The 230,686-nt window shown below is 42.0% G+C and carries 192 protein-coding genes, 3 tRNA genes, 1 pseudogene and 1 riboswitch (2 of these 197 only partly in view); of the genes and pseudogenes, 111 read left to right on the forward strand and 85 right to left on the reverse strand.

Features of this window, described 5'->3' with window-relative positions:
* Positions 1-136, reverse strand: the 5' portion of a protein-coding gene (locus BLW16_RS08760; RefSeq protein ID WP_090556214.1) for a hypothetical protein. Its footprint begins 83 nt before the window's first position; 136 of the gene's 219 nt are visible here — the first part of the coding sequence; the start codon lies at positions 134-136; the stop codon falls past the left edge of the window.
* 143 nt (positions 137-279) lie between these two features.
* On the opposite strand from BLW16_RS08760, the gene BLW16_RS08765 reads away from it, so the two are divergent.
* The 5 genes from BLW16_RS08765 to BLW16_RS08785 all read left to right on the forward strand — a co-directional run bounded on the left by BLW16_RS08765 (position 280) and on the right by BLW16_RS08785 (position 4,086).
* A complete protein-coding gene (locus BLW16_RS08765) occupies positions 280-846 on the forward strand; it encodes an RNA polymerase sigma factor (protein ID WP_090556215.1) in 567 nt (188 codons plus the stop codon).
* A gap of 6 nt (positions 847-852) precedes the next feature.
* Positions 853-1,950 (forward strand): S1C family serine protease, encoded by a 1,098-nt coding sequence (locus BLW16_RS08770; protein ID WP_090556216.1) that lies wholly within the window; start codon positions 853-855, stop codon positions 1,948-1,950.
* Between the two features lie 134 nt (positions 1,951-2,084).
* Positions 2,085-3,002 (forward strand): DUF72 domain-containing protein, encoded by a 918-nt coding sequence (locus BLW16_RS08775; RefSeq protein WP_090556217.1) that lies wholly within the window; start codon positions 2,085-2,087, stop codon positions 3,000-3,002.
* Positions 3,003-3,172: 170 nt separating this feature from the next.
* The gene (locus BLW16_RS08780) at positions 3,173-3,808 is read left to right on the forward strand and encodes a peroxiredoxin (protein WP_090556218.1); all 636 of its coding nucleotides are present in this window, start codon (positions 3,173-3,175) and stop codon (positions 3,806-3,808) included.
* An 80-nt stretch (positions 3,809-3,888) separates the two neighbouring features.
* Positions 3,889-4,086, forward strand: a complete 198-nt coding sequence (locus tag BLW16_RS08785; RefSeq protein WP_090556219.1) for a cold-shock protein — start codon at positions 3,889-3,891, stop codon at positions 4,084-4,086.
* A 50-nt stretch (positions 4,087-4,136) separates the two neighbouring features.
* Here BLW16_RS08785 and BLW16_RS08790 read toward each other — a convergent pair whose 3' ends face one another.
* From BLW16_RS08790 to BLW16_RS08810, 5 genes are read right to left on the reverse strand one after another with little or no spacing between them, the layout of a single operon-like run.
* Complete coding sequence (locus BLW16_RS08790; RefSeq protein ID WP_090556220.1) at positions 4,137-5,318, reverse strand: class I SAM-dependent methyltransferase; 1,182 nt, start codon at positions 5,316-5,318, stop codon at positions 4,137-4,139.
* Positions 5,311-6,585 carry an aspartate kinase gene (locus BLW16_RS08795; RefSeq protein WP_090556221.1) on the reverse strand — a complete coding sequence of 425 codons (1,275 nt, stop codon included), beginning with the start codon at positions 6,583-6,585 and terminating at the stop codon, positions 5,311-5,313. The genes BLW16_RS08790 and BLW16_RS08795 overlap by 8 nt, the downstream gene beginning before the upstream one ends.
* Before the next feature lie 2 nt (positions 6,586-6,587).
* Complete coding sequence (locus BLW16_RS08800; protein ID WP_175470524.1) at positions 6,588-7,409, reverse strand: DUF3298 and DUF4163 domain-containing protein; 822 nt, start codon at positions 7,407-7,409, stop codon at positions 6,588-6,590.
* A complete protein-coding gene (locus BLW16_RS08805; protein ID WP_090556223.1) occupies positions 7,406-7,870 on the reverse strand; it encodes a GNAT family N-acetyltransferase in 465 nt (154 codons plus the stop codon). The genes BLW16_RS08800 and BLW16_RS08805 overlap by 4 nt, the downstream gene beginning before the upstream one ends.
* Positions 7,870-8,556 carry a YggS family pyridoxal phosphate-dependent enzyme gene (locus tag BLW16_RS08810; RefSeq protein WP_090556224.1) on the reverse strand — a complete coding sequence of 229 codons (687 nt, stop codon included), beginning with the start codon at positions 8,554-8,556 and terminating at the stop codon, positions 7,870-7,872. The genes BLW16_RS08805 and BLW16_RS08810 overlap by 1 nt, the downstream gene beginning before the upstream one ends.
* A 70-nt stretch (positions 8,557-8,626) precedes the next feature.
* Between BLW16_RS08810 and BLW16_RS08815 the strand changes: the two genes are divergently transcribed.
* The 5 genes from BLW16_RS08815 (at position 8,627) to BLW16_RS08835 (ending at position 14,306) form a co-directional block, all read left to right on the forward strand.
* Positions 8,627-9,208 (forward strand): DUF4296 domain-containing protein, encoded by a 582-nt coding sequence (locus BLW16_RS08815; protein ID WP_090556225.1) that lies wholly within the window; start codon positions 8,627-8,629, stop codon positions 9,206-9,208.
* Between the two features lie 2 nt (positions 9,209-9,210).
* Positions 9,211-11,583 carry an endonuclease MutS2 gene (locus tag BLW16_RS08820; protein WP_090556226.1) on the forward strand — a complete coding sequence of 791 codons (2,373 nt, stop codon included), beginning with the start codon at positions 9,211-9,213 and terminating at the stop codon, positions 11,581-11,583.
* A 147-nt stretch (positions 11,584-11,730) separates the two neighbouring features.
* Positions 11,731-12,828, forward strand: a complete 1,098-nt coding sequence (locus tag BLW16_RS08825) for a PQQ-dependent sugar dehydrogenase (protein WP_090556227.1) — start codon at positions 11,731-11,733, stop codon at positions 12,826-12,828.
* A gap of 101 nt (positions 12,829-12,929) precedes the next feature.
* Positions 12,930-13,631, forward strand: coding sequence for a CoA transferase subunit A (locus BLW16_RS08830; protein WP_090556228.1), 702 nt, complete (start codon positions 12,930-12,932; stop codon positions 13,629-13,631).
* Between the two features lie 15 nt (positions 13,632-13,646).
* Complete coding sequence (locus BLW16_RS08835; protein WP_090556229.1) at positions 13,647-14,306, forward strand: CoA transferase subunit B; 660 nt, start codon at positions 13,647-13,649, stop codon at positions 14,304-14,306.
* 3 nt (positions 14,307-14,309) lie between these two features.
* On the opposite strand, the gene BLW16_RS08840 is transcribed toward BLW16_RS08835, so the two are convergent.
* Both BLW16_RS08840 and BLW16_RS08845 read right to left on the reverse strand, forming a co-directional pair.
* A complete protein-coding gene (locus BLW16_RS08840) occupies positions 14,310-14,951 on the reverse strand; it encodes a uridine kinase family protein (RefSeq protein WP_090556230.1) in 642 nt (213 codons plus the stop codon).
* Entirely contained in the window at positions 14,941-16,308 is a 1,368-nt protein-coding gene (locus BLW16_RS08845) for a LysM peptidoglycan-binding domain-containing protein (protein ID WP_090556231.1), read from the reverse strand. The genes BLW16_RS08840 and BLW16_RS08845 overlap by 11 nt, the downstream gene beginning before the upstream one ends.
* A gap of 183 nt (positions 16,309-16,491) precedes the next feature.
* Here BLW16_RS08845 and BLW16_RS08850 point away from each other — a divergent pair, with 183 nt between their 5' ends.
* Both BLW16_RS08850 and BLW16_RS08855 read left to right on the forward strand, forming a co-directional pair.
* Positions 16,492-16,971, forward strand: a complete 480-nt coding sequence (locus BLW16_RS08850) for a Dps family protein (RefSeq protein WP_090556232.1) — start codon at positions 16,492-16,494, stop codon at positions 16,969-16,971.
* A 95-nt stretch (positions 16,972-17,066) separates the two neighbouring features.
* The gene (locus BLW16_RS08855; RefSeq protein ID WP_090556503.1) at positions 17,067-18,875 is read left to right on the forward strand and encodes a UbiD family decarboxylase; all 1,809 of its coding nucleotides are present in this window, start codon (positions 17,067-17,069) and stop codon (positions 18,873-18,875) included.
* A 57-nt stretch (positions 18,876-18,932) separates the two neighbouring features.
* Here the strand turns inward: BLW16_RS08855 and BLW16_RS08860 are convergent, their stop codons facing one another.
* Both BLW16_RS08860 and BLW16_RS08865 read right to left on the reverse strand, forming a co-directional pair.
* Positions 18,933-20,468 carry an OmpP1/FadL family transporter gene (locus tag BLW16_RS08860; RefSeq protein ID WP_090556233.1) on the reverse strand — a complete coding sequence of 512 codons (1,536 nt, stop codon included), beginning with the start codon at positions 20,466-20,468 and terminating at the stop codon, positions 18,933-18,935.
* Positions 20,469-20,484: 16 nt separating this feature from the next.
* Positions 20,485-21,378: a hypothetical protein gene (locus tag BLW16_RS08865; RefSeq protein ID WP_090556234.1), complete on the reverse strand. Its 894-nt coding sequence runs from the start codon at positions 21,376-21,378 to the stop codon at positions 20,485-20,487.
* A 108-nt stretch (positions 21,379-21,486) separates the two neighbouring features.
* On the opposite strand from BLW16_RS08865, the gene proS reads away from it, so the two are divergent.
* The 4 genes from proS to BLW16_RS08885 all read left to right on the forward strand — a co-directional run bounded on the left by proS (position 21,487) and on the right by BLW16_RS08885 (position 25,722).
* The gene (gene proS / locus BLW16_RS08870) at positions 21,487-22,959 is read left to right on the forward strand and encodes a proline--tRNA ligase (RefSeq protein WP_090556235.1); all 1,473 of its coding nucleotides are present in this window, start codon (positions 21,487-21,489) and stop codon (positions 22,957-22,959) included.
* Positions 22,941-24,131, forward strand: a complete 1,191-nt coding sequence (locus tag BLW16_RS08875; RefSeq protein WP_262497158.1) for a cystathionine gamma-synthase — start codon at positions 22,941-22,943, stop codon at positions 24,129-24,131. The genes proS and BLW16_RS08875 overlap by 19 nt, the downstream gene beginning before the upstream one ends.
* A gap of 5 nt (positions 24,132-24,136) precedes the next feature.
* Positions 24,137-24,916, forward strand: a complete 780-nt coding sequence (locus BLW16_RS08880) for a TIGR02757 family protein (protein ID WP_090556237.1) — start codon at positions 24,137-24,139, stop codon at positions 24,914-24,916.
* 299 nt (positions 24,917-25,215) lie between these two features.
* Positions 25,216-25,722 carry a YdeI/OmpD-associated family protein gene (locus tag BLW16_RS08885; RefSeq protein WP_090556238.1) on the forward strand — a complete coding sequence of 169 codons (507 nt, stop codon included), beginning with the start codon at positions 25,216-25,218 and terminating at the stop codon, positions 25,720-25,722.
* A 10-nt stretch (positions 25,723-25,732) separates the two neighbouring features.
* Here the strand turns inward: BLW16_RS08885 and BLW16_RS08890 are convergent, their stop codons facing one another.
* The 4 genes from BLW16_RS08890 to BLW16_RS08905 form a co-directional block, all read right to left on the reverse strand.
* A complete protein-coding gene (locus BLW16_RS08890; protein WP_090556239.1) occupies positions 25,733-26,458 on the reverse strand; it encodes a polyprenol monophosphomannose synthase in 726 nt (241 codons plus the stop codon).
* A gap of 164 nt (positions 26,459-26,622) precedes the next feature.
* On the reverse strand, positions 26,623-28,155 hold the full coding sequence (locus tag BLW16_RS08895) for a peptide MFS transporter (RefSeq protein ID WP_217631544.1): 1,533 nt from the start codon (positions 28,153-28,155) through the stop codon (positions 26,623-26,625).
* Positions 28,156-28,266: 111 nt separating this feature from the next.
* Positions 28,267-29,190: a hypothetical protein gene (locus BLW16_RS08900; RefSeq protein WP_245735185.1), complete on the reverse strand. Its 924-nt coding sequence runs from the start codon at positions 29,188-29,190 to the stop codon at positions 28,267-28,269.
* A complete protein-coding gene (locus BLW16_RS08905; RefSeq protein WP_090556241.1) occupies positions 29,190-30,368 on the reverse strand; it encodes an acetyl-CoA C-acyltransferase in 1,179 nt (392 codons plus the stop codon). The genes BLW16_RS08900 and BLW16_RS08905 overlap by 1 nt, the downstream gene beginning before the upstream one ends.
* Before the next feature lie 298 nt (positions 30,369-30,666).
* Here BLW16_RS08905 and BLW16_RS08910 point away from each other — a divergent pair, with 298 nt between their 5' ends.
* The gene (locus BLW16_RS08910) at positions 30,667-31,296 is read left to right on the forward strand and encodes an RNA polymerase sigma factor (RefSeq protein WP_090556242.1); all 630 of its coding nucleotides are present in this window, start codon (positions 30,667-30,669) and stop codon (positions 31,294-31,296) included.
* 825 nt (positions 31,297-32,121) lie between these two features.
* Here BLW16_RS08910 and BLW16_RS08915 read toward each other — a convergent pair.
* On the reverse strand, positions 32,122-32,394 hold the full coding sequence (locus BLW16_RS08915) for a hypothetical protein (protein WP_090556243.1): 273 nt from the start codon (positions 32,392-32,394) through the stop codon (positions 32,122-32,124).
* 324 nt (positions 32,395-32,718) lie between these two features.
* On the opposite strand from BLW16_RS08915, the gene BLW16_RS08920 reads away from it, so the two are divergent.
* Positions 32,719-33,432, forward strand: a complete 714-nt coding sequence (locus BLW16_RS08920; protein WP_245735186.1) for a transporter — start codon at positions 32,719-32,721, stop codon at positions 33,430-33,432.
* Positions 33,433-33,559: 127 nt separating this feature from the next.
* Here the strand turns inward: BLW16_RS08920 and BLW16_RS08925 are convergent, their stop codons facing one another.
* The 4 genes and pseudogenes from BLW16_RS08925 to BLW16_RS08940 form a co-directional block, all read right to left on the reverse strand.
* Complete coding sequence (locus BLW16_RS08925) at positions 33,560-34,516, reverse strand: alpha/beta fold hydrolase (RefSeq protein ID WP_090556244.1); 957 nt, start codon at positions 34,514-34,516, stop codon at positions 33,560-33,562.
* Between the two features lie 281 nt (positions 34,517-34,797).
* Positions 34,798-35,376 (reverse strand): TetR/AcrR family transcriptional regulator, encoded by a 579-nt coding sequence (locus BLW16_RS08930; protein ID WP_090556245.1) that lies wholly within the window; start codon positions 35,374-35,376, stop codon positions 34,798-34,800.
* Between the two features lie 84 nt (positions 35,377-35,460).
* A pseudogene (locus BLW16_RS24010) lies at positions 35,461-35,538 on the reverse strand (winged helix-turn-helix transcriptional regulator); the annotation flags it as partial.
* 75 nt (positions 35,539-35,613) lie between these two features.
* The gene (locus tag BLW16_RS08940) at positions 35,614-35,982 is read right to left on the reverse strand and encodes a winged helix-turn-helix transcriptional regulator (protein WP_090556246.1); all 369 of its coding nucleotides are present in this window, start codon (positions 35,980-35,982) and stop codon (positions 35,614-35,616) included.
* A 91-nt stretch (positions 35,983-36,073) separates the two neighbouring features.
* On the opposite strand from BLW16_RS08940, the gene BLW16_RS08945 reads away from it, so the two are divergent.
* The 6 genes from BLW16_RS08945 (at position 36,074) to BLW16_RS08965 (ending at position 40,979) form a co-directional block, all read left to right on the forward strand.
* Positions 36,074-37,072 (forward strand): CE1 family esterase, encoded by a 999-nt coding sequence (locus tag BLW16_RS08945; protein ID WP_090556247.1) that lies wholly within the window; start codon positions 36,074-36,076, stop codon positions 37,070-37,072.
* A 735-nt stretch (positions 37,073-37,807) separates the two neighbouring features.
* On the forward strand, positions 37,808-38,455 hold the full coding sequence (locus tag BLW16_RS08950; protein WP_090556248.1) for a DUF6266 family protein: 648 nt from the start codon (positions 37,808-37,810) through the stop codon (positions 38,453-38,455).
* Positions 38,455-39,081 carry a DUF6266 family protein gene (locus BLW16_RS08955; RefSeq protein ID WP_090556249.1) on the forward strand — a complete coding sequence of 209 codons (627 nt, stop codon included), beginning with the start codon at positions 38,455-38,457 and terminating at the stop codon, positions 39,079-39,081. The genes BLW16_RS08950 and BLW16_RS08955 overlap by 1 nt, the downstream gene beginning before the upstream one ends.
* 440 nt (positions 39,082-39,521) lie before the next feature.
* Positions 39,522-39,803 (forward strand): hypothetical protein, encoded by a 282-nt coding sequence (locus tag BLW16_RS23225; RefSeq protein WP_175470525.1) that lies wholly within the window; start codon positions 39,522-39,524, stop codon positions 39,801-39,803.
* The gene (locus BLW16_RS08960; RefSeq protein ID WP_175470526.1) at positions 39,764-40,042 is read left to right on the forward strand and encodes a LytTR family DNA-binding domain-containing protein; all 279 of its coding nucleotides are present in this window, start codon (positions 39,764-39,766) and stop codon (positions 40,040-40,042) included. The genes BLW16_RS23225 and BLW16_RS08960 overlap by 40 nt, the downstream gene beginning before the upstream one ends.
* A gap of 31 nt (positions 40,043-40,073) precedes the next feature.
* Positions 40,074-40,979 (forward strand): helix-turn-helix domain-containing protein, encoded by a 906-nt coding sequence (locus BLW16_RS08965; protein ID WP_090556251.1) that lies wholly within the window; start codon positions 40,074-40,076, stop codon positions 40,977-40,979.
* Between the two features lie 47 nt (positions 40,980-41,026).
* Here the strand turns inward: BLW16_RS08965 and BLW16_RS08970 are convergent, their stop codons facing one another.
* The 3 genes from BLW16_RS08970 to BLW16_RS08980 form a co-directional block, all read right to left on the reverse strand.
* Positions 41,027-41,791 (reverse strand): SDR family NAD(P)-dependent oxidoreductase, encoded by a 765-nt coding sequence (locus BLW16_RS08970; RefSeq protein ID WP_090556252.1) that lies wholly within the window; start codon positions 41,789-41,791, stop codon positions 41,027-41,029.
* 117 nt (positions 41,792-41,908) lie between these two features.
* Positions 41,909-44,116: a hypothetical protein gene (locus tag BLW16_RS08975; protein WP_090556253.1), complete on the reverse strand. Its 2,208-nt coding sequence runs from the start codon at positions 44,114-44,116 to the stop codon at positions 41,909-41,911.
* Between the two features lie 387 nt (positions 44,117-44,503).
* Complete coding sequence (locus BLW16_RS08980) at positions 44,504-45,007, reverse strand: RNA polymerase sigma factor (RefSeq protein ID WP_090556254.1); 504 nt, start codon at positions 45,005-45,007, stop codon at positions 44,504-44,506.
* Between the two features lie 476 nt (positions 45,008-45,483).
* Here BLW16_RS08980 and BLW16_RS08985 point away from each other — a divergent pair, with 476 nt between their 5' ends.
* Positions 45,484-45,819 (forward strand): nuclear transport factor 2 family protein, encoded by a 336-nt coding sequence (locus BLW16_RS08985; RefSeq protein ID WP_090556255.1) that lies wholly within the window; start codon positions 45,484-45,486, stop codon positions 45,817-45,819.
* Between the two features lie 90 nt (positions 45,820-45,909).
* Here the strand turns inward: BLW16_RS08985 and BLW16_RS08990 are convergent, their stop codons facing one another.
* Together BLW16_RS08990 and BLW16_RS08995 are read right to left on the reverse strand one after the other, a co-directional pair.
* The gene (locus tag BLW16_RS08990; RefSeq protein ID WP_090556256.1) at positions 45,910-47,232 is read right to left on the reverse strand and encodes an MFS transporter; all 1,323 of its coding nucleotides are present in this window, start codon (positions 47,230-47,232) and stop codon (positions 45,910-45,912) included.
* Between the two features lie 10 nt (positions 47,233-47,242).
* Positions 47,243-48,685, reverse strand: coding sequence for a mannitol dehydrogenase family protein (locus tag BLW16_RS08995; RefSeq protein ID WP_090556257.1), 1,443 nt, complete (start codon positions 48,683-48,685; stop codon positions 47,243-47,245).
* Positions 48,686-48,836: 151 nt separating this feature from the next.
* On the opposite strand from BLW16_RS08995, the gene BLW16_RS09000 reads away from it, so the two are divergent.
* On the forward strand, positions 48,837-49,850 hold the full coding sequence (locus tag BLW16_RS09000) for a LacI family DNA-binding transcriptional regulator (protein ID WP_090556258.1): 1,014 nt from the start codon (positions 48,837-48,839) through the stop codon (positions 49,848-49,850).
* A 2-nt stretch (positions 49,851-49,852) separates the two neighbouring features.
* Here the strand turns inward: BLW16_RS09000 and BLW16_RS09005 are convergent, their stop codons facing one another.
* From BLW16_RS09005 to BLW16_RS09035, 7 genes are all read right to left on the reverse strand, one after another.
* A complete protein-coding gene (locus tag BLW16_RS09005) occupies positions 49,853-50,734 on the reverse strand; it encodes a carotenoid biosynthesis protein (RefSeq protein WP_090556259.1) in 882 nt (293 codons plus the stop codon).
* 26 nt (positions 50,735-50,760) lie between these two features.
* Positions 50,761-51,705: an SDR family NAD(P)-dependent oxidoreductase gene (locus tag BLW16_RS09010; protein ID WP_090556260.1), complete on the reverse strand. Its 945-nt coding sequence runs from the start codon at positions 51,703-51,705 to the stop codon at positions 50,761-50,763.
* A 117-nt stretch (positions 51,706-51,822) separates the two neighbouring features.
* A complete protein-coding gene (locus BLW16_RS09015; RefSeq protein WP_245735187.1) occupies positions 51,823-52,884 on the reverse strand; it encodes an alpha/beta hydrolase family protein in 1,062 nt (353 codons plus the stop codon).
* 143 nt (positions 52,885-53,027) lie between these two features.
* Positions 53,028-53,951 (reverse strand): helix-turn-helix domain-containing protein, encoded by a 924-nt coding sequence (locus tag BLW16_RS09020; protein ID WP_090556261.1) that lies wholly within the window; start codon positions 53,949-53,951, stop codon positions 53,028-53,030.
* Between the two features lie 275 nt (positions 53,952-54,226).
* A complete protein-coding gene (locus BLW16_RS09025) occupies positions 54,227-55,144 on the reverse strand; it encodes a helix-turn-helix domain-containing protein (protein ID WP_090556262.1) in 918 nt (305 codons plus the stop codon).
* 101 nt (positions 55,145-55,245) lie between these two features.
* A complete protein-coding gene (locus BLW16_RS09030) occupies positions 55,246-55,983 on the reverse strand; it encodes an SDR family oxidoreductase (protein ID WP_090556263.1) in 738 nt (245 codons plus the stop codon).
* Positions 55,984-56,332: 349 nt separating this feature from the next.
* Positions 56,333-56,584, reverse strand: coding sequence for an EthD domain-containing protein (locus BLW16_RS09035; protein WP_245735188.1), 252 nt, complete (start codon positions 56,582-56,584; stop codon positions 56,333-56,335).
* A gap of 222 nt (positions 56,585-56,806) precedes the next feature.
* On the opposite strand from BLW16_RS09035, the gene BLW16_RS24015 reads away from it, so the two are divergent.
* The 6 genes from BLW16_RS24015 (at position 56,807) to BLW16_RS23690 (ending at position 60,178) form a co-directional block, all read left to right on the forward strand.
* Positions 56,807-57,001 carry a winged helix-turn-helix transcriptional regulator gene (locus BLW16_RS24015; protein ID WP_217631545.1) on the forward strand — a complete coding sequence of 65 codons (195 nt, stop codon included), beginning with the start codon at positions 56,807-56,809 and terminating at the stop codon, positions 56,999-57,001.
* Positions 57,002-57,094: 93 nt separating this feature from the next.
* A complete protein-coding gene (locus tag BLW16_RS09045) occupies positions 57,095-57,490 on the forward strand; it encodes a cupin domain-containing protein (protein ID WP_090556264.1) in 396 nt (131 codons plus the stop codon).
* A gap of 399 nt (positions 57,491-57,889) precedes the next feature.
* On the forward strand, positions 57,890-59,089 hold the full coding sequence (locus BLW16_RS09050) for an MFS transporter (RefSeq protein WP_090556265.1): 1,200 nt from the start codon (positions 57,890-57,892) through the stop codon (positions 59,087-59,089).
* Positions 59,090-59,563: 474 nt separating this feature from the next.
* Positions 59,564-59,755, forward strand: a complete 192-nt coding sequence (locus BLW16_RS23230; RefSeq protein ID WP_090556266.1) for a hypothetical protein — start codon at positions 59,564-59,566, stop codon at positions 59,753-59,755.
* Positions 59,756-59,759: 4 nt separating this feature from the next.
* Positions 59,760-59,984: an SDR family NAD(P)-dependent oxidoreductase gene (locus tag BLW16_RS23685; protein ID WP_245735189.1), complete on the forward strand. Its 225-nt coding sequence runs from the start codon at positions 59,760-59,762 to the stop codon at positions 59,982-59,984.
* A 47-nt stretch (positions 59,985-60,031) separates the two neighbouring features.
* Positions 60,032-60,178: an SDR family oxidoreductase gene (locus BLW16_RS23690; RefSeq protein ID WP_245735190.1), complete on the forward strand. Its 147-nt coding sequence runs from the start codon at positions 60,032-60,034 to the stop codon at positions 60,176-60,178.
* A 4-nt stretch (positions 60,179-60,182) separates the two neighbouring features.
* On the opposite strand, the gene BLW16_RS09065 is transcribed toward BLW16_RS23690, so the two are convergent.
* The 6 genes from BLW16_RS09065 to BLW16_RS09095 all read right to left on the reverse strand — a co-directional run bounded on the left by BLW16_RS09065 (position 60,183) and on the right by BLW16_RS09095 (position 64,245).
* A complete protein-coding gene (locus tag BLW16_RS09065; RefSeq protein WP_090556267.1) occupies positions 60,183-60,563 on the reverse strand; it encodes a VOC family protein in 381 nt (126 codons plus the stop codon).
* A 265-nt stretch (positions 60,564-60,828) separates the two neighbouring features.
* Positions 60,829-61,404, reverse strand: coding sequence for a Crp/Fnr family transcriptional regulator (locus BLW16_RS09070; protein ID WP_090556268.1), 576 nt, complete (start codon positions 61,402-61,404; stop codon positions 60,829-60,831).
* A gap of 55 nt (positions 61,405-61,459) precedes the next feature.
* Positions 61,460-61,864 (reverse strand): hypothetical protein, encoded by a 405-nt coding sequence (locus BLW16_RS09075; protein WP_090556269.1) that lies wholly within the window; start codon positions 61,862-61,864, stop codon positions 61,460-61,462.
* A 413-nt stretch (positions 61,865-62,277) separates the two neighbouring features.
* Positions 62,278-63,360: an ACR3 family arsenite efflux transporter gene (arsB, locus tag BLW16_RS09085; RefSeq protein WP_090556270.1), complete on the reverse strand. Its 1,083-nt coding sequence runs from the start codon at positions 63,358-63,360 to the stop codon at positions 62,278-62,280.
* 39 nt (positions 63,361-63,399) lie between these two features.
* Positions 63,400-63,813 (reverse strand): arsenate reductase ArsC, encoded by a 414-nt coding sequence (locus tag BLW16_RS09090; protein ID WP_090556271.1) that lies wholly within the window; start codon positions 63,811-63,813, stop codon positions 63,400-63,402.
* 102 nt (positions 63,814-63,915) lie between these two features.
* Positions 63,916-64,245, reverse strand: coding sequence for an ArsR/SmtB family transcription factor (locus BLW16_RS09095; protein ID WP_090556272.1), 330 nt, complete (start codon positions 64,243-64,245; stop codon positions 63,916-63,918).
* A 272-nt stretch (positions 64,246-64,517) separates the two neighbouring features.
* On the opposite strand from BLW16_RS09095, the gene BLW16_RS09100 reads away from it, so the two are divergent.
* From BLW16_RS09100 to BLW16_RS09150, 11 genes are all read left to right on the forward strand, one after another.
* Positions 64,518-67,397 carry an AsmA-like C-terminal region-containing protein gene (locus tag BLW16_RS09100; RefSeq protein ID WP_090556273.1) on the forward strand — a complete coding sequence of 960 codons (2,880 nt, stop codon included), beginning with the start codon at positions 64,518-64,520 and terminating at the stop codon, positions 67,395-67,397.
* A 396-nt stretch (positions 67,398-67,793) separates the two neighbouring features.
* The gene (locus tag BLW16_RS09105) at positions 67,794-68,906 is read left to right on the forward strand and encodes a M20/M25/M40 family metallo-hydrolase (RefSeq protein ID WP_217631546.1); all 1,113 of its coding nucleotides are present in this window, start codon (positions 67,794-67,796) and stop codon (positions 68,904-68,906) included.
* 21 nt (positions 68,907-68,927) lie between these two features.
* The gene (locus BLW16_RS09110) at positions 68,928-70,262 is read left to right on the forward strand and encodes a sigma-54-dependent transcriptional regulator (protein ID WP_090556274.1); all 1,335 of its coding nucleotides are present in this window, start codon (positions 68,928-68,930) and stop codon (positions 70,260-70,262) included.
* Between the two features lie 184 nt (positions 70,263-70,446).
* A complete protein-coding gene (locus BLW16_RS09115; RefSeq protein ID WP_139298297.1) occupies positions 70,447-70,842 on the forward strand; it encodes a zinc-binding metallopeptidase family protein in 396 nt (131 codons plus the stop codon).
* 273 nt (positions 70,843-71,115) lie between these two features.
* Positions 71,116-71,193 carry a potassium-transporting ATPase subunit F gene (locus BLW16_RS09120; RefSeq protein WP_082035969.1) on the forward strand — a complete coding sequence of 26 codons (78 nt, stop codon included), beginning with the start codon at positions 71,116-71,118 and terminating at the stop codon, positions 71,191-71,193.
* A gap of 9 nt (positions 71,194-71,202) precedes the next feature.
* A complete protein-coding gene (gene kdpA / locus BLW16_RS09125) occupies positions 71,203-72,921 on the forward strand; it encodes a potassium-transporting ATPase subunit KdpA (RefSeq protein ID WP_090556276.1) in 1,719 nt (572 codons plus the stop codon).
* A gap of 6 nt (positions 72,922-72,927) precedes the next feature.
* Positions 72,928-74,958 (forward strand): potassium-transporting ATPase subunit KdpB, encoded by a 2,031-nt coding sequence (gene kdpB / locus BLW16_RS09130; RefSeq protein ID WP_090556277.1) that lies wholly within the window; start codon positions 72,928-72,930, stop codon positions 74,956-74,958.
* A 61-nt stretch (positions 74,959-75,019) separates the two neighbouring features.
* Positions 75,020-75,586: a K(+)-transporting ATPase subunit C gene (locus BLW16_RS09135; RefSeq protein WP_090556278.1), complete on the forward strand. Its 567-nt coding sequence runs from the start codon at positions 75,020-75,022 to the stop codon at positions 75,584-75,586.
* A gap of 118 nt (positions 75,587-75,704) precedes the next feature.
* Positions 75,705-76,775, forward strand: a complete 1,071-nt coding sequence (locus BLW16_RS09140) for a porin (RefSeq protein ID WP_090556279.1) — start codon at positions 75,705-75,707, stop codon at positions 76,773-76,775.
* A gap of 139 nt (positions 76,776-76,914) precedes the next feature.
* A complete protein-coding gene (locus tag BLW16_RS09145) occupies positions 76,915-78,042 on the forward strand; it encodes a sensor protein KdpD (protein ID WP_394332014.1) in 1,128 nt (375 codons plus the stop codon).
* A 23-nt stretch (positions 78,043-78,065) separates the two neighbouring features.
* Complete coding sequence (locus BLW16_RS09150) at positions 78,066-79,820, forward strand: ATP-binding protein (protein WP_090556281.1); 1,755 nt, start codon at positions 78,066-78,068, stop codon at positions 79,818-79,820.
* An 8-nt stretch (positions 79,821-79,828) separates the two neighbouring features.
* Here the strand turns inward: BLW16_RS09150 and BLW16_RS09155 are convergent, their stop codons facing one another.
* On the reverse strand, positions 79,829-81,208 hold the full coding sequence (locus BLW16_RS09155; protein ID WP_090556282.1) for an aspartate kinase: 1,380 nt from the start codon (positions 81,206-81,208) through the stop codon (positions 79,829-79,831).
* Between the two features lie 295 nt (positions 81,209-81,503).
* On the opposite strand from BLW16_RS09155, the gene BLW16_RS09160 reads away from it, so the two are divergent.
* On the forward strand, positions 81,504-81,770 hold the full coding sequence (locus tag BLW16_RS09160; protein ID WP_090556283.1) for a hypothetical protein: 267 nt from the start codon (positions 81,504-81,506) through the stop codon (positions 81,768-81,770).
* Positions 81,771-81,867: 97 nt separating this feature from the next.
* Here BLW16_RS09160 and BLW16_RS09165 read toward each other — a convergent pair.
* Positions 81,868-81,944, reverse strand: a tRNA-Pro gene (locus BLW16_RS09165).
* 157 nt (positions 81,945-82,101) lie between these two features.
* Complete coding sequence (locus BLW16_RS09170) at positions 82,102-83,127, reverse strand: GntR family transcriptional regulator (protein WP_090556284.1); 1,026 nt, start codon at positions 83,125-83,127, stop codon at positions 82,102-82,104.
* A 544-nt stretch (positions 83,128-83,671) separates the two neighbouring features.
* Between BLW16_RS09170 and BLW16_RS09175 the strand changes: the two genes are divergently transcribed.
* Complete coding sequence (locus BLW16_RS09175) at positions 83,672-86,122, forward strand: outer membrane beta-barrel family protein (RefSeq protein WP_175470527.1); 2,451 nt, start codon at positions 83,672-83,674, stop codon at positions 86,120-86,122.
* A gap of 298 nt (positions 86,123-86,420) precedes the next feature.
* On the opposite strand, the gene BLW16_RS09180 is transcribed toward BLW16_RS09175, so the two are convergent.
* The gene (locus BLW16_RS09180; RefSeq protein ID WP_090556286.1) at positions 86,421-86,891 is read right to left on the reverse strand and encodes an Lrp/AsnC family transcriptional regulator; all 471 of its coding nucleotides are present in this window, start codon (positions 86,889-86,891) and stop codon (positions 86,421-86,423) included.
* A gap of 231 nt (positions 86,892-87,122) precedes the next feature.
* Here BLW16_RS09180 and BLW16_RS09185 point away from each other — a divergent pair, with 231 nt between their 5' ends.
* The gene (locus BLW16_RS09185) at positions 87,123-87,356 is read left to right on the forward strand and encodes a hypothetical protein (protein ID WP_090556287.1); all 234 of its coding nucleotides are present in this window, start codon (positions 87,123-87,125) and stop codon (positions 87,354-87,356) included.
* Positions 87,357-87,463: 107 nt separating this feature from the next.
* Here BLW16_RS09185 and BLW16_RS09190 read toward each other — a convergent pair whose 3' ends face one another.
* Positions 87,464-89,302, reverse strand: coding sequence for a DUF4153 domain-containing protein (locus BLW16_RS09190; protein ID WP_175470528.1), 1,839 nt, complete (start codon positions 89,300-89,302; stop codon positions 87,464-87,466).
* A 144-nt stretch (positions 89,303-89,446) separates the two neighbouring features.
* Positions 89,447-89,578, forward strand: a riboswitch (cobalamin riboswitch).
* Between the two features lie 164 nt (positions 89,579-89,742).
* Between BLW16_RS09190 and BLW16_RS09195 the strand changes: the two genes are divergently transcribed.
* Positions 89,743-91,920, forward strand: a complete 2,178-nt coding sequence (locus BLW16_RS09195) for a TonB-dependent receptor (protein ID WP_090556289.1) — start codon at positions 89,743-89,745, stop codon at positions 91,918-91,920.
* 64 nt (positions 91,921-91,984) lie between these two features.
* Here BLW16_RS09195 and BLW16_RS09200 read toward each other — a convergent pair whose 3' ends face one another.
* The 4 genes from BLW16_RS09200 to BLW16_RS09215 form a co-directional block, all read right to left on the reverse strand.
* Positions 91,985-92,827 carry a VOC family protein gene (locus BLW16_RS09200; RefSeq protein ID WP_090556290.1) on the reverse strand — a complete coding sequence of 281 codons (843 nt, stop codon included), beginning with the start codon at positions 92,825-92,827 and terminating at the stop codon, positions 91,985-91,987.
* A gap of 12 nt (positions 92,828-92,839) precedes the next feature.
* A complete protein-coding gene (locus BLW16_RS09205) occupies positions 92,840-93,718 on the reverse strand; it encodes an SRPBCC family protein (protein WP_090556291.1) in 879 nt (292 codons plus the stop codon).
* Positions 93,719-93,842: 124 nt separating this feature from the next.
* Positions 93,843-95,666, reverse strand: a complete 1,824-nt coding sequence (locus tag BLW16_RS09210) for a hypothetical protein (protein WP_090556292.1) — start codon at positions 95,664-95,666, stop codon at positions 93,843-93,845.
* Between the two features lie 293 nt (positions 95,667-95,959).
* Positions 95,960-96,700, reverse strand: a complete 741-nt coding sequence (locus tag BLW16_RS09215; protein WP_090556293.1) for a hypothetical protein — start codon at positions 96,698-96,700, stop codon at positions 95,960-95,962.
* Positions 96,701-96,893: 193 nt separating this feature from the next.
* Here BLW16_RS09215 and BLW16_RS09220 point away from each other — a divergent pair, with 193 nt between their 5' ends.
* Positions 96,894-97,472: a TetR/AcrR family transcriptional regulator gene (locus tag BLW16_RS09220; protein WP_090556294.1), complete on the forward strand. Its 579-nt coding sequence runs from the start codon at positions 96,894-96,896 to the stop codon at positions 97,470-97,472.
* A gap of 402 nt (positions 97,473-97,874) precedes the next feature.
* Entirely contained in the window at positions 97,875-98,063 is a 189-nt protein-coding gene (locus BLW16_RS09230) for a hypothetical protein (protein ID WP_090556296.1), read from the forward strand.
* A gap of 115 nt (positions 98,064-98,178) precedes the next feature.
* Here BLW16_RS09230 and BLW16_RS09235 read toward each other — a convergent pair whose 3' ends face one another.
* A complete protein-coding gene (locus tag BLW16_RS09235; RefSeq protein WP_139298299.1) occupies positions 98,179-98,892 on the reverse strand; it encodes a DUF3891 family protein in 714 nt (237 codons plus the stop codon).
* Positions 98,893-99,197: 305 nt separating this feature from the next.
* Here BLW16_RS09235 and BLW16_RS09245 point away from each other — a divergent pair, with 305 nt between their 5' ends.
* Both BLW16_RS09245 and BLW16_RS09250 read left to right on the forward strand, forming a co-directional pair.
* Positions 99,198-100,958, forward strand: a complete 1,761-nt coding sequence (locus tag BLW16_RS09245) for an alpha-L-rhamnosidase-related protein (protein ID WP_090556299.1) — start codon at positions 99,198-99,200, stop codon at positions 100,956-100,958.
* A gap of 94 nt (positions 100,959-101,052) precedes the next feature.
* The gene (locus tag BLW16_RS09250) at positions 101,053-104,400 is read left to right on the forward strand and encodes a glycosyl hydrolase (RefSeq protein WP_245735191.1); all 3,348 of its coding nucleotides are present in this window, start codon (positions 101,053-101,055) and stop codon (positions 104,398-104,400) included.
* Positions 104,401-104,459: 59 nt separating this feature from the next.
* Here BLW16_RS09250 and BLW16_RS09255 read toward each other — a convergent pair whose 3' ends face one another.
* The 4 genes from BLW16_RS09255 to BLW16_RS09270 all read right to left on the reverse strand — a co-directional run bounded on the left by BLW16_RS09255 (position 104,460) and on the right by BLW16_RS09270 (position 111,820).
* Positions 104,460-106,088 carry a RagB/SusD family nutrient uptake outer membrane protein gene (locus BLW16_RS09255; RefSeq protein ID WP_090556510.1) on the reverse strand — a complete coding sequence of 543 codons (1,629 nt, stop codon included), beginning with the start codon at positions 106,086-106,088 and terminating at the stop codon, positions 104,460-104,462.
* Positions 106,089-106,104: 16 nt separating this feature from the next.
* Positions 106,105-109,137, reverse strand: a complete 3,033-nt coding sequence (locus BLW16_RS09260) for a SusC/RagA family TonB-linked outer membrane protein (RefSeq protein WP_245735192.1) — start codon at positions 109,135-109,137, stop codon at positions 106,105-106,107.
* A 395-nt stretch (positions 109,138-109,532) separates the two neighbouring features.
* A complete protein-coding gene (locus BLW16_RS09265; RefSeq protein WP_090556301.1) occupies positions 109,533-111,155 on the reverse strand; it encodes a DUF6377 domain-containing protein in 1,623 nt (540 codons plus the stop codon).
* A 197-nt stretch (positions 111,156-111,352) separates the two neighbouring features.
* Positions 111,353-111,820, reverse strand: coding sequence for a MarR family winged helix-turn-helix transcriptional regulator (locus BLW16_RS09270; RefSeq protein ID WP_090556302.1), 468 nt, complete (start codon positions 111,818-111,820; stop codon positions 111,353-111,355).
* A 262-nt stretch (positions 111,821-112,082) separates the two neighbouring features.
* On the opposite strand from BLW16_RS09270, the gene BLW16_RS09275 reads away from it, so the two are divergent.
* The 3 genes from BLW16_RS09275 to BLW16_RS23235 all read left to right on the forward strand — a co-directional run bounded on the left by BLW16_RS09275 (position 112,083) and on the right by BLW16_RS23235 (position 114,020).
* Positions 112,083-112,586, forward strand: a complete 504-nt coding sequence (locus BLW16_RS09275) for an HlyD family secretion protein (protein ID WP_090556303.1) — start codon at positions 112,083-112,085, stop codon at positions 112,584-112,586.
* Positions 112,587-113,181: 595 nt separating this feature from the next.
* Positions 113,182-113,775 carry a DUF308 domain-containing protein gene (locus BLW16_RS09280; RefSeq protein ID WP_090556304.1) on the forward strand — a complete coding sequence of 198 codons (594 nt, stop codon included), beginning with the start codon at positions 113,182-113,184 and terminating at the stop codon, positions 113,773-113,775.
* Positions 113,776-113,882: 107 nt separating this feature from the next.
* Positions 113,883-114,020: a hypothetical protein gene (locus BLW16_RS23235; RefSeq protein WP_175470529.1), complete on the forward strand. Its 138-nt coding sequence runs from the start codon at positions 113,883-113,885 to the stop codon at positions 114,018-114,020.
* 22 nt (positions 114,021-114,042) lie between these two features.
* Here BLW16_RS23235 and lpdA read toward each other — a convergent pair whose 3' ends face one another.
* Complete coding sequence (gene lpdA, locus BLW16_RS09285; RefSeq protein ID WP_090556305.1) at positions 114,043-115,434, reverse strand: dihydrolipoyl dehydrogenase; 1,392 nt, start codon at positions 115,432-115,434, stop codon at positions 114,043-114,045.
* Positions 115,435-116,111: 677 nt separating this feature from the next.
* On the opposite strand from lpdA, the gene BLW16_RS09295 reads away from it, so the two are divergent.
* From BLW16_RS09295 to BLW16_RS09320, 5 genes are all read left to right on the forward strand, one after another.
* Positions 116,112-116,708 (forward strand): Crp/Fnr family transcriptional regulator, encoded by a 597-nt coding sequence (locus BLW16_RS09295; RefSeq protein ID WP_090556307.1) that lies wholly within the window; start codon positions 116,112-116,114, stop codon positions 116,706-116,708.
* A 45-nt stretch (positions 116,709-116,753) separates the two neighbouring features.
* Positions 116,754-116,972 (forward strand): DUF2147 domain-containing protein, encoded by a 219-nt coding sequence (locus tag BLW16_RS09300; protein WP_090556308.1) that lies wholly within the window; start codon positions 116,754-116,756, stop codon positions 116,970-116,972.
* Positions 116,969-117,940, forward strand: a complete 972-nt coding sequence (locus tag BLW16_RS09305) for an NAD-dependent epimerase/dehydratase family protein (RefSeq protein ID WP_090556309.1) — start codon at positions 116,969-116,971, stop codon at positions 117,938-117,940. The genes BLW16_RS09300 and BLW16_RS09305 overlap by 4 nt, the downstream gene beginning before the upstream one ends.
* A gap of 413 nt (positions 117,941-118,353) precedes the next feature.
* Positions 118,354-119,253: a helix-turn-helix domain-containing protein gene (locus BLW16_RS09315; RefSeq protein ID WP_090556311.1), complete on the forward strand. Its 900-nt coding sequence runs from the start codon at positions 118,354-118,356 to the stop codon at positions 119,251-119,253.
* Positions 119,254-119,339: 86 nt separating this feature from the next.
* Positions 119,340-120,251: an aromatic alcohol reductase gene (locus BLW16_RS09320; RefSeq protein ID WP_090556312.1), complete on the forward strand. Its 912-nt coding sequence runs from the start codon at positions 119,340-119,342 to the stop codon at positions 120,249-120,251.
* A 73-nt stretch (positions 120,252-120,324) separates the two neighbouring features.
* Here BLW16_RS09320 and BLW16_RS09325 read toward each other — a convergent pair whose 3' ends face one another.
* Positions 120,325-121,908 (reverse strand): DHA2 family efflux MFS transporter permease subunit, encoded by a 1,584-nt coding sequence (locus BLW16_RS09325; protein WP_090556313.1) that lies wholly within the window; start codon positions 121,906-121,908, stop codon positions 120,325-120,327.
* Positions 121,909-122,157: 249 nt separating this feature from the next.
* On the opposite strand from BLW16_RS09325, the gene BLW16_RS09330 reads away from it, so the two are divergent.
* The 12 genes from BLW16_RS09330 (at position 122,158) to BLW16_RS09385 (ending at position 141,417) form a co-directional block, all read left to right on the forward strand.
* Positions 122,158-122,745 (forward strand): RNA polymerase sigma factor, encoded by a 588-nt coding sequence (locus BLW16_RS09330; RefSeq protein ID WP_090556314.1) that lies wholly within the window; start codon positions 122,158-122,160, stop codon positions 122,743-122,745.
* A gap of 793 nt (positions 122,746-123,538) precedes the next feature.
* Positions 123,539-124,666 carry a FecR family protein gene (locus tag BLW16_RS09335; protein ID WP_090556315.1) on the forward strand — a complete coding sequence of 376 codons (1,128 nt, stop codon included), beginning with the start codon at positions 123,539-123,541 and terminating at the stop codon, positions 124,664-124,666.
* Between the two features lie 222 nt (positions 124,667-124,888).
* On the forward strand, positions 124,889-128,428 hold the full coding sequence (locus tag BLW16_RS09340; protein ID WP_245735193.1) for a SusC/RagA family TonB-linked outer membrane protein: 3,540 nt from the start codon (positions 124,889-124,891) through the stop codon (positions 128,426-128,428).
* An 11-nt stretch (positions 128,429-128,439) separates the two neighbouring features.
* On the forward strand, positions 128,440-129,810 hold the full coding sequence (locus tag BLW16_RS09345) for a RagB/SusD family nutrient uptake outer membrane protein (RefSeq protein WP_090556317.1): 1,371 nt from the start codon (positions 128,440-128,442) through the stop codon (positions 129,808-129,810).
* A gap of 11 nt (positions 129,811-129,821) precedes the next feature.
* Positions 129,822-130,760, forward strand: coding sequence for a BT_3987 domain-containing protein (locus BLW16_RS09350; protein ID WP_090556318.1), 939 nt, complete (start codon positions 129,822-129,824; stop codon positions 130,758-130,760).
* A 28-nt stretch (positions 130,761-130,788) separates the two neighbouring features.
* A complete protein-coding gene (locus BLW16_RS09355) occupies positions 130,789-131,916 on the forward strand; it encodes a TlpA disulfide reductase family protein (protein WP_217631547.1) in 1,128 nt (375 codons plus the stop codon).
* Between the two features lie 154 nt (positions 131,917-132,070).
* Positions 132,071-133,132 (forward strand): TlpA disulfide reductase family protein, encoded by a 1,062-nt coding sequence (locus BLW16_RS09360; protein ID WP_245735194.1) that lies wholly within the window; start codon positions 132,071-132,073, stop codon positions 133,130-133,132.
* Positions 133,133-133,159: 27 nt separating this feature from the next.
* A complete protein-coding gene (locus tag BLW16_RS09365; protein ID WP_245735195.1) occupies positions 133,160-134,266 on the forward strand; it encodes a TlpA disulfide reductase family protein in 1,107 nt (368 codons plus the stop codon).
* A 72-nt stretch (positions 134,267-134,338) separates the two neighbouring features.
* Positions 134,339-136,861: a zinc-dependent metalloprotease gene (locus BLW16_RS09370; RefSeq protein WP_090556322.1), complete on the forward strand. Its 2,523-nt coding sequence runs from the start codon at positions 134,339-134,341 to the stop codon at positions 136,859-136,861.
* A gap of 137 nt (positions 136,862-136,998) precedes the next feature.
* A complete protein-coding gene (locus BLW16_RS09375) occupies positions 136,999-137,448 on the forward strand; it encodes a protein-disulfide reductase DsbD domain-containing protein (protein WP_090556323.1) in 450 nt (149 codons plus the stop codon).
* Positions 137,449-137,529: 81 nt separating this feature from the next.
* On the forward strand, positions 137,530-140,376 hold the full coding sequence (locus BLW16_RS09380) for a M16 family metallopeptidase (RefSeq protein ID WP_090556324.1): 2,847 nt from the start codon (positions 137,530-137,532) through the stop codon (positions 140,374-140,376).
* Positions 140,377-140,577: 201 nt separating this feature from the next.
* Positions 140,578-141,417: an alpha/beta fold hydrolase gene (locus BLW16_RS09385; RefSeq protein ID WP_090556325.1), complete on the forward strand. Its 840-nt coding sequence runs from the start codon at positions 140,578-140,580 to the stop codon at positions 141,415-141,417.
* A 386-nt stretch (positions 141,418-141,803) separates the two neighbouring features.
* Here the strand turns inward: BLW16_RS09385 and BLW16_RS09390 are convergent, their stop codons facing one another.
* Positions 141,804-141,995, reverse strand: a complete 192-nt coding sequence (locus tag BLW16_RS09390; RefSeq protein WP_090556326.1) for a hypothetical protein — start codon at positions 141,993-141,995, stop codon at positions 141,804-141,806.
* 53 nt (positions 141,996-142,048) lie between these two features.
* Between BLW16_RS09390 and BLW16_RS09395 the strand changes: the two genes are divergently transcribed.
* The gene (locus tag BLW16_RS09395; protein WP_090556327.1) at positions 142,049-142,747 is read left to right on the forward strand and encodes a hypothetical protein; all 699 of its coding nucleotides are present in this window, start codon (positions 142,049-142,051) and stop codon (positions 142,745-142,747) included.
* Between the two features lie 153 nt (positions 142,748-142,900).
* On the opposite strand, the gene BLW16_RS23865 is transcribed toward BLW16_RS09395, so the two are convergent.
* The 6 genes from BLW16_RS23865 to BLW16_RS09420 form a co-directional block, all read right to left on the reverse strand.
* Positions 142,901-143,026, reverse strand: a complete 126-nt coding sequence (locus BLW16_RS23865) for a hypothetical protein (protein WP_262497157.1) — start codon at positions 143,024-143,026, stop codon at positions 142,901-142,903.
* Between the two features lie 420 nt (positions 143,027-143,446).
* Positions 143,447-144,580, reverse strand: a complete 1,134-nt coding sequence (locus BLW16_RS09400; protein ID WP_090556328.1) for a TlpA disulfide reductase family protein — start codon at positions 144,578-144,580, stop codon at positions 143,447-143,449.
* Positions 144,581-144,678: 98 nt separating this feature from the next.
* Positions 144,679-146,061 carry a RagB/SusD family nutrient uptake outer membrane protein gene (locus tag BLW16_RS09405; RefSeq protein WP_090556329.1) on the reverse strand — a complete coding sequence of 461 codons (1,383 nt, stop codon included), beginning with the start codon at positions 146,059-146,061 and terminating at the stop codon, positions 144,679-144,681.
* A gap of 11 nt (positions 146,062-146,072) precedes the next feature.
* Positions 146,073-149,321, reverse strand: coding sequence for a SusC/RagA family TonB-linked outer membrane protein (locus BLW16_RS09410; protein WP_175470530.1), 3,249 nt, complete (start codon positions 149,319-149,321; stop codon positions 146,073-146,075).
* Between the two features lie 310 nt (positions 149,322-149,631).
* Entirely contained in the window at positions 149,632-150,771 is a 1,140-nt protein-coding gene (locus tag BLW16_RS09415; RefSeq protein ID WP_090556331.1) for a FecR family protein, read from the reverse strand.
* A 66-nt stretch (positions 150,772-150,837) separates the two neighbouring features.
* On the reverse strand, positions 150,838-151,419 hold the full coding sequence (locus BLW16_RS09420) for an RNA polymerase sigma factor (RefSeq protein ID WP_090556332.1): 582 nt from the start codon (positions 151,417-151,419) through the stop codon (positions 150,838-150,840).
* Between the two features lie 552 nt (positions 151,420-151,971).
* On the opposite strand from BLW16_RS09420, the gene BLW16_RS09425 reads away from it, so the two are divergent.
* From BLW16_RS09425 to BLW16_RS09435, 3 genes are all read left to right on the forward strand, one after another.
* On the forward strand, positions 151,972-154,071 hold the full coding sequence (locus tag BLW16_RS09425) for a CehA/McbA family metallohydrolase domain-containing protein (protein ID WP_090556333.1): 2,100 nt from the start codon (positions 151,972-151,974) through the stop codon (positions 154,069-154,071).
* A 731-nt stretch (positions 154,072-154,802) separates the two neighbouring features.
* Positions 154,803-155,576, forward strand: a complete 774-nt coding sequence (locus BLW16_RS09430; protein WP_090556334.1) for an SDR family NAD(P)-dependent oxidoreductase — start codon at positions 154,803-154,805, stop codon at positions 155,574-155,576.
* 79 nt (positions 155,577-155,655) lie between these two features.
* Positions 155,656-156,570, forward strand: coding sequence for a helix-turn-helix domain-containing protein (locus tag BLW16_RS09435; protein WP_090556335.1), 915 nt, complete (start codon positions 155,656-155,658; stop codon positions 156,568-156,570).
* Between the two features lie 245 nt (positions 156,571-156,815).
* Here BLW16_RS09435 and BLW16_RS09440 read toward each other — a convergent pair.
* Positions 156,816-156,889: transfer RNA gene (locus BLW16_RS09440), tRNA-Pro, on the reverse strand.
* A 284-nt stretch (positions 156,890-157,173) separates the two neighbouring features.
* Here BLW16_RS09440 and BLW16_RS09445 point away from each other — a divergent pair.
* Positions 157,174-158,013, forward strand: coding sequence for an alpha/beta hydrolase (locus tag BLW16_RS09445; protein WP_245735196.1), 840 nt, complete (start codon positions 157,174-157,176; stop codon positions 158,011-158,013).
* Between the two features lie 435 nt (positions 158,014-158,448).
* Positions 158,449-160,203, forward strand: coding sequence for a HAMP domain-containing sensor histidine kinase (locus BLW16_RS09450; RefSeq protein ID WP_090556336.1), 1,755 nt, complete (start codon positions 158,449-158,451; stop codon positions 160,201-160,203).
* A gap of 32 nt (positions 160,204-160,235) precedes the next feature.
* On the opposite strand, the gene hutG is transcribed toward BLW16_RS09450, so the two are convergent.
* The 5 genes from hutG to BLW16_RS09475 all read right to left on the reverse strand — a co-directional run bounded on the left by hutG (position 160,236) and on the right by BLW16_RS09475 (position 166,265).
* The gene (gene hutG, locus BLW16_RS09455) at positions 160,236-161,228 is read right to left on the reverse strand and encodes a formimidoylglutamase (protein WP_090556337.1); all 993 of its coding nucleotides are present in this window, start codon (positions 161,226-161,228) and stop codon (positions 160,236-160,238) included.
* An 82-nt stretch (positions 161,229-161,310) separates the two neighbouring features.
* Complete coding sequence (gene hutI, locus BLW16_RS09460) at positions 161,311-162,540, reverse strand: imidazolonepropionase (RefSeq protein WP_090556338.1); 1,230 nt, start codon at positions 162,538-162,540, stop codon at positions 161,311-161,313.
* Positions 162,541-162,546: 6 nt separating this feature from the next.
* Positions 162,547-164,220, reverse strand: coding sequence for a urocanate hydratase (hutU, locus tag BLW16_RS09465; RefSeq protein ID WP_090556339.1), 1,674 nt, complete (start codon positions 164,218-164,220; stop codon positions 162,547-162,549).
* The gene (gene hutH, locus BLW16_RS09470) at positions 164,198-165,760 is read right to left on the reverse strand and encodes a histidine ammonia-lyase (protein ID WP_090556340.1); all 1,563 of its coding nucleotides are present in this window, start codon (positions 165,758-165,760) and stop codon (positions 164,198-164,200) included. The genes hutU and hutH overlap by 23 nt, the downstream gene beginning before the upstream one ends.
* Entirely contained in the window at positions 165,753-166,265 is a 513-nt protein-coding gene (locus BLW16_RS09475; protein WP_175470531.1) for a MarR family winged helix-turn-helix transcriptional regulator, read from the reverse strand. Before BLW16_RS09475 ends, hutH begins: the two co-directional genes overlap by 8 nt.
* 317 nt (positions 166,266-166,582) lie before the next feature.
* On the opposite strand from BLW16_RS09475, the gene BLW16_RS09480 reads away from it, so the two are divergent.
* The 11 genes from BLW16_RS09480 (at position 166,583) to BLW16_RS09525 (ending at position 182,161) form a co-directional block, all read left to right on the forward strand.
* A complete protein-coding gene (locus BLW16_RS09480; protein ID WP_090556342.1) occupies positions 166,583-167,299 on the forward strand; it encodes a sugar isomerase domain-containing protein in 717 nt (238 codons plus the stop codon).
* Between the two features lie 26 nt (positions 167,300-167,325).
* Positions 167,326-168,387: a cation:proton antiporter gene (locus BLW16_RS09485; protein ID WP_317039950.1), complete on the forward strand. Its 1,062-nt coding sequence runs from the start codon at positions 167,326-167,328 to the stop codon at positions 168,385-168,387.
* 54 nt (positions 168,388-168,441) lie between these two features.
* On the forward strand, positions 168,442-168,939 hold the full coding sequence (locus tag BLW16_RS23945) for a cation:proton antiporter (protein ID WP_317039951.1): 498 nt from the start codon (positions 168,442-168,444) through the stop codon (positions 168,937-168,939).
* A gap of 100 nt (positions 168,940-169,039) precedes the next feature.
* The gene (locus BLW16_RS09490; protein ID WP_245735197.1) at positions 169,040-170,092 is read left to right on the forward strand and encodes a proline iminopeptidase-family hydrolase; all 1,053 of its coding nucleotides are present in this window, start codon (positions 169,040-169,042) and stop codon (positions 170,090-170,092) included.
* 161 nt (positions 170,093-170,253) lie between these two features.
* Positions 170,254-172,629: an ABC transporter permease gene (locus tag BLW16_RS09495; RefSeq protein WP_090556343.1), complete on the forward strand. Its 2,376-nt coding sequence runs from the start codon at positions 170,254-170,256 to the stop codon at positions 172,627-172,629.
* 398 nt (positions 172,630-173,027) lie between these two features.
* On the forward strand, positions 173,028-173,564 hold the full coding sequence (locus BLW16_RS09500; RefSeq protein ID WP_090556344.1) for an RNA polymerase sigma-70 factor: 537 nt from the start codon (positions 173,028-173,030) through the stop codon (positions 173,562-173,564).
* Positions 173,565-173,710: 146 nt separating this feature from the next.
* Positions 173,711-174,691, forward strand: coding sequence for a FecR family protein (locus tag BLW16_RS09505; protein WP_090556345.1), 981 nt, complete (start codon positions 173,711-173,713; stop codon positions 174,689-174,691).
* A 342-nt stretch (positions 174,692-175,033) separates the two neighbouring features.
* The gene (locus BLW16_RS09510; RefSeq protein ID WP_090556513.1) at positions 175,034-178,306 is read left to right on the forward strand and encodes a SusC/RagA family TonB-linked outer membrane protein; all 3,273 of its coding nucleotides are present in this window, start codon (positions 175,034-175,036) and stop codon (positions 178,304-178,306) included.
* A 57-nt stretch (positions 178,307-178,363) separates the two neighbouring features.
* Positions 178,364-179,884 carry a SusD/RagB family nutrient-binding outer membrane lipoprotein gene (locus BLW16_RS09515; RefSeq protein ID WP_090556346.1) on the forward strand — a complete coding sequence of 507 codons (1,521 nt, stop codon included), beginning with the start codon at positions 178,364-178,366 and terminating at the stop codon, positions 179,882-179,884.
* 33 nt (positions 179,885-179,917) lie between these two features.
* Positions 179,918-181,177 carry an amidohydrolase/deacetylase family metallohydrolase gene (locus tag BLW16_RS09520; protein ID WP_090556347.1) on the forward strand — a complete coding sequence of 420 codons (1,260 nt, stop codon included), beginning with the start codon at positions 179,918-179,920 and terminating at the stop codon, positions 181,175-181,177.
* 54 nt (positions 181,178-181,231) lie between these two features.
* A complete protein-coding gene (locus BLW16_RS09525) occupies positions 181,232-182,161 on the forward strand; it encodes an RraA family protein (protein ID WP_090556348.1) in 930 nt (309 codons plus the stop codon).
* Between the two features lie 13 nt (positions 182,162-182,174).
* Here BLW16_RS09525 and BLW16_RS23240 read toward each other — a convergent pair whose 3' ends face one another.
* Complete coding sequence (locus BLW16_RS23240) at positions 182,175-182,324, reverse strand: hypothetical protein (protein WP_175470532.1); 150 nt, start codon at positions 182,322-182,324, stop codon at positions 182,175-182,177.
* 195 nt (positions 182,325-182,519) lie between these two features.
* Between BLW16_RS23240 and BLW16_RS09530 the strand changes: the two genes are divergently transcribed.
* Positions 182,520-183,677, forward strand: a complete 1,158-nt coding sequence (locus tag BLW16_RS09530) for an acyltransferase family protein (RefSeq protein WP_090556349.1) — start codon at positions 182,520-182,522, stop codon at positions 183,675-183,677.
* Positions 183,678-183,949: 272 nt separating this feature from the next.
* On the opposite strand, the gene BLW16_RS09535 is transcribed toward BLW16_RS09530, so the two are convergent.
* Positions 183,950-184,846: an alpha/beta fold hydrolase gene (locus tag BLW16_RS09535; protein WP_090556350.1), complete on the reverse strand. Its 897-nt coding sequence runs from the start codon at positions 184,844-184,846 to the stop codon at positions 183,950-183,952.
* Positions 184,847-185,209: 363 nt separating this feature from the next.
* On the opposite strand from BLW16_RS09535, the gene BLW16_RS09540 reads away from it, so the two are divergent.
* Positions 185,210-186,355 (forward strand): formylglycine-generating enzyme family protein, encoded by a 1,146-nt coding sequence (locus BLW16_RS09540; protein ID WP_090556351.1) that lies wholly within the window; start codon positions 185,210-185,212, stop codon positions 186,353-186,355.
* Between the two features lie 192 nt (positions 186,356-186,547).
* Entirely contained in the window at positions 186,548-187,321 is a 774-nt protein-coding gene (locus BLW16_RS09545) for a sulfatase/phosphatase domain-containing protein (protein WP_090556352.1), read from the forward strand.
* Positions 187,322-187,453: 132 nt separating this feature from the next.
* Here the strand turns inward: BLW16_RS09545 and BLW16_RS09550 are convergent, their stop codons facing one another.
* Positions 187,454-188,038: an O-methyltransferase gene (locus tag BLW16_RS09550; RefSeq protein WP_090556353.1), complete on the reverse strand. Its 585-nt coding sequence runs from the start codon at positions 188,036-188,038 to the stop codon at positions 187,454-187,456.
* Between the two features lie 10 nt (positions 188,039-188,048).
* Complete coding sequence (locus BLW16_RS09555; protein ID WP_090556354.1) at positions 188,049-188,345, reverse strand: antibiotic biosynthesis monooxygenase family protein; 297 nt, start codon at positions 188,343-188,345, stop codon at positions 188,049-188,051.
* A gap of 247 nt (positions 188,346-188,592) precedes the next feature.
* Here BLW16_RS09555 and BLW16_RS09560 point away from each other — a divergent pair, with 247 nt between their 5' ends.
* The 5 genes from BLW16_RS09560 (at position 188,593) to nhaA (ending at position 196,172) form a co-directional block, all read left to right on the forward strand.
* Positions 188,593-188,997: a response regulator gene (locus BLW16_RS09560; protein WP_175470533.1), complete on the forward strand. Its 405-nt coding sequence runs from the start codon at positions 188,593-188,595 to the stop codon at positions 188,995-188,997.
* 203 nt (positions 188,998-189,200) lie between these two features.
* On the forward strand, positions 189,201-192,398 hold the full coding sequence (locus BLW16_RS09565; protein WP_090556356.1) for a SusC/RagA family TonB-linked outer membrane protein: 3,198 nt from the start codon (positions 189,201-189,203) through the stop codon (positions 192,396-192,398).
* A gap of 3 nt (positions 192,399-192,401) precedes the next feature.
* Positions 192,402-193,859 carry a RagB/SusD family nutrient uptake outer membrane protein gene (locus BLW16_RS09570; protein ID WP_090556357.1) on the forward strand — a complete coding sequence of 486 codons (1,458 nt, stop codon included), beginning with the start codon at positions 192,402-192,404 and terminating at the stop codon, positions 193,857-193,859.
* A 25-nt stretch (positions 193,860-193,884) separates the two neighbouring features.
* Entirely contained in the window at positions 193,885-194,943 is a 1,059-nt protein-coding gene (locus tag BLW16_RS09575) for a LamG domain-containing protein (protein ID WP_175470534.1), read from the forward strand.
* Positions 194,944-194,957: 14 nt separating this feature from the next.
* Positions 194,958-196,172 (forward strand): Na+/H+ antiporter NhaA, encoded by a 1,215-nt coding sequence (gene nhaA, locus BLW16_RS09580; RefSeq protein WP_245735198.1) that lies wholly within the window; start codon positions 194,958-194,960, stop codon positions 196,170-196,172.
* A gap of 3 nt (positions 196,173-196,175) precedes the next feature.
* On the opposite strand, the gene BLW16_RS09585 is transcribed toward nhaA, so the two are convergent.
* Positions 196,176-196,835, reverse strand: coding sequence for a DNA-3-methyladenine glycosylase family protein (locus BLW16_RS09585; protein WP_090556359.1), 660 nt, complete (start codon positions 196,833-196,835; stop codon positions 196,176-196,178).
* A 26-nt stretch (positions 196,836-196,861) separates the two neighbouring features.
* A complete protein-coding gene (locus BLW16_RS09590; protein WP_090556360.1) occupies positions 196,862-197,671 on the reverse strand; it encodes a hypothetical protein in 810 nt (269 codons plus the stop codon).
* A 295-nt stretch (positions 197,672-197,966) separates the two neighbouring features.
* Between BLW16_RS09590 and BLW16_RS09595 the strand changes: the two genes are divergently transcribed.
* The gene (locus tag BLW16_RS09595; protein ID WP_090556361.1) at positions 197,967-198,962 is read left to right on the forward strand and encodes a family 43 glycosylhydrolase; all 996 of its coding nucleotides are present in this window, start codon (positions 197,967-197,969) and stop codon (positions 198,960-198,962) included.
* A 112-nt stretch (positions 198,963-199,074) separates the two neighbouring features.
* Here BLW16_RS09595 and BLW16_RS09600 read toward each other — a convergent pair whose 3' ends face one another.
* From BLW16_RS09600 to BLW16_RS09615, 4 genes are all read right to left on the reverse strand, one after another.
* Positions 199,075-200,538, reverse strand: coding sequence for a TolC family protein (locus BLW16_RS09600; protein ID WP_090556362.1), 1,464 nt, complete (start codon positions 200,536-200,538; stop codon positions 199,075-199,077).
* A 16-nt stretch (positions 200,539-200,554) separates the two neighbouring features.
* Complete coding sequence (locus BLW16_RS09605; RefSeq protein ID WP_245735199.1) at positions 200,555-201,913, reverse strand: HlyD family secretion protein; 1,359 nt, start codon at positions 201,911-201,913, stop codon at positions 200,555-200,557.
* A 1-nt stretch (position 201,914) separates the two neighbouring features.
* On the reverse strand, positions 201,915-202,919 hold the full coding sequence (locus BLW16_RS09610) for an ABC transporter transmembrane domain-containing protein (RefSeq protein WP_090556364.1): 1,005 nt from the start codon (positions 202,917-202,919) through the stop codon (positions 201,915-201,917).
* A 79-nt stretch (positions 202,920-202,998) separates the two neighbouring features.
* Positions 202,999-203,292: a hypothetical protein gene (locus BLW16_RS09615; RefSeq protein WP_090556365.1), complete on the reverse strand. Its 294-nt coding sequence runs from the start codon at positions 203,290-203,292 to the stop codon at positions 202,999-203,001.
* A 302-nt stretch (positions 203,293-203,594) separates the two neighbouring features.
* On the opposite strand from BLW16_RS09615, the gene BLW16_RS09620 reads away from it, so the two are divergent.
* Positions 203,595-205,802, forward strand: a complete 2,208-nt coding sequence (locus tag BLW16_RS09620) for a S9 family peptidase (protein WP_245735201.1) — start codon at positions 203,595-203,597, stop codon at positions 205,800-205,802.
* Between the two features lie 193 nt (positions 205,803-205,995).
* On the opposite strand, the gene BLW16_RS09625 is transcribed toward BLW16_RS09620, so the two are convergent.
* Complete coding sequence (locus tag BLW16_RS09625; RefSeq protein ID WP_090556367.1) at positions 205,996-206,280, reverse strand: alpha/beta fold hydrolase; 285 nt, start codon at positions 206,278-206,280, stop codon at positions 205,996-205,998.
* Positions 206,281-206,739: 459 nt separating this feature from the next.
* On the opposite strand from BLW16_RS09625, the gene BLW16_RS09630 reads away from it, so the two are divergent.
* The 12 genes from BLW16_RS09630 to BLW16_RS09685 all read left to right on the forward strand — a co-directional run bounded on the left by BLW16_RS09630 (position 206,740) and on the right by BLW16_RS09685 (position 216,948).
* Positions 206,740-206,943, forward strand: coding sequence for a hypothetical protein (locus tag BLW16_RS09630; protein ID WP_090556368.1), 204 nt, complete (start codon positions 206,740-206,742; stop codon positions 206,941-206,943).
* A 97-nt stretch (positions 206,944-207,040) separates the two neighbouring features.
* Positions 207,041-207,283 carry a hypothetical protein gene (locus BLW16_RS09635; RefSeq protein WP_139298301.1) on the forward strand — a complete coding sequence of 81 codons (243 nt, stop codon included), beginning with the start codon at positions 207,041-207,043 and terminating at the stop codon, positions 207,281-207,283.
* 205 nt (positions 207,284-207,488) lie between these two features.
* Complete coding sequence (locus BLW16_RS09640) at positions 207,489-208,115, forward strand: helix-turn-helix domain-containing protein (protein WP_139298302.1); 627 nt, start codon at positions 207,489-207,491, stop codon at positions 208,113-208,115.
* Positions 208,116-208,245: 130 nt separating this feature from the next.
* Entirely contained in the window at positions 208,246-208,992 is a 747-nt protein-coding gene (locus BLW16_RS09645; RefSeq protein WP_090556371.1) for a hypothetical protein, read from the forward strand.
* A gap of 844 nt (positions 208,993-209,836) precedes the next feature.
* Positions 209,837-210,487, forward strand: a complete 651-nt coding sequence (locus BLW16_RS09650) for a DUF6266 family protein (RefSeq protein WP_090556372.1) — start codon at positions 209,837-209,839, stop codon at positions 210,485-210,487.
* 443 nt (positions 210,488-210,930) lie between these two features.
* Entirely contained in the window at positions 210,931-211,884 is a 954-nt protein-coding gene (locus BLW16_RS09655) for a glycoside hydrolase family 26 protein (RefSeq protein ID WP_090556373.1), read from the forward strand.
* Between the two features lie 836 nt (positions 211,885-212,720).
* On the forward strand, positions 212,721-213,326 hold the full coding sequence (locus BLW16_RS09660; RefSeq protein WP_090556374.1) for a Crp/Fnr family transcriptional regulator: 606 nt from the start codon (positions 212,721-212,723) through the stop codon (positions 213,324-213,326).
* 434 nt (positions 213,327-213,760) lie between these two features.
* The gene (locus tag BLW16_RS09665) at positions 213,761-214,264 is read left to right on the forward strand and encodes a MauE/DoxX family redox-associated membrane protein (protein WP_090556375.1); all 504 of its coding nucleotides are present in this window, start codon (positions 213,761-213,763) and stop codon (positions 214,262-214,264) included.
* Between the two features lie 50 nt (positions 214,265-214,314).
* Complete coding sequence (locus BLW16_RS09670; protein WP_090556376.1) at positions 214,315-214,995, forward strand: Crp/Fnr family transcriptional regulator; 681 nt, start codon at positions 214,315-214,317, stop codon at positions 214,993-214,995.
* A complete protein-coding gene (locus BLW16_RS09675; RefSeq protein ID WP_090556377.1) occupies positions 214,980-215,456 on the forward strand; it encodes a MauE/DoxX family redox-associated membrane protein in 477 nt (158 codons plus the stop codon). The genes BLW16_RS09670 and BLW16_RS09675 overlap by 16 nt, the downstream gene beginning before the upstream one ends.
* Positions 215,457-215,542: 86 nt before the next feature.
* Positions 215,543-215,773 carry a hypothetical protein gene (locus tag BLW16_RS09680; protein WP_090556378.1) on the forward strand — a complete coding sequence of 77 codons (231 nt, stop codon included), beginning with the start codon at positions 215,543-215,545 and terminating at the stop codon, positions 215,771-215,773.
* 125 nt (positions 215,774-215,898) lie between these two features.
* The gene (locus BLW16_RS09685) at positions 215,899-216,948 is read left to right on the forward strand and encodes a hypothetical protein (protein ID WP_090556379.1); all 1,050 of its coding nucleotides are present in this window, start codon (positions 215,899-215,901) and stop codon (positions 216,946-216,948) included.
* Between the two features lie 165 nt (positions 216,949-217,113).
* Here the strand turns inward: BLW16_RS09685 and BLW16_RS09690 are convergent, their stop codons facing one another.
* From BLW16_RS09690 to BLW16_RS09725, 8 genes are all read right to left on the reverse strand, one after another.
* Positions 217,114-218,667 carry a TlpA family protein disulfide reductase gene (locus BLW16_RS09690; protein WP_090556380.1) on the reverse strand — a complete coding sequence of 518 codons (1,554 nt, stop codon included), beginning with the start codon at positions 218,665-218,667 and terminating at the stop codon, positions 217,114-217,116.
* A 91-nt stretch (positions 218,668-218,758) separates the two neighbouring features.
* Positions 218,759-220,123 (reverse strand): RagB/SusD family nutrient uptake outer membrane protein, encoded by a 1,365-nt coding sequence (locus tag BLW16_RS09695; protein ID WP_090556381.1) that lies wholly within the window; start codon positions 220,121-220,123, stop codon positions 218,759-218,761.
* 10 nt (positions 220,124-220,133) lie between these two features.
* Positions 220,134-223,466: a SusC/RagA family TonB-linked outer membrane protein gene (locus BLW16_RS09700; protein WP_090556382.1), complete on the reverse strand. Its 3,333-nt coding sequence runs from the start codon at positions 223,464-223,466 to the stop codon at positions 220,134-220,136.
* Between the two features lie 117 nt (positions 223,467-223,583).
* On the reverse strand, positions 223,584-224,735 hold the full coding sequence (locus tag BLW16_RS09705; protein ID WP_090556383.1) for a FecR family protein: 1,152 nt from the start codon (positions 224,733-224,735) through the stop codon (positions 223,584-223,586).
* A 203-nt stretch (positions 224,736-224,938) separates the two neighbouring features.
* Complete coding sequence (locus BLW16_RS09710) at positions 224,939-225,526, reverse strand: RNA polymerase sigma-70 factor (protein ID WP_090556384.1); 588 nt, start codon at positions 225,524-225,526, stop codon at positions 224,939-224,941.
* 468 nt (positions 225,527-225,994) lie between these two features.
* Complete coding sequence (locus BLW16_RS09715; RefSeq protein ID WP_090556385.1) at positions 225,995-226,792, reverse strand: Fic family protein; 798 nt, start codon at positions 226,790-226,792, stop codon at positions 225,995-225,997.
* Positions 226,793-226,858: 66 nt separating this feature from the next.
* Positions 226,859-226,945, reverse strand: a tRNA-Ser gene (locus BLW16_RS09720).
* A gap of 67 nt (positions 226,946-227,012) precedes the next feature.
* Positions 227,013-229,091 carry an HD family phosphohydrolase gene (locus BLW16_RS09725; RefSeq protein WP_394332013.1) on the reverse strand — a complete coding sequence of 693 codons (2,079 nt, stop codon included), beginning with the start codon at positions 229,089-229,091 and terminating at the stop codon, positions 227,013-227,015.
* Positions 229,092-229,656: 565 nt separating this feature from the next.
* Between BLW16_RS09725 and BLW16_RS09730 the strand changes: the two genes are divergently transcribed.
* A protein-coding gene (locus BLW16_RS09730; RefSeq protein ID WP_090556386.1) for a sigma-54-dependent transcriptional regulator crosses the window boundary here: on the forward strand, positions 229,657-230,686 show its 5' portion. 302 nt of this gene lie beyond the right edge of the window; the window shows 1,030 of its 1,332 coding nt (coding positions 1-1,030); it begins with the start codon at positions 229,657-229,659; its stop codon lies beyond the right edge, outside the window.

The following is a 230,686-nucleotide window of genomic DNA, read 5'->3' on the forward strand; positions in this document are numbered from 1 at the left end:
TATCAACATCAGTAGTGATAGTTGAAGAATCAGTTACAGTTGTATCTGTAGTTTCAGCTTTTTTCTCACCTGAACATGCTGCTACTGATAAAGAGATTGCTAATGCTGCGAAGCCTAATTTGAATAAGTTTTTCATTTGAATTCTGTTTAAAATAATTAATTAATTTTACAGATTAATACCACAATCTTTAAAAGGTAACCCGCCTATTTAAAAAAAGGTCAAAGAATATTTTTTTTGTCTAATATTGGGTTACCATTCACGTATAAATGTATTAATTAGTGAGTAATAAGTTAAGCAGTTCAGTTCCAACAGATAGAGAGGTTGTTTTAGGGATACTAAATAACTCCGAAGATGCGCTAAACCGGCTGTACATTGGTTATTTTCCGATGGTTTTACAGTTTATTTTAAATAATAACGGTGACGAAGATGATGCAAAAGATGTTTATCAGGAAGCGATTATTGTTTTATATAATAAGATCAGGAGCGGAGATTTTGAGTTAAGCAGTAAACTGAAGACCTATATATATTCGGTATGCAGGCGTATCTGGTTAAAAAAACTCACACAGCAAAGTAAGAAGATCAATAACCTTTCCGATCTTGAAGATGTGGTTGCCGTAGAAGTTGATCTGGAACAGCACGAAGAAAAAGAGCTACAGTTTGAAAAAATGGGTTCGGCCCTGGTCAGTCTCGGGGAACCTTGCAAAACTATTATTCAGGACTTTTATATTAACAATCTCTCCATGCAGGATATATGCGAGAAGTTTGGCTATACCAATACGGATAATGTCAAAACTCAGAAGTATAAATGTCTGCAGAGGTTAAAAAAACTATTTTTTCAATCATAATACGTAATGAGAAACGATATAGCATTAGAAACCATCATTGAAGATTACCTGCAGGGTAAACTGACCGCTGAGGAAGCAAAAGCTTTTGAACAGCTGCGCCTCGATGATCCCGTGATTGACCATAGAGTTGTTGCACATAAAGTTTTTCTTGAATCTTTAGCGCAATATGGCAGGGTGCTTTCCCTGAAACAGCAGATGGACCATGCACATGCACGTATTGATGTTGCCGGGCTTACTGAAAAGATGAGACCGCACCCATCTTTCATTGTTAATCTGTGGCGTAAGAATAAGTCTGCTGTTGCAATCGCTGCCTCGTTCCTGCTGCTGACTATATTTTCTATTTATTCCATACAGCACAATACCAAACAGAACGGTACTTATGAAGTGATGAGACGTGAGATCACTACGATCAAGAATAACCAGAACAAACTGGTAAGAACACTCAATTCTGCCGGGCCTAAAGTTCCTAAAGGACTGGCAAGCTCTGCAAAATTCGGAGGAACCGGTTTCGCACTCACTGCAAACGGGTACCTGTGTACCAATTACCACGTGGTGAGAGATGCTGATTCTGTGTATGTACAGAATAGCAAAGGTGAATCCTTCAAAGCTAAAGTTGCCTATCGTGATGTTCAGTATGATATTGCTATTCTGAAGATCATTGATAATTCTTTTACGCCATTGGCAAACCCTCCGTATAAGCTGAAAAAGAACAGCATCGGAATGGGAGAGAATGTGTATACCCTGGGTTATCCAAAGGATGACGTGGTGCTTGGTGAAGGTTATGTGAGTTCAAAAACAGGCCATGGTGGTGATACTACACAGTATCAGGTTTCTATTCCGATTAACCCGGGAAACAGCGGAGGACCCTTGTTGGATGATCAGGGCAATATTATCGGTCTGATCACAGCCAAAGAAAATCAGGTGGAAGGTGCAGCCTTTGCTGTTAAATCTAAATATATCCTGGAAGCGCTGAATGCAATACCTTCGGATTCATTGGGCAAAAAAGCAGTCTTTTCTAAAAAGAATCCATTGCAGGGCCTGAGCAGAACCAAACAGATAGACAAGATCGGGAAGTACGTTTATATGATCAATGTATATAATTAGAGTTCTCTTTTATTTTAAGAAGCCCCGGACAGCAATTGTTCCGGGGCTTTTTGTTGAATCAAAGTTTAGTGCGGTATTGAATATTACTAATTTTATTAGTAATATTGTATGAGTTAGAATTTAGTTGTGCTATTATGGAGTTTGGAAAAGTTGCCAGCAAAGAAGTTAAGTCTATAAATTTTCTGCTTCCCAAAGACGGGCTGCAGAATCAAAAGGTATTAAATGAAAAAAGTACCGGCAAAGCCGATGTTTATGTAGGTTGTGCCAAATGGGGTTTGCCCGAATGGGTAGGCTTTCTTTATCCCCCAAAAACGAAAGCGGCAAACTTTCTGATTGAGTATGCAAAACATTTTAATTCCATTGAATTAAATGCTGCCTATTATAAGATCCCCACTGTAGAGACCGTTAGGAAATGGCAGAAACAGGCCGCAGACAATGCGAAGGATGGGTTCCTGTTCTGCCCTAAGTTCCCGGAAACGATCAGCCATTATAAAAGACTTAAGGGTGTCGAAAGGGCCACAGATGAATTTCTAACTTCTGTTTTTGAATTCGGAGCGCATCTTGGTCCCTGCTTCCTGCAGATGAGTGACAGTTTTGGCCCCAACAGCTTCAGTGCGTTGGAAGATTTCCTGAAATCTCTTCCGAAGGACTTGAATGTGTTTACCGAACTCAGGAACGAAGAATGGTTTTCGGAGCCCTCTTACCGGAAGGATGTGTTCGAAATGTTTACAGCACTGAATAAGGGAGCAGTAATCACAGATGTTGCAGGCAGGCGGGATGTTTTGCATATGGAAGTGACGGTCCCGGAAGTATTCATCCGGTTCATCGGTAATGGCGTTGATTTCAGAGAAGCAGATTTTGCAAGAATTGATCTCTGGGCAGAGCGTATAAAGGAATGGCAGGATAATGGTCTGAAAAAGACCTATTTCTTCCTGCATCAGCATGACGAACGGGAGTCAGTCCGGCTGGCAGCTCATGCAATAAAATCCTTCAATAAGACATTGGGAAGTCAAATTCCGGAAATTCAGATACAGCCTTCACTGTTTATTTGAGAATACTTAAATATCTACTATATTAGTAGTCTTATCCGGCAGCTATAACCATATTTGGGGATGTTATAATTTTATTTCCAATTAAAATAGTGATTACTTTTGAACTGATCACCGGGTAAGTTTAAGTTCATTTAAATTATACAACGATTTTAAAATTAAATAATAAGACTATGAGTATCAGAATCGGAGATGTTGCTCCAAATTTTCAAGCTAAAACATCAATAGGAGATATTGATTTTTACGAATTTCTGGGTGATAACTGGGGAGTGATCTTTTCACATCCGGCAGATAATACACCTGTTTGTACTACAGAGCTTGGCCGTACAGCTCAGCTTAAAAGTGAATTTGAAAAAAGAAACGTAAAAGTTATTGCGCTGAGCGTGGATTCAGTTGAGTCTCATCAGTCATGGATCAACGATATCAATGAAACTCAAAATACTACAGTAGAATTTCCGATCATTGCTGACCAGGACAAAACAGTTGCCAATCTGTATGATATGATTCATCCGAACGCTTCTGAAACGCAGACTGTAAGATCTTTATTTATCATTTCACCAGATAAAAAGGTAAAACTGATGATTGTTTATCCTGCATCGGTTGGAAGAAACTTCAATGAAGTGCTAAGGGTAATTGACTCGCTTCAGCTTACTGCTGAATATAGCGTAGCTACACCGGCCGACTGGAAAGACGGGGATGATGTGATCGTAATGAACAGCATCAAAACGGAGGATATACCGGCTAAGTTTCCCAAAGGTCACAAAGTTATAAAACCGTACCTGAGGACTACTCCGCAACCGAACAAATAATTTTTAAAACTTATTGATTTTCTTTAAGTTTGATATAGTTGAGAACTATAGAGAAATATTAATTTATACATTGGAATTTTATGAGTTACGGAAAAGTTAAGTGGTTTAACAAACAGAAGGGATATGGCTTTATTGTCTATGATGGCAATAAGGATATTTTTGTCCATTTTAAAGATGTCCTTGGCGGTATAGACAGTCTTCAGGAGAATGACGATGTCGAGTTTGAAGTGGCTGAAGGCAAAAAAGGTTTACAGGCCGTAAAAGTGAAAAAAGCGTAATTTCTTTTAACTGCCGCAATAAAGCCTCCTGCGCAGGGAGGCTTTATTGTTTAATAATGCTGTATGATCGTGCTTTTAAGTATGATCTTACCTGCAGACGCGCTTTGTGTAAAGATCATAAACTGCGTGTCGCTTGATTTGATATGGTACTTTTCCACCAGTACAGCTGCTTTATCAGGGTAATTTCTGACAATAACACTTCCCCTCAGGTCTTTCTCTTTCTTGACCACACCGGCGGACAGCACTTCATCTATCCTGAATATACGCCCCGGAAATGATTCATCGATTTGATTGGCAGTGTATAACTGGGTTTGGTGATGGAATTTACTGAGCTGATACCTTTCAGCGATCAGGTTAAAAGCTCCGCTTTTCAGTAATGCCACATCCGGCTCGTACAAATAATCTCCGGGAGCCGGTGTACCCGAAATGGCTGCCCGAACTTCATCTCCCATCAGAAAACTGAACTGTTTTTGTGTGCCGTTCAGCGTGGTACTGACGATCTGTGTGCGGCCTCCGAAACCTTTCTCCAACACCCATATCAATTCTTTACATTCATTTCTGACACTTACGATGTGTATGGCGGATACATGCCTCAATTCTTTCAGTCCGGCGCTGATATCCAGCAGGGGAGCTGTTTTGATCAGCAGGCGGTTGGTGCTATTCAGCAGCAGATCCAGGTTCTCTACCACATCAGGCGTACAATCCCTGAGCATAAATACTTTACCGGAATTGCTTCTCCGCGCAGGGTCTATATATACTGTATCAAAATGCTGACTGGTATTTCTGATTAGTTTCATCCCATCTCCGGAAATGAAATTGATATTGTGCTGCCCCAGTAAAGGCGCATTACGGCTGGCAATGGCCGAGAGTTCTTTATTGAGCTCACAATGCGTAACCGATTGGTTTACCCTGGAAAAATAATGACTGTCTACGCCAAAACCGCCGGTAAGGTCTATCAGCGTAGTTCCGTTACACAACTGGGCTTTGTATGCGGCAGTGACCTCAGAAGAACACTGTTCTATGGACAGCAATGGCGGGTAATAAATACCAGCCGTGTTAAACCAGGAGGGGAGTTTTTTTGAAGACTTTTTCCTTGCAGCAATCTGATTGGCCAGTTCCTGTCCTGTAATACCCGGGAAAGGACTTTTTGCCATCGCAATTGTATGCACATCGGCATTCAGATGCTCCCGGATATACTCCTGTACGGCGCTATCGGTGATCAGGCTATTCAATAGCTGACCTGTCTTTCATCACCATCTGGCAGGTGTGGCGACTTTTCACCTCCAGCAAAATATCTTTATTTACCGTTACGCGGTTGATCGTATCCTGGTTATAATAACGGATCGTCACCAGCTCCAGGCCTTTATTGTACTTCACTTTGTACAGCGTTGATAGTTCATTGATTAAATTACTGATTTTCTCTTCGTCATGATCTACACTCACAGAAAAACTGATCGCAGAATTGAGCATCGTATTTACTTTTACCTTGTGCTGATGGAAGAGACTGAAAATATCACTCAGGTTTTCTTCAATAATGAAAGAGAAATCTTTTGGAAAGATAGAGATCAGCACCTGGTTAACTTTAAAAATAAAGGAAGGAACGGGCAGCGGGCTGTTTTCCCCATTGATCTGCGTGCCGGTTCCGTCAGGATGAAGAAATGAACGCACATATAACGGAATATTCTTGTTTTGCAGGGGCTTTATAGTTTTCGGGTGAATGACCGTTGCTCCGTAGTAAGTAAGTTCAATCGCATCATGGTAGGAGAGCTGCGGAATATGTTCTGTTTCATCAAACCATTTCGGGTCTGCATTCAGCACCCCCGGAACGTCTTTCCATATGGTTAATGCAGCAGCATCCAGGCAGGCACAGAAAATGGCCGCTGAATAATCAGACCCTTCCCTGCCCAGGGTAGTGGTGAAATTTTCACTGGTACTGCCTATAAATCCCTGTGTTACAGCAATGCCGTTTTCAATCACGGGGCTTAGGTGTTTCTGTATTTCCACGGTAGTTTTATCCCAGTCTACTTTTCCTTCCCGGTAGGTATTGTCAGTTTTAATAAAATTCCTGGCATCTATCCATTTGACAGGAATGCCGCATTCATTCAGCCAGGCAGCTACAATTTTTGTGGAAAGTATTTCGCCTATGGAAACAATCTGGTCATAAATATAATCCGGGGCATCATTGGCCTCTTCCTCAAGCAGCCATTCGATTTCTACAAATGAATTTGCTACGTCATCAAATACAGGGTGTGTATGGTTGCTGAAAAGTTCGTTTATAATGTTGAAATGATAAGCTTTAATCTCATCCAGCAGTTCGTGTGTGTTCTCCTGACCAAAGATGTAGGCATTGGATAGTTCCTCCAGTTTATTAGTGATCTTCCCCATGGCAGATATCACGATCAGCAGGTTTTTTTGACCGGAATTTCTAATGATTTCAGCTAGATTTTTTACTGCCCCGGCACTCTTAACGGAAGCCCCGCCAAATTTGTATACTTCCATGCTTATTTAAAATTTACTAAAATGGAACTTTCTTTCATGATATCTTTTATTTTTGAGAAAGGGATGGTCAATTCTGTGATTCCTGCAGCATAGGCCTTAATTTCATAAGGGTTATACAGGAACTTAATTCCCTCTTTTGTGACTGTAAATGTTTCAGGCAGGCTAAAAACACCTTCAGCAAAAAAATAACCATCTGAGAGGCTTGCATTGGGAGCCAGATTTTCATCCTTTCTGAAAATACGCTCTCCTAAAGCCCTTAATTTGGGCATACCCTCAGCCCTGATCAGCGAATCCAGAGTAATGGTCTGGTAGGTTTTTGGATTATAATTCAAATAAGTAAAGAGCGTATTGGGATGCGCGCCACCCTTATAATCAGAATAAATCACCAATACGGAAATGTAATTGGGGTAGTTGGCCTTCATCTTCAGGTCAATATGCGCAAACCAGCTTTCCTGCGTACCGGGGTTACCGGCCCGGTAGGTGTCAAATTCTTTAATGAACGTTGTAGCAAGCTCTTTATAATTTTTATGGATACCCTGTTTGCCCGCCAAACCAATGATCCGCTCTTCCAGAAACTTATTGATGGTCTGATCCCGGAAAACAGGATAGATGATCACCGCTTCTGCCGTATCTGTAACCAATGTGTTTTTAGAAACAGGTGTTTTACTGTAAACCTTTACAGAATCATAGGAATAGGTCAGTGAATCTGTATCTGCCTGCGTGGCAACGGCCGCTGCCGAATCAATTACTTTATCAGTCTTTTTCTGATTGGTACAGGCATATACTGATGTAATGACTGCAAATGCAATTAGAATCTTTTTCATACTATTATTTGTTCTTTGCTGAAAGAGGCATTTAACCATCCGCTCTCAAACTGTGCTTCGTATTTACGGTAGAAATTTAAGGCTGGCTCATTCCAGTCGAGCACCTGCCAGGACATACCATTGTAGTTTTTGTCCTTCGCTTCTTTCATCACCCGTTCAAACAATAATTTGCCTGCTCCCTTTCCCCTGAAATCTTCGGTTACAATGAAGTCTTCAAGATATAAACGGCAGCCTTTCCAGGTGGAGTACCTGATGTAATATAAAGCGAAACCAATAATTTTGTTTTCATATACTGCAACAAAGGCCTTCCAGACCGGTTTTTCGCCAAAACCTGCTTCGTCAAATTCTGAAAGTTTAACGGTCACTTCATCGGGCATCTTCTCATATACTGCGAGCTCAGTGATCAGCTCCAGCATCCTTGAACAGTCTTCCTTTACAGCAGCTCTCAATTGGATATCCATTATGCCTTGTAATGTTTTATTTTTCGTACGCCAAAAATGCTGCTTCCGATCCGCACCATTGTACTGCCTTCTTCGATAGCCAGTTTATAATCGCCGGACATACCCATGGAAAGTTCCCTGAAGGAATCTTCCTTTCTGAAAAAGCTTAGTTTGATTCCGTCGAAAAGTACCTTCAGCTCCTGGTATTCATCCTTGGTCTGTTTTTCCTCCGCATGATTACTTGCTATGCCCATCAGCCCTGTGATGCGGATATTCTTCATCATCAGGTATTCCTCTGACCGCAGCAGTTCAATCACTTCAGCGTGATCCAGTCCGAATTTTGTTTCTTCATCAGCAATATAGACCTGCAGCAGGCAATCGATCACGCGGTTGTTTTTTGCCGCCTGTTTATTGATCTCTGCCAGCAGTTTGGCACTGTCTACCGATTGGATCAGTTTGATAAAGGGCGCAATGTATTTTACTTTATTTGTCTGCAAGTGACCAATCATGTGCCAGGCTATGTCTTTAGGCAGGGCTTCCTGCTTTTCTACCAGTTCCTGAACAATGTTTTCCCCGAATATCCGCTGACCTCCATTGTAGGCTTCTAAAACAGCACTTGTATCATTAAATTTTGATACGGCAATCAATTCAACGTTTTCCCCTTCTAATTCCTTTTTATATTTTATTAAGTTGTCTGCTATGCTCATTTATCAGTATTTTTGGTAAAATTAACAACCTTAGTTCAATTTGCTAAGAAAAAATAATGTTTTACACACAATGAGAAGATTTTGTTGGGCCGGCCTGGTGTTCATCCTGATTGGCGGATGCGGACGTAAAATACCGGAGGACATCATCCAGCCAAAAGTAATACGTCTTGTTTTATATGATATGCATATAGCTGACGGTTATATTTCCACCATTCCTGTTCCCGATTCGGCAAAAAAAGTTGGTTCATCTTATTATAAAGCGATCTATAAAAAATATGGTATAGATTCGGTCATCTACAACAGAAGCATGAACTATTACTATGACCATGTAGATGATATAGGTGGTATCTATGCTGATGTAACGGCAAGCCTGCAAAAATCTAAAGATAGTATCGACAAAATCCAGGCTAAAATCCTGAAGAAAGAAGAGGCTGCAAAAAAGATGAAGAAAGACAGTGCAGACCGGGCTAACCCTAAACTGGTGGCCGCCAGGGCAGATTCTGTAAAAAAAGCAAAAAAGGACAGCACAGCCAAAGTGAAGATTGAAATTGCAACTAAAGCACTGACAGTTAAAAAGGCAAAAAAAGATAGCGCGGAGAAAGCCAGACTGAAAAGCATAAAGAGAGCTGATGCGCCTAAAAAGGTAAATTAAACATGATATATCCCGATAATTGTTTAGAAAGACTTGGCTTCAATGAAGTGAAGCAACTCATCTATAAGCACTGCCTGAGCCCTATGGGGCAATACATGATCGGCAAGATGCAGGTGATGAACAAATATGATCAGATCAACAAATTTTTAAGACAGACTAAAGAATTTAAAAATATACTGGAGAATCAGGAACCACTGCAGATCAGTACTTTTTTTGATATAAAATCCCTGGCCGACAAGATCCGGGTGGAGGGCAGTTACCTCTTGGAAGATGAACTTTTCCAGATCTATCAGTCCCTGCAAACTGTATTTTCGGTGCTGCGCTTCTTTGAAGAAAGAGCCGGCGTTTATCCCAACCTGGAAGCACTCTTTGAACATCTCCCCGTAGAGAAGAATATCCTGAAGAAAATAGAGACCATTCTGGATCCCAAAGGAAAGATCAAACCAAATGCTTCCGCAAAATTACAGGAGATCAGCAGTGATATTGCCAAAGGCGAACAGGAAGTACGCAAACGTATGGACAGCATTTACCGGCAGGCTGTAGCCAGTAACTGGGTGGCGGACGGAAGCCTGACCATCCGTGACGGAAGAATGTGTATCCCTATCATTGCTGACCATAAACGCAAGCTTAAAGGTTTTATCCATGATGAATCTGCAAGCGGGCAGACCGTTTACCTGGAGCCTGAGGAAGTATTTACGCTCAACAATAGGATCAGGGACCTCGAATTTGATAAAAGGCGGGAGATCATCAGAATCTTAATTGCCCTTACAGACGATTTGAGGCCTTATCAGCCGTTATTGCTCTCTTATCATGGATTCCTTACCAAACTGGATTTTGTACGGGCAAAGGCGCTGTTTGCCATTGAAGTTGAAGCTGATATGCCTGTTCTGGTAGCAGAACCACGGATCAAATTGATCAATGCACGGCATCCCTTATTGTATTTATCCTTCAAGGAAGATAAAAAAACAGTGGTTCCGCTCAATATTCATATGAATGAGAATTTGAGGATCGTACTTGTTTCAGGACCCAATGCAGGAGGAAAATCAGTTTGCATGAAAACCGTCGGATTATTACAGCTGATGCTGCAGTCTGGTTTACTGATTCCTGTCCATGAATCAAGTGAAGTCGGTATTTTTGACAATATCTTTGCCGATATCGGCGATGACCAGAGTATAGAAAGCGACCTCAGTACCTATAGCGCGCATTTAACAAAAATGCGGTATTTTGTAGCCCATGCCACTCCAAAATCCCTGGTGATGATCGATGAGTTCGGTACAGGTACTGACCCCCAGTTTGGAGGCCCCATGGCCGAAGCTGTGCTTGAAGTATTGAACAACAAAAAGGTAAGAGGGGTGATTACCACGCATTATTCCAATCTGAAGTTGTTTGCCGGAAATACGCCGGGGCTGGAAAATGCTTCGATGTTATTTGATAATGATAAAATGAAACCCCTGTATGTACTGGAAATTGGCAAGCCCGGAAGTTCTTATGCTTTTGAGATTGCACAGAATATCGGCCTTCAAAAGGAAGTGCTCCAGTTGGCAAGGAAAAAGACCGGTACTAACCAGAACCGTATAGACAGTTTGCTGGTAGACCTGGAACGGGAGAAAAAACAGATTTATGATACCAAGGTTCACCTGGCCAATCAGCAGAATAAAGTAAAAAACCTCGTTGCTGAGAATGAAAAATTACAGCTCTTTCTTGACGAAAACAGGAAGACACTCCTCAAAGAGGCGAAACTCGAGGCACAGGCGATCATTAAAAATGCAAATAAGCTGGTAGAAAATACCATCGCAGGTATTAAAGAAAACCAGGCAGATAAAGTGGCCACCAAAGAATTGCGGCAAAATCTGCAAAAGGAATTGGTGCAGCACCAGGTTAAGGAAGAGAAGAAACCCGAAAAGGCCGTTCCGTTGGGTACGCCTATTGAAGTGGGCGACTGGGTGCAGTTACTCAACAGCGAAACTACTGGACAGGTTCTTGAAATCAACCGCGGCAATCTGGTTTTAGCTTTGGGTGATCTGCGTTCTGTGGTTAAAAAAGAACGTGTACAGAAGATCAGCAATAAACAGGCAAAGAAGGTAGTGCAAAGCAATTCTTTCTCAGGAAGGATATCCGAGGCCATCGGCAGTTTTAGTGCAGAGCTGGATCTCCGTGGTATGCGCGGGGAGAATGCCATCCAGGAAGTGGAGAAATATATGGACAAGTCGATCATGCTGGGCTTTCCGTTTATTAAACTGATCCATGGTAAAGGAGATGGTATCCTCAGAAAACTGATCAGGGAATACCTCAAAAAATACCGGGAGGTAAACCGTGTGGAAGACGAACATGCAGACAGAGGGGGAGATGGTATAACGTATGTGTATTTCAATTAATTAACTAAACTTTTTCATCAGACACCTGTTGTACTGTAAACACTGTGCTATGAACCTGCTGTGATTAAAATAATTATTAGGCTCAGAGGCCATAATTATTTAATCGTCAAAGGCTTTATCTAAGAATTGAAACAATAAATTAAATAGATGAGAAGAATATTTACTTTAATTTTTAGCCTGTTTATCCTGTCAGCCTGCGAAAAAGGCGGGGGTGATGAGAGTGAAAAGAAACTGCCCGATGCCGAACTAAAAACAGAGGTTCTTACCCAATCTCTGGTCTTTCCATGGGAAATGGTTTACGGATCGGATAACTATATCTGGTTTACCGAAAGGGCCGGAAAGATCAGCCGTCTGAATCCGAAGAACGGCGTAATTGCCCTGGTACATACGATCACTGAAGTGAACAGCACAGGAGAAGGGGGGCTGCTTGGAATGGCATTGCATCCTGATTTCAACAATAATCCCTATGTATATGTTATTTATGATTACAAAAGCGGGACCAATTACCGGGGTAAAGTAGTACGCTTTACGTTTAATAATGGTGTACTGCTGGAGCCGCTGGTGTTACTGGATCAAATCCCCGCATCTTCCAATCACGACGGCTCACGCCTGCTGATCACGCCGGACATGAAATTACTGGTTACTACCGGGGATGCCAATACAGCCGCAAATGCGCAGGATACCAGTAGTTTATCGGGTAAGATATTGAGGATAAACCTGGATGGCTCAATTCCTGAGGACAATCCTTTTCCCGGAAACCGGATCTGGACCTATGGACACCGCAACCCTCAGGGACTGGTGCTTGCAAACAATAAAGTATATTCTTCAGAACACGGGCCGAATAACGATGATGAGGTCAATCTGATTGAGAAGGGTAAAAACTATGGATGGCCAAATATTGAAGGCTTTTGCAATACTACAACAGAAAAAGCTTTTTGTGCTTTGAATGAAGTCACTGAGCCTATGATGGCATGGACACCCACTATCGCCCCCTCAGGGTTAATATATTATGATTCTGATTATCTTCCGCAATGGAAAAATTCCCTGCTGATGGTCACTTTAAAGGGTACTAAACTGGTACAGCTGAAACTTGATGAAACTGGTGATAAGGTTACCGGCAGTCAGGATTTTTTCCTGAACCAGTTTGGCAGGCTGAGAGCCGTGTGTCAGTCGCCCGATGGAAAAGTATACCTCGCAACCAGCAATGGCGTTGATGATAAGATCATAGAGGTATCTACGAAATAGTCATTTCCTGCAAAGTTTATCACCAGAGAAACAATTTTAAATTCCATCTGATATTTGGTGGGATTTGTTTTTATCTATAATTTAGCTGTCAAACCAAATATATGATCAATAAAAAAGTATCGGGGGCTGAAGAAGCCATCCGCGATATCACAGACGGCAAAACGTTGATGCTGGGTGGTTTCGGACTATGCGGTATTCCTGAAAATTGCATTTCGGCACTGGTAAAAAAAGGTGTGAAAGACCTTACCTGCATCTCCAACAATGCGGGGGTAGATGATTTTGGGATCGGCCTGTTACTCAAAACGCGCCAGGTAAAAAAAATGATCTCTTCCTATGTAGGTGAGAATGCCGAATTTGAGCGTCAGCTCTTAAGTGCTGAACTCGAGGTGGAGCTTATCCCGCAGGGAACATTAGCTACACGCTGCATGGCTGCGGGGTACGGCATGCCTGCAATTTTCACACCTGCCGGCGTGGGTACTGAAGTGGCGGAAGGCAAGGAAACAAGGAACTTTAATGGAAAAGAATACCTGATGGAATATGCATTTGATGCAGATTTTGCGCTGGTAAAAGCATGGAAAGGAGATACCGCAGGAAATCTGATCTTCCGCTCCACAAGCCGTAACTTTAATCCTGTGATGGCTATGGCAGGTAAAATTACCATCGCCGAAGTAGAGGAACTGGTTGAGCCGGGTGAACTGGACCCCGACCATATCCATACACCCGGCGTATATGTTCACCGTATTTTCCAGGGAGCAGATTACGAAAAGAGAATTGAGCAGCGTACCACCAGGCCTCGTGGCTAATCCAATCAGAAGTATATGTTAGACAAGAACGGAATAGCGAGACGTATCGCTAAAGAAATAAAAGATGGTTATTATGTTAACCTTGGAATAGGAATTCCCACACTGGTTGCCAATTACATTCCTGAAGGAGTAAATGTAGTGCTGCAATCTGAGAATGGCTTACTGGGGATGGGCCCTTTTCCTTTTGAAGGCGAAGAAGATCCCGATATGATCAATGCAGGCAAACAAACGATCACCACTTTGCCTGGTTCATCTGTTTTTGACTCTGCTATGAGCTTTGGAATGATCAGAAGTCAGAAAATAGACCTGACAATACTCGGAGCAATGGAAGTATCGGAAAATGGTGATATTGCCAACTGGAAGATTCCCGGTAAAATGGTGAAAGGAATGGGCGGTGCCATGGATCTCGTTGCATCGGCAAAAAATATCATTGTTGCCATGCAGCATATCAATAAAGCAGGGGAGAGTAAGCTTTTACCAAGCTGTACTTTGCCGCTGACAGGGGTAAACTGTATCAGAAAAGTGGTCACGGAACTTGCCGTGCTGGATATCTTACCCGAAGGTGGCTTCAGGTTAATTGAGCGTGCCCCGGGAGTGAGCGTTGATTTTATTATTCAATCTACCTCAGGGAAATTGTTTGCTGAAGCAGATGTGAAAGAGATGGATTTAAACTGATCCCTATGGGATCAGTACAGTTTCCTTTAGCTCATCTGATATCTCTTTGGAGATCGTGATGATATCATCAGCAACGTGTTTATTGTTCAGGATGATCTTTTGACAGGACTCTTTATAAGGTAAAAGATATTGTTTATAGGCAGGAATCACGTGGTTAACCCATTGGTACATGACCATATCGCGGGTGTAACCGCGTTCTATTTCATCGCGGGAGATCCTCCGGTTAAGTGTGATCTCTTCATCAGCATCCATAAAGATCTTAAGATCGAATAATTTAGCGATTTCAGGGTAGTGGAAAACGAATAAACCTTCTACAATGATGATAGGGGCAGTGGTGATATTGAGCAGACGCGCATTTTCCTCGTTTACATTAAACGTGTATTCTTTTTTTTCGATTGAACCTCCGGAGATCAGTAATTTCAGGTCGTTCAGTAACTTTTCGTCATCAATACCCTCGGGTACGTCAAAATTGATCCAGCCGTTCTCATCAATCTTCTGAAGTTCCTTCGGCCTGTAGTAATCATCCTGTGAGATTAAACATACTTCCTCAGGATTGAAGTGATGTAGAAAACATTTTAAAAAAAAGGTTTTACCTGAGCCGCTTCCTCCTGCAACACCTATAATATAAGGCTTGTTATTGTTCATTTGCTTGTCCACTGTACGTTAGATTGCACAAAAAACGCTTATCTAATGCACCCAATGCATCAGCTACCGCTTTTGTCATTACAATTATAACATCTTTTGTAGACTCATTCTCTGTAAATTTACCAACAACCTTTGCAAAAGTTGATCTGTTACTCATCGGATTGGTGATTTTCATGATTGTTCCGACGGGTGCACTGCGGTGCAGGACCAGCATTTTTGAGGAATCCAGATCGGGATCCATGATCCATACACCGGTACCTTTCTCATCCATCTGGCTCAGTCCGTAGCGGCTGGGCGGCAATCGCAATGATGGGTTTTTAACAGATTCAGCGGTGTCAGAACTTAAAGAAGCAGGATCTGTTGTGTGCTCCCCGTTTACAGGGTACTGACCGCTGATCAGTAATTTCTGACCAACATACAGGGAGTTGGTGCTGAGGTTATTCTTTGCTTTCAGCTGATCTAATGTCAGGCTGTATTTGGTGGCTATAGAATACATCGTTTCATTGCCGGCAACGGTGTGTACTACCAGCTGGTCTTTGGAAACAGGAGCTTCCTGTTTTGGCAGCTGCACAGGTACAGCCTTATTGACTACTGTTTCAGTTTTCTTTGAGGTATCCGGTTTCTTGTACTGACCTTGTACTGGAACTGCTGCCGTTGTAACGGGCGGAGTTGTTGTACCAGCCGGGTTTGTTGTGACAGGACCTGTATTTCCCGCGCCTGTATTAGCCGGCGCCTTTGCGATAGGAGCTGTTGCTGCCTGAGCAGTAGTTACAGGTGCAGCCGGGGCCTGTGCGACCGTTCCGGTTGTTTCATCTGTAGCTGTTCCTTCTTTCGCCGGGATTTTTAATACCTGCCCGATCTGAAGATTGATAGACCGTAAGTTGTTCACCCGTTTAATTTCGTCTACTGTTGTGCCATACTTTTTGGCAATTATATTCAGGTTTTCCTTCCGCTGGACTGAGTGTTCTATTAAAGTCGTATTCTCTTCAGTAGCTGCAGCAGGTTTTCCCACGGCCAGGGTAGTGCTGGCCGGAGCTGAGGTCTTAGTCTCAGGGGACATCTTTGAGGCCGTTCCTGATTTCACAGCTCTGGGTTCCGAAAATGGAATATCTGTAGGTACTTTTATGATAACCCCGAGTGATAAATATTTATCATTATTGAAGGTCATGATCACTTTCGGGCTGACGTTATATCTTCTGGAAATCGAATAATAGGTGTCCTTGGCTATGACCTGGTGTAATATAATCTTCTTGCCTTTTAAATTTTCAACGCCGATGGAATCTCTCAGATGATCAGCTTTTGCCGCCGAAAAATTCAGGAAGATGGCAAATATCGCCAGTATATAATATCTATGCATTAATAGTCCTTATGAATGATTAGTTAGGCAATTATACGAATAATATATAAGAGCCTGAATTATGAATATTAAACGGAAATTCCAGAAGTGTATTGTAATCATCCCGCTTTTTAAAAAACCATTTGCAATGTATATTTGTTTATTACCTATAGGTTACTAAACAAAATAAATTTATAAAATATTATGGACGCAAAAGAAATTAGTTTGATTGAGAAAGAAGTGAAGGCAGTTGTAGATCTGCTGAATGATTATCTGGCAAACTATCATATTCACTATCAAAAATTAAGAGGATGCCACTGGAATATCAAGGGACAGAACTTCTTTACTTTGCATGTTAAATTTGAAGAGTTGTATACCAATGCGCAGGAAACTATTGACGAAATAGCCGAACGCGTGTTAACACTGGGCAAACCGCCACACAGCCGTTTTACTGATTATATCAATGAGTCAGTGATCAAAGAGATCAACACGATAGGCCTTCAGGACCTTGCCATGGTTGATGCTATCCTGGATGATATGTCACTGCTGATCCAGCTGGAACGTGAGTTGATGGAAGCTTCTGCAAATGCAGGTGATGACGGTACAAACGACATGGTGAACAGGTTCATGCAGTACAAAGAGAAAAACACCTGGATGCTGCGTTCTTTCGCTGGTAAAAAATAAGCTAATTCAATTAGATATGTAAAAACCGTGCAGACCGCATGGTTTTTCTTGTTTTCGGCCCTATACCCAAAAAAATACTTCATACCTTTGATCCGATGGGATATAAAAGCCTGGCTGAATGTGTTGCTGATCTGGAGAAACACGGCCATTTATTACGTATAAAAGAAGAGGTAGATCCTTACCTGGAAATGGCTGCCATTCACCTGCGGGTGTATGAACAAAAAGGACCTGCCTTGTTTTTTGAAAAGATAAAAGGAAGTCCTTTTCCTGCTGTATCTAATCTTTTCGGAACCCTGGAAAGGTCAAAATTTATGTTCCGTGACAGCCTGCAGCGTGTTGGGCAGCTGGTTGATCTCCGTTCTGATCCCATAAAGGCATTGAAAAACCCTTTTAAATTTGCCGGGGCAGGGCTCACGGCCTTTTCTGCTTTACCCATGCAGCAGCAGTTGTTTAAATCTGCATTTCAAAAAACAACTATCAGTCAGCTTCCGCAGATTGTGAACTGGCCAATGGATGGCGGGCCATTTATTACCATGCCCCAGGTATATACTGAAGACGCAGATCAACCAGGGGTGATGAATGCAAACCTGGGGATGTACCGTATACAGCTGGCAGGTAATGAATATATCAAAGATCAGGAAGTCGGGTTGCATTACCAGATCCACAGAGGGATAGGCGTGCACCAGAGCAAGGCCAATGCAAAAGGTATACCTTTAAAGGTCAGCATCTTCGTCGGAGGCCCGCCTTCACACCCCCTTGCAGCAGTGATGCCGTTACCCGAGGGATTATCTGAGATGACTTTTGCGGGAGCGCTCGGGAACCGCCGTTTCCGTTATTTTTATGACGATGAAGGTTTTTGTATTTCCGCAGATGCGGATTTTGTGATCACCGGAACAGTTCAGCCCGGAGAAAACAAGCCTGAAGGCCCCTTTGGCGATCACTTGGGGTATTATAGTCTCAGCCATCCCTTTCCCTTGCTAAAAGTACATAACGTTTATCACCGTAAGGATGCGATCTGGTCATTTACCGTTGTAGGGCGCCCTCCGCAGGAGGATACCAGTTTTGGCGCACTGATCCATGAAATTACCGGTTCGGCATTGCCGCAGGAGATCCATGGGTTAAAGGAAGTGAATGCAGTTGATGCTGCGGGGGTACATCCGCTTTTGTTTGCCATTGGCAGCGAAAGGTATACCCCGTTCTTAAAAGAGCGCAGGCCTCAGGAAATCCTGACCATTGCCAATCATATCCTGGGTAAAAACCAGTTGAGTTTAGCCAAATATGTATTTATCGCTGCACGCGAAGACAATGAAAATTTAGATACTCACGATATTGAGGTATTCCTTCATCATATTTTGTCACGAATAGATTTCAGCCGTGACCTTCACTTTTATACGCAGACTACCATTGATACGCTTGACTATAGTGGGGAAGGTTTAAACAGTGGGTCGAAGGTGGTATTTGCTGCAGCTGGTGAGCAAAAAAGAGTGTTATCGGTTACTGAACCGGCTGGTTTCAGGTTTCCTGACAATTTTAATGACCATCATATGGTGATGCCGGGGGTAATGGCTATTAGTATTTCTCCTTATAAAAATGCGGCTGAAACCGAACTGCTTGTTTCTGAACTTAACCTACAGCTAAAAGACATTTCTCTGGAAGGACTTGCATTAATCATCTTATGTGACGATGCTGCGTTTACTGCTGAAACTATCAATAACTTTGTATGGGTAACTTTTACCAGGAGCAATCCTGCAGCAGATATATATGGTATAGGTGCATTTACAAAAGATAAACACTGGGGTTGTGCCGGGCCTCTGGTTATTGACGCCAGGAAAAAGCCGCATCATGCACCTGAGCTGATCAAGGATGCTGAAGTGGAACGCCGGATTGACAGATTTGGAATTTAATCATAAAAAAATCCCCTGTTCAGGTAAGGAGCAGGGGATTTTTTATATGATTAAATATTAGAATTTCACTCCTAATGTTAGAAATACATTGTTTCTTGCCAGTTTTGCAGAAGCTATAGGCTCGCTAAAGTTATTCAATTCATAAGGGCTGAATGTATTTGTAGTTGTAGTACGCTGATAAGCAGCATCTATATACCACATGCTGAATCTGTAGCCAATACCACCTGAATAATATTTCACATCAAAAGTATTTTTGTCATCATCTTTATATGGACTGCCATTCACTCCATAACCAGCTCTCAGACTAAAATTTTCAATTCTGTATTCACCACCGACCCTGTAATTAAGGGCGTTGGTATAATTCTCTTTAATATAAGCATTGTTATCTGCGATGATATCGCTATAGCCATCACTTACTGAAAAGTGAGTAGTTCCGTAATCCACATAATCAAGGTCTGCTGTTAATAAAGCATTTTTTGCGATGATTACACTACCACCAAGAGATGCTTTGTATGGAGTACGCAGGTTGTAATTGAAGTTTGAATTAATTACGTTTCCGGTGAAGTTATTGCCTCCTGAAAAACGTGTATCAAGTACTTCTGAATAGTCGTCCTCAACATGCATCCATGTAGGCAATTGGAACGTAGCGCCAATCCTAACAATATCAATTGGTTTGTAGATTGCTCCAATACGTCCGTTAACACCTGATCCGCTGGTACTCTGGTATGTTCTGTAAGCCAGGTTATAAGTTTCACCAACTGCAGGGGGGGCTGAAGGATTTGGGTTATCGGTTGTAGGAAGGGTAGGCAGAATAGTTTTCGTAACTATGCCGGACTCAGTATATAATTTATCACTGGTATAACGTACATCTACAAAACCTATACTTGCTCCCAGATACAGTTTATTGGAGATATTCATACCACCTGCAAAATTGAATTCAGACGTTGAGCCCTGTCTGATTTCGCTTTGGTTCTGGTCATTGGCGGCCGTAGTTACGGAAGCATATTGTCCGCTACCACGTGACGTTTCGTCAATCAAATATCCCTGATAAGCAGCTGCCGGAATGTAATCCAAGTTACCCGTCGCTATGCCATTAGCTTGCTCTGCAAACGAATTTGAGATAGAGTTGCTGCTGTTCCGTCCCTGATAGTTGTTATTTTGATAGAAATCATTGTTTCTGTTATACCCGATTCCCCATACAAAACTCAGTACTCCTTTATTCAGATCTGAACCTTTAGGTTTGACCACAGGATTGTACCATACTACCGCAGCCTGGTTCAGATTGAACTGGTTTTTAGTAGATTTGGTTTGCTGGCCAAGGAAGCTGGCATTAGACTGAATGTTATTGAACTCAGGAGTTACACTGAATTCTGAGCGGGTGAACATACCTAAACCGGCAGGGTTACCGCCGATAGAACTGATGTCACCACCTAAACTGATCTGGGCATTTCCCAGACCCTTGAAACGTGCAGAACTTCCGTAATCAGTACGGGAAAATCTTAATGCATCGCCTGCATATACTCCATCTTGGGCATATATATTACCTGTAGTACCTACTATAGCTACTACTAATAGTTGAATGAATTTTTTCATTTAGAATTTTAGATTATTAATTACCTCTGCCTCCGCGACCGCCGCCACCTGATCTGCCACCGCCGCCACTATAGCCGCCACCACCGCCGCTATAACCGCCGGATGGTCTGCCACTGGATTGAGGAGTGTAACTTCTGTCCGGAGTGTAACTTTGTGATCTTGGAGCTCTGCTGCTACCATTGTTGTATGATCCTACGCTGCCTCTGCCACCCCGTCCGCCATAACCTGCAGCACCGTTTGCATTGTAAGCCCTTGAACCATTACCATTGTAGCCGCTTCTGCCTCTGCCGTAGATAGCATTTTCACCGCCCCGGCCGCCTCTTGGTCTGTAGGTACTGTTACGGTAATAACCGCCGCCGCCCCAAAGTCCACCATAATAGCCACCGTAAAATCCGCCGTATCCGCCGTAAAGTCCACCATAATAACCGCCGTATCCCCAGGGAGAGAAGAAAGGATCATAAAATCCGCCGTATCCGCCCCAGCCACCGTAACCGCCGCCCCAGCCATAACCAAGACCGAAACCAAAGCCGCCGCCGTAACCACCATACCATGGGCTTCCAAAGCCTAAACCAACATTCCAGCCGGAATAGTAAGGCGAGTATCCGCCATAATAAGGATCAAAGTAACCTCTGTTACCGCTTCCGTAATAAAATCTATTTATTCTTGAAGAGTAGCTCATATCTGCATACTCATCATTGCTGCCATAATAATCATCCTGATCATTATAGTCATTGTCTACTGTTTGTGAATACTGGGTTGGCGGAGGTGCCGAATACTCCACTGCCTGAGCTTTTGTGCCGTAAACGTCGTCGTCATTCCGCGCTTGCTGGGCCATCTGCTGAGTACCGCAGGAGGACAGGGCGAGAGCCGCTATCACCAGCATACTGGATAATAAATGGTTAGGTTTCATAATATGTGAGTTCATTGTGTGTGTAAACAATTTTTTTCGTAGGCATAAATTTATAAATTTGTAACCTATCATGCAAGTTATTTAACACAAAAAGCATTCCAAACAGTTATGAGCAAAGGTATTACAAGTAAGAACGAGGATTATTCCCAGTGGTATAACGATATTGTTATAAAAGCCGACCTGGCGGAACATTCAGCTGTTAAAGGGTGTATGGTTATAAAGCCCTATGGCTATTCTATTTGGGAAAAAATGCAGGCCATTTTGGATCAGAAATTTAAAGATACCGGGCACAGTAATGCCTACTTTCCCTTATTCATCCCGAAGTCATTTTTTTCAAAGGAAGCGGCGCACGTAGAAGGATTTGCGACAGAATGTGCTGTTGTGACACATTATCGTCTGAAAAATGACGGGGAAGGCAACATTATCGTTGATCCGGACGCCAAACTGGAAGAGGAACTGATCGTAAGACCTACCTCCGAAACCATCATATGGAACACTTTCAGGGGTTGGGTACAATCCTACCGGGACCTTCCTCTACTGATCAATCAGTGGGCAAATGTGGTAAGATGGGAAATGCGCACGCGTTTATTCCTTCGTACAGCAGAATTCCTGTGGCAGGAGGGGCATACTGCCCATGCTACTTCGGAAGAAGCCGTAGCGGAAACAGAGAAAATGCTGGACGTATATGCGGATTTCGCAGAAAACTGGATGGCATTGCCTGTGGTGAAAGGAAAGAAAACTCCCAATGAACGTTTTGCAGGAGCATTAGACACCTATTGTATCGAAGCTTTGATGCAGGATGGAAAAGCACTGCAGGCAGGTACTTCGCATTTTCTGGGACAGAACTTCGCCAAGGCATTTGATGTGAAGTTCACCAGCAAAGAAGGAAAGCAGGAACATGTATGGGCAAGTTCATGGGGGGTATCTACCCGTATGATCGGTGCGCTGATCATGGCCCATAGTGATGATCAGGGACTGGTTCTTCCGCCGATGCTGGCACCGATACAGGTAGTGATCGTTCCGATCTACAAAACTGATGAAGAGCTGAAAGCGATATCTATATTTGTGAGCGGATTAATGCCTAAATTGAAGAAAATGGGTGTTTCCGTGAAATATGATGACAGGGATACACAGCGTCCGGGATTCAAATTTGCAGAATATGAACTGAAAGGTGTGCCGGTACGACTGGCCATCGGTAGCAGGGATATGGAAAACGGAACCGTTGAACTGGCCAGAAGGGATACCAGAGAAAAATTTACGGTAAACCAGGAAGGCCTGGATTACTATATCGGGAATTTGCTGGAAGATATTCAGGCAAACATCTATAAAAAAGCGGCCGATTACAGAGCTGAACATATTACTCCTGCAAACTCTTATGATGAATTTAAGGAGCTGCTGGATACCAAGGCCGGTTTTATTACAGCGCACTGGGATGGTACGCCTGAAACCGAACAGAAAATAAAAGAAGAAACCAAAGCCACGATCAGGTGTATTCCTTTGGATAACAAACTCGAAGAGGGTGTGTGTATCTATTCCGGAAAACCATCTGTTCAGCGCGTTTTATTTGCCCGTGCTTACTAGGCACCAGCAACAACAACTTAAAAAAGAGCAACATGAAATTTGCAACTAAAGCTATACATGCAGGTCAGGAACCTGATCCTTCAACAGGAGCAGTAATGACCCCGATCTATCAAACGTCCACCTACTGGCAGAAAGCTCCGGGTGATAACCAGGGCTTTGAATATTCAAGAGGCACGAATCCTACGCGCCAGGCATTGGAAAAATGCCTCGCAGCACTGGAAAATGCAAAATATGGCCTTGCTTTCTCTTCCGGAATGGGAGCTACAGATGCCGTAATGCATTTGCTGCAGCCGGGTGATGAGGTGATCACCGGTAATGATCTTTATGGAGGTTCTTACCGCATATTTACGAAGGTATATGCAAAGTATGGCATTAAGTTTCATTTTCTGGATATGTCTAAACCTGAGAATATCCTTCCTTACATCAATGAAAAAACTAAGCTGGTTTGGATAGAAACACCTACCAATCCCACCATGCAGATTGTTGATATCGAAGGTATGGCGAAGATCACTAAGGAAAAAGGCCTGATCCTGACTGTAGACAACACCTTTGCCTCACCTTATCTGCAGAATCCTATTGATCTGGGAGCTGACATCGTAATGCATTCTGTTACCAAATACATTGGCGGCCACTCTGATGTAGTGATGGGTGCATTGCTGACAAACAGCGACAGCCTCTATAAGGACCTCTGGTTCATTTACAATGCTGTTGGTGCTACTCCCGGCCCTCAGGATGCATTCCTGGTGCTTAGAGGTATTAAAACACTGCATCTCAGGATGAAAGCTCATTGTGAAAATGGTGAGAAGGTAGCGCGTTATCTTAAAAATCATCCGAAGATTGATAAGATCTACTGGCCTGGTTTTGAAGATCATCCGAACCACGATATTGCAAAAAAACAGATGCGTGGTTTTGGCGGTATGGTTTCCATCACTTTAAAAGGTGCCGATCTGGCAGAGACTTTCAGAATAGCCTCTTCTTTCAAGGTATTTACGCTGGCGGAGTCGCTCGGTGGTGTAGAATCGCTGATCAACCATCCAACCAGCATGACCCATGGTTCCATCCCTAAGGAAGAACGCGAAAAGGTAGGGGTAACCGATAACCTTTTGCGCCTGAGTGTAGGCGTGGAAGATATTGACGACCTGCTGGCTGATTTAGAACAAGCACTTAAATAAACAAATTGGAATTTTTAGAATTAAAAGATTTTCTGGATCTCAAAGTTGCCCAGTATAACAGGCCTGCCTTTATTGCCAACGATCCGGTTTGCATTCCCCACAGGTTTTCTAAAAAACAGGATATCGAAATTGCCGCATTTTTTGCGGCAATTTTGGCTTGGGGGCAGCGTAAAACTATTATCAATAAATGTACAGAGCTTTTTCAGCGCATGGATAATGATCCGTACAACTTTATGCTGCAGCATGGTGATGACGACCTGAAGCGTTTGCTGAATTTCAAGCACAGAACCTTCAATGATACTGACCTGCTCTATTTCATTTCGTTTTTCAAACACCATTACAGCCTGTCGGACAGCCTCGAAACGGCTTTTCTTCCGGATGATTTTGCCAGTCGTGAAAACTTTAGGGCAGAACATGCGCTCAATCATTTCAGGACTTACTTTTTTAGCCTGCCGGATTCTCCGCGCAGAACCGTAAAGCATATCTCATCGCCAATGCAGAAATCTACCTGCAAGCGGCTGAATATGTTCCTTCGCTGGATGGTCCGCAAGGACAATATGGGGGTTGATTTTGGTGTCTGGAATACCATTCATCCTTCAGATCTGATCTGCCCCTGTGATGTGCACGTAGACCGTGTGGCCAGGAGGCTCAACCTGATCACTCGTAAACAAACCGACTGGAGAACAGCGGTTGAACTGACGGAAGAGCTTCGTAAATTCGATCCCCGGGATCCTGTAAAATATGATTTTGCACTATTCGGCTTGGGGGTTGAGGAGAAGTTTTAAAAATGGGGTTGTTGTATTTTGTCTGCATTAATTTGCTGCGCAAAAGAACGCAAGGCCAAAATACAATAACCCTATTTTTAAAAGTAAGGGAAGATCCGGGGATTGTCTAAAGATATCGCATCCTGCTTTTGCACCCAACCTGGACACCCCGCCAGGATATTCTGGTGTTAAAATAAAAGGTATAAAAATATTCCGGCCTCAGCGTTCTTTTGCGCAGCAAATTAATGCAGCCGGAATATTTTTATACCTTTTATTTTCCTCTTGGAAAATCCCCCACAAATTCTTTAACTTAGTTCTGCATGATCGTATTTGAAGCAGAGATAGAGCGTTATGAAAAAATGGGCGAAAAAACCGGATGGACTTTCGTTTTCGTTTCTGCGGATATTGCCCAACAGATCAAGCCTGGCTGCAAAAAAAGCTACAGGGTAAAAGGAAGACTGGATGCAGTTGAGATCAGAGGACTCGCCTTAACCCCGATAGGAGAGGGAAATTTTATCATTGCCTTAAAAGCCAGTCTGCGCAAACAGTTGAAAAAGGAAGAAGGCGCCCTGCTGCGTATTGAACTCGAAGAAGACAAAGATTTTAAAATAGAGATGCCTGCCGATCTGGAACTGTGTTTGCTGGAAGAAAGGCATAACATGGAGAGCTTTATGAAGCTGCCGAAGTCACACCAGAACTATTATATCAACTGGCTCAATACTGCCAAAACAGAACCTACACGCATCAAGCGCCTTAGCCAGATCGTGACTGCCATGGATAAACAGATGGAATTTGGCGAAATGATAAGGAATGCTAAAGGGAAATGATCAGCACCTGTTATCTTTCGTATTTTCTGAACCAGCTCGTGATTTTCATTTGTATAACGCCTAAAAAAGCTTCCCTGAAAATCTTGGTGCTCATCTTTGAGGTTCCTTCGGTACGATCGGTAAAAATGATAGGAACTTCAACCACCCTAAAGCCATATTGTATGGCCGTGAATTTCATCTCTATCTGGAAAGCATAACCTACAAACCTGATTTTGTCCATCGGGATAGTCTCAAGAACTATTCTTCTGTAACATTTGAAACCAGCAGTTGCATCCTGTATGTTTATCCTGGTGATCACACGCACATACATTGACGCGAAATAAGACATCAGCACCCTGCTCATCGGCCAGTTGACCACATTCACGCCCTTTACATAACGTGATCCTATGGCTACGTCGGCGCCGTTTACACAGGCCTGGTACAGTTTATAGAGATCTTCAGGATTGTGGGAGAAGTCGGCATCCATCTCAAAGATATACTGATAGGCATTTTTCAATGCCCATTTAAAACCATGGATGTATGCTGTTCCCAATCCCAGTTTACCGGTTCTTTCTTCCAGGTGTAAACCCGAATATTCCAGCTGCAGTTTTCTAACGATATCAGCAGTACCATCTGGAGATCCATCATCAATAATTAAAATTTCAAAGGTGAAATTGAGGTTGAACACCTTGCGGATGATCTTTTCAATATTCTCCTTTTCGTTATAGGTGGGGATAATGACTAGGCTGTCTGACACTTTAATTAATTCTGGTAAAAACTTCCGCGAAAGTATTGAATATAAATGAAAGGTAATAAGTTCTAAAGGATTTTAACAGATTTTTAATCGTTAAAGAATTTTAGTTCTATACAAAAGAACCCGCAATAATTTATTACGGGTTCTTTATTTCAGTGTGAGTCAGCTTAAGCAGCATTCATCATCCGCTGTAACCATTTGGTTAAGAAGAACAGAATGATCGAAGCTGCACCTGCCATAAACACGAAAAGCATAAAAAATTCATGCAGATTATGCATTTCGTAACCAAAAAAGACGGTGGTTTTCGTGCCGTCAGGATACAATGAACTTAACTTTCCGCTCAGTACATTGGCACCGGCATTGGCCAGAAACCATACTGCCATCAGCAGTGAGGCAAATTTTAAAGGAGCAAGTTTATTCACGAGTGATAATCCGATAGGTGACAGGCACAGCTCTCCCCAGGTGTGGAAAGCATACATCCCGATCAGCCACATCATGCTCACCTTGATCCCATTACCTACATTGTCCACACCGATTGCGATCACATAATAACCAATGGCCAGCAGCATCAGGCCCAAAGCCATTTTAGTAGGTGCAGAAGGCTCTCTTCTCCCAAGTTTGATCCATAACCAGGCAAGCACCGGCGCGAATGTAACTACAAAGACTGAGTTTAATGACGAGAACCAGCTGGCAGGAACGGTAAAAAAGCCAAGGTCCCTTTTGGTATTTTCCTCAGCGAAAAAAGTAAGTGAAGCACCGGCCTGTTCAAAAGCACTCCAGAAGAATACCACAAAAAAGGCAACAATGAAGATGACAGACATTTTCTTTTTCTCTACTACGGTCAGGTTTTTATCACTAAAGATCATATACGCGATCCCCAGAACCGCTGCAAGCAGCAGGTAACTGAGGTAGCTGTATACCCTGGCATCAATATAGATCAGGCCCACGCATATGCCGGAGAATACCAGCAACGCAAGGTAAACAAGAACAGGCGAGAGTTCATTCCCTGTCCGCTCAGGTTTCATACCCAGTAGAACGCCTTCAGGGTCTCTCACGTATTTATCTCTTAATAGGATGAAAACTAAAACGCCAAGTAACATCGCAATGGCAGCTGCAAGGAAAGCCCATTTGAAATCGACGGGATTACCCGTATCTCCAACGTATCCGCAGATGAACGGTCCTAAAGCTCCACCGGTGTTAATACCCATATAGAATATCGTGTAAGCTGCATCCAGTCTTTTATCGCCGGCAGGGTACAGCTGCCCCACCATAGAAGAGATGTTTGGTTTAAAGAATCCGTTACCGGCGATCATAAAGCCTAATCCGGAAAAGAAAAGGAAGGCCGAAACATCGGCATTGCTTTGGTAAAGAGAGGCGCAGGCGAACATCAGGAGTTCTCCTAAAGCCATCAGTAGGCCACCGGTAACGATAGAGCGCCGGTTTCCCCAGTACCTGTCTGCCACAAAACCGCCGATAAGAGGGGTAAGGTAAGCCAGGCCGGTATAACTTCCATAAAGGTTTGAGGCGAACGCTTTATCGAACAGCAGTGCTTTTGTCATAAAAAGCACCAGGATTGCACGCATACCGTAATAATTGAAGCGTTCCCACATCTCTGTAGCGAACAGTACATATAATCCTTTGGGATGGCCTTTTGGAGTGTCGTGTATCATCTCCGGCTTAAGGATTTCAGATTGATCCATATTTTTTGTATGTTGGTTTTTTATTTAATAAGTTTCAGTTGAGTTCATAATATAAACAGGCAGTGCCGTAAAATAATTGATTTTATTTATTATTCGCTAAATCCGGCCAAATTAGAATTTTTTTGTGACCGGTATGTCTTTACGTTTAGGGTCGATATAGAGATCGTCCCGGGCGTTCGGATCGTTATTCAGCTCGATGTTTTCAACGAGTTTTAGTTTGTTGCCCAGCAGGCGATAGGCATCAAAGCTTGAATCAGAGGCATAATATTCAAAATTTCCAACCATAGTGGAGTCCATTGGTGCAAGGTGGTCAAAGGCAATGAGCTGTTCTTTTTTATCCAGTCTGAGCGTCATTGTATTTAATTTGTTATACTCAAACACAATCCTGTTTTTGACTGGTGCATTTTTTGCGCCTTCAAAGATCGGTTTGCCAAATTGTACGGTGTTTTCTCCAAATGAAAGGATATCAATCACTTTTTTGGAAGTTTTATTGTTGTTACCCTTCCAGCCCAGTAAAGCGTAACAGGTTTTTTGTCCGGCGGCCATCAATGGTATAACTTCATAATACCTGGCCCCATACCACTGCTTATTTGTGGTAACTACGTTATCATCCTTAAAATGTTCCGTATCATCAATCAGCGGGTATAGCTTCAGCTTTCCGTCGCCCGTTGCCATTTGTATGGTGCCAAAGAAACGGTAGGTACCTTCTTCAGTAGGCACATACCAGGAGAAAATCCTGAATGAACGATCCGGTGAGCTCACTACAGAGATAGTCTTCAGGGAATCGAAGTCATAACTGAAAGAGGATGTTGTCTTTAATGCATTCACCAGCATTTTGATGAATTTTGCATTTTGCCCGAACCGCTGGGTATTGCCCCTGGCCGTAAACATAGTCTGCGTACACTTTAACAGGGAATCCTGATATGAATTCAGGACAACGGCACTTTTCTGGTCGGGTTTAAGCTGTGCAAAAACAGGCGTAATCACACAGCTGCACATAAAGGTTGTCAAACACAAAAGGAGTACCTTCTTCATTAATTTAAGTTTTCAATCACCATTGCGCTTGCGCCGCCGCCACCATTACATATGCCGGCAACGCCTATTTTTCCATTGTTCTGGTTTAATACAGAGAGCAGGGTAACTATAATACGCGCTCCTGATGCACCCAGGGGGTGCCCCATAGCCACAGCGCCGCCATTTACGTTTACCACATCCTCCGTTAAGCCCAGTTCTTTATTATTTGCCAGTGAAACTACAGAAAATGCCTCATTAATCTCGAAGAAATCTACGTCATCTATATTCTTGCCTGCTCTTTGCAGCGCCAGGGGAATAGCTTTTGAGGGAGCAGTGGTAAACCATTCCGGCGCCTGCTGTGCATCAGCATAACTGAGTATGCGTGCCATGGGTTTCAATCCCAGTTCTGCGGCTTTTTCAGCACTCATCAGTACCAGTGCAGCCGCACCGTCATTCAAAGCCGAGGCATTGGCGGCAGTCACGGTGCCATCTTTTTTAAATACAGGTTTTAACCCTGGTATCTTATCAAAATTAACGGTATAAGGATCTTCATCCTTATTCACCACTGTGGTGTTCCCCTTGCGGTCTGTCACCTCCAAGGGTATAATTTCATCTGTAAACTTACCCGTTTCCTGTGCCAACTGGGCCCTTCTGTAGGAGCCCGCCGCATAGTTATCCTGATCCTCGCGGCTGATCCCGCAGGTTGAAGCACACAACTCAGCGGCAGCGCCCATGTGGTAATCATTGTATACATCCCAGAGCCCGTCTTTTACCAGTCCGTCCGTCATTTGGCCGTGGCCTAATCTGTATCCCGTTCTGGCTTTGTCCAGGTAATAGGGAACATTGCTCATGCTTTCCATTCCTCCCGCAACTACAATGTCATTCTGTCCCAAAGCGATGCTCTGTGCAGCAAGCATGATTGCCTTGGTGCCCGAAGCACATACTTTGTTAATAGTGGTGGCAGGCATATCGGGCAGGCCCGCATATTTTGCTGCCTGCGTAGCCGGTGCCTGGCCTAAACTGGCAGATAATACATTGCCCATAAATACTTCCTGTATGTCGCCGGGCTGGACGCCTGCCTGTGCTACTGCAGCTTTAATGGCAAAGCCTCCCAGTTGGGTAGCTGTAAAACCCGATAGTACACCGCCGAAACTTCCGATTGGTGTTCTGAGTGCTGATACAATAACTACTTCTCTCATTTATCTCTATTAAATTTGGTTGAGGGCAAAGCTAGTAATTTTTAATTCGCTCAATTGGTAATTTTTTTGTTCAGCTTCAAATCCCGGCTGTGAGATCACTGCATTTATCAAAGCGAAGACTAAAAAATTAAAATTATTTTAAAAAAATAATCTGCGAAATTGACAGTGAAAAAACGTTTTTTCACTAATAGAGGTATAGCCGGGCACTTCTACACTATTGTCGATTTATAAAAAACTATTTATTATTGACATATAATTAGTTAAACAGATCGCTGTATCTGTGAACCATCTGACTAAAATGGGAGAAATTAAAAGAACAGGCCATACCGAAACAGAATTGCTCAGAGCTACTAAATTGGGCAGTACATTTGCTTTTAACGAGCTTTACATGCTCCATCACAGGGACATTTACAGCAACCTGAGACGGCTGATGAGAGATGACGATACAGCCAGGGAGGTTACTCAGGATACCTTTCTGAGAGTTTGGGAGAAGCGTGTACAACTGGATCCCGATAAGTCTTTTCCCGCTTATCTATGCAGGGTCAGCCGCAATATAATGATAGATTTTTACCGTAAAGCCAAAAGGAATAAACAAATGATAAACAACCTGGAACACTTTATAAAAACCGGAAATGATCCGCTTATGGAAAACATTACGCCTGTTGATGAAGAGGCGCTGCTGATGAATGCCATAGAGATGCTTCCGCCGAAGAGAAAGAAGATTTTTACACTTTGCAAGCTGGAGAGTAAGTCTTATGAGCAGGTGAGCGCATTGCTGGGCATCTCCGCTTCCACGATCAGCGACCATATTGTTAAGGCTACAAAAGCTATACGCAGTCAGCTAACAGATGCCATTAAAGTGGCTCTCATATTATTTGTTCCATTCTGGCTTGCCCATGTCCATGAAATACTGAAAAAAATTATTTAAAAAAAAATCACAGGGAGCAGAGTAAAACGGAAGTTCTTACGTTATTACTACAGATGATTTGAAAAAGATCTTGTTGAACGGGCGCTCGCCCGGCTGACATGTTTAGGTAAATAATAGTTAATAAGAATTGCCGGTGTGCGTGGATGCGACACCGGCAATTTACTTTAGATTTCAGGCCTTCGCCATGTCTTCAGGGTTTTGTTATCCATTCTTCTCTTGCCATCAGTTCTTTAAGGTCTGCCGCCTGATTGTGTCTTACGCCTGTATAATAATCGGCTGACATTTTCAGTAGCTGTCTCTGTGTTAAATTATATTTAAGGTTTCGGTGTCCCCGTTATGCGCATGGGCGGCTGCACTTTTTTTGCAGCCTGAAAAGACAATGCTTAAAATGAGGAAAAATGCAAGACACTTTTTTAATGCATTCAGGTGAATCGCTGAATTTTCTGTCATAGTTATTGTTGTTTGTGAATGATTATCATTTGTTTTATCCTGTAAGTTTATGGAAGTAATATAAACCAGATGTTAATTAATAATTAAGCGTTTGAAAAATTGGAGGCAAGGATATAGAATTTTTGGAGAAATGATTATTAGAGGCGGGGGTAACGATCGGGGGTTACAGGCTAATTCTTCGTAAGATCCTTTCCCTGAGATTGATATCTGTAGAAAAGTTAATAACAGTAAATTGTTAATAAATAAAATAGGGGATCAAAGATCATTTTCTTAAATTGGTAATAAGAAATTTAATTGGAAAAAAAAGTCCTGTGAGCGGGTAATCCACGAAGGGCAGGCACACCATAAATCTGCCGGATATCCATTCGCAGAAAACTATTGTAAGTATATATAAACACCCGTATTGTTAATTGATACGGGTGTTTTTTTTATTTGGCAATCATCTTTTAATTTAAATGGCACTGCCACTATCATCGGCTCAAATTCTACATCCCTGAGGTTGCCTAATTCTGTTTTTGGTTTTGACTCTGCGGGCAGCTGGCTGGGATGTTCCTGCTCCCTGAGTGTTGCGAAAGGCGATGAAAAGTGAACCTCCCTGATTTCTACATCAGTGCCCTCAATCGTTGCAGGTACCTGGTGCGGTTCCAAGAGATCATCCAGGTAAACAATGATTAAAATATTTTCCTCGTTTTGCTCACCGGCTATATATCCCAGGCCAATGGCAGTTACCCCCGGTAACGCGAGAATTTTGTTGGCATGAATGATTTATCATTTGTTTATTTAATCAAATCAAAAGTGAGATTTTACTGTTACCGTAGTTCAATCTTTAACAAATTGCTAATTACATCTCAGCACATGAAATTTAAATTTTACTTTATAATAATCATCGTCATCACCATCCATCCAATTGTTTCAAATGCCCAAAAGTCTTACAATCTTTTTAATCCAGTACCAAAGGACAAAATGAGAGATATGGAAACAGACAGACCGGATGTTACAGAATCTCCTTTCACTATTGACGCAGGGCATATTCAGTACGAAGCAGATCTGGGCAGGCTTGAAAGGGAAAAGGGGGAGCTGACCGATCAACACACCGTATTGCTTAATCAGGCCAATCTGAAGGTAGGCCTTAGTCGTATAACTTCCATACAATTTGGCTTTCAAAGTTTTGTATGGCAGAAAGAGAAAGACTTACAGACAGGTGAAAACACCACCGGTCACGGTATAGGAGACGTTAACGTTAGAATCAAACAAAATCTCATTGGCAATGACGGGGGGAATTTTGTGCTTGCGCTTTTGCCGTATGTAAAATTTCCAACGGCAAAATATACCAGTGACAGTAAATATGAAGGTGGGCTCATTGTTCCAATGCAGCTTAAGTTGCCCGGAGAATGGAAACTGGGAAGCCAGGTTGAGGCTGACCGGCTTAAAGATAATGAAGCCGATGGGATGCATACCGAGTTACTCCAGTCATTAACCATTAGTCATAAGTTGAGCAAAAACCTTGACGGGATTGCAGAAACCTATTATCGCTACGATTTTAAAGGCCATCACTGGGCTAATTTTCTGGATGCGGCTGCACAGATAGAGATATCTAAAAATTTTAAAATTGATGCAGGTTTAAACTACGGCCTGCAGCATGACGCAGAAAAGAACTATTTTATTGGAACTGCATTCAGATTTTAAATGGCATAATACTAATTAAGGGCGGATGTTGTTATAATTTCATATTAAAAAACAAGACTTCCGCTTTAGTACTTTTAGAAGAAGTTCCGGTATTGCCCAAAGTAATACCGGAACCTTCAGTATAATACTATTTCTCCTGCTGATTAAGGAATTCAATGACCGCACTGTTCAATTCTTGAGGGGACTCTTCCGGTATCCAATGTCCACTGCCAGGAATCACCTTTCCAACTACGTTGGTTGCATATTTCCGCATCTGATTGGCCTGATTTTCTCCAAATCCACCATTTCCTCCTCCTCCGATAGCCATGGCAGGAATTGTAATTTTTGTTTTTGAGATCTCTTTATTGTCCTTCACATCCTTGGTTAATACCTGATAATATTCAAAAGCTGCGTTTAAACTTTGTGGTTTGGAATAAGACTTTGCATACATATCCAGGAGTTCGTTCGTGAAAACCTCTGGTTTACCAGCATGTACTTTAATAAAATGTGCAAAGAAATATGCTTCGTGTCCGGCAATCAGTGTTTCTGCCAATCGACCTTTAGCAGCAAAAAAACTGAAATGCCATACCAGAGATTCGCCCTGAGGGGTGAAAGCAGGGTAATTATAAATGCTTTCATCCGGAATTGGTGCTTCCATGTAAATCACACTGCGTATATCCTTTTGGTTTTGTACCAGCATTGGGTAGGTAACCCATATGCCTATATCATGGGCAACAAGATCAAACTTTTTACCCATACTATGGCTTTTAGCGTGATGATAAAGTAAAGCGGATATGTCTGTGGCCCTGTAGGAAGTCGTAATCTGAGACTGGCCCAAGCCTGGAAGATCAGGCGCTACCACCGTATATTTTTTTGAAAGCTCCGGCATGAGCTGATGCCATTCATACCAGGACTGGCCAAAACCATGAACTAAATAGACAAGGGGACCATTGCCTCCTATGACATAATGGATTTTTACGCCATCAACGATTTGAAATTCACTTTTGAAGCCCGCAGGAATGGGAAACTCCTCTTGTGCAAAAACTGGAATTGATGTTAGGAAGAATGCAAAAATAAGAATGCTGTTCTTGATTAATTTTCTCATATTGAATTATTGTTAAATTTATTTTTGATTAATTTTATTCGATGTTTTTTTCCCGATTGATGACAATAGTATTGTCTGAATTCATATACCATATTAAACCGATCGTTCTGTTATCAGGCAAAAAAAATGCCTGCTATCCGCGCTGTGGTGCCAATACCTCAACTTGCGCCGGTATGAACACTATTATCTGTTAATTTTTTCATTCTCTTTTCTGTTTGTTATTCTATTGATAATTAGATATTTAATTTAAACCGTTCGTTCTTTAATAGGGTAAAAAAATATTAAGTATTGATAGTGCTGATTAAATGATCAGTAAGTTTTTGGGTTAGCTTTTTATCTTTAAACAGGATATCTGCGTTCCATAATGAGCTGAAAGAAGCCACAATAAAATGGGCAATCATTTCCGGATCTTTATTTTCTGCCAGTTCACCCTTTTCTTTGGCCTGCTGTAAAAGAGATGAAAATAATTTCACAGAAGTTTTAGCCTGCCGGTTTAGTAATGCCTGGGTCTCTTCATCGGTTTTTCCCAGTTCAAAGGTTGTTTTTACAGACATGCAGGTCTTTGCTTCCAGCACCATATCTTTAACCACATTTTTTATAACTAACCTGACAGATTCAAGAGGAGAGTTCCCTTTTTTACTCATTGCTTTATATTCCTCTTCCCTCTTGTGGATGTAACTGTTAAGACACTTGATAAAAAAACTGTGTTTGTTACCATATGTATCGTAAATACTGCTGCGATTTAATTTTAGGGTGTCTACCAGATCATTCATAGAAGTGGCATGATATCCTTTTTCCCAAAAAAGATTTCTGGCTATTTCCAATTTCTGCTCGTAATCAAATTCCTTAATGCGTGGCATGGAACAAAGATATTATAATAAACCGATTGTTCCAAATAAAATTAACTGCAAAGTGAAATTTGATACCTGAATTGGGTGGATTGGTTATATATTTATTTTTGCTTCCAGCTTTTTTAATGTTTGGATCAGCATTTTTTCTGTGATCGCAGGCAAGGCTTTTCGTAATTCTCCATCTCCATTGCTGCGGCGTTAAATTGTACTCCTGCTTAAATACCCTTGCAAAATATTGGACAAGTGTTAACGATCGTTGCTTTCTTGTTTTAATTTGATACGATGCATTTTGCCCCACTTCATCAATGATTCCACCACTTCTTTTAAGCTGTGACTGTATTGAGTAAGCTTATATTCGACAATTATGGGAGTTGCTTCAACATTTACACTCCTCTTTAAAAATCCATTAATCTCCAGATCTTTCAATTCACCTGATAAAACCCTGGGCGTTATCCCGACGACCTTACGTTGTATTTCATTAAATCTTTTTGAACCATTGGAAAGAGCGATAATGACCCTTAATTTCCACTTTCCGCCAATCACATATAATGCATCCTCCATAGCCTGGATCTTTTCAGTGCATTCAATTTCTGAAATATTATCTTTTTGTTCCATTTATATCATTACAACTATACCAAAGGATACTACTATGCTTTAATATACTACTATTAATTGAATAGCCAATGTACATATCTTTGGCATCAATATGAAAAATTTTAAAAAAACTATGATCATAACTGTATCGATTATCGGATGCTTAATACTCCTGGGGTTATTTACATTCCTTTATTTATTTTATGTGCCTGATTTGAAGCAACCAAAATTAAGTGCCGATATCAAAAAAGCAACAATTAAATGGGGTAATTATCAAAGAACATATCTAAGCTATGTTCCCAGCTCTATTGTCGAGAGTAGTAAGCCAGGTTTGATCATTGTTTTGCATGGATCCGGCATTGATGGTGCTAAGATCCGTCAGTGGACAGGTTATGAGTTTGATCAAATGGCAGATGCGCACGAATTTATAGTTTTATACCCGGACGGCTACAAAAGCAACTGGAATGATTGCAGGAAGATTGCCCCGTACCCGGCAAAAAAGCAAAATATTGATGACGTTGGATTTATAAATGCATTGATTAAGAAATATGAATCAGACTATGGGGTAAACCCACTCAAAGTGTATGCATTTGGTTATTCCAACGGTGGCGAAATGGCATATAGGATTGCTATTGAAAAACCACATCTGTTAAATGCTATCACGGCAATAAGCGCTTCTCTTCCTACTCCAGATAACTTTAACGGCAGCATTGATAGCTTAGCGACCCGAATATTGATGGTTAACGGCACTAAAGATCCCATCCTTCCCTATGCCGGTGGTAAAATATTCTTTTTTGGACAGGATTTTGGAGAAGCGCTTTCTGCACAAACAACCGCGGGAATTTTTGCAAGGGTCCGCGGGGCTGTTAAAGTTAAAGATACAATACGGTTGCTCCACAAAAATGGAGGCACAGCGAGCTCGGTGGATAAACAGGTATGGATGCATCAGGGTGAGCCTGTTATTGAATTATACACAGTTAATGGCGGTGGACATGTAGTGCCGCAACAAGCTGCAAAATTCCCGCGTTTTATGGGAGTGGTAACGGAAGATTTAGATGCGCCCAGGGAAGCTGTCAAATTTTTTAAACTTGAAAAAGTAGAAGTTCACTAGAACGATAAAAACTGGCATAGATCTTCTTACGATGGTGTAACAGAATTAAGTTTTTGAAAGATTTACTTCATTCAAAAACTTAACTTTGTATTTTAGCAACGTTTAAAATTATAAATAGAAGTCTCATTTTTTCTCTATAAAGGGCAATTGACTTCGTATCCGGATTGTCTGTTTCGTAACACTTAAAATAGATTTAAGTGACATCTTTAGAACTATCGCCGTAAATGCGGATATCATGATCGGGACAGCAGTCTTAACCACACTTCTTCAAATCCACAAAATTATATTATTAGATAAATTTAATATACGAAGCAGCACTGCCTCGTAATAATTTGATAATGAGGTGTTTGAACTCGTGCAAAACTTGTATAAAACTTATACAGAACCCGCATCTCAGCTGAGGTTGGTCTGGGGTTGATCTGCGGTTCCGCTGAGGTTACGTGCTTATACCCACATCAACCCCAGACCAACCCCAGCAAGACTACACGGAAAATGCGGGTTTTGTATGAGTTCTATATGTGTTCAGTATCATTTTGTACCCTGTAATTAGCAGATTAGTGTATACAATGGGTCAGTTCAGAAAATATTCAATTATTAAAACGAATGATTTCAAAAGAAATAATATAACACAGGCAACTTGCTGAATCATAAAAAATTAAACATATACAACTATTGTTTTTTATAAACTTACTTTTTAAATTAGTATCAAACATTATTAACCAAATATTTAACCTTATGGCAAAACTAGATGGCGCTTTCGGTGATTTCCATGGTAAAATGGGAAACATGGTATTTTACAAGCTAAACGGGAAGACCGTTGGACGAACAATCGGAAAGGTGGAGAACTTTACTGAAAAGCAGGAGGAAGTTCTGAAAAGAACAGAATTAATTTCTCCATTTCTTAACCCACTCATAGATTTTATAAGAATAGGATTTAAAAACACACCAAAACCCTGGGGCTGGGATTTTTATAGCGTGGCTACCTCTATGAATAAACCGGGAGCCATTAAAGGAAAATACCCTGATTTAAAGATCGACTATGAAAAAGTAATCTTATCGAAGGGCGCCATTGCCCCACCTAAAAATCCTAAAGTAAAACTTACTGGTAATTCAGTTGAATTTAGCTGGGATCCGGACACAGATGCTAATGGCGCAGAGACACGGGACCAGGTAATGCTGGTTGCATATTTCCCTGAAACTTTAAAAGCGGTTTTTCTCAGCAGTGGAGCAAGAAGAACCGAAGGGGTTGATCAGCTCAAATTGCCATCCTTTAATGAAGATACAATCATTGAAACCTATATGTCCTTTATTGCTGACGACAGAACAGATGTTTCAAATAGCGTTTATGCAGGTCAGTTGACCTGGAAAGGAGATCCTTCGTAATGGCAACTATCAGAAAAGGAATTCTGGGTGGTTTCAGCGGCACTGCCGGGCCTGCTACGGGCACCAATTGGCGGGGACAAGACGTACTTAAGGGCCGGTCAAAAAAAAGAATAGAGAAAGAAGATCTTCTGCCCCAGAACTTTAAACTTAAGGTGATGTCTGAGTTTCTAGGCCATTTCAGTGCATTGATCAAGATTGGATTTTATCATAGAAACAAAAAAGACACTCCATTTAACCGCGCTATGAGCTATAATCTGGAACGGGCGATAACAGGTGAGGCTCCGGATTATGATATTAACTATAAAAAAATCGTTTTCAGTAAAGGTAACAGGGAGCCCGCATGGTCTGTGAGGGCAATGCTTGAGCAGAAAGACCAAATCAATATCAACTGGGAAGTTCCGGAAACAGCGAACATAAAAGTGATTGCCAATGATCTGGCTAAAATTGTGATTTATAATGAGACAAAAAAAGAGGCCCGGTTTTCTGCCACAGCAATCAGGTCAGATCTTTCAATCACTGTAACAATCCCTGAAGTATTTATTGGCAATAAATTCCATTTATGGATGTTCTTTGTTTCACCGGATGGGAAAAACGTTTCAAACAGCGACTATCTAGGACGGGTATAACGATGAGTAAGATACTGTTTTTCAAAACCAAAATTGACTTCTGAATATATCTTGTCATTAGACCATTTTTTGTAGATATTGTAGATTAGCAGAATTGCCAACACTCTCAAGTTGATCCAGACATTTCTATAGAACATCAATACCATCAAGAACTACGATGCTTCCTGGAGTAAACACCAAAGCAATACCTATGCTATGCAAAAATAGAGGGAAAAGAATACTCCCCACATATCCCCCCTAAAAGGAACAGCCGACCTTCAGCCGAATAGATTAGTGGTTGCTTAGCGTGTTTAACCACATGTTTAGACGTTTCATATGGAATCTGAGCTGTCTTATCGTCGAATCCGCCTGTTAAGCCATTTATTTCCGATGTTTACTTTAAATAGGAGATTGTTTCACAATTTTGCATTAAATAGGAAAAATCTACAACAGATGTATTTATGGCAACAATTTTAAAGGCGAATAACAAGGGTTTGAATATTGATTACCTGCTTAAACCGGTTGAACCGCAGCTGCTGGACGGAGCCATGCGTAAATTTCATTCCATGCATCCCGCACCTGATAACTTCAGGGCAATCATTGAATCGCTGGTTTCCGGCCATGGCCGGGAAATGAAACCGCAGTACAGAAACCGTTTCTGGTCAAACAGGGTGACAAGTTCATTCCCATATCCATCACAGAGGTGGCCCATTTCAGTTTCGAGGATAAACTATCATTTCTGAACACCTCCGGCAACAAAAGATATATGCTGGACTATACGCTGGATGAACTGGACAGGAGGCTTGACCCGGATGCATTCTTCCGTTTAAACCGGCAGTACATTACCTCGTTTCTGGCCGTCAGATCTGTTCATAACTATTTTAACGGAAAATTAAAGGTCTATGTAGACCCAGAAGTTCCTTCGGGCATTATTGTCAGTAAAAATCGTGCTAACCAATTCAAACAATGGCTTAACCGGTAGTGTTATCTCTTTAAAAGCAATAGATGTTCATATGGAAACACATGAAAGTTTACGTGATTTCTATCACACCAGGTTAATTGAAAGCCCCCCGCAATTGGATGCCGTATTTAGTCACTATGATATTTTCAGACTTGAAGAGAATGGGTTCAGCAGTTCCAGGCCGGCAAAGTATTGCAGGAGGGACTTTTTTAAAATTGCTGTGGTAAGAGGCCATAACCGGTGTCATTATGAGGATAAGACTTTTGAAAGCCATGGATCTGCGCTGATGTTCTTTAGTCCGCATATCCCTTATACCTGGGAACCACTTTCAGACGAGACGGGTTATTTTTGTATTTTTAAAGAATCTTTTTATAATGAAGGTTTCAAAGGCAACATCAATAATCTGTTAATGTTTGCCCCCGGTGGCAAACCGATCTATGGGTTAAACGAAGCACAAGATGCCCGGGTGAGCGCTGTATTTGAAAACATGCTTGAGGAAAAACAATCAGATTATCAGTTTAAGCTGGATTTGTCCCGGAATTATTTAAGTGAGCTGATCCATATTGCACTGAAGCTTGAACCGGCCGAGCAAAGTTTGAATAGCGGAAATGGCAATGAACGTCTAGCTTTAGTTTTTTCTGAGCTGCTTTACCGCCAGTTTGATATGGAGGGGATAAAAAACAATGCCTTGTTAAAAACACCCAAAGACTATGCAGACAGATTGTGTGTCCATGTAAATCACCTTAACCGTGCTTTAAAGGAAACCACCGGTAAAACCACTTCTAATTTGATCAGTGACAAGATCATTGGTGAAGCACAGCATTTCTTAAAATCAACAAATGATAACATCTCTCAGATTGCTAATACATTAGGGTTTGAAGACCTTTCACATTTCAGCGTTTTTTTTAAAAAACGGACGGGCCTTTCTCCTTCGGCATTCCGGGATTTAACCTGCTGATTGGTAAACTCCGTAAGTGATTCTTACAGAGTTTACAAACAGCATGACTATTGGATCACTACACTCATTCCTCCGTCTGCCATCACTATAGAGCCAACCATGAAACTGGCACGGTCTGACCCCAGAAATGATACCAGCTCAGCGATTTCGAAAGGGTCTGCAGGTCTTTTAACCGGCGCATTTTTGCCATGTTCTGCCAGAAATTCGCGACCATCCTCACGGTGTTCATTGATCAGGTTCGTAACCACGTCTCCCACACCGATTGCATTTACCCGAATTCCATATTCGATCGCCTCCAGAGCAGCTGTCCTGGTGAGTTGCGCCAGTGCACCTTTCGATGCGGCATATGCCGAGATTGTTGGGAAGCTGAAAAAGCTGGCATAAGATGCGATATTAACAATGGCCCCGCTTTTATTGGGTATCATTGCCTTCAAAGCTTCGCGGGTATGCAGAAAAGCACCGGTAACATTTGTGGCCATGATCAGGTTCCAGTCTTCAAGCGTAGTTTCTACTACCGTTTTATTTATTATCCGGCCCGCGTTATTTACCAGCAGGTCTAATTTACCAAAATGCCCAACGGCCATTTTTACGGCACGCGATGCTGAATCTTCATGAGTTACATCTGCTACCAGTGTAAGCATTCCTTCAAATTCGTCTGCCAGCTGATTTACCTCTTCATTGTAATCTTCGGCAAGTACCTTGCATCCGCGCTGAAACAGCAGTGTTGCAATTGCTCTTCCAATTCCGCTGGCGGCACCGGTAACAATAGCAACCCTGCCCTCCATTTCGTTACTTTTGATGTAATTATTCATGTTTTATAATGATTGATTGAACCATCAAAATTATACGATAAGGACTGCCGGTGTTATCATATATCACACGAATACTTTTATAAATCAAACATTCAATGTTTCAGTAATGATTAAGCTTTACTGCCAGCTAATTTCTATAGCGCTGTTCCCTTTTAACTCATACGCTATATTTCCGCCTTTTACGGATTTGCCCTTAACAGGCTCTTTTTCTCCTTTGTAAGCCACCTTAAGATCCGGAAGTTTTTCCTTTCCCTTTTTTACCAGCATCAACCTGCAGGTTAACTGATCATCTCCAAGAACTTTGAAATTTACCTTTTTTTTCTTCCCGGCATTAAACCCGGACGTAGGATAATCTACAAAAACATAAAAATCCTCATTGGGTATCTGAAAATAATGCCTTGGCAGAATCCCAAATGCATTTCCTGCGCCATAAACTTCCTGGCCAACAGCACCTGATTTTTCCCAGCCGTCATGCAGGTCTTCCAGTGCAATCCATAGATTTTTGTTTACTTCACCTACTTTTGCCTCCTTTTCCAGCATTTCTTCAGGAAGCATTGAAGGGTAATAATATGCCGCACGGTTCACCAGAAAACGGATGTATTCTGCAATCAGCAACCGTACTGACGTCAGGATATCCACATCGTGGCTATGCTTCAGATAGTCATGCAATGCGCAAAATACTTCCTGTTCTTCGTAAACGGCAGTATATGGAGCATCGTTCAGTGGGAATAAGGCAAAGAAAGTAGGAAGATTCTTTCCATAGCCATAATTGCAGTCCCAAAGCTGTACGTTTTTAAAAATGCCCGCCAGGCACATATAACTTAAGTTCAGATAAAGTTCATTGCCGGTGATCTTATACAGGCGAAGTAATGCTCCTGCGGAGAATGCAGTATTATTGGCCTGGTAAAAGATTTCGAAACCATAACCCACCAGTGTTTTTGCGGCTTTTTCAGCTTCGTTTAGAAACCGCCTCTGCCCGGTAAGTTCCCAGGCCTGAATCATTACATGTGCATAGAGCCCGGCTACATCCTTTTCGCCGCCTTTGCCTTCGGCTGTCTCTGCTTTCAGCACTTCGAGGGTGTCCATCTTATAAAAAACAGGCCATTTGTAGTTGAAATGTTTTGCTACTTTGATTGCATAATCTATAGAACCAAGGAAGAGATCTTTCGCTACACCGTCGCCTTTTAAGGCCAATCTTGATAAATTGAGCAGGGGATGGTGCAAATACCAGGAGTCCATCACTTTAGGCAATTTCTGTTCTTCTTCGCCTTTCAGCTTACCTTCAGCTGCGGGTAACCATCTCATGATGGTGCATATGTCCTTATCAAAAAACTGCGGCAATCCCTTTTTGATAGTTTGCATGATATCCAGCTCGTTTCCGCTCCATTCTACGTAGTCCAGCAGAGGCAATAGAACGGCAAGCTGTACCATGATCTCCGGGGGAGTCTCATAATCGCTCACATAGGCATTGAAATAGGCATTGTCGCCAACCTGTGACATGCAGCCGGCATTTTCCAGCAGGTCCTTCAGCCCTTTATCCAAAATATCCGGCCAGGGCTGATAAACTGTCTGCGGTTTGGGAAGTAACAGGTATACCCTGGCTAACAGATCCAGGTATTGGCGGACCATTGCTGCTTCATCTGCCGGCAGGGCTGTATCAAACGCCACAAAAGCATCGCTGATGCTTATTTCCTTTCCGGCCTGTAATGGTTCCTTAGTGGTAGGGGGCAGAGAAAAACCCATTTCAGGCCAGCTCCCCCCAACGGTGTCTCCTGCAGAAGTTTCCGTTTGCTGGCAATAATCTCCCAATGCCGTCAGGTTCTGCAAATATAAAACCGATGCTGATTTTGGTTTGGTCATGCTCATATAGATCATACCTGACCTGGTACCTACCTGACTTGCATGTACCTTACCTGATATATGCTTTGCATTTCCATTTTTGCCGGTGGCGATGATATCCCTTGGCCAGAACGGGATAAACAAATCTTTTTCTGGTTTCAATACCGTGCTGTAACGGAGAACAGGATGGCTCCCATCCTCATTAATATCAACGCTGACTTTAAATACTCCAATTTCACTGCTGAGTTCTAATAAACATCCGGTACCGGACTCCCTGAGCTGATTAACCCGTAAGGTTGCTCCCGGTGAGTACGCAGCACGGAAAGCCATACTTCCGCCTTTCAACATGCTCACTGAAATCCAAACCGAGTCAATAGTGCAATAAACCGTAAAATTGAAATCCCTGGCCTGTTTCTGATAAAGGGCTTCCGAAGCTTCTGCCAGTTCAGCGCTTGCGGATACTGCCCAGGGTGATAATCCATTCATAATAAAAAGATAACTTGTAGGATATATCACAGTAACTAAACGGAGACGATTTTGTTTTAACTACATTTCTGCAGGCAGGGTAAACCAAAATCCAGATCCATTGCCGGGTTCGCCTTGAATCCCCACCTTGCCATTGTGTTGTTATATCTATGCCTGTGTCATAATCATGCTGGTATTAATATGGTGTCTGGTCAGGTAGCTGGTCTATTTCAGATTCTAATAATGCTTTATTGTCGATTTGCTGAGCCATTTGTTTTAATTATGAGTTAATGCTTCGGGTTGCACTATAACTTTTTCACCACAAAGAGTTTCATGTTCCTCAAATTATATTGGTCTCAGAAGCAATTCGGCATAATGTCCAGGAATTGCCAGTTCAATTGTTTTGCACTAATTATACATTTTCAGCTTGGCTTTAAGCAATCTTCTTGCTTCAAAAATCCGTGTTTTCACGGTACCTATAGGAATATTAAGCTCGTCGGCGATTTCGTGGTACTTAAACCCTTCAAAGTATTTTATAAAAGGTACCAGGTAGGCTGGAGGAAGTTGGTCAAGTGCCTTATTGATGTCATCACCTATAAACTGACCTTCGGCCTTGTTACGTGTAGAGCTCTTTACCAGCTGGTATGACATCAGTTCTTCTGTAGATTCAATGATTTTTTTGCGTCTTGTGTCTGCTCTGTAGTTATTGATGAACGTATTTCTCATGATGGTATATAACCAGCCACGTAAATTGGTTCCATCTTTATAAAGGTTAGCATAACGCATAGCCCTTAGGAAGGTTTCCTGTATTAAATCATCAGCATCGTCATTATCCTTTGTAAAAGAGAATGCGAAATTCTGCAATGCGGGTTTGTGGATGTTGATTTCTGAACTGAAGGCTATGTTTCTCATAAACTTAATGTTTGGGTAACGTTTCAATAGATAATTGTTTGAAAACAATGAGTATACCAAAAACACAAATTTTTAAGGCCGTTTAAAAAAAACGGCTCCAGATTTCAGAAGGTTTTTTGATCAAAATAATATTTGAAGCTATTAAAATCCACACTTGAAGATGATTAAGGACAGTTTGCAAAATTTGTTTAACAAAATTGCAGGTTCCTTCTATAACATATGACGGTGCCGGTATGAGCGAATCTGCTGTATTCATAAGACTACACTTATTTGTGGGCCGTGCTATTTATTAGGGCAAACAAAAATTGCATATTCCCAACATTGTATCAGCGCGCGGCTGGAAGGTGGAGTGGAAACAAAATTCAAAACGGCTACACATCTATCCATTTTGGCGTATTTTCTCCTGCTTGTTTTGATCAAATTTGTTTAAGCACATTAAACACAGGCCCGTGTGGCCATCTTATAAAATTAATAAAATGGATATTAAACAATTTATCAAAGACTGGATCTTGGTTGGCAATAGTTACGACACAGAAAAATACCTGGCATTTTATACCGAAGATGCCGTTCTGGACGATCCTTCTGTCGGCAGGAAATTCAGTGGAAAAAATGGAATTAAGGAATATTTCGAGAGTTATTTCATCGGCTACAAAACGCAAACCAGAAAAGTAGACCTCGTTGTAAAAAATACAGATCAGGCACATTTAGAAGTAGAGTTCAGAGGAGATTTTCCTGAAGGCAAGATTGGAGGAACCTTTGATTTTACTTTTAAAGAAGGGAAGATTGCATTGCTATCAGCTGATCTGCTTTAATGGCTTACAAAAAATAGTTAAATCAAATATGGCATTTGTCAGTGCCGGAGCAAAAGCAGGCAGGCCTGCTTTTGCTCCGGCTATAATCTTTTAGATATCTAACATATCTTTTGGTCTTTGCTGAGAGCCAAATAAAGCATAGGACAGCATAATTAATTCACAGGCCACGGTTAACATCCAGGTCCATCTCCAGGAACCCAGTATGTCTGCCAAACCTCCCTGCAATAAGGTAAATACCGCCCCACCAAAAACGGCAGATATAAACACTCCTGATGCTTTTGAGGTATATTTTTTCAAACCTTTGATAGACAATGAGTAGATACAGCTCCACATGGTAGAATGCAACAGGCCAATTGCCACCAGAAACCAAAGATTTTGCGTAACCATCGCAGTGATAGCCAATAACGTTGAGAGTATTGTAGTAAATGTAAGTTGGGTTCTTGCTGATATATTGGAAAAAAAACTTGATATGGCTCTTCCTACAAAAAAACCGCCCCAGTATAAAGTGGAGAGTAAAGCATGGATGCCCAGATCCATACCGCCAATGATAATGTCGGTTTTTCCGAAAAAGGACATCGGGTGTCCTGAGTCGGCAAGTTCAAAAGCATGCAGATTTATATTTGCCCCTATGGCTACTTCTGTTCCTACATAAAAGAATATTGCCATCACACCCAAGGCAAAGTGCCTGAATGACCATATACTCCGTGTCAGTTGTTCCTGATCCGATGCCCTTGTGTTGGCAATATCCGGAAGGTTGAGGTTTTTCGTAATCAGGGTAACTCCAATTACGATCCCAATCAGTACTGCTAGAGGTAACAGCAGCTGTTGAATATTTATATTGAGGATGGAGATGCCTCCAAACATCAGCAGGGTTACACAAAATGGAGCAGCGGTGGTGCCCACAGAATTAATTGCAGTGGTGATGTTTAACCGCTGCACGGCCTGCGTGCCTGGCAATTCATAGGAGGCCACGTAGGGGTTGACAACTACCTGGATAATTGCAGCTGCGGTACCCATTAGAAATGAACCCGTAATAAAGATAACAAAGCCAAACGGTAAGAATGCATCAGCAAAACGCAACCCCAGTGTAGGAAACTTGTAACCAAACCAGGATGAACAAAGATACATCGCCAGGCCTGCAACCATAAAGAGTAATCCTCTGAGTATGGTGTTTTTATAACCAAAGGCGTTTACCCATTTACTGGCCAGCGTTCCATTGACAAGATAGCCGAGAAAGAAAAAGAATGAAATTAATGTTGTAAAGGTGTTTTTTAAGCTTCCTGCTTCAGATAAAAATGCGAATTTTAGCGGGGCTTGTAATTGTTCATTGACTGTAGTCAAAAAACCAACTATAAAATATATGAAAGTAACAATTGCGAACGGAAGCACGCTGATTTTTGATTTGATTTCCATAAGATTGCTGTTAGTTGGCTCGTAAAATACTTTTTAATGCGGATCTTGTTCCCTCATTTTTTATACTTTGAACATATTCCTGATAAGGGGCAACCAACTTATTTACGCTCAGCAGGTGCAGGCTTTTGAATGCTGAAAGTTCCAGGAATTTTCCGGGATCTTCACTGGCTATCAGTTTATGGTCATTTTCAGTTAACCAGGGTTCGGCGATATCAAAAGTCTGCTGCATATCATCCTTTTGATATTTTAAGTAATGCCTGTAGGCCGCCAGGAGGAAAGCCAGCCTCTTCAGGTCTTGCCCTGCTTTGATCATCTTTAACAGATTTGGCATTACATACACTGGAAATTTGGATATTCCGTCAAAACATAACCTGCTTAGCTGATCACTTACTGAACTGTTGGCAAAACGTTCAATCAGCGTGTCTTTATATTTTTCCAGATCAGTACCTGCAGGTGCAGGAACGTTTGGGGTAATGTCAATATCCATGAATTGTCTGACATATTGAACTATATTATCGTCAGCCATGGCTTCATCTACTTTTCTATAGCCCAAAAGAAATGAGGGATAGGATAATAAGGTGTGTGATGCATTCAGTAAGCTTAATTTCATGTTTTCAAAAGATGTTACATCATCTGTAAATTCTGCGCCTACGGTCTCCCAGGCAGGTCTGCCTGCTATAAAATTATCCTCAATTACCCATTGTATAAAATCTTCACAATAAACCGGTGCTTTGTCGTTGCCGCCACTGTTTCTGTTTAAATTCTCTATATCCTGAACAGTTGTCGCTGGTGTTATCCTGTCAACCATACTATTTGGAAAACTTACATTGGCTTCTGCCCATTGCGCCAGATCACTGTCCTGCGCAGCTATGAAAGCCATAAAAGCAGCTTTGGCCGTGTTTCCGTTATGTTGTAAATTATCACAGGATAATATAGTGATTCCTCCGGATTTATTATTTCTGCGTCGGCGTAGTCCCTCGGCAACAAAACCAAAGACTGTTCCGGGAGCGGATGGATGTTCCAGGTCATTCACTATAGCACTATTTTCAAGCATGAAAGTGTTGGTTTTTTTGTCCAGGTTGTATCCGCCTTCAGTGATAGTAAGGGTAATGATTTTAATATCCTGAGCTGCAATTTTATTCAGGATAGCTTCAGCATCCTCCGGCGCCCACAGTAATTCTTTAAGGGATCCTATTTCAAAGACCTGATTATTGCCATCTCTGCCGCAAACGGTAAGTGTGTAGTCCAGGTTTTGAGCTGACAGATTTTTAAAAATAGTTTCATCTCCCGGCAACATGCACACACCGCAAATTCCCCATTGCCGCTGATCATTATGACTCAATAACAGATTGGTGTAGTAGGCCTGATGCGCGCGGTGAAAATTTCCTACGCCAATATGTAAAATGCCTGCTTTGATATCCTGGCGTTCATAGTGATAATGTTGTATTTCCATTTTTATATTTGGTTGATTTGATAAACATATATGATTAAAATTAATATCTCACTATGAGCAGGGATAAAAAGAACATGGGAACGTTACAAAAATTCATCAGCTCTTCTGCTCGTTTCTTTTTATTATTTTTGAGATCCATCCATCCTGGCTTATGAAACGTATAACCATCAAAGATCTGGCGCGGCATCTGTTACTTTCTACGTCCACGGTTTCCCGGGCATTGGTGAATGATCAGCATATCCATCCTGAAACCAGGGCTAAAGTTCTTGAAGCTGCAAGGAAATTTGGTTACAAACGAAATCCCGCAGCGCTGAACTTAAAATATGGGCTGTCTAAAAACATAGGTTTGGTTGTGCCTGAAATGGTCACTCCTTTTTCTTCCAAAGTTCTGCGCGGCATACAAAATATATTGTACCCGTTAGGATACAGGATAATTATCACAGAATCTGATGAAGACCCCCATCGGGAAAGAGAGAATTTGTTGTTACTGGAGGAATTTAATGTGGATGGCATTATCATCAACCTTTGTGATAAAAAGCAGAACCAGGAGGTGCATCAGCAATTACTTGAGCGGGGGATCCCGCTGGTGTTTTTTGACCGTATTCCTTCAGGTGCCCTTGAAGCTCCGCAGGTAAGGGTAGATGATGCCAAACATGCTGCGGCTATGGTTGAGCATTTAATCGCCACGGGCAAAAAGCGGATTGTACACCTCAAAGGGCCTGACAATGTTCTCAATTCGGAAGAGCGTGCCGGGGGCTACATTGGCGTGATGAAAAAATATGGTCTTTATGATCCCGGACTAGTCATTGAAGCCGGCGGTTTAAGTTTTGATGATGGAAGAAAAGCAGCAGAATTACTTCTTAAAAAGGCTGTCGATTTTGATTCGCTTTTTGCGTTTACTGACACGCTGGCCATAGGAGCAATGAATTTTCTCCTGGAAAAACAAATTCTTATACCCCGTGATGTCTCGGTCTCCAGCTTTTCGGGAACAGAGTTAGCTACTATGATCTATCCTCAATTAACCAGCGTTGAGCCTCCATTAATGAGAATGGGAGAGATGGCCGCCAATTTGATTTTAGCAAAAATTGAAGATATAGGAGCAGAGAACAAGGTTGTCTTTTTGGATGCAGAACTTAAGGTTAGATCCTCTACACAGGACAAGTAGATTTACTTTTCATATTTATTATTAACATATTTTAAATTCGATATCGAAATCATTGCAGTAAAGACCATTGTAAAGACTGATATCATTGCCATCGAAGAGTATAACTCAACGTGTGCTTTACGTGTAAACCCTTCCAATACCACACCTAAGCCCATAGACAGATATACGATTGATGCTTCCAACCAATAACTTCGATTGGTTGTTACCGCGTCTTTACTTATATCTATGTTTTTCTTTGAAATAAACCAGGTGAATATTTGCATAAAAACATAAACAACAAAAATCCACCCGGCATAATTGGATATTGGGACTCCGTAATATGCGCCTCCGTGCTCCCAAACCCAATCCGAACTCACTGTTGAAGCCTGCGGGTCGCCGACAAGGTCAAACATGGACATTATCACTGCTGTTGTAATGGGTATGAATATTTTATAAATACCCACAATCTTCTTCCCGAAATTTCCTGTTACCATTTGAGCCACTGTCCATGATGTATAACTTAACGCAAAATACAGCGCCATGATAATTACAGGAACATCTAACATCCTGGGGCCCGGCATTTTGACATAATGATAATGTCCGAAAGGAAAGCCGGTACGGATGCTCAATGCTTCAAAACCATTACTCACCAACCATGTAATTACAAACCAAATGATCATGGTTCTTACGCCATACCTTTGAGATCCATGAATCCAGGCAAAAACAATCATAGGGACGAACATAATAGCTTTAATAGAAATAACCGGCAGATTTAGTCTCAGGGCAACCGTTAAAATGATAAATAAGACGATAAATCCCCATTTTATATATCGAGTGATATTACCTTTTTCCTTACTCATTGTAGCTTGAGAAAGTGAATTCGTTTTTATTTCGTTAGCAGACATAAAGATTCTTCTTTTTCATAATTGTATTAGTGTTCCTCCAGGTTTAAGTTGGTCTCATCTTGTTTTAATCCTGTTAATTCAATGCTTGATTTCCATAGCTCAGCCTGGAAAGTACGATTGTAAGAATCAGCCGATGAATTTGTTACCTGACCTCGTTTAAAATATATACCGTTTAATGTTTGTAATTCTTTCGAATACGCCAATGTAGCCAGCCTTTTGCCGGATGTTGCTGCACTAAATGTATCTTTCTTACCAAAAAGCAGGAATAAATGAGACCACTGACTGGCAATTAAACGCATGGGAGTTGGAAGGGTTCTCAGGAACCCCGTACCGGGTACCTTACCCGGATCAAAAGCATTAACCCTAATCTTTTTACCGGCTAACTTCTCGTGCAGGATATAAGCCGTTAAAATGTTGCAAAGTTTGGACGTTGAATAACGCTCTTGTGCCACAGCCATTCCACCTCTGTTAGTTATTTCCGGAAAAGCCAAGGCTTTTCCACTTGTAAATACCGGCGGCGCAATGCCAGTATAATTAGCGGGATCATGCACTCCACTGGATGTAAATGTAATACTACTGCCCACTTCTATAAAGGGTAATAATAATAAAGTCAAATAAAACCCGCCGAGGTGGTTTGTGCCGAAGGTCATTTCAAAGCCGTCTGTTGTGTATGATGTTTTACCCATAAACAAGCCTCCGGCATGGTTTATCAATGCTGATATCACAGGATCGGGCAACTTTGCAAAGTCAATAGTAAATTGTTTTATAGATTTCAGCGAAGCTAAATTCAGGGGCCAGCAAACCAAATTACGATGCCCGGTTTTACGCTTTATTTTTTTTACTGCTTCTTCGCCGGTCCGTTCATTCCTGCAAGCCAGGATAATTTGTGCATATTTCGCAGTATTAGCCAGTTGCAACGCACATTCAAAACCTATTCCGCTGTTAGCGCCTGTAATGATGATTGATTTCATTTAAAATTTGATTAATATTTGGATATCTTCTGGCCTTTTTCATATAAAACTTGAACAATTGGCAACTGTATATTATTACGTCCAATAGAATGACTGACCACATATTTAACATATCGCTTACTTGCATTGTGATTTGACCAAATCAGGCATTTCCTGCAAAGCCGTAATTGCTTTTGACCAAGCCGGGTCATCTGCATACAATTGGCTTCTCAGATAAGCCCATGTAAGCCGCTGAATTAAGGCTACACGTTCAGGATTTTCGTCTCTTGCCTCTGCTGCATCATATCCTGAAATTCCGCCTAAATTGTGTTGTGCACCGATAAAAGTCAGTAAGCATTTCGGTGCCGGACTTAGCCTATATGGATCTGCATGCCATTGTGGGCCACGAATGGTTTCCTGGGCTGAAGTATCCTTATCGCCTGTAACAATTAAAGCCGGCCTTTTCATTTCGGCAAAGTTAGGGTTGTAAAATGACGGACCGGCTTTAGCTGCCAGCGGGTTCAAATCAGCACCGCCATTACCAGGTCCGCTCAGGATTACCCCGGTCTTAATGCGCTTGTCTGACAGCTCCACTTTTATACCTTTTTCATCCGTGTTTTGCTCGCCTAAAAGCATCCCGGCAGTGAGGCCACCCAGGGAATGCCCAACAATTGCAATACGGCTTTTGTCCAGGCGGCCTTTAATTTCCGGAACTAAACTTTCAATAACATCAAGCTGGTCAAGAATAGTTTTAATGTCCCTGGCCCGTGACCGCCAGAACAGGGGGCCATCTGGCCCCATAGGATTTAGCTTCAAAGTTTTGGAATCCAAATGTGTTGGCTGAATCACTATAAATCCATGAGCAGCATAAAAGTTAACGAGCGGACCATAGCCATACAGGGACGAGAGGTAATTGGAGTTGCCATGCCCATGTGACAGAATAATAATCGGCAGATTCTTGCCTGTTCGCGGCGCAGTGATCCGTACCTGAAGATTAACCACACGTCCGGGGGCAGACAAGCTTACCGGACTGATTGACACTACACTTGTAGCAGGGTTTACGGGGATTTTTGAAGCTCTGCCAATCAATGGTTCTTCTACCTGTTGGTTTGCCGATGCTACCGGTGTCTGGCTCCTGACAATTGTTGAGTAGCTGAGTAATATATTCATCACTGCTATCGCGATCTTTACTTTTTTCATATTATAAATAAATATATTTGAGATATTTATGATTTCTAAAGCGCTTTTTTGGACATAGAAAGCCGCCCGCATGCATGCAATTGAAAATTGCTTGCATGCATCAAAGGAAATATCTGATGTTGTACTACGGGAGCTGGCCTGAACTAATTAAAAGACCTCTTGAATGCCAATGGCGACACTTTTGTTTTAAGTTTAAACAGTTTACTGAAAGACTGCGAATGTTCAAATCCCATGACATAAGCTACTTGACTAACGGATAGATTGGTAGTCGATAATTTTTCTTTTGCTTTTGCAATAAGCTTGTCATGAATATGTTGCTGCGCACTTTGTCCTGTCAGCGAACGTAACATATCACTAAGATAATTCGGTGAAATATTTAAGTTCTCCGCTAAATATTGTACGGTTGGGACGCCCTGGCTTAAGGATTTTTCGTTGCTGAAATATTCATCCAATACTAGCTCAAACTTTTGCAATAAAGCATTGCTGGCAGGCCTACGGGTAATGAACTGACGTTTGTAAAAACGTTTGGCATAATTGAGCAGCAACTCAATCTGCGTAACGATGACTTCCTGGCTAAAATCGTCGATTCTATTGTTCAGTTCTTCCTCCATGAGTTTAAAAGTGGAAACAATTGTTGCCTTTTCCCGCTCTGACAGATGCAACGCTTCATTTGTAGAATAGGAAAAGAATCCATATTGACTGATATTTTTAGCTAACGGATATCCGGTGAAAAAGTCAGGATGAATCAGTAAGACATACGCTGAAATTCCATCTTTACTCTCGTTGTCGCTGCTCCCGATCAGTTGATTCGGTGCGGCAAATAACAGTCCGCCTTCAGCAAAGTCATAGTATCCCTGTCCATATCTTAAAGATCCGCTTAGTTTTGTCCGCAGGGAAATTTTATAAAAATTAAGGAGATGGCTTCCTGAAGGCCGCTCCGCATCACTTAATAGCCCGGCAGTGTTAATAAGACTGATCAGCGGATGCGGGGGCCTAGGCAAGCCAAAGGCCTGGTGTGCATCTGATATAGAATCGAATTTCAACGGGCTATTGTTTTTCTTCTTCATAGCGAAATTACTTAAATTCAAATTTTAATATTTCAAGCCAACTTAATCATCATCAGTGTTACTAAATGCAATTTATAACGATCAGCCTGATGCGCTATCCACTTATATTATACCGCGCTTAACATTACAAAAGTCACTATTAAAAATACTTGTTTTGTAGCCTAATTGAAGAACTTTGTAGCCAAACTAAGAAATGATATATTTTAAAGGCCTGCAGCTCGTAAACGATGGCGATGTGTAAGATTGTGGTAAACGTTTAATAATTCAATCCAATATTAATTAAAAGTTTTTCTGAATTCCAAAGGGGAGAGATTAGTTTTATTTTTAAATAGTGTGCTAAATGATTGTGAATGTTCGAAACCAAGCTCATAAGCTATCTCGCTTACCGACAAATTGGTAGCAGATAGCTTTTCTTTCGCTTTTTCTATGATCTTGTTATGAATATGTTGCTGGGCAGATTGCCCCGTTAAGTTACGTAGCATATCGCTCAGATAATTTGGGGACAGATTTAACTTTTCAGATAGATACCGGACTGTCGGGGTACCTTTGCCTGTCATTTTTTTACCATCAAAATATTCGTTTAAAATTTCCTCCAGCCTTAACAATATATCATTATTGACTACTTTACGGGTGATGAACTGTCGTTTGTAAAAACGGTTACAACAATTTAATAGCAGCTCGATTTGTGAAATGACCACATCCTGACTAAAATCGTCTATCCTGCTGTTTAATTCTTCTTCAATGAGTTTGAAAATAGAAAGGATTGTTGTCTTTTCCTGTTCCGATAAATGCAAAGCTTCACTGCTGAGGTAAGAAAAGAAGCCGTATTGTTTTATCTTCCTGGCTAATGGATAATTCCACAAAAAATCTGGTTGAAAAATCAATGAATATCCGGAATGGTCTCCTGCATAATCAGCACTGCCAATCAATTGGTTCGGAGCAGCAAACAATATACCACCGTCGTTAAAATCATAATATCCCTGACCGTATTTCACCTTTCCGCTAAGGTTCATTCTAAAAGATATTTTATAAAAATTTAGAATGTTCAAACTCGGTAACCTGGTATAGTCTATCTGATTATCGGTATTTTTAACGAAACTGACCAGCGGGTGCTGAGGTTGTGGTAAGCCAAGGGCCTGATGAACGGCAGATAATGAGTCAAATTTATGGGGAGTATTTTCTTTTGTTTTCATCAATTATTGTATGTTGTTTTGTTCTGCAGAGGTGATCATTACATCTTACAATTTAAGAAAAATATAACCGGTAAAACAATTATTACCGGTTATAAAATGAGTTACCAGGGTATTTCTCCTGTTTCAGGATTCATTTCCTCGCTAATGAATTTTCCAGTTGGTCCGTCTTCTCCAATTAATACATATTTTGCTATTCGTGCACCTGCCACATTAACATTTCCGGTGCCAAGGTGATTGTTAAAATCCGTAGCTGTAAATCCAGGATCAACTGCATTTACCTTAAACGGTTTTTCACGAAGTTCATAGGCTAGCGCAATCGTGTACATATTCAGCGCTGCTTTTGATGGCCCGTAGATTCCACCCTTAAATTGATGATATTTAAAGTTGGGGTCGCTGCTTAGTGTAAGCGAACCCAGACCTGATGACACATTTACAATTCTGGGTTGTTTCGATTTTTCCAATAAGTCGATGAAAGCCTGGGTTACCCTCACCGCACCATAGAAGTTAGTATCAAATACTAAATTCATGACATCAAGATCAACTGTCGATGGTGCCTGGGGCGATCCACCGCTCATTCCTGCATTATTAATCAATGCGTCCAATACTTCGGTTTTCCTGCCAATTTCGGTGCGTGCATTATTTATCGATTCTTGATTGGTGATATCGATTTTCACTGATTCCACTTCATTTAAGCCTTCTGCATTGAGCATTTCTACAGCATCCTGACCATTCTTTAAATCGCGGGAACCTAAAAAGACATAATATCCTTGTTTTAATAACTGGCGAGCAGTTTCTAGTCCAATACTTTTATTGGCTCCTGTAATCAATACATTCTTCATTTTTACTATTTCTTTTATCTGATACAAATCTCAATAGAACACTTTGATTAAATGTTTGCTATCTACGGATTTTTGTATGCAGTTGCCGGTTATATCTTTATTTCTGTGTCTAGATACAGATTATATTGCTAAATCGTCTATAAAACGGACCGGTCTTTATGTGGCTGGATGGCATAACGCCGGCATAACAAGGTGTTATCAAGAAATGCCCGAATTCGGTCGAGCATTTTAATGGAACAATTATTTCCATCAGATCACAGAAAATCGCTTAATTTTGATCTTCGGCTATGAGATATCAGCTATCCGGCTTTGATAATAGTTTCGTTGGTAATCATCACAACTACGTTAGTCAAGTCAATAAAATTGCTTTCATCAGGATGCACTTTTTGCTGATAGTTTCTGTAGCAAAGAATTTATGAAAGTCTTTAAAGGATTCAAACCATATCTCTGTAATTGCGTCGTATGCCGGTTTAGGAAAACCTTCAGCTTCTATAACATGAGTAACGATATACTTCCTTACATACTGCTCTGCTTCCGGGATTGAAGTAAACAATGGCGCGTGCTTATTCTTGTGGTAGTTTACGAAGTCTTGAAAGCTCATACCCGGTAACCTTTGAATTAAAAATGAAAATTTAATCATGTTTTTAGTATTTGTATTATTTTACATCAAAATTATTTTAATTGAAATCCCGTATCAAGTACGCATAAATTTGTGCCTATTGGGTTTGACATTTTATTGATGATAAGCTATGTATGAAAAAAAGATTCCGACCAGAGAAGATTGCGGGCTTCATTTGTTTAAAGAATTATTAAATGGCAATTGATGCTTATTTATTATATATCAGATGGATACATAAGACCTGGAAATCTTCAACGCAAGACTATGGCAGATCGGCGGGTTATAACTAACCAATTGAATGAGTTAGTACAACATGGATTTATCAAAAAGAATGAGTTCAATACTAAAATTCCAAAAGTTGAATTTGAGCTAACCAGACAATATAAGACACTACCATAATTACTGATTTAAAAGTATCATCAGTAGTTAGTCAATATTGTTATACTTTTGGTAACGCCGCTGACAGCAGGAACATATTAAACACATAAACAAATGAGTGACTTTGAACAAATATTCCCACTGGGAGAGAAAAATGAGGTGTTTGCACAATATTTTGTCGGACAGAGCTACCTTGCGCCATTGACAAAGGATAGTGTAATAACCAATAACGTGACCTTTGAACCAGCATGTAGAAATAACTGGCACATTCATCACAAAGGGGGGCAGATTCTCCTGTGTACGGCTGGAATAGGCTGGTTTCAGGAAGAGGGAAAACCTGCACAGGTATTAAAACCCGGCGACGTTGTTAATATTACAGCAGGTGTAAAACACTGGCACGGTGCATCTAAAGACAGTTGGTTTTCGCATGTTGCCATTGCCGTACCTGCTGAAGGTGCCAGCAATGAATGGCTGGAGCCTGTTTCTGACGAAGAATATAGCAGGTTGTAATAAATATACCTTATCAGATAATGCCCGCGGCGACTGTTCGTGGGTATACAACATCAACTTTCATCTATAAATTCTTTCGCGGTGTTTAAATTCCCAATTTTGCATTTCAATGTAAAATACCGGTAGCATCCTGCACTGCCTGCATTTTTTGCTTTACAATCATCGGACGGTTCCTTTATTATAGTTTTTCTATTCAAGATAAAATACAATTCATTGTTGTTCATTTTATCATTGTTCTTTCGGCTCTGATTGCCGTAAAGGGCAACAAACTGTAAAAAATGAATTGATTCCTGACAGGAAAATCAGGTAGTTTACAGAAAGATAACACTATCAAAACGTAAATTAGTTTCAATTTCAACTTAAATGTTTTAAATTTGTCTCGCATCAAAACAATTTAATATGCAAAACGAAAAATTTAATTCGAAAATATTTGTGCTGACGCTTGCCACATTTGCGGTAGGCACCGAAACACATGTCTTTTCCGGCTTGCTTACCAAATTAGCTGAGGACATGCATGTGTCTATCTCTACTGCGGGCCAGCTGTCATCCTCTTTTGCTATCGCATATGCCCTTTCGGCGCCTTTCATGGGAGGTTTCGCCGCACGGTTCGAACGTAAACAAGTATTGATCACTGCGCTGACAGTATTAGCGGCGATAAATTTTATTGCTGCGGAAATGACAAATTTTGATAGTTTGATAGCTGTCCGGATAGCAGGAGGTATTGTAGCCTCGCTGATTACCCCGGTTGCTACCGCATCGGCATCAGCACTTGCGCATGATAAACACAGGGGAAAGGCACTGGCTTTTGTGCTTGGGGGGATAACGCTTTCTTTTGTGCTCGGTATTCCCATCGGAAACCTTATTGGCAGTGCGTTTAGCTGGAGAGCAACCTTTGTCTTTTCCGGAATGCTGATTTTATCAGCGGCTATCGCGGTTGCATTCATGCTGCCCAAGGTGCCGAACACTGATCACCGGGGTATAAAGTCTTTTAGCGTCATTAAGCAGCCTGCTGTTTACAGCAATCTTTTACTTACAATGATAACATATTTAGCAACCTTCAGTTTAGTAGCATACTTGAGTCCGGTGGCTAAACAGGTTGCAGGGATTGAAGGCGGCAAAATAAGCCTGCTACAATTCACCATTGGCGCGGGAAGTGTACTTGGTATAATTATAGGAGGAAAATTGGCTGATCACAGGTTTACATCAAAAGTGTTAAAAATAGGATTTTTCTTTCTAAGCTTTATACTGCTTTTATTTTCATTGCTGATGTTGAAAGTCATTGCGCTGGGAAGTATCGGCAATGCATTTTTCCTGGGCATAATCTTTTTTGCCGGTGCTAGTGCGCAGTCTTCACTAAACCCGATAATCCAGGGCAGACTAGTTGGTGCTGCCCCGAACAACAGAAATGTCGTGCTGGCATTCAACGGCTCAATGATATTCCTGGGGCAGGGCTGTGGTGCCGCTTTGGGTGGCCTCGTAATCTCACATGTGGGCCTGAGTTATTTAGGCATCACAGGGTGTTTGATTGCGTTTATCGGATTTCTTCTCACCTTTATCACGCAGACTAAAACGGCTTCGGCTATTTCGCTCAACAGCTAATGCATATTGCCTAACAAAAACCTGGTTCTTCACCTTTTTGTACCGACCCTCTTTTATACTTTTTTAACAGAAAGACAAAAACGGAAGATCATGACTACGGTAGGAGGTTTCAAATTTCACCAGATTCTTTAAGAGGTTTATGGGCATAACGTCGTCATCATACCGGAAATCTATTTGAATTGACGATAAATAAACATGTTTGAATATTTCCGCTAAATGGAGAATGAAACAATTGAAACCAAAACATGGGAGTAACATGGTAATTAATATGGAAGCGCATATCGTCCGCCCGGGATTATGGATACAACTTTGACAGCCTGGGCTAACTTTTGATGATCATCTTGATTGACATTTGTATTCAGAAAGAATAAGTTGATTGATTTGGGAAGAGGCGAATACCCCATCAGCCTCAACTTTCTTTATAACAATGGAATCAATTCCTGAATAAAAATTCACGAGATAAATTGCGAAAAGATGAAACGATTTGAAAAGAAAGCAGACCATATTGAAAATGCACAAGTGATGAAGGTCATCCGGCAATACGAGTTCGGTGGCCCTGAGGTACTGTGTTACGAGGATGCACCAATTCCGGAGCTTAAACCGCGGGAGGTACGCGTTCGCGTTCCCAACTTGCAGAACTCGCACGCTTGCTGGCATCCTGATTAACAATATGGGCGGTTCTGAAACTCCCGGAGGAGGCTTCGGCATTTTAACAGACAAGCACTGGGAGGAAACCATACAGACTAATTTATTGGCCCCGGTCAGGTTAGATAAGGGTCTGCTGCCCTACATGCTGGAAAAGGCTTCAGGATGTATTATCCACTTCGCATCCATTCAGGGGAGCCTGTCCCTATATGATTCTACATTGCCTATGCTGCTGCAAAGACAGGCCTGATCAACTATAGTAAGAGCCTCTCCAATGAGGTGGCGTTAAAGGGTGTAATGGACTCTTTGGGTGGAATCCCTATGGGCAGGCCGGCTGAACCGGAAGAGATAGCAGAACTGGTTAGATTCCTGGTTTCTCCACATGCATGCTACTTAACGGGAGCAGAGTATGTGATTGACGGAGGTACCATACCCACGATATAGATTTTTAATCATCTTTTGGTTCCCACAGCTCAATAGTATTCCCTTCCGGATCAAGTACATGGACAAATTTGCCATATTCATATTCCACAATCTCATCAATAATAGTCACGTTGTCCTTTCTTAGCTCATCTACCAGCGCAACGATATTTTCCACTCTGTAATTGATCATAAATGGTTTGGCCGAGGGATTGAAATATTTGGTGTCCTCCGGAAACGTGCACCATGATGTAGATCCTATTTTAGAAGGATTATCGGCCTGCCGCCACTCAAACGTTGTTCCGTATTCGCTGGTAGCCAATCCAAGGTTTTTGGCGTACCATTCGTTCATTGCCTGTGGATTATCGCATTTAAAAAATATGCCGCCAAGTCCCGTTACTTTTTTCATATTTAAACCTGTTGTACGATTAGAATTGATACACGAATAGAAAAAAATCGCTCATAATATTGATGACTAATATGTTAAGAATGTTTAACGTCAATCATATATTTTTTAATGCGCAACCCTTCAAGCAATTTCCATGTATTTTTGGAAATTAACAAATCTGTTTTAGAATTAAGGTCTGGAATTGAAATAACCTTACACCTTATCACTTTGAATCTATTAGGGTTATAACCGGAAGGATGATGTTGGAGGAGGTAAGGATTGATCGCTATAAGTTCTTGTCTTTTCGCATCATGCTCAGAAAAGTGGGTGTAATGCCTATGTAGCGGGCGATGTGTTTTTGGGCAATCCGCTGCTCCAGACCGGGATAACGTTTACGAAATTCAAGGTATCGTTTCTCCGCAGTTTGGGACAAATTGGAAGTGATACGCCGCTGATACAGTTCAAATCCGTTTTGTGTAAGGATGCGAAAAAAGCGCTCAAATTTTGGGATTTTCAGAAACAGTTCTTCCAGGCGCGGCAAAGTAAAGTAGTAAACCTCACTGTCTTCTAATGCCTGAATGGTATTCATTGCCGGTTTTTCCTTAAAGAAACTGACGATATCACAAGCCCACCAGTTTTCAGGGTAAAAGCAGATCGTATGTTCCTGACCGTCTTTATCTGTATAATATATACGCAGGCATCCTTTATTCACGAAGTAAATGTTCCTGTCAATATCTCCCGGCCGCAATAAATAGGCGCGTTTGGCAACTGTTTTATGTTGCAGCATAGCAAGCGCTTGCTCCTGTTCTTCGGGAGCAAGCGCAATATGCATCGCGAAATTTGATAAAATAAACTCTGACATATACCAAAGATAATGATTACTCCTTGGTCCTGAGGGTGATGAACAGACTCATATCTTAAAAAAAGCCTACGATCCGTGTGATGCGGTTCTCTTCATCGAATTCAAAATAATCCATACCCTCAGTAGGGTAGCCCTCCGGACGTATGGCCAACCACTTAAAGCGGCCGCTATGGTGATGTGTGAGAGGCTCACCTAACACCTCGAATGTCCTTGGACCCATCTGCCCGTAAGAACTAATAATCAGGTCGGTGATCGAATCCTGTCCGGTAATTTCGGTATGCTTATCGGTATAAGTACCCTCTGGAGCCCAGCATTTTTGAATCTTTTCCATGATGGCACCGCGTTCTGTTTCATTCCACGCACTGGTGTAGGTGAGAATGGTTTCTTCAATGTTTTTGATATTTTCCATTGAACAAATGTCGCCGCTTCCAGGGGCAAAAAAGTTCAACTGGCTGATCATTTTAAATTTCTGTCCTTTGTTGCGCTAATGCTTTTGCCTCACCCGGCTAAGGGTTTCGCGCATTACACCGATGAAATTATCGTATTTCTCTTCGGCAGTTTCACTGATATTACTGAATATCCTGTTTTGGCTGGCATCGAAACCTTTCGCTTCCAGCTGCGCTCTAAATGCCTGAAGTTTCGGCGTTGACTTGAATTCAGGTTATTCTGATTTCTGCCTATGATTGTTCCCACTGCGCCTTCACTTTTAAAAGCTTCTGCAATACCGAACCCTATTCCGCTGTTACCTTGTTTTTCAATCTCATGTTTTATGTAATTTTTACACTACAAAAATGAGTCGCTTTTGTCTCTGCCGACAAGGACATTTGTTAAATAATTTATGTGATACATATCAAAAAAATATAAATCTGCAGGCTAGACAGCAGTATCTGGAATAGGCTTAAAATATCTTTTTCTGAACCAGAATGCTAAATTTACTAAAGCAATCAGGGCCGGTACTTCAACCAACGGACCTACTACTCCTGCAAATGCCTGGCCTGAATTAATTCCAAATACACCAATCGCAACTGCTATAGCCAACTCAAAATTGTTTCCGGTTGCGGTAAAAGCTATTGAAGCGCTTTTAGCGTAATCGGCGCCGAAATAACGGCCAGCAAAAAAGCTGAACACAAACATGATGGAAAAATAGATCACTAACGGAATTGCAATCCGTACTACATCCATGGGAATTTGGACAATCAGTTCCCCTTTCAGGCTAAACATGATAACAATAGTAAACAACAGGGCGATCAGTGTAACTGGTGAAATGAATGGTACAAATTTATGTTGAAACCATTCTTCTCCTTTTAAGCTGATTAATGCATACCGGGAGATGATACCCATTGCAAAGGGAAGCCCGAGATATATACCTACACTTTTTGCGATTTGCCCGATAGTGATATCAATAGCAAGCCCTTTAAGCTCAAAATAGGGCGGGAGGACAGTGATGAATACATAAGCAAACACACTATACAGCAGTACCTGGAAAATACTGTTCAGGGCAATAAGACCGGCTGCATATTCCCTGTTTCCCTCTGCCAGTTCGTTCCATACTACTACCATCGCAATACATCTTGCCAGACCAATTAAGATTAAACCAACCATATATTCAGGATAATCTCTCAGAAAAGTGATGGCAAGAAAAAACATTAGAAATGGCCCAACTACCCAATTTAGAATTAAGGAAACCGACAGAACTTTTGTGTCTTTCAATATTTCTCCCATTTTTTCATATTTAACCTTTGCCAGGGGAGGATACATCATCAGTATTAAACCTGCAGCGAGAGGGATATTTGTCGTCCCATTCGAAAAAGAATTAATAAAACTGGAAGACGAAGGGATGAAATATCCTATAGCAATCCCTGCACCCATTGCGATAAAAATCCATAAAGTGAGGTAACGGTCTAAAAAATTGAGTTGCTTTTTTTCGGCGGCAGGTGCGCAATTGTTAACAGACATAGTAGGTGTTTTTAGGAGCAGGAAAGCCCCTGTTTGTTTTTATAGATGGCTATGAGCAAAATTCTTTGAATACACTTTAATCAGATCACGGATCCTTCTAAATTCATCCATTATCTCATCTGCTGATCCAACTGCTTTTGCAGGATCAGGGAAATTTTCATGAAAGCGTTCCACCTTGCCGGGGAAAAAAGGGCAGGCCTCATTAGCATTATCGCAAACAGTAATTATATAATCGAACTGAACGGACAAATATTCATTCACATGGTTGGAGGTATGATCCGTGATATTAATGTGATCTTCGGCCATCACTTGAATTGCCTTTGGATTTACCCCGTGTGTTTCAATTCCCGCGCTGTAAATCTTTGCCCTATCTCCGGCAAAGTACCTAAGATATCCCTCCGCCAGCTGGCTGCGGCAACTGTTTCCTGTACATAGTACTAATATATTTTTCATCTGATTATCTTTTTAATCGGTTCTGTGGCTAATTTATCCATGCTGTTTGGTTTTACTAATGGTTATGTATTGTAATATTGCGATTGACTTACCGAAATTTTTTTAACAGCAATTAGTTTTCAAACTGTAAGTGCCAAAAAAAACTCCAAGTTGTTTTTGCAGGTCTTTCCAGATCTGGGGGTTAATGCAATAGCAAACAGAAACACCTTCAATAGTGCCCTGGATTAAGCCAGCAGTTTTAAGTTCTTTCAAATGTTGGGAAATGGTGGCTTGCGCTAATCCTAACTCTTCAACCAAGTCTCCGCAAATACAGGCATTGGTCTGAATGATGTGTTGCAGGATGGCAATTCTTGCCGGATGGGCCATTGCTTTCAATAACACAGCCAACCTGTTTTGCTCTTCAGTAAATATCTCTGTTTTTGTAAGTCCCATAATATGTATTGCAATATTACGATTGATTTTGCTGAATTCAAATTTTTTTTTGATTTATCTGGTCTCGATGCAATGAAATATGTATTTATGGAAGATAAATAATGATCCGATATCATTTGTTATGAGATAGTGATGTAGTATAGATGCCGATGATCACCCAGTCGGAACAGATCTCGGAAGTGCTGTAAGAAATTGGCTTGATTTTAGATAGCGGACAGTTGCACCTATTTCTATTTGATACCTGCTGCTAAATCGAGTTATTATAACCGTCTATGGAAAAGATCAAAAAACTAATTTTGAAGACCTTGAAATGGGTCGGGATTTTTGTGGCATCTATACTATTTTTGATGTTTATTATTCCATTGTTGTTCCCTGGAACTATTTCTGAGCAGGTAAAAATATTTGCCAATAAGCGCCTTGCCGGGAAACTGGATTATAAAAGAACACATCTTACATTTTTCAGGCATTTCCCATCGCTTACAGTATCTGTGGATGATTTATTACTTCTGGGTTCCAAGCCCTTTCAGCAGGATACTTTGCTCTCTGCAAAAGAAGTAGCAGCAGGAATCAATCTGAAAAATCTGATTTTTGACGGTGAGGTTAAGATCGATGAAATATACGTAAATGATGCGTATGCAAATGTTTTTGTCAATAGCAAAGGGCTGGCAAATTATAATGTCTATGTGTCCAACCCTTCCAAAAGCTCAAAAGATACCGCTGAAAAGGGCACATCTGTAAAACTTGACCTCATCAAATTCAGGAACTGGCATATTAAATACAATGATCGTCCGGCAAGAATATTAGTGGATGCAAAAGGACTCAATTATACAGGGCAGGGTGGATTAAGTGAAGATATTTTTGATCTCAAAACCGACCTTGAGATTGATCAGCTTGATTTTAGTCTGAATAGGATTTGGTATGCACAACAAAAATACCTGCATGCTGATCTGATTACAAGAATCAATACTGATGCACTGACTTTTGTACTCAGAAAAAATGAATTAAAGATCAATGATCTCCCGTTAAAATTCACTGGTTTCGTAAGCATCCTTAAGGATGGGTACAATCTTGATATCAAAGCTGCTTCAGAAAAAACTACCATTCGTGATATGATTTCTGTGCTGCCGCCGCAATATCTTGATTGGGCAAAAGATACCAAACTAGAGGGTAAAAGTGACTTGTTTTTTAGTCTGAAAGGGCAGTTTAGTGAACCCAGAAACGTTAAACCGAAGTTTACTGCGCGCCTGCTGGTTAATGATGGCGTAATCTCCAGCACAAAGGCGCCGGTGCCTATGAATAATCTGAATGTTGACCTTAATATTGATTTTCCCTCATTAGATCCGGAACAACTAGGGCTGGACCTTAAAAAATTGAGCTTCGATCTCGGACCGAAAAACAGTTTCCTGGCGGTAGTAAAAACCAAAGGATTAAGCCAGATGAATGTGAATGCAGACATTAAAGGTGCTGTAAATCTGCAGACACTGGACGAAGCATTGGGTTTAAAAGATCTTGAAATCAGAGGCCTCATGAATGCTGACGTCAAGGCGAATGGAATTTTCAGCATGGATAAAAAACTATTTCCGAAAACCAATGGATATATTGATTTGAAGAATGGCTGGCTAAAAACAACATCTTATCCAAACCCGATAAAGAATATCAATCTGACAGCTACTATCAAAAATACTGATGGAACCTTTAGCAGCCTTGGTGTAAAGCTTGATCCTTTTAAATTTGATTTTGAAGGAAATCCGGTATTCGTTAATGCCGATTTACAGAATTTCGAAGATCTGCTTTATAAAGTACGCGCAAAAGGGGTTTTAAATATTGGGAGGATTTATCAGGTTTTTGCAAAAAAAGGATTGAATGTTACTGGATTAATAACGGCGGATCTTTCCCTTAATGGACGACAAAGTTATGCCACCACTGGTCAGTACAGTAAACTTGATAACAAAGGCACCCTAATCCTGAAAAATATAAAAGCAAATACCGCATACCTCCCGAAGACATTTTATCTTAAAGAGGGTAACTTCCAGTTTGAAAATGAAAAAATGTGGTTCAGGAAGTTTTACGCCACTTATGGTAAATCTGATTTTTCGCTGAATGGACATCTGCTCAATACGATCAATTATTTTATCGAGCGCAAAGGAACTCTCCGTGGAAACTTTGCAATGCATTCCAATTATATCCTGGTTGATGAATTTATGGCACTGAAGAATGGCGACAATGATGACAAATCAATAGAAGTTGAATACGCGAAAGCCGAAAACCCGAAAAGCAGCGGAGTAGTGATCGTTCCGAAAAATCTGGATGTTTCCTTAGAGGCCAATGCAAAAAAAGTAGAATTCAAAGGGCTGGATATTGATCAGCTTCATGGAATGGCTGCTATAAAGAATGGCCAGATCTTTTTGAAGAATACCATACTTGATATTGCGGGAAGCAGGATGAATATTGATGCGCGTTACAAAGATGAATCACCCCTAACTGCCAACTTTGATGTTGCCGTTAAAGTGAAGGATTTTAATGTCCAGAGGGCTTATAAAGAAATTGCTATGGTGCGCCAACTGGCTACCTCTGCAAAGGACGTGAGTGGGATCGTCTCGCTGGGTTATAAGCTGAAAGGTGATTTTGATGCCAATATGAACCCTATTTATCCTTCTTTAGAAGGTGGAGGAGTAGTAAACCTACGGGATGTAGCAGTGAAAAACATAAAAATGCTCTCTGTGATTGGTGATAATGTAGGAGCTGATGCCTTTAATAATCCCGATATGAAAGGGGTCAATATTGAAACACATATTAAAGATAACCTGATCCATATTGAGGAATTTACATTTAAAGTATCCGTCCTCAGACCAACCATCAGCGGGACCACAAGTTTCAACGGATTATTGGATATTCTGGTAAAGATAGGGCTACCACCTGCTGGTTGGATCGGCGTTCCTGTGGTAGTAACAGGCACACAAGAAAAGCCTAAAATTAAAATATTCAGCAGAACCGGCCAGGGAATTTTGAAAGCGCTTTACAACAGGAAAACCAATGATGTGATCCGTGAAGAGAGACGTGATCAAAAGAAATCAGGAAGGGAGCAGCGTAAGGAGAAAAGAGCCCAGGAAAAGAAAGCTAAAAAAGCGGAAGAACAAGTAAATCCAAACTGACGGGTTTACGTTCATTTATACTTTTTCTACCTTTATACTGCATCAGGTCGCGGAGCAACATGATCATCTGCAGCAACTGTACGAAGGATAAGTCTAATATTCTTCAGGTTATGTCAAAATGAAATTTACCACGCCATTTTGAAACGGTGTAGCATAGCAGTAAATGCCTTGAAATTAATTTATTGCTCTTGTTCTTGCTTTTAGCAGACTTTTCCTGACTTTTTAAAATTAGGGCACCAGTTTTGGATTGCGCTCTGCAATCAACACAAAAAATGAATAATCAATTGATATTTGTGCGTATGGCTACTTTGAATGATATCAAATACATCAGTGATATTCTTCAGCGTAAAAATAAGTGCAACTGCCTTTGTACAGCTAATCCCAAATCCTATCATCATGAAAAAATTATATGAACAGGCAGTCTTATTGCTTGAAAAACTGATCAGTATTCGCTCTTTCAGCGGAGAAGAAAACATTGCAGCTGATGAGGTCGAAAAGTTTTTAAATGAACATTCCGTATCCTCAATCCGTAAGTTTAACAACATTTGGTGTTACAATAAATATTTCGATCAAAATAAGCCAACCATCATGCTCAATTCGCATATGGATACGGTAAAACCAAATTCGCAATATATCAATGACCCTTTGGAACCAATAATTAAAGACGGAAAGTTATACGGCCTGGGCAGCAATGATGCTGGAGGTGCTTTAGTATCCCTTATTTCAACTTTCCTCTATTTTTACGAAAGAGAGGATCTGCCATATAACCTCTGCATTACAGTCACGGCCGAAGAAGAGAATTCCGGGAGCAAAGGGATAAGGTGTATCTTAAACGATCTGATGCCTATTTCTTTCGCGATAGTAGGAGAACCAACCAATATGCAATTGGCTATCGCAGAAAGGGGCTCTATGGTGTTGGATTGTGTTTCAACAGGACGATCCGGGCATGCTGCCCGGGAAGAGGGCGATAATGCTATTTATAAGGCTATAAAAGACATTCAGTGGTTCTCTACATATAAATTTCCAATAGAATCGAATAGGCCAGACCCTGTAAAAATGACAGTTACCCAAGTCAATGGTGGTTTACAGCATAATATAGTTCCCGGAGAATGCGCTTTCACTGTCGACATAAGGTTTGATCATAGTTACAATACCAAGGAAATACTCAATACAATTAAGAACCATACATTTTGTGATACCACTTTGCGGCCCAATGTGCTGTCGCCTTCATCAATTGACGTTCTGCATCCGGTTGTGAGAACCGGTATTGCCATAGGCCGAAAGACCTATCTTTCGCCAACAAGTTCTGATCAGGGCTGGCTCCAGATGCCCTCGGTAAAATTGGGTCCCGGAGATTCAGCGCGTTCGCATACGGCCGATGAATATATTTACCTGTCAGAGATCAGTGAGGGTATTGATATTTATGTTGCTTTGCTGGAATCCATTTTCCCTTATCTTGCAAATAACCCCGAGCTGAACTTGCAGTCTTTTGAATCACAACACCACTAATTATTTATCAGATCACTAATTATGCAAGACACTGTCCTGATTATCGATGACGAAAAGAAGATATGCAACCTCTTATCCCGAATAATTGAACTGGAAGGTTTTAAAGTTTTTCAGGCTGGTACTGGTAAGGAGGGGCTTAAACTTCTTAAAACAGAGAATATTCTGGTAGTATTGAGTGATGTAAAACTTCCTGATTTTAATGGAGTCGAGTTGGTAAAGGAAATTAAGAAAATCCGGCCTGCTACCGAAGTGATTAATCTGACTGCTTTTGGTACCATCGCCGACGGGGTTATGGCTATGCGGAACGGCGCCTTTGACTACATTACTAAGGGAGACGACAATGATAAGATTATTCCTTTGTTATACCGTGCTATGGAAAAAGCGAAGCTGACCGCCAGGGTTTCTGATCTTGAAAATAGGATTACCAGGAAATATAATTTTGACTTCATCCTTGGCAAATCCAATGCCATTAAAGAAGCCGTGTCCCTTGCACAAAAAGTAGCAGCAACCAGCACAACAGTATTGCTGTTGGGTGAAACGGGAACCGGTAAGGAGGTATTTGCACAAGCCATTCATTATGAAGGCACCAGAAGATTGAAACCTTTCGTTGCAGTGAACTGCAGTAGCTTAAATACTGACCTGTTGGAAAGCGAACTTTTTGGTTATAAAGCGGGTGCATTTACAGGCGCAATTAAAGATAAAAGGGGACTTTTAGAAGAAGCTCATGAAGGAACGATTTTTCTGGATGAAATCGGAGAAATGAGTCTTGACCTACAATCTAAACTGCTCAGGGTATTGGAAAGCCAGACATATATCAAAGTTGGAGACACGCAAACAAGTCAGGTTAATGTTAGGGTAATTGCTGCTACCAACAGGGATTTGAAAAAGGAAGCTGAAGAGGGCAGGTTCAGGCTCGATCTCTTTTACCGGCTTTCGGTGTTTTCTATTGAGCTTCCCCCACTTTCACGCCGCCGGGAAGATATACTGCCCATTGCGATGCATTATCTGGCAGAGTTCACAGCTAAAGTGAACAAGCCTGAACTCAGCATAAACAAAGAATTCTCCAGACTGCTTTCTATGCATAACTGGAAGGGTAACATCCGGGAATTGAAGAATGTAATGGAAAGAGTGGTGATCCTGGCTGATGGTAATGAAATCAGTGAAAACTTGTTGCCTTATGAATTTCATAATGAAATCCGGGGAACAGATCCACTAAATATGCAGGAAATGGAAAAACAGCACATTGTTAAAGCGTTACGTCATACCCGGGGGAATAAGACAGAAACATCCCGTTTACTTGGTATTGGACTCACTACTTTGTACCGCAAGATCGAAGAGTATAAGATAGATATCTGATCCACAGCCTTCTCTTTTGGTAAAACCCTTTCATTTAGAAAGGGTTTTTTTGTAAGTATTTAATTTGAGAAAAGATTTTTTCGATGTTTTCAGTGCTTTCAGAGGTGTTTTTGTAGAATAATAGCACTGCTGGCATTACAGTTGAATTTAAGTAGGTATTAAATTTATAAAAATGAAAGATCAAATGATAACAACTCATCGTATAAAGCCGCTGATTATTCTGGAATGTACCGCTTGTCCGAGACTGGCATTAGCTGAAGGTGCAGAGGGAACTAAAGCTATTTGTAGTGGTCTAACTGATATTCAGTGGTTTTCAGATTATATTTTCCCGGGAGAGCCCAGTAATTTCAGTCCGGTAACTATGGCGGTAACATCAGTACGTACAGGCAAAGATGCTAATGCTGATGAATGTTATTTTACGGTTGAGATCAGTTATGACGAAAGTTATACGACGGAAAAAGTACTGAGTACGATCAGGCGATGGACCTACTGCAAATTTACGATCAGAGAAGATACCCACTCTTCCACCGAGCCCGAAGATTATGTGAGTAGACTTGCCTCTGGCATGTTATTTCACTGAAGCTGCTTTAAAAACAAATGATTCCGATATGATAAAGACCCTTCCATTATGGAAGGGTCTTTATCATTTAACAGCAAATAAGTGCGTCAATTATAATTGTAACGTATTAATAATCAATTATATGTGTTTTATAATTCTTTCGTGGCATTTATATTGGCATAAGGGTATTATAAAATAAAAAAATCATGCTAACAATCGTCTTATTTCTGACCCTGCTGATCCTCTGCTGGGTCGTTTACAAATCAATCGACTGGTTCGAAAAAATCTAAAATTATGATCGCATTATTCATTATCGCAATCGCCGTTTTCATCTACATGATCTACGTGCTGATTAAACCCGAAAAATTTTAATTAAACGCCATGAACACAGAATTACTTGGAATTATAGCCACCTTCCTGCTTACGCTGGTGATTGCTATTCCGCTGGGTAAGTACCTCGCTAAGGTATTTGCCGGAGAAAAAGTCTGGACAGACTTTTTAAAACCTATTGAATCCGGAATCTATAAACTTTCGGGTATCAACCCCAAAGAAGAAATGAACTGGAAGCAGCATATGAAAGCGCTGCTTACTATTAACCTGGTATGGTTGGTTTATGGATTTTTTGTCCTGATCTACCAGGATAAGTTACCGATGAATCCTGATGGAAACCCGGGAATGACTCCTGACCTTTCTTTCAACACGATCATCAGCTTCGTAGTGAACTGCGATTTGCAGCATTACTCAGGTGAAAGCGGTGTTACTTATCTCACTCAGCATGTGGTGATGATGTTTTTGATGTTTGTGAGTTGTGCAACAGGTATTGCTGCTGCTGTGGTATTCTTTAAAGCATTCAGGGATAAAACCAGCGTTAGGTTGGGTAACTTCTGGGAGTTTTTCGTAAAATCAATTACGCGTTTGCTTTTGCCTCTATCATTAATAATGGCACTGATACTTGCTTTTAATGGTAGTCCAACAAGTTACGAAGCCAAAGACCAGTTTATCTCTTTACAAGGTGATACGGTCAACGTATCCAGAGGGCCTGCAGCTGGTATGATTGCGATCAAACATTTGGGAACAAATGGTGGTGGATGGTTTGGCGCTAACTCGGCGCATCCGCTGGAAAATCCTAACTACGTTACCAATATGGTAGAGCTGATTGCACAAATGATTGTCCCTATTGCTATGGTGATTGCCTTCGGTATTTTCATCAGACGTAGAAGACTGGGCTGGATTATTTTTGGTGTGATGACTATCGGTATGTTCCTGCTGCTCATCCCAACTGTAAGTTCTGAACTGGGTGGTAACCCTGCATTGGCAAAAATGGGGATCTTACAAACAACAGGGGCAATGGAAGGGAAGGAAGTCCGTTTCGGACCAGCAATATCAGCCTACTGGAGTACAGTAACAACAATTATTTCCACAGGATCAGTGAATAACATGCATGACAGTTCAATGTCTTTAACAGGAGCATGGCAGTTACTGGGAATGATGGTCAATTCCTTTTATGGAGGTTGTGGTGTAGGAATACTGAATTATTTTATTTACCTGATTATTGCCGTGTTTATATCAGGACTGATGGTGGGAAGAACGCCGGAGTTCCTGGGGCATAAAGTAGAGGCAAGAGAAGTAAAAATTGCTGCATTGATTACATTGCTCAGCCCCTTCCTGATCTTAGCGGGAACAGCTATTGCAAGTTTCATATTTACCAGCCATGGAGATGCGGCATGGGCCGTACAGCCCAAAAACTGGCTCAATAATCCGGGCTTTCATGGTTTCTCTGAAATGCTGTACGAGGTAACGTCTTCCAATGCGAATAACGGATCTGGGTTTGAAGGATTGGGTGACAATAACGTCCTCTGGAATGTACTCACAGGTTTTGTAATGCTGATCGGGCGTTTCTTACCAATTATTGGTCCGGTTGCCATTGCGGGTTTACTGGGAACGAAAAAATTCATTCCTGAATCTGCCGGTACATTAAAACCTGATACGCTGACTTTCGGTTTGATGACCTTTGCGGTAATCGTTGTACTCAACGCACTTTCTTACTTTCCTGCACTGGCCTTAGGTCCTCTTGCAGAATATTTTACCATGCTTAAATAGATTAGAATGAAATCTTCATCAAATAAATTATTTGAACCTGCTTTAGTGCAAACGGCACTGAAAGAGTCTTTCATCAAGCTTGATCCACGGGTGATGATCAAAAATCCGGTGATGTTTACCGTAGAGATCGGAACAGCTGTGATGGCTTATGTTACGGTATACTCCATGAGCCATACCGGACAAGGTTCGCCCGCTTACAACTTCGTGATCTTTTTAGTTTTATTCTTAACGGTGCTGTTTGCAAATTTCGCCGAGGCTATTGCCGAGGCAAGGGGAAAGGCACAAGCCGATTCCTTAAGAAAAACACGCGAGGAAACGCCTGCAAAAGTGATTATGCCTAACGGAGATATAGAAGTACGGTCGTCCAGTTTACTAAAAAAAGGAGATGTTTTTATCTGTGTGACCGGTGATACCATTCCAACTGATGGGGAGATCATTGAAGGAATTGCTACCATCGATGAGTCTGCCATCACAGGAGAATCGGCCCCGGTCATCAGGGAATCAGGAGGTGATAAATCCTCTGTAACCGGCGGTACAAAAGTATTGTCAGACCAGATCAAGGTACAGGTAAATACCCAGCCGGGAGAAAGTTTCCTGGATAAGATGATCGCTTTAGTTGAAGGTGCATCCCGTCAGAAAACACCAAATGAGATTGCCCTTACGATTTTATTGGCAAGTTTTACGATAGTCTTCATTATTGTATGCGTTACCTTAAAACCATTTGCAGATTATTCCAATACCCCCATTACCATTGCCGCATTGATCTCCCTGTTTGTATGTTTGATTCCTACAACCATCGGAGGACTGTTATCTGCCATCGGTATTGCGGGTATGGACAGGGCATTAAGGGCTAATGTGATTACCAAATCTGGTAAGGCAGTGGAAACAGCGGGTGATATCGACGTATTATTGCTCGATAAAACTGGTACGATCACTATTGGTAACCGTAAGGCTACGAACTTTTATCCTGCTCCGGGAATTGACAGCAATACTTTTATTGAAGCCTGTGTAATGAGCTCTCTTGCAGATGAAACACCTGAAGGAAAATCGATACTGGAGTTAGCTACAGTACAGAACTTCAAAGTGATGCCGGCTCCTGAAGGATCAACTTTCATCAAATTTACTGCTGAGACCCGTTCCAGCGGACTAGATACTTTAGATGGTAAAAGAACACGTAAAGGCGCTTTTGATTCGATCAGGAACATCGTTCTTACTGCCGGAAACCCTTTCCCTGCAGAAACAGAGGATCAGGTAAAGGCAATCTCCAATAACGGCGGTACACCACTTGTTGTGGCCGTTAATGAGAAAACCATGGGCGTGGTTGAGTTACAGGATATTATTAAACCGGGTATCAGCGAACGTTTTGAGCGTCTTCGCAAAATGGGGGTGAAAACGGTAATGGTTACCGGTGATAACCCTTTAACTGCAAAATTTATAGCCGAAAAGGCAGGTGTGGATGATTTTATTGCCGAAGCCAAGCCTGAGGATAAAATGAATTACATCAAGGATGAACAGGCTCTGGGTAAACTGGTAGCGATGATGGGCGACGGAACAAACGATGCGCCGGCCCTTGCACAGGCAGATGTAGGTGTAGCGATGAACAGTGGTACACAGGCAGCAAAAGAGGCTGGTAATATGGTAGACCTCGACAATGATCCAACCAAACTGATCGAGATCGTTGAGATTGGTAAACAGTTATTGATTACAAGGGGTACGCTTACCACCTTTTCCATTGCCAACGACGTGGCCAAATACTTCGCCATTGTTCCCGCGCTGTTTATTGCTTCTATTCCTGCATTGCAAAGCCTGAACATCATGGGGTTGCATAGTCCTGAAAGTGCGATTCTTTCAGCAGTGATCTTCAATGCGATTATTATTCCGATCCTGATTCCATTGGCACTGAAAGGTGTAGAGTACAAACCGATTGGTGCCAGTGCATTACTGCGCAGGAATTTGCTGATCTACGGGCTGGGCGGTGTTATCGCGCCTTTCATTGGGATTAAAATAATCGATTTACTGGTAGGCTTATTTGTTTAATAATCATATAACAACCTCGATTGATAGCTGATTGAGGCGCGAATACATAATTATCAATGTCATGAAAAAATACATCATACAATCTATACGCCTAACCGTGGTCTTAATGGTACTGCTCTGCGTTATTTACCCGCTCTTAGTAGCTTTTGCAGGAAAATTCTCTAAAGGTGAAGGTGGCGGTGAAAAGATCACTAAAAATGGCAAAGTAGTAGGCTATGCACTGATTGGCCAGTCCTTCACCAAACCTGAATATTTCTGGGGAAGGCCATCTGCCGTAGGCTACAATGCTGCCGGATCAGCCGGTTCCAATAAAGGCCCTTCAAACCCTGATTACCTGAAACAGGTGTCAGACAGGATTGATACTTTATTGAAATACAATCCTACCATTAAAAAGGCTGATATCCCTGCAGATATGGTTACCGCCTCAGGAAGCGGACTTGATCCCAATATATCTGAACAGGGCGCCATCATCCAGATTAAACGGATTGCCGCTTACCGTAAGCTGGACGAAAAAAAGGTAGCTGAACTGGTAGTTGAAAACACCCAAGGGCCATTGTTGGGTCTATTTGGACCATCATCGGTGAACGTTTTAAAACTCAATCTTGCGCTGGACGAATTAAAGAAATAATCAATAACACAAGTCATTCCGCCACGCTGCCTGATCCATATGCGTTTGCCAACTCTAGGAACAGGCAGCTTTAAGGAAATCGGAATCTTATTTAACAAAAAATAATACCATAAATATAATGAAAAAACTACTATTACTCGCTATAGGACTAACGATAGGAGCTGCTGCTTATGCGCAGGATGCACCAAAGATCAAAGTAACCGGATACCTGGAGGCTTATTATGGATTTGACTTCAACAAGCCATCAGACAATAACAGACCTGGATTTGTCTATTCACATAACCGTCACAATGAAGTAAACCTGAATATCGGATTTATCAAAGGCAGCTATGAAAGTGATATGTTGAGGGCCAATATTGCGGTGATGGCCGGCACTTATGCCAATGCCAATCTTGCTGCTGAGCCTGGCGTGCTAAAGAATATTTTTGAAGCCAATGCAGGACTTAAACTGTCCAAAACTGCAAATTTATGGGTGGATGCTGGAATTTTTGCTTCACATATTGGTTTTGAAAGTGCCATTTCCAAAGATTGCTGGGTGCTTACCAGAAATATAGCTTCGGACAATACGCCCTATTATGAATCAGGTGCCAAGATAACTTACATCACACCTGATGGAAAGTTTACCGCGATAGCACTTTATTTGAATGGCTGGCAGAGGATTACCCGTCAAAATGGGAACAGCCAGCCTGCCGGCGGAGTACAGCTTACCTGGAAACCGACAGGGAAAATTACCGTGAACTACAGTAATTACCTGGGTACCGAAGGAGCTGATTCAATCCGTGTAACAAGATTTTATCACAATGTTTATGGCATATTTCAGCTTACTGACCACTTCGGCCTGACTGCAGGTCTTGACTATGGAACACAGCAAAAAGCGAAAGGCAGTGATGATAAGAATGAAGTATTGTCTCCTGTAGCTATTGCCCAATACAAAATCAACAGCAAATGGGCTTTGGCCGGAAGAGTTGAATATTATGAAGACAAAAATGGTGTGATCATAGCTACAGATACACCAGACGGATTTAGAACTACAGGTTACTCTGTGAATATAGACTATTCCCCGGTGAGTAATGCTGTTGTACGGCTTGAGGGAAAAGTATATGACAGTAAAGACAAGGTGTTTGTCAGAGATATGAATCCTGTGCATAATAGTGCTACGCTGACAGCCAGTATAGCGTTATCATTTTAATCAATAACTGATGGTGCCCGGATATTTAAAGACACCCCGAGTGAAGTTAATCCTATGCATATGTATAGGGTTAACTTTTGGCGTAATCTGTTATCTTGTAAGAGAAGGATACGTTATTTTAAAATGGTAATTTAATATGATGAAAGACGATAAGGAAGAATCTGTAAAAAAGTTCCTGGATCTGGTAAAGAAGTCCAGAAGAGGAAAGTTTAAAGTCTATATCGGCATGAGTGCAGGTGTGGGAAAGACTTACCGCATGCTTCAGGAAGCACATGCACTTTTAAAGAACGGAATTGATATCCAGATCGGCTATATCGAAACGCATAACCGTGAGGAAACCCATGCGCTTTTAAATGGTATTCCTCTCATCCGAAGGAGAAAAATATTTTATAAAGGTAAGGAACTGGAAGAAATGGATGTACAGGCGATCCTTTCTTTGCATCCGGAGGTTGTTATTGTGGATGAGCTGGCACACACCAATGTAGAAGGTAGTAAAAATGGCAAGCGCTGGCAGGATGTGGCCGATATCCTTGATGCAGGAATTAGCGTAATCTCTGCAGTAAATATCCAGCATCTGGAAAGTATGAATGAAGAGATTGAGACAATTACCGGTGTCCCGATAACAGAAAGGATACCAGATAAGATCCTGGATGCTGCTGATGAAATTGTCAATATTGACCTGACTGCCGATGACCTGATAGACCGGCTGAAAGCAGGCAAAATATACGATCAGACAAAAATCAAGCTTGCCCTGGATAACTTCTTTCAACCTGAAAGGATCCTCCAGCTGCGTGAACTTGCACTGAAAGAAGTGGCGCATCACCTGGAAAGAAAGATAAATATTGAAGTGCCGAAACAAATTAAGCTACGGCCTGAGAAATTTTTGGCCTGTATTTCTACTAATCATGAAACGGCTAAGATTATCATTCGCAAAACGGCACGTCTTGCTTCCTATTACCGGTCGCCCTGGATCGTGCTTTACGTGCAACGTAGCAAAGAGGGTGGGGACAGGATCAGGCTCGACCTACAGCGTCACCTGATCAATAATTTTAAGCTGGCTACAGAACTTGGTGCAGAAGTACTAAAGGTGAAATCTGAAGATGTAACAGAAACTATCACCAGGATTGCTGCTGAAAAGGAAATTACCACCATCTGTATTGGTAAACCACATCTTAGCCTTTTCCAGGTTATTTTACGCACAGCCATATTTAACAAGCTTTTGAAAAGTATATCCGAAACAGAAACTGACCTGGTGATCCTCTCATAAGAACAAAATAATACCATTAAATCATGAAGATAAAAACAAAATTACGCCTCGGATTCGGATTCTTATTCGTGGTGGTGATCTTCTTCGGGGCAATTTCCCTTTACTATATGAACAAGATCTCAGTAAGCTCAAAAGTCATTTTAAAAGACAACTATGAAAGCTTGCGATACGCCCGTTCCATGCGAACGATTATCGATGAAAATGAGTTGCCGCTGTCAGAAACTGCAGCCCTCAGATTTGCGGGCCAGCTTCATATGGAACAACGAAACATTACTGAAAAAGGAGAGACCATGGCCGTTAAAGCACTTGAAGATGCTTTTAGGCTAATGACAGGTAAATCAATTGGTCTTAGTTTGCAAAAGCAGGCTTTAAAAACAGCGCAAGTACAATTGAGGATCATCGATGAACTGAATATGAATGCGATAGTCAGAAAAAATGATCAGGCGCAGCAGGGGGTAGAAAGGGCAGCCACGTATCTAATTACAGCTGCGTCGTTCTGTTTCATCATCCTGTTTTCATTCAGTGTGAACTTTCCCGGCTTTGTTGCCAATCCTCTTCGGGAGTTTTCTGAAGCGATAAAAGAGATCAGCAGAAAGAACTACAAACAACATTTGGTATTCAATGGCACTGATGAATTTTCTGAGCTCGCCAGGGAATTCAACGCAATGACTTCACAGCTTAACAAATGGGAGAATAGCAACCTTGCTAAACTACAGTCTGAAAAACTAAGGATCGAAGCCATTATCGAGCAGATGCAGGATGCCATTATCGGATTGAATGAGAAGAAAGAGATTTTGTTTTTGAACCAGGTAGCAGGGCAGCTACTCAATATGAATGTAAAGGATATAATAGGAGCAAATGCACAGGAACTGGTAAAAAAGAATGATCTGCTGAATCAAATACTGGCGGTTAGCGGTAATGATAAGCCGATGAAGATTTATGCTGATGGTAAGGAATCTTACTTTCAGCTGGAGCGCCGGGAGATAACCGTTCCCACATATGATGAGCAGCAGGATCAGTTACTAAAACAATCCATGAAGACCGCAGGGGAAGTTTACATCCTGAAAAATATTACACAGTATAAGGAACTGGACGAGGCGAAAACAAATTTTATCGCCACAGTTTCCCATGAACTTAAAACGCCGATCTCTTCTATTAAAATGAGTTTGAAGTTATTGGATGACGAGCGGGTAGGTGGGATGAATGTTGAGCAGAAGGAATTGGTACAACATATTAAAGAAGACTGTGGCCGCTTGCTGAAGATCACCAGTGAGCTGTTAGACTTGTCACAGGTAGAAACGGGAAATTTGCAACTGAACTTTGTAAAATCAGACCCACGAAAAATTGCGATTTATGCAATGGATGCGGTAAGGTTCCAGGCCGAACAGAAATCTATAGAACTAGAATTAATCAGCAGGAATGACCTGCCAAAAGTGAATGTGGATACGGAAAAGACAGCATGGGTACTGGTGAATTTTTTGTCCAATGCTTTACGCTATAGCCCCGGAAAATCACAGGTAATTATTCAGATTATAGTGGTTGGCAAAAACATTGAATTTTCAGTTCGGGACTTTGGTAAAGGCATAGATGAGCAATACCAGAAACGGTTATTTGACCGGTATTTCCAGGTGCCGACTGATGGAAATAATAAATCAGGATCGGGACTTGGCCTTGCGATTTCTAAGGATTTTATTACAGCAGAAGGCGGAAGAATATGGGTAGAAAGTGCTATTGGTGAAGGAAGCAGGTTTTGTTTCCTGCTTCCCATAGCTGATTAAATTGTATATTACTGAGTCATTGCACTATTTAGTGCAATGACTGCTGTTTTAAAATCTTCCCTCGCCACTAAAAACTGGATATTTACTTTTCTTAAGGCAAACCCTGCACTTTTTATGCTAATGCCTTTTTCGGTCAGAGCATAAGCACTTTTGGCCAGTAGCCCCGGCTGATCCATATTTGATCCCAGTACGCTGACGAGAGCAACTTTTTCAACTGTAATTTTCTCAAATTCATTTTGCAGGTCTTTTAACAAATGCTTGTTATAGTGGTGCTCCCAGATCACGAGGGATATGCTGTTGGCACTGGTGCTTTTAAAAGTATAACTTATATTGTGTTTGAAGAAGATTTCCATGATCCTAAAATCACTGCCTACAGTACCAACCATCAATGGGTCGTAAACATCTATAACCAGAAGTTTATCTGTTCCGGTAATGATTTCTACACGTTTATTGGAACAAACAAAATCTTTAGTGATCAGTGTTCCAGGATGAGATGGTTCAAATGTGTTTTTAATTCTGAGGTTAATCCCATTAATTTCCAATGGTTTGGCAGCCTTAGGATGGATAGCTTCCATTCCCACATCGGCCAGCTGATCTGCAATATCATAACTGGTGAAGCCTACCGGGCTACAGTTTGGTATACCTACAATTGCAGGATCGGCAGTGGATAAATGATACTCTTTATGTATGATTGCTTCCTTTGGTTTAAGCAGAGCAGCAATTTTGCTAAAGGTAACCTCTGAATAACCGCGATCAAATTCCCGCATGATACCATCTTTGCCTTTGGTGTATCCGGTTACTATACAAACCTGGTCTGAGAGATTAATACCCTTAAAAGACTGCCTGATACGTTGGTCTATTGTCCAGGGGTGATGGTCTTCAGCACCGCTCAGGTCTATAAATGAAGAAATTACCCCCCTATGCTGAAGGATGTTGCTGAGGTTAAAAGCCGCGTGGGTTTCGCCTATTGATGCAAGGATTTCTCTTGCTGCCAGCAATATCCCCTCTTTGCTGACATAACCTGAGGCAAGGATATTGACCAGGTTATCAAGGTAAATTCTTGCGCGGTGCAGCCGCATGGTGATAAACCAGTCGGCGAGATCCAGATCCAAACCCAGGTCCGCCTGGCTTTTATTGATCTTTTTTAGCGATTCTCCGACCTGATCAAGAGAGTCATGAAAGTCAAGGTGTTTTGCAATCCGGTAATAAACGCCGGGTTTACCTGTTTTCTTGTTTTCAAGTAGCATATCCGTAACTCCGGAAAATGCAGAGACTACATATACATGATTATAACGTTCAGCACCATCACGTTCAAACAGGATAATATTCTGAATAACTTTACTGATGGCACTCATCGAAGTCCCACCTATTTTTTCAACTGTTAACATACCATCTGAATTACAATTGGCAGACCAGAAATATAACCAGAATGGCAAGTTTTCGGCAATCCACTACAGGAAGCAATTGAATACTGTTTTTAGCACGGGAATGCAATCTCCATAAAGAGCAAAGCCGTTCTGCAAAGAAATAAAAACCGCCCGAAATGAAAAATGCACTGTCATTTTGGGGTGATCGGAAAACTTGAATCAGCGTTAAAAACTGCCTTTTAATTAAGCTAAACATGTTTCTTTCTTTTATTCTAGTACCGGTACCGCATTTGATCCTGCTGCAAACAGGATTGCTATGGACGATAAAAAATCATTGATCAGAAAGGAAAAGCTTGATTATATCATTGCAGCATATGCAGAAATATGGGCTGAGGTGATGCTTGATAAAAATCTGGATCTACATTTATTACAAGTTGAGGACGACCTGCGGTATCTTGATCACCTGATTAATTCAAAAGATGCAGATCATCCGCAAACTTTTATATACTATACGATTGCCAATGACCTGATTCGCCTCAAAAAGTTTTTAGATAAACAACTTAAAAGGCACGATGAGTTATGAACTATGTCCATTTGTCTGAACCGATTAACTTGAAATAAAACAAAAAACCCCTTAAATCACACGATTTAAGGGGTTTTACCGACTTTTAGAAGTCTAATGGTCGGGGTGGCAGGATTCGAACCTACGACCTCCTGCTCCCAAAGCAGGCGCGATACCGGGCTACGCTACACCCCGAACTTGACCAGCAATTGGAGTTATAAATAACCCTTCGTTGCTGTTGGGATTGCAAAGTTACAATATTATCTTTAGTACGCAAATTTATTTTCTTTTTTTAAGAAAAAGATCCGTAGCGCTGTACTGAATGGGGTTTAAATGATTGTATAACTGCCGTTTATAAAGAATTTCTCAGTGTCACTTTAAAAGGGATTGCAATACGTTCAACCGAGTTTTGTAGAACAAGTTCAGCTGTTTTCTCTCCCATGAGCTGAAAATCTGTCGAAATGGTGGTGATTCCATCCAGGATGATCTTTTTAATAGGGATTTCATTGTAAGATATTACGCCAACATCCTCGCCCACGCGGAACTTTCCCTCCATCAATTTTTCTATAAGGATAACCAGATCGTCTTCCACAAGATTGATATATACACTTCCTATTTCAATTTCTTCCTGGCGCAGGCAATTCACGATCTGATGCCTGAAGTTGTATTTTTCACAAAAGCGGAGAAATCCCAGGATGATCATCTTCGAATGATACGTATGGCGGGGAAAAACTATTTTGAGGGTGTGGTATTTAGCCAGACGTGCCCGCAAATGCTCAAGTGCTGAAAAAATATCGTTTTCAAAGTCTTCATAAACAGCACCAAAATTGCCTGTTACTCCATCAGCAAGTTTGTCCATCAGGATCAGTTTTTTCTTCGGGAGGGAGTCAATGAGGTCATAACCCAATTCTTTGTCTTCGTTAAAGTGTGGTATGATCACACATTTTTCGTAATATCCTGCCTTGTCATGTAGTATCTTTTTAAAGAGCTCAAAATCATTGTTGTAGATATAGAAGTCTATTACGGCTTCGTTTCCGAGCGTAGCAGCAAAAGCATCGTAGATCATTTTTTTATGAATGCTTAGCTTATTGAAGAGGAGCAGGACTTTTGCCTGTCTGTTGTAACAGGTTTGGACGATAAAGAAGCCCTTACCTGCCACAGAGTGAACAAGTCCCATTCTCTTCAATTCATTATATGCCCGCTCAATAGTGCTCCTCGCTGTTTCCAGTGTACAGCTCAGTTCATTGATGGAGGGGAGCAGGTCATTTTTCTTTATTTCTCCGGATTGAATACCTGCTAAGATCGAATTAATCAGCTGCGTGTATTTGGGCGTGATGGAGTACTCGTCAATCCTGACAATATGCTGGATGTTATTCATTTAAGCAGTAAATCATTTAGGTCTTTCTAATGTAACCAATCAGTTATTTCCCCGGAGGTTTAGAAAGAATTTTTATATTCTTGAATGTGCTTATACTGAATTAGTTAAAACGTTTTCTGAATATGGGAGGTTGCTGTTTGGAAGGGCAAAGAAGAAGTTGTAGTTGAAACTTTTAATTCAATTTAATCCTTTCGGAATTGGTATAGTCTATGTAGTAGATTTAGGTAAACATTTAAAAAACACGCAAATGAAAACATTTAGAAATTTAATGATGCTGTTGGTGACAGCATCATTGTTGAGCTCCTGCTACGTTCAGGAACAAGGAAGAGGCAGAGGACACGGACATCACAGAGGCGGTCATGGCCCGGGTTGGCATAGAGGACATTAATTTTTATATTTTTTTGAAAGCCGCAAATTATTGCGGCTTTTTCTTTTGCTAAAGTCCTGTCGGCCACAGTCTATCAGACCCCGGAAAATTAAATTCTCCGCTAGCTGTAACGTTTTAACAAGCAATTGCATCTTAACTGTATAAATGCTTTTGAAAATGAAAAATTTAATTCTACGTTTACTGATGCCAGTTTTGTTCCTTTTTACCGTCTCTGCTGCCAGTGCACAAACTGGTTCTGGGAAATTATCCGGTAAAGTTTTGGACGAAAAACATGCTAACCTTTCTTACGCTTCGGTAAGTCTTTTAAAAGCAAAGGATTCTACACTAATCAAAGGATCGATCACCGAAGAAAATGGTACTTATCTTTTTGCTGACCTTCCCGACGGACAATATATCATCGCCATCAATATGATCGGTTATGCGAAAGTACTGAAAGGCCCATACCTGCTTAACGCTGAACATAAAGCCTACACCATTGAGCAGGTGCAACTGGTACCCACAGCTAAACAACTCAATAATGTAAACATTGTAAGCCGCAAGCCCTTGGTAGAAAGACAAGTGGACAAGACCGTGCTGAACATTGAAAACAGTGTGCTTGCAGCCAGTAACAACGCACTCGAGATCCTGCAGAAGGCTCCTGGAGTAACTGTCGATAAAGATGGTAACATCAGTCTGCGAGGGAAAAAAGGTGTGACCGTTATGCTGGACGGCAAACTGACTTATATGTCCAGCGAACAGCTGGCCAATTTATTGCGTTCCACAGAAGGAAATGCCGTACAAACCATTGAACTGATCACCAACCCCTCGGCAAAATATGATGCTGCAGGTAACTCAGGGATCATTAATATCAAACTCAAGAAAAACAGGAACTATGGTACCAATGGCTCTGTTACTGCCGGAGGGGGGTATGGTAAATATTATAAGGCCAATTCAGGTTTAACCCTAAATCACAGGGAAAAGAAATTCAACATCTTTGGCGACTTTAATTACTCCCGCAGAAAACAGTTTCATGATCTTGATATTGTACGTGTCAACAATACTGCGGCCGACCAAACATATTTTGACCAGACCAGTGATGGAATAGGCACCAGACGGAACTACAACTTTAAAGGAGGGTTCGACTATTTTATCAATGATAATAATACCATAGGTGTAGTAGTAAACGGGTATAATGCAAAAGGAGAAAACGATACAAAGGTATTAACGCTGATCGGTAGTCAGCCCCTGGAAACAGATTCCTCGGTATTTGCAACAACCCCTAACCAGTATAAGTATACCGGGACCACTTATAACCTGAATTATAAAAGCACTATTGATACTTCCGGTCAGGAACTCAATGCAGATATAGACTATTCAAGGTATAATTCTTATCAGAATAATCAATACAACAACAATTATCTGAACCTCGCCGGGGAGCCTTATAAATCTCCCTATATTTTCAGGAGCTTTTCGCCTTCGGATATTAGTGTTTTTGCGGCTAAGGTAGATTATACCTATCCCTTTAGTAAAAAGATGAAACTGGATGCCGGACTAAAAAGCAGTGTGGTCAGCACAGACAACAACTCAGTCTTTGAAAATTTTCTGGATAATAACTGGCAGGATGACCGGGGCCGCAGTAACCAGTTTAAATATAATGAAAATATCAATGCGGGTTACCTGAATCTGAAACGTGAGTTCAGGGGAACTACAGTACAGCTGGGCCTGAGGGGAGAGCAAACCAATTCGAAAGGGAATTCCATAACGGAACAGCGGGTTTCCAAACGTCATTACCTGAACCTGTTCCCAAGCCTTTTCGTGAACCATGTGCTTTCAAAAAACCATGAAATCGGCTTTTCCTACAGCAGAAGAATAGACAGGCCTGATTACGGAGACCTTAACCCCTTTATTTCGTTCGTAGATCTTTACACCTATGGAATTGGTAATCCCTTCCTTAACCCGCAATATACCAATTCCTTTGAGGTTTCTTATTCTTACAAAAAGACCATCAATGCAACCTTAGGTTACAGCCATACCAGCGATGCGATCACCCGGGTGCTGCTTTCAGACACGCTCCGGAAAACGCTGTTCATTACATCGGAGAACCTTGCCGTAAAAAAATCGTATAATTTAAATATCAATTCTCCCCTGACTATCATTAAATGGTGGACAACCAACAATAACGTTACTGTCTTTTATAACAAGTTTAGTACGCCTAATTTGCTGGGTGCGCCTTATAGCAGCGGCAAACTATCTTTTAATGCCAATACTAATCACACGATCAGTGTCAATACCAGTACGAACATCGAAATGTCAGGCTATTACCAATCAGCTATGGTAGAGGGAACGCTGGCCATGAAACCGCAGTATGGTATTGACCTCGGATTGAGTAAATCATTTGCGGACAAAAAACTGAATGTTAAACTGGCGGCAAATGATGTTTTCAATCTGCAGAGATGGCGGATCACCAGTGCATTGCCCGGTCAGAACTACAGTGTGAGTGAAAAAGAAGAAAGCAGGATTTTCCGTTTAACCTGTACGTACCGTTTTGGCAGCAATGATATTAAGGGTGCCCGTCAGCGCAGCAAAGGGTCAGATGCTGAACAGAACCGCGTAAAGTCTGGTGGGTAATTCCTGTTAATAAATGTTAAAATTCGCCCGGTAAAAAGTCTATCAGAGTGGGGGAGATACCAATATTATTTTGTCATATTCCTATTTAAAGATGCTTTACGCCATTTTTATAAGATCCGAAATCAGAAAGCAGCAAAATTTACTTAATTTATTGAGGTATTGGATTTTTATAATTTCTTTGATCAATTTTGCGTTGTTAATAAAAAAATCGAACAAAGACTTTACCCGAGGGTGGATGCCAGAGGTAAATAGGTAAATAATAGTTAATAATCATTAAAGGCCGGTTTTTAACCGGCCTTTATAGCAATATAGGCAATCCGATCTCGGCTTTTGCCTGCGAGATAACCAGGGAGCTGTGTACATTTCCAACATTCTCCAATGTAGCAATCTTCTGTCGAAGGAAAGTATTGTAAGCATGCATGTCTGGGATAATGATCTTCAGCATAAAGTCATAGTTTCCTGTAATGTGATAACACTCCAATACTTCGGGGAACTCAATGACGCTTCTTTGAAAGGAAGCCAGCGCATATTCACTATGACTGTTCAGCACAATTTGCGGAAAGGCAACCATGCTTGCCGTGATTTTCTCCCTGTCAAGAACTGCAACATATTTTTTGATATATCCCAGTTCTTCCAGTCTTTTCCTCCTGTCAAAAATCGGCGAGATGGTCCTATTGAGATTATAGGCAAGTTCTTTGTTGGTCAGACGTCCGTTTTCCTGCAGCAGATTTAATATACCCAAATCCGTAGGGTCTAAATGCGGGTTCATATTTGAAATGATTTTAACTTAGTGTAGGTCTATTTGGTTTTTGGTGGTTGGTTATGGTTTTAACAAATATATGATATTTCATTGTGTGCTTGTACTCATGATCCCGAAAAAATATTGGATATACTGTTTCGAACCTATAGGATAGTGTAGTATATATTACCAATGCTACAAAAGCGGTGATGAAAGGGGTTTTCTAAATGAATAGCATAACTTTGTCGCCCAAGACATATTATGGGTTTAATCAAAGATATCTACTTACCTGGATTTTACAATAAATTCGCAGACACCGTTCAAGAGGTAATTCCGGCATTTGACAACAAGGAATGGAAAGACAGGATAAAACATACCACCTGGGTATTTCATGAATCCCTCAATGCCGATTTTCCTGCGGCTGTAAAACTGATAGAAAAGATCATCAAACAATTAAGGGCTGATCATTTAGGTGAAGATAGTCATTTAAACTAATCACAACAAGGACATTTTATACCGGTGAACACCAGGTATCCATTATTGTAAACGGAGAAGAAAAAGAGAGACTGGATTTTACTGTTACTGCTTAACATTGTATCGTATTAACGGGCTTTGATTAGAAATACGCCATTGGTATAAGTAATGTCTTTAACTCTCTTGTTCTGATCTCCGTTAAACCTGATGGAGTTTATTTTATAAATGATCCTGAAATTTTTGGTATCCTGACTGATGCTTAATAACACGGAAGGCAGGTTATACTGATAGGTTGAGCGACTATGGGCATTGGTTTCTTTATGGCTGTTTAATTCAACGGGGTCTTTAAGCAAGTTACTGACCAATCCTTTTATATTAAATACAGCACTATCATTATTGAGCCTGATGAACAACAGTCCATTCCCCTTGTAACTCTTCTCGAAATTGATCGGGCCAGCCATATTAGTTTTTCCCCTTTCGTCAGTGGTACTTTCCTCCAGTATAAAATCATATCCTGTAACATGTAGCAGTCCCGTTTGCGAATCTTTGATCAGATATGTCTCATTTGCGGGTTGCTGATCGGAATCGTCAACGTCAGCATAGGTGCTGAATTCGCCGAGACCAAGATGGTTTTGCAGCCATTCCGTTTTTTTAATTCTCAGGTCATACTGACTACTGAAACGATCCACTTTGGCCATTTCCCTGGTGTTGGCCAGTGAATCTGCAATCAGGTTAAGGTCTTGACTTAGATAATGCTGTAATATCTGATAATCGTAGTGTTCAACGATATATCTTAAAGTTTGGGCGGCGCGGATACCATCTTTTTTATTTATTTTTTTCAGCCTGACCATCTTTCCATGCTCAAAAGCGTTGTTTTTCTGAAAGATGCCGGTTAAGATCCTTGTTTGAGATAAGACCGAAACGGAGAATGCACTTTGTGGCCCATAAACAGCCAGTAGGGCAAAGACGCAGAGTGAAACAGGAATCAGTTTAATATTCTGTCTGTGGGATACCAGCGAATAAATGGTAATCAATAATAACCAGAACGCAAGCAGGATCAGAAAATAGCGGAGTTCAGTTATCCCATAGCGGAACACCCTGGTACCTGCGGCCAGAAATAACAGTGCAATTAATGGGAGCATCAGGAAGTAAAAGCTGCGGGCGTAGGTTTTTATCCATCCGTTTTCGGCCTGTTCGCGGATAGGAAAAACCAGCAGGAGGGAAAGAATGCCAAATACTGCGTATCCTAATATTATATTTGATACGAGTCCTTTTGGAAGGTTCCACTCTACCAGAATTTTGGCTTCATAGGCCAATAGTATCATTACATATACCGTGGCCAGCGGTATCAGCACATATTGGGTAAATACTTTTAATCCTTTCGGATAACTGAAATCCTCATTCAGCGCAGGCAAATCTTCAGGAACACCTGAAAGAAAAAATATGGTATTAAATAATCCTGTGATGCATACCCACAGGATGGCATAGGCATGAGACCCGATATCAAAATTAAACAGGAATTTTGTGGCGCTCATGGCTGCTGCCAAACCGATATAAAGTACCGCGCTGTAAAGTACACTCGTTAAAAAACGAATGAAAAGTGTTTTATTGAATTGCCAGAACCCCTGTATGGATGCTGATTGAATATAAGCAGAAAATGAAACCAAAAGATGACCGCTGAGGCTTATCAGACAGAACCTTGTAATGTCAGCTCTTTGCACCATAGGGTTTAAAAAAAATACCAGCGAGCCAGCGAGCAGGGCTGCCGGGATTTTAAAAAGATACATTTGCTTTCCCTTTATCATCTTGCTTTCTGTATATAAACTGACCGAAAGACTAACCAGAAGGCCAATGTTAGCTGTCATGATCACCCGCCAGGACCAATTTGATACCTTATCGTTTAGAAAATCAGTTTTAATGCCAATGATTGCTGCGGTTGTTCCTATGCAGGCAAAAAGTATTTCCATTGGGAAACGACTGATGACATGCTGAATACCTTGTATCAAGGTTTTGATGGAGGGAAGCGCCATAGGTTATGATCTGAAACCCTAATTTACATGTAATTTAGTTTATTTGTACTACCTTGCTGCCTTATAGTTCTTTACTTTATTTCTTCATCAACCGGAATAGGTTCTGCTTAAGGCAGATGAATAGGGAATCGTGTTTGAATCACGAGCTGTCGCGCAACTGTGTGTAACATAAAATGTTATTAGCCAGATACCTGCCTATACTGTATTGACAATGCTTTCGCGAAAAGAAGCTATTGGTCAGACGTGATTTGTATCAGCAAACTGCTGCGTGAGCAACAGTGGGTATCCATTTTCTCTTTCCTTTTTCTTTAAAGCATTGCGAAGTTTTAGCTTTTGAGAGCTTTTAACCGATTTATTCATTTAATCCTTTAAAAGAAATGCTAACGCAAAACTCCGGCTGCCGGCTAAATGGCAGTTACCCCAGGTTCAACACAATTATTCGTGACTATGCAAAAGCTGCCGTCATGGGATTACTGCTCAGTATTACATCCTACGGCCGCTCTGATGCCCAGGAAAAGAAAACCACGCTTCCCAAAGATTCCGTAAAACATGATCTCGATGAGGTGAATATTAACTCAAACAAACAGGGCAGGGCTACACTTAAACTGAATGCCCCTTTAAAACAAATCCCAATTACATTCAATACTATCGGAAGAGAAATTCTCGATGATCAGGGGGTAGATGATTTTCAATCAGCCTTAAAAAATGTGAGCGGCGTAAATCCTGTAGAGACCTACGGAGGTTTCCAGCAATTTGTGATCAGGGGTTTTACCGATTACCTGATGCTCGTTGACGGCTTCAGGGACGAGCGGCAGAATATTTCGCAGAGCGCTCCGCTCAGCAGTACAGCTGCTGTAGACCATATTGAGGTAGTTAAAGGCCCTGCTTCAGTACTGTTTGGACATTCCGCATTGGGAGGGATCATCAATGTGATCAGGAAGCAGCCAACTACCGTTCCTACCTATGACTTCTCCCTCGCCTATGGCAGTTACAATACCAGGAGAATGACGGCCGGTGCCGGCGGTGCTATTACCAGTAAACTGAGCTACCGCGCAGATTTTGGTATTTCTGACCAGGATGGATGGAGAAAAGCAGGTTACAGTAAGGCTAACGGTTACCTGGCTTTAAATTATGCCCTGTCAGCGAATGACCAGTTTCAGCTTCAGCTTGGTGCCTCTAAAGACAATTACCAGCTGGATGCAGGCATCCCCACTATAAATGGTATAATTCCTGCCGGCGTAGCACTGTCTACCCGTTACAATACGCCGCAGGACAATATGGCCTATGAACGTAATGACATCCAGCTGAGGTATAACCACAATTTTTCGCCGGATACTAAACTAACAGAGACCATTTCTTATGCCAGTGATTCTTATCATTATTTTTCTTCGGAGACCCTCTACCTCAATGCCAGCCAGGATTCTGTCAACCGGGAGTATTTCAATTTCAATACCAGCCTGAAACCCCTGCAAAATACACTGGAGCTGAGTTCGGTGCTGAAAACCGGAGCTGTAGAACACCGTTTTACTTTTGGGAATTCAATTAACTACCTGAACTGGAAACAGTTTCGGGATTCAGGATTGCCGGGCGTCACCACGGTTGGCCTGATTAATCCGGTGGAAAGCCAGGCAAATATCGTGATCACTAATGACACCAGGAGAATCCTGAGCGAGTTCTCTACATCCTTTTATCTGCAGGACTGGGTTAACTTCTCTGCACAATTAAAAGGGCTTATTGGTGTACGGTATGACTATTTTAATGGTGAATACCGTACAGATAAATTAAACACCATCAATGATTTTGTAAAGGGCGTTTCTGCCGATAGAATTTCGGATGCACTGACCTATCGTTTCGGACTGGTCTATGAACCGGTAACTGCACTGAGCATCTATGGCTCTTATTCCAACTATTTCAAACCGGGCAGACAGCTCCCTGTGAATGATATCGTCCTGAAGCCTGAAACCGGTGCGATGGCCGAGCTTGGTGTTAAACTTCAGCTCAATGATCAGCTGAGCTCTACCACAAGTGTATACCATATCAGGAAATCCGATATCATTATCGGCAAAGGTGCCGGAATATTTGATCAGGCAGGTAAAGCAGTGTCTAAGGGGATAGAAGAAGACCTGACCTATACGCCTGATGCCCATATTTCGGTTACCGCAGGTTACAGTTATACAAATGCACGTTTTAAAGATTATGTTCAGTCGGCAACTGTAAATCTCAGCGGAAAACGTTTGTATTACGCGCCGGACCATCAGGCTAATCTATGGGCTACTTACCGCTTTGCCAGAAAGAGTGAAGACAATGGTTTCAGGGTATCCCTTGGCGGAAACTTTACAGGCAAGAGCTTTGCAGACAACGATAATGCAGTGAAACTTCCTGGCTATACCATTGTCAATGCGGCTTTGCATTATCAATTCAAACAGGCAGATATCGGCCTGAACGTAAACAATGTGTTCGATAAAAGACAATACTTTGTTTCTGCAATCAACGATAACCAGCTATATCCCGGAAAACCGGCCAGCTACCTGGCTTCTGTGAGATACAAGTTTTAATTCCTGCCTGCCCTGAGTATATAAATCACATGCTCAGGGCAGTTATGATAAAACAAAAACCTGTCTATGCGTTTTCCAGATCTGCAATGACGAGTTTCTTCATTTTCATCAGTTCATTCATTACCCGCTGGCCGCGTTCCTGATCTGAAATCAGTGTGCCTAGTTTTTCCGGCACTATCTGCCAGCTCACACCATACTTGTCTACCAGCCAGCCACAGGCAATTTCCTTTCCTCCACCGGCAGTTAATTGCTGCCAGTACTGATCAATTTCCGCTTGTGTATTGCAGTTCACCACTAGAGATATCGCATCATTGAAGGCAAAGCCGTGGTCTGCGGAGCTATCCATCGCCATGACAACAAAATCTTTGACCCTGAACTGGGCATGTTTTACAAAACCGGGAGTATCACCTTCTCCTTCGCTGTATTCCATTACACCTTCAATTTGAGATTGCGGAAACAGGTCTGTATAAAAATGGATCGCTGCTGAAGCTTTACCGGCGTTGGCTCCTGTAAACATCAGCGAAGGGCTAAACTTCTGAGGAAAATCATTTTTGCTACCTGTATACAACTGCCAGGAAACGCCGAACTTATCTTCTACCCAGCCATACTTTACGCTCCATGGATAGCTGTCCAGCGGCATAAAGACCTTACCGCCGCCGGTCAGCCTGTTCCAGTACAATTCCGTTTCTTCGGCCGTTTCACTAACAACCATGAATGAAATGGATGCATTTGGCGAAGAGGAGGGGCCATCATTCAGCAGCATGATTTTCTGCCCGCTCAGCTCAATGAGGATCACAAAAGGGGAAGTCTGGATAATTTTTCCTTCACCAAAGCTTTGGATGTAAAAGTCTGCTGCTTCTGCAACTTTTCCTTTGAGGGTAAGACAGGGATAAATGGAGTTATTCATGAGTTGTGCTATTTATTGTTCGCTGATTTCCTTGAGTTTATTCAGTGCCAGTGGCCAGGTTGCGGAGAAGAAATCCTGAAGCTCTTTGCTGCCTGCAACATCTATAGCCACTACTGTACTTCCGTCTTTTTCGGTGAAGGTATAGTTCTCAAAACCGCCTTTCCAATCTTCGGCTTCATTGCCGGTAGTGATTTCCTCATCGCCTTTTAAAATACCCATGTATTCAAGAGAAATGAATTTTCCGGGAATATTTTCTGCAACTTCGGCCACCATACCGCCTTTATTGCCTTGTTCATCAGTGCCGATGAACAATATCTTTGATCCCTTTTCCCAGGAGCCTTCAAAATAGGAGCCAGGACAGAAGGGATCTGTCCAAACGGTATATTGATCTTTATCGATCATCGTATCATATACTTTTTGTATAGGCGCATTGATGGTGATCTCATAATGAAGCGGTACATGATCTTTCAGGGTTTCCACATAATTCCTGAAATTATTCAAAACGTTCTGCCAGCCTTCACGCTGAAAATCTGCGGAGTGCGTATCTTCTGCCTCAAAGGTTTGCGATAAATGTGTATCATTGCCTTTTCGGGTCAGTGTAGTTCTTACTTTACGTCCATCCTCAATGGTTGATTCCAGGTATTCATTTGGTTTTACCACATCAAAAGTACCGCTAAAGTCGAACCCTGAGCTGCCGTCCTTCGCTTCCATCCGGTAATTGAATTTTCCTCCTGGTTTCAGCTCATGCTCAGCTTTGGTGGTATGCCATTCCTGTGATGCTGTATTCCATTTGGTAATTCCGTTGGTGCTGGTCCAGTTCTGCCAAACTTTTTCTACAGATGCTTTGATGATTGCTTCTATAGTGATGTTTGTTTTGGTTGATGTTTCCATAATCTGTTTTATTTATCATTTAAACTCATGCAGGTGCTGATCTCCCTGGTAAACCAAACTTACAATCCTTAGCCATCATTTACAGGGTGCAGGCACGACATTATAGGGGGCAAATCGCGACAGATCAATACCCAATCCCTCCCCAGGGATTGGGTTTAATCCCCAGTTTCGTTAAAAATCTTATGATAAACGGAGGTTGAATATCCATATTGATATGATCAGGTGGCAGGAATTGGGTGTTAGAGCGTTTGAACGACTCGGGTATTGCCTTCATAAATTCCAGATCCTGTTCTACATATGGGATGCCCTGCTCTTCAAGCCGGATCCGTAGAGGTGGCGACTCGCCGAAGTCTACTATTATGGTTCTACCGGATGCCTTTAGTATGGCCAGTTGCTGCGTAATCTGACTGGTAATTACCAAATTCTGGATGATTATTACGAAAGTAAAACCTACATTCACAACAAGTGTTATATATACCGCCCGTTTTAGCAGCCTGTATTGATCCGGCAGGAATAACTCGGTCGCTAACAGCAAAAGAATGGGAATAAACCATAACTGTGGTATATAACGTGCCCACCAGGATTCTGGCATAATGGCAACGGTAAACACCAATGCCATAAAAATGAAAAGGATATCTTTAAATCTTCTGTTCCTGTAACATTTCAACATAAGTATGAACAGCAATACAACGGAAAGGATCAATATACCGCTAAACCAGGGGCCAAAGCCTGCTACCCTTGTGTCTACCCAAAATGTTCTGATGTCACCTTTGTTTAATGTAAATGGCACTTTCAGTACAGGTGGATCATGCTGCACACCACCCACTGAGGTATTATCAGTGTGGGAAAAAAGGGAAACGAAAAAACGTTCGGCAGTAGAACGCTCCAGAAAAGTGGGGGGGATGTTAGCAGACAGGATATCAACTTTTTTAGGTCCCATTAATGGATAAAAGGGATTGCCTTCTTTAATTGTGTTTGTGATATACGGATTGAACCCTACTAAAACGCCTAATATTGACGCTATTGCGAAGTTAATGATCAGCTTTTTGTGATTTTTTAGTTCCTTGTTTAGCAACAGCCAGCAAATAGCAGCCGCCATCAATATCACGATATAAACAACTGCGGTAAATTTCACCCCAAAAGCCAGGATGACAACCAGCACAACCAGCAGGTAGTGCATCCAATGTTTTTCTTTGACCGCCAATATAACTGATGCTATAAAAATGAGGAAAATGGATGTCAGAACGCCGTCTACGCAAAACGTCAGTACTTGCGCAATCGCGATAGGATTGCACGTCAGCAACAGGGCGGTCATCCATGCTTTAAATGGTGGAAGTTTCGGGAGCAATAATGATAAGGTAAGGAGGAGACCTGCAAACATCAATATGATGTTGACTGCTTTTCCTGTTTCTATATGGCCTGTCATTACATATATGCCTGCCTGGATAAATTCCGTACCTTTAGCATAATGATTTATCCAGATGAGGTAAATGGTTTTGTAATCAAGTCCCATTTTATAGGGATCCCAGCCATCAGTTACATTTTTTAAAAAGTCCATTGCGCTTCCTCCCAGTACTGTATGGTATGGATTCCAGCCCTGTGACAGCTGAATGACGGCCTCCTGGTGATATTGCTGTCCATCGTCTGATACGTCAAAAAAATGGCCTGAAACCAGGATCGAAATTACTATAAGTACCACTGGCAAACATAAGCTGTATATTTGAGACCGCAGTTTTCCGGTAGCCATCCATGGAGATATAAACAGCAGGTATACATGCATACTGAAAGCCAGGACCAATGCCAGAGGGAACTGCCACCAACCGATTCTACCGTTTAAAAAGAAGGTAATGGATTGGATAAGCAGTGTAAACCCAAGCGTTACAACCAAAAAAAAGCCGGCTAAAAAATAGTGCTTCGATTGTTCGTTATTTTTGTTTGTGGTATCCATTGGTTAGGTTGTCATTTAGGTGAGCGTTAACAGTATGTAATTACCGGCATGAACCCGATTAACTCATGCTGATACTTGCAATTATACTCAAAAAAGAGATATTAGTTTAAACATAAAAAACCTGTAAACAGGTGTTTATGTTTATTGTAATGACAATGATACGAAAATAATACGGAGCAGATTGGGATATAAATAGTCCTGGTATTTGCGTACCCCAAAATGCTGAAACCTCTAAAATATTGAGGTATAGAGGTTTTTTTTGAACAGGCTATTTCAACAATAAACAAACGCCCTTAACAGGTGAAGGTATATTCAGTTCCGTTCCCGAAGGTAAGCGTTGCAGTATGGTTGTTACTGAATACAATGGTTGCGTCGAACCTGCCGGTACTTCCGTCAGTATTGGTATTGTTCAGGGTTACGGCAATAGTTCCGGATTCAATATAGTTGTTGCTTTTATTTACTGTGATATTTGTGCTTTTATAAGTAGCTGAGCTGCTAAACTTATTTTTCTTACCTACTTTTGATCTTTTATCGCCAGATTCCGTATAGTCAATCTGGTAATTATAGTGTTCTGCTTTTTTTTCCAGCCCTGTAATATTGAACTCTGAACTGACCTCGAAATCAGATGACATGTTTGGGGCATCATATGCATTGTTTCCGGTAAAGGAATACGAAAAATGGGCTGGATGACGGTCATTATCACAACTTAACAGCCAGTCCCGTTTGTAGCTGCCTAAAAACTGTACCAGCTGATTTGCATCACTTTTATAATTTATATGATCTGAATTTGGAATGCCGCATTCATTCCTCTTATTTTCCAGCAGATGAGCTGCAGCTATCACCTGTGCGGTAATACCGTTGCTGGATGAGGCAACCGAACAGATGATGGATTCTGCCATATCCTCTTCAGAAACAATGATGAGTGCCGGTACTGTAAAAACCTCTTTTGCGCAGGATGCCAAAATGATAATACCCGCAGTGACAGCCATCAAAACGGCTTTACCGGATAACGGAAATTTGATAGTTTTTCTCATTGTATCAAAAATAGAATGACTTGATCAGTGCAGAGTGGTTTTTCTGATGAAACGTCTAAAATCTTGGATGAGATGACTATTATTCATTCCGCGAAATGCTTTAAGCTATTCCGGCGGCCCGGGTTTAAAGCTATCCGTAAAAATTACATTAATCTAAAACATACATTTCAGATTTGTTCTATCTTTGAAGAATATGGCAAGGAACGTAGAATTTGATGAAGAAAGGGCAATTCAAAAAGCAATGGAAGTTTTTTGGAAGAAAGGGTATAACGGGGCCTCCATGCGCGACCTGACAGAGGCTATGCAAATTAACAGCAGCAGTCTTTACAATACGATAGGTGATAAACATCAGCTTTTTGTAAGGTGCATCACCAATTATGTACATGGGCGGATAAAGGAGGCTTCAGCACATTCATCTAAAATTAAGTCTCCGCTAAAAGCAATCATCGGTATGATCAATGATTGTGTCAACACGATTCTTTATAGTGATAACCATTGCCTCGCCATAAAAACTACTTTTGAGCTCGCAGGTACCGATCCGGATGTAATGGCCCTGCTTAAACAAGACAGCAACTTTACACATGGCTTTTTGCTGAATCTGATTCAAAAGGCTATTGACCAAAAAGAGATCAATTCTGAAACTGATGCTGAAACCATTACAAACTTCATCATCAGTATATTTACCGGCTGGCATGAATCCTACATCATCCATAAAGATCCAATCAGGATAAAAAAGATGGCGAAATACCTGATATCCCAAATTTCAGGATAAAATTATCTGCTCATCAATTGATGCTTATGTTTTATGGAAAAAACCTAAGATGACATTAATCTGAAACGATTGTTTTATATACTACTTACTTTTGTCGAAGAAATAAAGCGATAAAGGACATCTTTTTTATCAAGTAAACGCATTTTTCAGCTTTAATTCTGTAACTAATATTGCAGAATTACTAAGGTCCGGCTCCTATGTTGTTGTCCGGATCCGGATTATTTGCTACTTATGATCCTTTAGTTGTACATACCGCTAAACGTGTAAAAAATCCGGTGGCAATCAGGGTAGCTTTTAAGTATTCAGTGGGATTTACACCTGGTTCTGTGGCCAGCAACGCTAACATTATTGATGCAGGGTTATTGGTTAGGAAAGATGGCGAGATAAAAAAAATTACTTAAAATGGCTGCCAGGGCAGGCGAAGATGGAACTATAAAATTTGAAGAAGGCCATCCCAAAGCAGAGTTAACTACAGAACGAAGTAAGATCTTTGTGGAAGTAACAGGTGAAGACGGAACAGTAGTACGGTCGATGGCAGATACGGCAGATGGTTATATGCCAACTGTTACTTCAGCAGTTGAGGTTGGTTAACCCTGCCTTAAACGGATCTTACAAAGCCGGATTTCAATCTCCCGCTTCTGCGTATGGCGAAGAATTGCTGGCTTCATTACCGGATGTCAAAATTACTGACTTCTACAGATAGTGATCAGTTTCCCGCAATTTCTATCAGGTGTGTCACCGTTTCAGCTTCTTCAACTGCCTGACGAAAATCTGCCGTATCCTGGAATGTAAGCGCGGATAAGGTGCGGGATTCATAGGTTGCAAAGAAGCGGCTGGTCTCGAACGGCCACGGAGCCACAATGAGACGCTTGCCCTGGCTATGCATCTCGTAAACGCTTCCATCAGGACCGCTGCTGATTTCTATTTTCCGTTGTTCTGGTGGCACAAGACCCTGGCAGATCAGCAAGGAGAAGGCATCACAGAATTCGAGCAGTTTGTAACTACGGTTTATTTCTCCGTTTGTGGTGCCGGCAAATTTCAACCACGATTTCTCTTTTATTTTCAGGTTCCTGATATACTGTTCTGCCTTCGGATTGTTGTTGTATAAAAATTGAATATGCCTGGATACCAGCAAAGCGATATAAGCACTTTTTGTCTCCGCCATTGCAATCAAACGTTCTGCATATGGTAACTCAAAGTCTGTATTTTTAAAATTTACAGGCCCTCCCTTATCATTCAATAGATTGTCATTCACAAACTCATTGTAAACATCATCATGTTCTGCGGTTGCAATTAGTGTATCCACCCATCGTGAGGGTTGGTTGTCTTTCTTCCAGTGTCCGCAGATCTGCGCCGCAAGCAAGCTATGCGAGCGTTGGGTGATGATCTGCCATCCCGATTCGGTATAGTTTACAATCATGATAGCATTTAAGTGTTTGTTACCTAATCCTATCACAACTTAAATCCCGTTTTGTTTCACAAATATGCCGGTTTTTTGGAATGGCAAATAATATTTACAACTGGTAGCTCTGCTGCTAAAAATGCGCAGACTTTTTTGGCCGGATACTTTTTGGGGCTTTTTTATGAATGGTAAAAACAGGAACACCGTTTTGATAGCAGTTTGTAAAAATAATACTCATGATCACGGATTTGCCCATTATAATTATCATTTTTAAAGGCAATTGATCATACTTTAACGTTTTAGGTCTAACTTCCTTCCTGCTCATGAAAAAATATCTTGTTTTTATTTTCCTTTTATCATTGACTGTCATTGGCAAAGCCCAGCTGCCACCTGTTTTTAGCAGCGAACGGTCGGCACAATCACGCAAAGAAGAAACCGTAAGGCGTTACCTGCCGCCGGTCCGTATAGTCTGGCAGTCAGACAATGCTCCGGAGCAAATCAAAAATGTAGCTACGCTCCTGAAAAAAGGAACCGGACAGGCTGATCTGACAGGTAAAAACCTGTGTATCCTCAGCAGCAAAGGAAAAGGAAAACCGGGTATCCTGCTTGATTTTGGGAAAGAACTGCATGGAGGTTTACAATTGGTGACTGACCAGTCGAAGGGCGGAAAACCCATCAGAATACGTGTCCGTTTCGGAGAGTCTGTTGCTGAAGCCATGTCTGATATAGCTGACACCGCAAAAAATGCTACCAATGACCACGCTATGCGCGATGAGATCATTTCATTGCCATGGCTGGGCAAGACTGAAATTGGCAATACAGGTTTCCGCTTTGTACGTATTGATCTGGTGGATGAAAACGCAGAACTGAAATTAAAAGAAGTAAATGCAATTTTTATTTACAGGGATATACCTTACCTGGGATCATTTAAGTGCAGTGATACCCTGCTCAATAAAATATGGATGACCGGTGCCTATACCGTACACCTGAACATGCAGGATTACCTGTGGGACGGCATCAAGCGCGACCGCCTGGCATGGGTGGGTGATATGCACCCCGAAACATCTACCATAGCTGCAGTTTTCGGGTACAATAATGTAGTGCCAAAAACTATGGATTTTGCCCGGGATATTACCCCGCTGCCTTCTTATATGAACGGCATGGTATCTTACTCAATGTGGTGGGTGCTTATCCAGCATGACTGGTATATGCACAATGGTGATTTAGCCTATCTCAAACAGCAAAAACCTTATCTGCAGCAACTCCTGAAGCACTATATGGAAAAAATTGATGCAAATAACAGCGAAGTGCTCACTGATGGCGCAAGGTTTCTGGACTGGCCTTCAAGCGAAAATATCCCTGCAATCCATGCGGGGCTGCAATCAATGTTGGTCATGACGCTCAGCACAGGGGCAGAACTGCTGGATCTGCTGAAAGACCCGGCCACTGCAAAACAATGCAGGGAAGCTGTTGCCCGCTTAAAAAAGAACGTTCCTGATGCAAATCACTCTAAACAGGCTGCTGCATTGCTTAGCTTATCCGGCCTGATGCCTCCTCAGAAGGCAAATGAAATGATCTCTGAAAATGGAGTACATGATTATTCTACATTTTTCGGCTATTATATGCTGCAGGCGAAGGCCAAAGCCGGAGATTATCAGGGAGGGATTGATGATATCCGCAATTACTGGGGGCCGATGCTGGCCCTTGGCGCAACTACCTTTTGGGAAGATTTTAATGTAGACTGGCTGCCAAACAGCTCCCGTATTGATGAGCTGGTGCCTGAAGGAAAAAAAGATATTCACGGTGACTACGGAGCATATTGTTATAAAGGGTTCAGGCATAGTTTAGCGCATGGATGGGCTTCCGGGCCTACACCCTGGTTAACCGAACATGTGCTGGGGCTGCAGGTTGTAGCACCGGGCTGCAGGGTGATCAGGGTGAAGCCTAACCTGGGTGATCTTACTTTTGCTGAGGGTACCTTTCCAACACCTTACGGAATTGTAAAGGTCAAACATGTGAAACTGAAAAGCGGGAAGGTAGAAACTACAATAACGGCACCAGCGGGCGTGAAGGTATTGAGATAAAGACCTGAAGGTATTGAGATAAAGAAAAGCAGGGCAGCGGAAATACAAACAGATCAATCTAACTTACAGGAAGAATATTAAACTCTATCGTATAATGTTATCAAAAGATTTCAAGCAATTACAGCACATATTTATCATCTCCCTGGCATTCTACCTGCCTGTAAATGCCGGATTATTTGCGCAAAGCAAACATTCTAATCCAATGCGGCCCGTAATGCCGGTTCCTGCCAGGTCTGTAAAGCCTGCTCCGGCCGCAGTGCAGGCTGCAGCAACACAACCTTTCTCACAAATGAAGGAGGTAGAAACGGGGTTTATCACTGCGCCTGATCACATTCAAACGAGTGTTTACTGGTACTGGATGTCTGACAATATCTCAAAAGAAGGTGTAGTGAAAGATCTGGAAGCGATGAAAAAGGTGGGGATTAACCGTGCATTCATCGGCAATGTGCTGATCGATGAGGTGCCCCGCGGAAAGGTGAAAATCTTTTCGGAAGAGTGGTGGGAAATCATGCATACGGCACTCAAAACTGCAACGCGGCTGAATATTGAAATAGGGATTTTTAACAGCCCCGGCTGGAGCCAGTCTGGCGGCCCGTGGGTAAAGCCTGAGGAGGCAATGCGTTACCTCACTTCGTCGCAAACTATGGTGAAAGGCCCTGTGCTGTATAAAGAAAAACTGAAGCTTCCGGCAAAGGATTTCCAGGATGTAAAGGTAATTGCCTATCCTGTGGCTGATGATTATGGAGCCGATATATTTAAACTGAAGCCCCGGCTGAGCGCAATACCTGAAATAGACGGTCTTGCGGCAATCAGTGATGGCAATGAACAAACAGGTATCCAGTTTAAGCCAGGGCAACACTATTCGATTGATATATCGGCCGCAGAAGTGTACACGGCCAGAAGCATCACCATTACGCCGCTGCAATCGGCAATGACTTTAGAAGGAACGATCCAGGTGAAGCAAAATGATAAATACATTACTGTAAGAAACTTCACCGTAGACCGGAGTAATGATCAGCTGAATGTTGGTTTTAAACCTTACGGGGCTGCTGCAATCTCTATTCCGGAAACGACAGCAAAAGACTACCGGATCGTGTTCAGCAAAGCATCGCAACAGCCGGGCATAGCAGAACTAAAGATCTCTGCCACGCCGGTTGTAGAAGATTATATAGAAAAAACACTGGCCAAAATGTGGCAGACGCCATTTCCCTACTGGACAGCCTACCAATGGCCTTCACAGCCGCTGATCAGTGATCAGAAATATGTGATTGATCCTGCCAGGGTCACAGATATTTCCAGCTATATGAATGCCGATGGTACTTTAAACTGGAATGTACCCTCCGGTAACTGGATCATTGAGCGAACAGGAATGACGCCTACGGGTGTACGTAACAGCCCCGCACCGCCGGAAGGCACAGGTTTAGAAGCCGATAAAATGAGTAAGGAACACATTACCGCTCATTTTAATGCCTTTCTGGGTGAGATCATCAAACGTGTTCCTGCTGAAGACCGTAAAACCTGGAAGGTCACTGTAGAGGACAGCTATGAAACCGGCGGACAGAACTGGACGGATGGCCTGATAGAAAAATTCAGTTCCGTTTATGGCTATGACCCTACGTCGTATCTCCCTGTTTTGCAGGGAAAGGTAGTGGGCAGTGCAGAACTTTCTGACCGTTTTTTGTGGGATCTGAGACGTTTTGTTGCAGATAAAGTGGCTTATGAATATGTAGCAGGTTTACGGGAAATCAGTCACCAGAATGGTCTAACCACATGGCTGGAAAACTATGGACACTGGGGCTTCCCCGGTGAGTTTTTGCAGTATGGAGGGCAGAGCGATGAAATAGGGGGCGAGTTCTGGAGCGTGGGTAACCTGGGTAATATCGAGAATAGGGCTGCTTCCTCCAGCGCGCATACCTATGGCAAAACCAAGGTTTCCGCAGAATCATTTACCAGTGGAGATCCCGCTTTTTCGCGTTACCCCGCGCAAATGAAACAGCGGGCCGACAGGTTTTTTACCGAAGGAATTAACAACTCATTGCTGCATGTATTTATTGAGCAGCCCGATGATACTAAAATGCCGGGCATAAATGCTCCTTTTGGCAATGAATTTAACCGCCATAACACCTGGTTTTACGACATGGATATCTTTCTGAAATACCTGAAACGCTGTAATATGATGCTGCAACAGGGCAGGTATGTGGCCGATGTAGCGTATTTTATTGGCGAGGATGCACCAAAGATGACGGGTGTACAGGACCCGGAAATGCCCGGGGGATATTCTTTTGACTATATCAATGCAGAAGTGATCAGGACGAGGCTTGTGGTAAAAAACGGCAGGTTTTTCTTGCCTGACGGATTGAGCTACGGGGTGCTGGTACTGCCAAAAATGGAAACTATCCGCCCGGAAGTACTCCTGAAAATCAAAGAACTGGTAAACCAGGGGGGCGTAGTTTTAGGGCCTAAACCTTTGAGATCACCCAGCCTGCAAAACTTTGGCAAAGCCGATCAGCAGATACAGGACATCGCGGCAGAATTATGGGGAAAGGTGAATGGTAGAGATACTAAGATCAATCACTTTGGCAAAGGGATGGTGATCAATGGTATGGATCTGCAGCAGGTGCTGGATCTGCTCAAAGTAAAACCAGATCTGAGCATTACACCGGCTGATTCTGTATTGTTTATCCACCGCAGGCTAAAAGACGGGGATATTTATTTCATCTCCAATCAAAAGAATACTCCTGTTAAAATTGATGCCCGCTTTCGGTTAGGGGGGAAGGTGCCGGAATTATGGGACCCTGTATCAGGCAGTGTACGCAATTTGCCGGCTTATAGCCAAAATGGAAATACAACTACGGTTCCCCTGGAACTGGACGCTGTAGGAAGTGCTTTTGTCATCTTTAGAAAGGATGTGGTCAGAGCATCTGACGCTGAGAAAATCAATTATCCTCAGCCCGTACAAATAATGGCAATCACAGCCCCATGGACGGTCACCTTTGAAAAAAAAATGCGCGGGCCTGCACAGCCTGTTGTGTTCAAAACACTGGCCGACTGGGCGCAAAGCACCAATGACAGTATTAAATATTATTCGGGTGCCGCTGTTTACCGTTCTACGGTTAATATGGTGCAGCCCGGTAAAGGCATGCAGGTAAAACTAGATCTGGGTAGTGTAAGCGCTATAGCCAAAGTTAAGGTGAACGGCATTGAGGCAGGTGGGGTATGGACAGCACCTTATGAAGTAGATATCACTAAACTGCTGAAATCCGGCAAAAACGAGTTGGAAATTAAAGTAACTAATACCTGGGTAAACCGCTTGATTGGCGATAGTAAGCTGCCTGCTGGTGAACGGGGAACCTGGCTGAGTGTTAACCCCTATAAACCTGAAAGTAAACTAATGCCTTCAGGCTTACTGGGCCCTGTGAAGCTCAGGATGGTCAAATATTAAGAGGGTGCAGTAATGATAAAAGGAGAGGCCCGTTGCCGGGCCTCTCCTTTACTATTATATTAATAACCCGGGTTTTGCTGCAGGTTCGTATTTAAGTCTCTCTGCTGCTGAGGAATAGGGTATAGTGCCCTGCTAGCTTGTGTTGGGGTATGATCCCACCAGATACCGGTACTAAACTTACCAAACCGGATCATGTCATCCCTTCTGAACCCCTCAAAAATGAACTCACGGCCGCGTTCTGCCAGCAGCTCATCCAGGGTAAGGGTGGCTGCAGTATAGGGAACATAGGTTCCTGCTGCATAAGCACGTTGTTTAGCCTCGTTGATCAGCTGCAACGCCTCTGCATTTGCGGTACCACCGTTTTTGCGCATCAATGCTTCTGCTTTTGCAAAATAGATCCAGGTTAAACGGTACACGTTCCAGTCAGTATTGTTATAATTTACATCAATTGCAGGAATACCGCCCGGTCCGGGAACCTGGTTACCAAGTTTGTACTTGTTGAAGCGTACCCCGCTGTTTTCTTCACCTTCGCTCATGTTGGAAACCGTGGAGTTGCTTTTATTTTTCCGGATATTGTCAACAAAGGTTAATTGCAATCCGTTATATTCCTCAGATGCTAAAACCGGTGTTGTTCCATCCGCAAATTTAACCTGCGGACCAATGCTCAGCCAGCTGGACCTGCGGAGATCAGCGGCATCATATTTTGTGTAATTTCCCGGGACAACTACAATCCCGTCATTACCGCCGCGGCCGCCGCCATAGATCTCCTGTTGTTTGAAGTGGTAGAATTCTCCCGGCCATGATGGTTCGAAGTTTGCAATGCTGAAGTTATAGGCGATAGAAAAAATCACCTCTTTAGATAAATCATTAGTCGTTTGGTACTGATCTGTGATATTTGGATCCAATGCCATGTTTCCGTTCTGCGCCCCTCCCGCACCATTTATAACCTGGTTCGCGGCAGCAATACAGTCATCCCAGCGGGCGGTGCCGGTCCATACTTCAGCATTGAGGTAAAGCTCCGTTAACATTGCGTAGCCACTTGCCTGTGACATGCGTCCGAGCTGGGCTCTGGAAAGTTTTGGTGCTTTGTCTATATTGTCTTTAATTTCTTTTTCTATAAAATTGAAGACATCTTTTTGCGCCATCGTTTCAGGTCTTGCAGGAATACCTACCCGTGTGACTACAGGAATATTTCCAAAAAGATCCATCAGTTTTAAATAATGAAACGCACGGAGTAATTTCAATTCTGCCAGGAAAGAGTCTTTCTCCGTCTGAGTGATACCCATGTCATTAAGGCTTCTCTTTTCGATGTTTTCGATCGGGTCATTACAAAAACCGACACCTGTGTACATTAACCGCCATGCATTGTTCAGTCCGCCCTCATCAACCGTCCATGTGTGATAGTGTAATCTTTTCCACTTACCGCCGTCCTCACCATGGCGTCCCTTCGTTGGCCATGCCAGTTGATCTGCAGAAAGTTCTGCTGGTCTCCACCATCCGTCCTGTCCGGATGGTGTAACCCAGGCATTGGCATGGGTGTATGGCCTTAGCACAGCCGAAAGAACCTCAGTTTTATTATTGTAAAAATTATCTGCAATCAACAGATCGTAGGCATTTTCTTCAAGCTGCTTTTTACAGGCTGCAGTAAGCACGAGTACGAACAGCCCTATATAGGTGATATATCTCATTTTATCTCTCCTTAAATTAAAATCCAATATTTACGCCGAATACAAAAGATCTGGTACTTGGGTAAGCGCTGCGGCTATCAATACCCAGGACCCTGCCGTTGTTGTCATTTCCTATACCAGTATCCTCTATATAATCAGGATCGCTACCGCTATAGCCGGTGATCGTGGCAAGATTCTGTCCGGTCAGATAAACAGATAATCTATTGATATACTTGTTTTTGATCCTGAAATCGTATCCAATAGTGACCTCGTCCAGTTTCACGAAGGATCCGCTTTCCAGGTAATAATCTGAGTACATATAGGTATCATTGATCTGGCTGTATTTAGTGAATGTGCTTTTCAGCAGGTTGCCGCTCCAGGTTCTGTTGGCATATGAAAGCGCTGTGGTATTTAGAATATCATAGTCGAACTTACCTCTCAGAAATACCTTCAGGGATAGATTTTTATAGCTGAAATTATTACCCAATGATGCGTAATACTTCGGGATGGCGTTGCCAATAGGGGCAAGGTCAGTCATGTTGCGGTCTTTAGAGTTGTTGATCTGCGCGTTTAATACCGCTTCGCCACTGCGGTTGTAGAATAGCCACTTGCCATCTGCTGTGAAACCAGCGAAGCGCTTGCCCCAGAATTCACCAAGTTTGCCCCCCTCATATGTCGTAAAGGCATCACCTAATGCACCTGCACCACCGATTGGTCCGAATGTCTTGTACAATACCTTGTACTCATCATTGGAGTAAGAATCCAGCATATTCTTCAGGGTACTGGCGGTTGCTGTAATATCCCAGCTGAAATCATTACGTTTCATTGCTGCGTAGCTTAACGCAAGTTCGATACCTTTTGAAGAAATCTGTCCGACGTTGGTGTACAGCGAACTTTGTACAAATGGAGGCTGTGGCGAGGTATAGGTATCCAGCAGGTCCTTAACTTTACGCTGGAATAAGTCTACCGCACCGGAAAGCTTGTTGTTGAACAGTGTAAAGTCTACCCCGATATTGGTTTCACGTTTTCTTTCAAATCTCAGGTTAGGATTGGGGTTCCTGTTGGGGCCGTAAGTTTCCAGGTACTGGCCATCCGGGTAAATATAACGGCCACCGCCGCCCAGGGTTACGCGTGATGCATTATTCGCAAAGCCACTGTTGCCCGTTTCACCATATCCAACTCTCAGCTTCAAACTGTTGATAAAGCTGAGATCTTTTATAAATTGTTCTTCAGACAGTAACCAGGCAACCGAGGCTGCAGGGAAATACCCAAATTTATTATTGTCACCAAATCTTGACGACCCTTCTCTGCGCAGGATCACACTTGCGATATACTTACTATTAAATGAATAATTTAACCTTCCGAAAAGTGCAACCAGCGTGTTATCGTTTTTATTGCTTGCGATAGTTGCCTTTCCCAATGCCAGGGCAGATCCCTGGGCAAGGTTATCTTCATGGAACAGGTCATTGATGAAACCCCTGTTAGAAGCACTGAAACCTTCTTCAATATGGTACCTGTAGCTATAACCTCCTAAAAGTGTAAAGTTATGTTTCCCGGCAAAAATTTTACTGTACTGAATTGTTGGTTCAAATGCATAGTCCTGAGACAGGTAGGTACCTCTGGCCGCATAGCCGCCATTTGGAAAGCTGGTGTTCTCCACGGAGTTTTCGCCGGCCTTAAGGATATACTGGCCATCAACCCGGTTGTCCCTTAATGCCGAAGCAAAAGCAGAGAGTGTAAGGCCGTCAATGATGGTAAAATCTGCCTTTACGTCACCAGAGCTTGTTTGCTGTTTCCGGTAGCTTGTTTCCTGATTTAAACGTGCAAGCTCATTTCTGCTGGTTAAGTCGAAACGGTAAGAGCCATCAGGGTTAAAGTTTGAAAGGGTAGGGTTTTTGGTCAGTTCACTTTCAAAGCCTTCGCCACCTAAAAGGTTTGCATTATTCAGGTTAGTGGCCAGGTTGACGGCCATTTTTAAGCGGTCATTCAACCCGGTTTGGCCGATGCTCAGGCGCACAGTATAGTCTTTACGGCCATTTTCTTCGGCGATGCCATCGAGATTACGGTAGTTGATACTCGCCCTGTAAGTTGTCTTGTCACCACCACCGGCCAGTGAAAGGCTATGGTTTTGTGAGAAATTATTTTTGTTGATCAGCCCGGAGTAGAAATCTGTAGAGCTTCCGAAGTCCTGCTGCTTAATGTCGCCGGAAGCAATTCTTGCGCGGAATTCCTCTGCGGTAAGAAAATCCAGGCGCTGGTTGAGGAACTCCTTTCTGATGTAAGCTGAATAACTGAATTGAGGTGGTCCTTTTTTACCTTTTTTGGTAGTGACAATGATTACACCGGCATTGGCCGTTGAACCATAAATTGCGGCGCCAGACCCGTCCTTGAGCACGTCAATAGATTCAATATCATCCTGTTGAAGGAGGTCAAGGTTTCCTCCCGGGATACCATCAATAACGTACAGGGGGCTGGTACTGCCGGTTACACTCACAGCGCCACGTAGCTGAACGCCTACGCCGCTGTTAGGGTTGGAGCCGCTTCGCGTGATTTGCAGTCCGGCTACTTTACCCTGGATCAGGTCTAAAGGGTTCCGTGCACCTGTCGTTCTGAAATCATCAGGACCTACGTGGGCAGTTGCCGAGGTCACTTCTTTTGCGTTCCTGGTTCCGTAACCAATGCTGACTACGGTAACCTCGCTTAAATTGTTGTTTGATGAAATCATCCTGATGGTGCGGTTTGATGCCCGGGCACTTTGGGATTGTGAAACGAAACCTACAAAGCTGAAATTCAGTGTATGGCCCGCTTCTGCTTCGATGCGGTAGGTACCATTGGAGTCGGTAAGTGCCGTTTTGCCTGATGTGGTGTTCTTTACTGTTACTCCAGGGAGTGGGACGCCGTTCTCGTCTACCACCTTACCGGTTATGACATGTTGAAAGCTGGCTGTTTTTACAGTATTCAGATTATTGTATGGCAAACGTTTTGGTGCGCCGGCCCCGAGGACCAGGCCTGGCGTACTTAGCATAACAACAACAAACAGACCTGTAAATTTAGGTAGAATAATTTTCATGTGTGATTGGTTAGATCATATTTAGAAGTAGGGAGAATTAATTTTTGTAGTCCTGATACTAATCGGTTTACTTTCCAATAGCTGCTATCGGAAAGCATGTTTTTTCGTCATGCAGAGTTCATGGTCATAGGTCAGTTTATAATGGTTAGCGATGATAGGCAAGGGTAGTTCCTGAGAGAAAAATGACCCCGTTCACAAAGTTGTACATAGTTCAGTTCAGATTCTTATGGCAGGCTGGCGCAGCTTAAAAAATCAAAATCTATATTCATATAAATAGCTATTATACAAATAGTTGTAAATTAAAAATCCTTTAAAAATCGAAATTTTGCGGGGCTTTGTTATTCTCTTTTTGCCGGTCTGAGCATATAGTTACCCTTACAAATGCTAAAAAACTGTTATGGATTGTCCGCCCGTTTTTCCTGGTCGTTAAATTTGATTTCCATTACCCTCTTATCAAATTCTTCAGCGTGGACAATTGCCCTGGATTTAATCCGAAACTTGTAGGTATAGATTGTACTGATTGTATTTTCCAGAATATTTGCGATGGTCTGGCTGTCCTTTATACCCAGTCTCACCAGGGCAAAAATTCTCAGGCTGGTATTCAGCACTTCAGTTTTCTTGGGAATAATCTGATCTTCCTCCTTAAGCAGGGCATTAAAGGATTTGATGAAATTTGGGAAGAGTTTAAGGAAGATCTTATCGAAAGTATGGAATAGTGACGTGCGCTCCTTTTTAATATCGATTCCTTTGGCAATTTCTGAAAGTTCTTTATAGCTTTCCTGTCTGATCATTTTCTCTGAAGACCTTTTGATCTTTTCCAGCTTCCGGATGTATCCGGATACTACCTGAAAGAAGTAACCTATATATTCTTCCTTAATTATTGCATCTTCAGATAGCTTTTTATTTAAAAGATCGAGCTGGCGGTTTTGTTCATTTACAAATCCTTCTCTGCGCCTTACATCCTGTAACTTCCTGTAAACAATAAGAAAGATGATGCCGGTTGCTATAATTGCAGTTACTAAAATTCCTATCAGAGCTGTCAGTGTATGGTTTTTTCTGCTTTCTGAACGGATCTGTTGATCTGCCTTCAGCGCTCTCATCGCTGTAATGATTTCATCATTATACAGTTTATTCCCATAAAATGAGGCTTGTTCTGAGGCTTCTTTTAGCAGAAATTCAGTGTCTTCGATATTCCCTTCTTTAAACAGGAGTTGAGCAAGTGTGAATATGGCAAAGGTTTCTTTAGTTGAAGATCTGATATCACAGATCGCAGAAATGGTAATTAAGCTCCTTTTTTCTGTTTGATCAGTGAGATTACTCAGATTATACGCCGCGATCGCTTTTTGGTGGTTCGTGAGCGAGTCACTCCTGAGGAGCTTCCTGTAACAAGCTGCCGCTTCATTATCCTTGTCCATATTGTGGTACAAAAATGCTGTTAATGAGAACCTTTCAAAGGAGTGGGGCGCTGAAAGCTGAATTGCACAGATCAGGGCAATCATTGATTCTGACTGGTGGACCGGCGAATAAAATTTATTGGTATTATACATAGACAGGCGGGTATAAGCCTGAGTTTTCAGTTGATAGTAACGGAATTTTACCTCATTTGGCATGAGTGCTGCATCCAGTTGGTCAATACCGTCAAAAGCTTCCTTAAACATACCGCAGGAAACCTGAATAAAGCCCAATTTAATCTGGCTTTCATATTTTCTTGGGAGATGCTTAAGATGACCGGCAATCCTGATGAGCCTTTTGGTATAAACATGTGCCGAATCAAAAATATAGTTTTTATATTCCCAGTAGAGCTGGTCACATAGTAAATACTGCCTTTCAAGATCATAAGGGGATGTACGCCATAGCTGATTTCTTAGCCGTTCGATCTTTTGTTCTTTCCTCGTATCGTATATCTTTTGTTTTAATATCTCCTTTTTTAATACTGCCAGTAAACTATCTTGCTGATGCTTACAATGGGCACAAATAGGCAGTAGAAAACAGACTATGGCAAGCGTAAAAACCTTCATAGGTTTAGGTAAGAGTTACACATAGTTCTGAAGATAAATAAACAATTTTGATAAATTATGTAATTACACATAATCTATGTTAATCAATAGGTGGTATTATTGTTTTTTATACGACTGATATGATAGGGTTTGTTGTAAGTTGATTACAGATTTTTCAGTTCGATTGAAGCGATCAGTGGGGTCGTTTGCCCGTTTTTTTATTTTTTACCTTTAATTTGATAGTAATGCGTAAGTTCTATTAACGTATCAATGGTAGCATGATATTTTTTTGCGCCTACAACTTTAATATGCTCTATCAAAAGTTCATTTGTTAGTTCGTCCATCTCCTTATAAAATAGCTTACCGCTTTCGGTCAGATACAACTTGGATAACCGGGCATCTGAAGTACTTTTCTCCGCTTTGACCAAATCATAAGAAACCAGTTTCTTTACAATACGGCTTGCACCTTGCTTGGTAACCCCCGTGAGCGCAGCCAGTTCGCTGTTCGATATTCCGGACAACCCTATCCGCATGAAGAATGATAAGTAAGTGAATTGAAAATCCGGATAAGTGGAAAAATCAAAATTCTTTTTGAACCACTCTTCCAGCGCTCTGTCAAGCACATATAAAATCCGGTAAATATTTCGGTCACGATCTTCAAAGTTGGTCAGCTCAGTTGATTTCATTTTTCAAAGGTAGCGGTTTTTGCAAAGAAGAAATTGTCACCAGTAAGTAAATAGTAAATAAAATTCCTTATTTATGGTAAACACTATTGACTGTTTATGGTCAATGGTGTTTACCTTTGTGGCATAAAATATCTGATAAATAGAAACTATGCAAGAAACTTATTTACCAACACCGCCTGCTCCGGCTTTGCCACTCTAGTGGTCTTTAATTTGTCTGATAGCGATTACTGTATTGTATTTCGGCTGCAAAAAGATTTTTCGTATGCTGAATTATGAAAGCACTGATAATGCCCAGGTAGAGAGCGTTACCATCCCTGTATTAAACAGGGCTTCGGGCTTTATACAGATTTATCAATTGAAAGATTATCAATCTGTCACTAAAGGCCAGGTACTACTAAAAATAGATGACCGCGAATATAGGATTGCTGTACAGCAGGCCGAAGCAGAACTGGCGGCCGCAAAGGCTGAACTTGCGGGCGCAGAAGCCCAGATTAATAACATTTCCTCCAACAGAAGCGTAGCTACCGCCGGAGTCAGTATTGAGCAGGTAGCAATCGATAAAGCAAAACGCGATCTTAATCGTGACCAGGCATTGTTTAACGAGGGCTCAATCACCCGGCATCAACTGGAAAACAGCAGTTCAGCTTATCAGACTGCCCTCAGACAAGTGGCCTCAAGCCTTGCGGTGGTTGATCAGGTGATGTCTATTGGTAAAGGGATACTGAGGATTAATTGTTTAAGACACCGAACAACATACGGTGTTTGAACCTGTCCAAAACCCATATAGAACTTATGTAAAACCCGTATCTCTGCTGGGGTTGGTCTGGGGTTGATCTGCGGTTGCGCTGAGGTTACGTGCTCATACCCAGATGAACCCCAGACCAACCCCAGCACAACAGCACCGAAAATGCGGGTTTTGTATGAGTTCTATACGTGTTCAGTATCAGTTTATACCCCTTTATTACCAGCACATATCACTATCATAAAACCGTTTTGATGGAAGCTTGTACCTCTTTAAGATGTATTTGTATTCTCAAATGATGTATCCTTTTGTGGATATGGCTTAGAGAAGGGGTATTGATACAGCGATACATTCAGCGAATTTTAAAAATAAAGGGATAGATAGTAGTTTATTTTAGTAAATTTCAGTGACTAAAATTTAACAACCTATATCAGCGGTCTAACTTTGTTTTTTAAAAGTATGTTCAGGTTACTTACACAGCTGATTTTTGTTAAATCACAAAGTCTTTTTTTAAGACCAGCAGCTGGCACGAATGTCACTTGCTAATTTTTAACTTAAGTTAAAAATTAGCAAGTGAGTAAAGTTTAATTTTGGTAATATAAATACTAAACATCATATCATGACAACAACAACAAATCAATCCAATTCTTACGTTTCCAGCGAGGCTGTTGAAACCGCGACGTCATTACGCAAATTGTACTTTACCCGTGTAGCATTTTCGGTGTTATGGATTATCCTTGTGGTAACATTGGGTAAAACCGATAATACCATAGCTACAATACTGTTTATTATTTACCCTGCCTGGGATCTTGTGGCAACATTTTTGGATATCAAAGCGAATCCACCTGCTTCGAACAAAACCCCACAATATATTAATGCAGCAATTAGTGTGATTACAACGATTGCCGTGATTGTTGCGCTGCAGACCGGTATTCCCCAAGCATTAATGGTATTCGGTGCATGGGCATCGCTCACTGGCTTAATGCAGTTGGTCCTGGGCCTTCGCCGTCGTAAACATTTTGAAGGGCAATGGCCAATGATCATCAGTGGTGCTCAATCCATGTTAGCCGGCGGATTCATCATTTATACAGCACATGTTCCAAACCAGGGGATAGCTTCATTGGCAGGATATTCCGCGTTCGGAGCATTTTATTTTGCATTAGCCGCTTTCCGTTTAAGTAAAACAATCAAAAACGTAACCGTTGGCGCTTAAAACCGAAAGGCAAGCCGTTAATCTTTATCGTTTATATCATATTGTGTCAACAGCAAAATATCTATCCTTAATGGTTACCGGGCAAGCGGTAACATCGGTTGCTGAACTTGCAAACAGGTTTCCCCGGGTGGGAGGCTAAAGGATGGGTAGAAGATGATGCACATTACGCAGGCGACGAAGCTGTCGTTGTGACCAATGATAGTGTTAAAGCAAAAGTTCAGGTGGCTGCAATTGCAGCCACCTGAACTTTTGTCGAATTATCCGAAATTAATCCTTTAAAGCCATAAATAAATTATTCAGCGACTCGGAATAGGTAGGGTGTGCAAAAATGTAATTACGGATCTTATCGTAAGTAATGCCGCCCTCCATTGCCATTTGCAATACGCTCATAATTTCACCGCCCTCGGTACCAATTACGGCAACGCCTAATATCTTTTTAGTTTCAGGGTCTACCACTGCTTTCATAAATCCCCGGGTGTCACCGGTTTCAATAGCCCGTGCCACACTTGTCATGGGGAGTTTGGCTACCTTATAATTCAGGCCCTGCTTTTTCGCTTCACTTTCGGAAATACCTACCCGTCCCAATTCCGGATCTGTAAACATGCAATAGGGAACAGGCCTGTCTTGTATGTCCAGGTCTTGCTGATTAATCAGGTTACCGTAAACAACAATGTAATCATTATAAGCAATATGCGTAAAGGCTGGGCCACCTTTTACATCGCCAAGTGCATAAACACCTTCCTGACTTGTTTCCAGTTTGCTGTTTACTATGATATTTTCTCTTTCGTCCATCTTTACGCCAGTTTTATCGAGGCCGAGCGTAGCTGTTTGCGGTGCCCTGCCAATGGCAATAAGCACATGGCTGCAGCTGAGTTCCTGCTCAGTGCCATCAACAATAACTGTAGCACTTATTTTGCCATCTGCCATCTGTTTAAATTTAGTTGTTTTGGCACTGGTATAAATTTTGATGTCCTCCTTTTCGAGGATGCTGGTGAGTTCTTCAGCTACATCTTCGTCCTCGCGGGATAACAAACGGGACGATTTTTCCAGTATAGTAACTTTACTGCCAAACCTGCGGAACATCTGACCAAACTCAAGCCCGATATAATTTCCGCCGATGATCAGTAAATGCTCGGGAACTTCTTCCAGTTCGAGAATGGTGGTTGAGGTCAGGTATTCGATAGCATTCAAACCTTCTATATCCTGAGGAATAATTGTTTTTGCTCCTGTATTGATGAAAATCTGGTCGGCCTTAAATTCCTGTGCATTTCCGTTGTCATTAGGTTTTACAGAAATGGTTTTGATATCGGTAAAGGTCGCCTCACCAAAGAGCAGGTCGAGATTCGGCGTTTTTTCAAGTCCCGCCTGTCCGCCTTTGCGCCATTGAAGCACAATATCGTCCTTTCGTTTTTTAACCTGACGTAAATCGACTGTATATCCATTTATGGTAACACCCATTTCATTAGGTTGACCGGCTAAATAGGCCAAACGCGCACTTGCTACCATGGTTTTAGTAGGTGTACAGCCATCGTTTACGCAAGTACCGCCAATAAAGCGTTTTTCTATCAATAATGTTTTTTTACCAGCTTCAGCCAGTTTTTTTGCCAGGGGGGTACCCGCCTGGCCTGATCCTATAATTATACAATCGTATTTTTTCATTTTGATTCTGTTTTACGCCTTTTTTTTCATCAGTTTTTCATTTAACATAAATGAAATTTGATGACTTTAAGACTCAACAAACATCGTTAGGACCAGGGCACTGTTTTTTAACTTAAGTTAAAACGTTGTAATGAACACTTATTTTTAGGTACAACTGGTAATTCTTTACGTCTTGACCAAAAATAAATGGGTAATAAGCCAATTACTCCCTTTTCTGAATATCGATGGTAAGTTGATCAGTGATTGCTACATAAAATTTTATCGTAGGCAAAGAATTGAGAGTTCCCTCATCTTTAGTTGAGGATCAAAACAAGAAACAATTAAATTTTGCTTATATATTGGAAATTTAATTTATGATGGACAGGAGGAAATTCGTAACGCAATCATCATTGGTCGTGGCGGGGATATTGGCGTCAGCAACAATACCTGCACTCGGCCATACCTATTATCAAGATGCTATGACAGAGAAGCGAGATCAGAAACAGCGCTATCGCCCAAGAACTAAATCAGGCATGGTGGGAGTTGCAGCAGGGATTGCTTTTCCAGGGAATTCTGTCCAATTGTATCAGTAAGATCAGTGTCAAATAGCTATGTTTACTATCCCATGCCATATTTACAGACGATATTTTTTATTTTTATAAAATAATATGTTTGAATATTTTCTATCTTTACGATAAATGGATGCGATTTTTAAATATTTTGATACTTTTTTAACACTGAGTGCTGAAAGTAAGGAGCTTATAGCGGCTAATCTGGAATATGAACTTATAAAGAAAGGCGACTTCCTTTGGAAGGCGGGGCAAAGGTGCAACAAATTTTACTTTATAGTATCAGGCATTGCAAGGCTATTCTTTTACACTGACGAAGGGGAAGAAAATACAGTACATTTTATTGTTGAAAACAGGTTTATAACCGATCTGGAGAGTTTGCGGATGCAAACTCCATCTTCAGTTTCCTGCATCGCGGCGGTGGACTGTAATGTTATAGTCATCAAATCACAAACGCTTCAAAAATTTGATAAGGAAGTTTTTGAGTGGCACGAACTGATCAGGAAGATCACAGAGAAAACTATGTTTGACAAAGTCAAAGTCCGTGACATCCTGTATCAAAAAGAAGCCAAAGAAAGGTTTTTATCGTTCCTGGAGCATTTCCCGACAATTGCAAACAACGTTCCGGCCAACCAGATAGCGTCTTATCTCGGTATTTCTCAGTATACACTCAGCCATTTGAAAAAAGAGATTGCTAAAGATTTTTTGCGAAATCGCAAAAATTAAGGGTCAGCATATCAACACTTTTGTATCGTACAAAATCTAAAGGATATGAAACAATTTGTCAGACGTTATACTACATTATCGCTCTTGCTGATTTTGTTGCTTCAGTGGCGCAGGTCGTTCGGCCAAACTACAGGTGATGAAATAATCTGGCTGAATCAGGAAAAAGAGGGGCATATAGAAATCTACAAATCAGGCAATATGGATGTTGGGAAGCCGGTTTGGATAAAAAATCAGAACGATCTAACTACAGGAATAAACAGATGAAAAAAGTGTTCATAACAGGCGGGTCAGGTTTTGTGGGACAAAGCCTAATCCCATTATTGGTAGAAAAAGGATATTTAGTCAGTGCCCTGGCGCGTTCGCAAAGTGCTATTGACAAGGTTGAAAAATTGGGTGCAGTTGCCATTGAAGGTGATGTGAACAATACGGAAGCCATTACTAAGGGTGTAAAAAATGCTGAAACTGTGTTTCATCTGGCAGGTTATGTTGATTTCTTTGCAAGCGAAAAAGAATTATATGATCTTCACGTAAAAGGGACGGATTTAGTCCTGAGAGAATCTCAAAAGGCAGGCGTTACTAACTTTGTTTATTTGGGTGCAGCATCAGTTATCATGAACGGCCGGCCCATAAAGAATGCAGATGAGGGGTTTATATCTGATCACCTGATTGATGGGTATTCAAAAACAAAGCTAGCAGCAGAAAAATTGGTTTTAGAGGCTAATGCATCCTCATTCAGAACGATTTCAATCCGTCCACCGCTGATTTGGGGCAAGGGTGACCCTAATCTTCCTGAAATTATGGAAGCCATCAGAAAGGGTCAAATGCAATTTATTGGCGATGGACTACACAAGATCGTTACCGGCAATGTAAAAAATGTATGCGAAGCACTGTTGTTAGCAGAACAGCGCGGCACCGGCGGAGAATTTTATTTTATCACTGATGGTGAACAGGTAGTTTTTAAAGACTTTATCAGAAAATATCTGGCTACTCAGGGTGTCGCTGTTCCGGACAAGTTTGTTTCAATTGGAACTGCTAAGTTTATTGCAGGCGTAATGGAATTTTTCTGGAAAATTTTTCGTTTAAAAGGGCATCCGCCTTTATATAGGGCAATGATAAACATACTTGGCATAGAATTTATCACCAGTGATGCAAAAGCGAGAAAAGACCTTGGTTATAAGTCTTTTGTAACTGTCGAACAAGGTTTAGCCGTAATGAGATCGCCTGAAATATAAAAGAAGTTACCTGAATGTCACTATAGGGCTAACGGTGAAAGTTTACAGGCCGGTAAAAAGCTTGCAAATTTTAAAATAGCAGGCTTTTTATCAAAATAGCTGAACAGAACAGTAAGTAGAAGTGTAAGCATTTCTAATGGTTTTCAATTGATATACTAGTCTTCTTTGTTTTCACTGATTAGTTTTGACATCGTAGATTTCTACAGCCTTAAAGGAGATGATTTTTGGGCTGCGGGCGTTCCGGATTATTCCGGAATTACCAGGATAAGGAAACAATTGAGGTTCCATGGTATTATGCAAGGAATATCGTTGGATAAACGATTTGATAAGCCGAATGGTGACGGCTTTCAAAAGTCTACGCTACACTGACACTTGATAAAAGTATATATAGTATTATTGTATGACATAACCCGATGATGAGCGCTAAATCAATTGATAGCTTTTATGAACAGTATGTTGACGGGGAAATAGTATTTCAGAACGATTTCCTTGGTCACTTTAACCTTTTATCCTGGGGAAACCTGCAAAAAGATCAGTCCCGTTGTGAGCAATTACAGAGAAAGCCTTTTTACAAAATTGCATTGCTTTCCGGCGAAGGTGTTTACAGCGTAAATAACAGGCAAATCCCGGTGTCTGGTAACACCATCGTGTTTACACAACCCATGTTACGAACCGGATTCAAAACTGAGGATGAACATTTTGACGGAACATTTATTGTATTCAGTGAAAGCTTTTTAAAAGGAACCAACAGGGCAGCACTCACAGAGTTGCCGATCTTTAGAAATAGAAATATCTACACACAATCCTTAACGAACCCTGAATATGAGGAATTTCGGCGGATTTTCGATCAGGTGACTGCGGAATTCACATCCGATTATCCCTTTAAAGAGCACCTGGTAAGAAATCGTTTGTCAGATATTATTCATCACATTCAAAAATCAGACAAAGACCTGTTGATGGTGGAACCCGAACAAAATAGGGATATAGAAGACCTTTTTATTAAAGTTTTAGAAGATGCTTTTTACAATGTGAATATACACCGCGTATTAGAAGACAAATCCCCGGCATATTTTGCGCAGCTTTTGGGTATTTCCGTAGATCAGCTGAACAGAAATATTAAGCGGACAACCGGAAGAACCACGTTATCCATCATTCATGAACGAATAATAGAAGAAGCCAATATACTCTTAAAATACACTGTTTACAGTGTTAAGGAAATTGCCTGGTGCCTTCACTTCCAGGAGGCATCCCACTTTCAGAATTTTTATAAAAAACATACTGGTGTCACTCCAATGGAATACCGGACAGCATAGTTTTTTTTGCAATTCTTCGGCGTCTTTTTGTAGTGTCCACATCACCTTACATTGCTAATATTGCCTGAAATTTATAATATCAAGCAATGGAAAAATCATTTTTAGTTATCGGTACCGGCGAGGTCGGTCTTGCGATGTTAAACAGCCTGTATGATCAACAGGAAAAACTTGGTCGGCCATTAACAATTGGGGTCCTGGTACAACCGGTATCGAGTTTCATTGATGAGCTCCATGCCAATAAAAGGTATGCGGGTATTCGCATAGAAGCCGTAGATCTGGTCAAAGAAAGTAACGAAACATTGGCATCTGTATTCGGCAGGTATGATACTGTAATTTGCTGCAGCGGCTTTTCGATTGGTGCAGGTATGCAGGTTAAGATTACGCAGGCAGTATTAGCAGCTGGCGTTAGGAAATATATCCCATGGCAATTTGGAGCCGATTATGACCGGATCGGCAGGGGCAGTGCCCAGCCTGTATTTGACGAACAGTTAGAAGTTAGAGATATGCTTCGTGCACAGCAGAAAACACATTGGGTTATCGTTTCGACAGGGATGATTACCAGTTTCCTGTTTCGTGAAGATTTCGGGGTTATTAGTTTGAAAGATCGGATGGTCCGTGCGCTGGGCGACTGGCAGCACTCTCTTACATTAACCGCCTGTGAGGATATCGGCGCGTTGACGGTAGCCATTCTGTTTCATGATCCTGAGGTACTGGATGAAGTGGTGTTTGTAGCGGGAGACACTGTGTCGTTCGAAGAGATTGGCAAGCTCATGGATTTATTATTTGGCGGTGAATTTAAAAAAACGTTATGGGATGTTCCACACCTGCACAAGAAATTGGAAGAAGAGCCACATGATGTTTTTAACCGCTACCGGTTGGTATTTACACATCCCGGAGTGACCTGGTCTATGGATGAAACTTTTAATTATCAAAATAAGATTCCTACAGTTGGTCTTTCGCAATGGGCGAAAGAAAACCTTTCCGGCACCGTAGCATAATGAATAAGATTTTCCGGGGGGCCGTAACAGAAATGTTCCGGCTCTCCATATGATGTAGGTTATGATCATGTGGTTAATGTACGGCATCAGCCAGGGATACTTTACTGCGGGCTTGTTTGACGAAGATCAGGACAAACGGGACGCAAACCAGGAACAGAACACCTACATATAAAAAGACGTCCATATAAGAGAGTAAGGTAGATTGTTTCTGAACCGAACTCTCCAGTACGCCGTAAGCAGCTTGCGTGGCATTTTGCAGGTCATAGCCCTTTGCACGGAACTGTCCGATAAGCTGATTAATCCGTTGCTGAACCAGCGGATCATTTGCGTTCAGGTGGCTGACGAGTGCCACCCGGTGTTGTTGTGACTGCCTGGAGATAAATGTTGAGATAATGGCCACGCCAAAAGCTCCGCCCAACTGACGAAACATTCCTGTAATTGCAGCTCCCTGTGCAATCTCTTTTCCCTCTAAAGTAGACAATGACATGGCGGTTACGGGAACATAAAGCAGTCCCAATCCCAATCCACGAACTAATAATGATAAAAATAAGTTAGCACTTCCTGTCTGCAGGGTAAGTAAGTTGTGCGACCAATATCCGTAAATGAAAAACACGATCATCCCGGTAACGATCAGGTATTTTGACGATACGCCCCGCTGGATCAGCTGAGACACGGCAGCCACAATAAACGCTACGAATATTGTACCGGGCAGTAGTAAAACTCCTGATTGCAGTGCCGTCCAGCCCAATAGGCTTTGTGTAAATAAAGGCAGAACGAAAGTTGTTCCCAATAAGCCGAATCCAAGTAAAAAGGTAAGAATAGTCCCGACCCTGAGATTGGTGTTTTTCAGGACGCGCAACTCTACCACAGGGTACTGATAGCTTAACTGACGCCAGATGAAAAGCATGATGCCGAACACTGCGGTTACAGTAAGGAAAATAATCAGCTTGCTGCTGAACCAGTCGTCATCCTGTCCTTTCTCCAAAACATATTGCAGCGAGGAAACACCTACTGTAAGCAGAATGATGCCAAGCCAGTCCACCTGACTGGCAGGCCGCTTTTGTTCATAACGGGGGCTTTTGATATATTGTATAGTGAGTATAGTAGCCAGAATACCGATTGGAATATTGATGTAGAAGATCAGCGGCCAGGAATAGTTATCGATCAGGTAACCTCCCAATGTGGGGCCGATGGCGGGGCCTATGACCAGTCCCAGTGTATAGATTCCCTGGGCTAAAGCTCTCTTCTCCCTGGGCCAGCTTTCTGCAATGATCGTTTGGGAGGTGACCAGCAATGCGCCTCCGCCCAGCCCCTGAATGAACCTGAAAATAACCATTTCCCAGATATTTGTTGAGTTACCGCATAAAAACGAACATACCGTGAAAACAATAATAGAAATTGCAAAATAATTACGCCTTCCAAATTGTTGGGAAAGCCAGCTGGTCATCGGTACGATGATCACGTTTGCCAGGGAATAAGCCGTAATGACCCAACTGATTTCATTGACCGTTGCGCCAAGGTTACCACGAAGGTCGTTCAGCGCTACATTGACAATAGTGGTATCGATCAGCTCAAGCATCGCGCATACGACTGCAATAGCGGTAATGATGATCCGGCGGCTGCCGTATTCTACAAGGGAGTTATTATTTGTTTCCATGTATAAAATAAAAAGCTGGGAAGAATTTGATAAGACTTTCGCAGATGCTTTTATAAATATGTATTGATATTAATTGTGCCTGGACTTAAAATTCAAAATTCTGGTATAACTCGGGGTCATTTTTTCACTTAAGTTAAATTGGCCCTGGAAATTGAGTTTTCATTGATATATATCTTCAACCGGGCCAGATTGTATTTAAATCTCGGCTGGGCTTCTGTTAAATTAAATCGTTATATTCGTTAATAAATTATGACCTCTTACAATATGCTCACCGATCCGGAGTTGGCCGTCCTTTTGAGGAACGGCAACGAAGCTGCCTTTAAAGTGGTTTATCAAACGTATTGGGATAAAATGCTCGCAGTTGCGGGGAAGCGTTTGGGCAACCTCGATGAGGCGGAAGAAGCCATTCAGGATATCTTCCTTAATCTTTGGAAACGCAGGGAGAAATTTGAGTTAAGGGTTAATTTTGAACACTATTTTGCAGTAGCCGTTAAATTCGAGGTTATCAACCGTCTGGCTAAAAGGTCAAGGGAACAACATCGGAATAATGCATTTGCGCAGCAGAATACAGGACAATTCGAGCCGCTGCAAATGCGCCTCGATCTTGAAGTACTACGGAAACAACTTGAAACAACAATCAGTTCCCTTCCTCCGAAATGTCAATTGGTCTTCCGGATGAGCCGGGAATCGGACTTTACGAATAAAAAAATCGCAACGTATTTGAATATTTCGGAAAAAGCTGTTGAAAAACATGTTACTACTGCATTGAAACTATTAAAGTCGAAATTCGGACCGCTTTTATCGGTCATTTTGTATCTAATAACTATATCCAAGTAGTAAATAGATCCTATGCTCAATAATTTTTTGCTTCAGGTAGGGTATTACTCTTATAGATTGGCTATATAATAAAAAAGCTATTACTAAACCTTCCCATAGCTGAGATGAGTGATACAATAGCGAAACCAATTCAATGAAAACGACAAATTTTAAAGCTTTCTACGTGACGGTATTAATAGTTGGCCTGCTATTTTTATTTCTTATCGGGCCCTTATTCAAGATCCTTCATTTTAATAAGAATATTGGAAATAGCTGTATGCTATTTGGTGTTTTTTTGTTTTTGGCAGTGTTGATACATTCCACCATTTGCCTTTGGTTAAGGTTAAAAAAAAATAATTAATATAATATCCTGATTACACTTGAACCGTCTTTTAAGAATCGATGATATAACTTGAACAGCTGTAAAAATGTTCAATTAAAGGATGGCGTTACCTTCATTGGCCTTGTCTTATTAGTTATCTTTCCAGAAGTGCGATACCTTTGGATAGATATATTAATCCTAAAAATTGAGTCTTTGCAAATATCAAGAGGTTATAATATACTAAAATAGATGGCTAGCCGATCAATTTACGCAACTCTTAGGCCTAATCGGGAAGGATGCATATGAATAAACTGAAGTTGGTATTATTCAGCCCATAAATAAACTAAACAGTGAATGTTTATTCTTATTATAAATCATTATTCGTCTGTTAAAATAAAAAAAAAGAGAAATTTCATACTATTTTGATAGTTTCTTGTAAATTATAGTAGGGTATACTTCATTATAATTGGCTATAATTTAAAATAGCTAACTATGCAGTATTCAAACACCCCCGATCGAATTAACCTTCTTGCTCAAAAATGTCAGGATGGAACAATTACAATTGAGGAACGTAAAGAATTCGAAAATTGGTACAATGATTTTGATAATTCATTGTATATAGAATCCGGGGAGTCGCGGGCAGACATGGAGCAAAGGCTTTATAGTCTTATTAAGGAAAAAGGTGACATCACTTCAAAAAGAACATTTAAATGGTCCCGCCTGGCGGCAGCTGCTTCAATCCTGCTTTGTCTTGGTATAGGCGGATATTATATCAATCAGCGGGAAAGAGTAGGGCAGGTGGCCCAAGTGAGGAGTCACGATATTGCTCCCGGAAGTAATAAAGCCATCCTGACATTGGCTAATGGTCAGAAAATCTTACTTAATGACGCTAAAAACGGTCGTTTGGCCGTACAGGGAAGCACCAGTATAACCAAAACATCTGAGGGGAGCCTGGCTTATAAATCGGCAGACCGTTCCTCATCAGCAATTGCTTATAATACAGTGAGTACCCCGCTGGGTGGCCAATATCATCTCAGCCTGGCTGATGGAAGTAACGTGTGGCTGAACGCAGGTTCTTCCATTAAATACCCTACGAGCTTTAACGGTACAGAACGCAGGGTAGAGATCACCGGCGAAGTTTATTTTGAAATTGCACATAATGTAGCCATGCCTTTCAGGGTGGTTACTACCCGTCAGGTAGTAGAAGTATTGGGTACACATTTTAACGTGAATGCCTATGCGGACGAAATAGCTATCCGAACCACTTTGCTGGAAGGTTCGGTAAAAGTGACCGGATTGAATACTACCAAAATTATTAAACCCGGGGAACAGGCTGTTTTGAGCAGGGATGGTCTGGCTGTCGCCAATGCTGATCTGGAAGAGGCCTTAGCCTGGAAAAATGGCTATTTCCGTTTCAACGATGAAAATATAGGCAGTGTCATGCGTAAACTTTCAAAGTGGTATGATATTGAAGTTATTTTTAAGGATCCGGCGACTGAGGAAGGATTCAACGGAAAAATTTCCCGGTATAAAAATATCAGTCAGGCATTAAAAATGCTTGAAAAAACAAAGGCCGTTCACTTTCAAATTCAGGGAAGGAGGGTTATCGTGACGCAGTAATTTTACTTGATTAATGATCCAATAAAGCCATTCCGGGGTCGAGCCGGAATGACTTATCAAATGGATTTCAACTAGCTATTAACTAATTAAGGAACGCGAAGCACCGGATCTTCTGGAAAATGCAATGGTACCTCGCTTAAAACCCAAGCTTTACAAATGTACAAACTTTACCCTAAGAATTGTATGCAGCCGCCTGGCTGTATATCTAAAATGCTATTGACTATGAAGTTAACCGCTCTCCTTCTGACCGCAATCATTTTACAGGTCAGCGCAACCACCCTTGCGCAGAAGGTTACACTAAAAGAAACGAACATTCCGCTTGGTCTGATTTTTAATAAGATCAGCTCACAAACAGGATATGATTTTTTGTATACGACGTCTTTATTGAGGAGCACCAAACCTGTAACAATAGACGTTAAAAATGCAGAACTCAGCACTGTCCTGAAACAGATTTTTGCCGGCCAGCCTTTAGACTTCAGCATCGAAGACAAATCGGTTGTGGTTACGCCCAGATTAAAACCAGATCTGCGCCCCGGTAAGCTTAAATCACAGACACTTATTGACGTAAAAGGTACCATTGTAGATTCAGCTTCCCGCAGACCACTTCCGGGGGCTGGTATTACTATAAAGGGAACTAACAGAGGCCTGCGTGCCGATGATAACGGCTTTTTCTTCACCAATAGCATCGATGAGAATGCCATTTTGATTATCACTTATCTGGGCTATCAATATAAAGAGGTTCGCGCGGCAAAAGATATGGGGATTATCGCCCTGGCCCCAGTCGCCAACAATCTTACAGAGGTAGCAGTAACAGTGAACACGGGCTATCAGCGGATCAACCCGGAACAAAGTACGGGTTCCGTAGCACAGATCGGCACAAAGGCTTATGAATCTAGTATCAGCACTAATTTTCTTGAAGGCCTGGTGAACCGTCTGCCCGGGCTTCTAATCAACAACAACGTTTCTTTCACAAGCACAACACCCGGTAGTACGGGATCGACCTCAAGGAGCTTATTTAATGTCCGGGGGATATCAACGATGTCAGCTAATCAAAGTCCGCTGATCGTAATCGATGGTTATCCCACAGAGCTGACGCTGGACCGGATTGATCCTAATGAAATCAAAAGCGTAACGGTGTTAAAAGATGCGGCAGCTGCTACAATCTATGGCGTTAGGGCATCCAATGGCGTCATCATCGTGGAGCGTAAACAGGCGGTTGCCGGCAGGCCTAGTTTCTCTTTCAGGACTACAACCGGCATCACTCCAAAAGAAAACTATAACCGGTACCGGTTTGCAGATGATGCCTCGGCTATTAAAATCGACTACGAAAAAGCGCTGTACTCAAACAGTGTCAATCCTACTACCTGGTCAAATTTATCCAGAATTGGTGGCGGACTGGAAGCGCCGCGTTCACCGCTGTTTTATCTGCTGGCACAATCGGCGGCAAACGTGATCACTCCTGAGCAGTTTGCCAGTTCGTATGCCGCGTTACAGGGTTACGATAATAAAAATGAATACAGTAAATTATTTCTGAGACCTGCAGTTTCACAAACTTATACTTTAGATGCCTCTGGCGGTAATGAAAATGCATTGTATTACCTTACAGCAAACTATACTGGTAACCGGCAGACACAGATTAACAATGATAACAACAAATGGTCACTCTCCGGCCGTACCACTCTAAAGCTGGCTTCAAGATTGTCACTGGAATTGACTACTGACTATCTGGAAATACGTAGTAACGGAGCCCCTGTGCCGGATCTTATCACTAGTCTTAATCCTTATGAACATCTGCAGGATGTCAACGGCAATCCGATGTATTCAACGTTAGGCTCAGCAACTAACCCATTCTTAAATCAAACACTTATGGGAAAGGGGCTGCAGGATGTACTTTATTATCCCTTAGTTGATGTGAATCAGATCAGTGACAAGTCTAAAACTGTTAATAATATAGTCACCGCTAACTTCAACTACAAACTAGGCGATGGATTTGGTTTGTTATTCGGCGGTATTTATGAGAGTTCCAGTGCCGATATTAGGCACTATGCCTCAGAATTTTCTTCAGAATCAAGACGTTACGTTGCGGGATATGCTAAAGAAAACGCTGACGGAACGCTGACCTATGGTATTCCCCAAGGCGGTTACTTAAGACAGGGATCACAAAGTACTTACAGTTATACGGGAAGGGTACAACTAAATTATAATAAACGAATGGGTTCCGGCCATTCAATTAACGGAATTGTGGGCGGAGAAATTAGAAATGTTGTCAATAAAGATAATATCGCATCTTATTTTGGTTACAGTGACGAAACATTGTTGCAGCAGCCGGTTGATTATGCCGCCATTACCAATGGTACGGCCAATGGCACATTATTAAGTGCTTATCCTTTTCAGCGTAGATACAATACTCTTTTCGATCAGAGTTATACTGAAGACAGATTCTTGTCTGCCTTTTCCAACGTGGTCTATTCTTATAAAGATACTTACTCACTTAGTGGAAGTGTCAGGATCGATCAGTCAAATCTTTTTGGCACAAATCCGAAATATAAATACAAACCATTATTGTCAGTGGGGGCGCGCTGGAATATTAACAAGGAAAGCTTCATGCAACAAGTTGACTGGCTAAACCAGCTGACGCTGCGGTCATCGTATGGTTTTAACGGTAATGTTGCCAAGTTATCACTTCCACAAGTGATCGGACAATACATTCAAAATAGTGATACTTCACCAACAAGCACGGCGCTTCGATTACTGTCTTATGCCAATAGCAGCCTCCGCTGGGAACAGACAAAGAACTTTAACTCAGGCCTGGATTACCGCATTTTCAGGAATGTCAGTGGAACCGTGGATTATTATTTGAAGAATAGCACTGACCTTTTGGGTAATGCATTGATAGATCCAACTATTGGATTAAGCCCTTCCATAATTAACACAGCATCAATTCACAATAAAGGATTGGAGATCAGCCTGCATGCAGACTGGATAGCCCGGAAAGATTTCAACTGGAATACTGGATTTATTTTTGCACGCAATACCAGCAAAGTTGTGGAGGTTAACCGGCAAGGTCCCTACAATCCTCAGACCTTAAATTCGATTGGTTATGTGAAAGGTTATCCTGTTGGTGCTTTGTTTGCCTACCGTTATGCCGGCCTCAACAGTGCAGGGTATCCGCAGGTAAAGAATGAACAGGGAAAACTTTATCAGACAGATAATAGCACTGACCCAACGCAAAATTCACTTCTTGCCAGTGATACCTCAGGGGTTACACGGTATGTAGGGTCATCTATTCCTACTATTAACGCCGGATTAAGTAACCGCATTGACATTGGCAGGTTTTACGTGTTCGTAATGGTCAATTACTATGGCGGTTTCAAAGTTAGGGTGCCGGCAGCCACTCCATTTTCGAACAGGCCACTTGAAGGAGCCGGAAATTACTGGAAAAATCCTGGTGACGAAAGTAATACTGATATACCGAGCCTCGCTGCTTTAAATTCAACAAATTCAACTTATGCATACAATTACTCTGACAGAAATATTGTAAACGGCGATTACATTACTTTAGGAGAACTCACCTTTTCTTATAGTTTCGATGACAAAAAATTCATTAAAAATTTAGGGTTCAGCCATTTCGAGGTCAAGCTACAGGGATCAAACCTATGGACAAAAGGATTCAATAAATATAACTACAGTAGTGGTGCTGGTGGTTTCGAGAAATCCTATATCACGCCCACTTACAGACTTGCCATTTTCACAAACTTTTAAAACCGAAAACGATGAAACGCTACAGCTATATTTTAATTTGCCTGATACTGGGTTGTACAGTATTTCCAGGATGTGATAAGTATCTTGATATCAAACCAAAAGGAAGGACCACTTTATCTACTGTTACTGATTATGATCAATGGCTTAACGATCCTTATCTTGGAATGGGCTTTGGCAGTCCTTACGGCTGGACGAATTACTTTACTGATCAGGTTGATTTTGTCAATATCACCACACCGCCAACAACACCTACCGATTTAACCTATGTATGGGGATTACAATTCTCCTCTGACCTTAACAGTCCCCCGCTTTTGTGGTCTGAACATTATGCGAAGATCAATCAGTATAATTCCGTTCTCATCGGAATTGATGAGGCTACAGGCGGTACGGAAAGCCAGAAAAAGAGCCTGAAAGGCGAAGCGCTGTTAGGACGGGCCCTGGAATACTTCTACCTGGTAAATGAATATGGAAAACCTTACGACTCTACCACTGTCAACCAGGATCTTGCTGTTCCGTTTGTCACATCCAATGATGTAACCCAAAAGGTCCCGCCCAGAAGCACGATCAATGAAATTTATAAACATATCATTGAAGATGTAAATGCAGCCATCCCAAACTTGCCTTTAGATAACACCGCAAACAGATTCCGCGGATCATTAGCCGCAGGTTACAGCGTGCTGGCAAGGGTTTATTTTTATACAGGGAACTATGCTGAGGCCAGAAGATACGCAGAACTTGCACTCGCAAATACAAAAGCAGTAATGCTCAATTTTAATGGCACTCTACCAACATCACCTTCCATTACCAACCGCGTGGACGTTATATACGGCAGATATGTAGTAGGCAATTTTCCTGCTTCTTTAGAGTTTATGCGCACATTTTCTACCGATGACCTCAGAGTCAAAAAACTATACCGGAATTCAGATAACTATACATTTATAACAAGAGGTGCAACCGCTTTCATTCCGTTGCAAGTGACTTCATCACTCCAAAATGTCAATACAGGTACATCCGTTCAGGAGATGAGACTGATCATTGCAGAGGTTGCGGCCAGAACTAATGCGCTGTCAGTTGCGCTGCAACAGCTGGACGAGATCCGTAAAAACAGGATCGCCACTGCAACCTATGTACCTTATCAATCCTCCGACCAACAAACGGTACTGCAGGAGGTATTCCTCGAACGGAACCTTGAACTTGCTTTTACCGGATTACGCTGGTTCGATATGCGAAGGCTGGACAAAGAAAACAGGATGGGTACTGTCTACCGGTATGATGCAAGGGGTAACGTGATTGCCACTTTACCTCCGCACAGCAATCGGTATACGCTGCAAATTCCTGTACAGGTTCTAAGTTTTAACCCGGGTATGCAACAAAACCCATAACAGTAGAAATCATGAATAAAACTTATTTAGTCATCATATGCATGCTGATGCTCTTGTTTACCGCGTGCTCTAAGAAAAATGGTGTCGATGCACTATCTGATAGCAGCGTCACTTTTGATGTGTCTGCCGGTAAGGATACGGTACAAATACCGCTATCCATAAAAAAAGATTCCATCATTGTTGTCAAATTCAAAGCATCCTTATCCGGCGGCACTTCCGCTAATGACCATTGGGTGAATTTTGCCGTTGATACATCCAGAATCAATACATACCGGACAAAATATGGTCAGGCTCAACTATTGCCATCTGGTTCGTATCTTTTTTATAAACCCCTGACGCAAATAGCCGCAGGCGCATCCTCATCGGAGCAAGCGCAGCTGAACATCGTTTTGCAAAGCAAACTGACAGAGCTTACTACGTATGTTCTGCCGATCGTCATCCAATCAGTAGATGGTAAAGTTGAAGGTGCGGCGTCACCCACTGTACTTTATTATGTTTTTAAGACCGGAGCATCACCTGTGATCAGTAAGGCTGGCTGGACGATTGCCGGCGTGTCTTCAATCTTTAATACATTTAGAGCACAGAACCTGCTGGATGATGATAAAAAAGCAACCTATTGGACAAGCAATATCACCGGAGTTATGCCGCAATGGGTATCCATCAATTTTAACAGGAATATTACTTTTTCTGCTGTAAATTATTCATTGCCAACGCTGTTGAACTATCCTTCCCTTGGCGGTTATCCAACATCCATACAAATTGAAACGAGCATGGACGGGATCGCCTGGGTAAACAAAGGAATATTCCAGGGAAATATTTCCAACAATACGCAAACCCTGAATACAGGTCTGACCACAGCCAGGTATCTCCGGTTTACCTCCCTGGCTTCTGTTAAATATTCCGGTATTTACTCTGCGATATTTATTAGTGATATATCCCTCATGCCTTAAAAATTGAAACAAAATAATAGATATGAAAATGATGAAATTCCTACTCGCCGGTTTAAGCCTGCTTCCAATTGGCTTGCATGCCCAGAATAGTTTTCTGGTCGCGGGAAAAATTGGCTCCAAAGCTATGCCGTCTATGGTTTTCCTTGATTATTATCACCAGGGTAAACCAGTAAAGGATTCTGTAATGTTGAAAAAAGGAGAGTTCAGTTTCAAAGGAACATTGAGTAACCCCGTTGGTGCGGTGATTTCCGTAAAACGGCAGGGTGCAAAAGAATCCGCCGCTGGTGATGAATTAGCTTTTTATCTGGAAAATAGCAATATCACCATCAACTCGCAAGATTCCCTGTATAAAGCTGTAGTCAAAGGTTCCAAAACGAACGATGACGATGTGGAGTTACGTGCATGGCAAAAACCTTATCGCAGGATTGCTGACTCTGTCATGCGGGTTTATAACAGCTGGACTCCTGAACAAAAGAAAGATACAGCATTGGCCAAGTCCCTTGGTGCACCTATACGTTCTTCCCAGGCCGGCTATGACAAAGTAACCCGGAAATTTATTGACAGTCATCCTGATTCTTTCATCTCCCTTCGCGTTTTTAGCGAAGCTGAGCTTGGTTATAACTTTAACCCTGACACCGCAGAAACCAGGTTTGCAAGGTTTTCTTCCATGCTAAGGGAGTCATATCCAGGCAAAAAACTGGCAGCAGCGATCGAAACAGGCAAAAAAACAAATACGGGAGTAGTTGCCATGGATTTTGTGCAAAATGACACTACAGGAAAACCGGTAAAGCTGTCGGACTTCCGGGGCAAATATGTGCTTTTGGATTTCTGGGCTTCCTGGTGTAAACCCTGCCGTGCAGAGAATCCAAATCTTCTGAAAGCTTACAACAAATACAAAAGTAAGGACTTTACCATCCTTGGTGTGTCATTGGACGATGAAGATGGCAGAAAAGCGTGGTTGCATGCTGTGAAACAGGACGGTATGCCCTGGACACAGGTATCAGACTTAGCAGGCTTTAAAAGCAAAGCTGCCGTCCTGTACGGCGTAAACGCCATACCAGCGAATTTCCTTATCGCACCGGACGGGAAAATCGTCGCCAAAAACCTTCGGGGTGAAGAACTTGAAAAAAAATTAGCGGAAATATTGCCGAATTAAACAACATCTAAACTGTAACAGTATTGCAACAGAATTCATTAGAACTTATGTTGCAATACTACTTACACACACCAAAATATAAACAATGAAAAAATTTATAATAACTACGCTATCATTTGTTACTTTTTGCTTGCCGTTAACCCTTATGGCTCAAATGGGTTATACTATAACCGGAAAATTCGCTGCGTTAAACGTACCAGCCAAAGCCTATCTTGTTACTTTACATGACAAAAGATGGAAAGAAACGGATTCTGTGGTAATTAAGAATGGAAAATTCCGGTTTACAGGAAAAGTTGATGAACCTCAGACCGCTTTTATCGCCATCCAAAGATCATCTGGCAAAAGAGATGATTTGCCTTTTTATCTCGAAAATTCCAACATCACATTTACCGCTAAAGATTCGATAAAAAATGCCGTGGTCAGCGGGTCAGTATCCGACAAAGAAGACCGTGAGTTAAGCGCATTAACCACGCCCTTTACGATTAAAATCACGAAAATACAGAATGAATTTTCACGGGATGACCATAAACCTGTCAACAAAACGGCTGCCGAGAAAAAAAACGCAGGAGATAGCATACAAAGTTATGTAGCACAGATCAGGAATATCGAGTTAAAGTTTATAGAAACGCACCCGAATTCGTTCATGGCTTTGTATACGTTTAACAATTTTATTCTTAATGGTCACTTTAATTCTGCAGAGGTAAGTCCGTTGTTCTATAAATTCTCTCCTCAATTGCAGTCATCTGCATTGGGTAAACTGGCGATAGATAGAATTATATCGGCCGAAAGGCGTGGCCTGGGTGTAAAGATCATCGATTTTACGCAGACTGACTTTGACGGCAAAGTTTTTAACATTACCTCATTACGCGGTAAATATGTACTTCTGGATTTTTGGGCAAGCTGGTGTTACTGGTGCAGGGCGGAAAACCCTAATGTTATAAAAGCATATCAGCAGCTGAAGGACAGGAATCTTGAAATCGTAAGCGTATCATTTGATGATACGAGAGCCAGCTGGGAAGGAGCTGTAAAAGCAGATAAACTTCCGTGGTTACAGGTATCGGACCTTAAAGGGATGCTGGTAAGAGACGGTTTAGCAGCAAAATTAGATATTACGGCAATACCGCAAAACCTATTGATTAATCCTGAAGGTGTGATCATCGCGGCAAATCTTCGGGGCGAGGATCTCCCGGCGAAATTAGCAGCATTGATTAAATAAGACAACATTAATAGCATGAAAAAAATAATGTTAACTATACTGTGTGCAGTACCTTTTATGGTACAGGCGCAGGATAAATTTGAAATAACAGGAAAGCTTCCTGCAGCGGACAGCGACAGGATAGTTGTACTGAGCTATAAAAATAGCCAGGGTAAAGCTAAAAGCGATACCGCAGCCGTTAAAAATGGAACGTTCACCTTGACGGGTGAAACTGCGTTTGGCAATATGTCCAAACTTTCCCTGGTACCGGTTAAAAAGGATGGCGTTGATCGCCGCCGCCAGTCAGACGAGCAGGCTTTTTATTTGGAGAAAGGGAAATACAATGTTGTTGGTACCGATAGCATAACAACTGCTAAAATTACAGGTGGACAAGCTCAAACCGACTATCTGTTGTACATGGCCCAAACCGGGAAACTGCTTGCGCAGTATAAAGAAATAACTGAGCGTTTTATGAAGGTATATTACGCACAGGAGAAAGATACGGTTGAGGTAAAAAAGATACAGGCAGAAGCCAGGCCGGTACATGACCAGCTTGAAGCAGCTAAAGATGCCTTTATGTTGAGTCACCCGGATTCTTATGTGAGCCTTGACTTGCTAGTGGGCGGTGAAAAGGCTGTGCTTATTGATCCAAAAGTATTTGATCCTTTCTACAAACCGCTTACTAAGAGAGTTTTGGCCAGCTTTATCGGGCAAAAACTAGTAGCAACTTATGAAAAGGCCGTGTTGTTATCGATCGGTAAGACAGTGGATTTCACACAAACGGATGATAAGGGTAATGAGTTTAAACTGTCATCACTAAAAGGAAAATACGTGTTGGTGGATTTTTGGGCCAGCTGGTGTGCGCCTTGCCGTGCCGACAACCCTCATATGCTGAAAGCCTATAAAATGCTGAAAGATAAAAATTTTGAAATTGTAGGCGTCTCTTTAGATGACACTGACGGGGTATGGTTAAAGGCTGTAGATCAGGATGGATTACCATGGACACAACTGCGCGACCTTAAAAACGAACTAGCTACCAGATTTGGCATTAGTGCTATACCTCAAAATGCATTGATTGACCCTAACGGTGTGGTCATAGCCAAAAATTTACTTGGGAAGGACTTGCTAAGTCAACTTTCAAAGTTTATAAGATAAATCGATCAGGTTCGTTCATTCACGAAATGATTTGCCTCCGGACAATCATTTCCTTAAGTATTAAATATTCTGATGAGAAATTTGAAAAAGATCGGTTTACCGGTACTTTCCTTTGCAGGTTTAATGATGTGTTGCAGCTTACCTGTACACGCGCAAAAAAAATCAAAAAATGCTAAAGCTTCTGTAGCCGGTGATACGGCAAGAACCAAAAGCCCTGTGCAACAACCAACTGTTGTTAGAACCCTAACAGCCACGAGGCCTTATAAAGAAGTAGTGCCGGCTACAGCCAAAACCATGAAAAGCTTTATAACGGTTCATGTTGTGGCAGACAGGTACCTGTTTGAGATACCTGATTCGATGATGAAACGCGATATACTGATCGTTTCACGTGTGGATAAAGGCCCGGCAGGAACAGTTAAACCTGCAAGTGAAATTGGCTATGCCGGTGACGAGGCAGGGCGGGCAGTTATTGCTTTTGAAAAGATTCCGGGTGACAAGGTAGCCATGCGCTCGCTGATATTTGACCAGTTTTCAAATGATACTACTCAAAATGGCTTGTCAAGAACACTGTCAGGAAATAGTTCCCAGACCATATTAGGAACTTTTCCGGTTAAGGCGCTGCATAATGAAGCTAACAGTACGGTGATTGATGTTACCGATTTTATTAATGGCGATAACGGCGCGTTTTCGTTTAGTATGCCGTCCCGGAATAACTTGGGAGGATTGTTTCCGGATCGTTCTTACATCAATAATATGTATGCCTTTCCAAACAATATTGAAATCAAATCGGTAAAAACTTACTTTGCGAAGCCCAGTGCTGGCGCTATATTACCGCCGGTCAGTTATGAGCTTAATAATTCGCTGGTGCTGCTGCCAAACGATTTAATGAAACCCCGGCTTGCCGATCCGCGCATTGGCTTTTTGAGCAACGCTTATGTTGATTTTGATACTAACCCATATGGTGTATCTGCAACCAAATACATTCTGCGCTGGCGCATGGAACCCAAACCGGGAGACATGGAAAAATACAAGCGTGGAGAATTGGTTGAGCCTAAAAAGCCCATCGTGATTTATATTGATCCGGCTACGCCCGCGAAATGGGTGCCCTATCTCATTCAGGGGATCAATGACTGGCAGGCAGCCTTTGAAAAAGCCGGCTTTAGAAATGCCATAATGGGCAAAGCAGCCCCGGTGAATGACACCACCTGGAGCTTGGATGACGCCCGCCATTCTGTGCTGGTTTATAAGGCCTCAGCCACCACTAATGCCACTGGGCCTAATGTCAATGACCCACGTACGGGCGAAATACTGGAAACACATATTAACTGGCACCACAGTGTAATGACGCTGGTGCAGAACTGGTACAGGATCCAGGCTGGCGCAACAGATCCGCGGGTGCGCAAACCAGATCTGGACGACGAACTCATGGGCCAACTCATCCGCTTTGTTTCTTCGCATGAAATAGGCCATACTTTAGGTCTTATGCACAACTTCGGAGCATCATCAACTGTTCCGGTTGCTAACCTGCGCAATAAAGCCTGGGTGGAGGAGCACGGGCACACACCGTCGATTATGGACTATGCCAGGTTTAACTATGTGGCACAGCCCGAAGATCACATCAGCGAAAAAGGTATATTTCCACGTGTAGGCGATTACGATAAATGGGCCATTGAATGGGGCTACAAACTGATACCGGATGCCAAAACCGCGGCCGAAGAAAAACCAATATTAAACAAATGGCTGGTTGATAAACTCGCCTCGGGCGAGCAATATTTTTACGGCAGCCAGCTCAATCCAATAACCAATGATTTCCCGATAGGCAATAATGATCCCCGCAATCAAAGCGAAGATTTGGGAGATGACGCCATGCAAGCCAGCCTTTATGGTATAAAAAACCTGAAAAGAGTTGAACCGAACCTAATGACCTGGCTTAAAAAACCGGGCGAAAACTACAACCGGGCTGCTGCTGCTTACGCCGAACTGGTTGGTGAATACACGCGTTTTATGTTCCATGTGTCAAAGAACATAGGCGGTATTTATGAAACGCCGAAAACTGTCGAACAGCCAGGCCCTCAAAATGCAATTGTAGACAAAGCCAAACAAAAACGCGCCATGGTTTTTTTACAGCAGCAATTGTTTACTACGCCGTACTGGCTAATGGATAACAAGCTTTTTAGCGTCAGCCAGGCCACTTTCACTCCGGTTACCACCACACAAAAAATTGTGTTATCCAGCCTGTTGAATAGTGAGCATATCAGCCTGTTGCTGAGTGAAGAAAAATCTTATCCTGGCAAATCTTATACAGTTGTCGAGATGCTGAACGATCTGCATAAGGGCATATTTTCTGAACTTATTGTAAACAAGCCGGTAACTGTTTACCGCCGTGAGCTGCAAAAAACCTATGTTGATAGCATCATTAACTTGTTAGGCAACAAAACCGGTATTTATACGGATGCATTATCCGTTGCTAAAGCACATGCCAGGATGTTGAAAACAGAACTGAAGAAGGCATCCCATGGTTCAACTGGTATGACCCGTGATCATTTTATTGATTTATCTGAAAGGTTGGATTTGGCATTGCAGCCCAAGTCTTGACCGGTCGTTTTCGCAGGCGAAAATCAATAGCCCGGTTTATTAATGAACTTAGTATACGGCCTGAAAAATTACCGGCTTTGCTTGAGTAAGCATTAGTGATGAACAGCAATTAACTAATTAACCAAAACAACAACAATATGAAAAGTATATTTCTTATCTTATTTCTATTCGTAGCAGGCGCCGGAGCTTCTGAAGCTCAGATTTTAACACCCGTGCATTGGAGTTATGCAGTAAAGAAGACCAGCCCGAAAGAAGCTGTGATTTTTCTGAAAGCAGACATGGACGCGGGTTGGCATATTTATTCACAACATATAAATGAAGGTGGCCCCGTAAAAACAACCATTAAGTTTCTGGCATCACCTGACTTTACTTTGAAGGGAACTACTATAGAACCCAAACCAATTACTAAAATGGAACAGGTTTTTGGAATGGAGGTCAGTTATTTCGAAAAAAGCGTCATCTTTCAGCAAAAGATCAGTTTAAAGACAGGCCAGACAACTGTCAAAGGGTCCATTGGATACATGACCTGTAATGATGAGAAATGCCTGCCGCCCGCTACGGAAGAATTTAGCGTAGCCATAAAATAAATTATAAAAATTGCTCAGTCACACGCCTTTGGGGCTGACCCTATGGCTATGCCTTTGCGTAAATTTTCGGATAAGTAGCAGATGATAATCAAACAAATCTTATTGATATCGGGCCTTGTATGTTGCAGGCTGGCGGGATATTCACAATCGGCCAAGCTGGTCGAGCAGGTGACAAAAAAAGGTAATGAACTGGTGATACCTTATCAAAAATTTCAGTTCACCAATGGGCTGACCGTATTGCTGACGGAAGATCATTCCGATCCTATGGTGCATGTAGACGTTACCTATCATGTCGGATCAGCCCGCGAAGAGATCGGAAAGTCCGGCTTTGCCCATTTCTTCGAGCATATGATGTTTGAAGGTTCTGATCATGTCAAAAGCGGTGATCATTTTAAAATGGTGTCGGAAAGCGGCGGCAGCCTCAACGGCTCTACCACACAAGACCGCACCAACTATTATGAGACGGTACCGGCCAATCAACTGGAGAAAATGTTATGGCTGGAAGCAGACCGCATGGGCTTTTTGATGGATGCGGTTACTCAGAAAAAATTTGAGATACAACGTTCAACGGTCAAAAATGAGCGGGGGCAGAATTACGATAACCAGCCCTACGGTTTGGTCCATGAAACAATTGCGAGAGCAATGTACCCTTACGGGCATCCCTATTCCTGGCTGACAATCGGATACGTGGAAGACCTGAATAGTGTTAACGTTAATGATCTTAAACGCTTCTTTATGCGTTGGTATGGTCCTAACAATGCCACACTTACGATCGGCGGCGATATCAACGTAAAACAAACGCTTGCATGGATCGAAAAGTATTTCGGCGGCATACCCCGCGGCCCGGAAGTGCGGCCGACCGTTTTACCGGCAACCGTACTTTCTGCAGACCGGTATATTTCCTATATGGATAACTATGCAACTCAGCCATTGTTGTGCATCAATTTTCCGGGCGTAAAAATGTATGATAAGGATATGGCTGCATTAGATGCGCTTTCCATGATCATTGGTCAGGGTAAAAATTCGGTATTCTATAAAAATTTTATCAAAGGTCGTAAAGCCTTCCAGGCGAGTATGTCTTCGGATAATTCAGAACTTTCAGGTGATATTTCTATACAGGTGGTGCCTTATCCCGGGCTGACGCTGGCAGATATGCAAAAGGAAGTTAAAGCAGCCTTCGCAGAATTCGAAAGGAGCGGCGTGTCTGATGATGACCTGAACCGCTTTAAAAATAGTTCAGAGTCAGGTTTTATTGGCGGCCTCGCAAGTGTTTCCGGAAAAGTCAGTGCATTGGCAGCCGCGCAAACCTTTACCGGAAACCCCAACCAGATAGGTACAGAACTTGCTGAAATCAGACGGGTAACTAAGGATGATGTAATGCGGGTTTATAAAAAATATATCAAAAACAAATCAGCTGTTATTTTGAGTGTGCTGCCAAAAAGTGGCTCATTTGCAACAGCATCAGCAGATAATTTTACACTTCAGAAAGGCAGTTATATTGCGCCGGATTATGGCTATGCGGGTTTACAATATAAAAAGCCGCTGGATAAATTTGATCGCCAGCTTGTACCTGTTTCAGGCCCGAACCCACTGACTAAAGTTCCGCCTTATTGGGAAGCAACCTCAGCTAATGGGATCAAATACATTGGCTCATTCAACAATGAGATCCCTACAGTATCTTTTAATATTTCCATTCATGGCGGCGGGCTGCTGTCGGCGAAGGCTCCCTCCAAGGCGGGATTGCCCGCTATTGTGGCTCAAATGCTGAATGATGACACGCAGTCTATGACTGCAGAGCAGATCAGTTCGAAACTCGCGATGTTAGGAAGTGCTATACAGGTTGGTGCCTCCAGCGATGAAACATCGTTTTCTGTCTCTACACTGACGAAAAATCTGGATGCCACAATGGAGATCCTCAGAGAAAGGCTGTTGCATCCAAAATTTACGGAAGAGGCGCTGGACCGTATAAAAAAGCAAACCATAGAAGGTTTTCAGACGTCCAAAACACAACCTGCAACAATTGCCACAAGCATTTACAGCAAGCTTATCTATGGAAAAGATAACATTCGCGTTTACGCAACAAATGGTAAAGAGGAAACAGTAAAGAACATCACGCTGGCAGACGTTCAGGCTTATTACGATCAATACTTTGCACCTAATCTTTGCTCAGTTGTAGTGGTAGGTGAACTTTCTGAGGCCGATACCAAATCAAAGTTTGCCTTTTTAAATGACTGGAAAAGGAAGGAGGTGGAAATTCCAAAACCGTTGCCACCATCATCTGCTCCACCCAGGAGAACGATATATTTTGTAAACGTTCCCCGTGCAGCACAATCAGAGATCCGTCTGGGTTATTATACCGGAATCAATTATGACACAGACAGCGTTTATTACAAACTCGCGTTAACAAATTATGTATTGGGCGGGGGTTTTAATTGTCGCCTGAACCTTGATCTGAGAGAAGAAAAAGGCTGGACCTACGGTGCCAGCTCTGGCTTTGCATCAGGCAAAAACGGGGGCATTTTTACTGCCCAGACCGGCGTTGTTGCCGCCGCTACAGATAGTGCTGCGCTGGAGCTCGTTAAGATCATTCAGAATTATGCCGAAAATGGTATCACAAATGAAGAACTGTTGTTTACAAAGAATTCAATCGGACAAAGCGATGCGCTCCGTTTTGAAACAAACGGTCAGAAAGCATCTTTCTTGTACCGTATTCAGACTTATGGCCTGAAACCAGGATTTATTACGAAGCAGAGTAGGGTATTGAAGGAACTGACAAAAACGGAAGTAGAGGGATTTGCCAGGAAATACCTTAACACTGACCAGATGACAATGGTCATCGTAGGCGATAAAGATCAGTTTGGGCCAAGCCTGCTAAAAGCCGGATTTGATCTTGTTGAACTTGATAACGATGGTAATAAAAAGTCATAAGTAATCAAAATTTATCCCGCCGGTCAAACATCAGGTTTTTCGGCGGGATATCAATCTTTCGTCAGCAAATGCCTAATTTAGAGCCTGGATCTTAATTACAGCTGGATCTGTAATTAGCTGATATTTTTTATTTAAAATTAACTTAAGTGAAAAGTGTGCCTTTATATTCATGCGAAGTTTGCAGAATATAACTCTACACAAATGAAAATGTTTATTAGAAAACAAATTACAAAGCCATTATTTCATATGGTTATAATGGCAATGGCCAGTCTGTTAACATTCAGCAGCTGCTCCAAAGATGACAACAACAACGGTCATTCTGCAAAAACCTTCGTTTTGGTTCATGGCTCTTTTCAAGCACCCTATGCATGGCAATTTGTGAAGGCCAGGCTGGAGGCATTAGGTCAGAAAGTAGTAGTAGTTGAGCTGCCCGGTCATGGACAGGATCAAACTGACCCTAAAACTATTTCCATCAAAACTTACCGCGACAAAGTCGTGCAAGCAATAACAGCTATAAATGGCCCGGTTGTATTGGTTGGTCACAGCCTTGGGGGGGCGGTCATCACAGCAGTTACAGATACTATCCCAGAACGCGTGGAGAAGCTTGTATACCTTGCGGGTTTCGTTCCGGCTAACAACCAATCTATACTCGATCTGACAATGATGGACCCAAATTCACTGTTTGGTCCGGCATTGACGTTTTCAGCCGCTGGTGCTACTGCAAGCATTGCAAATGATAAAATAGTTTCGGTATTTGCTCAGGATGGAAATGATCAGGTTAAAAAACTTCTTATGGACAATAACAGACCTGAGCCTATTGCCGCTCAGGCAGATAAATTGATTTTAAAGAATCCGTCTTTCGCAGCGGTTCCGAAATACTATATCCAGACCACTCAGGATCACGCGGTCACTATTGATCTGCAAAAAAAGATGATCAGTGCAGCTGGTATTATGAATGTTTATTCCGTTGATTCGGGGCACTGCCCGATGCTTACCCAGCCAGATAAGGTGAGCGATTTGCTTTTGCAGATTAGCAGGTAATAATTATAACGGGAGCCGGCAAGTGAATCTTGCCGGTTTTTGATGTTACTATCCGGGTACTATTTATATCTTAACTTACTCCTTTTATACAACCACATGCAAAATAATAATAATTATTCGTCGATTGCTCTTATAGATAATCTCATTAGTTTTTTCTGCGTTGAACATGTGTATTTTTTCGATGGTAGATTTTATTTGAGTAGTTTGTACGAGTTTTCAGGCCCTGTACGGAAGATGGTACGTCGGCTGTTTTACTTTACAGCATGTTAATCAGCAAGCCAGTTAACCGTTTCATGCCATGTGTGTCTAATGCATAACTTATGAAAGTCAGGATTTACTTTCTGTTTCTCGTTGCTATTGCAACTCCAAAGTTTTCCATCGCGCAGTTAAGCCTTCAATTTAGCCTCGTCTGAATTCAAGGCTTTTAAAGGTACCGATTGTTCTGCTGTTCTTCCTATAATTACTTTCATATCAATTGTTGATGTGGCAGAATATAAAAAATTTGATCCGGCCATAACTCTTTCTGTTAGCTTTGTTGTTACCTTTATCAAAAGTTGTTCAATCAGTATTGTCTTCATTTAACTGGCCACTAATATCAAATTTTGATGTCAAATGATTTTATATTGTTATTATGATAGATTTAGCTTGCGCTGAGAATCAAATTCATTGTGTCACGAATTTTCAAGATCTTATTTCTACGCCATTTAGAGGAGAAATTAATGCAATCTGCTGGACTCGCAAACTAACAGGTGATTTTTCTGAAATTGTTAAAAAGGTAGAGCTAAGCGGAAATATAACGGAAATTGAACAAGAGGAACTTCTTGAACTTCAGTTGAGTGAACAGGGACAACTTGCCCGCGAAATTCTCTTAAATGATTTGAAAGTATTGGAAGCTAATGGCGCATCGCCAATGCTTAATGTGATCAACTATTATGATCGGGATGATACCTGCCCGTTTTTTCCAACCGATGTTTATTCTTTTCATGTAGATCGCTCTCCTATACCAGTAGATACCTTTTTATGCACTTATTATGGCGAGTCGAGTGAAATATTGCCAAATTCACAAGGCACAAAGAAAGTACTTATTCCAGAAATACGAGCTAAACTTGAAAAACTATATGATGGAGCAGATGAGGATTTTGAATCATTCCTAAGTGAACATTTCTTTGATCTGCACTATCAACCTAAACCTAATACAGGCCCAATAAGCTTAGGCCTCGGTCACCTATGGAGATTGGCGGTGGATCATCCTGAAAGTCAAGTTCCTCCTTGTCTTCACCGTGCACCGAAGGAAAAATACGGGCAGAGCAGGTTGTTGCTGATTTGTTAAACCTAATTCGTGCTATTCTATATATCTGATATTCAATAAAAATTGATATGATATATGTAGGAATGATTTCTCAAAATACAAACTTTTAGGGATGAGGTCATCGAAATTGATGCCATGTCCTATCAGTAATCAGAATAAATTGATTTTACTCAACTATACTAATAATAAAGTTTCTGCGGGTTTAGCTTTCTCCTTTTCAATTTTTTTATCCCCCATTCCTTCATTAATATTCGGTGAGCAAATAAAATTATAATAAACCGCTGCAGCATTTTGGCCCATTATTTTAAGGTTGTTGATACTTCGGTTTAGGCTGCGGAGCCAGATGCTTCTTATTTCCCGCCGTTTCTATACGCCCTGCAAGTCAAGCACACTCAATCACATCAGCCATTAATACGTAGAATAGCTTCTTTGCATTCGATTCATTGATTTATTAACCGATTGCAATAATAATGCAGTGCAACATTGATTATATTAACGACAGCGATAATTCAGGTTTAGTTAGGTACAGTTCGGGCGGTGTATGCCGCCCGTCTGTTTTAATATCGCAATTTTCCAAAGCCTTCCATAGTGCTCAAATTCCTGGATTTTATTGGGATCAACTTTATATTAAGAAAGCAGGAAATCATCAGTTAGTCTTTTAAGTTAAATGGGTAAAGTTTCACAAATGGAATTGAAATGTTTGGACTACAGGTATTGCACCTATTTTAGTAAGGTCAGCAATTTGCTATTCAGCTCTTCTCCCCTCAAATTTGTGGCAATAATCTTTCCATCAGGATCCAGCAGGTAGTTTTGAGGGATGGCACGGATGCCATAAAGTTTTGCTGTTTCACTATTCCAGAATTTTAGGTCAGAAAGCTGCGTCCATTCCAATCCATCTTTCTTGATCGCTGCCAGCCAGGAATCTTTTTTGCCAGGCTGATCCAGTGACACCCCTATAATTGTAAAATTTTTATCTTTATAATTTGCAAACGCTTTTACCAAATTTGGATTTTCCGTACGGCACGGACCGCACCAGGATGCCCAGAAATCAAGCAAAACGTACTTGCCCCGGAAACTACGCAATGCTATTGGCTGGTCATTGGTATCGTTCATTGTAAAATCTGGTGCAACCGATCCAATTCCTGTTGTATGTGTTGCCGCAATGAGTTTGGCGATCTCCAACCCCGAAACGGTTGTACGCAATGCGGGAGATAAACTGTTGTATAGCGGCTCTATAAGCTCCAGTTTCAAGTCCGGTCCAATCAATTCATTAATGATTTTTAAATTGATGAATGAGGCTGGATTTTGTTTGATGTATTTTAATTGGATTGTTTTCTTCTCAGCTGTTGCAACATCGATTTTTGCCTGAAGCGATGCAGTGAACACCGTGTCTTCTCTTTTTTGTTGTGGAGCTGCCTGGTAGGCCGCATTGGCGGCTGCAACTTGCTGTTCAGGAACCTTGATCAGGTTTATATATTGCTGATTTTCTGTATTGACTGCTGAACCGCTGATTGTCGCGTACTTGATAGAGTCTTTGCTCATCAGCGTGACACTGCCCTTGTCTAAATAAAACTTTAAAATATCTGAAGCGAAAGAGACTTTTTTCAGTCCAGAACCATCGTGATCTATCAGGATGTGCGCAGGTACCGGATCAGTAATAACACCACTGAAGGAGAACGTACCGTTACTAAGCTGTACAGAATCAAGAACCTGTTTCCCGGCTAAGGGGTAAGAAAGATAAGCTTTGGTAGCTGTTTTGGAAGTACTTAATGTTCCTTTGACGGTAAATTGTGAAGATTGGGCCATGGACAGGACTGGTGCAATGCCCAGGGCGATAAGAATTAGTTTTTTCATTTTTGTTTTTTTGATATTAAATTAGTTATGTCTACGTTCATGCATCTGTGCGCAGTTAAGAGGCGCTATTGCTTTTATAAATAAGAACGAATTCATCATTAATTATAACCGGGGTTTTGTTTTACATTGTGGTTCCTGTTTATTTCATCCAGAGGTATTGGATATAAAGCGTCAGTTTCTTGCCAGGTAGGTCCTTTTAGTGGTGCAAGTACACTCGCTGCCTGTTTAGTTCTTTTAAGGTCAAACCATCGGTGTCCCCACTCTGAGAACAGTTCAAGTCTCCTTTGTTTTGCAACCTCACTAAGACATTGTGCCTGATCCAGGCCGATAAGTGGCGTTAAGAGACCTGCTCTTTTACGTATTTTATTAAGATCCTCCAGAGCAAGACTTGTTTGTCCTTGTTGAGCCCTGGCTTCCGCCCTGATCAAGAACAGCTCTGCAAGTCTGATAACCATAGAATACTCGCTTATCTGACCATTGACTGTTGTTCTGATTTTATATTTATAGGGAAAGTAATAGTCTACTGAACCATCGGAATATTTGTTTATCCATTTCGTTTTCCTTAGATCACTGGCATCGAACTTTGGTAAGATATCAGGGGGTATTGACACAAAAGAAGGCGTGGCGATTAAATTAAAAAAAATACCCTCCTGCGTGTTTGATCCTTGTGTTGGCATTAACTGCCATATGGCCTCCTGGCTATTTTTTAGAAAAACATTATCTAAATTGTCTAATAGCGAATACATTGCTGTTTGATCAATTACTTCAGCAGATTTCTGAGCAGCGAGATCCCATTTCTCTAAGTAAAGGTATACTCGGGATAATAGTGCTTTTGCTGCCCATTTATTCGGTCTGATACGCTCTATTGTCACATATTCAGATTGCAGCAATGTTTCAGCCTCAGTAAGATCTTTAACGATTTGGGCGTAGATTAATTCTTTTGAAGAATTGCCATTTTTTTCGTTTATCCTATAATCAGTAGAAAGATTTAATGGTACTTCGCCGAATAGATTTACCAGATAGAAATAAGAAATAGCCCTCACAAATTTAGCTTCGCCCTCTAACTGCCTTTTCGTAATCTCCGAGATACCGGTAGAAGATTCAAGCCCAGCTAAAGTGGCATTTGTAATATAGATGTAATTATAGGTTTCTGCCCAAAGATAAAGGCCGATCTTGCCCTCGGATGGTAAGATTTCATTTTTGTAAAAACCATCTAGTGTAGACGAATGGCTTTTTAACTCATCTGAAGAAAGACCGCATAAAACAGATATTGAACTCTGACCTCCGGCAAAAGCTCCAAAACTTGCCATTTTGCTATATATTCCTGTAATTGCAGATGTTGCAATTGCATCATTAGAGAAAAGTTCAGCAGGAGTGGCCGCATTTATTGGAGCGTCTATTTTCAGAAATTTTTTACATGAATAATTCCCTGATGCGATTATCAGGATAAAAAGCACTAATTGTTTTTTTATATTTTTCATTACGTTATTTTTTAAAGAGTTAGCTGTATTCCTGCTGTATATACCTGAAGAGGGGGTAAACGAGAGCCGCTCTGTGTTTCTGGATCTAAGCCTTTATAGTGTGTGATTGTAAAAATATTTTGACCTTGCAAAAAGAATTTTGCGCTACTAATTTTAGCCTTTTTTAGTAACCGATTTGGAAAATTATAGCTCAGTGAAATATTTTTCAGCCTGATATAGGACGCATCGCTCAACGCAAAACTCCCATAATTGCTTGCATAAATTGAACCTAGAAATGCAGGAAAATCCGTGCTGAATTTTTGATATTTGGCATTATCCCCCTGATTTTTCCAGTTATTGATAAGAAAGGCAGGTTGATTGCTCGTTGGATTGGAAAATGTAAATTTTCCAGGTGTCTCGGGAAAATTTGTTAGTTCACCTATTCCACTTTGTTTTACAAATTGGAATAGGAAATCCAGTCCTATATTATGATAAGTAAATGAATTTTGCAATCCGCCATAAAATTTACGACCATTAAATGCAATTACATATAGATCCTTATCAAAATCAATTTCACCATTTTTATCATAATCTTCACTAATGTATAACCCTGTTTGAGGATCTACACTCGTATTGTACAGTTTTTTTATCGTTAAAGGTTGGCCAATCACATATTTTGAAGCGTCGGCACTTGTTGCCAGTCCAGGATATTCTATCAATTTATTACGAGGTATTGTTATATTGAAAGAGGTATTCCAGGTGATAACTTTGGTGGCGATGTTTTTTGTGTTTAATTCAAACTCCCAGCCTGTATTTTCGATTTTGGCCGGCAAATTGTCTTGTATGCCTGTAAATCCGGTACTCGGGGGGAGCTGTTTTGAAACAAGTTGGTTAGAAGACTTATTGCTGTAATAGTCTGCTGACAATCTGATTCGGTCGTTTATAAAACCAAGATCCAGGGCAAGCTCAGCTTTTTTGTTTACTTCCCAGGCAAAATTTGGATTTGCCAGGGTTGACGGTGACACTGTAGATATTCCTTGATAATTTAGCGTTGGTCTCCATAATTCGAGGTATCCATAATCTGGAATTTGATCGTTCCCTGTAATACCATAACTTCCTCTTAGCTTAGCGAAGCTAATGAAAGGTAAGTTTTCCTTGATATAATTTTCTTCACTGATCACCCATGCTGCTCCTATTGCGCCAAAGTTTGCGAATTGTTTATCTGTTCCAAAACGTGTACTTCCGTCTCTTCTTCCGGTTAAGTTTAGAATATATTTATCATCTAAAGTATAATTCAGACGACCAAATGCAGCCGTATAGCGGTATTGAAGGTAGGTATTTTGAGATATACTCAATGTTGATGCAGAGCGTAAATCATTAATTAGCGCGTCACTATTAAATCCCGAACCTCTCACATTCTGAAATTTAATTAACCCCTGTTGGAAAGTTGTGCCTAAGAGTGCATTTAAGGTGCCGTAACGCAATTTTTTTACATAATTCGCCTGTGCTTCAAAGATCCAGTTGCTTGTAGAATTATTGGCGAAATTTGAAATTCTTCGTTCAGGGCCATATTTGTTTACCGGTGCATAAGAACTTAGGGGAGTTCCTGAATATTCATTTCTATTCAAAATATTATAACCGAAACTTGTTTTTAATTTTAAATCAGGGATTATTGTATAGCTAAGCAGAGCATTCCCAATGAGATTGTTTGTTCTGGCATTAAATGGTTTTCGTGTTTCTGCAATGGGATTTGTGTACAACGTATTGTTTTCCCAGTTCAACAATCCCTCTTTATTGAGTAAGGCAGGGTAATTCGGTGCGAGGGTAATATATTGCGTCAGATCGACCTGAAATAAATTGCTGTTCACATCACTATAATTAGCGTCAATTATAGCATTGAATTTTTTGTTATCTGAAAGATATTGTAAGCTAAAATTTCCAGAACCCCTGGTATAAGATTGATTACCTATGAATACAGTACCTTCCTTATAATAGTTTCCTCCAACAAGATACGTTATGTTTTCTGTGCCTCCAGAAAGTGATGCTTGTATAGTAGTAGTCGGTGCTATACCACCTATCAACTCTTTTTGCCAATTGGTATACCTATTTTGATCCCAGGCGTTCAAGTCATAATCGGTTGATGCTACTTGAAGATTATCATTTTTTAAAGCTTCTTTTCGCATCGAAATGTATTGTTCAGTATTCATCAGATCCATCATTTTGCCAACTCTGGATATGCCCTGAGTAATTGAAATATTCGTTTGTGCTTTGCCGACTTTGCCACGTTTGGTGGTAATCAGGATTACACCATTTGCGCCCCTTGAACCATAAATTGCAGTTGCATCCGCATCTTTCAAAACTTCTACACTCTCTATATCGTTCGGATTAATACTGGCCAAAGGGTTTGCATTGGGTGTGATACCGACTACACCTGGACTCAGACTTACTGAGCTAAAAGGAACTCCGTCAATAATATAGTAAGGGTCGCCTCCCTGTTGCAGACTATTCTTTCCTCGTATTTGAACAGTGAAGCTACCCCCCGGGACACCTGTAGTTTGTGTAATTTGTACCCCGGTTAAATTTGCTTGCATAGCTGCCAGAACATTATTAACAGGTTGTTTCTCAATATCCTTTGATGTAATCCTGGAAATTGACCCTGTTCTTTCCTTTTCTTTTACGGTATAATATCCTGTATTAATCTCTACTTCTTCCAACTTAGCATCGGCCACATTCAAGGTTAAACTTCCCATATCTGAAACAACCTCGATTTCCCTTGACTCATAACCAATATAGCTAATAACCAAAACTGCTTTCTCATCAATACTACTTAGAAAAAATGCACCGTTCTGGTCTGTCTTTACAGATCTGTTTGTTCCCTTAACCGCTACAGTCGATCCCACTAGAGGCCCACCATTTTCATTCAGCACTTTCCCTTTGACATCAATTGCCCGAAATCGAGCCATCAGGTTTTTAATAAAGGAAGGCTCTGATCTCTCCTTTATAACTACCGTCTTGTTGTTGACTTCATAAGTAAGGGGCTGGTCACTAAAAATCTTGTTTAGTACAACTTCTAAGTCGATGTCTTTAACTTTAATGTTAATAGGTTTTGCTTTTTTTAGCAAAACATCCGTATAAACAAAGTTATATCCACTTTGCTTTCTAATGTCCCGCAAGACGGTCTTTAGCTGCCCATTGGTCTGAGACAGACTGACTTTCTGTGCAAGTCCTGCGGCGCTGACTTGCATTAATGCCGCTATTAGTATGACGGTGGTTAGTCTCATAGCAAGCCACATTTTACGGTATAACGAATGCGTTATACCTTGTTTTCTGGTATAAATTGAATACATTTACTTTTAGTTTGGTTCGTGCAGTTTGCCTCCTGTCCTCGAAAAACGTCGGCATTCTGCGGTTAATAGTTGATTTTTTAAATTAATTGGCCAAACACAAACCAGGGGTGCTTCACTTCTGGTTTGTTTTTATGAATTACTTTTTCTGTCGTAAGTTTCTGATCATCCCTGGTGAAATTTAAAGGTTAATAATTCTGTTAATTCTCGGTTTTTTATAGGGGGATTGAGAATATGATGAGAAAGCTCAACGTAAAACATAGATTCTCCTCCCTTCAATTTTGAATTTTATTCTTCCGGTTGATTCCAAAACACTGAGTACTTTGGAAACGTTGTCGAAACGGGAGACAACTCCACTGAATTTATCTAAGGGGATATCTCCCTGATAAATCACTTCTACCGTATACCAGCGTTCAACCATTTTCATCACGCTTTTTATACTTTGTTCCTCGAACATAAATTCGTTATTCTTCCAGGCGACAGCTAATTCTGTATCTGCACTGAAAATCTGCATGTCATTGCCCGCATGGACTGCTTGCTGACCTGGTTTTAAGGTTTTTGAAACGCCACTCGCTGTAATATGAATACTACCTTCCAATAAAGTTGTTTTTGCCTCAGGATCATCCGCATAGGCGTTAATATTGAAATGAGTGCCCAAAACATTAACTTCCTGATTGTATGTAGTTACGACAAATGGGTGGCTTTTGTCTTTAGCAACTTCAAAGTAACCTTCACCCGTTAAAGAGACATGCCTTTTCCCAAGTTTTGCAAAATTAGCAGGATACTTTAACGAAGACTCCGCATTCAAAAACACGACTGAACCGTCAGGTAAACGCACCTGCGTCTGTTCCCCACGAGATGTACTCAGGGTATTAAATTCAGCATCCCCGCTATTTTGATCAGTTACCTCATAAATGATCTGCCCGTCTTTGGATCTTGAAATCTTCACACCAGACTGATTGGCAATATTTCCTGTCAGGGCACTATTTATAAAGATTTTTCGGCCATTAGCCAAAGTAAGGGTAGCGCCCATTTTTCCAGGAGCTACATCATTTTTATAAGCAACCTGATCCGTCTTGTTTTCTGTATCACTATTAAAATAAAATAATCCTGCCCCAAAAATGATAGTTGCAACAGCAGCAGCAATTGCAATTCGCGGCCAAAGTCGGGTCAATTTAGCAGGTTGCTGAATACGTTTGAAGAGTCCGTTTTCGATGCGATGCTCTAACTGCAATAATTCCTGCTCGCTTAGCAAAGCAGTGCTTGCTGGTTCATCACGGAAAAGCAGGTAGTAACGATCTAACACATCAAGTTCTTCCGGCGTCGCTGTGCCATCCAGGTATTTTTGAACAAGCTGTTGAAATTCATTCTGATTCTTGCCGGTCATAGCATCACTGTTTTCTATACAGTGTCTTATTTTTTAGTAACTCCCGACCGAAGTGAAAATATATTTTTATTGGAACTTGTCCAGGAAAAACGGCAATAAGATCAGGAAATTACCAAGATCTGTTTTTAAGGCAACTTCTGTATAACGAAGTGTGTTTTGAACGGTCTTTTGCGGAACACCCATTTCCTGACTGATCTGTTCTGTTGAGTGCTCATTCATGTAACGCCTTACAAAAATTTCCCTGCGTTTTTCTGGCTGTGCGGCCAACCATCTTTCCACATATAAATGTAATTCTTTTAAAAACAAAGCGGAATCTGCACTGTCGTCCTCATAGATTAAGTGTTCCAAAGGCTCCTCAAAAGAGGGTAATGTTTTTTTACGGCGGTATTGCCGGTAAACGGCATATTTAACAGCGGTAATTAAATAGGCTTTCAGGTTAACAATTTCTCGATCTGCTTTTTTTTCCCATAGGTCAGCGAATATATCCTGCACCAACTCTTCACTTTGCTGCGCATCGTTCAAACGGCGGCAGCATTCATTGTAAAGTACTTTCCAGTATTTTCGGTAAATCAAACGCAACGCACTTTCATTACCTTCCTTTAATGAAAGCAGTAGTTGTTCATCCGTAAGTTCACTTGGTTTATCCATGCTTCAACTTCCCAACTTGATAAACTACAGGTTTGATTACGACTAATTTACTAAATTGTTAGCACAATATTAATTAAAATACTGGAATAAAGCATTACGGCAATACTAGAGACAGAAAATGCCCCTTAAACCATCCGAAACTAGCTAGATAAGCCGAAATTCATATAGCCAGTTTAAAAATGCTCCTTTAATTCAGGTGGAATTCTGTATGGCTTGATTTTTAATAGGTTTTTTGTCCTTCAATTTAGTTGCTGGAGCAGTGCGTCACTTAGTTTCTTAGTGTTTTTCCCTTTTTTCTTTGCCTGGCTGTCCTTTATTTTCTGAAGTTCAGTTTCCATCAGTCTGGCAATATCTTTTTTGATAGTTCTCTATGATGTCTGCTGAAAGGCAAATGAACAGTTTTGAAAAACTAGTGAGGCCAGGTTGCATCTTAACAATGGAAAATAAAATTAATGGAAACTAAAATTACAGTAGTAACAATGCTGATTGATTTCATTTTGTAGTCTTAAATAGCAGCAGAATTCTGTAGTTTAGAAATACAATCTACCAGATATGAACTTAAGAACTCTTTTTTTGATGGCACTCCTTATGGTATCAATAGCCAATGTGCAAGCCCAGATCAAACTGGATACCAGGCTGTTTAAAAATAGTGGCGAAGCAAGCATTGCTATAGATAATGAATTGGTTCAAATTACCTGGCCCACAGGTGAAGCGCAGTTCGGACAAGTGCAGTTTGATCTTTCTTCCAAAGCGCCTTTGTTCCGGAGAATCTCCGTAGGTACAAAAGCGGAACCTGTTACGGTATCTGAGGAACTGGATCCGGTGTTTTTGCTCAGCATAGGCAAACGCGATTTGGTATCTCAGAACGGATGGAATATATTTTTTGATAAGGTTCCCTTGAAACCTTTTAAGATGTTCCCGGTTGTCCTTAAAAAGGATTCAATTTCTATTGAAACTGTAGGTAGCCGAACGGTGGTAAAGATCGGAAAGCTGACTGCTGATCACTTTACCGGAGTATTGGAAGTAACTTTTTATAATGGAAGTCCGCTTTTTAATATAGCTGCTGTAATGTCTACCCAGGCCGATGCCACTGCGATCGTATATGATGCGGGGCTGGTCAGCAATGATCAGAAGTGGAACCAGTTGTCCTGGATCAATACTGCAGACGAGCTGAAATCTTCAGCAGTAAAGTATACGGACAGTGCCAGCAATCTTGCTGTGAAGTACCGTAGTATTGCTGTGCAGGGCAAGGCTGGGAGCATTGCTGTTTTCCCGGCTCCTCATCAATATTTCTATCCGCTTGATGAAGCGTTTAACCTCAGGTTTATCTGGTATGGAAAGAATTACCGGAACAGCGTACCTGGATATGGGATCGGGATCCGGCAGGAGCTGCAGGGCGACCAGCGATATGTGCCCTGGTTTAACGCGCCGCCAGGAACACAGCAACGGCTGAACTTCTTCTGTCTGCTCAGCAGCAGGGGTAATGGCGATGCCTTAAATGCAGTAAAGAAATTTACTAACGCGGACCGTTACGTAGCTATACCAGGTTTCAAAACCATGTCAAGCCATTTTCATAATGAATTTATCATGAAAGTAGTGCTGGCTAATCAGCCTGTTCCGGAAAAACCGGAGTTTGTTGAAGTGTTCAAGAGGATGGGAGTGGACATTGTGCATCTCGGGGAATTTCATTATACCGCTCATCCTAAAGGACCTGATTCGTTACGTTTGAGAGAATTAACAGCTTTGTTTGAACAATGCCGGCGTTTATCAGGTACCAAATTCCTGCTGCTACCCGGGGAGGAGCCGAATGAGTTTTTTGGGGGCCATTGGCTGCAGATCTTTCCCAAACCTGTTTATTGGGTAATGTCGCGCAGCAGCAGCCAGCCTTTCGTAGAACAAAGGCCGGGTTTTGGTAAGGTGTACCATGTTGGCAACAAAAGCGATATGCTAAAATTACTGCAGGAGGAGCAGGGACTTGCCTGGACGGCACATGCCCGTACCAAAGGTTCTGTGAATACCCCGGATGCTTACGCTCATGAAGATTTTTTCAAATCTGACCGTTTTATGGGAGCTGCCTGGAAAGCGATGCCGGCCGACCTTTCACAACCGCGGCTCGGGAAACGTGTGCTTGATCTGCTGGATGATATGAACAACTGGGGGGAAAAGAAAACGGTAATTGCAGAAGCCGACCTGTTTTCCATTACCCGGGAGAACGAGATGTATGCCCATATGAATGTGAATTATATGATGCTTGACCATTTGCCCAGATATGATGAAGGCTGGAAAGCCCTGGTGGAGAGTATGCAGCGGGGGAAATTCTTTAGCACCACCGGAGAGGTACTGATCCATGAGTTAAGGGTAAACGGAAAGTTGACAGGTGAAACCTTAATGTTAAACGCAGCAGGTACAGCAGATGTCCGTTTGAAACTGAGCTGGACCTTTCCCTTGAATTTTATTGAACTCATATCAGGTGATGGCAAAAAGGTATACCGGGAGAAAATTGATTTGCGGTATACCAAAGCTTATGGTACCGAACAGTTTAAGTTTCAGTCGCGTTTAAAAGGCAGGAAATGGATGCGGATTGAAATCTGGGACACTGCAGTGAACGGAGCCTTTAGCCAAACATTTTATTTGAAACAAAAAAAGGTTTAAACCAGGATTTAAGCTTTTTCCCCTAAATCATTTGCTTCGTACAGATCATGAACTTGCGGTTATATCGCTGACTGAGCTGGCTGTTACATCCTTTTATGAGTGATTTTTTCTTTGCATTTTTCTGAACCGATTGACTTGAAATAAAACAAAAAACCTGTTAAATCATACGGTTTAAGCGGTTTTTCCGACTTTTAGAAGTGTGATTGTCGCCCTGCCTGTACAAAGTCCGAGTCATTTTATCTGTGATTTGAGTAGACTTGCAGAACTTTTACATCTTAGCAGTATATATTGCAAAATGGATAAATCAAATTAAGCTGATCCCATTTCGCCAACATAACTTTTACTCTCATTGCTTTCGATATTATTATTTTGAATTTGAAAATGGTGTGTAGGGCGACAAACACATCGTCATTTTATTCAGCTAGGAACATTTTACCTTATTGCGTTCAGTCTAATTTCGACATAATCAGTCAATGCTGAAAACACATCATGGCCGTCAAACACAAGTACTGATAATGTTTGTATAGGAACTACGAGTCCTATAAGCCTTTTAGATATAAATAGAGATCTAACTTTAATGAATAAACAAAACGTTTAGGGGGAGGAATCAATTTGGTTGACATATGGTCTTTTTCAGATTCATAGTTTTGGTTATAACATTCCTGAATTTGGTTACAGTGGCAAAAAATCCGATCCTGACCTTTGTTTTATAAATTGATAACAATAAGTTTATGGAAAATCAAAAACATTCATCAGATAATGTTCAGCCCGTTGCATTGGTTACCGGGGCTAACCAGGGGATTGGAAGTGAGATCGCTAAAACACTTGCCGCTAATGGGTACATCGTATATGTAGGGTCACGTAATCTAACAAATGGCGAAAAGGCAGCAGCAAGGATCGGTCATAATGCAAAGGCAGTTCAATTAGACATCACCAAACAGGAGAGTATCCATGCGGCCATTGAACGCATTACCAGCGAGGATGGCCGTTTAGACCTGCTTGTCAACAACGCCGGTATTGGCCAGGCTGGTGAGCCTGGACGTACTCCGGAAGAAGCGATGGCAGCCGGCAGGGCGGTTAATGTATCTTTAGATGAAGTGCGTACAGTATGGGAAACCAACGTTTTTGGTGTTATCGCAATTACCCAGGCGGCCTTGCCTTTATTGCGTAAATCACCATCGGCGCGCATTGTCAACGTATCTAGCGGAATGGGGTCACTTACCTGGATAACGGAGCCGGGATCTTGGGCCAGAGATAGTTTCGGATTGGCTTATGGTGCCTCTAAAACAGCACTTAATGCCGTTACCGTCGCTTTCGCTTTAGAATTAGAAAAGGAAAATATCAAAGTCAATGCTGTAAGCCCCTCATACACGGCGACGGCATTGAACAACTTCCAGGGTACGGACAGCCTTGAGGTAGGTTCGCGCGAACCTATCAGGGTAGCTTTGGAAACGGATGGTCCGACCGGTACTTTTACCGGCCACGATGGTTCGCTGCCCTGGTAGCACAGGCTATCAGGTAAATGAATTACGTAATTTATCACCGGTGATATAAATGTCACCGGTTTACTTTTTATCTTCGAATATGAAAAGCAAAACGCCTAAAGTCACTAAGATAGAATCCATTTCCGAAATTCACCGTATGGCGGGAATTGCTGGTCCGGTTCATCCCTTGATCAGTTTAATGGAAGCCCGGCAGGTTATGAACTTGTGCCAGTCCCCGGTAAGCTATGTTGTGTGTTTTTACATGATCAGTTTTGTAACTAAACTGTCCGGAAAATTTCAGTATGGCCAGGAGCATTATGACTTTGACGACGGCAGTCTGATATTTACGGCGCCCAACCAGGTAACGGGTCAAATAGTAGCTTATAATGATAATGAGGGTTTATCACTTTTTATACATTCAGATTTCCTGCGGGGACACCCTTTGGCAGCGAAGATCAAACAGTTCGGTTTCTTTTCATATGCGGCTAACGAGGCCTTACATCTTTCTGAGCAGGAGAAGGCAACAATGCTGTCCATTTATAACATCATCCGGGAGGAACTCAATAGCCGTATCGATGACTTCAGCCAGGAAGTGATCATTGCTCAGATCGAATTGTTGCTAAGTTATGCCAAGCGATTCTACAAGCGCCAGTTCATCACGCGTCAAGCGGTGAACAATGATCTCCTGAAAAAACTGGAAGAATTGTTGGATACTTACTTTGAAAAAGACAAATCAGCCAACCAGGGCGTTCCCACCGTTCAATACCTTGCAGAGCAATTAAATTATTCGCCCAATTATTTAAGTGACCTGCTGCGTTCGCTCACCGGACTGACCGCACAGCAGCATATCCACGAAAAATTGATCCAGAGATCAAAAGAACTACTTTCGTCTACAGAACTAAGCATCAGTGAGGTAGCCTACCAGTTAGGTTTTGAGCATTCCCAGTCCTTTAGCAGGCTTTTTAAAAACAAAACAAAGCTCTCACCACTGGAATTCAGACTTTCCTTCAATTGATTCCAATTGTAATCTGAGATGCACAGCCGATAGAAATAGGGTATCACATAGGATAAAGCTAACATAGAGAAGTCGGTGTATTGGTAACAAATGTTTTTGCGATGAGGAAAATCGCCGTTCCCACATGGTTGCCAAACTGTATCGCGGTGGATATTTTTGTCTGAACCGATTGATATGAAATAAAACAAAAAGCCCCTTAAATCATACGATTTAAGGGGCTTTGCAGACATTTGATAGTCCGTAAGTCGGGGTGGCAGGATTCGAACCTACGACCTCCTGCTCCCAAAGCAGGCGCGATACCGGGCTACGCTACACCCCGAAAACATGGTATCACCTTTTTTCCTCTTGCGAAGGATCTGCGGTTTAACAATTGTGACGTCGTTTGCAGAAGCTTTATCATTCAGACCATAACGGTCTTTCTGATTTGGCGTGCGACAAAGGTAAAGAAATTGATGACATTTTTACGGTCTGCAGGTATTAAAAACGTAGAAAATTCTTAAAACCTTGTCTTTCAAGGAGAAAAATATTAAAATAATTTCATTATCTATCTAAGAAATGTATGTTATATTTTTGTATCTTTATACGTATAAACATTATCTTTCTATGATAAAAAATATGCTGTTATCCCTACTCGTACTGGGATCTGTTTACCTCGATAAAGTACAGGCTGCTAAAGTAGATACCGTTAGCACGTATAGTACTGCCATGAAAAAGAACATCAAAGCGGTTGTCATTACTCCGGATAGTTACGCCAAAGGAAAAGTATTCCCGGTGGTCTATCTTTTACATGGGGCGGGGCAAAACTATTCTGACTGGGTAAAGAATGCTGCATTCGTGCCGGCTGCGGCCGATCAGTACCAGCAAATTATTGTTTGTCCGGATGGAAATATAACCAGCTGGTATTTCGACAGCCCGGTAAATGAAGCCTGGAAATATGAAACTTACGTAACTAAGGAGTTGCTGCCCTGGATTGATGCCCACTATAAGACCATTAATGACCGTAAAGGCAGGGGAATTACCGGTCTGAGCATGGGAGGGCACGGCGCGCTGTACCTTGCTTTTAAACACCAGGACCTTTTCGGCACTGCCGGAAGCATGAGCGGGGGAGTGGATATCCGCCCTTTTCCAAAGAACTGGAGAATTGAAGAAAGGCTGGGCACATATGCAGAACATCCCGAGAACTGGGAGAAAAACACAGTGATCAATATGCTGCATTTACTTACACCCAACTCGCTTGCCTTGATCATTGATTGTGGTACCAGCGATTTCTTTTATCAGGTGAATCTGAACCTCCATGAAAAATTGCTGGAAAGGAATATCGCCCATGATTTTATAAGCCGGCCGGGCGGACATACCTGGCCGTACTGGGCAAATGCGGTGAAGTACCAGATGTTATTCATGAGTACTTATTTTAATAAGGAACAACCTGCAGCAAATCCGTAACGCGTATTTGCCTTTCATATCCGTTAAAAACCCTTCCAAAACGGAAGGGTTCTTTGTTTGAAATCTTGGTTAATTAGTCTGTTTACGTATAAGGTGTTGAATATAAACTGATTGTATGGTTGTTTTTGTTTTAGTATAGTCATTGGCTATAAATATTTAAAACTACTGATATGATCGCATTACTTCTTTTTGCTGGCCTTAGACGGTGTAGCTTAAAAACAATGAAAACGGTTTATCGTAATTATTCTGCTAAATTTATAATTATTTTCCTGGGTGGCATGCTGCTGCTTATCAGTATTCTTTATCTGGTACAAAATGGGTATGTGATCTTAAAATGGTAAGTTAAATTATGGGAAGTTTAGGATGTACATACGGATGAGCGCATCTTAATGATATAGCCGTTAGGTAAAAAAGAATTGATAAATAGCTACTCTGATGAAGATAAAAACTAAACTCCGCCTCGGATTTGGGTTCCTGTTTGTGATGGTACTGCTGTTCGGATTCATCTCGCTTTATTACATGAACCAGATTTCGTTAAGTGCAAAAGTGATTTTGAAGGACAACTATGAGACCCTGAGTTATACCAGGGATATGAGGTCGATCCTGGATCAGCATGATCTTCCTTTATCCAAAGAGATGATCGTGCAGTTTTCCAGAAAACTTGACCTGGAACAGAGAAATGTTACCGAGGTTGGCGAAGGACAGGTTATTCATACCCTAAAAGCTGCTTTTAGGGTGATGACGAATCCAACCATTGCACAGGACCAGCAAATAATGGCATTGGCAAAGATAAGGATACAGCTAATGCGCATTGACCGTCTGAATATGGATGCGATCCTGAGAAAGAATGCTGTTGCGCAGGAAGCGGCGAAAAAAGCCAGTCTATACCTGGTGACTGCAGCTTCCTTCTGTTTTCTGGTGCTGTTTTCTTTTATTGTGAACTTCCCTGGTTTCGTAGCAAATCCCCTGAGAGAATTTTCAGAGGCGATTAAAGAAATTGGCCGCAAGAACTATAAACAGCGGCTCCGGTTTGATGGTTCTGATGAATTCTCAGAACTGGCAAGGTCCTTTAACGAGATGGTGTCAGAGCTGAACAAATGGGAAAATAGTAACCTGGCAAAAATCCAGTCCGAGAAGTTAAGGATCGAAGCGATCATTGAACAGATGCAGGATGCAATTATTGGGCTGAATGAGGGACAGGAAATACTATTTATGAATAAAGTAGCCGCACAGTTGCTCAACCTTAACGAGGGAGAGGTAGTGGGCCTAAATGTAAAAGACCTGATGAAGAAAAATGACCTGCTGACAAGGATATTGAAGAGTGAAGGAAGCCTGCAGCCCATAAAGATCTATGCGGATAATAAGGAGTCTTATTTCCAGCTACAGAAAAGGGAAATCGTTGTACCTGTTGTTGATGATCAGGATGGATTCGTGGTCATGGAAACAGGAAAAACAGCGGGCTTGGTATACATTCTTAATAATATTACGCAGTTCAAGGAGCTTGACGAAGCCAAGACAAACTTTATCGCCACGGTATCCCATGAGTTGAGAACGCCAATATCATCTATCAAAATGAGTTTGAAATTAATGGATGACGAACGTATAGGAATGATGAACCCGGAGCAAAAGCAGCTGCTGGAACATATCAAAGACGATTGCAGTCGTTTGCTGAAAATTACCAGCGAGCTGCTCGATCTGGCGCAGGTAGAAACGGGAAACCTGCAGCTGAACTTTGTGAAGACCCATCCTGAGGAAATCGTTAATTATGCACTGAATGCTGTGAACTTTCAGGCAGAGCAGCGGAATATCCGACTGGAGCTGATCACTGGCGACCACCTGCCGGCCGTTAATGCTGACATGGAAAAAACGGCCTGGGTGCTGATTAATTTCCTGTCTAATGCCTTGCGCTACAGTCCGGATAAGTCGGCAGTACAGATCAGCATTATAGAAAAAAATAAAGCAATCGAGTTTTCTGTACGTGACTACGGAAAGGGAATTGACGAGCAGTATCAGAAAAAGTTGTTCGACCGTTATTTTCAGGTGCCGACAGACGGAAACAACAAATCGGGATCAGGACTGGGACTGGCCATTTCTAAAGATTTTATTGAAGCCGAGAATGGAAAGATCTGGGTGGAAAGTGAAATAGGTACAGGAAGCCGTTTTTGTTTCCTGCTTCCGGTTGCGGAATAAATGGAAGCTTAACTGAGTATATTACAGCTACCTCATCCTGTAACCAAATTGAAAGCCAGCGCTGCTGCCAGTTTGGCTGTCCGGTGATCCGGATCATACCCAGGGTTATACTCTGCAATATCCATGCTGATGATTTTTTTGCTGTCAATAATGAACTGCAGGCATTTAAAGAAAAACGGATCAGGGAAAAGACCTGAATAGGCCGGAGCGCTTACACCCGGTGCTACTGAAGCCGCAAATACGTCAAGGTCAATGGTCAGGTAAATATGGGAACAGCCCTGAATAAATTTTTCCACCTTTGAAAGGATCTCCTGCTCATTGGTGGTGCAGAATTCCCTGGCTGGAATGAATGTTGCACTTAGTTGTGTTGCCGTTTGGTACAGTTGTCTGGTATTGCTGTTCTGCTGTATGCCCAGCACCAGGTAGTGGAATGGCTTCTTGTCCTGCCGGCAGTTGACGGCAATCTCAAAAAATCCTGTCCCTGAAGTGCTAAGCCCTCCGGTAGGTTCACGAAGATCAAAATGGGCATCAAAGTTAATGATCCCTATAGTAGTTGTATCATCGATATGGTTACTGATCCCTTTATAATGCCCGTAGGCAATTTCATGTCCGCCACCAATAACAAGGGGCTGATACCCGTAAAACAAGGCCGTTTCAACAAGGTTGGCCAGCTCGGTCTGTGCTTCTTCCATCGCTTCAGTTTCACATATGATATCGCCCAGATCTATAAAAAGTGCTTCTTCCGCAAGATGAACGGGTAAATTCCCGCAGGCCTGCCTGAAACACAGCGGGCCGTCTTTGGCACCTACGCGGCCCCCGTTACGCAACACCCCTTCATCACAGGCAAAGCCTATTAATGCGACATTCCGCTCCCCTGATGGGGCAACAGGTATCAGCTCTTCCAGTAAGTTGACGGTAAGGATACGCTGATGCCAGCGTTGCGAGGCAGGATCAGTACCGTCGGTACGGCCTTTCCAGGTGCCTTTTATAGTGTTGCTGTAAAAAGCTGGATTAACGACGGTCATATTTGGTTGTCTAATAGAGATTTAAGGTACAAACTAATAAACGTTTTAAAAGCACTGATGGCCGTAAAATTACTTTCTGTAGCTATAATCTACGCACTCCGTTTTTCCAGACCATATGGGGTTTTAATTTACCCTGATGGTATAAGATCTCCCGGTAGTCATTGCAGGGATAGGCCTGCATGTCGGCTTTCATACCCCGTATGAGCATACCCCGGTCATTCATACCCAATGCCTGTGCGGCCCTGAATGTTAACCCCGCAAAAACTTCTGCAGTGCCCAGTTTCTCTGCGGCACTCATTACTGAAGCCTGCATAAGGAGGTCGCCCATGGGTGCTGATCCCGGGTTCCAGTCGCTCGCTATGGCCACACATGCCCCGGCATCCAGTAATTTTCTTGCAGGTGCATAAGGCAGGCCCAGGCCCAGTGACGCACCTGGTAAAACTACAGCCACTGTAGAAGAGCCTTTCAGCAGGTTAATTTCCTTTTCAGTAACCGCCTCAAGATGGTCGGCAGAAAGAGCTCCTGTTTCCACTGCAATATGAAGACCCCCGGTACTGAACTGATCTGCATGTACAGTAAGCTGAAAACCCATGGCCTTTGCAGCGCGGAGGTAAGGCAGTGCTTCAATACTGCTGAATGCGCTTTCTTCGATGAAAATATCCATACGTTTTGCCAGGTCCTCTGCTTTGACCAGTGGGAGCAGGTCTTTCAGTACATGATTAAGGTAATCCGCTGCCGTTCCCGGGAAGTCTTTAGGCAGCAGGTGTGCGGCCAGGCAGGTGGGTACGAGTTCTGCCACAGACGATTCAGAAACTTTCCTGATCGCTCTCAGCTGTTTCAGTTCATTGGCTACGTCCAGTCCATAACCGCTCTTTACTTCTATGGTGGTCACCCCTTCGTTTAAATGCCGCTCTGCCCGCTGTTGCAGCAGTGCAGTAAGGGCAGTTTCATCCGCTGCGCGTGTTTGGATGACGGAGTCCCAGATGCCACCGCCGTTTCTGGCAATTTCCAGGTATGACTTTCCCTGGATGCGCATGCTGTAATCTTTCGCCCTGTTTCCAGCGAAACAGATGTGGGTATGGCAATCGATAAATCCCGGGAGCAATACATTTTCTCCTGCGGTCTCTTCTACCTGTATTCCCGGGTTCCGGGCGTATAGCTCTTCAAAATTGCCGGTTTCAAGAATTAATCCCTGATCAGTGATCACCCCTGCGCCTGCAATCACCTGAAGACGCCTATCGTCTATTGCTCCGTTTAGGGGTAAGTCCTCCAGGGTGAGGATCTGGCTGAAGGGACCGGTTAATGTCTTCATATCAATTTATCCTATAGCTAAACCAAACTTTTCTGCCCATTTTTCTGCCTGGTCATATCCTGCATCGGCATGCCGGAAGATGCCCATGGCCGGGTCATTATACAGTACGCGACGGATGCAGGATGCTGCTCTCTCCGTTCCATCTGCCAGGACCACCATACCAGCATGCTGGGAATAGCCCATTCCCACGCCGCCGCCATGATGAAAAGATACCCAGGTGGCACCACCGGAAGTGTTGGCCATCAGGTTCAACAGCGGCCAGTCTGATACCGCATCGGAACCATCTTTCATGGATTCAGTTTCCCTGTTTGGTGATGCAACGGAGCCGCAGTCCAGGTGGTCGCGGCCAATCACGATAGGGCCTTTCACCTTTCCGCTGGCCACCAGTTCATTGAACAGCAATCCTGCTTTTTCGCGCTCTCCCATGCCAAGCCAGCAGATTCTTGCAGGCAAACCCTGGAAACTGATCTTCTCCTGTGCCTTTTGCAGCCAGTTGATCAGGTGTGTGTTCTCCGGGAAAGCCTCCATCAGGGCACAGTCTGTAGTATAGATATCTTCAGGATCTCCGGAAAGGGCTACCCATCTGAAGGGGCCTTTGCCTTCGCAAAAAAGTGGCCTGATATAGGCGGGAATGAATCCGGGGAAATCAAAAGCATGTTCTTCTCCCCCCTGTCTGGCAAATTCCCTTAAGTTATTTCCGTAATCAAAGGTTACCGCACCCATTTTCTGCAGTTCGAGCATAAAGCCTACGTGCCTCGCCATGCTGGCCAGTGACCGTCTTTTATACGTCTCAGGATCTGTTTTTCTTAAGACCGCCGCCTCATCGGGAGACAGCCCATTGGGGATATACCCGTTCAGCGGGTCATGTGCCGATGTCTGGTCTGTCAGCATATCTGGAACCAGCTGGTCGGCAATTAAACGTTCCAGCAAATCACCGGCATCGCTCACCAGGCCTACGGAAAGTGTTTCTCCTTTTTCCTGTGCTTCCCTGATCCAGCGGATAGCTTCTTCATAAGACCAGGTCATCCGGTCGATATATTGTGTGTCTACTCTTTTTTGTATCCTTGAAGCATCTGCATCGGCACCCAGAAAAATAGCTCCTGCCATGGCTGCTGCCAAAGGCTGCGCGCCCCCCATGCCGCCAATTCCCGCACTGACAATAAGTTTGCCTGTTAAGTTATGGCCGAAATGCTGCCGTCCGCATTCCACGAAGGTTTCATAGGTGCCCTGCAGGATTCCCTGTGTACCGATATAGATCCAGCTGCCTGCGGTCATCTGCCCGTACATCATGAGTCCTTTGCTGCGCAGTTCATTGAAATGCTCCCAATTTGCCCATGCCGGTACGAGGTTGCTGTTGGCAATCAGTACCCGTGGTGCTTCGGGGTGACTTCTGATGATGCCTACAGGTTTTCCGGATTGTACCAGTAAAGAATGGTGTTCATCCAGTTCCAGCAGGATCTCAATGATTTTCTGTAAGGCCTCAGGATTGCGTGCCGCCTGGCCTATGCCGCCATAAACAACCAATTCTTCGGGGTTTTCTGCTACCTGCCCGTCGAGGTTGTTCAGCAGCATTCTCAGGACAGCTTCCGTTTGCCAGCTTTTGGCATGTAACTGCATGCCTCTTGGTGCTTTATAAACAGGATGTTTGGCATAAGTATTAATAAATGCTGAATTGCTCATATTTCTGGAGGTTAAGGTGATGTTGTGCAGCACTGTCTTCTGCGGTATTCAGGAGTATGCCTCCCGTAATTAATTGATGCAGCTGATTGATATCATAGGCAAAGATCCTGTCTTCCGTAATTACAGGTACATACTCCCGTACCAATTCATAACAAGCTTCAATCACAGGAGCCGAGTGTAATGGCCTTCTGAATTCCAGGGCCTGTACGGCGTATAACAATTCTATGGCCTGTATATATTCCAGGTTATCTATCACCTGGTGTAATTTTCTTCCACTGATGGAGCCCATGGAAACATGGTCTTCCTGGCCCATTGAGGTGGGCACACTGTCGGCACTTGCCGGAAAACAGAGCGTCTTGTTCTCCGTAACCAGGGCTGCAGTAGTATATTGCGGAATCATCAGGCCTGAATTTAGTCCGGCATTGGCCGTGAGCAGTTTTGGCAGGCCATACTTTCCTTCATTCATCAGGTAACACCGGCGGTCGGAAATGTTCCCCAGTTCCGCCGCAGCAACGGTGACATAATCCAGTGCCATGGCCAGTGGCTGACCATGGAAATTACCTCCACTGATGGAATCTTCAGCGCTGAAGATGATCGGATTGTCTGTTACCGAGTTCAGTTCGATCTCCGTTAGCTCCTTAAGGTGCAGCCATGCATTGCGTGATGCGCCATGTACCTGTGGCATGCAGCGGATAGAGTAGGGGTCCTGCACCCGGCCGCAGTTCAGGTGTGATTCCCCGATCGCTGATCCTTCCAGCAGGGTTGACAGGCGGTGGGCAACCAGTATATTCCCTTTGAAGGGTCTCAGCTGGTGGAGACGCTCATCGAATGGGCGTTTGGAACCGGCCAGTCCTTCCAGTGACATAGCCCCAATGAGGTCAGCCGCGTCCAATGCGCGGCTTAAACGCTGAACGGCTTTTACAGCAAAGGCAAGGATGAACTGAGTGCCGTTGATCAGTGCAAGGCCTTCTTTCGGGCCTAATACAATAGGTTTCAGGTTATACTGTTGGAATATTTTGGCAGCCGGCACTTTCACGCCTTTGTGGCACACCTCTCCAAGACCGATAAGTGGCAGGAACAGGTGAGATAATGGGGCGAGATCACCCGATGCACCTACAGAACCCTTTTCGGGTACTACGGGGATGATATCATGATTGATATGCCAGATGATCCTGGCCAGGGTTCGCGGGGCTATTCCGGAATAACCCTGCGCAAGGGCATGTACTTTGGTGATCATCATGATCTTTGCAATTTCCTTTGGAATGGATTTGCCCACCCCAACGCTATGGCTTTTGAGGATATTGACCTGCAGCTGAGAGGTGTCTTCCTCAGAAATATGGGTATCGCACAAAGGGCCGAAGCCTGTATTTATACCATAAACTGGTTTCTGGCTGCGTACTATTTTTTGAACCTCTTCCCAGGATGCGCGGATCCTTCCTGCTGCTTCCTGGTCAATCATACCTGTGATCTTGCCGGATGCAAGGGCCAGGCATATCCCACTGGTCAGGTGGTCAGTTCCATAATAAAAGATATTAGACATTGGTAACGGATTTATTGGTCTTATTGATTTTTGCTTTGACGCGTGCAGCGATGTCTGCCGATTTAAAGGCTGCTTCAAGCGTGGTCAGTTCATTTAGGATCGCATCACTTGCCGGTTTACCGCCGGCAACTTCTTCCATGGTCTCGCGGATAGATTCCCACATTGGAAGTAATTTCTTCAGGAGTTTTTTGCCCTCCGGGGTAAGTTTTACCAGCTGCTTGCGTGCATCCTCGGAGCTGGTTGTAGTCATGACCAAACCTTTGCCTTTTAAATTGGTGACCAGCTGACTGGCAGCGGGATGGCTCACCTCTATCTCTTCGCATAACTCCTGTATGGACAGTGAATTGTTTTCTGATAACAGGTAAAATATGGGGAACCATGTAGTTTCGAAAACAATACCTTCTGAGCGGTAGGTCCTGTTGACCTCCGACAGAAATAGCTCGCTGAGCCGTTTCAGCCTGCTGCCTAAAACCAAATATCCTAATGACTGGTAATAATTCATCATCCAAATATATGTATAAGTAATTATATAAGTGCTTATGTATGTATAAAATATTTTATCACAGCTGTTTAGCGGTGTTTTGAATAGGATGAGCCTATAAATTAATTTGCAGATCCGGTTGATCATCTTAGACGTTTTTGATTTCCTGTGACCAGTTATCGTAGCAGTGCACTTCATCTAATAAAGTACTCAAAATTGCTCTTTGCAGATAGCAATAATGCAAATGCCGCTTTTCCGGAATCAATTAACAGAGATAATAAATACTATACATTCATCAAATTTCGCCCATTCTTTTATACTTTTATTCATAAAAAATAATCATGTTTGAATACTTCGAAAAAATCAGTGAGCTGATCAAATCCATCTCCTCCAAAGAAACCGAAAACATTAAAGAAGCTGCTGAATGGGTTTCAGAAGTGATCATTGAAGACCGTATTATCCATGCTTTCGGCTCCGGGCATTCACATATTATAGGAATGGAACTGTTCACCAGGGCCAGCGGGCTGGCGAATGTAAACGCGATTCTGGACGACCTTGTACTGGCCACAAGCGGAGCAAGAAGGGGTGGCGAGATAGAGAGGATAAGCGGACTGGCAGATATCCTGTGGGAAAAGTACAGGATCAGTTCATCAGATATCATGATCATTATCTCTAACTCGGGCAGAAATGCCATGCCCATTGAAATGGCAATGCGTGCAAAAAAAGAAGGCCTTAAGGTAATTGCAATCACATCCCTTACACAATCTAAAAGTTACCCTTCACGTCATTCCAGCGGTAAAAAGCTATATGAAATAGCAGATCTGGTTATTGATAACCACGTACCCTCAGGAGATGGGCTAATGGAAATTGAAGGGAAGCTGATCGGCCCGGCATCATCAATTGCGGGCATGTTACTGGTCAATACCATCACTACAGAGGCCATAAAGATCGCTTCTGCAAAAGGTGCGGCATTGCCAATTTACCACAGCCAGAATATAGATGGTTATTCTAACGAAGAGTTGTATCTTAAATTTGAAGACAGGATAAAACACTTATAAATTTATACTATTTTTAACTGCTCTGTATGTTTCACGAACACCTTCTAATTGTATTGTCGCTTCTTTTTGCGGTTTTTATGCTCACTATGCTCGGGCAGAAACTGAAGATTTCCTATCCGATATTTTTGGTGCTTGCAGGGCTGGGGATCAGCTTTATTCCGGGTATTCCGCAAATAGAGATAAAACCGGAAATGATCTTTCTTTTGTTTCTGCCGCCCCTGTTATATGAGGCTGCATGGTACACCTCCTGGAATGATTTCTGGAAATGGCGGCGGCCTATCGGGATGCTCGCTTTCGGCCTGGTGTTCCTGACTTCTATTATCATAGCCTATGTCTCCACAGCCATGATCCCCGGTTTCACACTGGCTTTCGGGTTTTTACTCGGAGGGATCATCTCTCCTCCTGATGCTGTGGCCGCGAGTTCCGTGCTGAAAAATATTAAGATCCCTCAGCGCTTAACTACCATCCTGGAGGGGGAAAGCCTGATCAATGATGCTTCCAGTTTGATTGTCTTCCGCTTTGCACTGGTGGCAGTGATGTCTGGGCAGTTTTCCCTGCCACAGGCTGTAGGCCAGTTTTTTATTGTCTCCATTTTGGGAATCGTAATTGGTCTGGTCATTGCACATATCATGTACCTTGTACACCGTTTCCTGCCCACTACCCCCAGTATTGATACCGCACTTACATTAATGAGCCCTTATTTTATGTATATGGCTGCGGAGGAATTTCACTTTTCAGGCGTAATGGCGGTGGTAAGCGGGGGGCTGTTTTTGTCTTACCGTTCCCATGAGATCTTTTCTACAGGAAATGCCCGTTTGCAGACTATCAACGTGTGGGCCACCGTAGGTTTTGTTTTGAACGGCCTGGTGTTTATCCTGATCGGACTGGAACTCCCTGTGGTGATCAGGAATATGGGGGCTGACGCCATGGCTGATGGCATCAAATATGGACTGGTGATCAGTCTGATTGCTATTGTCATCCGCATTTTATACGTTTTCCCTATCGCCTATGTTCCTAAATGGCTGGGCCGTAATGAAAGGGCTGACCGCCGTAATCCAACCTGGAAAGGTCCTGTGATCATCGGATAGGCAGGGATGAGGGGAGTGGTTTCACTGGCCTCGGCATTATCAATACCGCTATTGATGGAAAATGGAACAGCCTTTCCATACCGTGACCTGATTCTCTTCATCACCTTTATTGTGATCCTGGTTACGCTGGTTTTCCAGGGATTAACATTGCCGCTGGTCATCAAATGGGTTAATATTAAAGATTCGGGCGATTTTCTTCCAATAGAGGAGCAGGATGCAGCCATTCACCTGCGGATGAAACATGCTGCGCTGAAACGGCTCAACACCAAATACCAGAAGGAAATTTCGAACAATGAGCTGGTCGGTTTTTTAATGAACCAGCTGGAAAATGATATCGCTATTGCAGGGCAAAGACTGGAATGCCTGGAGTGCGAAGGAATGAAAAAGGAAGAACTTGAATTGTACAACCTTGTGCTGCTGGATCTGTATAATGTACAGCGCAAAGAGCTGTTTGTGCTGCGTCATGAAAAGACCTTTAGTGATGAAGAACTCCGGAAGATAGAAAGCGAGCTTGATTTTGATGAAGCAAAGATCAATTTAAACAGGCATTAATTTAACGGTAATGCCCTGCAATAAATCCCCTATATTAGGGATTTATATAGAATGATAATGTGCTAATTTTATGTCATCTATATTTATCCTGAACAAAGTTATGAAAAAATCAATTCTACCGAAATGTATGCCCGCTATGGCCATGCTGTGCGCCATATTTTTATTTTCCTGTTTCTTATCTTCCTGCAACCCTGAAAGCCATAATGACGCTTACTATTCCAATGACACTACAGAAATGCAGGTAGGGGGCGTAAAAATAATACCAATTGAAACCCCAAAGGGGAAATTCAATGTGTGGACAAAAAGAACCGGCAACAATCCTAAAATAAAGGTTTTGCTTTTGTCCGGCGGTCCGGGACTGAGCCATGAGTATCTCGAGGCATTTGAAAGCTTCTTCCCGAAAGAAGGAATCGAGTTTTTCTATTATGACCAGTTGGGTACCGGAAATTCCGATCAGCCTAAAGACGCTGCTTTATTTGATATTCCCCGTTCTGTAGAAGAGGTGGAACAAGTGCGTAAGGCCCTGAACCTGAATAAAGATAATTTTTATCTCTACGGACATTCCTGGGGAGGGATCCTGGCTATGGAATATGCGGTTAAATATCAGGAGCATCTGAAAGCGCTGATCGTATCGAATATGGATGCCAGTGGTAAAGATTATAACGACTACGTTGAAAACGTATTGTTCAAACAGCTGCCACCCGGAGTGCAGGATACCCTGAAGCAATTTGAAGATAAAAAAGACTATAAAAACCCGAAGTATTCTACTCTGCTGCAGGACCACTTTTATGCAAAGTATATCTGCAATATGCCAATGGATATATGGCCGGAACCATTACTGAGGGCATTTAGCAAGATCAATGAGCCCTACTATAACGCCATGCAGGGGCCAAGTGAGCTGCACTTGTTCGGTAAGATCAGGGACTGGGATATCAAGTCCAGGCTGCCACAAATTACAGTACCTACTTTAACTATAGGGGCCAAACTGGATGAAATGAATCCTGCTCATATGAAGTGGATCTCAGAGCAGGTGAAGAACGGGCAGTATCTATATTGCGCAAACGGAAGCCATTTGTCTATGTATGATGACCAGCAGTTTTATATGAGAGGGGTCATTAAATTTATTAAAGATATAGATAGGGGCAAAGGCTAACGGGTCGGCGCTTCTTCCCGCTTTTTTTCGATGTCCGTATATGAACATGAATTGTTCATATACGGACATTTGTTTTGAAAAAAGGGGTACATTAGTGGTTTAAGCATTGTTTTCTTCGTGGCACAGCAATTGGATCAGGGAAACCGCTAAACAATCACATTATGTTTCAACACCATCTCTTACTGATCTACCGGAATTTTAAAAGATACAAAAGTTCATTTTTCATTAATCTGACCGGACTTTCAGCCGGTCTTTCCTGTGCTTTGCTGATCTACCTATGGGTAAATGATGAAGTTCAGATGGATAAATTCCATGCAAAGAACGGCCATCTTTACCAGGTGATGCAGGATATGAAAACCGCGCAGGGCGATATCATTACTGAGGCTACGCCGGGGATTCTGGCGGAAGCGCTGAAACAGGAATTGCCTGAGGTAAAGGAGTCGCTTACCGCTTCACCCACTTACTGGCTGGAACAAACTAAACTCTCTGCAGATCACCAGGGTGATATCAAAGCGGCAGGAAAGTTTGCCGGCAGGGATTTTTTTAAGATATTCTCGTTCCCGCTGGTCTCGGGCGATATAAACAGGGTGCTGACCGGCAAACAGGCAATCGTTATCTCTGAGAAACTGGCAATGAAGCTGTTCAATACTACCCGGGTTTTGGGTAAAGAGATCATATGGAGAAATGTTGAAATGCAGAATGAGACCCATTCACTGGTGACAGGTGTTTTCAAAGACACGCCCGCTAATTCTTCAGATCATTTTGATTTCCTGGTTTCCCTGGATATTTTATATGGTGCAAATGATAATTATGTGAAATGGACCTCTAATGGCCCCTCTACTTTTATTGTATTGAAAAATGGTACAGATCCCGCGCAGCTGAACGCAAAGATCAGGGATTTTATGCGGCCGAAAGGCGTCAAGGCGCATACCCTGTTCATCAGGCCTTTCGCTGACGGCTATTTACACGGAACTTATACAAATGGGCTGCAGTCCGGCGGAAGGATAGAATATGTACGTTTATTCTCTCTGATCGCTGTTTTTATTCTGGTGATTGCCTGTATCAACTTCATGAACCTTTCAACAGCAAGGGCTTCCAGGAGAATGAAAGAAGTAGGCATTAAAAAGGTGATGGGAGCGGGGAGATCGTCGCTCATCGTGCAGTATCTGGGAGAGTCAATCCTGCTCAGCACTTTATCTTTATTTATCGCACTACTTTGCGTAGAGCTTATTCTTCCGCAATTCAATGAGATCACCGGCAAACAGCTGTCCCTTCATTTCAACGGACGCCTGCTGCTGATTATCACGGGGATCACCCTGTTTACAGGATTGGTTTCGGGCAGTTATCCTGCTTTATATCTTTCAGCCTTTAACCCCGCCGCTGCCCTCAAAGGTAAGCTGGTGACCTCGGCAAGTGCACTATGGACCAGAAGAGGACTTGTAGTTTTCCAGTTTACGCTTTCTGTGGTATTGATTGTCTGTGTTTTCGTAGTGTATAAACAGATAGAATTTGTGCAGCGCAAAAATCTCGGATATCAAAAAGATAACGTTGTCTACCTGGAAGCAGAAGGAAAATTGAAAACACATATCGTTTCTTTCCTAGCTGCGGTCAGAAAGATTCCCGGAATCTTAAATGCCTCCAGTATGGACAGGGGTTTTTTAGGCGAATTCGGATCTACAGAAGGCGATTTTAAATGGGAGGGCAGAAATCCTAAGGAGATCATCAAATTCCAGAATGCAAGTATCAATAGCGGACTGATCGAGACGTTGGGAATGGAAATGGCAGCAGGCAGAAGTTTCTCGGATAAATTTGGTGCTGACAGCACTAAGATCCTCATTAATGAGGAGGGGATCAGGGTGATGGGTCTGAAAAATCCGATAGGTAAAATGTTTGGCCTCTGGGGAAAAGATTATCAGATTGTTGGTGTGGTAAAGAACTTCAATTTTGAGTCTCTGCATGAAGCCGTTAAACCGCTATTCTTCAGGTATGCCACACAGCAAACCAACAGGGTGCTGATGAGGATCAAAGCAGGGCAGGAAAAGGAAACACTGGCGGCGCTCCGTGATTTTTACCTGCAGTACAATCCGGGCTTTCAATTTGAATACAGGTTTCTGGACCAGGATTTTCAGGCACAATATACAGCGGAAAACAGGGTGTCAGTTTTATCCAGGTATTTTGCCGGACTGGCAGTGATCATTTCCTGTCTCGGCTTGTTTGGCCTGGCGGCTTTCACTGCGGAAAGAATGTTCAAAGAGATAGGGATCAGAAAAGTACTGGGCGCAAGCGAATGGAGTATCATCTATATACTTTCCGGTGAATTTATTAAACCCGTTGCGGCATCAGTAATCATTGCGCTTCCATTAAGTTATGTATTAACAAGGTACTGGCTGGATACTTTTGCATATAGAATAGAACTGCAGCTTTGGTATTTCGCAGCTGCAGGAGCCATGGCACTGCTGATCTCCTGGCTTACGGTGGGGCTTCAGGCAATAAAAGCAGCAAGAATGAACCCAATAGAATGTCTCAGAGAGGAGTAGACTCCGCCACATTGTTTCAGCTTTATACAAATGTAATAGTGATTTGCCATCAAATGCCAGAATATCCTATGGCCGGCATTCATATTTTATTGGTTTTGTTTCAATAAGCGTATAAAATGAAGTCGAAGACTATGTAATTTTTCCGATATTCAAAAAAATATATATTATATGATATTGTTATATATATATGTGTTTTTGTGTCATAAGGGTACATTAAATAGATAATATAGTATTGTGGTATAGCTGTTGGCTCTGTAATTTGGGCCGCGTTTATAAAATATTTGGTGCATTTGTTATTTTTTATTGAAAATATTCGCAATAAATTGTAATTTGACCATGCTTAATCGATTTTTATATATTCCTATAGCTTATAGATACAACTTTACCATTAATAATACATGAAAGACGACTTCAATGAGATGTTTAATACTTACAAGGGTAGGATATATGCCTATATACTTGCGATAACGAAGTCTGAATACGTTGCCGAAGAGATCACGCAGGAGATTTTTATTAAATTATGGGTTGCGAGGGAACAGCTTCACGAGATCAGAAACCTGGATGGTTATATTTTTAAAATAGCCAGAAACCTTTCTTTGAACTACCTTCGTAAAGTGGCCTACAATGAGAAGATGTCTACCGAATTGATCAGGATTGCATCCAAAGACGGTGATAGTGCAGAAACCAAGTTAAATCTTTTTGATTACAATAAACTGATCAACCAGGCGGTAGACGGACTCTCTCCACAGCGTAAACTGGTATTCAAGTTAAGTAAAGAAGAAGAATTGAGCTATGATGAAATCGCTTCGCAGTTAAAACTTTCAAAAAATACCGTTAAAAATCATCACCTTACTGCAGTAGGTATTGTACGTTCTTTCCTGATCAAGAACGGTGTAAGTTCTGCTATTGCAATTTTTTTTATGTTAACCGCTTAAATTTCGTTTAATATTCGTCCGGTCTATTATCTGATTACTGTTTTCACAGTATTTGAATAAATAATTTCAGTTTTTTTATTTTTTTTTAATTTTCATTAGTCTGATTGGTTGAGTGATGTGTCTTTCATTTAAATCAGCCAGAAAAAATGGAAGAAAAAAATAGGATTTCTCTGCTTTTCAGTAAATATGTAGCCAATGAAGCTAATAAAGCTGAAGTGTCAGAACTTCTTGAATTGATCAAAGATGAAGATTCCGGGCTTGAGCTGAATGCTGAGATGGAGGAGTTGTGGAACAGGAAAAATACTGTGAACGGGAATGAAGTAGACTGGGATAGAATCTATAAAATTGCTGTAGCTTCAGAGCCGCAGATTAAAGTTGTCAAAACATACAGAAGGGTTTGGCTCAGTGCAGCGGCAATGCTTATCGGACTGTGCTCTGTAGCGATCTGGCTGAATACAAATAAAAAATTTACTGCCGACACGGAATCTTACGTGCGCGGAAGTGCCGGAGCTGGTAAAACGCTCATCGTATATCTAAGTGACGGAACAAAGGTGACCTTGAATTCAGGTTCTGAACTTCGTTATCCTGAAACATTTAATGGCAGTAAGCGCGAAGTTTACCTAAATGGAGAAGCTTATTTTGAGGTAGCGCATCATCCTGAAAAATCTTTCCTGGTGCACTCAGGAAAAGTAGTGACCAGTGTATTGGGAACATCATTTAATGTGATGGCCTATCCGGAAATGTCAAAAATGTCAGTAACCGTACTGACGGGCAAAGTGGCCGTTAAAAATACCAGCAGCAGCAAGCTCGTAACATTACTGCCGCTGCAGCGCGCCAGTTTGAGCAGCGGAAAAGAGGCTTTTGCTGTTGATTCGGTAAAGGATGTAGCAGAAATGATCGCCTGGAGCAAGGGAGAGCTGATCTTTAACAATGCTACCCTGGAAGAAATTGCATTAAAAGTCGGCAACCGCTATGGAATAAATATTAATATCATCAATCAGCATAAAAAACAAAGCAGGATCACGGGCACATTCAATAAACAATCTTTTATTGAAATCATGAATGCCGTTACACATTTAACAGAAACAAATTACAGGCAAACCGAAGATAATTATATCATATACTAATCATATAAATAGCAATCTCCACTCAAAAACCAGATAGAATATCCAAAACAGTAAGACGCCTATGAAGTAAGAATGGTTACAAAAAAAAGTTGGATGTGTCCCACCACATCCAACTAATTCTTAAGCTTTCGCTCAACTAAATTCATTTTCTCCACTCACCGGAGAATATTAACAAATTTTCTCAAATATATGACAAATAACGTATTGTCCTGCGGATTTTCATGTAAAAATCTGGTTAATATTCTTTTGATTGTAATTTTACTGCATTTTAACTTATCTTCTTATGCGGAAAAAAGGCGCCTTCAGGATCTTGATACAAGGATATCGTTAAATGTTAGACAGATGCCTGTAAATGAGGTTTTAAAAAAAATACACCGTAAGGTAAAGATCGATTTTGCTTATGGCTCTGATATATTGGCGGCAGCTGACAAAGTAAGCCTGAATGTAAAAAATGAAAAACTTTCAGTGGTGCTTAAAATGATTCTTGAGCCTTTAGGTATGCAATATACGTATGCAGATAACCTGATCCTGATTGAGGCGATGAAGATTAAACCCAAGGGCTCCGCAGCGAAGACTGCAGTTTCTACCGATAAACAGAGCCAAATCAAAGGTACCGTTGCAGATCATCAGGGAATTCCACTTCCGGGTGTCAGCGTTAAACTCAAAGGAGGATTGGCTGGTGCCAGTACAACTGCCGATGGAAGATATGCCATTGCCCTTCCCGATGCCAATGGCATACTGATCTTTTCTTTTATGGGTTATTTGCCGCAGGAAGTGGAAGCAGGCGGACGGACTACGGTAGATGTGGTGCTGAAAGAGCAGTTGCAGAACCTGACTGAGGTAGTAGTTACCGCACTTGGTATTAAAAGAGAGAAAAAATCGCTGGCATATGCGGTGACAGAGGTAAATGGCAGTGAGTTCACGCAGGCACGCGAAAATAACGTGGCCAATGCGCTGACTGGGAAAGTTGCCGGACTGAATGCTTCAGGTTTGTCCACAGGCCCCGGTGGTTCAAGCCGTATTGTAATCAGGGGTAACGGATCGCTAAACGGAAGTAACCAGCCGCTGTACGTGATTAACGGTATGCCAATGGATAACAGCACACCGGGCGGGAGTGCCACTTCAAACGGCGGTTCGGATGGCATGGGAAACGTGGACAGGGGTGATGGTATCGGTGGAATCAACCCGGATGATATTGAATCGATCAGTGTATTGAAAGGCGGTACTGCTGCTGCCCTTTATGGTGCAAGAGCTGCAAATGGTGTGATTTTGATCACCACCAAAAAAGGCCGTGCGCAGAAAGGTGTCGGAATTGATTTCAATTCCACTTTTAATGTGGACAGGGCTATTATAGCGCCCGACTGGCAATATGAATACGGACAGGGAACTGATGGTACAAAACCAACAACACAGGCCCAGGCTTTAGCCAGTGGCCGCCGCTCCTTTGGTGCCAGAATTGATGGCTCAGCATATATTGCTGCGGACGGACTTTCACATCCTTATTCAGCAGTGAAGGATAATGTGCGTGATTTTTATCAGACAGGAACCTCGTTTACGAATACACTGGCTTTTACAGGAGGCAATGAAGCGGTAACCTACCGCTTTTCAGGAAGTAACCTGAACAGTAAAAGTATACTGCCTAACAGTACTTACAACAGGAAAACTGCCAACCTCAGCGTAAATGGCAAGCTGGGGCCGAAGGTAAGTTTCGAAGCACTTGCACAATACAACGTTGAGCGTGCACACAACAGGCCTACTGCCGGTGATGCCCTGGGAAACCCAAACTGGACGCCCCTTCTGGTGGCCAATACAACTGATGTAGACTGGCTAAAACCCGGTTACGATGCCAGGGGCAATGAAACGGCATGGAATGATGCATCAATTGCTTCGAACGGCTATTTTGTGGTCAACAAATTTAAACAAGAGGACACCAAGAACCGTTTTATCGGTCAGGCAGGCCTTACCTTTCAGCTCATCAGAAATCTGTCTGCAAAGGCGAGTGTGAGCCGAGATTTTTATAACTACAACTACGAATATGTGCTGCCAAGCGGTACTTTATATACTCCCAACGGACAATACTCAGCCCTCAAAGCTGACAACTCTGAAATTAACGGACTATTGACACTGAACTATACTGGTAAAGTGACTGAAGATTTCACCCTGACTGCCCTTGCAGGTGGTAATCAGCAAAAATCAGTTTATAATTTGCTGACTACCACAGGAAGGAACTTCACCATTCCGTATTTTTACAGCACAACGAATCTTTCTACACTTGCTACTGTACCTACCAACAACCGGACAGCCATCAACTCGTTATTTGCTTCGGCAGATATCGGTTTCAGAAGTTATGCCTTCTTAACGGTAACCGGCAGGCAGGACTGGTTCTCTACGCTGAGCCTTCATCACAACAGCCTTTTCTACCCATCTGTTGGTGGAAGTTTGGTGCTGTCTGATGCCTTTACGCTACCCAGGGCGATAAGCTTTGCAAAATTAAGGGCCTCATGGGCGCAGGTTGGTGGTGGTGCCCCTGATCCATACCAGATCAACCTTGGGTACACCAGTCAGCCATCCTCAGGGCAGCCCATACAAAACGTAACCAGCACAACCATCAGTAACCGGAATCTTCAGCCCTATACCTCTACCACTACGGAGGCCGGCCTGGAAGCAAAGTTCCTGGACAACAGGCTTGGATTTGACCTGACGGTATACAACCGTAGAACTACCAATGATATCGTTTATACCGCCATCAGCGGTACCACAGGCTTTAACAATGTGATCCTGAACGTGGGTGAACTGGATAATAAAGGTGTTGAAGCGCTATTTACAGGTAATCCTGTGAAGTCCGGGAATTTCTCCTGGAACCTCAGCTACAATGTAACCTATAACAAGAACACGGTACAGAAACTGAGTGAAGGGCTGAACCAGATCCAGGTGGCATCTTCAGTGAACTCTTACGCCTATATCAATAATATCGTCGGCCAGTCGTACGGATCCATTGTTGGAACCAGGATGCAGAAAGACGCCAGTGGAAACACGGTTTTTAATGCAACTACGGGTTTGCCGGTAGCAACCGGACTGGAAGTGCTGGGTAAAGGTGTAGCACCATGGACAATGGGGATTACCAATGATTTCCTTTACAAAGCATTTACACTGAGCATTTTGGTTGACGGCAAGTTTGGCAATAAGATCTTCTCCCTGATGGATGTTTACGCTACCCGGTTGGGATTGAACAAAATGACATTACCCGGCAGGGATGGCGGATTGACGGTTACAGGTGTTACGCAGACTGGGGCTCCTTACAGCAGGGTGATCCCGGTAAGCGGAATTCAGTCTTATTATGATAACTACAAATCTTATACTGACCTGTTTGTTTATGATGCGGGCTTTATCAAATTACGCCAGGTGGTCCTTTCTTATGCTTTGCCGCTGAAGAAAGTCACTGCGGTTCAGTCGGCATCCGTTTCCCTGGTAGCACGTAACCTGTTAACCTTATACAAGAAAACGGATAATTTCGATCCTGAACAAAGTTATACCAATTCGTCGAGCCAGGGATTTGAATCTATTGGCTTACCAAGAACAAGAACTGTGGGTTTGAATCTGATGTTTAAATTCTAATAAAAAGAGATGAACCCGAAGGCTCGATCTAACAAATAAATAACAATAAGTAACGAGATGAAAAGACATTTTTATAAAATCAGTTTTGCTATCCTTTCTTTAGTTATACTCTCCTCCTGTCAGAAGGGCTTCGGGGACCTCAATACGAATCCGAATGCTTCTCCGGTTGTTAATCCTGCGTTTACTTTCACCAAGGCGCAGCTGGATGGCGCAGCAAATGCATTGATCCTGCTTCAGGGTACCATGCAATATACCACCAGCTATAATGATGTTGCCGGTTTCGGCGCTAAATATGTACTGAGCCAGAGCAGCGCCAGTTATGCCGCTTTTACGAATGCCTATCCTAAAGAAGTGAATGAGATCATCTCCGTGATCAATACGATTAAGGATGATCCGGCCCAGACGAACTTACTTGCTGCTTCCAGGATCTGGAAAGCATATATCATCAGCAGGCTGACAGACCTGTACGGTGATATTCCCTATACCCAGGCGGGCAAAGGGTATACCGATGCCATCTATAAACCTGTTTATGATACTCAGCAAAGTATTTATGCCGATCTGCTGAAAGAACTGGATGAATCGGCCGCAAGCTTTGATGCCTCGAAAGCAACATTTGGCCAGGCGGATCTGATCTACAATGGCAATAACACACAATGGAAGAGATTTGCCTGTTCGCTGATGCTGCGGCTGGCGATGAGGATGACGAAAGCAGATCCGGCAAATGCCGCAACCTGGGCAAAAAAAGCTATTGCAGGTGGCGTAATCCTCGATAATGCTGATATAGCTAAAGTGAATGGTTATGTATCTGCAGGGCAGGATATCAACAAAAACCCGCTGGCGCTGAACATGCTGAATTCAGATTATATCAGGGCCGACGGAACAAGCAATACGGAGGGAGGGAAGTTCCAGGATGTATTTATCAATTCGCTGAAAGCCAATAAAGACCCGCGTCTGGGTGTCCTTGCCGTAGTGTATGTGAACGGTAAAGCCGATACTTCTGCTGCTGTTCAAAAAGGGATGTCGGCCATGCTGGGCGCTAAACCTGCTGATTTTATCACTTATTCTGAGCCAAACCACCATACGATCCTGCAGTTGAACAGCCCATATCTGCTGCTTACCAATGCAGAAACTAATTTCCTGCTTGCTGAGGCCGCTTTACGCGGATGGTATAACGGCAGTGCCGCTAGTGTTTTATATGAAAATGGCATCAGGGCATCAATGCAGCAGTGGGCATTGTTTGGCCCGGCAGGAACAATTACAGTTAACCAGATTGATACATACATTAAGTACCATAAATTAATCACTTCGGCTACGATGGCTGCCCAGATGGAGCAGATTTACAATGAGTTCTGGGTAGGTGTCTATCCAAATTCGCAGGAGGTTTTCGCCACCTACCGCCGTACCGGATTTCCTGCACTGGTGCCGAATAATTATGTGGGTAACGCCACAGGAGGCAAGATCTTCAGGAGAATGGAATACCCGCTTACAGAGCAGAATTTGAATGGTGAAAATTATAAAGCAGCTGTTGCACGCCAGGGGGCTGATGATTTTCTAACCCGCATCTGGTGGGATAAATAATGAACACAAGTACAAACATATAATATATACGCAATGAAAAAGTATTTCCTTTTCTGCACTGCAGCCATCTGCATGTTTAGTTTTAGTGTGCAGGCGCAGCACTACAGTATCGTGATCAAAGGTGGTCATGTAATCGATCCCAAGAACAGTATCGACAAGATCATGGATGTTGCCATTCTTGATGGTAAAGTAGCGAAGGTAGCTGCTAATATCAGCACAGCAGATGCAGCCCAGGTTGTGGATGCAAAGGGACTGTACGTTTCTCCGGGACTGATCGATATGCACTCGCATAATTTCCAGGGTACTACACCAGACCATTACCTGAGTGACGGATTTGGCGCATTAAATCCTGATGGTTTTACCTTTAGGGTAGGTGTAACCACAGTGGTTGACGCGGGTAGCTCGGGCTGGAAAAGCTTTCCCAAGTTCAAACAGAATGTTATTGACCAGTCGAAAACCAGGGTACTGGCAATGCTGAACATTGTTGGCGAAGGGATGCGTGGCGGAGCGTATGAGCAGGACACTACGGATATGAATTCTAAAATGCTCGCTATGGTGGCCAACAGCAACAAAAAGACCATCGTTGGTATTAAGGTAGCACATTATGAAGGACATGAATGGACTGCGGTAGACCATGCTGTGGCAGCGGGAAACAAAGCCAATATCCCGGTGATGATAGATTTTGGTGGTGCCACACCAGCCCTTTCTTTGGAAGAGCTTTTTATGACACACCTGAGAAAAGGAGATATCTTTACACACATGTATGGTGCCTTAGCTCCGTCAAGGGAAGAGATGATCGACAAAGCTACCGGTAAAGTAAAATCATATTTTTATACTGCACGCAAAAAAGGGATTATCTTTGATGTGGGTTACGGAGGAATCAGCTTTGCTTATTCTCAGGCAATACCAGCGATGAAAGAAGGTTTTTATCCGAATACGATCAGTACAGATATCCACACCGGAAGTATGAACAATGCGATGAAGGATATGATGAGCGTGATGTCTAAATTCCTGGAAATGGGAATGCCATTGAAAGATGTGATCAAAGCCTCTACATGGGAGCCTGCACAGGTGATCAACAGAGAAGAACTGGGGAACCTGTCTGAAGGTGCTCCTGCAGACGTAACCGTTTTTGATATCCGTAAAGGTAAATTTGGCTTCTTTGACTATACGGGACATAAAGAATCCGGAACAGAGAAATTTGAATGCGAAGTGACGATCAGAGATGGTAAAGTGGTATATGACCTGAACGGAAATACAACTCCTATCGGTTTAGGACACGGAGATCACTAGTTTTTGTAAATTTGAACCGAAGGATAGTTTTTTAGAAAACAATAATATATACAGATGAAATTGAATTCAAGGACAGGCATGTTAGCCATAGCCATTACATTTTTGGCTTTTAAGGTAAATGCACAGACTATTCCGAAAGAGGAGCTGATCTATCTGACCTCCGACTGGAAGGGCGAACGTTTTCCTGACGGAAGACCAAAAATTCCTGATGAATTGCTGGAAAGGGCAAAACACATAGGTATTGAGGAAGCATGGACAATCCTGAACAATGAAGGTTATCACTGTCAGTTTGATGGTGGCTGGAAAATGGTGCATGATGACGTGCCTATTGTTGGCAGGGCACTTACTGCAGCTTATATGCCTTCCAGGCCCGACCTGGAGAAAAACATCAAAGACCGCGGAGCGAAACAGGGCAGAAAGGGAAATACCAACGCATGGGCGATTGATATGTTGTCTAAAGGTGATGTATATGTAGCCGATGGATTCGGTAAAATTGCAGAAGGAACGCTGATTGGCGATAACCTGGGCAATTCAATTTTTGCAAAGTCTGGCAACGGGGTGATCTTCAATGCTTCCAGCCGTGACCTCGATGGATTAAGGGCGATCAAAGGTTTTAATGCTTATGTGCGTGACTGGGATCCTTCTTACCTGAAGGATGTGGTATTGACGGGACTGAATACACCTATCCGCATCGGAAGGGCTATCGTAATGCCGGGTGACCTGGTTCTGGCGAAAAGTGAAGGCGTGGTCTTTATTCCCGCCCACCTGGCAGAGAAGGTCATCCTCACTGCCGAGTTTATTAGCCTGCGTGATACCTTTGGTATCCAGATGCTGAAAGAAGGCAAGTATTCTACCGGTGAGATTGATAACCAGTGGACAGACAAGATCAAGGAAGATTTCCTGAAATGGCTGGACAAAAATCCGGGAAAGATACCTATGAGCCGTGCTAAACTTGATGACTATATGAAATCAAGAACCTGGTAAGGAAAATGATATTTTAAGAAATCCCGTTGGTCATCTGATTAACGGGATTTCTTTTGCGCAGCCGGATGAGTACGAACTCCTGTGCAAAATGCTGAAGACCGGCCGGATTGCTGTGTTTTTCGTTGTTTGTTGCTTGTTCCTTCTCTTTGAGTGCGACTATCATACGCCGAGGGAACGAGGCTAGACCGAGTTTAAGCCCTAAAATCGGTCTAGCCTCGTTCCTTCAGGACACCTACCTCGGACTCATCGGTATGGATGCACGAAGAAAGACGCCTGACAGTACGATTTGTATTCAAAAGGATACTTTTATTAAACAGCACATTTACTTACATTGATTGCTGAATTATACTGATAAAAAATGATAACACAAGAGCCTGCAGGTGAAAGCAAAGCTGTAATTACAAAAGGACCGAGGTTGCTCTCCCTGGATTTTTTCAGGGGATTTACCATGGCCTCCATGATCCTGGTGAATAACCCGGGCAGCTGGGCACATATCTACGCCCCACTGGAACATTCGGAATGGAATGGCTGTACGCCCACCGATCTGGTATTCCCGTTTTTCCTGTTTATAGTAGGTGTTTCTATCGTTTACGCGATGGAGAGCAAGAAGGCGGATGCCTCATTGCATGGCAAATTGCTGTTATCTGTTCTGCGAAGGGCCGTGACAATCATTCTGCTTGGCATGTGTTTGTCGCTCGTCTGGAAGTTTGACCTTGCCCATCTCCGTATTCCGGGGGTATTGTTCCGGATAGGCGTGGTCTTTGGAATCAGTGCCCTGATCTACATTAAAACCTCAGTCAGAACACAGCTTTATACGGCAATAGTTTTGCTGGTTGGCTATTATTTACTGATGAACTTTGTCCCGGTACCCGGATTTGGCCCGGCCAATCTGGAACCTGCAACAAACCTCGGCGCCTGGCTGGACAGGCTTGTGTTTACAGAGAACCACCTCTGGAAGTCCTCCAAAACATGGGACCCCGAGGGATTGCTCGGTACGCTGCCTGCCATTGGAACCAGCCTGATCGGTATTCTTACAGGCACATGGCTGAAAAAAGGAAAACTCAAAACTGTTAAAGACCTGGGCGTAATTGCAGGTGCAGGGCTGGCGTTGGTGGTCCTTGCCTTAATATGGGATACGTTCTTTCCCATTAACAAGTCATTGTGGACAAGTTCTTTTGTGTTGTTTACTGCCGGTCTGGGTATTATTATCCTTTCTCTATCCTACTGGATTATTGATATCAAAAAGTATCAGTTGCTGATCTGGCCATTCGTTGCCTTTGGCCGTAATGCAATCACTGCTTTTGTACTTTCGGGTGTGCTGCCAAGGCTATCGTCTTTCATTCCTGTTACCGCAGAGGGAAAGCAGACGAATATCTGGGCTTATGTCAATGAATATATATTTTTTGCCAATCTATCTCCTAATAACGCTTCACTGATCTCGGCCTTTACGGTTGTTTTGCTGATTTTTATCCCGATCTGGTGGATGTACAAAAAGAACGTGATTGTAAAAGTATAAAATAGATTTCCCGGCTGCTGGTGCGGAAATCAGCGAGAGATATTAGTGTAATTAATTGATCTTTAGTCTTCAATGAAAAAAAATGCACCTCTCTTTCGATGCTGTATGCTGCTGAAGCGCAGCAGAAGGCATCGAAAGAGAGGTACATTTTTTTGAGATGATCCTTAGCTTGTTGCCTTTCAGCATTGCTTAAAGCAACGTAAATAGCCCATATGCTCCGAAAACTTCAGTCGCCGCACTGATGTACGATTTCAAGAACCGCCTCAGCAAATTCACACAGTTTCTATCTTTTGTTTTTCTATCCATGCGATACAATTCCTGAAGAATTGTTCAGGCTGCTCAATCCAGGAAAAATGACCTGCATCTTTGATCACCACCAGGGTGGAAGAGGCTATCTTTTTGTGTATCCTGTCTGATTGTGAAATCCTGTCACAGATGAAATCATCGTCACCAACAATAATCAGCGTCGGGACGGTGATATGGTGAAGTAGGGGAAAGAGCAGTTCTGATCCGTGTTTTGATGCATTGGTATACCGGAAAGCTTTTTCACTCAATTCCGGTGTGCCGGTTTTTTCTGCAAATACGCTGAGGTTCTTTTGATCATGGAAATAAAAAGGCATGATCACCCGTACCTTTTCGTTAAGTGTATAATTGGTGGTATCTTTTCCTGCGAAAATATTTGCTCCTTTTGTATAATAAGGTTCATTTTCGCGTTTTAAAATGTTCTTCATAAATTCCTCCCTGGATATGTCGTCCGTGCCTGCCATGGAACTGATCGCAATAATTCCATTGAGCTTGTCATTGTGGATAATGCCGTAATTCAGTACCTGGTATGCACCAGAGGAATGTCCCATTACCCATATCTTATCCTGTTTAAGATAGTCCCTCAATGCGTCCATATCTTTCATGAAATCCTGATTTGTATATTTCAAGGGGTTTTCAGGGCCGCTGGATTTACCGCTCATCCGTGTATCATACCAAACCATGGTAAAATGCTCTTCCAATGGTTTTAGACTTCTTCTGTACATTTCAAGGGATGGGCCCCATCCTGGTGTAGGGCAAATACATACGGGCCCGGTACCACTAACGATATAGTGGATGATGACACCATTGAGCGGTGCATAATGTTCTCCTTTTGAAAGGGCATATAAAGAGGTCAGATATTCCATGAGTACTCACAATTAGGGTTTTCGGTTTTATTTCATTCCCCCCGCGGGAGAATGATCAGATGGAGTAAAATTGAAAATATGGCCTTGCTTTATATATCACCATTAGCGGCGCTTTTTATCACCATAATTGGGGATTTCCCAGGTTAGGAATGGATTTAATCTGTGATTTTGAAATAAATTCTAGTAATATTGTCGTTTATTTTTTAAAATTAATATATTTACCGCAGGTATATCAGTGTTGCCCCTCCAATCTAAAATTATGATGACGATATTATTTTATGAAATGAATTGTTGTCTTAACTAAGTTATCTCCAATAACTATTATATAGCCTATATTGATTCATGTTCCCTTTTCAATAATTAATGAAGAATTTATTTATAACTATTTTTTCGGCAGGGCTGCTGGCCAGTATCTCCTTTGTTTCCTGTAAACAAAAGAGCAAGCCTGCAGCAGTTGTGCTAAGGCCCTCCAAACCTTACCGCAAGGCAGCCATATGCTGTGAATCCAATATCCCCAGCCGTTTTAAACTGGCGAGTGTTGATCTTGATATTGAACCGGGTGCAGCCAAAGACCATAAAAATATGGTTTGGGTAAAAGGTGGCGATTTTTTGATGGGTGGCGACAATAAGCAAGCCTCGCCGGATGAATTTCCCAAGCATAAAGTGATACTCAATGGCTTCTGGATTGATGTTTCAGAAGTTACCAATGCGCAATTCAGCACTTTTGTAAAGGCCGCTAAATATGTGACCACAGCAGAACTGAAACCGGATTGGGAAGAGTTGAAGAAACAGGTTCCCCCGGGTACCCCAAAACCAGATGCAAGTGTGTTTGTTCCTGCTTCACTGGTATTTAAACCTACCAAAGGTGCTGTAGAACTCAGCGATTACAGCCAGTGGTGGACATGGCAGAAAGGGGCCGACTGGAAACATCCGCATGGTCCGGCCAGCAATATCAAAGGCAGGGAAAACTATCCTGTAGTGCATATTTCCTGGTATGACGCAGTAGCTTATTGCAAATGGGCAGGAAAAAGACTGCCTACCGAGGCGGAATGGGAATGGGCCGCAAGAGGCGGATTGAAAAATAATATTTACCCATGGGGCAATGAACCTGTCACTACAGGGAAAACAAAAGCCAATATCTGGGAAGGTGACTTTCCATACCGGAATACACTGAAGGATCATTTTTATCATGCGGCACCCATAAAATCTTTCCAGCCGAATGGTTACGGATTGTATGATATGGCAGGTAACGTTTGGGAATGGTGCGCTGATTATTATGACAGCCGGTATTACAGTACTGTTACCACCGGTTCGGGCGTCAGAGAGCCCAGAGGGTCAAAGGTATCCTATGACCCTGATGAACCCTATGCCAAAAAGCGCGTCATCCGTGGCGGCTCTTTTTTATGTAACGAGAGCTATTGCTCCGGCTTTCGCGTAGCAAGAAGAATGAAAAGTACAGAAGACAGCGGTATGGAGCATTTAGGCTTTCGCTGTGTGGCGGACAACTAAAGTGTTGTGCAGAACGAATAAATATTTTTTTAAAGAAGGAAGGGAGGAGATTCAAAAGAAATTTACACGATAGTATTCAATCAATAAGGGGAAATACAAAGTATTCCCCCAAAATTTCAATTTATAATGAAACAGGTTTACAATTGGCGTTGGCGCCTGTCTCAAATCACGAATTAAAACCTAAGTAAAGATATGACAAATATTCAAAATGCCGGCTGGGTATCCAGGCCGGATGGTCTGTTTATTGACAAAAACAAAATCAGTGCTGAATATGATGAGAAGAAACTTACCGGAAAAGCCCTTGTGGAATGGAAGTTCCAGCGTTATATGAAAGACTACCTGGCTACCGCAAATTCACTGGACAGGAATATTGGCAGTATCCTCGATTACCTGGATAAATCAGGGCTGGCAGAGAATACAGTAGTCATTTATGCTTCTGACAATGGTTTTTATTTAGGAGAACACGGATGGTTTGACAAACGTTTTATTTATGAAGAATCCCTGCACGTGCCCTTGGTGGTGCGTTATCCAAAGGTTGTAAAACCGGGCAGCGTAGTGAAAAGCATTGTGCTGAATAATGACTGGGGGCCAACAGTACTGGACATTGCCGGTATTAAAATGCCAGCTGCCATGCAGGGAAAATCGTTTCTTCCGCTGCTGAAAGAGGAGACTGCTGTAAAAGACTGGAGAAAGGATGCGTATTACCACTATTATGAATTCCCGCAGCCGCATCATGTACATCCGCATTTCGGAATCCGTTCCGACAGGTATACACTGGTAAGATTCTACGGGGAGATCAACAGCTGGGAGTTATTTGACCTGCAGAAAGACCCGAATGAACTACATAATCTTTATGGAACTAAAGGGGAAGCAACAGTAACTGCTCACCTGAAAGCAAGGCTGAAGAAGCTGATCCTGCAGTATGAAGACACGGATGCACTGAAGATATTCGAAAAAACAATCTAGCCGGAACATAATATGTTCGGCGTTTGTTAAACAGTACACTGGCCATGCCTTCAATGGTATGACCAGTGTTTTGCTATCTCAATACTATTTATCCTATATAAGAACGCAATTGTTATACCTAATCAGGCTGTTCTAATGTGCAACTTTTGTAAACAGCATCAGTCCTGTAGACCAGTTGAATGTGGTCTGTACAAAGTCGGTTCTCCGTGTCAGCGTTTCAACAAGTTTTTCTACCCTCGGCGCATGTCCTTCAGGCCAGTTAGGCTGGGGAAGAAGGTCATCTATCAAATAATATCCGCCTGGTTTTATCAAAGACAGCGTTTGGTCAAGTACTTCAAATTTCCCCGGCATCGCGTCTGCAAAGATCAGGTCAAACTGCTCTCCGTCATAAAACGTCAGCCATTCATTGCCGTCGGCACATACAATCGAAATCCTTTGATCTCCTGCAAAGGTATTCACTGCAACCTGCTGAAATTCTGCATTGATATCTATAGATATCATTCTTGAGGTTGCATTTGCGCCTTCCGCCATCCAGGCCAGTGATAATCCTGTACCTGTACCGATGTCCAGGAAATGACCCGACGGTTTGGAAGCACACAGTGTTCTGAGCAGCGATCCTGTTTTCAGATCAGAAGGCATGTTGAATTTTAATTGCTGACTCGCCTCATTGATTTGAGTGTAAAATTTCGGAACTGTGATTTTTTCGTCGTTTAACATCGGTGCGTTTTTATTTTAAGGGAATGGGTTCAAAGTGTTCAACTATCGGAAAAGGTTCGTAATAATGATGCAAAAGTCTTTTCCATTCCTGGTAAGCTGCGGATTGCCTGAACCCAAAGGTGTGGTCTTCCAGTGTTTCCCATTCTACAAGGAGCAGGTATTTATCACTTTGTTCTAAACATTTATTTAAGCTGTGGCGGAGATAGCCCGGTATTGAACTGATATATTGACCGGCCGCTTTGAAGTCATCTTCAAATTGGACTGCTGTTCCTTCTTTAACGTATAGTAATGCCGATTCTAATATCATGTTCAATTCATTTTGCGCATAAAATAAGGATTATTTGCGAAACTTGAACGCTTGATCTGTTTAGTATTTATACTGAGGGGGTTTAGTAGCCGTAGCAGGCAGATCAGGTATAAAGTACGGGTACGAATGAAATGTATATATCTACATTTATTTAAAATTAGTACAATGAAGTTATCGGTGGTTTTTAATAAATGAAAAGCTGAAGATAGTCTCATTACCATTAAAAAGTTATACACCGATGAAAATCATGGATTCTAACCGGCGTTCGGGAGATGATTTCAGCCTGAAGCCAAAAGCCAGGAAAATTCTTGTCGTGGAAGATGATCCCGCACTTTCTGAAATACTGGAGGATTTCTTAACTGATTCCGGATACGAGACTCATGTGGTGAATGAAGTTCTGGATATCCATTCCCTGCTGGAGAAACTTCATCCTGACCTGGTGATTCTGGATTACCTTCTTCCGGTAGTGAACGGGGGTGAGCTGTGCAGCCAGATCAAGCGCAACCAGCTGACCTGCGGACTGCCGGTAATCATGTTTTCGGCCTATCAGAAGGTCCTCTTTTCCATTGGTGATTATGGCTGTGATGTTTTTATACCAAAACCTTTTGACCTGACCGATTTACTGGAGAAGATTGAAGAATATATGATTTAAGCCGGATTGCCGCTGTACAAATACGTGGGTGGCGAAAAAAAATCCATACTTATTTTTCTATCTGCCGGACTATATAATTGTCTTTGGAATTGCTTGCGATTTTCCTGAAAAAGAAAAAATTCAACACTATAGCGCAATTTGTAAAACATTCTCGTCGTTTTATTGTATTATTTATATTACCAATATTCGTTCTAATCAAATATATGAAGTTATTGCTACCAAAGAAGTACATTTTCCTGGCCATGCCATTTTTAGTATTCGCATCACAGGCACAGGAAATACCAGACACGCTTAAGCGCCGGCAGGTTCAGACGGATACGCTAAAAAAACCTGCTGCCCCTCCAAATTCCCAACCGCCTTCTGCAGCAAAAGCCCCTGTGGTCAATCCTGCAGATACTATCGGGCCTGGCCTGGTAAAGGGTATAGTGAAGGATGAAAAAGGCTCGCCGGTTCCGGGTGCCGTAGTCCAGATCCGCGGAGAAACCACGCATGTATTAACAGATCCGAACGGGCGCTTCAGTATCCGTTTACCAAAACCCACCAGTGTGATCCAGGTTGTTTTTATGGGCTACTCCACACGGATCGTCCGCCCGGGAACCCAGAAAAATATTACCATCACGCTGATCCCTGCCAGTAAAGCACTGAGCGAAGTAGTGATCACAGGATATTCCACCCAGCAGAAAAAAGACCTGACCGGTGCCGTTGCAACCATTAAACCTTCGGATATAGACAATATGCCGGTAGGAGGGGTAGACCAGGTATTGCAGGGTAAAGCTGCCGGAGTATCTGTCACGCAAGGTACGGGGGCACCCGGCGAAGGCATCGCCGTCCGCATCCGTGGTATCGGAACCATAAACAATAACAATCCTTTATATGTGATAGATGGTGTGCCAACACCATCAGGGATCAACCAGATCTCTCCGGCAGATATTGAAAGCATCAATATCTTAAAGGATGCTTCATCTGCGTCGATTTACGGTGCAAGGGCCTCTAACGGGGTTGTAGTGGTGACCACCAAAAAAGGACAATCGGGCAAGGCCCGTTTTAATATCAGCCAGTATACAGGGGTACAGGTGCATGGCGACCTGATCAAGATGGCAAACACGCAGCAGTATGTTGCTGCTTTCAATACCGCTGCGGCGGCAGACGGAAGAACGCAGATACCCGCTGACCTGGCCGCCGGGCTGCCAAATGTGGACTGGCAAAAGGAGGTACTGAAGCCGGCCCTGGTGAATAACACCAACTTTTCTGTAAATGGCGGAAATGAAACGGGGAATTACCTGGTTTCGGCCAACTACTACAAACAGGACGGACTGGTCAAGAACAGCGCGTACGACCGCTTCAACCTCCGTACAGCGGTGAACAGTACACTGTCAAAAATATTTTCAACAGGACTGAACCTCAACCTTTCCTATGCAAAAACCAGGCAGGTTGGTGCATCGGGCGACGGTTTCGGGAATGGCAACCAGGGAGCAAGTGTATTGCGTTATGCGCTGTTGCGCTCACCGGCAACACCTGTGTTTAAAAGTAACGGCGATTATGTAGACCTGCCGGAAAACCCTTCCTTTTTTGGTGACGGCTTAAACCCGGTAGGGTATGCCGACAATTTTGACAGAAGTTACAACGCTTACAGCGTTTTGGGAAGTGTATTTGCGGAAGCAAATATTGCCAAAGGACTGAAACTGCGTACCACCTTTGGTGGAAACCTGGTCATTACCGACTTCAAGCAGTTCTTTAAGATCTGGGGAAGTGACCGCTCGCTGAACTCACCGGGAAGTCTGGCCCGCTCCAACGCAAACCAGTTTGACTATAACTGGACCAATACCCTTACCTATAATTTCAAATTGGATAAAAATCAAACCATAAATCTGCTTGCGGGTAGCGAAGCCATTAAAAGCCGCACAAACGGCTTATCGGCGTCAAGATCTATTTTCCCAAACCAGTCTGACAACTTTCAGTACCTGGATAATGGTATAGGCATCCAGCAGAACGGAGAGAATGAATCGCGCTGGGCGCTGTTCTCCCTCTTTGGCCGTGCAGATTACCAGTATGCAGATAAATACCTGGCGAGTTTTACCGTTCGCCGTGACGGATCTTCACGCCTGAGCCCGGACAACCGCTATGGTAATTTTTATGCAGGTTCTGTTGGCTGGCGCCTGGATCAGGAAGATTTCCTGAAAGGTTTTGAACAGCTGTCGATGCTGAAGCTCCGGGCAAGTATCGGGCAGACCGGTAACCAGGAGATCAGCAATTACGCCTATACCACCCTCAACTCTTTCGTAGGTTTCTATCCCTTTGGCGGAACGCCGGTGATCGGAAACTCACTGACATCAAGGGGAAACAGTAATATCACCTGGGAAACGAGTACACAAACCAATTTCGGACTGGACGCCGGTTTTTTTGAGGATAACCTGCAGCTGAGTGCCGATTACTTTATACGTGATAACTCTGATATCTTATTCGCCAATCCCCTGCCGCCAAGTGCCGGCGGAGGATCAAGCCCTTTTATCAATGCCGGAAAAGTAAGGAACCAGGGCTTTGAACTGCAGATCTCTTACCGTAAGACACTTTCTGACGACTGGAGCTTTGACGTTTCAGGAAACCTGGCAACCCTGAAGAACAAGGTTGTATCACTCGCTGGATCTCCAATCCAGGGAGGGCGTATCGCAAATGAATACAATGCCACGCTCACCACAGTTGGTCAGCCAATCGGTGCTTTTTACCTGATCCCGATGGAAGGCATCTTCCAGAATAAACTGGACATCTTTACGCACGCTTACCAGGGCGCAGGCATCCAGCCGGGTGATGTAAAATATAAAGATACCAACGGTGATGGAGTGATCAATGAAAACGACCGTGAGATTGCCGGGAGCCCTATTCCAAAACTCACCTATGGTTTTACCGGAAACGTAAGGTTTAAGAGTTTTGACCTCAGCATTTTCTTCCAGGGAGCCTATGGCAATAAGTTATATAACCAGATCTCTACTGAGACCGAAGGTTTTTACAGGGCCTTTAATGTGACCGAAGAGGTGGCTACAGGCAGCTGGACCGGTGAAGGAAGCACCAATCAATATCCGCGCCTTACCTGGAGCTCAGCTTCATCTACCAATAATACCAGGCCATCTACCCGCTTCCTGGAAAGCGGTTCATACCTGCGCCTGAAGAATGCGCAGATCGGTTATAGCTTTACCCCTAAATTGTTGTCTAACCTGAAAATCGCCTCAATGCGTGTTTATGTAAGCGGACAGAACCTGCTGACGTTCACAAAATATAAAGGGCTTGACCCGGAAATTTACACGAGTAGTAACGGCCAGGGGGATGGCGTAAGGGCCGTAGGTATCGATTGGGGTACTTATCCTTCAGCCAGAATTTATACACTAGGCCTTAATGTTAACTTTTAATCCATGAAGAACATATATATCATACCGCTTTCTCTTTGTCTGCTGCTTGGCACGGGATGCAAGAAATTTCTTGATCAGCCTGCCCTGGGTTATTATTCAAATGAAGATCTTTTCAGTAATGATGCCACAGCAGTTACTGCCGTTAATGCGGCTTATATTCCTCTGACCTTTACTGACGCGGCAGCAAACCCGGTTTGGGTACTGGGTGATGTGGCCTCGGATGATGTGATCATTGGCGGAAATGCCGGTGAACAGGCCGACTATACGGGTGTTGACCTGTTTAACATACTCCCTACGAATTCTGCAGTGCAATCGCTATGGTCGCGCTATTACAATGGCATCAACCGCTGTAACGTGGTTACAGACGGGTTGACGGCCGAAAATACCAAAGTATCAGAAGCCATGCGCACACAGATACTCGCGCAGGCGAAGTTCTTAAGGGCATACTATTATTTTACGCTGACCAATTTCTACGGGAACATTCCTTTGCGTCTGAAAGTAAGTGCCCTTACTGACGCCCCGGTTACCTCATCCACACAGGTACAGGTGTATACACAGATTGAAAAAGACCTGAATGAGGCCAGTGCAGGTTTGCCCGAAAAATGGACAGCTACAAGCGATATCGGCAGGGCAACGAAAGGGGCTGCGCTGGCTTTACTGGCAAAGGCTTCCCTGTTCCAGAAGAAATATACCGAAGCAGCTCAGTTTGTCACACAGGTGGAAGCACTGGGTTACCAGCTGACAGATAATTTCAGTGATAATTTCAATTCATCGGCCAAGACCAATAATGAAGTTATTTTTTCTGTATACCATACCCGCGGTGCGCAGCCATCACAGGGCAATTCATTAAATTACTGGTTTGCCCCACGCTCATTAAACGGGGCAGGGGTGTTTTATCCTACACAAAGCCTGGTAGATAATTTTGAAAGTAATGACCCGCGTTTGGACCTTACCATTGCCCGTACAGGAAAACCTTATTTCGACAGCACATTCGATGTATCATGGTCTACCACCGGGTACCTGTCTAAAAAACATGTGCAGCCGCTAAGTGAAGTGCCATCCACCACGAAAAATGACGGAAATCTCAATTATGAAGCCATCCGTTTTGCAGATGTTTTGCTGGTAAAAGCCGAGGCACTGAATGAATCAGGACAGTCTGCCGCAGCGTTGGTGCCGCTTAACCGCGTTCGCGAACGCGCCCGTAAGAACTTCAGCGGTACAGCACCGGCAGATTTGCTGCCAGCCATTACCAATACTGACCAGACACAACTCAGAGATATCATCCGCCGTGAGCGCCGCTCTGAGATGGCGCTTGAATTTCAGCGGTTCTTTGACGTGATCCGCTATGGGCAGGCTTATGCCGATGCCGTGATCAGGCCCGGCTCGCCTAATTTTAATTATGCACAGCACAAGTTTTTCCCCATTCCGCAAACAGAACTGAATGCAAATGGGAATTTATAATCAGCAATTTAAATGCAATCTGATCATGACTCTTAAGAAATATATCGTACCCGGCCGTCTGTTATTTGCTTTACTGCTTGCGGCAGCCATTATCTCTTCCTGTAAGGATGATGATGTCAAACCGGACTATAACGCAAATAAAACAAGCCTGAAGCAACTGACAGACTCTGTGAGCCTGGTGTATACGCAAAGCCCGGAAGGGCATGACCTGGGGCAATACCCCAAACAGGCAAGAAGCACGCTGAAAGAAGCTGTTGACCTCGCTACCACCGTTACCACCGGCGAACATACGCAGGAACAGGTGAATAATGCATTTGCAAACCTGCGCAGGGCGATAGTAGATTTTAACGGCAGGAAGATCGAAGAAGTAGCAGCAGAAAACCTGATTGCCAAATGGCTGTTCAACGGGAATACACTGGATGCTACGGCTAACCACCATGACGGACAGCTGATGTCTGGCATTATTGGTACGGCTGCCAGCCATTCTGATGGCGGTGTACTGCCGATATTAACTACAGACCGTTTCGGACAAACGGGCAACGCCTATGAATTTGCAAACGGAGCGTATGTAGAAGTTCCGTACGCAACCTCCCTTAACCCGGAAATACTGAGTATCAGTCTGTGGATCAATCCCAAAGAGGCTTTTAGTAACAATTATATCTTATCACTGAACAAATGGAACGGTTTTAAGTTCCAGTTGCAGACGGATAACTTCCTGTTCATGACCTTAAAAACAGGATCTGCTACCTATGACAGGGATAGTAACCCTGGTAAAATGGTAACGGGCGAATGGCACCATGCAGTAGTTACAGCAGGAAACGGTGCGATCACTTTTTATGTAGACGGCGTTCAGGTAAAAACGGAAAGTGCTTCGGGTACCGCTTTTAAACTCGCTACGCCGGTTAATCTTGCTATCGGACAGTTATTGCCTAAAGCTGTGTTTAACTATACCGATACGACCAGTCCGTTTTACTTCTCCAGCGCCTCTTTTTTCAAAGGTTCCCTGGATGATATCAGGTATTATAATAAGGCACTTTCTTCGGATGAGGTCATGAAAATTTATAACAATGAAAAACCGGATTAAACGTTTTCCATTGCTTGCTGAAGTGCAGACTGAGTTTGATCACCGTCGTTTCCATCAAAACCACTATATTGGGCGGCATGACCAGGAAACCGAAGTTACAAAAAATCATTGCCCCAGTGGACAGGTTCATTCAGCTGGAATACAGCAGCGGAGTGATATTGCTGATCAGTGTGTTGATTGCTATTCTATGGTCAAATTCTGCCTTTCATGAGTCTTATCACCGGTTATGGGAGATTAATTTCACAGCTGGTTTTGGCCAGTATGCATTGAAGCAACCCTTTCATATCTGGATCAATGACGGCCTGATGGCTATTTTCTTTTTTGTGATTGGCCTGGAGCTGAAAAGGGAATTTATGGATGGTGAGCTGTCTTCCCTGAGCAAGGCGCTGCTGCCAATGATGGCTGCCATCGGCGGAATGCTTGTCCCTGCACTCATCTATTCACTGATCAATATGGGCACCGCAGGCAGTCAGGGATGGGGCATTCCTATGGCTACGGATATCGCCTTTGCGCTGGCTTTGTTATCCATGGCGGGGAAACACATTCCGCCTGCTGTAAAAATATTCTTGTCTGCACTGGCCGTAGCAGATGACCTTGGTGCTATACTGGTGATTGCTTTTTTTTATAGCTCAGGTGTGGATCTTGTTGCTCTGGGCGTAGCCGGGTTATTTGTGCTGGTGTTAATTGCGGGAAACAGGCTTGGGGTAAAGTCTGTTCTGTTTTATCTGTTGGGCGGACTTGCGGTTTGGCTCGGCTTCTTGCTATCGGGAGTACATGCCACCCTGGCCGGAGTAATCGTAGCATTCACCATACCTTCGGATACGCTGCTGCCAAAGCTGGAACAGGGATTACACCCATGGGTAGCTTTCTTAATTATGCCTCTTTTTGCACTGGCCAACTCGGGCATCAGCATTGGGACTGACTTTCTGCATGCAATTATCAACCCGGTATCTATCGGAGTGACCGCAGGGCTTGTGGTTGGGAAATGCGCCGGGATTTTTCTGTTTACATGGGCGATGGTAAAACTCGGGTTAAGCTCGCTTCCGCATGAGGCTACCTGGAAACATATGTTAGGTATAGCTTTACTTGGCGGGATCGGGTTTACCATGTCCTTGTTTATCAGCGGGCTTGCCTTTAAAGATCCCCTGTTGGTTGAACAGGCCAAGTACGGCATCCTGATTGCTTCAGTAATCGCGGGTGTACTCGGGAGTATGGTATTAAGAAAGTAATTGCTATTTCTTCACACGGAGTGACAGGTAATAATGCCACAATATCATTGTGGCTACCGTACGGTAAGGCTGCCATTTTGAGGCAATACCCAGCAGTTCTTCCCGGGACGTATCCTTCGGCAGCTTTTTCAACTGCTTCAATGCGTTCACCGCAGCCAAGTCTCCAACCGGAAAAATATCTGGTCTTTGCAATACGAACATCAGATAGACATCAATTGTCCAGTTGCCAATGCCCTTTAACCGGTTCAGCATGGCGCGCAGTTCAGCATCAGGCAGTTCTTCTGCCGAGGCCAGGTTAAGCTGTCCCTTTACTATTGCCTCAGCAAGGGACCTCACATATGCTGTTTTCTGGCGGCTGAAATAACAAGACCTCAGCTCTTCGTCGGTCAGTAATAACACTCGCTCCGGGCTGATCTCCGTCGTTTTTTCACGCAGCTTATTTAAGGCCGCAAGTGCTGAAGCGAGGGATACCTGCTGTTCCAGGATAATGTGGACCAGCGTTTCAAAAGTGTTTGCCCGCGTCCACATTGGTGGATAGCCATAAGTCTGGATAATGAACATCAGGTCAGCATCACCCGAGGCCAGTACATCACAGATCAAATGGAAGTTTTCCGAAGAAAACGTTCCAGGCAGCGCATCAATGGAAGGATGATGAGGTAACATCGTATTCAAAACAAATTTGATTAAGATTAGAATTTAATCAGCAGTTTTTCAGCAGTCAGTTTGCCGTTCCTGTAATATTCGAAGAACCAGTTTTCATCTCTTTTAAAAACTATTCCGTTAGAGGATCCGTTATCTGCGATAAAATAATCATCCGCTGAGGTCTTATAAAGCGTTAGAATTTTTTTAGGCGTTGTATCTATCAGCTGATATCCATTGGCTGTTGGTTGTGCATATAATGTTCCGGCAGTTTGAGCAGCTTCTGTTGCAATTACTTTTGCCGCCGGCTGAGTTGCCGCTACCGTTTGTCCTGTTGCTACCGCCTGGCTTGCGGCTGCAGGCTGGCTCAGTACAGTTTGACTTGCCGTTGCAGGAGCATTTGCTGTCTGTTGTGCTGTTGCATTTGCCGGAGCAGCATAGGCGTAAGGAAGCTCATTCAGGGAAACGAATGCATCTTTCAAAGCAAGGTTGTAGGAAAGTTCAAATTCTTTCTCCCTGCTTTTTCCCTGTTTACCCGTGAAGATCACATTGCCTCTGCAATCTTTCAATACAATCGTAAGATTGGTACTGAACATGCTGTTTTTCTCCAAAATGTCGAAATTGAGCGCATTGCATTTGTTGTTGAAGATTTCAGCAGGCAGTTCTGCATTATCAAAATATACGGTGAAACCTTTATCTTCCAGCAGGCCTTTTGCGCGGCTGTTCAGGTTGTATTGGTCTGCTTGTTTAAGAAAGCCGAATTTTTCGGGTACGATCACATATTTGTAGTTATTGATCGTGTTCTGTGCATAACCCGAGAAGGAAAGGAGTACAAGGAATAGGAAAATGTATTTTTTCATCTGTTATTCTTTAAGCTACAAATATAGTTTTTATAGTTTCAAAGATTTCCTCTATGGGTTCAAAAAATAGCTGAAAGATGAGATGCAGCAGTAACTTCGGCTCTTCTTAAACTATTGGGCATTTCAGGGGTTATTACAGGTAGACCATCATCATGCTTATCTCTATGACATACCTGGGACCAGCAATTAGACTACATTGGTTGTTAATGGAAAAGATTTGAGTTATATTAAACGAAAATTGCAGGCAAGTTTGGAAGGCATCTTCCTTATGCAGCAACTGAGCTAAAATATCATTATGAACAAGGTACCCTTCTCTCAAATAACCGGGAAACTGGTAATTTTCTTACTCTTTATCTGTTGTCAAATCAGTATTGCCAGCGGACAGCAAACTCAAAAGATGATTACCAATCCCGTTTTGCCGGGCTATTATGCCGATCCTACAATTGTTGAAGATAAGGGCACTTATTATATTTATGCCACTATAGATCCCTGGGGCAAAGAAGAACTTGCTGTTTTTGAAACTAAAGATTTTATCAAATTTGAGCAAAAGCATATTAACTGGCCTACTAAAAAGGACTGTACCAGTTCCACGTCCAAAAATTCTATGGTATGGGCGCCCTCAGTGGTTAAAGGTAAGGACAACAAATTTTATATGTATGTTGCCGTGGGCAGCGAAGTATGGGCGGGAGTGGGCAATACACCGCTGGGGCCATGGAAGAATATCAAAGCAGATCAGAGCCCGCTGATCAGGGCCGATGAATATCCTGGTGTACATAATATCGATCCTGATTGTTTTATTGACGAGGATGGACAGGCTTATTTATACTGGGGGTCTGGTTTTAACTGGGTGAACGGGCATTGCATGGCTGTAAAACTGAAAAAAGATATGTACACATTTGATGGTAAACCTGTTGAAGTGACCACCCCGCACTTTTTTGAGGGTGCGCATATGATCAGGAGGAACAATAAATATTACCTGATGTTCTCCGAAGGTAAAGCCATAGATCCAACCTATCAGGTCGGTTATGCCACAGGCACAAGTCCTCTGGGGCCATTCAAAGAGGATGATCACCGTGTGATCCTGAAGACCTCGGCAGATAGTGTAGTTTACGGGCCCGGTCACCATACCGTATTTCGCAGGAAGAACCAGGATTATATTCTGTACCACAGGATATTTCCACAGGATAAAGCCTATGTTTTAAGACAGTTATGTATCGATAGCCTGAACTTTGACCGCAATGGAAATATACTTAAGATCAGTGGAAGGAACGGCGTGGCTGTGATCAGATAAATTGTCTCAAAGTACAGTGCCCGGACAGTATCCTGATTTTGGGGCATTGTACTTTGAGACAATCTCTTTATCCTGTTCCGGCAGGAAAGGAGGGAGCCCATTCAGCTCCCTGTCAGTTCTGCGTTATAAATTGCCGGGTCCCGGCTTTATAATACAACTCAGCAAGTGATTTCTGATAGTCGGAGATCATGCTTTCCCGTTTGATCTTCATGTCAATCAATTTTGATTCGCGGCTGTTGATAAGGAATAAGGTGCTTTCTCCCAGATCAAATTTTTGCGTTTCCCCTTTCAGCAGGGTTTGCTGATTGCTGATACTTTGCACCTGCACATTAAGCTGTGCGGAATAGGCAGAAAGATTGTTATAGGAAGCAAGAACGTTAGTTCTGATCTCACGTCCGGTTTGCTGCAGGTCATAATCAAGTTCCCTCTGTTTGATTTTTACTTCCCTCAGCTTGCCGCGTTCTGCCCGTAGAAACAGGGGGAATGCAAACTCAATTCCCAATTTATAATTACTCCAGTTGAAATCATAATAGTCAGGTACGTTCCCTCTGAAGCTTGTCCGGTTTGATATCAGGGTACCGCTGACGTTTAGCTTGGGTTTAAGCATTTCCTGCCGGTAACTCCGCTCAATGGCCAGCTGACCGCCTTTACTGCGTAACTTCAACAGTTCGGGGTGCTGTCCGGAAGCCTGCGCAACCAGTGTATCCAGTACCGACTGACTGGGCCTGGTTATATTTTCGTCTATCTGCGGGGGAGCGGCATTTGCGGGTAGCTCCAGGGGATTGCCCTGGCCGCTCCACAGGTGGTTGGACAATACCAGCCTGGCGTTTTGAAGCTCTATCTTTGTTTTTTCTTTCTGAATGATGCGTTCCTGTACGGTAATGTAAGCCTCAACTGAGTCGATAGCAGGCTTATCTCCGATGGTAGTCTGCCTGCTCAGGGCTTTAAACCTGCGCTCGGCAAGTTCAACACCTTCGGTCAGCAGCGCGAACTGCCGGTAGGCATAATACCAGTTCCAGTAGTCTTTAACAACCGCATACCAGACGCTGTTGATTTGTTTTAGCTGTTCAGCCTCTGCGTACTGAACCATTATTTTCGACTGCCTTAAGGTGCTGCGGCGGGCATCAATGATCAATCCCTGTCCCAGGGGTATGCTCAGTCCTACACCCGACAGGCCCTCATGGGCTGTGCGCGTCTGCGGATTGGTATAAGTGCCCACGCTGCGGTCGTATCCTACCTTCAGGTCGGCCCCGGCAAGCCACAGAGGCACTTTAAGTTCGCTGTTCCAGTTGTTGTAGTACTCTGTATCGCCAAACAGCTTCCTGCCAAACCCGGCCTTCAGGGCGGGATCAAAATACCCGAGTGACTGCAGCACATTGGCCCGGGCAGACTCGCTCAGCAAAGCCGCCTGTTTTACTATGGGATGGTACCTGAAAACCAGCAGCTGCAGATCTTCGAGTGCAAATACCCTGGCGGTATCGGTTACAGGTGTGGTTTGAGCAATACTTTTAATTGTGGTAAGCAGCAATACTATTATTATGGCTGCGGCAGGAAACCTCCTGAAATATTTCTTCATCTGATGACCTCCATAATTAACTCTTTTTCTCTTTATTATTTGCAGATGGCTCTTTCTCCAGACTTGGCGGGAAGCCGTTGAGCTGACGCCAGATCTCATACCATAGCGGTACCGATCTCAGGATAATGCGGCCATACACGCCGGATCCCTGTCGCAGTTGTGGCGGCCAGGGCTCGTCTTTTGTTGGAACCGGGCTTGTCTGACTGATGAGGAGGCGGTACTTGCCTCCGGTACTGCTCACACGGTCTATTGCCGATACCTTTCCCGCAAAAGTACCAACCGCAACTGATGGCCATCCGGCAAACTGTACCGAAGGCCAGCCTTCAAATTGCAGGCGCACATCGCTGGTATCCAATATCAGGGGTACATCCATCGCGCTCACATATAGCTCAGCAGCCACCAATGGTGATTTGGGTTGCAGGGTAGCTACCGATTCACCTTCTTTGATGTTTTCACCGATACCCGCTTTTAGTGTTTTCACCACAAATCCGCTCTGCGGTGCCCTTACAATGTACAGGCCACGCCTGATGGAGATGTTGGAAATATCGTTCCTCAGCTTGGCAATATCGCCCTGTGCACTCGCCCTGCTTGAAATTGCGGAGCTCATGTCAGACTGTGCCTTGGCGAGCGACTCCTGGTATTTGGCCCTGATGTTGTCCAGTTCTATGCTTGAATTCAGCAGATTCTGACTGGAATTGCTTAGTTTATTCTGCTGACCTATCACTTTTGCATTATCTTCCTGCAGTTTAAGCCTGCGTGTTTCAATATCGGTGAGTGAAAAAAGACCGTTTTTATAACCGGATTCATAACGTTCCAGGCGCACCCTGGTAGTTTCGTAAAACTTCTGTACTGCCAGCAGGTCCGCACTGTCAATTCTGACATAGTTTTGTGCCTGTCTGACCTTGTTCTCCGCGGCACTCAACTGAAAGCGCAAGCCATTGCTCATCGCCCTGATCTGCGAGTTGGTGGCCTCCATCTTTTGGGATGCTGCGGTTTCGCTGCCACGTTTGGCATTCAACTGCTCATTTAAACGCAGGGGGAGCTCGGGGTCAAAGTACGACTGGCTTGTTTCCGAGATCACTAAAATGGTATCCCCTTTTTTAACTTCCTGTCCTTCACGTACTGCCCAGTGTTCTATGCGGCCGCCAATTTGATTTTGTACCGTTTGCGGTCTGTCCTCAGGTCTCAGCGCCGTTACCGTACCGCGGCCGGGGATAGTTTGCCTCCAGGGAAGCAGCAGCAATATGATAAACAGGAACAGCACGATCAGCATAATGCGTCCTAATGTTTTCGGGCCTTTCGCCTGCAGGATTTTACTGTTAGACTGAACGGATAGTTCTTCCCAGTTGTTAATCTGGGCTAAATTTTTACTCATCTTACCCATGGGTTGTACCTCCTTCTTCCAGTTCAAGATCGGTTACAACGGCAAGTTTTTCGCTGGCGGTCACCATATCAAAAACGGTATTTAAATTGGTCATTAATTTTTCTATCGCGTAGCTGATCTGTACGATGATTACTTCAGCAGCCACAAACTGTCCGAATGTCATCTGGCGCTCTACAACAAAGTATGAACCCAGCAGGAGCAATGCTCCCATTAATATGGTACGCATGGCAACGGCACTGACAAAAAACCTTTTGAGCACGCCAAAGTGATCGTTACGCGCCTGAATATAATTGGCCGTAATCTCGTCAGTGCGGGTAATTACTTCGTTGCGCTTAGCGGTATCATAACGATAGGCATCCAGATCGCCGGCCACCTCTTCAAGGTAAGCCACCACTTCATATTTGTATTCCGATTCTTCATTACTGGTGTTCACACCCCTTCTGTAATACAAAACCAGCACTAACACCATCACCAGCAATACAAAAATGCCGAAGGCCATAAACACGGGATGATAGAAAGATAGCAGGATAACGCTGAAAAATATCAGTACTGCGGCGGCAACAATGTCAACGAGCAATTTGGTCAGCCCTTTTTGTATGGTAAGGATATCAAAAAAACGGTTTACCAGTTCCGCAGGGTTTTCACCCTCAAGTGCATGTTTTTTTATACGCGGCAAACGGAAGGCAAATTCCAGCGATGCTTTGGTAAATATCTTTTGTTCGATGACCTCCACCAGGGTCAGCTGCCCTATCAGCAGCAGGCCACCGATAACGATACCAATTAAAATAACGGCAATAAGTATATAGGTTGAACTGTACATCGCTCCATTAGACAGCAGGTTGAAAACTGCACTCGTGCCCAGTGGAAGGGTAAGCCCGATCAGGCCACTTAACATGGCATATATGTAAATATAATTGATGGTAGAGCGCTCGTAATACAATATACGTACGAGCCTTTGCCAGGGCGTTGGAGCTCCGGCAGCATGATTTTTCTTCATTCTGATCAAAATATAATATGATAAATTATTTCCTGAGCCGTGTGCAATAGTTATGCGTACGGCTTAGTAACACTATAATTTATACCAGACGGTCGGGGGGAGGGGTTGGGACAGTTTTTAGCGGATGACTGCCGATTTTCATTTTGTAGGAATAAGCATTGAGCGGCAAGTGGCTGATCCATAAAAAATGCTTGTGATCGGTACATGAAAATTCACAGGTCAGCAGCTTTTTCTCATTTTTATCCAATGCCTCTTCTTTAGTGTCTTTTCCTTCCTCTGCGTTTTTTTCAACAGCAAAAGGATCAGTAGAAGGCCTGAAATGAGAAATTGAGATGGCGCAAACTTTTAGAAGCATGATCATGAGCAATGTCATGCCAAAAATAGTTTTTAATAAATTTTGCCTAAGTAGATCCATCATCAGATGTTGCGAAGATAGGCATTAAAATTTTTTCAGGCTAATACGTTTAAACATATTAATGCAATTCTTGTGGACTGAAGTCTGTTGTGAGGATGACATACCGCTTGCAACGGTTTAATCTTCAGACCTAATTTGGTCAAAATACTGTATGTAGTTGATAATAATTGTGAAATCTGTCTGATATTTTGCCCGTATTTTGGATAGGTGAAATTTATAAGCTTATGATCATCTTGCCTGACTTCAAAAGAATTTGTTGCGTGATATTTTTGTTTATCGCTATTTCAGCCGGGCGGTTAGCTGCACAGGGCAGGAGCAGTGATTTTAAAAGGGCTGGTTTAATAAAGAATGCCATGGAGCGCAATGTTTTACATGCCCCTAATGTTTTCAAATGGCTGGTAAACGGGAAGAAGTTTTGGTATCTGCAACGCACTCAGAAGGGCAATGAATTTACCCTGGTTGATGTTGCAACCGGGAAACGCGGTGCTGCCTTTGACCAGCAAAAACTTGCCTTAAGTTTATCTAAAGAAACAGGTAAAAAAACTGACCCTTATGAGCTTCCCTTTCAGGATATAGATTTCCAGAAGAATGATCAAATCATAGCATTTACTATTGATGATACGATATGGCAGTTCGATCTTGGTTCATATCAATTGATAAATAAAAGCACCGTCAGTACTTCCGGAATATCCGAAACCAGTTCGCCGGTCATCTCCCCGGATGGTAAATGGGAGGCGTTTATCAGAAATTATAACGTATATATCAAGTCCATATCCGGAGCAGATACCATTCAGTTAAGTGCAGACGGATCAGCCGCTGAATATTATTCCCGCGACCTGAAATGGTCGCCGGATAGTAAGAAACTTGCAGATTACAAAATAAAACCGGTTAAAACGCGGCAGGTGTATCTGATTGAATCCTCACCGAAAGATCAGCTGCAGCCAAAACTTCATTCGCGCAGTTATGCTAAACCGGGAGATTCGTTACCGGTCAATACCCCCTGTTTATTTCATGTTGAAGAGAAAAAACAGGTACCTGTCACCGGCGTACCCATTGATATGGCCTATAATCTCTCCGCCATCAAATGGCAGCAGGACAGCAGGGCTTTTACCTTTGAATACAATAAACGCGGCTTCCAACTTTTTCAGGTACTCCAGGCAGATGCCGCATCAGGTCAATTGAAACCCCTGATTACCGAGACCAGTCCAACATTCATCGCAAGCCAGAAACGATACTGCTATGATGTGAGTGACGGACAGGAAATGATCTGGGCGTCTGAACGTGATGGCTGGAACCATTTATATTTATATGACAGGAAAACAGGTAAGGTTAAAAATCAGATCACCAAAGGGGACTGGGTTGTGCGAAAGGTAGTGAGTGTGAACATAAAAGACAGAACCATTGTTTTTGAAGGAAGCGGCCGTGAAGCAGGGCAGAACCCTTACCTGATTCATTATTACCGGATTAATTTTGATGGTAGTAAGTTGCAGTTGCTTACGCCTGAAAACGCTGATCATACTGCTTTCTTTTCAAATGACGGCAGCTGCTTTGTGGATACGTATTCACGTATGGATCTGCCGCCGGTTGCCGTATTACGCAATGCAGCCGATGGAACGGTGATGATGCCCTTGGAAAAAGCGGATATTACAGGTCTGCTAAGTACGGGTTGGAAAATGCCCGAAGTATTCCATGCAAAGGGGCGTGATGGTGTTACTGATATATGGGGGACGATTATCAGACCGGTTAATTTCGATCCTCAGAAAAAATACCCGGTGATTGAATACATTTATGCCGGGCCACATAACTCCTTTGTTCCCTCTAAATTTATCGGAGAGACCCAATCCGGAGATTACCGGTCAAAAACAGCATTGCACGAGTTGGCCGAACTTGGCTTTATTGTGGTGCAGATGGATGGAATGGGCACTTCAAACCGTTCAAAGGCTTTTCATGATGTGTGCTGGAAAAATCTTAAAGACGCCGGCTTTCCCGACCGCATACGCTGGATTAAGGCTGCCGCGAAACAATACCCCTATATGGACATCAGCCGCATGGGCATCTATGGTAACTCGGCTGGCGGACAAAACTCTGTAGCGGCGCTGTTATTTCATCCTGAATTCTATAAGGTGGCAGTTTCTTCGTCAGGATGCCACGATAACCGTATGGATAAAATTGGCTGGAATGAATCATGGATGGGTTACCCTGTAGGCCCGCAATATGAAGCATCATCAAATGTTACCCATGCAAAACAATTGCAGGGTAAGTTACTGTTGATACTGGGCGAAATGGATACGAATGTTCCGCCTGAATCTACCCTTCAACTGGTTGACAAACTGATTGAAGCAGATAAAGATTTTGATTTTCTGATGATTCCGGGAATGGGCCATTCACTGGGGGGAGATTATGGAGAGCATAAAAGGCGCGATTTTTTTGTTAAAAATTTAATGGGCATTACCCCTCCGGTTTGGTAGGAGGACTAATTATGACTAGCTTAGTCTACCAAGCGTATTGATGATGAAAGATCATAATTACACTACGTCTCTTTTAAAGGAAGTCCTTCAGAGTGGGTATAATGCGATCATCAGCAACAAGAAAAGCAAACAGATCTAAAAGTTTCAGCAAAGCCGCCAACATCCTCACCTGACAGGACAATTACTTTAAACATTAGTTGACCTGCAGCAAAAACTCCCGGAGAGCGGCCAGGACTTGTACCGGGTTTTCCTCTGCGACAAAATGGCCTCCGGGAACCTCCGCAACTGTACATTCTGGTATAAAGCTCCGCCTCCATACTGATACGGGATCTTCTTTTAAGGAACCTAAGAAATCTTTGCCCCAGATTACCAAAGCAGGGCAGGTGATCTTTTTTCCTTCCTGAAAATCTTTCAGATCATGGGCCAGATCCAGTCCTGCACGATAGTCTTCAGCAAAGGCAAATGTCCTTGAAACCATAACAAATTGGGGTAACGAGGAATTAAAGCACTAGAAATCAAAAAGTTCAAACTTAGGATATCATTTTTCTTTAGCGACATAAAAAATAATTTATTTTCTTTATTGTTTAATTAAATCTTAATACTTACATTTGTAGTGTTAAAATAAACTGTATATGAGTAATTGTTAAACAATATAATTTATTTATGACATCTCTAAAAATTTGAGGTGTTCTATTTAAGAACCTCGTCTGCGCAAATGTGGAAATTTAAAGCACGAGTGATAAGTAGAACGCCGGGTTGCCTATATTTGCAAAATATAGGTCCGGCGCAGCTTATTGTAGTGCTTTGAATAGTTTTACTATTCACCGATTTCCACCGGTAAGCGCGGGCTACAAGAACTGTTGCCGGACCTGTGTTTTTTCAGGCCTTTTCATTTCTTGTACAGGGTTCTATTGAAAATTTAATCAATAGTGTCCAAATGAAAAAGAAGAAAATCACAATCGCCACCAGTACAAACATTCCTGCTTACAGCTGCAAAGAAGTTTATTGTATCCACACAGCCATTCTTTCGCGTGCATCTTTTGATGCCGGGTACCCCGGCCAATCTTCATGTATTCCATTTCCGCTTAGCGCGGCTACAATCTCTCCTCAACAAAATCATTCTGATAAACCGCCTGATTGATTCCTGATTCTCCCTGATCGCCCGGGTTTATACCGGATAATCAAATCTTAATTTCCGTATACCTAATCATTTAATATTTTATATAATGAAATTAACGATGAAAACACTCGTTATGGCCACGCTTTGCTTTTTTTTGAGCGTGCATGCTCAAAGCCAAAAGTCTGTTAGCCAGATCAAATCCATCCGCCTGGGGCAAAAGATGCCTGAACTGGTACTGAACAAGATCCATAACTATAAAACCACCCGGTGTGACCTGGGCGATATGGGTTTCAAGTTCATGATCATTCCTGCTGAAACACCCACCGGCAGTACCTTCCTGCATACCGTTTGTCACAGATGACAAGATACTTAGTCAGTTTTTCCTTCATAACCAGTCCCCAAAGTACGTATGGATAGACGGAACAGGCAAGATCGTGGCCATTACAAATGCCGAAGCCGTGACCGAAGAAAACATTGATCTGGTCTTTAATCACCGGCCTGTTTCAATTTCAAATCTGGCAGCTATGCCAGCAAATGTTCAATAATCAACCCTTAACTCAACCAAAATGACAACTATTAAAGAAATCCCCGCTTTTCAATTGGCAACCATTTACCGCGTTATGCTGAAGAGAATTTCCAAAGGTTATACTGCCGAGCAGCTAACCTTTTTGATCGGTGCACCTGAGAACCATATCCAGGATATCGAAGCGCTGAAAAAACCATTTTACTCCATGGATGATCTAGAAAGGATTGCCCGGGCATTGGAGGAAAGCAATCCGCAAAGTTTATTTTCACCTATTAACAACGAAGCTATACTTAAAATAGCTGTTTCCAGGGAATATGCTGAAGGCAACTTCATCCATTCTTTTTACCTTCTGGATAAAAACAACAATGAAAAAGAGCTGTTCAGGCTGCAGGAAGAAGAGTGCCCTGAATTTGATGATCTGCTTAGAAGTGATGAGATCTTAGATACCGTAAGCGACATTGTTGATGTAATGATCCGTTCGGGTTATTTCTACGAGCCAAAGCTGCCGTATGAAATTTTCAGCACCATCAACACGCTTCAGCCTGAGCCCCTGAATTCCTGCTATATCCAGTTTGCCCTGCAGCGGTTTTGCACAGATGAAAAAGATCATGGCCGGTTGCGGATTGTAGGCTCAGCAAAAGAACCGTACCGTTATGAAGCCTGTTAGCAGCTTCAGCGCCTGTACTGACCAGGAAAAATCAGGTATCCTGTCAAGGATCAGGATGGGGGCTCAGAGCCCTTTAATTTACCAGAATAGAGTATAAACTAATAATCACACGAATATACAACACCCAATTATGAAGAGCCCCCAGAAACCAATCCGTCTCCCTAAAGACTTCAGGGAGACGGTTGTTGCCTTAAATATAGACCCTGCAGCACTATTGCAGCGTTACATAGACAGCTTATGCTATTATCCAAATTTGTTACCGCAGGAAGAGGCATATCATTCAAATGAGTGGTTTAGAATTACTATCGGGATGATGGACTACCAGCTGAGCGGTAAAGTATTTATGGATCCTGACCTCAGTGAAATTAACTTAAAATATTTGAAGTTGTTAATTGCCAAGAATGCTGACCGTAGCAAAGGTAAAAAACAACACGAACAGGAATGTAAAGACCTGATTGACAAATGGGGAATGGAAGCGAGGCCGTTGCTAAATTATCCTGAAGAAATCATACTGGAAGGAGGAGGGGTAGTTCGGCTAAGTTTCAGCTATCAGCTGAGGTTTACCGGGAGCGACAGGACAATCAGGGAAGTCTTACAATTTATGATGAGAAGCCTGTCCCTGGCAAATCTGCACGCGCGTAAATATGCTGACAAGGTTTATGAAAACGACAAGCTCATGAAATTTTTCTCTGGCCTATGGCGTCATCAGGAAGGAGTTTTTCTGCCCTGTTCAACCCGTAAGAGTTCTGTTATCAGTAGCAGGTTTAGGGAATTAGTCAGATCAAAGAATTCTGTGAAAAGCTTTCAGGGGCGTCTGGTAATTTTCAGGGCTTTCGTGAAGGAATGGTATCATTATGTGAATAGGATGAACGGATAGATAAAACTTAAAATATATGAAATTAGCGTGTAGCTTTAAATAAGGCATTGCCCGGGTTTAGTTTTGGGCAATCCCGGTACACACCTACATTAATCCTACTGCAAACCTACCCCTGACCTACTCAGCGGGTAGGTTTGCAGTAGAAGTAATGTAGGAACAATAGGCGTTTAAAGGATGGTTGCGTAAAAGGCAAACCGGCCGGAATGCTGCGCCAATTGCAGACATGTGCCGCCAGCGGGTAGGTTTTGCTTTAATTTTAAATTTTTGCTGCTTGTTTTGGGTTAAACTTTAAAACCCAGGATGATGGCAATACAAAAATATGGGCCTTTTGGTCCCTTCTCCGGAAAATAGGAAATGTAATACTGGAAGAATGTAGAATGTCGGATCCGAAACCTAATGAAATTGGGGGTAGGGAGGCAAAAGGCATTCGAGTGGTCTAACAGCATGAAGGGCGATTGTAGATTGGCACATAGTCCAATCCTGCAGGGCGTCCTGACTATCGATTACTTCGCAAAACTAAAATACTTAGGGTTTGCAAACTACTACTACTACTACTATTGGAAAACCGAACACCAAACGAGGTTATTCTAGCAAACCGCCATATGCCAAACGGCACGTACGGTGTGAGAGGACAGTAGGAGAAATAGTCTCCTACTTCCTACTCAATTTTTGATAACAGTCTGGTTATTTAAAATATTTTGCGACAATTGATGACAATAAACGACACAACTATCTGATTATTAGTATTTTATATTTATTGTGTTTAAGTTTGATCTATGGGTTTTGGCTATTGGTACGCAAACCCGAATTAACAAATTAATATAAATTTAAACACTTAAAAACAATGGCAACAGTATTAAAAGGATTTCTTGACGGCTTCAGAGGCTTGTTAGGAAACGCAGTGGGCGCCAAGTGGAGGACTCTTTACGTAATCAAGGGTCGCCCCAGCAAATCATCAAAACCGCCAACGCCGGCACAGCTGGCACAACAAATGAAATTTGGCCTGGCAACAGGTTTTGTTTCAACCATGGGACGGATCATTAAAATTGGTTATCAATCTTATACCAATACAACGACCACCCCAAACAACGCTGCGGTGCAGCAAATTTTAACTGACGCAATAACGGGTATTTATCCTGCTGTCAGCATTGACTACGCTAAGGTAGCCATTAGCAAAGGCAAACTGGAAAGTGTTTATGGCGCAACCGCGGTAGCGGCTCCGGAAGGCACAGCGAAAGTAAGCTGGACAGTAAATTCATCCGAAACAGATCTGAACCAGGACACAGATTACGTTATTGCTGTTTTTTACGACACGACTATCAATAAGTATCTCCTGAATATGAAGATAGCAACGCGTAAAGATCTATCTTTTGTAGCGTCGTTTCCCTTCGTGTTCTACGGACATCCTGTTCAGGGATGGATGTTCCTGGTATCAGCCGATGGAAAACGGGTGTCAAATAGTGAATATCTGGGGCAGCTTCTAATTACAGCTTAACCAGATTTTTATACAACGGTAAGCCCGACCAGCTTACCGTTGTATTTAATCTCTCCTTCAGCATCTTTCTTAAAGCGATATTGGCAGCATTAACAGGAATGCAGGGCGTTAAAACTCATTTTACTTACTGGCATACATGATAAAATTATTTTAGTTGTCATACAAGAAACATATTTTTGTTTCGTTATAATATTAGATTATTTTTGTGTCTATTATTAAAAATATATTTCTTTTAATATTCGCATAATTGTTTTAAATATGTAATTGGTTTTGAAATAATTTGATTATTTGAGCTATAATAAGCGTGAAGTGAGGTTGGAGAGTATACCTGCAGGGGATGTTTACAGCAGATCAGAAAAAAAAATAATGAAATATAATAACATAGCAGATTTTATAAAAAACTGGAAAGTTTAAAAATTGAAACCTTAAAACTTCACATATCAATGAAAAATGTAAAATCAATTACAGTAACAACGTCGCTTATCTTCGTTTTGGCATTTGCGGCCTGCAAAAAATCAGGTACGCAGAATAGCTCTCCGGATGAACAGACTGTCGCCTTGTCAGCGGGGCGAGGTGTACCTTTAGTCCCGGCGAGTGGTGCTCTGCTTGGCCATTATTATGGTAATGGAACCATAACTGAAACTGATGCCAGAATAGGCAGGCGCCCGGCAATTCACCTTACCTATTATAGTTGGACCGACCATTGGTCAAAGAGCATACCTACTAAGCAAGATCTTGCTGAAGGGCGCATCCCTCTGATTAACTGGGAACCTTATAACGTAAAATTCAAAGACATTGTTAGTGGCAAGTATGATACACAGATTAGACTACAGGCCGACGAGGCAAAGGCAATAGGCAGGCAGTTCTTTCTTGATTTTGCAGCGGAGATGAATGGAGATGAAGCATGGGGCGACCACAATCCTGATCTGTATGTGAAAACATTTAGGCATATTCATGATATTTTTATCGCACGCGGGGCAACTAATGCTGTTTGGGTATGGTGCCCAAATAATGCAGATGAGCCTGGTACACCTGCTGTTATGCAGTACTATCCTGGCAACGCATATGTTGACTGGGTTGGTGCAGACGGCTACAATTGGGGAACATCAGACAGTGATGACGAATGGGAAACATTTTACCAGGTTTTTGAAGACATCTATTCAAAAATATCCGTTACCGGTAAGCCTATGATGATCGGGGAAATGGCTTCAGATGAAATTGGCGGAGATAAAGCAAAGTGGATTTCGCAGATCGTGCCTACGCTAAAAGAAAAATTTCCGGCCATAAAAGCGGTTGTTTGGTTTGATGTAGTTAAAGAGCGTCACTGGCAAATTAACAGCTCTCAAACAACGCTTAATGCTTACCGCGCTATGGCCAAAAATCCATATTTTAATTAAGAGACTAACAGCTTAATATTGGCTGATCATATTTTGTTTAGCCAGGTTTTCTCTGATAAGACAATTATGCAAAGAGCTGCTCGATTCAGGGCAGCTCCTTTTGTTGAGATGATAAAATCCCACGTTCTATACCACCAATGCGAGGTTTTTTAGGTGGGTCAGACGAATTCTTCTTCGGCAACGTCAGTTGCAATTGGTGCTGGATGATGGAGAAAATCTAAGTTTTGATTGACTTGGGCATTTTAAACGCGAAAGATGATGATTGTATTTGTCCGGGAAAAAGGAGATAAATACTATTTCTTGACTTCATATGAGTTCATCATACGGGCCGGAACGAACCAGCCTTTATTACATATGCCACAATTGGCCTGTTATTACTCCTTGGTGCATATACACAGTATTATTGTAAATTCACATTATATGCTCCCAGGTAATCATTCAATATCTCATTAACAGTCGCATTTCGCACTGAATATATATTTTAAGTAAAAATATCAATACATAATATTATAGTTAAATAAAATTATCAACATTTTCTGTGTCAATTGTGTAATGCTAAAACGATTAATTTTAATGCTCGTGTTAATATCTCAATTTTAACCCTCAGTTTTGCATTTTAGTACTTGTACTAAAAAAAATATTTATACGTATTACTTTGTGTAGATTTATTAAATTTGGTTAAGTAGTTCACCATTGAGCTAAACGATACTAAAGGCTTAATGAAATTATAACTTATTTATGCAATTACTATCTGTTTAGCCGGTACGCTGTGGGTTTTCACCCATATTCAAAGACTGATATATGAAAACCTATTAAACAAAAAATACTGAAATATTATGGTACACCATGAGCTATTTGACTTTGTTTTTTCATCAGCTGCATTAACGGAATTATTAAATGACCATGCCAGCTCCAGTGAATGGATAAAAAATGTAGATGAGATATTACAGGATACGAAATACACAAAAGGCCAGCTATTATTAACCAAAGGACAAACACCTGATAAAATTTTCTTTCTCCTTAGAGGCGCGGTGCGGGCGTATTATTTTGATGATGAAGATAAGCAATGTACATTCTACTTGTGGGATGAATTTTCAATTGTAACAGATATAGTAAATTACATAGAAAAAATACCTTCTGATCTGTACATTGAAGTTTGTGAAGATTCTAGTATGCTTACTATCCCAAAGTCATCACTGGATAAAATCATCAGCAGATATCCAGAATCGTTATTGTTTTTAAATAGCATTCTTTTACATTATACGCGGCACCACAGAGAGCGTGATATAGAGACCCAGACCATGACGGCAAATCAGAGGCTGAACAAATTTGTTAAGATTAAGAACAAGATAGAACAAAAGTTTAACAGAGAATCTATTGCAACCTATCTGGGGATGTCCCGTTCCTATCTCAATGATTTGAAGGGTGGGAGGCGAAGATAGATAATCCCTCAAAGTATCCGCCGCTAATCCTGTCCGACGTCTCGCTGCTTATAGCTATGGGATACCTATGTACCCGCCATAGACTTCTTTGTACAAATCAACAGCTTTTTCTGAAGCTCGCTCATCTATTGTTCCCTGAGTTCAATACGTGTTTTTGATTCTGATCAATTTTTTTCATACTTTTTTTTCTGGTATTAATATATCCAAAAAATGTGTTTTATAGGTGATTGTTTACGATCTGCTATGTATCTCAATGCGCTGGCAAAAATGTCGTCTAAGAGATGTTGTTTGAATTACTTTGAAGTAATTAGTTGGATTATGTTGTTTTGTCTGTTTTCTGAAGAAATATATTCGGAAATCCGAAGACAATCTTTCGGATTTATGTCACTCATTTCAGGAATGTTGTTCCTAAATTAGTTCTATAATTCAAGAGCATGGAAACGATAATACGGAACTATTCAATATTCCATATCACAACAAAACATAAAGAGCAGGTCTTTAATATTGTCACTATACTTTGCAGTATTTTGTTCCTATATGCCGGGACTATTAAGGTGTGGAATCATGAGAAGTTCGAGCGTTTTCAAAACGTACTGAAAATTTTTCCGTTAACCGGAAGCTTTGCAGGTACCTTATCATATGCGATACCAGGTGCTGAGTTTTTAATAGGCTTGTTGCTACTCCCAAAGGCTACAAAAAAAGCTGGCCTTCAACTGTTCAGTGCCACTTTGATCATTTTTACGCTATATATAATATACATGGTAATCAGAGGTGGCGATCTGCCATGCGTTTGTGGTGGTCTGCTCGAAATATTAAGCTGGAGGCAGCATATAGGCTTTAATATACTTCTTATCACTGCTGCAATAGTAGCATTAACTTCTAAAAACATTCGAATACGCGCAGCTAAATTTGGTGATGAAGACCGGGTATTTGGCTAAAATTGATGCAATCCGTCAAATATTAATAAAATAAAAAATTAAATAAAGTCATGAAAATAATTAACACAGAAAATACAAAAGACCGATTGGAAAGGATTATCAGAAGAGAAATGCTTCCCAGGTTCAATAAGGACGGTGTGCTATTTTCTGATGACTTTATTAAGGCTCTGGCATACAACAGCGAGTTGGTTCCGGTTCATAAAAATGAACTTATTCAAGGCCCGGGATTAGGTATGGACTTCAACCTAATATATATAAAGTATGGAATAGCTTCTTCCTTTTACTATGAGCCAACCGCTAATAAAACAATTATAACAAAGATCTGGAAAAAGCATGATATCATTTTCGACCTGGACGATTTTTTAAATGGAGAAACAAGAAGTGAGAGTCATCAAATGTTAGAGGATGGCGAGCTGCTTGCGATTAGCTATACAAGTCTTAGAATACTTTTAGAAACTTTTCCGAATACGGTTTCCTTTTTACTTGAGCTTCAGGTTGAAAGAGAAAGGCAGTATAAGTATTACCAGCATTTACTGAGGTTGAATGTTCAGGAAAAGGTCAACACTTATTTAAATGATAATCCGTCAATCTACAACCGCATTAATAAGGAATATATAGCATCACATTTGGGCATATCACGAAGCAGATTGAGTAAAGCGACTAGTTTATATAAACAAGGATTTAATGGTAGAATTGTTGAATTGAATGAAATATTATGGAAACGGCAATAAAAAAAAAGTTTAAATTCCATCTCTCAGACAAAACAAGACAGATAATCATCAACATTATAGTTACACTGTTTATTCTGCTCTTTATTTATGCAGCAACGAGCAAGGTAATAGATTATAAAAACACCGAGATTCAATTGTCAAAATCGCCAATTACTGCAAAATATGCAAATATTCTAATATGGTTAATACCATGCTCAGAGATTCTTATAGTTGCTTTACTTTCTATATCAAGAACTAAGATGTTAGGATTATATGCGTCTTTAACAATAATGGTTGTGTTCACATCTTACATATATGCTATTTTAAATTTTAGCGATTCGATACCTTGCAGTTGTGGAGGAGTTTTGAATAGTTTAAGTTGGGAACAGCATCTAACATTCAATATTGCTTTTATTTCAATTGCAATTTTGGGTATTCTGTTAGAAACTACAAATTTAGAACATAAGACAAAGGCAGTTTAGTGCCTACATAAAATATTCTATGGCCAGATGAGTCGGGGGAAGCTGAAAACCTGTACCAGAGTAAGCACATCTTTAAATTTAATATTATGAAAAAGTTATTTTATATCGCTGGATTGGCAATAATTGCTATAGGCGGTGCTGTATCAACAAATTCTTTCGCTGCTGATTGGGAAGGCCAGAGTGGTACTGTATATCATTGTAACGGTGCTGGTGCGCTGTGTAGGACAAATATTAGCGAGAATGTCCGTCCTGCAGGTTCAACTGGTGCTTTCCAATCACCATTGACCACAATACCTGCCAACCAGTTTTTTAATTAATCAAATTCTAAGAGGCTGTTTCTTTAGAAACAGCCTCTTACTTGGTGTTTTGCAGTTTGACAATTGTATCAATCAAGATTTTATTAATTGATTTTGCCATTTTCGCACGGTTATTATTAAAAACAATGAAGAGAAAATTTATAACTATTTTACTCACGACATTTGGAAGTGTCTTGTTGATATTAGCGGTACTTTGGAATGATAATTCTAGAGCGAATAATTTCAATAGAAAATTTATTCAACCTCAAATAAAATTTCTGAACGGCCTTGAACTTGAATACAATACTTTCCTCTCATGCAATACTGAGCAAGGAGTTTGGATGCAAAATAGAAGTAATCCATTTACTATTTTCAGTATTGGGGATTCTTTCAAGCAACCAAAGAAAATATCATTTTTCCCCCCAAAAGGATTTAATTTAACAAGAGTTAATTATGATTATGGGCAGGTAGATTCTTCAACATTCATAACAAATGATGTCGGAGAAATTGTTAGACTAAACAAATTTGAGTCTAACTTCTACTCAATTCCAAACCATAGATTTGATTCTCCCGCCATACTTTCAAAGAATACAGTTTTTGTAAGGTCCTTTGCAAAGGTTAATTCCGAAGATCGTCTAGAAATCACAAAGATTATAATCAATGATAGTGCTAGGATTCAAAAATCATATATTCTTCCCAAACAAATTGACGGAATCTTCTGCGCTGATGGCAGATTGAGATATGATAAGGAAAGTGCAAAATTATTTTATATGTATTACTACCGAGGTGAGATTTTATGTCTGGACACTAATCTTAAAGTTCTCTATAAAGTAAAAACTATAGATACTGTACGTATTGCGAAACTCAGTTTGACAGACAATCTTGACGTTTCTCATACTGGAACCAGAAACCATGGGAGATCATTAAGAAGAACTTCAATTATGGTTAACAAAAATTTCAGTATCAGTAATAATAGGCTTTATATAGACTCAGATTTAAAGGCTGATAATCAGTCTGCATCAGATTATTTAAATAATAGTTCGATCGATGTATATTCTATCAAAACGGGTAAGTACCTTCATAGTTTTGATATCGGGCGATATAAAGGAAGGAAGATAGGGCAATTTTTTGTAGAAAAAGATGAAATCTTTGCATTACACCAAAATATTCTTGTAAAATATTCATTCAATGAATAAATTGCAATATGCCCCTATCCGATCCACAAGTTTGTTCTCTGAGAATTTTCAAGCTTTGCTATATTCATATTTCGTTATAATAGTTTGGAAACAATACTTTATGACCATTAGTAACGCCAAAGATTGCCCACTTTAGGACAATCTAATATTCTGATTAATGTTATGTTATTTAGTTAAATCGAATATTAATTCCGAGTTAATCAATTTTAATATTGTATCCATCGACATACCAGGAACTATATTTGCCAAAATATTTCCATCTTTGTCAATCAATAAAGTAAAAGGATTGTAATTTACCCGATAATGCATAAAGAAGGGGTGCTTCATCATGCCACCATTTAACACTGCTACATTCAGATACGCATCATCCGTATAGAGGCCACTTTCTATGCCTCTTTTCCAACCTTCTTTTGTTGATCCGCTAAATACAGACAGTACGATAAAATCCTTATTGTTTTTTAATTTAGGCCATATCTCTTTGTCAAAAGCCTTATGAAAAACAGCGCACCCCCCACATCCTTCTCCCCAGGCTTCCAGCATGAATACTTTTCCTTTGAGAGATGATGTATTTAACAATTTGCCGTTCAGATCAATAAAGTCTCCATCAAACATTTTTTTACCTTTTGTAAAGTTGAGTTTCTGAAAAATAATATCTTTCCCTGACGTAGAAATCATGTATTTTGAAGCATCAATAACGAGAGAATCATATATAGCTACACTATAGTTACCAATATCATTAAACGAACTATTCATGAAAAATTCGCTTAGCGCCCTTTCCCTAATCTGCGGGTTGTTCGAAAATTTTTTCACCTCGTTATAATAATTTACAAGGCTGATTTTATTATTCGGACTACCTACTTTTAATTTTGTATTGATAAAACCATTTTCCAACTTTGTGAAAAACATTGGACTCAACAGGCATAAAGCGTCAGTATTTTTCCATTGCCAGATCATATACTTATCAAGTAAGGTACTGAATAGCTTCTTGTAATTTGAATTATAAGGTATCGGGTCATAATAGGACTGAACAAATGGCCCCCAATATTCGATTGAGGGGTCAGGTGTGTTGTAATCAATCAATTTCTTAATATTATTACTGATTTGCTTGCTTTGCCCAAAAATGAGGTTTGACCTAGCTTTGGACCGTTGGTTGATGATTTCGGCAAATTCGCTGAATTTCTTTTCCAAACTCGTCGAATCCAACTGGTCTTTGTGTTCAACAACTCTGTTATTAGCATAAAGCGGTGGAGGTGTTATTCTATAATAATCAATAACTCTATCCACTAAACTATATTTTGTTGCTCCAGTACCAGAAAACACGACAGAGTCACCACCTGTATTGATTTTTGGTTTGTAAACATTTAGATGGACGTCATCATTATTTTCTGCGTAATATAACGCGTATGGGCTGTGAATTTCTGAACTATTATGATCTGTAGTAGCGCGGAAAGTAACTGATAATGGGGCTTTAAGCTTAGGAAGCTGTAACGTAAAAACACTGTCATTTTTTTTAACCGCCCAATATTTAGTGTTTTTTTCATTCTCCCAAAATTTTCCATTTGGTATGCTATGCATCCAAACTGTATCGGGCAGCTTTTTTTTGCCGGCATAATGGAAGATAATTGTGTAGTTTGGGCTGCTACTTCTTTTTTTCTGTGCATGGCCGATTCCTAACTGGAAAAATACCAGTAGGAGAGTATATTTTATGGTTAATTTCATAACTTATTTCTTTGTAGGATTTGTAGTACTGTATGCACGTCATCTCTTTTTCACAGAAACGACGTGCATGTAGTCTGAGGAAGCTGACCTATTAGTATCCGGCGTTCTGGCTGCTGTTAGGATTTCTAGTAATTTCTGCTAATGGGATTGGATAAAGTACATCCGTTGGTTCCCATTTTGGTTTAAGTGGAGTTAGCACCTCAGTTGCTTTTCCAGTTCGTGTTAAGTCAAACCAACGATGTCCCCATTCCGTAAATAATTCTACCCTTCTCTCTTTTTGTATAGCATCCAATAAATCAGATTTATTGATTGTCGGGTTGATAAGAGCAAGTAGCGGAAGTCCGGCCCTGTCCCTGATTTTGTCTAAATCGTCAATTGCACCAGTTAGGTTATTTTGTTGTGCTCTCGCTTCCGCTCTAATTAAGTACTGTTCTCCTAAACGTAATACCATGGAGTACTCGGTTGAGGGCACGGTGGATTTAACCTTATACTTATAGGGGAAATAATAAGTCCCGGTTGAATTTGTGAAACTATTTACCCAAGAAGTTTTTCGTTTATCATTTGCTTCAAAAGCGTTAAGAACGAATGCGCTTCTTAATGATACAACAACAGGTGGATTTGTCAATATAAAAATATTACCTTCAAAACCAGAGGAATTACTTGGCGGAAATAGCTGCCAAATAGCCTCCTGACTGTTTTTTAAGAAAACGTTATTTAATGGAACTAAGCTGTACGTAGTTGTCTTAGCGATTATCAATGAAGCGCATTTTTCTGCGTTAACGTAGTCTTTATTGTACAAGTACACTCTGGCTAAAAGCGCTTGAACCGCAGCTAAATTAGGCCTCACCCGCTCAGTAGTTACATATTGGTCAGTCAGTAAACCTTCTGCCAGGTGAAGATCATTAATCATTTGTTGATAGATTTGATCAATCGATGCTCTGGGATTTGCTCTATTTTGTCTGTAATCTGAATTTAAATTTAATGGTACCGGACCAAAAAGGTTGACCAGATTGAAGTATGTAAATGCCCTGACAAAATATGCCTCACCCTGCAATTGACTTTTAACTGAAGGAGTTAACCCATTAGATAAGTCAAGACCTTCCAACACGGAATTTGCCTTAAAAATTATAGAGTATGGGTTATCGAATAAGGTAGTAAGTGTATTGTTAGCCGGGCTTAATTCATCGTCATAAAACGCCGTCAGTCCTCCATAATTTAAAAGCTCATCTGATGAAAGACCGCCAACGAAAGTAACGCTTGAAGAACCAAATGCAAAACTATTACCATTCATGGTGCTATACATATTCAATACCGCGGAGGTTGCCAAGTCGTCTGTATTAAAAACGCTTTCTGAAGCAGCGCTTGTTTTAGGGGGGGCGATTTCTAAAAATTTTTTACAAGAACTTGCAATTAAGGCAATGCCAAAAACGATATATAATATATTTTTCGATTTCATAAAATTGGAATTAAAACGTAAGATTTATACTCATTGCAAAGGTTCTCAAAGGCGGAAGTCTTCTCAAGTCCATTGTTTCAGGGTCTAATCCTATGTAGTTAGTAATTGTAAACACATTTTGTCCAGTGATGGAAATTGAAGCATTACTGATATGGGATTTGGCTAGCCATTCATTAGGAATCGCGTAAGAAAGAGATAAATTCTTGAGTCGCGCATAAGACGCGTCAGACACATTTAATCCTCCGTAAATTATTGCATTATAAAAGGCGTCGTCGGCATCCAAACTGGTACTAAATTTTTGTGCAGAAGAATTATCACCCGCCTGACGCCATCTATCCAACGCGGCAGTTGGCTGATTACTAGCAGGGTATGAATTTGCGCTCCAATTACCCGGTACAGATTGAATACTGTTTAAGTAATTAAATCCGTTTTGCTTTGTAAATGAAATCAGGAAATCTAATGTCAAGTTCTTATAACGTAAGGAGTTTTGGAATCCGCCATAAAAATATTGACCTATAAATTTTTGCAAGTAACGATCTCCATCATCAAATAAATTCGTTCCATTATTATTTTTATCTTCAAATTCATAAAGCCCGGTTTGCCTACTTACGCCTTTTGAATTATAAATTCTAACAATTGATAAGGGTTGACCAACTACAAAATTAACTGCATCAGCAGAATTTTCTATTCCCGGATATGATAGCAGTTTATTTTTTGGGATAGTCAAATTAATACCCGATGTCCAACGCCAATTTTTATTTTTAATTAAATTAAAATTTGTTGCGAATTCCAACCCAGTATTTTGAACAGTTGCTGGGCGGTTGGCTATTATAGTTCCATTTCCAGTACTTGGAGGTAACGGATCACCTATCAGTTGGTTAGAAGAACGGTTATTGTAATAAGAAATCTCAAAGTTCACTTTGTATTTAAAAAGATTTAACTGCAAGGCAATTTCACCTTTTTTATTTGTTTCCCAGCCATAATCCGCATTTCCCAATGTGGGGCTTAATGTTGAAGTATTTTGATAAATGCCACTAGAGGTATAAAGCTGAAGATATTTATAATCACCAATCTGGTCGTTTCCAGTTACACCATAACTAGCCCTAATTTTCCCTAAACTAATGAATGGTAGTGCATTCTTGATAAATCTTTCCTCGGAAAATAAATATGCTGCACCAATAGCTCCAAAGTTTGCAAATTGCTTGTCTTTCCCGAAACGTGTCGATCCATCCCGTCTTGCAGTCAGATTGACAAATAATTTATCCGCCAAACTATAATTAATTCTACTAAACACGGCAGAATAACGATACTGGGTATATGTCGCAGCAGACGCCGTTATTGATCCGGCTGAAAGTATATTGTCCAATAATTCATCGCTAGCAAAATTAGTAGCATCTAGACCCCGGGATTGATTAATACTCTCTTGAAAGCTTAATCCAGCTAAGGCATCAAGATGACCCAGACCTATTTTTGTTTTGAAATTTAGCTGAGGTTCAGCAGTCCAGGAATTAATTGAACTATTTGAAAATGAAGATCTTCTGCTCGCTGAAGTCGGATTTCTTGCAGGTGAAATACTGGCGAAAGAATTTTTTATAAAGTCTTCGTATTTCAACAAATTATAACCGGAAGATATCTTAAAAGACAAATTATCAAGTAATCTATAACTTAAAGTCGCATTTACAATCATGTTATCAATGCCTATTTTATTGCTATTCAGGAAACTAGCCATAGGATTTGCGTAAACGGTATTATTAGCCCAGTTTAACTGACCATATTGATTGTAGGGGTCGGGTTGATTAGGCGCTAATAAAATATTTGCTGTCGGATCAAAACCAAGTTGACTATTTGTCGTATGATTATATGTACTGGTAAAGTTTAAATTTACCCTGTCCTTAAACGACCCAAAATTTATGTTAGACCGCAAACCGATTCTGCTGAAGCCAAAGTTGCCGGGCAGAACAGTTCCTTCATTATAATAATTGCCGCCAATAAGATAGTTAACCTTATCATTTCCACCACTTATATTTAATGAAGCAACGGAAGTATTCGCTGTTCCGCCTATAATTTCCTTTTGCCAATCCGTATATTTATTTTTATCCCAATTCCCATTGATGTCATAGTCTATTGTTGACGGACTCAGACCATCGTTTTTTAATGCCTCCATTCGCATTTCGATGTATTCTGATGTTTTTAATAAATTAACTTTTTTTGCAACCTGACTAAAGCCCTGAGTAAATACACCGTTAATCTTTATATCGCCTGCTTTTCCTCTTTTTGTCTTAATTAAAATAATTCCATTGGCTCCCCTTGACCCATAGATTGCAGTAGCATCAGCATCTTTGAGTATCTCAATACTTTCAATGTCATTAGGATTTATTGTGCTCAAAGGATCTATTCTTGCTATACCAAATGCGTTTGCTTGATTATTGCCACCAAGAGCTGTCGATGGATAAATTACATCGTCAATAATATATAAGGGATTATTCCCAACCTGCGTGTTTATACTACTTCTTCCTCTAATTAACACATTAAATCCACCTCCGGCAACTCCTGTAGTTTGTGTGATCTGAATACCTGGTATACGATTTTGCAAGGCTTGTAATGGATTTAATATAGGTTGCTTCTCTATGGTAGTAGAGGTAATCTTGATAATATTACCGGTACGTCCACGATCAGTTACCGTGTAATACCCCGCATTGATCTCTACTTCCTCAAGTTTACTATCAGCCGCATTCAAAACAATGTTTCCAAGATTTTTTTGAACTGGAATTTCTAATGCTACATAGCCCACATAAGAAATAGTTAAGATGTTCTTCTCGTCAACGTTCGATAGACTAAAAAAACCTGTTGAACCCGATAAAACCGTTCTGTTCGTACCCTTCACAGTTATCGTTGCGCCAGATATAGGATTGCCATCTTTATCTACCAATCTACCTGACACGTCGATGTTTGAGAAAACATTTACAATTTTTTCCAGGATATTCTTTTCTACTCGCTGAAGGACAATTGCTTTACCTTTTATAGTGTAAGATATCGGAAGATCCTTAATTATTGTTTTAATAGCTTCCTCTAAAGGTGTCTCATTGAAATTTGTGTTAATTTTTAACTCGTCATTGAGGCTCTCTGTAGTATACATCACTGTATATCCGGTCTGCTTTTCAAGAATATTGAAAACCTGGTTTAACGATATAGCGTTTTGCCTCAGCGTCACTTTCTGTCCGAAAGTAGTCGCGCTGACCTGCAGGAGCGTTGCCAATAAAATGACGGTGGTTAGTCGCATAATAAGCAGGATTTTTAGGGCATAGGATCTCCATTTGCCAATAGTGGTAAAAGTTTTGTACATTTGGTTTTGGTTGTGTTTGTTGCGAAATCGGGTAAATTTTTCTTCAACGACATGATCTCAGGCCAGGAGTGTTTGCTGCACTTTTGGCCTATTTCATATCATCCGTTTTTACAAAGTCTATCTCATAACGGTGATCTCCTTTCCTGTAATTTTAAATTTCACTTCTTTTGTTAATTGCATCTGGCATAGGATATCTGAGATTTTTGCATATCTGGAAGCCCGGCCTACAAAGTGTAATTGCTGAAGTGCCGTATCCTGATAAGTTACTTTCAGGTCATACCACCGAGCAAGTTCTTTCATAATCTCACCTAATGTCTCACGCTTAAAGGCGAAAGTGCCATTGTGCCAATCTATTTCATTCTCAGCTTCCACTTGGCCAACGTTCATCGTTAACCCGTTATTTACTGACTGCTCATTTGGTTTTAAAATCAATACGTTAGAAGACGTTTCTGTCCCTTTTTGTAAACCCGAAACACGCACTGAACCTTCCAGTAAGGTAGTTTTAACAACTATATCTTCAGGATAACTGCTGACATTGAAATGGGTTCCTAATACCTGCACGGTCTGTTTCGGCGAGGTTACGATAAAAGGATGTGCTTTGTCCTTCTTTATTTCAAAGTAGGCTTCGCCGCTCAGTGCAACATTTCGAGTGACATCAAAAGTTGTTGGAAAAGATAAGGTTGAGGCGGCGTTAAGCCATACTTTGGAGCCATCCGGCAAACAGACCATATATTGCCCTCCCTTTGGAGTTTCAATAGTATTCAAAGATTTTTTACTATTTCCGACAGTGGGGGAGGAGCCCGTCACCTGGAACATCAGTTCTCCATTTTTGGTCTTGCTAACCCGCATACCCGGCAAGGTTGCCAGCTCGCCGTTTTCAGCATCAGTCAGCTTTATCCTTTTACCATTTTCCAAAGTCAGGACAGCTTGATTTTTTCCCGGATCAACATCATTTTCAAATACACCATCATTCCTTCCCGCAAACATGAGATAGACGCCGATTCCGGCACTGAAACAAATAAGAGCCGCTACTGCAAATCTTTTATATTCCTGGTATAAACGTATAACGATAGTCTCTTTCCTTTTCCTGGATGACCTGATCTGCTCCAGGCTGGCTAATTCCTCAACAATCAGGTTCTGTGCAAAAGGTGTCCCCGCATTTTCCTTCGCGATGGTCCTGTACCAGTCCTCTACCTTATTAACCTCTTCCGGAGTACAAGTTCCATCTTCATACTTTTGCAGCAGGTCTTTGGATATATCTTTTTTCATTATTAACAATTAGGTATATAATGAGAATACAATCGTAAAGGGGCTATAGAGTACAAAGAGTTAAAATAAATTTAACATATTTTTAACGTTTAGGATATACGTCTGTAGACAAATAAGTTACGGTATTAACTAATTCAAATTGAATACTTCAAAAAGAGCGTGGAGATGTAAACTGCTAACAAACGAGCAGTTGCTTGCGGTAATTATTTATATATTCCTGCCAGGGTGCAGGCAAGTAGTGCCGTATAGGTATTTATATCCTTATTGTTCCTCAATGTGCTTAATGCCCTTCTTATTTGAGTCCGCACTGTGAGTTCAGATATATTCATCAGATCCGCGATCTCTTTGTGGGATAGATTTTGTTTGCGGCTTAGATTAAAAATTTCCTGCATGCGTGGAGGCATGTTTTGTATTTCAGCATCAATGATTCTGATCAGCTCTTGCAATTGAAAATCAGAATCAGCATGTGTTACGGAGACGTGGTCAGCCAGTGATTCCAGATAATTGCTTTTGGTCTTTTCATGCTTTATGGCATTTATAACTCTCGATCTTACTGCTTTATATAGATAGAATTTCAGTTCTTTTACCTGCCATTTTTCAGGCGATCCTGCCAGCCCTGAAAATAATTCCTGCACAATATCCTTCGCCATATCTTCATCTTTCAGGATGTTATTTGCATGAAGGACAAGTGGCGTCCAGTACTTTTTGAAAATTATGGTAAATGCTTCCCATTCCCCGGCCCTAAATAGGTCAAAGAGTGCTTCGTCGGTCAGGGAATCATATTTGTTCATCTTTGATATCAGGCAAATAAATACAAACGTTATTGCTATAATTACAGATTAGAATATTCCTGTAGGTTTTATGAATACATGATTCACTTACACCAACGGGCATTTGGCTTACACCAAATATATTATAACCTACACCAAATATATGTTTATTATATATTCAAATTATAAATTCAGAAATATTATTTTATAAGATATTGTTATTTCAACTTGTGAAAGTGTAGAACAGATATTTAACAGAATTTAATTTTACACTGCCCGTCTATATATAGTGTTACCAACACTATATAAGTTAGCAAAAAAACCGCAGACCATATATAGTCATGGGTTCTAAAAATACGATGGCCAGGAATTTCTATAGCCTATCAGAGCTCCTCCATCATGACGGATAATTGAAAATTCAGAATAACCTAGCTGCTCCATAATATGAATAATAAACCTGTTGCTGATAAATTGCTAACAATTTTGCGTTCAAATTTTTTCTGTAACAGATTTCGGCAGCATCAGCAGGAATGGTAAAGCTTTTTTATAATTCAGATCAGGATATTCCAAACCTAATGCTCTTATATTGCTATAGTAAGTTTCATGCTGCGTATAATAATATTTTTCAGATTGCACAAACCATGCTTTATTTCCCAGCTTCTGGGCTAGAAACCATTTCTCTAACAGCCGCGCACAACGTCCATTACCATCATTCCAGGGGTGTATTTTTACAAATACAAGGTGGAGCATACTGGCAAAAAAGAAGATCTCTGAGATAGTAAGCTTAATATCCAGTAATATTTGCAAATCGGCGTACAGTTTTTCCATTTCAGATGGCACTTCAAAGGGAGTAGCTGCTACATATTCAATACGCCCGTCTTTAGTCGTAACGAACATATTCTGATTTCTGAATTTACCAAGCCAATTGGTAGATACAATATGTTTTGCCAAGATGGTATGCGTTTTTGCAAAGGTTTCTTTCTCTGGCTTGTTTTCTGAAGCAAATTGATAAGCCAGATAAAGGTCATCTATCTTACGTGTATAGTCTGGCTGAAATTCAATATTAAAACGTTTATGCTTAATGTAGGAATCTAATTCTATAGGTTCACCTTCAATTTTACTGGAATAGACAGAAGCCACTGAAGTATAAAAGCTGAATTCGGCTGTAGAAAGTTCAGCGTCTTCCAATCTTTCAAACGCTGTAGATAAAAGATTATCAGAAATAGTTGCCTTGTATTGCTCAAGCAGATCTGTGGGTATAATATGTAAGCCCTTTATTGTCAACATACTCCTGGAATTAGGTATAAACAAAAAAAGCTTTAAATCGAAATTTAAAGCTTTTTTGTATTTCAGCGGAGGAAGAGGGATTCGAACCCTCGGTACCGTTGCCAGTACGACAGTTTAGCAAACTGTTCCTTTCGGCCACTCAGGCATCCCTCCGTTTAAAATGTTACCCGTTTTTCGGGATTGCAAATATAGTAATTCAAACATATCTGCAAAAATTATTTTACACGTTTTGCAGGTAATCTATACGCACATGATAGATGCTCATAAGCATTGTCTTGAATATCAGCTTTATAGTTTCAAGATCTTTTAACGTTAAATCGCAATTATCTAGCTGATTTTGTTCCAATTTGTAGTTTATGATGCGTTCTACGAGGTCATTTATGTTTTGAGCGTCCGGATTTTTGATACTTCTTGATGCTGCTTCCACCGAATCGGCCAGCATCAGGACCCCTGTTTCTTTCGAAAACGGGATAGGACCGGGGTATCTGAAGATGTTTTCATCCACGAATTTCTCTGGTGAATTTTTAAGGAATGATTGGTAGAAAAAGTCTACCCGTGTATTTCCATGGTGTGTTCTGATAAAGTCGATCACGCTTTCCGGCAATTGGTGCCTTCTCGTGATCTCGATGCCCTTGTGCACATGTTTGATGATGATCTGTGCACTTTGTTCATAAGGAAGCTTGTCATGCGGGCTGAGCGAGGTATTTTGGTTCTCAATGAAGTACTGCGGGTTTTCAATCTTACCGATATCATGGTACAGGGCGCCTGCCCGGACAAGCAATGAATTTCCTCCGATCTTGAAGATTGCCGCTTCCGCCAGGTTTGCTACCTGCAGCGAATGCTGGAACGTTCCGGGGGCTTTGAAAGCAAGTTCTCTCAACAACTTGTTATTTGTGTTGGTTAGCTCTATCAGGGCTACGTCAGAGGTAATACCAAATACCCTTTCGAAGGCATAGATCAGCGGGTAGGCGAGCAGGGATAGCAGCACGCTGATCACAAATGGCACAAAGTTGATCCACTCAATTTCCTGGAAAGATCCTTCACGCAGCAGGGCGATCCCAAGGAAACAGATGAAATAAGCGGTGAGTATAAACATAGCTGAGAGCAGCAGCTGTTCTCTTTTGATCAGGTTTCTGATACTGTAAATGGCAACCATTCCCGCTGTAGTTTCATAGAATACAAACTCAAAGCTGTTGGGTACAAAAAAGCCTGCAATGAGGATCACCAGTAAATGGAGGTACAGGGCCAGCCGGGTGTCAAACAAGATCCTGATAATGATCGGAACGATACAAAATGGAATGTAGTAAACGCTTGGCAGGTTAAGCTTGATTGACCAGGTTAAAGCCAGGAGCATCGTAGTGATTACAAGCAACAATAGGGATAACTGCCTGTTATCGGCAAAAATATCTTTCCTGAACATGTACAGGAACACCATCTGCAGGCTCAGCACAAATGCAACCAGCAGGATCTGGCCGAGATAGACCAGCTTACTGTCGCCAATTGTTTTTGTTTGTGCCTCGTATGTTTCTTTGAAAGATTGCAGTTTCTGAAAGGCCTCGTCATCAATCACGTTGTTCTTCGCAATGATCACTTCACCTTTCTGGACCATGCCCCGGGTGGTGGAGAGGCTGTTAATGGTATTGTCCTGCACGATGGCGGTGAGCTTTTCATCGAATACGATGTTTGGCTGCAGGTGATCTTCTATCAGGTTCATGACCACCTCTTTTTCCTTTAAATTGATGGATGTGAAAGTGTTGTTGAAATAATCCAGCGCTGACTGTACGGTATACACATCCTGAGTACTGACCGTGGTCGCGATATTGTTGTCAAGCATGGATACGTCATAATATTTCCTGCCTTTCTGGTGTTTGGGATTAACAGCGATAATCCCCTTATCATAAATGCTTTTCAGCAATCTCAGCGAGGCTGCCTTATTGGGTTCTTTACTTTCATCAGAAAAGGCATTTCCCCGCCACTTTACATCAAATTCATTTAGGTAGGCCTCTTCTACATTGTTAAACAGTTCATGATCGTAGCGGTATATCGGCAGAACATTCGCGAGTGCATCTTTTTTGTCTGTATTTACCTGTGGGCCTGTTTTCAGTATAGCAAAGCTGAATGGCGAGATCAGGTCTTTATTGAGCCAAATCCTGCCCTTTTGGAATTCATATCTGAAACGCGGTTGCTTCGGTAGAAAAAAGGTGATAATAAGTACAGTGAGGGCCATCATAATATATTTAATATTAGAGGAGTACTTCCTGTACAGGATCCTGTGAGAGTTCTTTTTGATCTTAGCCAAAATGATGAAATTGATTTGTTCAAAAATACGAAATTTTATTCACCGCCTTTTCATCCTGAAATACTGTTTGTTGGATTTCAGCTAAAAGGGAAAACAAAAAGCCCGATTCAATAAATATAAAATTAAAATACAAACGGCGCATCCGTTTAATTTCCTTAATCACTTAAGTTCAGTGTTGCCCGCCGGCAAAGTAAAAGTACTCAATATCGCATAGAATAAGGACTAATTATCTAATAAGATTGATTTACTCCGGGCTGAGGCTGAGGGAGAAAGAGGCTCAGATAAGCATGAATCCTGAACCAAACAAATTTTATAAAAAATTGTTTGATTTATTTGTGAAATTAATTACCTTCGATTACTAACCAGATAATTAACCGATATGATCACAATTGTAATTGCTTCAGTTTTAGGGATAATAGGCCTTGCTCATTTGCAAAAAAATGAGCGTTAACTTATTTAAAGATGTACCTCTTTTTAAAGCCTCTGTCTTAGATAGGGGCTTTTTATTTGATCCTTATTTCGCAGAAATCATATAATCAATGTATTTTTACCGAAAATTTTAACGATGCAGCAAAGTGTCCTGATTATTGACGACGAGAAGAAGATCTGCAGCCTCCTTGCGAGAATTATTGAACTGGAAGGATTTACCGTTTTCCAGGCGAATACAGCTAAGGAAGGACTGAAAGTTCTGGCTGCCCAGGAAATTCATGTTGTGATCAGTGACGTGAAACTCCCGGACATCAATGGTATTGAACTGGTAAAGCAGATCAAAGAGATGAAGCCTTATGCAGAGGTGATCAGCCTGACCGCTTTCGGTACCATTCAGGATGGCGTAAAGGCCATGAAGAACGGCGCTTTTGATTATATTACCAAGGGCGACGATAATGATAAAATTATTCCGCTGGTTTATAAGGCTATGGACAAAGCCAAACTCCAGTTCCGCGTCTTTGAACTAGAATCCAGAATCCAGAAACAATATGATTTCAGCTCTATCCTGGGACAGTCAAAATCTATCCTGCAGGCTATAGACCTGGCCAGGCGCGTTGCACTCACGGATACAACTGTCCTGCTGCTGGGTGAAACCGGTACCGGGAAAGAGGTTTTTGCCCAGGCTATTCATTACGAAAGCCCAAGGAAGTTAAAACCATTTGTGGCATTGAACTGCAGCGGCTTTAACCCTGATCTGCTGGAAAGTGAACTTTTTGGCTATAAACAGGGCGCATTTACCGGAGCTCATAAAGATAAAAAAGGATTGCTGCAGGAGGCAAATGAAGGAACACTCTTCCTGGATGAAATAGGAGAGATGAACCTTGACCTGCAGGCCAAATTATTACGCGTACTGGAAAGCCAGACTTTTATTAAAGTAGGTGACACGCAGACCACGAAAGTAAATGTCAGGATCATCGCCGCAACGAACAGGGACCTGAAAGCGGAAGCCGAAGAGGGAAGGTTCAGGCTGGATCTATTTTACAGGCTTTCGGTATTTTCCATCGAGCTTCCATCGCTGAAAGAACGAAAAGCAGATATCCCGATAATTGCTAAACACTACCTGAAACAGTTTGCTGCCAAGGTGAATAAACCTGATTTTACCATGG

Source organism: Pedobacter hartonius, from assembly GCF_900107535.1.
Lineage (GTDB): Bacteria > Bacteroidota > Bacteroidia > Sphingobacteriales > Sphingobacteriaceae > Pedobacter > Pedobacter hartonius.

Bases quoted from the DNA above. Each gene is read 5' to 3' on its own strand.
- BLW16_RS08980 (WP_090556254.1), bottom strand. From the start codon at position 45,007: ATGAGAAACATAGCCTTCAGTTCAGAAATCAACATCCACAAACCCGCA.
- BLW16_RS09650 (WP_090556372.1), top strand. From the start codon at position 209,837: ATGGCAACAGTATTAAAAGGATTTCTTGACGGCTTCAGAGGCTTGTTA.
- BLW16_RS09220 (WP_090556294.1), top strand. From the start codon at position 96,894: ATGGCAAGGAACGTAGAATTTGATGAAGAAAGGGCAATTCAAAAAGCA.
- BLW16_RS09400 (WP_090556328.1), bottom strand. From the start codon at position 144,580: ATGAAAAAACTAATTCTTATCGCCCTGGGCATTGCACCAGTCCTGTCC.
- BLW16_RS09350 (WP_090556318.1), top strand. From the start codon at position 129,822: ATGAATAAAACTTATTTAGTCATCATATGCATGCTGATGCTCTTGTTT.
- BLW16_RS23690 (WP_245735190.1), top strand. From the start codon at position 60,032: ATGGACTCTTTGGGTGGAATCCCTATGGGCAGGCCGGCTGAACCGGAA.
- BLW16_RS09075 (WP_090556269.1), bottom strand. From the start codon at position 61,864: ATGATCAGCCAGTTGAACTTTTTTGCCCCTGGAAGCGGCGACATTTGT.
- BLW16_RS09525 (WP_090556348.1), top strand. From the start codon at position 181,232: ATGAAATTGAATTCAAGGACAGGCATGTTAGCCATAGCCATTACATTT.
- BLW16_RS08770 (WP_090556216.1), top strand. From the start codon at position 853: ATGAGAAACGATATAGCATTAGAAACCATCATTGAAGATTACCTGCAG.
- BLW16_RS08850 (WP_090556232.1), top strand. From the start codon at position 16,492: ATGGACGCAAAAGAAATTAGTTTGATTGAGAAAGAAGTGAAGGCAGTT.
- BLW16_RS09585 (WP_090556359.1), bottom strand. From the start codon at position 196,835: ATGTTACCTCATCATCCTTCCATTGATGCGCTGCCTGGAACGTTTTCT.
- BLW16_RS08925 (WP_090556244.1), bottom strand. From the start codon at position 34,516: ATGAGAAAATTAATCAAGAACAGCATTCTTATTTTTGCATTCTTCCTA.
- BLW16_RS09010 (WP_090556260.1), bottom strand. From the start codon at position 51,705: ATGAAATCAATCATCATTACAGGCGCTAACAGCGGAATAGGTTTTGAA.
- BLW16_RS09405 (WP_090556329.1), bottom strand. From the start codon at position 146,061: ATGAAAAATATAAAAAAACAATTAGTGCTTTTTATCCTGATAATCGCA.
- hutU (WP_090556339.1), bottom strand. From the start codon at position 164,220: ATGAGCAATTCAGCATTTATTAATACTTATGCCAAACATCCTGTTTAT.
- BLW16_RS09550 (WP_090556353.1), bottom strand. From the start codon at position 188,038: ATGTTAAACGACGAAAAAATCACAGTTCCGAAATTTTACACTCAAATC.
- BLW16_RS09705 (WP_090556383.1), bottom strand. From the start codon at position 224,735: ATGAAAAAAGATATATCCAAAGACCTGCTGCAAAAGTATGAAGATGGA.
- BLW16_RS08950 (WP_090556248.1), top strand. From the start codon at position 37,808: ATGGCAAAACTAGATGGCGCTTTCGGTGATTTCCATGGTAAAATGGGA.
- BLW16_RS09670 (WP_090556376.1), top strand. From the start codon at position 214,315: ATGAAAATAATTAACACAGAAAATACAAAAGACCGATTGGAAAGGATT.
- BLW16_RS09685 (WP_090556379.1), top strand. From the start codon at position 215,899: ATGAAGAGAAAATTTATAACTATTTTACTCACGACATTTGGAAGTGTC.
- hutG (WP_090556337.1), bottom strand. From the start codon at position 161,228: ATGACCGTCGTTAATCCAGCTTTTTACAGCAACACTATAAAAGGCACC.
- BLW16_RS09300 (WP_090556308.1), top strand. From the start codon at position 116,754: ATGAAACAATTTGTCAGACGTTATACTACATTATCGCTCTTGCTGATT.
- BLW16_RS09155 (WP_090556282.1), bottom strand. From the start codon at position 81,208: ATGTTAACAGTTGAAAAAATAGGTGGGACTTCGATGAGTGCCATCAGT.
- BLW16_RS08775 (WP_090556217.1), top strand. From the start codon at position 2,085: ATGGAGTTTGGAAAAGTTGCCAGCAAAGAAGTTAAGTCTATAAATTTT.
- BLW16_RS09090 (WP_090556271.1), bottom strand. From the start codon at position 63,813: ATGAAAAATATATTAGTACTATGTACAGGAAACAGTTGCCGCAGCCAG.
- lpdA (WP_090556305.1), bottom strand. From the start codon at position 115,434: ATGAAAAAATACGATTGTATAATTATAGGATCAGGCCAGGCGGGTACC.
- BLW16_RS08855 (WP_090556503.1), top strand. From the start codon at position 17,067: ATGGGATATAAAAGCCTGGCTGAATGTGTTGCTGATCTGGAGAAACAC.
- BLW16_RS09435 (WP_090556335.1), top strand. From the start codon at position 155,656: ATGAAAAGCAAAACGCCTAAAGTCACTAAGATAGAATCCATTTCCGAA.
- BLW16_RS09170 (WP_090556284.1), bottom strand. From the start codon at position 83,127: ATGAATAACATCCAGCATATTGTCAGGATTGACGAGTACTCCATCACG.
- BLW16_RS08795 (WP_090556221.1), bottom strand. From the start codon at position 6,585: ATGGAAGTATACAAATTTGGCGGGGCTTCCGTTAAGAGTGCCGGGGCA.
- BLW16_RS08995 (WP_090556257.1), bottom strand. From the start codon at position 48,685: ATGGAAATACAACATTATCACTATGAACGCCAGGATATCAAAGCAGGC.
- BLW16_RS09570 (WP_090556357.1), top strand. From the start codon at position 192,402: ATGAAGAACATATATATCATACCGCTTTCTCTTTGTCTGCTGCTTGGC.
- BLW16_RS09700 (WP_090556382.1), bottom strand. From the start codon at position 223,466: ATGTACAAAACTTTTACCACTATTGGCAAATGGAGATCCTATGCCCTA.
- BLW16_RS09035 (WP_245735188.1), bottom strand. From the start codon at position 56,584: ATGAGCTTTCAAGACTTCGTAAACTACCACAAGAATAAGCACGCGCCA.
- BLW16_RS08825 (WP_090556227.1), top strand. From the start codon at position 11,731: ATGAGAAGAATATTTACTTTAATTTTTAGCCTGTTTATCCTGTCAGCC.
- BLW16_RS09595 (WP_090556361.1), top strand. From the start codon at position 197,967: ATGAACAAGGTACCCTTCTCTCAAATAACCGGGAAACTGGTAATTTTC.
- BLW16_RS09380 (WP_090556324.1), top strand. From the start codon at position 137,530: ATGATAATCAAACAAATCTTATTGATATCGGGCCTTGTATGTTGCAGG.
- BLW16_RS09320 (WP_090556312.1), top strand. From the start codon at position 119,340: ATGGAAAAATCATTTTTAGTTATCGGTACCGGCGAGGTCGGTCTTGCG.
- BLW16_RS09270 (WP_090556302.1), bottom strand. From the start codon at position 111,820: ATGAAATCAACTGAGCTGACCAACTTTGAAGATCGTGACCGAAATATT.
- BLW16_RS09345 (WP_090556317.1), top strand. From the start codon at position 128,440: ATGAAACGCTACAGCTATATTTTAATTTGCCTGATACTGGGTTGTACA.
- BLW16_RS09050 (WP_090556265.1), top strand. From the start codon at position 57,890: ATGCAAAACGAAAAATTTAATTCGAAAATATTTGTGCTGACGCTTGCC.
- BLW16_RS09110 (WP_090556274.1), top strand. From the start codon at position 68,928: ATGCAAGACACTGTCCTGATTATCGATGACGAAAAGAAGATATGCAAC.
- arsB (WP_090556270.1), bottom strand. From the start codon at position 63,360: ATGTCTGTTAACAATTGCGCACCTGCCGCCGAAAAAAAGCAACTCAAT.
- hutH (WP_090556340.1), bottom strand. From the start codon at position 165,760: ATGTCTAATATCTTTTATTATGGAACTGACCACCTGACCAGTGGGATA.
- BLW16_RS08810 (WP_090556224.1), bottom strand. From the start codon at position 8,556: ATGAGCATAGCAGACAACTTAATAAAATATAAAAAGGAATTAGAAGGG.
- BLW16_RS09115 (WP_139298297.1), top strand. From the start codon at position 70,447: ATGATAACAACTCATCGTATAAAGCCGCTGATTATTCTGGAATGTACC.
- BLW16_RS09565 (WP_090556356.1), top strand. From the start codon at position 189,201: ATGAAGTTATTGCTACCAAAGAAGTACATTTTCCTGGCCATGCCATTT.
- BLW16_RS09505 (WP_090556345.1), top strand. From the start codon at position 173,711: ATGGAAGAAAAAAATAGGATTTCTCTGCTTTTCAGTAAATATGTAGCC.
- BLW16_RS09335 (WP_090556315.1), top strand. From the start codon at position 123,539: ATGCAGTATTCAAACACCCCCGATCGAATTAACCTTCTTGCTCAAAAA.
- BLW16_RS09280 (WP_090556304.1), top strand. From the start codon at position 113,182: ATGACAACAACAACAAATCAATCCAATTCTTACGTTTCCAGCGAGGCT.
- BLW16_RS09680 (WP_090556378.1), top strand. From the start codon at position 215,543: ATGAAAAAGTTATTTTATATCGCTGGATTGGCAATAATTGCTATAGGC.
- BLW16_RS09235 (WP_139298299.1), bottom strand. From the start codon at position 98,892: ATGATTGTAAACTATACCGAATCGGGATGGCAGATCATCACCCAACGC.
- BLW16_RS09635 (WP_139298301.1), top strand. From the start codon at position 207,041: ATGAAAACACTCGTTATGGCCACGCTTTGCTTTTTTTTGAGCGTGCAT.
- BLW16_RS09715 (WP_090556385.1), bottom strand. From the start codon at position 226,792: ATGTTGACAATAAAGGGCTTACATATTATACCCACAGATCTGCTTGAG.
- BLW16_RS08840 (WP_090556230.1), bottom strand. From the start codon at position 14,951: ATGAACAATAACAAGCCTTATATTATAGGTGTTGCAGGAGGAAGCGGC.
- BLW16_RS08820 (WP_090556226.1), top strand. From the start codon at position 9,211: ATGATATATCCCGATAATTGTTTAGAAAGACTTGGCTTCAATGAAGTG.
- BLW16_RS09395 (WP_090556327.1), top strand. From the start codon at position 142,049: ATGATAGATTTAGCTTGCGCTGAGAATCAAATTCATTGTGTCACGAAT.
- BLW16_RS09420 (WP_090556332.1), bottom strand. From the start codon at position 151,419: ATGGATAAACCAAGTGAACTTACGGATGAACAACTACTGCTTTCATTA.
- BLW16_RS09030 (WP_090556263.1), bottom strand. From the start codon at position 55,983: ATGAAGAATGTATTGATTACAGGAGCCAATAAAAGTATTGGACTAGAA.
- BLW16_RS09180 (WP_090556286.1), bottom strand. From the start codon at position 86,891: ATGAACCCGCATTTAGACCCTACGGATTTGGGTATATTAAATCTGCTG.
- BLW16_RS09515 (WP_090556346.1), top strand. From the start codon at position 178,364: ATGAAAAGACATTTTTATAAAATCAGTTTTGCTATCCTTTCTTTAGTT.
- BLW16_RS09485 (WP_317039950.1), top strand. From the start codon at position 167,326: ATGTTTCACGAACACCTTCTAATTGTATTGTCGCTTCTTTTTGCGGTT.
- BLW16_RS09200 (WP_090556290.1), bottom strand. From the start codon at position 92,827: ATGAATAACTCCATTTATCCCTGTCTTACCCTCAAAGGAAAAGTTGCA.
- BLW16_RS09480 (WP_090556342.1), top strand. From the start codon at position 166,583: ATGTTTGAATACTTCGAAAAAATCAGTGAGCTGATCAAATCCATCTCC.
- BLW16_RS09675 (WP_090556377.1), top strand. From the start codon at position 214,980: ATGGAAACGGCAATAAAAAAAAAGTTTAAATTCCATCTCTCAGACAAA.
- BLW16_RS09655 (WP_090556373.1), top strand. From the start codon at position 210,931: ATGAAAAATGTAAAATCAATTACAGTAACAACGTCGCTTATCTTCGTT.
- BLW16_RS09425 (WP_090556333.1), top strand. From the start codon at position 151,972: ATGAACTTAAGAACTCTTTTTTTGATGGCACTCCTTATGGTATCAATA.
- BLW16_RS09260 (WP_245735192.1), bottom strand. From the start codon at position 109,137: ATGAAAATTATTCTACCTAAATTTACAGGTCTGTTTGTTGTTGTTATG.
- BLW16_RS09255 (WP_090556510.1), bottom strand. From the start codon at position 106,088: ATGAGATATATCACCTATATAGGGCTGTTCGTACTCGTGCTTACTGCA.
- BLW16_RS09145 (WP_394332014.1), top strand. From the start codon at position 76,915: ATGAAAGACGATAAGGAAGAATCTGTAAAAAAGTTCCTGGATCTGGTA.
- BLW16_RS09560 (WP_175470533.1), top strand. From the start codon at position 188,593: ATGGATTCTAACCGGCGTTCGGGAGATGATTTCAGCCTGAAGCCAAAA.
- BLW16_RS08955 (WP_090556249.1), top strand. From the start codon at position 38,455: ATGGCAACTATCAGAAAAGGAATTCTGGGTGGTTTCAGCGGCACTGCC.
- BLW16_RS09150 (WP_090556281.1), top strand. From the start codon at position 78,066: ATGAAGATAAAAACAAAATTACGCCTCGGATTCGGATTCTTATTCGTG.
- BLW16_RS09710 (WP_090556384.1), bottom strand. From the start codon at position 225,526: ATGAACAAATATGATTCCCTGACCGACGAAGCACTCTTTGACCTATTT.
- BLW16_RS08910 (WP_090556242.1), top strand. From the start codon at position 30,667: ATGGGAGAAATTAAAAGAACAGGCCATACCGAAACAGAATTGCTCAGA.
- BLW16_RS23225 (WP_175470525.1), top strand. From the start codon at position 39,522: ATGGCAACAATTTTAAAGGCGAATAACAAGGGTTTGAATATTGATTAC.
- BLW16_RS09210 (WP_090556292.1), bottom strand. From the start codon at position 95,666: ATGGATACCACAAACAAAAATAACGAACAATCGAAGCACTATTTTTTA.
- BLW16_RS09575 (WP_175470534.1), top strand. From the start codon at position 193,885: ATGACTCTTAAGAAATATATCGTACCCGGCCGTCTGTTATTTGCTTTA.
- BLW16_RS09205 (WP_090556291.1), bottom strand. From the start codon at position 93,718: ATGGAAACATCAACCAAAACAAACATCACTATAGAAGCAATCATCAAA.
- BLW16_RS09000 (WP_090556258.1), top strand. From the start codon at position 48,837: ATGAAACGTATAACCATCAAAGATCTGGCGCGGCATCTGTTACTTTCT.
- BLW16_RS08835 (WP_090556229.1), top strand. From the start codon at position 13,647: ATGTTAGACAAGAACGGAATAGCGAGACGTATCGCTAAAGAAATAAAA.
- BLW16_RS09645 (WP_090556371.1), top strand. From the start codon at position 208,246: ATGAAGAGCCCCCAGAAACCAATCCGTCTCCCTAAAGACTTCAGGGAG.
- BLW16_RS23230 (WP_090556266.1), top strand. From the start codon at position 59,564: ATGAAACGATTTGAAAAGAAAGCAGACCATATTGAAAATGCACAAGTG.
- BLW16_RS23240 (WP_175470532.1), bottom strand. From the start codon at position 182,324: ATGATAGTCGCACTCAAAGAGAAGGAACAAGCAACAAACAACGAAAAA.
- BLW16_RS09325 (WP_090556313.1), bottom strand. From the start codon at position 121,908: ATGGAAACAAATAATAACTCCCTTGTAGAATACGGCAGCCGCCGGATC.
- BLW16_RS09520 (WP_090556347.1), top strand. From the start codon at position 179,918: ATGAAAAAGTATTTCCTTTTCTGCACTGCAGCCATCTGCATGTTTAGT.
- BLW16_RS09175 (WP_175470527.1), top strand. From the start codon at position 83,672: ATGAAAAATTTAATTCTACGTTTACTGATGCCAGTTTTGTTCCTTTTT.
- BLW16_RS09275 (WP_090556303.1), top strand. From the start codon at position 112,083: ATGCTGAATTATGAAAGCACTGATAATGCCCAGGTAGAGAGCGTTACC.
- BLW16_RS09695 (WP_090556381.1), bottom strand. From the start codon at position 220,123: ATGAAATCGAAAAATATATTATATATCGTTTTTGGCATTGCCTTAATT.
- kdpA (WP_090556276.1), top strand. From the start codon at position 71,203: ATGAACACAGAATTACTTGGAATTATAGCCACCTTCCTGCTTACGCTG.
- BLW16_RS09610 (WP_090556364.1), bottom strand. From the start codon at position 202,919: ATGAAGAAAAATCATGCTGCCGGAGCTCCAACGCCCTGGCAAAGGCTC.
- proS (WP_090556235.1), top strand. From the start codon at position 21,487: ATGAGCAAAGGTATTACAAGTAAGAACGAGGATTATTCCCAGTGGTAT.
- BLW16_RS09530 (WP_090556349.1), top strand. From the start codon at position 182,520: ATGATAACACAAGAGCCTGCAGGTGAAAGCAAAGCTGTAATTACAAAA.
- hutI (WP_090556338.1), bottom strand. From the start codon at position 162,540: ATGAAGACATTAACCGGTCCCTTCAGCCAGATCCTCACCCTGGAGGAC.
- BLW16_RS09430 (WP_090556334.1), top strand. From the start codon at position 154,803: ATGGAAAATCAAAAACATTCATCAGATAATGTTCAGCCCGTTGCATTG.
- BLW16_RS09660 (WP_090556374.1), top strand. From the start codon at position 212,721: ATGGTACACCATGAGCTATTTGACTTTGTTTTTTCATCAGCTGCATTA.
- BLW16_RS09410 (WP_175470530.1), bottom strand. From the start codon at position 149,321: ATGAGACTAACCACCGTCATACTAATAGCGGCATTAATGCAAGTCAGC.
- BLW16_RS09265 (WP_090556301.1), bottom strand. From the start codon at position 111,155: ATGAAGGTTTTTACGCTTGCCATAGTCTGTTTTCTACTGCCTATTTGT.
- BLW16_RS09385 (WP_090556325.1), top strand. From the start codon at position 140,578: ATGAAAATGTTTATTAGAAAACAAATTACAAAGCCATTATTTCATATG.
- BLW16_RS09445 (WP_245735196.1), top strand. From the start codon at position 157,174: ATGATAAAAAATATGCTGTTATCCCTACTCGTACTGGGATCTGTTTAC.
- BLW16_RS08895 (WP_217631544.1), bottom strand. From the start codon at position 28,155: ATGGATCAATCTGAAATCCTTAAGCCGGAGATGATACACGACACTCCA.
- BLW16_RS08905 (WP_090556241.1), bottom strand. From the start codon at position 30,368: ATGAGAGAAGTAGTTATTGTATCAGCACTCAGAACACCAATCGGAAGT.
- BLW16_RS08920 (WP_245735186.1), top strand. From the start codon at position 32,719: ATGGAAACAGACAGACCGGATGTTACAGAATCTCCTTTCACTATTGAC.
- BLW16_RS08805 (WP_090556223.1), bottom strand. From the start codon at position 7,870: ATGGATATCCAATTGAGAGCTGCTGTAAAGGAAGACTGTTCAAGGATG.
- BLW16_RS09490 (WP_245735197.1), top strand. From the start codon at position 169,040: ATGAAAAAATCAATTCTACCGAAATGTATGCCCGCTATGGCCATGCTG.
- BLW16_RS09500 (WP_090556344.1), top strand. From the start codon at position 173,028: ATGAAAGACGACTTCAATGAGATGTTTAATACTTACAAGGGTAGGATA.
- BLW16_RS08860 (WP_090556233.1), bottom strand. From the start codon at position 20,468: ATGAAAAAATTCATTCAACTATTAGTAGTAGCTATAGTAGGTACTACA.
- BLW16_RS09095 (WP_090556272.1), bottom strand. From the start codon at position 64,245: ATGGGACTTACAAAAACAGAGATATTTACTGAAGAGCAAAACAGGTTG.
- BLW16_RS24015 (WP_217631545.1), top strand. From the start codon at position 56,807: ATGCTTATTTATTATATATCAGATGGATACATAAGACCTGGAAATCTT.
- BLW16_RS08800 (WP_175470524.1), bottom strand. From the start codon at position 7,409: ATGAAAAAGATTCTAATTGCATTTGCAGTCATTACATCAGTATATGCC.
- BLW16_RS09065 (WP_090556267.1), bottom strand. From the start codon at position 60,563: ATGAAAAAAGTAACGGGACTTGGCGGCATATTTTTTAAATGCGATAAT.
- BLW16_RS09365 (WP_245735195.1), top strand. From the start codon at position 133,160: ATGTTAACTATACTGTGTGCAGTACCTTTTATGGTACAGGCGCAGGAT.
- BLW16_RS09630 (WP_090556368.1), top strand. From the start codon at position 206,740: ATGAAAAAGAAGAAAATCACAATCGCCACCAGTACAAACATTCCTGCT.
- BLW16_RS09250 (WP_245735191.1), top strand. From the start codon at position 101,053: ATGTTATCAAAAGATTTCAAGCAATTACAGCACATATTTATCATCTCC.
- BLW16_RS08940 (WP_090556246.1), bottom strand. From the start codon at position 35,982: ATGGAACAAAAAGATAATATTTCAGAAATTGAATGCACTGAAAAGATC.
- BLW16_RS09390 (WP_090556326.1), bottom strand. From the start codon at position 141,995: ATGAAGACAATACTGATTGAACAACTTTTGATAAAGGTAACAACAAAG.
- BLW16_RS09185 (WP_090556287.1), top strand. From the start codon at position 87,123: ATGGGTTTAATCAAAGATATCTACTTACCTGGATTTTACAATAAATTC.
- BLW16_RS09370 (WP_090556322.1), top strand. From the start codon at position 134,339: ATGAGAAATTTGAAAAAGATCGGTTTACCGGTACTTTCCTTTGCAGGT.
- BLW16_RS09340 (WP_245735193.1), top strand. From the start codon at position 124,889: ATGAAGTTAACCGCTCTCCTTCTGACCGCAATCATTTTACAGGTCAGC.
- BLW16_RS09640 (WP_139298302.1), top strand. From the start codon at position 207,489: ATGACAACTATTAAAGAAATCCCCGCTTTTCAATTGGCAACCATTTAC.
- BLW16_RS23945 (WP_317039951.1), top strand. From the start codon at position 168,442: ATGGAAAATGGAACAGCCTTTCCATACCGTGACCTGATTCTCTTCATC.
- BLW16_RS09690 (WP_090556380.1), bottom strand. From the start codon at position 218,667: ATGAAATTAACCATAAAATATACTCTCCTACTGGTATTTTTCCAGTTA.
- BLW16_RS08970 (WP_090556252.1), bottom strand. From the start codon at position 41,791: ATGAATAATTACATCAAAAGTAACGAAATGGAGGGCAGGGTTGCTATT.
- BLW16_RS09135 (WP_090556278.1), top strand. From the start codon at position 75,020: ATGAAAAAATACATCATACAATCTATACGCCTAACCGTGGTCTTAATG.
- BLW16_RS09355 (WP_217631547.1), top strand. From the start codon at position 130,789: ATGATGAAATTCCTACTCGCCGGTTTAAGCCTGCTTCCAATTGGCTTG.
- BLW16_RS09025 (WP_090556262.1), bottom strand. From the start codon at position 55,144: ATGAAAACAAAAGAAAATACTCCCCATAAATTTGACTCATTATCTGCC.
- BLW16_RS09230 (WP_090556296.1), top strand. From the start codon at position 97,875: ATGGCTGCCAGGGCAGGCGAAGATGGAACTATAAAATTTGAAGAAGGC.
- BLW16_RS08785 (WP_090556219.1), top strand. From the start codon at position 3,889: ATGAGTTACGGAAAAGTTAAGTGGTTTAACAAACAGAAGGGATATGGC.
- BLW16_RS09330 (WP_090556314.1), top strand. From the start codon at position 122,158: ATGACCTCTTACAATATGCTCACCGATCCGGAGTTGGCCGTCCTTTTG.
- BLW16_RS08865 (WP_090556234.1), bottom strand. From the start codon at position 21,378: ATGAAACCTAACCATTTATTATCCAGTATGCTGGTGATAGCGGCTCTC.
- BLW16_RS09510 (WP_090556513.1), top strand. From the start codon at position 175,034: ATGCCTGTAAATGAGGTTTTAAAAAAAATACACCGTAAGGTAAAGATC.
- BLW16_RS09605 (WP_245735199.1), bottom strand. From the start codon at position 201,913: ATGAGTAAAAATTTAGCCCAGATTAACAACTGGGAAGAACTATCCGTT.
- BLW16_RS09450 (WP_090556336.1), top strand. From the start codon at position 158,449: ATGAAGATAAAAACTAAACTCCGCCTCGGATTTGGGTTCCTGTTTGTG.
- BLW16_RS09360 (WP_245735194.1), top strand. From the start codon at position 132,071: ATGGGTTATACTATAACCGGAAAATTCGCTGCGTTAAACGTACCAGCC.
- BLW16_RS09590 (WP_090556360.1), bottom strand. From the start codon at position 197,671: ATGAAAAAATACATTTTCCTATTCCTTGTACTCCTTTCCTTCTCGGGT.
- BLW16_RS09045 (WP_090556264.1), top strand. From the start codon at position 57,095: ATGAGTGACTTTGAACAAATATTCCCACTGGGAGAGAAAAATGAGGTG.
- BLW16_RS09120 (WP_082035969.1), top strand. From the start codon at position 71,116: ATGATCGCATTATTCATTATCGCAATCGCCGTTTTCATCTACATGATC.
- BLW16_RS09600 (WP_090556362.1), bottom strand. From the start codon at position 200,538: ATGAAGAAATATTTCAGGAGGTTTCCTGCCGCAGCCATAATAATAGTA.
- BLW16_RS09305 (WP_090556309.1), top strand. From the start codon at position 116,969: ATGAAAAAAGTGTTCATAACAGGCGGGTCAGGTTTTGTGGGACAAAGC.
- BLW16_RS09190 (WP_175470528.1), bottom strand. From the start codon at position 89,302: ATGGAAATACTTTTTGCCTGCATAGGAACAACCGCAGCAATCATTGGC.
- BLW16_RS08885 (WP_090556238.1), top strand. From the start codon at position 25,216: ATGATCGTATTTGAAGCAGAGATAGAGCGTTATGAAAAAATGGGCGAA.
- kdpB (WP_090556277.1), top strand. From the start codon at position 72,928: ATGAAATCTTCATCAAATAAATTATTTGAACCTGCTTTAGTGCAAACG.
- BLW16_RS23865 (WP_262497157.1), bottom strand. From the start codon at position 143,026: ATGGGCCAAAATGCTGCAGCGGTTTATTATAATTTTATTTGCTCACCG.
- BLW16_RS09015 (WP_245735187.1), bottom strand. From the start codon at position 52,884: ATGAAAAAAGTAAAGATCGCGATAGCAGTGATGAATATATTACTCAGC.
- BLW16_RS09245 (WP_090556299.1), top strand. From the start codon at position 99,198: ATGAAAAAATATCTTGTTTTTATTTTCCTTTTATCATTGACTGTCATT.
- BLW16_RS09475 (WP_175470531.1), bottom strand. From the start codon at position 166,265: ATGATGAATTATTACCAGTCATTAGGATATTTGGTTTTAGGCAGCAGG.
- BLW16_RS08965 (WP_090556251.1), top strand. From the start codon at position 40,074: ATGGAAACACATGAAAGTTTACGTGATTTCTATCACACCAGGTTAATT.
- BLW16_RS23685 (WP_245735189.1), top strand. From the start codon at position 59,760: ATGGGCGGTTCTGAAACTCCCGGAGGAGGCTTCGGCATTTTAACAGAC.
- BLW16_RS09375 (WP_090556323.1), top strand. From the start codon at position 136,999: ATGAAAAGTATATTTCTTATCTTATTTCTATTCGTAGCAGGCGCCGGA.
- BLW16_RS09100 (WP_090556273.1), top strand. From the start codon at position 64,518: ATGGAAAAGATCAAAAAACTAATTTTGAAGACCTTGAAATGGGTCGGG.
- BLW16_RS09615 (WP_090556365.1), bottom strand. From the start codon at position 203,292: ATGACATTGCTCATGATCATGCTTCTAAAAGTTTGCGCCATCTCAATT.
- BLW16_RS09005 (WP_090556259.1), bottom strand. From the start codon at position 50,734: ATGTCTGCTAACGAAATAAAAACGAATTCACTTTCTCAAGCTACAATG.
- BLW16_RS09315 (WP_090556311.1), top strand. From the start codon at position 118,354: ATGATGAGCGCTAAATCAATTGATAGCTTTTATGAACAGTATGTTGAC.
- BLW16_RS09625 (WP_090556367.1), bottom strand. From the start codon at position 206,280: ATGGTTTCAAGGACATTTGCCTTTGCTGAAGACTATCGTGCAGGACTG.
- BLW16_RS09555 (WP_090556354.1), bottom strand. From the start codon at position 188,345: ATGATATTAGAATCGGCATTACTATACGTTAAAGAAGGAACAGCAGTC.
- BLW16_RS08990 (WP_090556256.1), bottom strand. From the start codon at position 47,232: ATGGAAATCAAATCAAAAATCAGCGTGCTTCCGTTCGCAATTGTTACT.
- BLW16_RS09535 (WP_090556350.1), bottom strand. From the start codon at position 184,846: ATGGAATATCTGACCTCTTTATATGCCCTTTCAAAAGGAGAACATTAT.
- BLW16_RS09070 (WP_090556268.1), bottom strand. From the start codon at position 61,404: ATGTCAGAGTTTATTTTATCAAATTTCGCGATGCATATTGCGCTTGCT.
- BLW16_RS09545 (WP_090556352.1), top strand. From the start codon at position 186,548: ATGACAAATATTCAAAATGCCGGCTGGGTATCCAGGCCGGATGGTCTG.
- BLW16_RS09540 (WP_090556351.1), top strand. From the start codon at position 185,210: ATGAAGAATTTATTTATAACTATTTTTTCGGCAGGGCTGCTGGCCAGT.
- BLW16_RS09140 (WP_090556279.1), top strand. From the start codon at position 75,705: ATGAAAAAACTACTATTACTCGCTATAGGACTAACGATAGGAGCTGCT.
- BLW16_RS09495 (WP_090556343.1), top strand. From the start codon at position 170,254: ATGTTTCAACACCATCTCTTACTGATCTACCGGAATTTTAAAAGATAC.
- BLW16_RS08945 (WP_090556247.1), top strand. From the start codon at position 36,074: ATGAAAAATTTTAAAAAAACTATGATCATAACTGTATCGATTATCGGA.
- BLW16_RS08900 (WP_245735185.1), bottom strand. From the start codon at position 29,190: ATGAAGAAGGTACTCCTTTTGTGTTTGACAACCTTTATGTGCAGCTGT.
- BLW16_RS09020 (WP_090556261.1), bottom strand. From the start codon at position 53,951: ATGAAGAAGAAAAACAATAGCCCGTTGAAATTCGATTCTATATCAGAT.
- BLW16_RS08780 (WP_090556218.1), top strand. From the start codon at position 3,173: ATGAGTATCAGAATCGGAGATGTTGCTCCAAATTTTCAAGCTAAAACA.
- BLW16_RS09415 (WP_090556331.1), bottom strand. From the start codon at position 150,771: ATGACCGGCAAGAATCAGAATGAATTTCAACAGCTTGTTCAAAAATAC.
- BLW16_RS08830 (WP_090556228.1), top strand. From the start codon at position 12,930: ATGATCAATAAAAAAGTATCGGGGGCTGAAGAAGCCATCCGCGATATC.
- BLW16_RS08845 (WP_090556231.1), bottom strand. From the start codon at position 16,308: ATGCATAGATATTATATACTGGCGATATTTGCCATCTTCCTGAATTTT.
- BLW16_RS09295 (WP_090556307.1), top strand. From the start codon at position 116,112: ATGGATGCGATTTTTAAATATTTTGATACTTTTTTAACACTGAGTGCT.
- BLW16_RS09665 (WP_090556375.1), top strand. From the start codon at position 213,761: ATGGAAACGATAATACGGAACTATTCAATATTCCATATCACAACAAAA.
- BLW16_RS08975 (WP_090556253.1), bottom strand. From the start codon at position 44,116: ATGAATGGATTATCACCCTGGGCAGTATCCGCAAGCGCTGAACTGGCA.
- BLW16_RS09105 (WP_217631546.1), top strand. From the start codon at position 67,794: ATGAAAAAATTATATGAACAGGCAGTCTTATTGCTTGAAAAACTGATC.
- BLW16_RS08930 (WP_090556245.1), bottom strand. From the start codon at position 35,376: ATGCCACGCATTAAGGAATTTGATTACGAGCAGAAATTGGAAATAGCC.
- BLW16_RS09215 (WP_090556293.1), bottom strand. From the start codon at position 96,700: ATGAGAAAAACTATCAAATTTCCGTTATCCGGTAAAGCCGTTTTGATG.
- BLW16_RS08985 (WP_090556255.1), top strand. From the start codon at position 45,484: ATGGATATTAAACAATTTATCAAAGACTGGATCTTGGTTGGCAATAGT.
- BLW16_RS09195 (WP_090556289.1), top strand. From the start codon at position 89,743: ATGCTAACGCAAAACTCCGGCTGCCGGCTAAATGGCAGTTACCCCAGG.
- BLW16_RS08815 (WP_090556225.1), top strand. From the start codon at position 8,627: ATGAGAAGATTTTGTTGGGCCGGCCTGGTGTTCATCCTGATTGGCGGA.
- BLW16_RS09160 (WP_090556283.1), top strand. From the start codon at position 81,504: ATGGACGATAAAAAATCATTGATCAGAAAGGAAAAGCTTGATTATATC.